At 73.0% G+C, this 163,123-nt stretch carries 146 protein-coding genes; 85 read left to right on the forward strand and 61 right to left on the reverse strand.

Annotated elements, in window-relative coordinates; all coding sequences use genetic code 11:
- Nucleotides 1-159: 159 nt before the first annotated feature.
- Both ACWGSR_RS06565 and ACWGSR_RS06570 read right to left on the reverse strand, forming a co-directional pair.
- Nucleotides 160-351 carry a DUF1059 domain-containing protein gene (locus tag ACWGSR_RS06565; protein ID WP_453563967.1) on the reverse strand — a complete coding sequence of 64 codons (192 nt, stop codon included), beginning with the start codon at nt 349-351 and terminating at the stop codon, nt 160-162.
- A 200-nt stretch (nt 352-551) separates the two neighbouring features.
- The gene (locus ACWGSR_RS06570; RefSeq protein WP_376246067.1) at nt 552-1,091 is read right to left on the reverse strand and encodes a MarR family winged helix-turn-helix transcriptional regulator; all 540 of its coding nucleotides are present in this window, start codon (nt 1,089-1,091) and stop codon (nt 552-554) included.
- A gap of 149 nt (nt 1,092-1,240) precedes the next feature.
- Here ACWGSR_RS06570 and ilvA point away from each other — a divergent pair, with 149 nt between their 5' ends.
- The 3 genes from ilvA to ACWGSR_RS06585 all read left to right on the forward strand — a co-directional run bounded on the left by ilvA (nt 1,241) and on the right by ACWGSR_RS06585 (nt 4,642).
- Complete coding sequence (gene ilvA, locus ACWGSR_RS06575; RefSeq protein WP_376246064.1) at nt 1,241-2,470, forward strand: threonine ammonia-lyase; 1,230 nt, start codon at nt 1,241-1,243, stop codon at nt 2,468-2,470.
- 181 nt (nt 2,471-2,651) lie between these two features.
- The gene (locus ACWGSR_RS06580) at nt 2,652-3,782 is read left to right on the forward strand and encodes an ATP-binding cassette domain-containing protein (RefSeq protein ID WP_453563970.1); all 1,131 of its coding nucleotides are present in this window, start codon (nt 2,652-2,654) and stop codon (nt 3,780-3,782) included.
- A gap of 5 nt (nt 3,783-3,787) precedes the next feature.
- On the forward strand, nt 3,788-4,642 hold the full coding sequence (locus ACWGSR_RS06585) for an ABC transporter permease (RefSeq protein ID WP_453564214.1): 855 nt from the start codon (nt 3,788-3,790) through the stop codon (nt 4,640-4,642).
- Nucleotides 4,643-4,760: 118 nt separating this feature from the next.
- On the opposite strand, the gene greA is transcribed toward ACWGSR_RS06585, so the two are convergent.
- Complete coding sequence (gene greA, locus ACWGSR_RS06590; RefSeq protein WP_121833827.1) at nt 4,761-5,258, reverse strand: transcription elongation factor GreA; 498 nt, start codon at nt 5,256-5,258, stop codon at nt 4,761-4,763.
- A 189-nt stretch (nt 5,259-5,447) separates the two neighbouring features.
- The gene (locus ACWGSR_RS06595) at nt 5,448-5,849 is read right to left on the reverse strand and encodes a DUF4307 domain-containing protein (RefSeq protein WP_376246057.1); all 402 of its coding nucleotides are present in this window, start codon (nt 5,847-5,849) and stop codon (nt 5,448-5,450) included.
- A gap of 98 nt (nt 5,850-5,947) precedes the next feature.
- Between ACWGSR_RS06595 and mca the strand changes: the two genes are divergently transcribed.
- The gene (mca, locus tag ACWGSR_RS06600; RefSeq protein ID WP_376246054.1) at nt 5,948-6,829 is read left to right on the forward strand and encodes a mycothiol conjugate amidase Mca; all 882 of its coding nucleotides are present in this window, start codon (nt 5,948-5,950) and stop codon (nt 6,827-6,829) included.
- Nucleotides 6,822-7,058, forward strand: coding sequence for a hypothetical protein (locus tag ACWGSR_RS06605; protein ID WP_376246051.1), 237 nt, complete (start codon nt 6,822-6,824; stop codon nt 7,056-7,058). The genes mca and ACWGSR_RS06605 overlap by 8 nt, the downstream gene beginning before the upstream one ends.
- A 337-nt stretch (nt 7,059-7,395) precedes the next feature.
- Here ACWGSR_RS06605 and ACWGSR_RS06610 read toward each other — a convergent pair whose 3' ends face one another.
- The gene (locus ACWGSR_RS06610; protein WP_453563974.1) at nt 7,396-10,593 is read right to left on the reverse strand and encodes a tetratricopeptide repeat protein; all 3,198 of its coding nucleotides are present in this window, start codon (nt 10,591-10,593) and stop codon (nt 7,396-7,398) included.
- A 365-nt stretch (nt 10,594-10,958) separates the two neighbouring features.
- Between ACWGSR_RS06610 and ACWGSR_RS06615 the strand changes: the two genes are divergently transcribed.
- Complete coding sequence (locus ACWGSR_RS06615) at nt 10,959-11,438, forward strand: hypothetical protein (RefSeq protein WP_453563976.1); 480 nt, start codon at nt 10,959-10,961, stop codon at nt 11,436-11,438.
- 31 nt (nt 11,439-11,469) lie between these two features.
- Nucleotides 11,470-13,488, forward strand: a complete 2,019-nt coding sequence (locus ACWGSR_RS06620; RefSeq protein ID WP_453563979.1) for a thioredoxin domain-containing protein — start codon at nt 11,470-11,472, stop codon at nt 13,486-13,488.
- 79 nt (nt 13,489-13,567) lie between these two features.
- Here the strand turns inward: ACWGSR_RS06620 and ACWGSR_RS06625 are convergent, their stop codons facing one another.
- Nucleotides 13,568-13,975 (reverse strand): rodlin, encoded by a 408-nt coding sequence (locus ACWGSR_RS06625; protein ID WP_376234805.1) that lies wholly within the window; start codon nt 13,973-13,975, stop codon nt 13,568-13,570.
- A gap of 296 nt (nt 13,976-14,271) precedes the next feature.
- Between ACWGSR_RS06625 and ACWGSR_RS06630 the strand changes: the two genes are divergently transcribed.
- Nucleotides 14,272-14,418, forward strand: coding sequence for a hypothetical protein (locus ACWGSR_RS06630; protein ID WP_366371388.1), 147 nt, complete (start codon nt 14,272-14,274; stop codon nt 14,416-14,418).
- Nucleotides 14,419-14,512: 94 nt separating this feature from the next.
- Here ACWGSR_RS06630 and ACWGSR_RS06635 read toward each other — a convergent pair whose 3' ends face one another.
- Nucleotides 14,513-14,923, reverse strand: coding sequence for a rodlin (locus tag ACWGSR_RS06635; protein WP_376234812.1), 411 nt, complete (start codon nt 14,921-14,923; stop codon nt 14,513-14,515).
- Nucleotides 14,924-15,142: 219 nt separating this feature from the next.
- Between ACWGSR_RS06635 and ACWGSR_RS06640 the strand changes: the two genes are divergently transcribed.
- Both ACWGSR_RS06640 and ACWGSR_RS06645 read left to right on the forward strand, forming a co-directional pair.
- Nucleotides 15,143-15,553: a rodlin gene (locus tag ACWGSR_RS06640; RefSeq protein ID WP_376234815.1), complete on the forward strand. Its 411-nt coding sequence runs from the start codon at nt 15,143-15,145 to the stop codon at nt 15,551-15,553.
- Between the two features lie 255 nt (nt 15,554-15,808).
- The gene (locus ACWGSR_RS06645; RefSeq protein WP_376234817.1) at nt 15,809-16,042 is read left to right on the forward strand and encodes a chaplin; all 234 of its coding nucleotides are present in this window, start codon (nt 15,809-15,811) and stop codon (nt 16,040-16,042) included.
- A gap of 86 nt (nt 16,043-16,128) precedes the next feature.
- On the opposite strand, the gene ACWGSR_RS06650 is transcribed toward ACWGSR_RS06645, so the two are convergent.
- The gene (locus ACWGSR_RS06650) at nt 16,129-17,442 is read right to left on the reverse strand and encodes a carboxylate--amine ligase (RefSeq protein WP_453563984.1); all 1,314 of its coding nucleotides are present in this window, start codon (nt 17,440-17,442) and stop codon (nt 16,129-16,131) included.
- Nucleotides 17,443-17,640: 198 nt separating this feature from the next.
- Between ACWGSR_RS06650 and ACWGSR_RS06655 the strand changes: the two genes are divergently transcribed.
- Nucleotides 17,641-19,242: a glycoside hydrolase family 26 protein gene (locus ACWGSR_RS06655; protein WP_453563987.1), complete on the forward strand. Its 1,602-nt coding sequence runs from the start codon at nt 17,641-17,643 to the stop codon at nt 19,240-19,242.
- Nucleotides 19,243-19,254: 12 nt separating this feature from the next.
- Here ACWGSR_RS06655 and ACWGSR_RS06660 read toward each other — a convergent pair whose 3' ends face one another.
- From ACWGSR_RS06660 to ACWGSR_RS06695, 8 genes are all read right to left on the reverse strand, one after another.
- On the reverse strand, nt 19,255-20,394 hold the full coding sequence (locus ACWGSR_RS06660) for a GNAT family N-acetyltransferase (protein ID WP_453563990.1): 1,140 nt from the start codon (nt 20,392-20,394) through the stop codon (nt 19,255-19,257).
- Nucleotides 20,391-21,056, reverse strand: a complete 666-nt coding sequence (locus ACWGSR_RS06665) for a lipopolysaccharide biosynthesis protein (RefSeq protein WP_453563993.1) — start codon at nt 21,054-21,056, stop codon at nt 20,391-20,393. The genes ACWGSR_RS06660 and ACWGSR_RS06665 overlap by 4 nt, the downstream gene beginning before the upstream one ends.
- 30 nt (nt 21,057-21,086) lie before the next feature.
- The gene (locus ACWGSR_RS06670; RefSeq protein ID WP_453563996.1) at nt 21,087-22,226 is read right to left on the reverse strand and encodes a glycosyltransferase; all 1,140 of its coding nucleotides are present in this window, start codon (nt 22,224-22,226) and stop codon (nt 21,087-21,089) included.
- Entirely contained in the window at nt 22,223-22,954 is a 732-nt protein-coding gene (locus tag ACWGSR_RS06675) for a polysaccharide deacetylase family protein (protein ID WP_376235001.1), read from the reverse strand. Before ACWGSR_RS06675 ends, ACWGSR_RS06670 begins: the two co-directional genes overlap by 4 nt.
- On the reverse strand, nt 22,923-24,659 hold the full coding sequence (murJ, locus tag ACWGSR_RS06680) for a murein biosynthesis integral membrane protein MurJ (RefSeq protein WP_453564218.1): 1,737 nt from the start codon (nt 24,657-24,659) through the stop codon (nt 22,923-22,925). The genes ACWGSR_RS06675 and murJ overlap by 32 nt, the downstream gene beginning before the upstream one ends.
- Before the next feature lie 508 nt (nt 24,660-25,167).
- On the reverse strand, nt 25,168-26,493 hold the full coding sequence (locus ACWGSR_RS06685; RefSeq protein ID WP_376234836.1) for an O-antigen ligase family protein: 1,326 nt from the start codon (nt 26,491-26,493) through the stop codon (nt 25,168-25,170).
- A gap of 2 nt (nt 26,494-26,495) precedes the next feature.
- Nucleotides 26,496-27,959 (reverse strand): sugar transferase, encoded by a 1,464-nt coding sequence (locus tag ACWGSR_RS06690; protein WP_453564000.1) that lies wholly within the window; start codon nt 27,957-27,959, stop codon nt 26,496-26,498.
- Nucleotides 27,956-29,092 carry a glycosyltransferase gene (locus tag ACWGSR_RS06695; RefSeq protein ID WP_376234841.1) on the reverse strand — a complete coding sequence of 379 codons (1,137 nt, stop codon included), beginning with the start codon at nt 29,090-29,092 and terminating at the stop codon, nt 27,956-27,958. The genes ACWGSR_RS06690 and ACWGSR_RS06695 overlap by 4 nt, the downstream gene beginning before the upstream one ends.
- Nucleotides 29,093-29,544: 452 nt before the next feature.
- Here ACWGSR_RS06695 and ACWGSR_RS06700 point away from each other — a divergent pair, with 452 nt between their 5' ends.
- On the forward strand, nt 29,545-29,784 hold the full coding sequence (locus tag ACWGSR_RS06700) for a chaplin (RefSeq protein WP_366371412.1): 240 nt from the start codon (nt 29,545-29,547) through the stop codon (nt 29,782-29,784).
- A gap of 449 nt (nt 29,785-30,233) precedes the next feature.
- The gene (locus ACWGSR_RS06705; protein WP_376234844.1) at nt 30,234-30,515 is read left to right on the forward strand and encodes a hypothetical protein; all 282 of its coding nucleotides are present in this window, start codon (nt 30,234-30,236) and stop codon (nt 30,513-30,515) included.
- A 547-nt stretch (nt 30,516-31,062) separates the two neighbouring features.
- On the opposite strand, the gene ACWGSR_RS06710 is transcribed toward ACWGSR_RS06705, so the two are convergent.
- Nucleotides 31,063-31,572, reverse strand: a complete 510-nt coding sequence (locus ACWGSR_RS06710; protein ID WP_453564005.1) for a hypothetical protein — start codon at nt 31,570-31,572, stop codon at nt 31,063-31,065.
- Nucleotides 31,573-31,743: 171 nt separating this feature from the next.
- Between ACWGSR_RS06710 and ACWGSR_RS06715 the strand changes: the two genes are divergently transcribed.
- Together ACWGSR_RS06715 and ACWGSR_RS06720 are read left to right on the forward strand one after the other, a co-directional pair.
- Nucleotides 31,744-32,055, forward strand: coding sequence for a hypothetical protein (locus ACWGSR_RS06715; protein ID WP_376234849.1), 312 nt, complete (start codon nt 31,744-31,746; stop codon nt 32,053-32,055).
- Nucleotides 32,056-32,389: 334 nt separating this feature from the next.
- A complete protein-coding gene (locus ACWGSR_RS06720) occupies nt 32,390-32,671 on the forward strand; it encodes a chaplin (protein ID WP_376234852.1) in 282 nt (93 codons plus the stop codon).
- 78 nt (nt 32,672-32,749) lie between these two features.
- Here ACWGSR_RS06720 and ACWGSR_RS06725 read toward each other — a convergent pair whose 3' ends face one another.
- Entirely contained in the window at nt 32,750-33,616 is an 867-nt protein-coding gene (locus ACWGSR_RS06725; RefSeq protein WP_453564009.1) for a tyrosinase family protein, read from the reverse strand.
- Nucleotides 33,600-34,016 (reverse strand): tyrosinase family oxidase copper chaperone, encoded by a 417-nt coding sequence (locus ACWGSR_RS06730; protein ID WP_453564012.1) that lies wholly within the window; start codon nt 34,014-34,016, stop codon nt 33,600-33,602. Before ACWGSR_RS06730 ends, ACWGSR_RS06725 begins: the two co-directional genes overlap by 17 nt.
- A 174-nt stretch (nt 34,017-34,190) precedes the next feature.
- On the opposite strand from ACWGSR_RS06730, the gene ACWGSR_RS06735 reads away from it, so the two are divergent.
- From ACWGSR_RS06735 to ACWGSR_RS06750, 4 genes are read left to right on the forward strand one after another with little or no spacing between them, the layout of a single operon-like run.
- The gene (locus ACWGSR_RS06735) at nt 34,191-34,694 is read left to right on the forward strand and encodes a DUF5949 family protein (protein ID WP_376234859.1); all 504 of its coding nucleotides are present in this window, start codon (nt 34,191-34,193) and stop codon (nt 34,692-34,694) included.
- 47 nt (nt 34,695-34,741) lie between these two features.
- Entirely contained in the window at nt 34,742-35,389 is a 648-nt protein-coding gene (locus ACWGSR_RS06740) for a vitamin K epoxide reductase family protein (protein ID WP_376234861.1), read from the forward strand.
- 1 nt (nt 35,390) lies between these two features.
- On the forward strand, nt 35,391-36,398 hold the full coding sequence (locus tag ACWGSR_RS06745) for a glycoside hydrolase family 26 protein (protein ID WP_376234863.1): 1,008 nt from the start codon (nt 35,391-35,393) through the stop codon (nt 36,396-36,398).
- A 9-nt stretch (nt 36,399-36,407) separates the two neighbouring features.
- Nucleotides 36,408-37,340 carry a hypothetical protein gene (locus ACWGSR_RS06750; RefSeq protein WP_453564018.1) on the forward strand — a complete coding sequence of 311 codons (933 nt, stop codon included), beginning with the start codon at nt 36,408-36,410 and terminating at the stop codon, nt 37,338-37,340.
- Between the two features lie 6 nt (nt 37,341-37,346).
- Here the strand turns inward: ACWGSR_RS06750 and ACWGSR_RS06755 are convergent, their stop codons facing one another.
- Both ACWGSR_RS06755 and trhA read right to left on the reverse strand, forming a co-directional pair.
- Nucleotides 37,347-37,952 (reverse strand): acyl-CoA-like ligand-binding transcription factor, encoded by a 606-nt coding sequence (locus ACWGSR_RS06755; RefSeq protein WP_453564021.1) that lies wholly within the window; start codon nt 37,950-37,952, stop codon nt 37,347-37,349.
- A gap of 17 nt (nt 37,953-37,969) precedes the next feature.
- Nucleotides 37,970-38,656, reverse strand: coding sequence for a PAQR family membrane homeostasis protein TrhA (trhA, locus tag ACWGSR_RS06760; RefSeq protein WP_376234869.1), 687 nt, complete (start codon nt 38,654-38,656; stop codon nt 37,970-37,972).
- Nucleotides 38,657-38,852: 196 nt separating this feature from the next.
- On the opposite strand from trhA, the gene ACWGSR_RS06765 reads away from it, so the two are divergent.
- Complete coding sequence (locus ACWGSR_RS06765) at nt 38,853-40,676, forward strand: phosphoenolpyruvate carboxykinase (GTP) (RefSeq protein WP_453564024.1); 1,824 nt, start codon at nt 38,853-38,855, stop codon at nt 40,674-40,676.
- Nucleotides 40,677-40,805: 129 nt separating this feature from the next.
- Here ACWGSR_RS06765 and ACWGSR_RS06770 read toward each other — a convergent pair whose 3' ends face one another.
- From ACWGSR_RS06770 to ACWGSR_RS06795, 6 genes are all read right to left on the reverse strand, one after another.
- A complete protein-coding gene (locus tag ACWGSR_RS06770; protein WP_376234873.1) occupies nt 40,806-41,399 on the reverse strand; it encodes a hypothetical protein in 594 nt (197 codons plus the stop codon).
- Nucleotides 41,386-43,008: a substrate-binding and vWA domain-containing protein gene (locus ACWGSR_RS06775; RefSeq protein ID WP_453564027.1), complete on the reverse strand. Its 1,623-nt coding sequence runs from the start codon at nt 43,006-43,008 to the stop codon at nt 41,386-41,388. The genes ACWGSR_RS06770 and ACWGSR_RS06775 overlap by 14 nt, the downstream gene beginning before the upstream one ends.
- Nucleotides 43,005-44,291, reverse strand: a complete 1,287-nt coding sequence (locus tag ACWGSR_RS06780) for a toxic anion resistance protein (protein WP_453564030.1) — start codon at nt 44,289-44,291, stop codon at nt 43,005-43,007. The genes ACWGSR_RS06775 and ACWGSR_RS06780 overlap by 4 nt, the downstream gene beginning before the upstream one ends.
- Nucleotides 44,288-45,424 (reverse strand): hypothetical protein, encoded by a 1,137-nt coding sequence (locus ACWGSR_RS06785; RefSeq protein WP_376234880.1) that lies wholly within the window; start codon nt 45,422-45,424, stop codon nt 44,288-44,290. Before ACWGSR_RS06785 ends, ACWGSR_RS06780 begins: the two co-directional genes overlap by 4 nt.
- Nucleotides 45,425-45,573: 149 nt before the next feature.
- Nucleotides 45,574-45,969: an SCO4983 family protein gene (locus ACWGSR_RS06790; protein WP_366371443.1), complete on the reverse strand. Its 396-nt coding sequence runs from the start codon at nt 45,967-45,969 to the stop codon at nt 45,574-45,576.
- Nucleotides 45,970-46,070: 101 nt separating this feature from the next.
- Nucleotides 46,071-47,282: a pyridoxal phosphate-dependent aminotransferase gene (locus ACWGSR_RS06795; protein WP_125665733.1), complete on the reverse strand. Its 1,212-nt coding sequence runs from the start codon at nt 47,280-47,282 to the stop codon at nt 46,071-46,073.
- 119 nt (nt 47,283-47,401) lie between these two features.
- On the opposite strand from ACWGSR_RS06795, the gene mptB reads away from it, so the two are divergent.
- Entirely contained in the window at nt 47,402-48,958 is a 1,557-nt protein-coding gene (gene mptB, locus ACWGSR_RS06800) for a polyprenol phosphomannose-dependent alpha 1,6 mannosyltransferase MptB (RefSeq protein WP_453564034.1), read from the forward strand.
- Between the two features lie 59 nt (nt 48,959-49,017).
- Here the strand turns inward: mptB and ACWGSR_RS06805 are convergent, their stop codons facing one another.
- Nucleotides 49,018-50,622 (reverse strand): N-acyl-D-amino-acid deacylase family protein, encoded by a 1,605-nt coding sequence (locus ACWGSR_RS06805; protein WP_453564037.1) that lies wholly within the window; start codon nt 50,620-50,622, stop codon nt 49,018-49,020.
- 25 nt (nt 50,623-50,647) lie between these two features.
- Nucleotides 50,648-51,970: an alanine racemase gene (locus ACWGSR_RS06810; protein WP_453564040.1), complete on the reverse strand. Its 1,323-nt coding sequence runs from the start codon at nt 51,968-51,970 to the stop codon at nt 50,648-50,650.
- A 246-nt stretch (nt 51,971-52,216) separates the two neighbouring features.
- Here ACWGSR_RS06810 and ACWGSR_RS06815 point away from each other — a divergent pair, with 246 nt between their 5' ends.
- The 4 genes from ACWGSR_RS06815 (at nt 52,217) to ACWGSR_RS06830 (ending at nt 55,226) form a co-directional block, all read left to right on the forward strand.
- Nucleotides 52,217-53,389 (forward strand): sugar kinase, encoded by a 1,173-nt coding sequence (locus ACWGSR_RS06815; protein WP_453564221.1) that lies wholly within the window; start codon nt 52,217-52,219, stop codon nt 53,387-53,389.
- Nucleotides 53,386-54,147, forward strand: a complete 762-nt coding sequence (locus ACWGSR_RS06820; RefSeq protein ID WP_453564043.1) for an IclR family transcriptional regulator — start codon at nt 53,386-53,388, stop codon at nt 54,145-54,147. Before ACWGSR_RS06815 ends, ACWGSR_RS06820 begins: the two co-directional genes overlap by 4 nt.
- Complete coding sequence (locus ACWGSR_RS06825) at nt 54,144-54,566, forward strand: RidA family protein (protein WP_376234891.1); 423 nt, start codon at nt 54,144-54,146, stop codon at nt 54,564-54,566. The genes ACWGSR_RS06820 and ACWGSR_RS06825 overlap by 4 nt, the downstream gene beginning before the upstream one ends.
- 246 nt (nt 54,567-54,812) lie before the next feature.
- Nucleotides 54,813-55,226 carry a hypothetical protein gene (locus tag ACWGSR_RS06830; RefSeq protein WP_376234893.1) on the forward strand — a complete coding sequence of 138 codons (414 nt, stop codon included), beginning with the start codon at nt 54,813-54,815 and terminating at the stop codon, nt 55,224-55,226.
- Nucleotides 55,227-55,280: 54 nt separating this feature from the next.
- Here the strand turns inward: ACWGSR_RS06830 and ACWGSR_RS06835 are convergent, their stop codons facing one another.
- On the reverse strand, nt 55,281-56,645 hold the full coding sequence (locus ACWGSR_RS06835; RefSeq protein WP_453564047.1) for a M14 family metallopeptidase: 1,365 nt from the start codon (nt 56,643-56,645) through the stop codon (nt 55,281-55,283).
- Nucleotides 56,646-56,816: 171 nt separating this feature from the next.
- Between ACWGSR_RS06835 and ACWGSR_RS06840 the strand changes: the two genes are divergently transcribed.
- Complete coding sequence (locus ACWGSR_RS06840) at nt 56,817-58,163, forward strand: serine/threonine-protein kinase (RefSeq protein ID WP_453564050.1); 1,347 nt, start codon at nt 56,817-56,819, stop codon at nt 58,161-58,163.
- Between the two features lie 94 nt (nt 58,164-58,257).
- On the opposite strand, the gene ACWGSR_RS06845 is transcribed toward ACWGSR_RS06840, so the two are convergent.
- Entirely contained in the window at nt 58,258-59,970 is a 1,713-nt protein-coding gene (locus tag ACWGSR_RS06845; protein WP_453564053.1) for a chitinase, read from the reverse strand.
- Between the two features lie 494 nt (nt 59,971-60,464).
- Between ACWGSR_RS06845 and ACWGSR_RS06850 the strand changes: the two genes are divergently transcribed.
- The 12 genes from ACWGSR_RS06850 to ACWGSR_RS06905 all read left to right on the forward strand — a co-directional run bounded on the left by ACWGSR_RS06850 (nt 60,465) and on the right by ACWGSR_RS06905 (nt 70,242).
- On the forward strand, nt 60,465-61,511 hold the full coding sequence (locus ACWGSR_RS06850; RefSeq protein WP_376234902.1) for a hypothetical protein: 1,047 nt from the start codon (nt 60,465-60,467) through the stop codon (nt 61,509-61,511).
- Nucleotides 61,512-61,623: 112 nt separating this feature from the next.
- Nucleotides 61,624-62,331 carry a Flp pilus assembly protein CpaB gene (gene cpaB, locus ACWGSR_RS06855; RefSeq protein WP_453564056.1) on the forward strand — a complete coding sequence of 236 codons (708 nt, stop codon included), beginning with the start codon at nt 61,624-61,626 and terminating at the stop codon, nt 62,329-62,331.
- A 7-nt stretch (nt 62,332-62,338) separates the two neighbouring features.
- Complete coding sequence (locus ACWGSR_RS06860) at nt 62,339-63,601, forward strand: AAA family ATPase (protein WP_453564059.1); 1,263 nt, start codon at nt 62,339-62,341, stop codon at nt 63,599-63,601.
- Between the two features lie 3 nt (nt 63,602-63,604).
- A complete protein-coding gene (locus ACWGSR_RS06865) occupies nt 63,605-63,967 on the forward strand; it encodes a TadE/TadG family type IV pilus assembly protein (protein WP_376234910.1) in 363 nt (120 codons plus the stop codon).
- The gene (locus ACWGSR_RS06870) at nt 63,964-64,404 is read left to right on the forward strand and encodes a TadE/TadG family type IV pilus assembly protein (protein WP_453564061.1); all 441 of its coding nucleotides are present in this window, start codon (nt 63,964-63,966) and stop codon (nt 64,402-64,404) included. The genes ACWGSR_RS06865 and ACWGSR_RS06870 overlap by 4 nt, the downstream gene beginning before the upstream one ends.
- The gene (locus tag ACWGSR_RS06875; RefSeq protein ID WP_366371472.1) at nt 64,401-65,744 is read left to right on the forward strand and encodes a CpaF family protein; all 1,344 of its coding nucleotides are present in this window, start codon (nt 64,401-64,403) and stop codon (nt 65,742-65,744) included. The genes ACWGSR_RS06870 and ACWGSR_RS06875 overlap by 4 nt, the downstream gene beginning before the upstream one ends.
- Nucleotides 65,745-65,935: 191 nt before the next feature.
- Nucleotides 65,936-66,880, forward strand: coding sequence for a type II secretion system F family protein (locus tag ACWGSR_RS06880; RefSeq protein ID WP_432086773.1), 945 nt, complete (start codon nt 65,936-65,938; stop codon nt 66,878-66,880).
- An 11-nt stretch (nt 66,881-66,891) separates the two neighbouring features.
- Nucleotides 66,892-67,779, forward strand: a complete 888-nt coding sequence (locus tag ACWGSR_RS06885) for a DUF5936 domain-containing protein (RefSeq protein ID WP_376234918.1) — start codon at nt 66,892-66,894, stop codon at nt 67,777-67,779.
- A 368-nt stretch (nt 67,780-68,147) separates the two neighbouring features.
- Complete coding sequence (locus ACWGSR_RS06890; RefSeq protein ID WP_453564065.1) at nt 68,148-68,366, forward strand: Flp family type IVb pilin; 219 nt, start codon at nt 68,148-68,150, stop codon at nt 68,364-68,366.
- 74 nt (nt 68,367-68,440) lie between these two features.
- A complete protein-coding gene (locus ACWGSR_RS06895; RefSeq protein ID WP_453564067.1) occupies nt 68,441-69,019 on the forward strand; it encodes a pilus assembly protein TadG-related protein in 579 nt (192 codons plus the stop codon).
- A gap of 14 nt (nt 69,020-69,033) precedes the next feature.
- The gene (locus ACWGSR_RS06900; RefSeq protein WP_453564069.1) at nt 69,034-69,609 is read left to right on the forward strand and encodes a hypothetical protein; all 576 of its coding nucleotides are present in this window, start codon (nt 69,034-69,036) and stop codon (nt 69,607-69,609) included.
- 9 nt (nt 69,610-69,618) lie between these two features.
- Entirely contained in the window at nt 69,619-70,242 is a 624-nt protein-coding gene (locus ACWGSR_RS06905; RefSeq protein WP_376234924.1) for an OmpA family protein, read from the forward strand.
- Nucleotides 70,243-70,450: 208 nt separating this feature from the next.
- On the opposite strand, the gene ACWGSR_RS06910 is transcribed toward ACWGSR_RS06905, so the two are convergent.
- From ACWGSR_RS06910 to ACWGSR_RS06920, 3 genes are all read right to left on the reverse strand, one after another.
- Nucleotides 70,451-72,673, reverse strand: a complete 2,223-nt coding sequence (locus ACWGSR_RS06910) for a tetratricopeptide repeat protein (RefSeq protein WP_453564072.1) — start codon at nt 72,671-72,673, stop codon at nt 70,451-70,453.
- Nucleotides 72,674-72,677: 4 nt separating this feature from the next.
- Nucleotides 72,678-73,157: a hypothetical protein gene (locus tag ACWGSR_RS06915; protein ID WP_453564074.1), complete on the reverse strand. Its 480-nt coding sequence runs from the start codon at nt 73,155-73,157 to the stop codon at nt 72,678-72,680.
- Between the two features lie 229 nt (nt 73,158-73,386).
- A complete protein-coding gene (locus ACWGSR_RS06920; RefSeq protein ID WP_453564076.1) occupies nt 73,387-74,259 on the reverse strand; it encodes a hypothetical protein in 873 nt (290 codons plus the stop codon).
- 367 nt (nt 74,260-74,626) lie between these two features.
- On the opposite strand from ACWGSR_RS06920, the gene ACWGSR_RS06925 reads away from it, so the two are divergent.
- Complete coding sequence (locus ACWGSR_RS06925) at nt 74,627-75,001, forward strand: hypothetical protein (RefSeq protein ID WP_453564078.1); 375 nt, start codon at nt 74,627-74,629, stop codon at nt 74,999-75,001.
- A 95-nt stretch (nt 75,002-75,096) separates the two neighbouring features.
- Entirely contained in the window at nt 75,097-76,224 is a 1,128-nt protein-coding gene (locus ACWGSR_RS06930) for a glycosyltransferase family 39 protein (protein WP_453564081.1), read from the forward strand.
- Here the strand turns inward: ACWGSR_RS06930 and ACWGSR_RS06935 are convergent.
- A complete protein-coding gene (locus ACWGSR_RS06935; protein ID WP_453564083.1) occupies nt 76,196-76,603 on the reverse strand; it encodes a DUF192 domain-containing protein in 408 nt (135 codons plus the stop codon). The two genes, ACWGSR_RS06930 and ACWGSR_RS06935, sit on opposite strands and share 29 nt — an antisense overlap.
- A gap of 41 nt (nt 76,604-76,644) precedes the next feature.
- Between ACWGSR_RS06935 and ACWGSR_RS06940 the strand changes: the two genes are divergently transcribed.
- Nucleotides 76,645-77,379, forward strand: a complete 735-nt coding sequence (locus tag ACWGSR_RS06940) for a prepilin peptidase (protein ID WP_453564085.1) — start codon at nt 76,645-76,647, stop codon at nt 77,377-77,379.
- Between the two features lie 349 nt (nt 77,380-77,728).
- Here ACWGSR_RS06940 and mgrA read toward each other — a convergent pair whose 3' ends face one another.
- Nucleotides 77,729-78,766 (reverse strand): L-glyceraldehyde 3-phosphate reductase, encoded by a 1,038-nt coding sequence (mgrA, locus tag ACWGSR_RS06945; RefSeq protein WP_453564087.1) that lies wholly within the window; start codon nt 78,764-78,766, stop codon nt 77,729-77,731.
- A gap of 126 nt (nt 78,767-78,892) precedes the next feature.
- Here mgrA and ACWGSR_RS06950 point away from each other — a divergent pair, with 126 nt between their 5' ends.
- The 5 genes from ACWGSR_RS06950 (at nt 78,893) to ACWGSR_RS06970 (ending at nt 84,610) form a co-directional block, all read left to right on the forward strand.
- Nucleotides 78,893-79,654 (forward strand): isoprenyl transferase, encoded by a 762-nt coding sequence (locus ACWGSR_RS06950; protein WP_366371495.1) that lies wholly within the window; start codon nt 78,893-78,895, stop codon nt 79,652-79,654.
- A gap of 294 nt (nt 79,655-79,948) precedes the next feature.
- A complete protein-coding gene (locus ACWGSR_RS06955; protein ID WP_376234942.1) occupies nt 79,949-81,274 on the forward strand; it encodes a PhoH family protein in 1,326 nt (441 codons plus the stop codon).
- Nucleotides 81,275-81,648: 374 nt separating this feature from the next.
- Nucleotides 81,649-82,368: an aggregation-promoting factor C-terminal-like domain-containing protein gene (locus tag ACWGSR_RS06960; protein WP_453564090.1), complete on the forward strand. Its 720-nt coding sequence runs from the start codon at nt 81,649-81,651 to the stop codon at nt 82,366-82,368.
- A gap of 134 nt (nt 82,369-82,502) precedes the next feature.
- On the forward strand, nt 82,503-83,939 hold the full coding sequence (locus ACWGSR_RS06965; RefSeq protein WP_376234946.1) for an AI-2E family transporter: 1,437 nt from the start codon (nt 82,503-82,505) through the stop codon (nt 83,937-83,939).
- The gene (locus ACWGSR_RS06970; protein WP_453564092.1) at nt 83,936-84,610 is read left to right on the forward strand and encodes a hypothetical protein; all 675 of its coding nucleotides are present in this window, start codon (nt 83,936-83,938) and stop codon (nt 84,608-84,610) included. The genes ACWGSR_RS06965 and ACWGSR_RS06970 overlap by 4 nt, the downstream gene beginning before the upstream one ends.
- A gap of 49 nt (nt 84,611-84,659) precedes the next feature.
- Here ACWGSR_RS06970 and ACWGSR_RS06975 read toward each other — a convergent pair whose 3' ends face one another.
- Complete coding sequence (locus ACWGSR_RS06975) at nt 84,660-85,199, reverse strand: alkyl hydroperoxide reductase (RefSeq protein ID WP_062752447.1); 540 nt, start codon at nt 85,197-85,199, stop codon at nt 84,660-84,662.
- Nucleotides 85,200-85,205: 6 nt separating this feature from the next.
- A complete protein-coding gene (locus ACWGSR_RS06980) occupies nt 85,206-85,760 on the reverse strand; it encodes a peroxiredoxin (RefSeq protein ID WP_376234951.1) in 555 nt (184 codons plus the stop codon).
- Between the two features lie 134 nt (nt 85,761-85,894).
- On the opposite strand from ACWGSR_RS06980, the gene ACWGSR_RS06985 reads away from it, so the two are divergent.
- Nucleotides 85,895-86,869 (forward strand): hydrogen peroxide-inducible genes activator, encoded by a 975-nt coding sequence (locus ACWGSR_RS06985; RefSeq protein WP_376234953.1) that lies wholly within the window; start codon nt 85,895-85,897, stop codon nt 86,867-86,869.
- A gap of 98 nt (nt 86,870-86,967) precedes the next feature.
- Here ACWGSR_RS06985 and ACWGSR_RS06990 read toward each other — a convergent pair whose 3' ends face one another.
- Genes ACWGSR_RS06990 through ACWGSR_RS07000 form a run of 3 tightly spaced genes read right to left on the reverse strand, consistent with a single transcriptional unit; the run spans nt 86,968 to nt 90,603 of the window.
- A complete protein-coding gene (locus ACWGSR_RS06990; RefSeq protein ID WP_453564096.1) occupies nt 86,968-89,340 on the reverse strand; it encodes an FtsX-like permease family protein in 2,373 nt (790 codons plus the stop codon).
- Complete coding sequence (locus tag ACWGSR_RS06995; protein ID WP_376234957.1) at nt 89,337-90,020, reverse strand: ABC transporter ATP-binding protein; 684 nt, start codon at nt 90,018-90,020, stop codon at nt 89,337-89,339. The genes ACWGSR_RS06990 and ACWGSR_RS06995 overlap by 4 nt, the downstream gene beginning before the upstream one ends.
- 58 nt (nt 90,021-90,078) lie before the next feature.
- Nucleotides 90,079-90,603, reverse strand: coding sequence for a PadR family transcriptional regulator (locus ACWGSR_RS07000; protein ID WP_376234959.1), 525 nt, complete (start codon nt 90,601-90,603; stop codon nt 90,079-90,081).
- A gap of 285 nt (nt 90,604-90,888) precedes the next feature.
- Between ACWGSR_RS07000 and ACWGSR_RS07005 the strand changes: the two genes are divergently transcribed.
- On the forward strand, nt 90,889-93,117 hold the full coding sequence (locus ACWGSR_RS07005; protein WP_453564100.1) for a transglycosylase domain-containing protein: 2,229 nt from the start codon (nt 90,889-90,891) through the stop codon (nt 93,115-93,117).
- 110 nt (nt 93,118-93,227) lie between these two features.
- Here the strand turns inward: ACWGSR_RS07005 and ACWGSR_RS07010 are convergent, their stop codons facing one another.
- The 3 genes from ACWGSR_RS07010 to ACWGSR_RS07020 form a co-directional block, all read right to left on the reverse strand.
- On the reverse strand, nt 93,228-95,174 hold the full coding sequence (locus ACWGSR_RS07010; RefSeq protein ID WP_453564102.1) for a SpoIIE family protein phosphatase: 1,947 nt from the start codon (nt 95,172-95,174) through the stop codon (nt 93,228-93,230).
- 311 nt (nt 95,175-95,485) lie between these two features.
- Entirely contained in the window at nt 95,486-96,151 is a 666-nt protein-coding gene (gene fomD, locus ACWGSR_RS07015) for a cytidylyl-2-hydroxypropylphosphonate hydrolase (RefSeq protein WP_376234966.1), read from the reverse strand.
- 198 nt (nt 96,152-96,349) lie between these two features.
- Nucleotides 96,350-97,759 (reverse strand): class II fumarate hydratase, encoded by a 1,410-nt coding sequence (locus tag ACWGSR_RS07020; RefSeq protein WP_453564105.1) that lies wholly within the window; start codon nt 97,757-97,759, stop codon nt 96,350-96,352.
- A 106-nt stretch (nt 97,760-97,865) separates the two neighbouring features.
- Here ACWGSR_RS07020 and ACWGSR_RS07025 point away from each other — a divergent pair, with 106 nt between their 5' ends.
- Nucleotides 97,866-99,410 (forward strand): ricin-type beta-trefoil lectin domain protein, encoded by a 1,545-nt coding sequence (locus ACWGSR_RS07025; RefSeq protein ID WP_453564108.1) that lies wholly within the window; start codon nt 97,866-97,868, stop codon nt 99,408-99,410.
- A 63-nt stretch (nt 99,411-99,473) separates the two neighbouring features.
- On the opposite strand, the gene ACWGSR_RS07030 is transcribed toward ACWGSR_RS07025, so the two are convergent.
- From ACWGSR_RS07030 to ACWGSR_RS07040, 3 genes are all read right to left on the reverse strand, one after another.
- On the reverse strand, nt 99,474-100,148 hold the full coding sequence (locus tag ACWGSR_RS07030) for a lipoprotein (RefSeq protein ID WP_453564110.1): 675 nt from the start codon (nt 100,146-100,148) through the stop codon (nt 99,474-99,476).
- 38 nt (nt 100,149-100,186) lie between these two features.
- Nucleotides 100,187-100,837 (reverse strand): HAD family acid phosphatase, encoded by a 651-nt coding sequence (locus tag ACWGSR_RS07035; protein WP_453564113.1) that lies wholly within the window; start codon nt 100,835-100,837, stop codon nt 100,187-100,189.
- Nucleotides 100,838-101,168: 331 nt separating this feature from the next.
- On the reverse strand, nt 101,169-102,839 hold the full coding sequence (locus ACWGSR_RS07040) for a fumarate hydratase (protein ID WP_453564115.1): 1,671 nt from the start codon (nt 102,837-102,839) through the stop codon (nt 101,169-101,171).
- Nucleotides 102,840-103,035: 196 nt separating this feature from the next.
- Here ACWGSR_RS07040 and ACWGSR_RS07045 point away from each other — a divergent pair, with 196 nt between their 5' ends.
- On the forward strand, nt 103,036-103,758 hold the full coding sequence (locus ACWGSR_RS07045) for a DUF1707 SHOCT-like domain-containing protein (RefSeq protein ID WP_453564118.1): 723 nt from the start codon (nt 103,036-103,038) through the stop codon (nt 103,756-103,758).
- A gap of 169 nt (nt 103,759-103,927) precedes the next feature.
- On the forward strand, nt 103,928-104,299 hold the full coding sequence (locus ACWGSR_RS07050; RefSeq protein ID WP_366371528.1) for a WhiB family transcriptional regulator: 372 nt from the start codon (nt 103,928-103,930) through the stop codon (nt 104,297-104,299).
- A gap of 206 nt (nt 104,300-104,505) precedes the next feature.
- Here ACWGSR_RS07050 and glpX read toward each other — a convergent pair whose 3' ends face one another.
- Entirely contained in the window at nt 104,506-105,537 is a 1,032-nt protein-coding gene (glpX, locus tag ACWGSR_RS07055; RefSeq protein WP_366371530.1) for a class II fructose-bisphosphatase, read from the reverse strand.
- Nucleotides 105,538-105,677: 140 nt separating this feature from the next.
- Here glpX and ACWGSR_RS07060 point away from each other — a divergent pair, with 140 nt between their 5' ends.
- Complete coding sequence (locus tag ACWGSR_RS07060) at nt 105,678-106,211, forward strand: DUF4245 domain-containing protein (RefSeq protein ID WP_376234980.1); 534 nt, start codon at nt 105,678-105,680, stop codon at nt 106,209-106,211.
- Nucleotides 106,212-106,303: 92 nt separating this feature from the next.
- Here ACWGSR_RS07060 and ACWGSR_RS07065 read toward each other — a convergent pair whose 3' ends face one another.
- The 4 genes from ACWGSR_RS07065 to ACWGSR_RS07080 form a co-directional block, all read right to left on the reverse strand.
- Entirely contained in the window at nt 106,304-106,894 is a 591-nt protein-coding gene (locus tag ACWGSR_RS07065) for a malonic semialdehyde reductase (RefSeq protein ID WP_453564121.1), read from the reverse strand.
- Nucleotides 106,895-107,064: 170 nt separating this feature from the next.
- Nucleotides 107,065-107,346 carry an exodeoxyribonuclease VII small subunit gene (locus tag ACWGSR_RS07070; protein ID WP_453564124.1) on the reverse strand — a complete coding sequence of 94 codons (282 nt, stop codon included), beginning with the start codon at nt 107,344-107,346 and terminating at the stop codon, nt 107,065-107,067.
- Nucleotides 107,347-107,393: 47 nt separating this feature from the next.
- On the reverse strand, nt 107,394-108,611 hold the full coding sequence (gene xseA, locus ACWGSR_RS07075) for an exodeoxyribonuclease VII large subunit (RefSeq protein ID WP_376234988.1): 1,218 nt from the start codon (nt 108,609-108,611) through the stop codon (nt 107,394-107,396).
- A 230-nt stretch (nt 108,612-108,841) separates the two neighbouring features.
- On the reverse strand, nt 108,842-110,224 hold the full coding sequence (locus ACWGSR_RS07080; protein ID WP_453564128.1) for an APC family permease: 1,383 nt from the start codon (nt 110,222-110,224) through the stop codon (nt 108,842-108,844).
- A 224-nt stretch (nt 110,225-110,448) separates the two neighbouring features.
- Between ACWGSR_RS07080 and ACWGSR_RS07085 the strand changes: the two genes are divergently transcribed.
- Together ACWGSR_RS07085 and ppgK are read left to right on the forward strand one after the other, a co-directional pair.
- Nucleotides 110,449-111,480, forward strand: a complete 1,032-nt coding sequence (locus ACWGSR_RS07085; RefSeq protein WP_376234994.1) for a 4-hydroxy-3-methylbut-2-enyl diphosphate reductase — start codon at nt 110,449-110,451, stop codon at nt 111,478-111,480.
- Between the two features lie 182 nt (nt 111,481-111,662).
- Nucleotides 111,663-112,406, forward strand: a complete 744-nt coding sequence (gene ppgK / locus ACWGSR_RS07090; RefSeq protein ID WP_376234996.1) for a polyphosphate--glucose phosphotransferase — start codon at nt 111,663-111,665, stop codon at nt 112,404-112,406.
- Between the two features lie 23 nt (nt 112,407-112,429).
- Here ppgK and ACWGSR_RS07095 read toward each other — a convergent pair whose 3' ends face one another.
- Nucleotides 112,430-112,972: a DUF6542 domain-containing protein gene (locus ACWGSR_RS07095; protein ID WP_453564224.1), complete on the reverse strand. Its 543-nt coding sequence runs from the start codon at nt 112,970-112,972 to the stop codon at nt 112,430-112,432.
- Nucleotides 112,973-113,397: 425 nt separating this feature from the next.
- Between ACWGSR_RS07095 and ychF the strand changes: the two genes are divergently transcribed.
- Nucleotides 113,398-114,486, forward strand: a complete 1,089-nt coding sequence (gene ychF, locus ACWGSR_RS07100; protein ID WP_376240722.1) for a redox-regulated ATPase YchF — start codon at nt 113,398-113,400, stop codon at nt 114,484-114,486.
- A 208-nt stretch (nt 114,487-114,694) separates the two neighbouring features.
- Entirely contained in the window at nt 114,695-115,198 is a 504-nt protein-coding gene (locus tag ACWGSR_RS07105; protein WP_453564132.1) for a hypothetical protein, read from the forward strand.
- A 140-nt stretch (nt 115,199-115,338) separates the two neighbouring features.
- On the opposite strand, the gene ACWGSR_RS07110 is transcribed toward ACWGSR_RS07105, so the two are convergent.
- Genes ACWGSR_RS07110 through ACWGSR_RS07120 form a run of 3 tightly spaced genes read right to left on the reverse strand, consistent with a single transcriptional unit; the run spans nt 115,339 to nt 116,830 of the window.
- Nucleotides 115,339-115,971, reverse strand: coding sequence for a DUF6000 family protein (locus tag ACWGSR_RS07110; RefSeq protein ID WP_453564135.1), 633 nt, complete (start codon nt 115,969-115,971; stop codon nt 115,339-115,341).
- Entirely contained in the window at nt 115,914-116,453 is a 540-nt protein-coding gene (locus ACWGSR_RS07115) for a hypothetical protein (RefSeq protein ID WP_453564136.1), read from the reverse strand. The genes ACWGSR_RS07110 and ACWGSR_RS07115 overlap by 58 nt, the downstream gene beginning before the upstream one ends.
- The gene (locus tag ACWGSR_RS07120; RefSeq protein WP_453564139.1) at nt 116,450-116,830 is read right to left on the reverse strand and encodes a CPCC family cysteine-rich protein; all 381 of its coding nucleotides are present in this window, start codon (nt 116,828-116,830) and stop codon (nt 116,450-116,452) included. Before ACWGSR_RS07120 ends, ACWGSR_RS07115 begins: the two co-directional genes overlap by 4 nt.
- A gap of 203 nt (nt 116,831-117,033) precedes the next feature.
- On the opposite strand from ACWGSR_RS07120, the gene ACWGSR_RS07125 reads away from it, so the two are divergent.
- Entirely contained in the window at nt 117,034-117,792 is a 759-nt protein-coding gene (locus ACWGSR_RS07125; protein ID WP_453564142.1) for a Crp/Fnr family transcriptional regulator, read from the forward strand.
- Here the strand turns inward: ACWGSR_RS07125 and ACWGSR_RS07130 are convergent.
- Complete coding sequence (locus tag ACWGSR_RS07130) at nt 117,772-118,413, reverse strand: Pycsar system effector family protein (RefSeq protein ID WP_453564145.1); 642 nt, start codon at nt 118,411-118,413, stop codon at nt 117,772-117,774. The genes ACWGSR_RS07125 and ACWGSR_RS07130 overlap by 21 nt on opposite strands.
- Nucleotides 118,414-118,697: 284 nt before the next feature.
- Between ACWGSR_RS07130 and ACWGSR_RS07135 the strand changes: the two genes are divergently transcribed.
- The 9 genes from ACWGSR_RS07135 (at nt 118,698) to ACWGSR_RS07175 (ending at nt 131,381) form a co-directional block, all read left to right on the forward strand.
- Nucleotides 118,698-119,654, forward strand: a complete 957-nt coding sequence (locus ACWGSR_RS07135; protein ID WP_453564147.1) for a hypothetical protein — start codon at nt 118,698-118,700, stop codon at nt 119,652-119,654.
- A gap of 88 nt (nt 119,655-119,742) precedes the next feature.
- Entirely contained in the window at nt 119,743-121,905 is a 2,163-nt protein-coding gene (locus tag ACWGSR_RS07140) for a hypothetical protein (RefSeq protein ID WP_453564149.1), read from the forward strand.
- A complete protein-coding gene (locus ACWGSR_RS07145) occupies nt 121,902-123,653 on the forward strand; it encodes a hypothetical protein (protein ID WP_453564152.1) in 1,752 nt (583 codons plus the stop codon). Before ACWGSR_RS07140 ends, ACWGSR_RS07145 begins: the two co-directional genes overlap by 4 nt.
- Nucleotides 123,643-125,004 carry a DUF4407 domain-containing protein gene (locus ACWGSR_RS07150; protein ID WP_453564155.1) on the forward strand — a complete coding sequence of 454 codons (1,362 nt, stop codon included), beginning with the start codon at nt 123,643-123,645 and terminating at the stop codon, nt 125,002-125,004. Before ACWGSR_RS07145 ends, ACWGSR_RS07150 begins: the two co-directional genes overlap by 11 nt.
- Nucleotides 125,005-125,299: 295 nt before the next feature.
- Nucleotides 125,300-126,052: an AzlC family ABC transporter permease gene (locus ACWGSR_RS07155; protein WP_376240688.1), complete on the forward strand. Its 753-nt coding sequence runs from the start codon at nt 125,300-125,302 to the stop codon at nt 126,050-126,052.
- A complete protein-coding gene (locus ACWGSR_RS07160) occupies nt 126,049-126,381 on the forward strand; it encodes a branched-chain amino acid transporter permease (RefSeq protein WP_376240686.1) in 333 nt (110 codons plus the stop codon). Before ACWGSR_RS07155 ends, ACWGSR_RS07160 begins: the two co-directional genes overlap by 4 nt.
- 148 nt (nt 126,382-126,529) lie before the next feature.
- Nucleotides 126,530-127,513 carry a DUF6879 family protein gene (locus ACWGSR_RS07165; protein ID WP_376240684.1) on the forward strand — a complete coding sequence of 328 codons (984 nt, stop codon included), beginning with the start codon at nt 126,530-126,532 and terminating at the stop codon, nt 127,511-127,513.
- Between the two features lie 323 nt (nt 127,514-127,836).
- Nucleotides 127,837-130,485 (forward strand): BTAD domain-containing putative transcriptional regulator, encoded by a 2,649-nt coding sequence (locus ACWGSR_RS07170; RefSeq protein ID WP_453564158.1) that lies wholly within the window; start codon nt 127,837-127,839, stop codon nt 130,483-130,485.
- A 143-nt stretch (nt 130,486-130,628) separates the two neighbouring features.
- Complete coding sequence (locus tag ACWGSR_RS07175) at nt 130,629-131,381, forward strand: DUF4232 domain-containing protein (RefSeq protein WP_376240682.1); 753 nt, start codon at nt 130,629-130,631, stop codon at nt 131,379-131,381.
- A gap of 84 nt (nt 131,382-131,465) precedes the next feature.
- Here ACWGSR_RS07175 and ACWGSR_RS07180 read toward each other — a convergent pair whose 3' ends face one another.
- A complete protein-coding gene (locus ACWGSR_RS07180; protein ID WP_453564161.1) occupies nt 131,466-132,590 on the reverse strand; it encodes a pyridoxal-phosphate dependent enzyme in 1,125 nt (374 codons plus the stop codon).
- Nucleotides 132,591-132,780: 190 nt separating this feature from the next.
- On the opposite strand from ACWGSR_RS07180, the gene ACWGSR_RS07185 reads away from it, so the two are divergent.
- Nucleotides 132,781-134,355, forward strand: coding sequence for a S8 family peptidase (locus ACWGSR_RS07185; RefSeq protein ID WP_432086727.1), 1,575 nt, complete (start codon nt 132,781-132,783; stop codon nt 134,353-134,355).
- Nucleotides 134,356-134,631: 276 nt separating this feature from the next.
- The gene (locus tag ACWGSR_RS07190) at nt 134,632-135,798 is read left to right on the forward strand and encodes a DUF4190 domain-containing protein (RefSeq protein WP_453564164.1); all 1,167 of its coding nucleotides are present in this window, start codon (nt 134,632-134,634) and stop codon (nt 135,796-135,798) included.
- A 59-nt stretch (nt 135,799-135,857) separates the two neighbouring features.
- Here ACWGSR_RS07190 and ACWGSR_RS07195 read toward each other — a convergent pair whose 3' ends face one another.
- A complete protein-coding gene (locus tag ACWGSR_RS07195) occupies nt 135,858-137,210 on the reverse strand; it encodes a glycoside hydrolase family 18 protein (protein ID WP_453564167.1) in 1,353 nt (450 codons plus the stop codon).
- 275 nt (nt 137,211-137,485) lie between these two features.
- Here ACWGSR_RS07195 and ACWGSR_RS07200 point away from each other — a divergent pair, with 275 nt between their 5' ends.
- The 5 genes from ACWGSR_RS07200 (at nt 137,486) to ACWGSR_RS07220 (ending at nt 142,529) form a co-directional block, all read left to right on the forward strand.
- Nucleotides 137,486-138,238, forward strand: coding sequence for a GntR family transcriptional regulator (locus ACWGSR_RS07200; RefSeq protein WP_376240669.1), 753 nt, complete (start codon nt 137,486-137,488; stop codon nt 138,236-138,238).
- A 328-nt stretch (nt 138,239-138,566) separates the two neighbouring features.
- Nucleotides 138,567-138,746 (forward strand): SPOR domain-containing protein, encoded by a 180-nt coding sequence (locus ACWGSR_RS07205; RefSeq protein WP_376240666.1) that lies wholly within the window; start codon nt 138,567-138,569, stop codon nt 138,744-138,746.
- A 46-nt stretch (nt 138,747-138,792) separates the two neighbouring features.
- Complete coding sequence (locus ACWGSR_RS07210) at nt 138,793-139,248, forward strand: (deoxy)nucleoside triphosphate pyrophosphohydrolase (protein WP_376240663.1); 456 nt, start codon at nt 138,793-138,795, stop codon at nt 139,246-139,248.
- Between the two features lie 143 nt (nt 139,249-139,391).
- Complete coding sequence (locus ACWGSR_RS07215) at nt 139,392-139,814, forward strand: ATP-binding protein (protein WP_453564170.1); 423 nt, start codon at nt 139,392-139,394, stop codon at nt 139,812-139,814.
- Between the two features lie 144 nt (nt 139,815-139,958).
- Nucleotides 139,959-142,529 carry a SpoIIE family protein phosphatase gene (locus ACWGSR_RS07220; protein WP_453564172.1) on the forward strand — a complete coding sequence of 857 codons (2,571 nt, stop codon included), beginning with the start codon at nt 139,959-139,961 and terminating at the stop codon, nt 142,527-142,529.
- 98 nt (nt 142,530-142,627) lie between these two features.
- On the opposite strand, the gene ACWGSR_RS07225 is transcribed toward ACWGSR_RS07220, so the two are convergent.
- Both ACWGSR_RS07225 and ACWGSR_RS07230 read right to left on the reverse strand, forming a co-directional pair.
- The gene (locus ACWGSR_RS07225; RefSeq protein WP_376240654.1) at nt 142,628-143,335 is read right to left on the reverse strand and encodes a PspA/IM30 family protein; all 708 of its coding nucleotides are present in this window, start codon (nt 143,333-143,335) and stop codon (nt 142,628-142,630) included.
- Nucleotides 143,336-143,421: 86 nt separating this feature from the next.
- Nucleotides 143,422-145,521 carry a TPM domain-containing protein gene (locus ACWGSR_RS07230; protein ID WP_453564175.1) on the reverse strand — a complete coding sequence of 700 codons (2,100 nt, stop codon included), beginning with the start codon at nt 145,519-145,521 and terminating at the stop codon, nt 143,422-143,424.
- A 199-nt stretch (nt 145,522-145,720) separates the two neighbouring features.
- Between ACWGSR_RS07230 and ACWGSR_RS07235 the strand changes: the two genes are divergently transcribed.
- The 12 genes from ACWGSR_RS07235 (at nt 145,721) to ACWGSR_RS07290 (ending at nt 162,928) form a co-directional block, all read left to right on the forward strand.
- Nucleotides 145,721-148,273: an ABC transporter substrate-binding protein gene (locus ACWGSR_RS07235; protein ID WP_453564178.1), complete on the forward strand. Its 2,553-nt coding sequence runs from the start codon at nt 145,721-145,723 to the stop codon at nt 148,271-148,273.
- A gap of 304 nt (nt 148,274-148,577) precedes the next feature.
- Nucleotides 148,578-150,479 (forward strand): translational GTPase TypA, encoded by a 1,902-nt coding sequence (typA, locus tag ACWGSR_RS07240; protein ID WP_376240647.1) that lies wholly within the window; start codon nt 148,578-148,580, stop codon nt 150,477-150,479.
- Nucleotides 150,480-150,999: 520 nt separating this feature from the next.
- Nucleotides 151,000-152,637 carry a peptide ABC transporter substrate-binding protein gene (locus ACWGSR_RS07245; RefSeq protein WP_376240645.1) on the forward strand — a complete coding sequence of 546 codons (1,638 nt, stop codon included), beginning with the start codon at nt 151,000-151,002 and terminating at the stop codon, nt 152,635-152,637.
- A 173-nt stretch (nt 152,638-152,810) separates the two neighbouring features.
- Nucleotides 152,811-153,743, forward strand: a complete 933-nt coding sequence (locus tag ACWGSR_RS07250) for an ABC transporter permease (protein WP_376240725.1) — start codon at nt 152,811-152,813, stop codon at nt 153,741-153,743.
- Nucleotides 153,736-154,695, forward strand: coding sequence for an ABC transporter permease (locus ACWGSR_RS07255; RefSeq protein ID WP_453564182.1), 960 nt, complete (start codon nt 153,736-153,738; stop codon nt 154,693-154,695). Before ACWGSR_RS07250 ends, ACWGSR_RS07255 begins: the two co-directional genes overlap by 8 nt.
- A 14-nt stretch (nt 154,696-154,709) precedes the next feature.
- A complete protein-coding gene (locus tag ACWGSR_RS07260; protein WP_376240641.1) occupies nt 154,710-155,765 on the forward strand; it encodes an ABC transporter ATP-binding protein in 1,056 nt (351 codons plus the stop codon).
- Nucleotides 155,758-156,870, forward strand: coding sequence for an ABC transporter ATP-binding protein (locus tag ACWGSR_RS07265; RefSeq protein WP_376240638.1), 1,113 nt, complete (start codon nt 155,758-155,760; stop codon nt 156,868-156,870). The genes ACWGSR_RS07260 and ACWGSR_RS07265 overlap by 8 nt, the downstream gene beginning before the upstream one ends.
- A 171-nt stretch (nt 156,871-157,041) precedes the next feature.
- Entirely contained in the window at nt 157,042-158,667 is a 1,626-nt protein-coding gene (locus tag ACWGSR_RS07270) for a peptide ABC transporter substrate-binding protein (protein WP_453564186.1), read from the forward strand.
- 176 nt (nt 158,668-158,843) lie between these two features.
- Entirely contained in the window at nt 158,844-159,767 is a 924-nt protein-coding gene (locus ACWGSR_RS07275) for an ABC transporter permease (RefSeq protein WP_453564188.1), read from the forward strand.
- Nucleotides 159,760-160,746 (forward strand): ABC transporter permease, encoded by a 987-nt coding sequence (locus ACWGSR_RS07280; protein ID WP_376247099.1) that lies wholly within the window; start codon nt 159,760-159,762, stop codon nt 160,744-160,746. Before ACWGSR_RS07275 ends, ACWGSR_RS07280 begins: the two co-directional genes overlap by 8 nt.
- 6 nt (nt 160,747-160,752) lie before the next feature.
- The gene (locus tag ACWGSR_RS07285) at nt 160,753-161,736 is read left to right on the forward strand and encodes an ABC transporter ATP-binding protein (RefSeq protein WP_376247096.1); all 984 of its coding nucleotides are present in this window, start codon (nt 160,753-160,755) and stop codon (nt 161,734-161,736) included.
- Nucleotides 161,729-162,928 (forward strand): ABC transporter ATP-binding protein, encoded by a 1,200-nt coding sequence (locus tag ACWGSR_RS07290; protein ID WP_453564192.1) that lies wholly within the window; start codon nt 161,729-161,731, stop codon nt 162,926-162,928. Before ACWGSR_RS07285 ends, ACWGSR_RS07290 begins: the two co-directional genes overlap by 8 nt.
- Nucleotides 162,929-163,123: the final 195 nt, after the last annotated feature.

Genomic DNA, 163,123 nt, shown 5'->3' on the forward strand with positions numbered 1-163,123 from the left:
TTTTAAACCCCCCCCCCGGGGGGCGGGCGGGGGCCACCCCGGGGGGGCGGCCGCCCCGGGGGGGGGGCGGGCCCCGGGGGCCCCCCCCCCCGCCCGTTTCCGTTTTTCCGCGTGCTGCTGTGCTGCTGTGCCGCTGTGTTCCTGTGCTTTCGCGCGCCCTCAGGCCGGGACCTTCTCGTCCTCCAGGTCCGCGCGGACCGTGGCCCGCAGCTCGGGGGTGTCCTCGTGGCCGTGGACGGAGACCGCGTGCTCGGCGGCGGCCCGCACCACTTCCTCCTCCTCACCGACGATGGTGAGGGTGCAGTCCATGACGCTCGGCGTCCTGCGGCAGTCGGCGACTTTCCTGGTCATGACAGCCTCCTCGGCACCCGTGCGCGTGCCGTTCCCTTCCAGCCTAGGACCGTTCTCACCCGGCTTCGAGCGGCGGCGCCGCTCCGGCGCGCGCGAAGCGGAGCACGAGCCCGTCGCGCGCGCGGGCGTACGGGTCGTCGTCGCGCAGCCGGTCCCACACCGCGTACGTGCGCGAGGACGCGCGTCAGGAGGGCGCGGGGTCAGGAGGCCGGAGCGGACTCGCTTCCGCCCGTGGCCCCCGGCTCGGCCGGGAGGTGCCCGCTGTGCGCCGACTGGCGTGCGGACAGGGCGGTGTTGAAGCGGGTGAGCAGGGTGCAGAAGGCCTCGCGCTCGTCCGGCGTCCAGCCCTCCGTGACCTCGGCCATCAGCCGGCGGCGCGAGGCGCGGACCTCCTCCAGGCGCGCGAGCCCGCGCTGCGAGAGCTGGAGGACGACCGCCCGCCCGTCCTCGGGGTGCGAGGCGCGCTTCACCAGGCCGGTGTCGACGAGCGGGGCGACCTGGCGGGTGACCGTCGACGAGTCGATCCCCATGCCCGCCGCGAGCGCCTTGACGCCCATCGGGCCTTCCTGGTCGAGCCTGTTGAGGAGCAGGTACGCGGCCCGGTCCATGGAGTTGCGGAGCTGGCCGGTGCCGCCGAGGCGGGTCTGCTCGGCCCGGCGGGCGAAGACGGCCACCTGGTGCTGGAGGGCGTCGAGGAGACCGGGGTCGAGAGCGGTCGTCATGTCCTGGGACGGGGGCATGGCTGTGGGTCTCTCTCGTGCGGGAGCGGTCGGACGGTGGGGGACAGAGTACGCGGACCCGGGGGGGTCCGTACCGGGCCCGTCCAAACCCGTTCGGACACCTGCCCGCCGGGCGGTCACCAGGGCCGTGAGCTGCGAGACTTGCTGTCATGAGCTTCCGTACACCACACCCCTTGCACCGGCTGATGCTCGACGACGTGCGCGGGGCGCAGAAGATGCTGTCCGGGGTGGCCCGCGTGACGGCGATGGAGGGCAGCCGGCACCTGTCCTCCCTGGTGGGAGCGCCGGTGCACCTCAAGTGCGAGAACCTCCAGCGGACCGGCTCCTTCAAACTGCGCGGGGCGTACGTGCGGATCGCCGGGCTGCGGCCCGAGGAGAAGGCCGCCGGGGTCGTCGCCGCCTCCGCCGGCAACCACGCGCAGGGCGTCGCGCTCGCCTCGCGGCTGCTCGGCGTGCGCGCCACCGTCTTCATGCCGGTCGGCGCCCCGCTGCCGAAGGTCGCGGCGACCCGGGAGTACGGCGCCGAGGTCCGCCTCCAGGGGCAGGTCGTGGACGAGACGCTCGCGGCGGCGGAGGAGTACGCGCGCGAGACCGGCGCCGTCCTCATCCACCCCTTCGACCACCCCGACGTCATCGTCGGGCAGGGCACGGTCGGCCTGGAGATCCTGGAGCAGTGCCCCGAGGTCCGCACGATCGTGGTCGGCGTCGGCGGCGGCGGTCTCGTGGCCGGCATCGGGCTCGCGGTGAAGTCGCTGCGCCCGGACGTGAGGGTGATCGGAGTGCAGGCGGAGGGCGCCGCCGCCTATCCGCCCTCGCTGGCCGCCGGGCACCCGGTGGTCGTCGAGTCGCCGGTGACGATGGCCGACGGCATCAAGGTGGGCCGGCCCGGGGACGTGCCGTTCGACCTGGTCAGGGAGTACGTGGACGAGGTCCGCACGGTCTCCGAGGACGCGCTCTCCTCCGCCCTGCTGCTCTGCCTGGAGCGCGCCAAGCTGGTCGTGGAACCTGCGGGCGCCAGCCCGGTCGCGGCCCTGCTCTCCGACCCGGGATCCTTCCGGGGCCCGGTGGTCGCGGTCCTCTCCGGCGGCAACGTCGACCCGCTCCTCCTCCAGCGCGTGCTGCGGCACGGCATGGCCGCCGGGGGCCGCTACCTGAGCCTGCGGCTGCGCGTGACGGACCGGCCGGGGGTCCTCGCGTCGCTCCTCGCGGCCCTGACGGTGGTCGACGCCAACGTCCTGGACGTCAGCCACGTACGGACCGACCCGAGGCTCGGCCTGACGGAGGCGGAGGTCGAGCTGCACCTGGAGACGAAGGGCCCGGAGCACTGCCGGGAGGTGACGGAGGCGCTGCGGGACGCCGGGTACACGGTCCTCGACTGACCTCCGTACACCGGGTACACGGTCCTCGACTGACCTCCGTACACCGGGTACGCGGTCCTCGACCGCCCCCCGTACGCCCCTGACCTCGGCTTGTGGCGCAGATCACTTATTCGGTGGGCGCGGGCCGTCCCCCAAACCTAGGATCGGTGGGAAAAAGTCCCGATCCATGGGGAGTACCCACATGCCAGGCGCGATCTACGCCGAGGGTCTGGTGAAGACCTTCGGTGACGTACGAGCTCTGGACGGGGTGGACCTCGACGTACCCGAGGGCACCGTCCTGGGCCTGCTCGGCCCGAACGGCGCGGGGAAGACCACCGCCGTGCGCGTCCTGACGACCCTCCTGCGGCCCGACAGCGGGCGGGCCGTGGTCGCCGGGATCGACGTCCTCCAGCACCCCGACGCGGTGCGCCGCTCGATCGGCCTCTCCGGCCAGTTCGCGGCCGTCGACGAGTACCTCACCGGCCGCGAGAACCTCCAGATGGTCGGACAGCTCTACCAGATGAAGGCGAGGGCGGCGAAGGCGCGGGCGGGCGAGCTGCTCGAACGGTTCCACCTCGCCGAGGCCGCCGACCGCCCCGCCAAGACGTACTCGGGCGGCATGCGGCGCCGCCTCGACCTCGCGGCCGCGCTCGTGGTCTCCCCGCCGGTCATGTTCATGGACGAGCCGACCACCGGCCTCGACCCGCGCAACCGGCAGGAGCTCTGGGAGGTCATCAAGGAGCTGGTCGCCGGCGGTACGACCCTGCTCCTCACCACCCAGTACCTGGAGGAGGCCGACCACCTCGCCCACGACATCTGCGTGGTCGACCACGGCCGGGTCATCGCGCGCGGCACCTCCGACCAGCTCAAGGCGCAGACGGGCGGCGAGCGCGTCGAGGTCGTCGTCCGGGAGCGGGGGATGCTCGCCGGCGCCCGGGAGGTCCTCGGCCGCTACGGCGTCGCGGGCGCGGGCGGTCCCGGCGACACCGGTGGCTCCGGTGGCCCCGGTGGGCTCGGCGATCCCGGTCCGGGCCGTGCCGAGGTCTCCGTCGAGGAGCACACCCGCATGCTCACCGTCCCCGTCACCGGCGGCGCGAAGCTGCTCGCCGAGGTCATCCGCGACCTGGACGCCGTCGGCGTCGAGATCGACGACATCGGCCTGCGCCGCCCGACCCTCGACGACGTCTTCATCTCCCTGACCGGCCACGCGGCCGAGCGGGAAGAGGAGGAGGACGGCGCCCCGGACCAGCAGGACGGCCGGGGCCGCAGGCACCGCGGAAAGGCCGCGAAGGACGCGGAGACCGCCGAGGACGTGAAGGAGGAGGCGAAGTGAGCACCGTGACCACCGAGGCCCCGGCCCCGGCCCCCCGGCCGCGCGGGGGCATCGCCCAGTCCCTCGGCGACTCCCTCGTCGTCGCCAAGCGCAACCTCATCCGGATGACCCGGATCCCCGAGATGATCCTCTTCGGGGTCATCCAGCCGGTGATGTTCGTGGTGCTCTTCACGTACGTCTTCGGCGGCTCGATGGCGATCGGCGGCACCCTCGACCCCGACGTCTACCGGGACTTCCTGATGGCGGGCATCTTCGCGCAGACCGTCACCTTCGCCACGGCGGGATCGGCGGCCGGCATCGCCGACGACATGCAGAAGGGGATCATCGACCGCTTCCGCTCGCTGCCGATGGCGCGGGGCGCGGTCCTCACCGGCCGCACCGTCGCCGACCTCGCCCAGACGTCGGTCACGCTGCTCGTCCTCGCGATCGTCGCGCTCCTGGTGGGCTGGCGCACCGGCTCCGCCGAGCCGACCAACCCCGGAAGGGTCCTGGCCGGCTTCGCCCTGCTGCTCCTCCTCGGCTACGCCTTCACCTGGATCGGCGCCCTGATCGGCCTCTCCGTCCGCACCCCGGAGGCCGCCACCTCGGGCGGCATCATCTGGCTCTTCCCGGTCACGTTCATCTCGAACGCGTTCGTGGACTCGGACCAGATGACGCCCTGGCTGCGCCACATCGCCGAGTGGAACCCCTTCAGCGCCACCGTGCAGGCGTGCCGGGAGCTGTTCGGCAACCCCGGCGTCTCGACCTCGGACGCCTGGCCGATGCAGCACCCGGTCTGGGCCTCGATCATCTGGTCGGTCCTGATCGTCGCCTTCTTCCGGACCCTCGCGGTCCGCAAGTACCGCTCGGCGGCGTCCTGACCCCCGGCACCGCGTCACCACGCGCACGCGTGTACGGGTGAGGCGCACGGCCGAGACGTACCACTGAGGGCCGGACCCCCATGGGGTCCGGCCCTCGGTCGGTCGTGAAGCGGGAGCCTCAGCCGGTGTACGGCTTCGCGCTGAGGATCTTCACCGCGGCCTTCTTGCCGTTCGGCAGCTCGTACTCGGCGTCGTCGCCGGCCTTCTTGCCGTTGACGCCGACGCCCAGCGGGGACTGCGGCGAGTAGGTCTCGATGTCACCGCTCGCGTACTCGCGGGAGGCGAGGAGGAAGGTCAGGGTGTCGTCCTCGTCGCCGTCGAAGGCGATCGTGACGACCATGCCGGGCTCGACGACGCCGTCGTCCGCCGGAGCCTCGCCCACCTTGGCGTGCTGGAGCAGCTGGGTGAGCTGACGGACCCGGAGCTCCTGCTTGCCCTGCTCCTCCTTGGCCGCGTGGTACCCGCCGTTCTCGCGCAGATCGCCCTCTTCGCGCGCGGCGGCGATCTTGGCGGCGATCTCGGTACGCGCGGGACCAGACAGGTACTCAAGCTCGTCCTTGAGCTTGTTGTACGCCTCCTGGGTGAGCCAGGTGACGTTGTCGCTGGTCTGGGTCACAGGTGCTCCTCGTAGGTACTGGGAATACAAAGCATCGCCCTACACGGGAATGCTGTGCTGTCCCGGGTGGGCGAAACCACGAGCCTAACAATCAGTGGCGAAAAGCGGGAGGACATAAACCACGGAATGGCGTCACCCCAGGTCACGGTGGTGACCCGCCGGGACTCGTCACCGGCTCCCTACCCACCGCTACCGGGCCGTACACCCGATCAGTTCGGCGCTCGTCGCGTGCGCGGTGGTGCGGAGGGAGAAGACCTGGTCGACCCGGGCGGCGGGGTCGTCGATCCGCACGTCCTTGCGGGCCACCTCGGTCCCGTCCTCGGCGCGCGAGCGCAGGGTGCAGACGCCCTCGACGCCCTCGTCCTTGCGGACCTCCAGGTGCACCTGGACCTCGGTGGCGCTCACCACGTCGAACTTGATCAGCTCGGCGCTGATCCTGCTGTCGACGACGTAGTACCAGCCGAACCAGCCGAGGAGGCCGAGGAAGAGGACTCCGAGCACCGACCCGACGACCTTGAGCCTGCGGTCGGCCCGCTCGTCCTCGGAGCGTCCGTAACGCCCCTCGGGCGGCTGCTCTCGCACCGCGCTCATGATCGATCCTCTCGAAGCCGGGGGTGGCGGAATTTTCGGCCCCCCGATTCCGTCACTATAGAGACCTCCCTCCGCGACCAATCACTGAGGATCGAGTCTTGACTGACCAGCTGCGACTGATGGCCGTGCACGCCCACCCCGACGACGAGTCGAGCAAGGGTGCGGCCACGATGGCCAAGTACGTGTCCGAGGGGGTGGACGTCCTGGTGGTGACGTGCACGGGCGGCGAGCGCGGCTCGGTCCTCAACCCCAAGCTCCAGGGCGACCCCTACATCGAGGAGAACATCCACGAGGTGCGCCGCAAGGAGATGGACGAGGCCCGCGAGATCCTCGGCGTCTCCCAGGAGTGGCTGGGCTTCGTCGACTCGGGCCTGCCCGAGGGCGACCCGCTGCCCCCGCTCCCCGAGGGCTGCTTCGCCCTCCAGGACGTCGACGAGGCGGCCGGCGAGCTGGTCCGCAAGATCCGCTCCTTCCGTCCCCAGGTCGTCACGACCTACGACGAGAACGGCGGCTACCCGCACCCCGACCACATCATGACCCACAAGATCACGATGGTGGCCTTCGACGGCGCGGGCGACCCCGAGAAGTTCCCCGTGGACGAGTTCGGCCCGGTCTGGCAGCCCCTGAAGCTCTACTACAACCAGGGCTTCAACCGGCCCCGCACCGAGGCCCTGCACCAGGCCCTCCTCGACCAGGGCCTGGAGTCCCCGTACGGGGAGTGGCTGGAGCGCTGGAAGGAGTTCGAGCGCAAGGAGCGGACCCTGACCACCTTCGTGCCCTGCGCCGACTTCTTCGAGGTCCGGGACCGGGCGCTGATCGCCCACGCCACCCAGATCGACCCCGACGGCGGCTGGTTCCGCGTCCCCATGGAGATCCAGAAGAAGGTCTGGCCGACGGAGGAGTACGAGCTCAGCAAGGCGCTGGTGCCGACCTCCCTCCCCGAGGAAGATCTCTTCGCGGGCATCCGCGACAATGCCTGACATGAGCGCACACCTGGCACTGACCCAGCTTGTCCCCTTCGCCGCCGAAGAGCTGGACAAGAACAAGGTGACCCCCGGCGTCCTCGGCTTCGTCGTCTTCGCGGTCCTGGCCCTGGCGGTCTGGATGCTGATGAAGTCGATGAACCGCCACATGGGCCGGGTCTCCTTCGAGGAGGCCCCGGACCCGGCGGCCACGCCGGCGACCCCGGCGGAGACGCCCAAGAAGTAGCGGCCCCGGCCGGAACCACCGAGAAGCGGCGGATCCGACCGGGCCCCGGGAAGCGGCGACCCTCCCGGCCACGGACACCCCGCCCTCCGGGCCGTACCCCCGCGGTACGCCCCGGGGGGCGTCCGCGCGTCCGGACGCGCGCGGGGGCGGGCGGCCCGCGGGGGACGGGCGCCCGCGCCTTTGCACGCCCGCGCGTACGGGTGGCCCGCTCGCCCGGCACCTCTGCGCCGGCGAGCGGTAGGCGGTCGACGAGCGGCAGGCGGTACGGGGCGGGGCAAGGCCCCGGCCGGGGAGGCTCCGGCGGGGAGGACCCGACGCCCGGGCCCGGCCGGAGGACCTACCCTCCCGGCACCTCCGGCACCTCCGGCGTTCCCGGCGCCCCCGGTGCCGTCGGCACCCCCAGTACGTCCCGCGCCTGCCGGTTCGGGACCAGGCCCAGGTCCCAGGCCTGCCACGGCGTCCCCGCGTCCACACCGCGCGCCAGGACCGCCCCGTACGCCTCGGCGCAGTCGTCCAGGCGCGGGTCGCGCGCCGGGTGCCGGTCCACGACCAGGGCCGCCAGCTCCTCCCGGGCCGTCGCCGTCCCCGGCTCCGGGGAGCCCGGGGCCGCGTGCGGGAGCAGGGTGCAGCGCAGGAAGCGGGCCCAGTCCGCACCGCGCAGATCGCCGTACGAGGCGAACAGGGACCGCGCCTCGTCGCACAGGCCCAGCGCCTGCGGCACGCGCGCGTTGCCCGCGTCGACGACCGCCAGCTCCAGACAGGTCCAGGCCTCCCCGTGCGCCACCCCGATCCGGTGGTAGTCCGCCCGCGCGTCCACGAGGAGCTGACGGGCGAAGCCCGAGTTCCGCAGACCGCCCGTACGGGCCGCGAGCTGGTCGCGGGTGACCCGGCCCGAGTGGTGCCGGGCGCAGGCGAGCCCGTACACGTCCCGCATCCGGGAGAACAGCGTCCGCGCCCGCCCCAGCTCCCGCACCGCCTCGTCGCGGTCGCCGCGCTCCTCCAGGGCGTGCCCCAGGTGGTACAGCGTCCACGCCTCACCCCGCGCGTCCTCCTGCTCCCGGTGCCGGGCCAGCGCGCCGCGCAGCCCCTCCACGGCCGGTTCGGCGTCCCCGGCGGCGAGCCGGGCCCGCGCGAGCTGGGTCAGCGCCCAGGCCTCGCCGCGCCCGTCGTGGATCCGCCCGTACCCGTCGAGCGCGGACCGCAGCTCGGCCTCGGCGCCCGGCACGTCACCGCGCAGCAGCAGCACCTGGCCGCGCTGGAAGTGCGCCCACGCCTCGCCGTGCGGGGACTCGTGCGCCCGGTGCAGCGCGAGGGACCGGTCGAGCAGCGCCGCCGCCTCCGCGAGCCGCCCCCGGTCCCGCTCCACGGCCGCGAGCGCGTGCAGCGTCCAGCCCCGGTCGGCGGCGAGCGCCTCCGGCTCCTGGAGCGCGAGCGCCTCCCGCAGCCGCTCCGCCGCCTCCGCCAGCTTCCCCTGGTGGTGCAGGGTGATCCCGAGCGAGCAGAGCGCGAGGGCCGCCTCCGGGTCCCGGCGGTCCTCCCGGTACGAGGAGACGACCGAGGTCAGGGTCGTGCGCGCCTTGTCCAGCTCGCCGATCTGCCGGGCCGCGATGCCGGTCCGCCACCGCACCGAGCGCGACAGCGGCCCCTGCCCGACCGACGCGGCCAGCTCGTCGATCTCCCCGAGCCGGTAGAGGTCGCCGCGCAGCAGGCAGTAGTCGCAGAGCGCGCCGAGCAGGTCGAGCACGGTCCGCTGGTCGACGCCCCGGCTGTGCCGCAGCGCCGCCGTGATGAAGCTGGTCTCCTCGTCGAGCCAGTTCAGGGCCGCCTCCAGGGAGCCGAAGCCGTGCCCGCCGAACCGGTCGGCGCGGGTCGACATCTTGCCGTCGACCATCCGGATCACCGCGTCCGCCAGCTCCGCGTAGTTGCGGATCAGGCGCTCCTGGGCCGCCGCGGCCGCCGCCGCGTCCTCCTCGTCGAGGAGCCGGGCCGCCGCGAAGCCGCGCACCGCGTCGTGCAGCCGGTACCGCTCCCCGCGCACGTGGTCCAGGAGCCCCGCGCCGGCGAGACCGCGCAGCAGCCGCACCCCCTCGGCGCCGTCCGTGCCGAGCAGCGCCCCGGCCGCCGCCGCGCCGAGCGAGGCCCGCCCGGCGAGCGCGAGCCGCCGCAGGAGCCGCCGGGAGTCGTCGTCGAGGTCGGCGGAGTACCGCGCGTGCAGGGCGCGCCCGACGGGGTCCGTGCCCCGCTCCGGCCGGCCGAGCAGCTCCGCCACCTCGACCGCGGACCGCCGCCCGAGGAGGGAGCCCGCCGCCCGCAGCGCCAGCGGGAGCCCGCCGCACAGCTCCCGGATCCGCCCGGCGGCCTCCGCGTCGTACGGCCCGGGGCCGCCCGCCGCCCGCAGCAGCTCCTCCGCCCCGGCCGCGTCGAGCGCCGCCACTTCAAGGGCGTGCACGGCGGCCGGCACGTCCGGACCGAGGTCCAGCGGCTCCCGGCAGGTCACCAGGACCAGGCTCTCCGAACGCCCGGGCAGCAGGGCCCGCACCTGGGCCGCGTCCACGGCGTCGTCCAGGACCACCACCACCGGCGTCCCGGCGAGCTGCCGGTGGTACGACTCCGTGAGCCGCCGCACCTGTTGCTCCACTGGGGCGCCCTCCCGGAAGAGCAGCCGCTCACGCGGGGCGCCGAGCCGGTTCAGCAGGTGCAGCAGCGCCTCCCGGGTCGCGACCGGCCCCTCGGCCGCCGTACCCGGCACGGCCGTGGCGTTCCCCCGCAGGTCCACCACGCACGCCCCGCGGAACCGCTCGCGCAGCGCGTGCGCGGCCCCGACCGCGAGCGCGGTGCGCCCCGACCCCGGCGCGCCGTGCAGCAGCACCACGGTCGGCCGGGTCTCCACCGAGGCCCTGCCCTCCCGCACCCACCCGGCGATCCGCTCCAGCTCCTCCCGCCGCCCCGCGAACACCCCGGCAGGCTCGGGCAACTGCCCGAAGGACCGCTCCAGGACGGTACGGCTCCGAGCCGCGGCACTCCGGTCGACACCCCGCAGCGACCGCACGGCGGGAGCGGGCTCGGAGGCGGCCGACTCCCTTTCCACGAACGGCCGCACTCCACGGCTCTCCAGAGCCGCCAACCACCGAGCCCGCGCCTCCTCGACGCCCCCGGGGGCCACGGCCCGGGACCCGGACGTCGCCCTCAGCACGCTCGCCGCCGCCCCGGCCACCGCCACCGCGGCACCCGCGCCGAGCGCGGTCCCCGCCGACGTGCCGAGGGCCAGATCGGCCCCGACCGCCGCGACGGCCGCGACCCCGGCGACCAGCGCGGCCCCACCGCCCCGGGACCCGCCGCCCCTCCCGGCCTCCGCCGCCTCCACGGCCCGCAGGAACTCCACGTACTCCCCGCTCACGCCCGCGGCCATCACGTCCAACTCGGCCCGCCCCCGCGCGAGCAGCGCCCCGGCGTCCCCCCGGCCCCGGTCGCGCACCTCCTCCGCCACGACCCGCTCCAACAGCCCCTCGGCCTCGGCCCGGTGACTCTCCCTCATCCGCGTTCCCCCTCCGCACGTACCCGACGAGACGGCCCCAGTCTCCTGCGCGACGCACTCCGGCGCGAGGGAGGAGGCGACGCCCACGGCGACCGATCACCCCGGTAGGTTCGAGCCGGCGCCACATCCTCCCGGTACGACGAGAAAAGGGACGCACCGATGGACGACGAGGCCCCCCGTACGGACGTCACCCTCCGGGCCACGCCCGACGAGCGGGCGGCCGCGCCCCGCGGCGCCCTTCACCGTTCCACGCCGCGGCGGGCTTCCACGAGCCGTCCCCCGGTGGAGTCCGGATCGACGATCACGGCCGGATCGGCGGTACGCGAACGGGCCGAGGCGGCAGCCACACCGAACTGTCGGCCCAGGTGCGGGGCGCCGAGCGCATCGCCGACGCCGCCTGGTGCGCGCACCTGGTCGACTTCCTCGCCACCGCCCTGGACGGGGCCGACCCCGCCTTCGCGCGGATCGGCCACCTCGACTTCCAGGAGACCACCGACCTGGAGGCGGCCCTGAAGCGCCCCCACCGCCGCTCGCTGCGCGAATCCCGGACCCTGCTGCGCGGCTACTCGTGGGTCACCGGCGTCCCCGCCGAACTGGCCGCCCGACTCGGCGGTCCGACCGCACTGGAGGCCACCGGCGCCTTCCACGCGGTGCGCGAACTGCACGCCGGCGGCCTGCTGCTCCAGTCCACCGAGACGCTCGCCGACCACGACCGGCCGCACCTGGAGGCGGTGTTCCACGCGTTGGCCCCGGTCCTCCCACCGGGCATGCCCGGCGAGGACCCCGGCCGCCCCGCCCTCCGACTCGCCTTCGAGGACGCGAGCCGGGCCCACGGGGGTTCGTGACCCCGGAAGGCCCCCGTGCGACGATGGCGGTATGAACCGGTTGGCTGGTGTGACCTCGCCGTATCTGCTTCAGCACGCTGAGAACCCGGTCGACTGGTGGCCGTGGGGACCCGAGGCGTTCGAGGAGGCGCGGCGGCGCGACGTGCCCGTCCTCCTGAGCGTCGGCTACTCCGCCTGCCACTGGTGCCACGTCATGGCCCACGAGTCCTTCGAGGACGACGCCACCGCCGCGCTGATCAACGACGGCTTCGTCGCCGTCAAGGTCGACCGCGAGGAGCGGCCCGACGTCGACGCCGTCTACATGGAGGCGGTCCAGGCCGCCACCGGGCAGGGCGGCTGGCCGATGACCGTGTTCCTCACGCCGGACGCCGCGCCCTTCTACTTCGGCACGTACTTCCCGCCCGAGCCCCGTCACGGCATGCCCTCCTTCGGCGAAGTCCTGGCGGGCGTCCGGGACGCCTGGGCCGGGCGGCGCGGGGAGGTGGACGAGGTCGCGGAGCGGATCGTGAAGGAGCTCGCCGGCCGCTCCCTCGCGTACGGCGGCGACGGCGTCCCCGGTGAGGAGGACCTCGCGCAGGCCCTCCTCGGCCTCACCCGCGAGTACGACGCCACCCGCGGAGGCTTCGGCGGCGCCCCCAAGTTCCCGCCGTCGATGGTCCTGGAGTTCCTGCTCCGCCACCACGCCCGCACGGGCTCCGAGGGCGCCCTCCAGATGGCCTCCGACACCTGCGAGGCCATGGCCCGCGGCGGCATCTACGACCAGCTCGGCGGCGGCTTCGCCCGCTACGCCGTCGACCGCACCTGGACGGTCCCGCACTTCGAGAAGATGCTGTACGACAACGCCCTGCTCTGCCGGGTGTACGCGCACCTCTGGAAGGCCACCGGCAGCGACCTGGCCCGCCGGGTCGCCCTGGAGACCGCCGACTTCCTGGTACGGGAACTCCGCACGCCCGAGGGCGGTTTCGCCTCCGCGCTCGACGCCGACTCCGACGACGGCACCGGCAAGCACGTCGAAGGCGCCTACTACGTCTGGACCCCCGAGCGGCTCGCCGAGGTGCTCGGCCCCGAGGACGCCGCCGTCGCCGCCGCCCACTACGGCGTCACCGAGGACGGCACCTTCGAGGAGGGCAGCTCCGTCCTCCAGCTCCCGCAGGACGCGGGTGTCGCCGACGCGGAGCGGATCGCGTCGATCGCCGGCCGGCTCCGCGCCGCCCGCGAGGAGCGCGCCCGCCCGGGCCGGGACGACAAGGTCGTCGCCGCCTGGAACGGCCTCGCGATCGCCGCGCTCGCCGAGACCGGCGCCCTCTTCGACCGCCCCGACCTGGTCGAGCGCGCCACCGAGGCCGCCGACCTGCTCGTCCGGGTCCACATGGACGAGGGCGCCCGCCTCACCCGTACGTCCAAGGACGGCCGGGCGGGCACCAACGCGGGCGTCCTGGAGGACTACGCCGACGTGGCCGAGGGCTTCCTCGCCCTCGCGGCCGTCACCGGCGAGGGCGCCTGGCTGGAGTTCGCCGGCTTCCTCCTCGACCTCGTCCTCGACCGCTTCACCGCCGAGGGCGGCGCGCTGTACGACACGGCCCACGACGCCGAGACCCTCATCCGGCGCCCCCAGGACCCCACCGACAACGCCACCCCGTCCGGCTGGACCGCCGCCGCCGGGGCCCTGCTCTCGTACGCGGCCCACACCGGCTCCGAGGCCCACCGGGCCGCCGCCGAAGGGGCCCTCGGCGTCGTCAAGGCCCTCGGCCCCCGCGCGCCCCGCTTCATCGGCTGGGGCCTGGCCGTCGCCGAGGCCCTCCTCGACGGCCCCCGGGAGGTCGCCGTCGTGGGCGACCCCGGCGACGAGGCCTTCCGGGAGCTGCGCCGCGCCGCGCTCCTGGCCACCGCACCCGGCGCGGTCCTCGCCGCCGGCGCCCCCGGCGGCGAGGAGTTCCCGCTCCTGGAGGGCCGGCCGCTGGTGGCCGGGGGACCCGCCGCGTACGTCTGCCGCCGCTTCACCTGCGACGCGCCGGTCACCGACCCGGACGAGCTGCGCCGGAAGCTCTGAGACGGGCCCGGAACGGGGACGGCCCCGCCACCCCTCCGAAGAGGGGCGGCGGGGCCGCGCCGGAACCGGGTCCGGTCGCTCAGCTGTTGCCGGCGCCGTTGCCGGACAGGACCGGGATGTCGCTGAGGATGTGCGACAGCGGCTCGTCGCCCTTGGCCTGGGTCGAGTTCTCGACGCACTGCTGGTTCTGCGGGGAGGACAGGACGTTGATGTCCTGGACCGTGATCGGGATGAGGCCGATCAGCGAACCGGCGTTGACCTTGGCCGGCAGGCCGACGCAGGGCTTGTTGAGCGAGCCCTGGACCAGCGCGAGCTGCGGGCTCATGTTGCCGTAGGTGGCGGAGTTGCCGTACGCCTGGGTGGCGCCGTTGCCGCTGAGCGAGGTGGTGCCACCGTCGTCGGCGATCGCGAGCGCCTGCCCGGCGCCCGTCGCCGTCGCGCCGAGGACCGTCGCGGCCACAGCAGCCGTAGCGAACAGCTTCTTCATCAGTTCAGGCCTTTCGGATACTGGCTCGCCGATTGCCGAGCCGTACTGATCAACCGGCGGGAATGCCGAAGGTTCCGGGAAGTCCACCGGACGGACTACGGGCAGATGAGCGAAACACCCTGCCCCGCACCGTATTTCGAGCCGTTCGCACACAGGTGCGCGACGCGGCGTGGAGAGGGTGAATCACTCTCCCGCGCCCATTGTGTAATGATGCGGGAATCCCAGCGGAAGGAGCGAAGATGGCGCCGGAGCCCGGGAAATGGGAACGGATGGCCTTCATTCCGAAGAGCCGGTACGTGAGCGACCCGACCCCCGCGGACCGCACTCCGTTCCCGGTCTATTCCGCCCTGGTGACGCAGTGGACGCAGGCGGGCCGCGCGGTGCCGGGGGTGCCGGACCGGGAGTGGGAGCGCCTGATGGCGGCCCCGGTCTGGCCGCGCTGAGGAGACGTACGGCACGACGAAAGGGGCCGCCCCGGAGGGCGGCCCCTGACGCGGGAACGTGACGTGTGAACGGCGTCGCGTCCGGACGGGGACGTCAGCTGTTGCCGACGCCGTTGCCCGACAGGATCGGGATGTCCTCCAGGAGGTGCGACAGCGGCTCGTCGCCCTTGGCCTGGGTGGAGTTCTCGACGCACTGCTGGTTCTGCGGGGAGGACAGGACGTTGACGTCCTGGACGGTGATCGGGACGACGCCGATGAGGGAGCCGAGGTTGAGCTTGGCCGGCAGGCCGATGCAGGGCTTGTTGAGCGAGCCCTGGATCAGAGCCATCTGCGGGCTCATGTTGCCGTACGTGGCGGAGTTGCCGTACGCCTGGGTGGCGCCGTTGCCGCTGAACGAGGTGGTGCCGCCGTCGTTGCTGATGGCGAGCGCCGGGGAGGCCACGGCGGCGGAGGCGCCGACGATGGAGACGGCCGCGGCCGCGGTGGCCATAACCTTCTTGATCACGGGAGTTCCCTTCTAGAACCTGCTCCGTGCAGGGAGCGACCTGATCAACAGGGGCCCGGACGCGGGGGTTCCGTCGTGTCACCCTCTTGGCGGAGCGCGCGCGGCAGCGCGAAACGAGTGCCCCTTCGAAAGGGTGAAGCGCCGGAACCAAACCCTCCGGAGGCAGTTGAGCCGGGCGCATCAATCAGGTCGATTGGTGGGAACAGGAACGGAATCACCGTGATCAAGAAGATTGTGGCGGCTGCGGCTGTTGCGGCCTCCGTCGTCGGCGCTTCTGCCGCGGCGGCCTCCCCGGCGCTGGCGATCGCCGACGACGGCGGTACCACCTCGCTCAGCGGCAACGGCGCCACCCAGGCGTACGGCAACTCGGAGACCGCGGGCGACTTGAGCCCCCAGATGACGCTGGTCCAGGGCTCGCTGAACAAGCTCTGCCTCGGTGTTCCGGTCAAGGGCAACCTCGGCTCCCTCATCGGCGGCATCCCGGTCACCGTCCAGGACGTCAACGTCCTGTCCTCCCCGCAGAACCAGCAGTGCGCGGACAACTCGACCCAGGCCAAGGGCGACGAGCCGCTGTCGCACATCCTGGACGACATCCCGGTCCTCTCCGGGAACGGTGTCGCCAACGGCTGACCCGCGGCGCGTACGGCAGGGCCGGAGGAGAACGGCGACGTTCTCCTCCGGCCCTGTTCCGTTCGGGCGCCGGCATTGTTCCGTGCGGGCGGTTCCGTGCTGGCAATGGGGTGAAATAGTCACCTCCTGCGTTATTCAGGTTTCCTTTGTGCGGGATGTTCGTTGTGTTGTGTACTGCGGAGGCCGGGGAAATCCCCTCCCCGGGCATCACGAGATCCGTGAGAATTCTTCCGCCGAGGAAAGGATCCAGACGAAATGAACTGTAAGAAGGCTGCGGCCGTCGTCGCCGGAATCGTCCTGGCCATGGGTGTGGCGTCGCCCGCCTTCGCGGACGCCGACGCGGAGGGCGCGGCCGTCGGCTCGCCCGGCGTCCTGTCCGGCAACGTCATCCAGGTCCCGATCCACATCCCGGTCAACGTCTGCGGCAACAGCGTGAACATCATCGCGCTGCTGAACCCGACCCTCGGCAACGTCTGCGTCAACGACTGACCCGACGCGGTACGCGGACACGCACGGGGCCGGCCCCGGGGAGCACCCTCTCCCCGGGGCCGGCCCTTGTCGTGCCGCGGCCGCGTTCAACGGGGGGTGAGCCGGTCGGACGAGTCCTCCGGGGCGGTGCGGGGCGCCGGTGGCGCGGCGGCGTCCGCCGGGCGCGCCCCGCCGGGCGTCCACCGCCCGCGCAGCGCCGCCAGGGCCTTGCGCAGCAGGTGCGCGAGCCAGGCGCGGCCCATGGCGAGCGCGGGCAGCGGGTCGTCGGCCGCCCACCACGCCCACTCGGTCGGCCGCCGCACCCCGCCGGTCTCGGCCGCGTACCGCCGGCGCGGGACGGCGAGCAGCGAGAGCAGCGCGTAGTTCTCGGCCACGAACCGGCGCCCGTACGCGGGGGAGGGCGGGGGTACGGGGCGCCCGGTGAGGTCCAGGTGGAGCGCCCGGACCGCGTCCAGGCCGTCCTGGTCGGTGAAGAGCCGGAACTGCGCGCCGGGCCGGGGGTTGAAGTCGAGCAGGTGGTACGCGCCGGTCGTCCGGTCGAGCCGGAAGTCCAGGTCGCACACGCCCCGGTAGCCGAGCGCGTCGAGCAGGGTCCGGGCCGTCCGCTCCACCGCCGGGTTCACGGTCCAGCGGCCCGCGGCGGTCAGCCCGGCCCCGGTGGGCCAGGCGCGCTCCTTGCGCCCGGTCGCCCCGGTCGGGCAGCGGCCCGCGGAGTCCACGTACCCCTGGAAGAACCAGTCCAGGTCCCGGCCCTCGGGGAGGAGCTCCTGGAGGAGCAGCCGGCTGCCGGCCTCCGGGGCGCGGGCGTACAGCTCCCGGACCTCGGCGAGCGAGTGCACGATCGACGTGCTGCGCAGCCCGGCGCCGGCCGGCAGCAGCCAGGGCCGGCTCCACTTGGCGACCACCGGGAGGCCCAGCGCCCAGGCCATGGCGGCGGCCTCGTCGGCGTCGGCGGGGAGCGCGGTACGGGGGTGGGGCAGGCCCAGGGCCGCGCAGGTCTCGGCGAGCGCCGCCTTGTCGGCGACCCGCAGCAGCTGCGCCTCGGTCTGCTCGGGCAGCAGGAAGCGCGGGGCGAGCTCGGCGCGGCGGCGGGCCAGGGCGAGTGCGGTGACGTCGTCCAGCGGGACGGCGAGCAGAGGGGCCGACGCCCCTTCGGACACCTCGTCCCCGACCCGGAGGAGGAAGTCGGCCAGCTCGGCGGAGGAGGCGGCCTCGGGACCGGGGCGGGCCGACCGGAGGTGGCGGGAGCGGGCCACCGGACTGGACCGCGACTCGACGACGGCGTGGACCGGAATTCCCGCCCGGCCCAACGAGCGGACCGCCCCGAGCGTGCCGTGGTGAAAGGGGTTCCGGTCGAGCCGTACGAGGACGGCCGGGACGCGGGTGTCATAACTCGGCACGGCATGCCCTTCGTCTCGGTGCACCAACCGGGCGATCAAATCCTCTAATGGACCAGCGAGCGAAGGAAAGCCGAGTTCACGGACGGCTTATTAGGAATACTTTCGGAACATCTGATTGACGATCAGTCACCTACTGCGCGACGCGGAGGAGCGGCCATGAAAGCTGCAAGCCGGAGAACTTCGAGAGCGTGGCTGGGGGTGTTCACCGCCGGTCTCCTCGCCTCGGGCTCCCTCGCGCTGTCGCCCTCCGCCCACGCCGCGGAACCCGTGGACGGACGGGAGGCGGGGAAGACGCGCGAAGCGCGGGACCCCGGGCCGTCGTCGGTCGCCGGCGCCATGGGGGCCTTCCTCTCCTCGGGCGCGTATGGGGTCGCCCGCATCGGCGAACTCGAACGCTGGCTCGGCGGCCGCGAACTCCGCGTCGGCCACACCTACCTGCCCGGCGACCTCTGGAAGAACATCGAGGGACCCCCCGGCTTCCTCGACGCCTGGGCGAACTGGCGCAACGAGAAGGCCGACCGCCTCTTCGTCCTCAACGTCCCCATGCTGGAGCGCAACGAGGCCCGCGTCCCCGACGCCGAGGTCCGCCGACTGCTCCGGCGCGGTGCGGCCGGGCAGTACGACCACCACTTCAGGACCCTCGCCCGGCGCCTCGTCGAGCTGAGGGCGAACGACACCGTCGTCGTCCTCGGCTGGGAGATGAACGGCATCACCTACACCCACCGGTGCGGCCCCGACCCCGAGGCGTGGAAGGCGTACTGGAACCGCATCGTCGCCGCGATGCGGTCCGTCCCCGGCCAGAAGTTCCGCTTCGACTTCAACCCGAGCCGCGGCCGGGACGCCGTTCCGTGGACCGAGTGCTACCCGGGCGACGACACCGTCGACATCATCGGCATGGATTCGTACGACCAGCCGCCGGGGAGCAGTTTCGACGAACACGTCAACGAGCCGTACGGTCTGCGGAAGCAGATCGATTTCGCGGCCGAGCACGGAAAACTGATCTCCTATCCGGAATGGGGCCTCTTCCGGAACGGCGACAACCCGGAATACATGCGGCGCATGCTCGAATGGATGGAGCTGCACAAGCCGCTCTACCACACGATCACCGATTACTGCCCGCACGGCGTCTGGCAGTGCGACGACAACCCGCGGTCGTCGCTGGTGTTCCGTCAGATGCTCTACGGGAAGGAGCCGGAGCTCCCGACGCCCGAGCCGACGCCTACGCCCACTCCCACTCCGACGCCCACTCCCACTCCGACGCCCACTCCCACGCAGCCCGCGCCGGAACCCAAGCCCGAGCCGACGCCGACGCCTACTCCGACTCCGACGTTGGAACCCGCGCCGACGCCTACGCCGACTCCCACGCAGTCCGAGCCGAAGCCCGCGCCGACGCAGACGACACCCGCGCCGACACCGACGCCTACGCCCACACCCACGCCGACGCAGTCCGAGCCGAAGCCCGCGCCGACGCAGACGACACCGGAACCCAAGCCGATGCCCACGCCCACACCGACACCGACACCGACTCCCACACAGCCTGAGCCGAAGCCCGCGCCGACGACGCCCACTCCCACTCCCACTCCCACGCCGACACCCACCCCCACACAGCCCGAGCCGAAGCCCGAGCCCACGCCCGTGCCCCTGCCCACGCCCGTGCCCCAGCCGGACTGCTGGACCGTCAACCTCGGCTCCTGGGTCGAGAGCTGGATCGGCGGGCCCGTCTGCGTGTCGAAGGACTCCTGGAAGGGCGGGGCCGACCTCGACTGGAAGGAGGCGCTCAAGGGCGTCTGGCCCTTCTGACCGGGGCGGAACTCAACCGCCGTCGCGGGGCGGGCGACCCTTGACCCGGTCGAGCGCCCGCCCCGCCCAGGCGCGTTCCCGTGCCTGGCGGGCCGCCCAGCGCCGCGCGTCGGCCGCGCCCGCGCGGAGCCAGAGCAGCGGGGCCGTACCGGGCCCGGCGAGGAGCAGGCGGCGGTTGCGGACGGGTTCCGGGCGCCAGTGGTGCTTGTACGACTCGCTGCCCCGCAGCATGCTCAGCGTGGCCCGCCCGCCCGCACTGGTCTCGCGGGCCCCGTGCCGCAGCAGCATCGTCGCCACGTCGACCTTGCGGGCCCGCAGCGCCGGGTCGGCCCCGTACAGGTAGCCGCCGGCCAGCCGCGGCGACATCAGCGTCAGGTCGGCGGCGACCACGTCCCCGGCGAGCCGGAACTCGGTGACCATCGCGTCCCCGCGCTCCACCATGGGCCGCACGGCCCGGTTCAGGTGCTGGGCGAAGCGCTCGCTGGTGTGCTCGGCGGTGACGCCCCGGCCCTGCCACTGGAGCCGGTGCAGCGTCAGGAGCCGGTCCAGGGCGGCCGGGACCTCCTCGCCGGTCACCACGCGCGCGTCGATGCCGAGCGCGTCCAGCTTCCGCAGCTTGGCGCGTACCCGCTGGGCCTTCCCGGAGGGGATCCGTTCGAGCAGGCCCTCCATCGGGACGGCCGGCAGCTCCAGGCACAGCGAGTCGGGCAGCCGCCGGCGCGGCCCCCGCCAGTGGGCGAAGACCCGTTCGCCGGCCGCGCCCGGCCGGACCTCCCGCAGGTCGACCACCGCGCCCCGGGCCGCCCGCGCGAGGGCCCGGGCCAGGGCGGGCGCCGCCTCCGGGCAGTCGTCGTCGAGGAGCACGTCCGTGAAGTCGGTGATCGAGCCGCCGAGCGGGGTGAGGACGGGCAGCGGGCCCCGGGCCCGCATCAGGGGCGCGGCGGCGACCAGTGCGCCGTCCCCGCGCCGTACGAGCACCACCCGCAGCGCACCGGGCCGCCCGTACGAGAGCCACCAGGAGTGCAGCCAGGAGTGGGACTGGAAGGGGGTGGCGGAGGAGCAGCGGCCGTACAGCGCCGTCCACTCGGCCGCGAGCCGCCCGAACCCCTCCTCGTCACGGCAGACCTCCGTCCGCAGGGCGCCCGCGGTCACACCGTCTCCGGCTGGTGCGTGCCGGCCGCCGGAGCGGGCACCGGGGCCCCGGCCCGGCGGGAGTGGCGGGACTCGCTCTGCGCGGCGGCCCGCTTCGGGCGGACGAGGAGGGCCAGACCGCCGAGGAGGCCGCCCGCGCAGCCGCCGACGAGCGCGGAGAGCGACGCGGACGGGGAGACCGGGTCGACGGGCTTCGTGGCGCGGGAGAACTGCACGACCTTCACGCCGGTGCTGGACGCCACGTGCGAGCTGTCGAGGATGAGCGCCCGGGCCACCCCGTCGGCCATGGACACGGCCTTCGCGGGCCGGGCGGCCCGCGCGGTGATCGAGATCATCGGGGCGTCCGGGGAGGTCTCCGCCGTCACCTGCTTCCGCAGCGTCGCGGCCGTCACCCCGGCCCACACCTGGGCGTCGCCGGTCACCGCGATGTCGGTGGCGACCCGCCCGTACGCCTGGGCGAAGCCGAGCGCCCCCGCCGGGTCGGACTTCTCGCCCGGTACGACGATGACGTAGCTGGTCGCCGCGTACTCCGGCGTCTTCAGGGCTCCGTAGCCGCCGCCGAGCACGGCCCCGGCGAGGACGGCGGCGGGCAGCACCGCCCAGCGGCCGGGGAGGCGGAGCCCGGCGGGCGGGAAGGCGCGGGAGGCTGTGGTGGTCTTCATGGGTCGGGCTTCTCTCACTTCACGGGTGCTTCAGGAACGTTCTGCGGGTGACGGCGTGCCGTGGACGGCCTGGTCGTAGAGGGACATCAACTGCCGGGCGCTGCGCGCGATGTCGTAGTGGCGGGCGGCCTCCGGCACCGGGAGCCGGGCGGGCCGGGCCTCCGCCAGGTCACGGAGGGCGGCGGCCAGTTCGGCCGCGGAGCCGCCGGTCCGGCGCGCGCCCGGGGCCGCGTCCGCCGGCAGGTCCTCGACCGCCGGGCACGCCGCGTACAGGACGGGGAGGCCCGCCGCGAGCGCCTCGACGACCGCGAGTCCGAAGGCCTCGTCGGGGGAGGCGGACACGAAGGCGTCCATCGCGGCGAGGAGTCCGGGCAGCGAGGGCCCGGCCGAGCCGGCGGGCGGCGGGTCCTCGCAGGCCCCGGCGAGCAGCACCCGGCCGGCCGCCCCGAGCCCGCGGGCGAGCCGCAGCAGCTCCTCCCGCTCGCCGCCCTCCCCGACGAGCAGCAGCCGGGCCTCCGGGACCGCCGCCACCGCCCGTACGAGCAGATCGAACCGCTTCCCGGGGGCCAGCCGCCCGACCCCGCCGACGACGTACGCGTCCTCGGGGAGGCCGAGCGCCGCCCGGGTCCGGCGGCGGGCGTCCGGGTCGAAGGCGAACCGGCCGGTCTCGATGCCGTTCGGCACCACCCGGACGCGCTCCTCGGGAACCCCCCAGTCCGTGAGCCGGCGGGCCACGCTGGGCGAGACGGCGACGGTGGAGGTGCCGAGCCGCTCGGACGCCAGATAGAGGGCGCGGGTGCCCGCCGACAGCGGCCGGCCCTCGATCTGGTGCTCGCCGAGGGAGTGCTCGGTGGCCACGATCCGGCGCACCCCGGCGATCCGGGCCGCCGTCCTGCCGTACACGCACGCCCGGTACAGGTGCGTGTGCACGAGGTCGTAGCGGCCCTGCCGGACGACCCGGGCGAGCCGGGGGAGCGCCCCGAGGTCGCGGTTGCCGGTCATGCCGAGGTGGGTGACGGGGGTGCCGTCCGCCTCGATGCCGGCGGCGACCGCGCCCGGGTTGGTGAGCGTCACCACCCGGCCCTGGACGGGGAGGTGGCGCAGCAGGAGCCGGAGCTGCTGCTCGGCGCCGCCGATGCCGAGGCCGGTGATGACGTGCAGGACCCTCATCGCGCACCGACCACGGCCGGGGCGTGCGCGGCGGGGGCCGCCAGGTCGGCGGGCCGGCGGCGGCGCAGCGGGTGCAGCACGCGCTTGGCGGTGAGCCGCCAGGCGGTGTCGTTCTCGCCGATGTGGACGCGGGGCAGGGCGTACGCGCCGGTGTGAGGACCCGGGTCGATCGCGCAGGCGTAGCGGTAGCCGGCCCGGCGCACGGCGCGCATCGCGCGCGGGTCGACCTGCCCGTACGGGTAGCAGAAGCCCTCCACCGGGCGGCCCGTCATTTCCTCCAGGAGCTCGCGACTGTGCCGGGTCTCGGCGGTGAGCGTCCGGTCGTCGGCCTCGGGCAGCGCCACGTGCGTCAGCCCGTGCGAGCCGATCTCCATCCCGGCACCGGAGATCCGCCGGATCTCCTCCCCGGACAGCAGCCGCTTGCGCGGACCGGCCGTGTCCCAGCCGTTCTCGCCGCCGAGCCGGCCCGGCAGGACGTACACCGTGGCGGTGAAGCCGTGCCGGCGGAGCAGCGGCAGCGCCGAGTCCACGAAGTCCGCGTAGCCGTCGTCGAAGGTCAGGCCCACCAGGCCCTTGGCGCGCCCCTGGGCGGTGGCGGCCAGCAGCTCCCGCACCGACACCCCGCGCAGCCCCCGGTCGCCGAGCCAGCGCAGCTGCCGGGCGAAGCGCGCCGGGGAGACGGTCACCCGGTACGGATCATCGGCGGTGTCCGTGATCGAGTGGTACATCGCCACCCACAGGGGAGGCCTTCCCCACAGGGGCGACCCGCCCCGCGGGGGGAGGCTCCTTCCCAGGGGCGGCTTCGGCAGCAGACGGCTCAGCGCGGTGACGGCGGGCATGGGGGGTCCTCCGGTAGGCGGAGCGGGGCAGGGACGGAAGGCCGGACGCCTCGGGGGCGCAGGCGAGGAAGAGCAGGAAGACGCAGGTGGCGACGAGGGCGGCGACGGCGACGGCGGGGACGGCGGGGCCGATCGCGACCGAGCAGGCCCAGCCGGCCCCGGTGGCGCCCGCGCCGGCGGCGGCGAGCCGGAGCAGGCCCGCGCCGAGCCGGCCGGCCCGGACCGGGACGGACTGGCGGTGCGCGCCCCGCAGGAGCAGGACGGCGGTCAGGGTGATCCCGAGGGCGTTGGCGGCGGCGATGCCGACCGCGCCCCAGTGCTGGGCGCCGGGCACGCCCGCGACTCCGGTCGTGACGAGCCCCGCGCCCATGGCGGCGGCCGGGTACCAGAGCGGGCGGGCGGCGGAGAAGTAGCAGCGGACCAGGGCGCCGACCATCGTCTGGCCCAGCAGGCCGAGGGCGTACACCCGCATGACGGCGGCGGTCGCGGTGGTGTCGGAGCTGCCGAACTCGCCCCTTTCGAAGAGGAGTTCCACGATCCTGGGGGCGGCGGCGATCACCGTCGAGGCGCCGACGAGCACCACGACGGCGGCGAGCAGCAGGTCCCGCTCGACCCGGTGGCGGGCGGTCTCCTCGTCGCCCGCCGCGAGGGCGCGGGCGACCACCGGGAAGCTGACCGTGCACAGCATCAGGGAGAGGATCATCGGCAACTGCGCGATCTTCTGCGCGTAGTTCAGGTGCGAGATGGCCCCGGCGGGCAGCGGCGAGGCGAGGAACCGCTCGATCAGCGTCTGGGACTGGCGGCACAGCGAGAACGCGACGACCGGGGCGATCAGGCCGAGCACCAGGATCCGCCCGTCCTGCCCGCCCCGGGGCGCGGACGCCCGCGACGGCGGGGGTACGGGTCCGGAGCGCAGCTCCCGTACGAGGGAGGGCGCCTGGACCAGGACCATCAGGACCCCGCCGACCGCGACCCCGGCGGCGGCCGACCGCACCCCCCAGGGATCGCGGAGGACCAGGATCGTGCCGATGATCCCCACGTTGTACGCCGCGTAGATCATGGCCGGCGGCAGGAAGCGGCCGTGCGCGCGCAGCGCGGCCGAGCAGTAGCCGACCAGGGCGAAGGAGAGCACGCAGGTCGCGGTGAGGCGCGTGCAGTCGACCGCGAGCGCCGGATCGGGGAGGCCGGGGGCGAGGGCCTTGACGATCAGCGGGGCGGCGGCGACGAGGACGGCGGCGGCGAGGCCGACGGTGAGGGTGAGCCGGGGGAGCGTCCCGCGCACGAGCGCGCGCACCGGGTCGTCGAGCGCCCCGTCGCCGCGCCGGGCCAGGGCGCGGGAGAACGCGGGCACCAGGATCAGGGCCATCGCGTCCTCGATGAGCAGCGTCGAGGCGAACTCGGGCACGGTCCACGCCACCAGGAACGCGTCGGTCGCGGCCCCGGCCCCGAAGTACCCGGCCAGGATCTGGTCCCGCACGAGCCCGAGCACCGCCCCGACGGCGGTGAGCCCGGCGGTCACGGCCGCCGCCTTCGCGAGGAAACCGCGGCCCTGGGGCCTGCCACCGCCTCCCTTCGCCCGCGCGCGTCTCCTCACGCGCGTGCGTGCGTGGGCGCGTCGGCCGGTGCGGGGTGTTGTGGCCGTCGCCGTCGGTGGGGTGGTCGTGGTCGTGGTCGCGGCTCCGGCGGCCGGTTCGGCTCCGGTCGCGGCGCCCGCCCCGGCGTCGGTCGCGGTCCCGGTGCCGGTGCCGGCGCCGGTGTCGATTCGGGGCCCGGGCGTCGTACCGCTTCCGTTCCCGGACCCGGACCCGGACCCGGACCCGAGCCCGGGCCCGTGCGTGCCCACGGGCCGTCCGCGCACGGCGACCCGGCGGGCCCCGGCGAGACCGCCCGCCGGCGGGGCGCCGTGGGGGTGCCCGCCCGCCCCCGGCAGCACGACGGCCCCCGGGGCCCACGGGGAGTCCGTGGGGCTCAGGGGCGGGGTCGACCAGGGGTCGGCCGGCGGGGCGCCGTGGGGCGGCCGGGGCACCGGGCGCCACCCGTCGGACCGCGGCGGGTCCGCGGGCCACCCGGCGTCCGTGGGTTCCGGTTCCCCGGCCCACGGGTCACGCACGTCTCGCCCCCACCAGCGACCACCAGGCCGCCAGGCCGAGCACGACCGACATCAGGACCGTCGAGGGGCCGCCGATGTCCGCGTAGAAGAAGTCGGTGAGCTGCCAGACGAGCAGGCCCGTGGCGACGAGCGCGCAGTCCGCGCCGGGGCCGGACCCGGGGCCGCCGCGCCGCCGCAGCGCACCGACGAGCAGCGCCGTCCAGCTCCCCGCCAGGGCGAGCAGCCCCACGAGCCCCTGCTCGCTCAGGACGAGCAGGTACATGTTGTGCGGGGAGAGCAGCGGCTGCCGCCGGAAGGCCGCGCCCGCGCCCGCCGTGTCGCTGCCCGAGGACAGCGCGACCGAGGCGTGCGCGTCGCGGTACTGCGGGAAGCCCTTCAGGCCGACGCCGGTGAGAGGCTCCGCGCGCCACATCTCCCCGGCCGCCGCCCACATCGTGTACCGGTCCGTCACCGACTGGTCCGGCGCCGCCGTCACCCGCGTGATGCTGGCGACCCGGTCCTCCACCATGTCCGAGCCGATCCCGAGGCCGCCGACGAGGACCACGCCGAGCGCCCCGGCCGCGAGCCCGACCCGCACCGCCCGGCGCGGCCCCGCCAGGAGCAGCTGGAGCGCGCAGGCGACCACGGTCGCGATCCACGCGCCCCGGCTGAAGGAGAGGACCAGCGGGAGGAACAGCAGCCCCGCGCAGACCAGGGCCGCCGTCCGCGCCCGCCCCGGACCGCTGCCGAGCGCGATCCCGGTGACGACGACGAGCCCGTACGAGACGACGGTCGCCATGCCCATCACGTCGGTGGCCCCGAACGTCCCGACGGCCCGGACGTCCTCGCCCTGGTACGAGGCGCCCGTACCGGTCAGGTACTGGCCGACGCCCACCGCGCCCTGGAACAGCGCGAGCCCGACGAGGGCCCAGGCGACCACGGCGAAGTCCCGCCGGTCGCGGACCGTCAGGAGCACGGCCGCCGGGACCAGGACGAAGACCTGCACGTAGCGGGCGACGCCCGGCAGGCTCGACGCCGGGTCGTTCGAGGTGATCGCGGCCAGACAGATCCCGAGGACCGGCAGGCCGAGGACGACGGCCGCCGTACGGGTCAGCGGCCGGGCCCCGCCGCGCGCCACCCGCACCAGGCAGATCAGCACGAGGAGCCCGGAGGCCGCGTCCGCGACCGTGCCCGTCCCGCCGGTGCCGCCCTGCGCGCCGCCGCCGCCCGGGACGAGCAGCAGCGCGATCACGGCGAGGACCGGGGCGAGGGTCCCGGCCCTGCGGAGCCGGTCCCGCGCCGCCGGGCCGACCACGGGAAGCGTCGCGGCCGTGGCCATCCTCAGCTCCCCGTGGGTCGGACGAGCTCGGCGGCCGTGCGCAGCAGGATGCAGACGTCCTGCCACAGCGACCAGTGGTCGATGTAGTGGTTGTCGAAGCGGCAGCGGTCCTCGATCGAGGTGTCGCCGCGCAGCCCGTGCACCTGCGCGAGCCCGGTGAGCCCCACCGGCATCCGGTGGCGGGCCGCGTAACCGGCGTGGATCTTGCTGAACTGGGCGACGAAGTAAGGGCGTTCCGGCCGGGGCCCGACCAGGCTCATGTCCCCGCGGAGCACGTTCCAGAGCTGCGGCAGCTCGTCCAGCGAGGTCTTCCGCAGGAGGCTCCCGGCCGCGCTCATCCGCCGGTCGCCCGCCACGTTCCAGCGGGTCGCCGACTCGGTGTCGTCCGAGGGCCGGAGCGTACGGAACTTGAGCAGCGTGAAGTGGCGCCCGTACTGGCCCACCCGTTCCTGCCGGAACAGGACCCCGGGGCCGTCCGAGAGGCGCACGGCGAGCGCGCAGAGCAGCAGCACGGGCAGCGCGAACACCAGCGCGGGGGCGGCGAGGGCGATGTCCAGGACGCGCTTGGCGGCGAGGCCGCGCCGCTCGTCCAGCGGGACGATCCGGTGCCAGGCGTGCCCCCACATGTGCTCGCCCATCGGCCCGTCCTGGTGCCGGCCGCCGACCCGCCAGGTGGTGCAGCCGTACTGCTGGAAGAGCGTCATCAGGCCCGGGTCGTCGTCCAGGAACACCGCGTCGCGCACGGTGTTCTGGATGACGGCCCGGTGGATCTCCTCGGTCGTGGTGAGCACCGGGAGACCGGCCTCGCCGGCCGCCCGGGGGGCGCCGCCCTGCTCGGGCACGCCGACGATCCCGACCGGCAGCACCCCGTACTCGGGATGCTGGACGGCCGCCGCCGCGAACCGGCGCGCGTCCCCCGTCCCGCCGACGACCAGCGCCGACCGGGGGTGCGCCTTCGCGATCCGCCGCCGCCGGCCGATGACGAGGGCGCGGACCGCGCAGACGAGGAGGACGTGGACGGCGTACGCGGCGCAGAGCCGCAGCGGTCCGATCGCCAGGTCCGGGGAGTACGCGGCGACGCCCGCCGCCGCCAGGCACCAGGCGACCCCGGCGCGGGAGGCGAGCGCGGGCAGCTCGTCCAGGGCCCGGACGTGCGCGGCGGGCCGGTGGAGCCCGGCGTGCCCGTCGAGGAGCAGGACGAGCGCCAGGACCGGCAGGACGAGCCGGACGTCGTGGTGCGCCGCGCTCAGGACCGAGGCGGCCGCGACGACGGCCAGGCCGTCGACCGCCACGAGCGGTGCCGCGCCGGCCCACCGGCGGGTCCGGGCGCCGGGGCGGTGGCGGCGCGGCACCGAGAGGCGGCCTGGGGTGCCGCGGGGCGGCGCGAGGGAGGTGAGGCCGAAGGCCTGGCCCGCCGCGGGCCAGGGGCCCGGCGAGGAGGGGACGCTGGTGCTTTCCGTGGTCACTGTGCGATCGGCTCTCTGTGCTCGGCCCCCCGCACTCCGGCCAGTTCGCGGTAGACGTCCGCGACGGCCGCGCCGGTGCGCCGGACATCGAAACTGCTGCGTACGTGCTCGTGGGCCTCCCGGCCCAGGCGGTGCCGCAGCTCCGGCCTGCCGAGGAGGCGGCCGAGAGCGGCGGCGAGCGCGGCCGGGTCCTCGGGCGGGACCAGGCACAGGGGTTCGTGGGCGGGCGGCAGGCTCTCCCGGGCCCCGTCCACGTCGCTGACGACGACGGGCCGGCCGCTCGCCATGGCCTCCAGGGGCGCGAGCGCCATGCCCTCCCAGCGGGACGGCAGGACGACCACGTCGGCGGCCCGGTACCAGGGGGCGGTGTCCCCGACGGCCCCGGCGAACCGCACCGAGGGGCCGGCGGCGGCCCGCAGCCCCTCCGCGTCCGGGCCGTCGCCGACCAGGACGAGCCGGGCCGCGGGCACCTCCGCGAGGACGGCGGGCCAGGCGGCGAGCAGCACGTCCTGTCCCTTCTGACGGCAGAGCCGGCCCACGCAGACGACCGTGGGGGCCGGGTTGCGGGGCGGGCCGTCGTTCGCGAACCGGGCCGTGTCCACGCCGTTGTGGACGACCGACCAGTCCGCCTCGACCCCGGCCGCCTCGCCGGTGCGGCGCTCGGCCTCGCTCACGCAGAGGATCCGGTCCGTCCAGCGGGCGCCGAACCGCTCCCAGCGCCGGGCCAGCGCGGCGGTCGTCCCCCGGACCGCCGCGAACGACCAGGCGTGCGGCTGGTACACCGTCGGGATCCGGCCCCGCAGGACGAGCCGGGCGCACAGCCCGGCCTTGGCGCTGTGCGCGTGGACGAGGTCGGGCCCGACCGCGCGGACGAGGCGGGCCAGGGACGCGGTCTCGCGGACGAGCGCGGGCCCCGGGTCGCGGCCGGCCCGCCAGTCGTGGACCTCCGCGCCCTCGGCGCGGACGGCGGCGGAGAGGACGGTGCCGGGCGGGCAGGCGACCGCGACCCGCAGGCCGGCGGCGCGCTGGGCGCGCACGAGGTCGACGACGACGCGGGCGACCCCGCCGTCGCCGGGCTGGACCGCGTGCAGGACGGTGACGGACCCCGGGTCCGTGTCGTGTGGTGACAGCACGTCAGCGCCGCACGTCCGCCCGGGCGGCCGACGTGCCGCGGGGCACGGCAGGAACCGCTGAATTCCGCATACAGGTTCTCCGCTTTGATGAGAGGAGGAAGGGAAGACCCGCGAAGGCCGGGAGGGGGGAAGGTGTGGTCCGCACGAAATGGGTGAACGCGCGGCAGGCCCGGAAGCAACGTTCGAGAAAGTTATAACCCCGAATCGGGGCGATACTAAGCATTAGATGCACGGCAACACTAACTCCCGTATCTATGTGGCCTGTTCGTCGTTGTACGTGTTGCGCCATTTCGCGCCCGGACGCTCCCGTGCCCCTCTTTCGGCCCAAAGGCCGATCGCGAGTCACCCGTTCGGGAGAGCAACCGATGGAAATCGGAGGCGTTGTTGAAGGAGTCGGGCCCGCCGGTCCGCGCAGTCCGAGCCGTATGAATTCGATCGAGGAGCACTTCTCCATGTCCCGTATCGCCAAGGCCGTTGTCCTGACCATGGGTGCCGCCGCCGCCGTCGCCGGTACCGCGGGTGCCGCCGTCGCCGACGCCGGAGCCGAGGCCGCGGCCGTGCACTCCCCCGGCGTCCTCTCCGGCAACATCGCGCAGATCCCGGTCCACATCCCGGTCAACGTCTGCGGCAACACCGTGAACGTCATCGGCCTGCTGAACCCCGCCTTCGGCAACACCTGCGCCAACGTCTGATCCGGCACGCCCGATCGGTCCTTTCGAGGTCGGTGCGCCCGCTCCCACCAGGGACGGGCGCACCGGCTTTTCCATGTCGTCGCGGGGTCGGAACCCGCTCCGGCGCACGGGTGCGCGCCGCCCGGTGCAACGGCGCACGCCCCTCTCCGGGACAGGGTGGGAGGGTGGATTCACCCGAACGGGTGCGTGGCGCTCAGTAGTTCTCCGACTGCGGAGGGCTATGGCCGCAGGCCCCTCCGGGTGACGGCCGACCGGCCCGCGGAGCGGGGGAACGCGTGTGCGGTCGGCAAATAGCACCGGTCTCATCGATCGGGTGCAGTGTCGAGAAATCCTTCCTCCCGGAGTTTCCGGGAAGCGCACTTCTCGTTACAGAAGCAGAACGACGTACGGGATTCGCCCGAGAAGTCCGTACGGGAAGTGACGTGAAAGTCAGAGGAAGGATTCACCCCATGAAGCCCACCAAGGTCGCCGCGGTCGTCGCCGGTTCGCTGATGGCGCTGGGTGCCGCCACGCCCGCCATGGCCACGGAGGCGCTCACCCCCACCAGCCTGAACGGCGGCCTGGAGGCGATCGCCGCCAACGGCCTGAAGACCGACGTGCTGAGCAGCACCACGGAGGGCTCCCCGGTGAAGACCGTCACGGACACGGCGTCCCAGCTCAACGAGGCCACCAAGGGCGGCTCGCTGCTCGGTGGCCTCCCGCTCGCCGGCGGCCTTCCGCTGGGCGGCTGACACCCCGTCAGTACGGGTGTCCCCAGGGGCATTCCCCGAGGCCTTCGCGCCCCGTTCCCCACGGTCGGCTGATCGAATGATTTTCAGATGATCTGCCGTGTGGCCCATGCTCCACGCCCCGCTCCGGCTCCTACTCTCTCGCCAGTCCCACGCGCACGTCAGTGGGTACCAGGCCGGTCGGAGCGAGGGGGAGTTTCGTCGGCCTCTCCTTTTCTCAGAGGAAGAGCGGTATGCGGTCCATCATCAGCAGGAAAGTACTCACCGCGGCGGCAGCGACCGGAATCCTGTCGCTGAGCGGCGGATTCGCCCTTGCCGCGAGCTCCCACCCGGGCGCGGGCGAAGGACCGGGCCCGGGTGCGGCCGGCCACGTCCAGGCTCCCCTGACGGCGGACGTCTGCGGCCGGATCGCGGAGAAGGGGGCCGCCGCGGCGGCGGCCGTCGGGCACCTCTGCGGTCACGCGGGAGGCCAGGACGACGGCTACGGCCACGACGACGGCGGTTACGGCGGGGACGACGACGGCGGTTACGGCGAGGGCGACGAAGGCGGTTACGGCGAGGAGCCCTCGCACCCGCCGACCACCCCGCCGACGACACCTCCCACGACGCCGCCGACGACGCCTCCCACGACGCCGCCGACGACGCCTCCCACGACGCCGCCGACCACTCCGCCGACGACGCCCCCCACCACCCCTCCGACGAAGCCGCCGACGACGCCGCCGACGACACCCCCCACGACGCCTCCCACCACGCCGCCGACGACGCCGCCGACCACTCCGCCCACCACCCCTCCGACGAAGCCGCCGACGACGCCTCCCACGACGCCGCCGACGACCCCGCCGACCAAGCCTCCGACCACTCCGCCGACGAAGCCGCCGACGACGCCTCCCACCACGCCGCCGACGACTCCGCCGACGACCGCCCCGCCCACGACCACTCCGCCGGCGACGCCTCCCACGACGCCGCCGACGAAGCCCCCCACCACTCCGCCGCAGCTCCCCGAGACCGGTAGCGAGCCCGCGCTCATGGGGGCGGCCGCGGCCAGCGTCGCGCTCGTCATCGGCGGTGCCGTGGTCTACGCCCGTGCCGGACGACGGTTCGCGCGCCGTCACTGACCCTCCGTACGGACACCGCGTCAACCGGGGCCCTCACCTTCACCGGTGAGGGCCCCGCGCGCTGCCGCGCCCAGGGGAGACCTGCCACGTTCTCCCGCGGGCCTCGTTGTCAGAACATGAATCTGCGCTCCCACGCCGGCACGGGTCTCCTCATGACCGCGCCCGCCTCCGCCGTCGAGGCGCCGGTGGACGCCCCGCTGCCCGAGCTCCTGCGCGGCAGTGAGCCCGGTCACGCCCTCCTCACCGCCCCGCACTCGGAGATGGCGGCGGCCACGCCGGGCGCCACCGTCGGGAGCCCGGTGGAGGCGCCCCGCGGCAACGGCCTCGACGGACTGCCGGACCTCACCCTGCCGCGCGTCGGCCTGCTCGCCCCGACGCTGAGCGGCGCACTGGACTCCCGGCTCGGCCTGGCGCCCGAAGGGCACTGACCGGAGCGGGTGACCGGCTGAAGCGGGTGACCGGCCGAAGCGGGTGAAGGGACGATTCTTCCCGCCCCCGTCACCTGTTACTCGCTGCCCGCCACCCGTCACCCCGGCGGGCCGTCGATCGTTGCAGGAGAAGGCTCGTCGCATGGCCGAGGCCCGCGGACCGGGCCCGTCCCGTCGTATCCGACGGCGGACGGAATTCCGGTCCGCGGGCCATTTTTTCTTTTTTCCTTCTTCTCGTTCGGCCCAATGGCCGTGACCCGCAACTCCACCCGGCGTTGAACCGGCATGACGACCGTGATTCCTGCGGTCGCTTTCCACGTCCAAGGAGTTCTTGATGTCTCGCATCGCGAAGGCTGCCGCTGTCATCGCCGGCACGGGTGCCGTTGCCCTCAGCGGAGCCGGCCTGGCCGTCGCCGACTCGGGCGCCGAGGCCGTCGCCGCCCACTCGCCCGGTGTCGCCTCCGGCAACGTCCTGCAGGTCCCGGTCCACGTCCCGATCAACCTCTGCGGCAACACCGTCAACGTCATCGGCCTGCTGAACCCGGCCTTCGGCAACACCTGCATCAACGCCGACGGCGACGAGGACCGCGAGGACGACGGCGGCTACGGCGGCTGATCCCCTCGCTCCCCACCCGTGTCCCCCCGGCCCGACGAGGCCGGGGGGACACGCGCGTACGGGCCCGTGCGCGGCGGCTCAGGCGTACCGGTAGATCCGGCTGTGGTCGAACATCGAGGCCGGGGTCACCCCCCACGGCGCCATCGGCTGGTGCCGGGCGACCACCTTGCGGTACTGCCCGTCGCCCAGCGGCGGCGGCTCCGCCGGGAGGTAGGCGGCCCCGGGGTTCCGCTGCTGCCAGCGGGACCAGACCAGGTCCACGAAGGCGTGGTGCAGCCAGAAGACCGGGTCGTTCACGGAACCGCCGCCGAGCATCAGCCCGCCGACCCAGCGGTGCACCCGGTTGTGGATCCGGAACCGGTCGTTGCCCTGCCCCGGCGCCCAGCCCTCCAGGCGGTTGCGGAAGCCGGAGGGACTCGCCGAGTTCCAGGGCGTCACGTCGTACACCCGTTCCCGCATCACCTCCTCCAGCTGGGCCTGGGTGGGGAGCGCGATCGGGTCGCGGGGGCGTCCGAAGTCCCTGGTCAGGAAGCGGCCCTCGGTCATCGACTGGGTGACGTTCCAGCGGCCGGAGGAGTGCGCGAACGGGCCGGTCATCACCTGGAGGTCGGACCGGCGCCCGTTGCCGCCCATGAAGTCCTCGCCCCAGATCGACGACGCCGGGCTGTTGTCCCGGGTCCAGTCCCAGTACGGGACGCTCACCGTGGGGTCGATCCGGCGCAGCGCCGTCTCGAATTCGAGCAGGAACCTCCGGTGCCACGGCAGGAAGCTCGGCGTCATGTGCGCGACCCGCAGCCTGCCCTCCCCGTCGGCCACGTAGTGGTCGATGTGGGTGCGGACGAAGCGGTCGTACGTCCCGGCGCGCTTGAGCTCCAGGACGGCGGCGACGAACCTGCGGCGCTCGGCGCCGGTCAGGTCGCGCTGGTTCTTACGCGTGTACACCACGCGGGCTCCCTCCCGTAGGGCCCGTGGGGACGCCGTGGGCGCCCGCGAGGGGGGAGAGCGGGGCTGTGCCCAGCTCGTCCACGGCCGCGCGGACCGCCGCCAGCGGCGTCGGGCAGGACTCGTAGTGGTCGATCGGAGTGACGTAGCCGCCGTCGGCACAGCGCATCAGGTGCAGCGGCCGGCCGTCGACGAAGGCCGTCGGCTCGCCGCCGGGGCCGGAGAGGCCCAGGATGCGGCGGCCCCCGTACATCTCGTCGAAGGCGTGCGGGTCGTCGGCGTGCGGGGCGTCCGGTCCTCCGTCCGGGGCGCGGAGCGCGACGCGGCCGAGGGCGCCGCCGGTGAAGGCGGTGACGGCCAGGGCGAAGAGGGACCGCAGTGCGACGCGGCGCGGGACGGTCATCGGTGGTCTCCAGTCGGTCGGCCGGGGGTCCCCCCGCCGCAGGGAGGGGGAGCCTTCAGGGCACAACGATGAAAACCCGGGTTCGTTGCGGCGGAAATGCCAGCGGCGTGAATGTCGGCCGTTCGGGTGAAAGGGGCGCGGGGAAAGGGTGGTTGGAGCACTAGCATCCGATTCATGACCACTTCCAACGTCGTGTCCTCGGCGCGCAGCGCCTCTCCGCTGGGAACCCTCACGGTGATCCCGTGGTCCAGCGAGCCCTCCGCCGAGTCGGCGGGCACGCCGTTCCTCATGGCGTACTCGCTCGGCGACGGCCGGGACGGCCCGGAGGCCGGTCAGCAGGCGATGCGGGCGGCTCTGGAGGCCATGGGCCTCTCGGTCGGCGACCGGCTCTTCGACCTGGAGAAGGACACCGGGATCAACGCCTCGCTGCTCGTCGAGGGCGGCTCGGCCGTGCTCAACCTGCCCTTCCTGAAGGTGCAGTGCCCGGTGCCCGACGAGTGGCAGACGGCCGCCCGGGAGAGCGGCAAGGCCTATCTGATCTGCTCGGTGCGGCCCTGGCCCGAGGCGGTCCCCGGCCGGCCCGTCGACGAGGCGCGGCTGCGGGCCTTCGTGTCGGACGAGGAGATGCTCGCGGAGAGCGCCCACGTCCTGCTGCCGGTCCGCCGCCTCCAGGGCTGAACGGGCCGGACGGAAGAGCGGGAAGAACCGGGAAGAGGGGTCGCGCCATGGCGACGGTGGACGTACGGGGCGGAGTGCCGGGCCAGCGGCGGCGGGAGGACGTCCGGGAGGACGGCGGTCCGGTCGGGGCGGGCCGGGGCCTCGCCTGGCTCCTGGTGGTCACCGGCGCGGCGGGCGTCCTGGCCGGCTGGGTGATCACGCTCGACAAGTTCAAGCTCCTGGAGGACCCCGGCTTCACCCCGGGGTGCAGCCTGAACCCGGTGGTCTCCTGCGGCAGCGTCATGAAGAGCGAGCAGGCGGCGGTGTTCGGGTTCCCCAACCCGATGCTCGGGCTCGTCACGTACGCCGTCGTCGTCGCGATCGGCGCCGGGCTGCTCGCCGGGGCCCGCTACCGGGGCTGGTTCTGGCTCGGCCTGAACGCCGGGACGCTCTTCGGGGTCGGCTTCTGCACCTGGCTGATGCACCAGTCGCTGTACGAGATCAACGCGCTCTGCCTGTGGTGCTGCCTGGCCTGGACCGCGACGATCCTGATGTTCTGGTCCGTCACCGCGCACAACGTCCGGACCGGGGTGCTGCCCGCGCCGGCGGGGGCGCGGACCTTCTTCGGCGAGTTCGCCCTCGCGCCGCCCCTCCTGCACCTCGGGATCGTCGGGATGCTGATCCTGACCCGGTGGTGGGACTTCTGGACGAGCTGACGTGAACCGTCCCTCCTCGACGTCCTTCCGGCCGCGAGCCGCACCGATCGTGCTGCTCGCGGCCGCTCTCGTCCTCCTCCTGTCGTACGACCGGCTCGCGCCCGAGGGCCGGCCCGCCGGGGAGCGGCCGCCGCAGGGGGTGCCCTCGGGGTTCTTCACCGGCTCCGACGAGGCCGGGGTGCGCCGGATCGCCCGGGTGCGGGAGTGGCTCGGCGGCACGGCGCTGACCGTCGGGCACACGTACCTGCCGGGGGACCGCTGGTCCAACATCGAGGGGCATCCGGCGCTCTTCGGGCCGTGGGCGCGCTGGAAGGAGGAGCGGCCCGGACGGCTCTTCGTGCTCAACGTGCCGCTGCTCGACCGCAGCGAGGAGGGCCTGTCCGACGCCGAGGTGCGGGAGGGCCTGCGGCGGGGCGCGGCGGGCGCGTTCGACGGGCACTTCCGGGCCCTGGGGGAGCGGCTGGTGGAGCACCGGCTCGGGGACGCGGTCCTGGTCCTGGGCTGGGAGATGAACGGCACCACGTACAGCCACCGCTGCGGCCCCGACCCGGAGGCGTGGAAGGCGCACTGGCGGCGGACGGTGGAGGTGCTGCGGGCGGTGCCGGGGCAGCGGTTCCGCTTCGACTTCACGCCGAGCCGGGGGCGCGACGCCGTGCCGTGGCCGCTCTGCTACCCCGGGGACGACGTCGTCGACATCATCGGCATGGACGCCTACGACCAGCCCGAGGGCCTCTCCTTCGAGGGCCAGGTGAACGAGGAGTACGGCCTCGCCCACCACGTCCGGTTCGCGGCGGAGCACGGCAAGCCCGTCTCGTACCCGGAGTGGGGCCTCTTCCGCAACGGCGACAACCCGGCGTACGTCCGGGGGATGCTCGACTGGTTCGCCGTGCACCGGCCGGTCTACCAGACGGTGACGGACTACTGCCCGCACGGGGTGTGGGAGTGCGCGGACAATCCGGAGTCGGCGCGGGTGGTCAGGGAGGTGCTGGGAGCGCCGGACACGCCCTAGGGTTCTCGGATGCGACGCGCGGATGCCTTCGGGGAGGACGGGGCCTGGGCGGGGGTGTCCCTGGAGGTGGAGTCCCGCGGCCGGCCCGGACTGTGCCTGTTCGCCGCCGAGGGGCGGCTGCTGCTCGCGCAGGAGGGGCGGCCGGTGCTCCTCGCCGCCGTCGACGACGACCACTGCGGGGTCGTCTTCCGGCGCACCGACGCCTACCGCTCCGTCGTCCCGCCGCTGCGGGCCGCGGCCGCGCGGGAGGCGGCCGGGCGGCCGGACCGCTGGGCGTACCGCTTCGCGGAGCACCTGGCTGAGGCGCCGGACGGGCCGCTGCACGGCGGGCGGTGGCTGCTCTCGCGGGAGGGCCCGCTGCTCCGCTGGAACCACCTGAACCTGCCGCCCTCCGCGTACTGGGGCGAGATGCTCGTCGAGGGCCATCCCGACGGGTACGTCGACTGGTTCGTCCACCACGGGTCGTGGGAGATCCTGCCGCTGCGGCCGATGCCGGACCCCGGTGACGCGCGGGTCAAGGCGTACCGCAAGCAGGCCCGTGACGGGGTCCTGCCGCCCGTCCTGCTGTGGTGGGTCAGCGGTCTGGACTGCCACGTGGTCCTGGACGGCCACGCCCGGCTGGCCGCCGCGGTCGCCGAGTCGGTCGCGCCCCCGCTGCTGTACCTGGACCGCACCGCGCCCGGCGACGAGGTGGCGGCGGGCACGGAGCGGGCGGCGGAGGAGTACGAGGCCGAACTGGCCCGTTTCGCGGGGCTCCGTGCCCGGCACGGCGACGTCGTTCCCGACGGCGCGGAGATCGCGGGGCCCGCGCTGGCCCGCCGTCTCGCGGAGCTGCGCACGGGGACGCGGCCCACCTGGGCCTGGCCGCTGCCCGGCGGGCGGGACGAGTGGAGCCGTGTCGCCCGCGAGGTGACGGGCGGGGAGGGCGATCTGCCGGTGTGAGCGGGGTCAGGGGAGAGCCGGGCCGCCCTTGAGGGTGTCGAGGGTGCGGTCGAGGAGGGTCACGAGGTCGTCGGTGCGGCCGTGTTCGGCCCAGTGGGCGGTGGTCTCGCGGAGGGCGCCGAGGACGGCCGCGGTGAAGACGCGGACCTCCAGGGCATCGGGGGCGCGGCCGGTGCGGTCGGCGAGGGCGCGGGCGAGGCGGCGGCCGGTCTCGGCGGTGGTGTCGGTGAGGCGGGCCCGCACGGCGGGGATCTCGACCATGAGGCGGGCGCGCAGCCGGGTCTCCTCCGGCTCCTCGGCGAGGGCGGTGCGGACCGCTTCGAGGAGGACCGCGCGCAGGGACTCCAGGGGGTCCTCGCCGGCGGGGCGGGCGCGCAGCCGGGCTTCGAGGAGGGCGTCGTCCTCGCCGGTGAGGAGGACGTCCTCGCGGACCGGGAAGTAGCGGGCGACGGTCGAGGGGGAGACCTCGGCCGCCGCCGCGATCCGGTCGGTGGTGGCGGCCTCCCAGCCGTGCTCGGCGGCGAGCCGGTGGGCGGCCCTCCGGATCGCCGCGCGGGTCTTCGCCTTCTTGCGTTCGCGGAGGCTGGGGCGGGCGGGGACGTCGGCGGCCATGCCGCCATTCTCGCAGGTCAGGCGTGTTGGTACGCGACCAGCGAGATGCCGACGTAGTGGACGATGAAGGCCGCGAGGGTCAGCGTGTGGAAGACCTCGTGGAAGCCGAACCAACGCGGGGACGGGTTCGGGCGCTTGATGCCGTAGATGATCCCGCCCGCGCTGTAGAGCAGGCCGCCGACGACGACCAGGACGAGGACGGCGATGCCGCCCGTGCGCAGGAAGTCGGGCAGGAAGAAGACCGCGGCCCAGCCCATCGCGATGTAGCAGGGCGTGTAGAGCCAGCGGGGCGCGCCGACCCAGAAGACGCGGAAGGCGATGCCGGCGACGGCCGCCGCCCAGACCGCCCACAGCAGCGGCTTCGACGTGGAGTCGGGGAGCAGGAGCAGGGTGAGCGGGGTGTAGGTGCCCGCGATGATCAGGAAGATGTTGGCGTGGTCGAGGCGCCGGAGCACGGCCTCGCCGCGCGGGCCCCAGGTGCCGCGGTGGTAGAGCGCGCTGATGCCGAAGAGCAGGCACGCGGTGAGGACGTAGATCCCGCAGGCGATGCGGGCGCGGGGGGAGTCCGAGAGGGCGACCAGGACCAGGCCCGCGACGATCACGGTGGGGAACATGCCCGCGTGCAGCCAGCCTCTCAGCATGGGCTTCAGCGGGAGCACCGGCGAGGGGTCGTCCGGGGGCACTTCCGGGGTAGCTGCAGTCATGCACGGAATCGTACCTACGGGCCCGTAGGTCCCGAATGCGAGTGGCGATGCTCACATGTGCGGCCCTCTGGACATATGGGCGGTTCCATCGGATGATCAAATGAGTGCGGTCGGCACCGGATGAGCAAGCTACGAAGCATCCGGGTCGCGGCCCCCACGGGGCAAACATCTAAAAAACCCCTCAAAAGGAGCAATCGTGGCGCGCGACAACGCGGCTCCCACCACCGTCCCCACCCAGCACCAGGAGCTCGTCTCCTGGGTGAACGAGATCGCCGAGATCACCCAGCCGGACACCATCGTCTGGTGCGACGGTTCCGAGGCCGAGTACGAGCGCCTGTGCGAGGAGCTCGTCGCCAAGGGGACCTTCGAGAAGCTCGACCCGGTCAAGCGCCCGAACTCCTACTACGCCGCCTCCGACCCCTCCGACGTGGCACGCGTCGAGGACCGCACCTTCATCTGCTCCGAGAAGGAGGAGGACGCGGGCCCGACCAACCACTGGAAGGCCCCCGCGGAGATGAAGGACCTCTTCGCCGGTGAGGACGGCATCTTCCGCGGCTCGATGCGCGGCCGCACCATGTACGTCGTGCCCTTCTGCATGGGCCCCGTCGGCTCCCCGCTCTCCGCCATCGGCGTCGAGATCACCGACTCCGCGTACGTCGCCGTCTCCATGCGCACCATGACCCGCATGGGACAGGCCGTCCTCGACGAGCTGGGCGACGACGGCTTCTTCGTCAAGGCCGTCCACACCCTCGGCGCCCCCCTCGCGGAGGGCGAGCAGGACGTGCCATGGCCCTGCAACTCCACCAAGTACATCTCGCACTTCCCCGAGACCCGCGAGATCTGGTCGTACGGCTCCGGCTACGGCGGCAACGCCCTGCTCGGCAAGAAGTGCTACGCGCTCCGCATCGCCTCCGTCATGGCGCGTGACGAGGGCTGGCTCGCCGAGCACATGCTCATCCTCAAGCTCACCCCGCCGCAGGGCGAGTCGAAGTACGTCGCCGCCGCCTTCCCGTCCGCCTGCGGCAAGACCAACCTGGCCATGCTGGAGCCCACGATCTCCGGCTGGACCGTCGAGACCATCGGCGACGACATCGCCTGGATGCGCTTCGGCGAGGACGGGCGGCTCTACGCCATCAACCCCGAGGCCGGCTTCTTCGGCGTCGCGCCCGGCACCGGCGAGCACACCAACGCCAACGCCATGAAGACCCTCTGGGGCAACTCCGTCTTCACCAACGTCGCCCTCACCGACGACGGCGACGTGTGGTGGGAGGGCATGACCGAGGAGGCCCCGGCCCACCTCACGGACTGGAAGGGCAACGACTGGACGCCCGCGTCCGAGACGCCCGCCGCCCACCCCAACGCCCGCTTCACCGTCCCCGCCGGACAGTGCCCGACCATCGCGCCGGAGTGGGAGGACCCGAAGGGCGTGCCGATCTCGGCCATCCTCTTCGGCGGCCGCCGCGCCTCCGCCGTCCCGCTGGTCACCGAGTCCTTCGACTGGAACCACGGCGTCTTCCTCGGCGCCAACGTCGCCTCCGAGAAGACCGCCGCCGCCGAGGGCAAGGTCGGCGAGCTGCGCCGCGACCCCTTCGCCATGCTGCCCTTCTGCGGCTACAACATGGGCGACTACATGGCCCACTGGGTCAAGGTCGGCGCGAACGCGGACGCCGCGAAGCTGCCGAAGATCTACTACGTGAACTGGTTCCGCAAGAACGACGCCGGCAAGTTCGTCTGGCCCGGCTTCGGCGAGAACAGCCGCGTCCTCAAGTGGATCGTCGAGCGCCTCGACGGCAAGGCGGAGGGCGTCGAGACCCCGATCGGCATCCTGCCGACCGCGGAGTCCCTCGACACCGACGGCCTGGACCTGCCGGCCGAGGACCTGGAGTTCCTCCTCAAGGTCGACCGTGACGTGTGGCGCGAGGAGGCCGCCCTCGTCCCCGACCACCTCAACACCTTCGGCGACCACACGCCGAAGGAGCTGTGGGACGAGTACCGCGCGCTCGTGGAGCGCCTCGGCTGATCCCGCACCCCGAACTCGTGGTGGGTTGCCCCGAAATTCCGCCCTGACCAGTGGGGTCACGACGGCCCACCACGATCCGCCCGGCCCCCGGAGCCCCCTCAGGCCCCGGGGGCCGGCGCATGCGCCCGGTCAGCCGCGCCCCCGGTCCTCCAGATAGCGGGTGTGCGTCCGCTGCCGGATCTCCTCCGCCTCCTGGAGCGCGGCGGCGATCCCGGCCGCCTCCTCGCGCAGCGCGGCCAGCTGGCGCTCCAGATGCCGCTCCGGCGGCTCCGTGCCCGGCGCCACGCGCGACCACCACCGGGTCCGTACGAAGGTGTCGACCGCCTCCGGCACGTCCTGGCGGACCGCGCGGGCCAGCACGTGCAGGTGGTCCGGGTCGCTCACCCAGCCCGGTTCCAGGAGCGCTTCGAGCAGCGCGTCCAGCTCGGCGAGCCGCTCGCGGGCGACGGCCGGCAGGTCCGCCTCCGCGAGGTACGCCCGCAGGGTCGCGAAGTCCGCCCGCAGCGATCCGAGCCGCTCGCCCCCGTCCTCGAAGTCCGGCGCGGCCGGCCGCTCGGGCGGGGCGATCAGCGCCCCCGCCCCGTACAGGCCCGCGACCACCAGCGGCCAGAGGCCGCCCGCCGCGCCGGTGAGGGCGATCCCCACGCCGGCCAGGCCGCCGAGGCAGCCCGCCAGGTTCTTGCGGGACTCCGCGTACCGCAGCAGCCGCTCACTGATAGCCACGGATCTCCTCGAAGGCGCCTTCCAGGGAGCCTTCGGTGGCGTCGAAGAGCTTCCCGCCGGTCAGTTCCGCGATCCCCTCCAGCTCGGCCCGGTCGGAGTCCCCGAAGAGGATCGGGAAGACCGGGGTGCGCCGCTGTTCGGCCGGGAGGGAGCGGTGGAAGGCGGCGAAGCCGTCGGCCGTGTCGCCGTCGGTGTTCTCGCCGTCCGTCATCAGGACCACCGAGGTGAAGGCGTCGCCCGGCGAGCTCCCGAGGGAGCGGTACGCCTCCTGGAGGCTGGAGTAGACCGCCGTGCCGCCGGAGGCCGAGAGCCCCGCCGCCCCGGCCCTGATCGCGTCCAGCGCCGCCTTCGGGGCCGCCGGGTCGACCGCGTGCGTCCGCACCTCCGCCCGCTTCACCGAGGAGCCGAACGGCATCAGGGTGACCTCCTCGCGGTCCCGGAAGTCCCCGGTCAGCTCGGTGAGGGCCGCCTTGAGCCGGTCGAGCCGCTCGCCCCGCATGGAGCCCGAGGTGTCGAGCACGTAGACCGTGCGGGAGGGCCTGCGCAGGGTGTTGTCGTACGCGTCGAGCAGCCCGTCCGCGACCGATCGGCTGCCGGGGAAGGGGAGTTCGCGGCGCTGGTCGCGGGCGAGCGCGGGCGCCGGGGCGACCCCGGCGACGACCGGGCGGCGCAGGGTCGTCTCCGTGATCCGCCGCTGGACGTCCGGGGTGCGCAGATAGGCGGTGAGCCGCCCGGCCGCCTCCTTCGCCTCCGGCCGGGCGGAGGCGAGCAGGGTGAACGGGTAGTCGGCGGTGACGACGCCGTCGGACGGCCGGATCACGGTCAGCTCCCCGGCCGGGAACGAGGAGAGCAGCACCGACTCGTAGTTGACGAGCGCGTCCACGTCGGGACGGCGGCCGTAGGCGGTGGCCAGCCAGCCGGAGGAGCCCGAGGTCAGCTTCTGCCCGGTGAAGAACTCCTTGAGCTTCGGCGTGGCCCGGCGCACGTCCTCCCCGGTCAGCGCCGACTGGGCGCCGGAGAGCCCGGAGGCGACCGAGACGAGCGCGGAGAGGCCGGAGTTCGAGCGCTTGGGGTCCGTCATGCCGTACGTCAGCCTCCCGTCGGCGACGGCCCGGTGCAGCTGCGACCAGGTCACCTTCGCCGGGTCCCCGCCGAGCCGGGAGAGGGCGGCGGGCCGCACCCCGAGCGCCACCGGGGAGGTCATGACCGGGGTCTCGCCGGTGATCCTCCTCGCGGTGTCGGGGCGGAGCCGCAGGTAGTCGTTGGAGGAGAGCCAGACCGCGTCGAAGTCCTTCTCCGCCTCGCCGGACGCGATCCGCTCGACGGCGTCGAGGGTGCCGGCGTGGGTGGGGCGGACGGTGATCCCGGTCGCCTTCCGGGCCTCTTCGAGGACCGGGGCCATGTCGGCCAGCTCGGAGGAGGCGAGGACACGGAGGGTGCCGGGCTCGAACGCCGTGCTCCCGTCGTCCTTCGCAGGCCGGTCGCCGGGCCCGCAGGAGCCGCCGGTGGCGGTGACGAGCAGGGCGAGGGCGAGGGCGGCGAACGCACGCCCGGGAAGGCGGACGCGGGTGCGGGGCGCGCGGGAGGCGCCGGTCGTGAGGTCGGTCATGAGAGGGCCCCGCCCTCCGGCGCGTGCGCGCGCCGGCCGCGTTCCAGGTGGGCGCTCGCCTCCTGGAGTTCGGCCGTCAGGGACTGGACCGTCGCCGCCATCGACTCCGTCGCCCGCGCCTTGTACGCGTCGATGGTGTCGAGCGTCCGGTAGATCTGCTGGAAGGCGGTCCGGAGCGTCTCCGCGCCGACCGCCGGGTCCGCCGCGATCCGCTGGATCTCGCCTGCCTGGGTCGCCAGCATCCCGGCGTTGCCCCGGATCAGGTCCTCGGTGGTGGAACGCAGCGCGTCCACCTGCTCGGTGACCTTCCGCTGGTTCTCCAGGGCGGAGGCGAGCATCACCGCGATCCGCAGCGCCGACAGGGTCGTCGTCGCCGCCCGCTCCACGCCCTTGATCAGCTCGTCGTTGTTCCGGCGGACCACGTCCATCGCCAGGTACCCCTGGGCGCAGACGGCGAGCTGGGTCAGGACGTCCTGGTGCTTCTGCCGGACGGGGAAGAGCAGGTCGGCGCGGAGGGCGTCCGCCCGGGCCGGGTCCGGGGTGCCGGCGATCCGCTCCTCCACGGCCGCGTCGAGGGCCTCGGTGAGCACCGCGTACTCCTGGAGCCTGCTCATGGTCTCCCACAGCCGGGTCCGCTCGGTCTCCAGCGCGGCGTTGTCCCGGCGCAGTTCGTCCTGGCCGCCGCGCAGCGCGCCGACGATCCGGTTCAGGGTGGCCTGCGAGGAGGCGTACGCGGCGACGTGGTCGCGCAGCCGGTTGCCGCCCGGGAGCTTCGACAGGAGCCCCTTGAAGCCCTTGGCGGGGGTGTCGCGGGGGCCCAGGTCCTCGACGGTGCGCCGGAGTTCGACGAGGGAGGCGCCGACCCGGGCCTGCGGGTCGCCGCCGGGGGCTCCGGCGCCGAGGGAGCGGACCGTGCGGTCCAGCATGCGGTTCGACTGCTGGGCGGCCGAGCGCATCTCGCCCGCGCCGAGCGCCGCGACCTCGCCGACGCGGCCCGCGAACTCGGGGGAGCGCGGGTCGAGTCCCTCGATCGAGCCGATGTACTCGGCGGCCCGGCGGGTCATCTCCGTACGGGCCGCCTCGCCGAGCGGCACCAGGCCGGAGGCCTGCGCGGCGCGGATCGGCGGCACGGGGGCGGGCGGGGTGAGGACGAGCGGGACGTCCTGCCCGGGCGGGGCGAGGACGAACGGGTCGCCGCGCCCGGGCGGTGCCGGGGCCGTGGTGTGTCCCGGGTCCGTCGTCCCTCTCGGAGCGGCGGTCCTCGGGTCTCGCGGTGTCGTCATGCGGTGTCCCCCTGGTCGCGGGCCCGCAGCGCCATCTCGTGCAGCACCTCGCCGGTGGGCACGGGCGCCTGGCGGACTCCGCTCAGCGTCTGGTTGAGGTAGGCGGTGTGGCCGTCGGTCGCGGCGGTGAACTCGCCCGCCGCGCCCTGCGGCCGGAAGCCGTGGCGGACCGCGAGCCGGCGCAGCTCGGGGTCGGTGGAGAGGAGCTCGCCGAGCGCCCGGCCGTTCTCGGTGAGCGGTACGAGGGTGTGGTCGCTGCTGACCGTGGTGTCCGGGTAGAGGACGACGAGGTCGCCCATGGGCCGGCCGGCCAGGAGCTGCGCGGCGACCTGGGACTCGTACACCAGGACCAGCGGGTTGCCGACGCCGCTGATGAAGTCGCGGAAGGGGGCGTCGGAGCCGGCCTGCTGGGCGCCCTGCACCTGGATCAGCTTGCGCAGGAGCGGGGCCGTGCGGGCGACGGCGGCCTTGTCGCCCGCGACCCGCCCGCCGTCGGCGACGTAGCTCGCGGCGGCGAGGTAGAGGGCCCCGGAGCTGGAGGCGACCGGGTCGGTGGAGGTGATGAAGAGGGTGCCGCGCAGTTCGGCGTGGCCCTCGGCACCCTTGAGCTGCTGCCAGGTGCGGTCGGCGCGGGCCGCCGCCAGGTAGGCGTCCATCTTCAGGGTGCCGCTCGTGCCGCGCGGGCCGAGGGTCGCCAGGCCGTTGCCGGCGAGGATCCGGGCTGCGGCGCTGTGGGCGACGACGACGAGCGGCGAGTAGAAGGGCCGCAGCGGGGCGGTGGCCGCCCTGTCCTTCGTCCGCTCGGCGGCCTTGGCGCGGAGGCCGTCGGCCGGGGCCTTCGAGGCCGGGAAGGCGAAGTCGTAGCCCTCGAAGGGCAGTTCGCCCATGTCCCAGGACCCGGAGGTCTGGGTGCCCACGGTGAAGCCCTTGGCGGCCAGGGCCTTCACCACCTGCGGATCGGCGAAGAACTCGGCCTTCTCCGATCCGATGACTCCCCGCACGGTCTTCGTCGCCGTGCCCGTGTCCTCGTCGCCGCCCGTCACGAGGACGGCGGCCACGCCGCCGAGGAGCAGGACGGCGAGGACGATTCCCAGGATGCGTCTCACACGGGAAGCGTGCTCGCGGAAACCCACGTTCCGGGGCGGGCCGGGTGGACGGGGGGTGAAGGGGCGATCCCGGTACCGAACCGGAGGAGGCGGTACCGCGTCCCCCGGCCCGAAAGGGGCGGGGAGGGGTGGTTGGCGCCCGGTCCGCGCGGTTCGTGCCGCGCGGACCGGGGCCGTCAGGGGGCGGCGACCAGGGTGGGTTCCCCGGCCAGTGCCGCGGTGTGCGCGTCCATGCGCCCGGCGGCGAGGATCGCGACAGCCGTGTCGGCCCGGGAGGCGGCGACGACCAGGGCGCGGCCCGCGAGGGCGTGCGCCTTTCCGTGCAGCTCCCGCGCGGACGCGCCGCTCAGGGCGGCGTGCCGTGCGGGCGGTGCGCCGCGCAGCCGCGCCACCTGCCGGGCGATGAGCTCGCCGGCCTCCGTGTCGCCCAGCTCGTCGGTGACGGCGAGCAGGGCCGCGAGGTGTCCGGCGAGCTGGATGTCCAGCTCCTCCTCGCGGGAGCGGTGCGGATACGCGTCGTGGTCGTCGTCGGCCATCCGGTGGACCGACTTGGTGCGGATCGGTTCGTACATGGGACGGCCTCCTGAGGTGCTCTGGAGCCATCCTAGCTTAGATCGAGTCTAAAGTTGAGCCGCGTCTGACGGTGGGGGGTCCGTCACCGGTCGCGCGAGGGCTACGGCTGGCTGTAGCCGTCCAGGAACCGCCCGATCCGCGTCACCGCGTCCGCCAGGTCCGCCGCCGCCGGGAGCGTCACGATCCGGAAGTGGTCCGGCTCGTGCCAGTTGAAGCCCGTCCCGTGCACCACCATGATCTTCTCGGCCCGCAGCAGGTCCAGGACCATCTGCCGGTCGTCCTTGATCTTGTAGACGTTCGGGTCGAGGCGCGGGAAGAGGTACAGCGCCCCCTTCGGCTTCACGCACGTCACGCCCGGGATCCGCGTGAGCAGCTCGTACGCCGTGTCCCGCTGCTCCAGGAGCCGCCCGCCCGGCAGGACGAGGTCCTCTATCGACTGCCGGCCCTGGAGGGCGGCGGCCACCGCGTGCTGCGCCGGCATGTTCGCGCACAGGCGCATGTTGGCGAGGATCGTCAGGCCCTCGATGTACGAGGACGCGTGATGCTTCGGGCCGCAGACCGCGAGCCAGCCGGAGCGGAAGCCGGCCACCCGGTAGTTCTTGCTCATCCCGTTGAAGGTGAGGCAGAGCAGGTCGGGGGCGATGGCGGCGGTCGGGGTGTGCGTGGTGCCGTCGTAGAGGATCTTGTCGTAGATCTCGTCCGAGCAGACGACCAGGCCGTGCCGGCGGGCGATCTCTGTCAGGGAGCGCAGCATCTCGTCGTCGTAGACGGCGCCCGTCGGGTTGTTCGGGTTGATGATCACGATCGCCTTGGTGCGGTCGGTGATCTTCCGCTCGATGTCCGCGAGGTCCGGCATCCAGTCGGCCTGCTCGTCGCAGCGGTAGTGCACGGCCGTGCCGCCCGCGAGCGACACCGAGGCCGTCCACAGCGGGTAGTCCGGGGCCGGGACGAGGACCTCGTCGCCGTCGTCGAGGAGCGCCTGCATCGCCATCTGGATCAGCTCGGAGACGCCGTTGCCGAGGTAGATGTCCTCGACGGAGAGCGGGATGCCCTTGGTCTCGTAGTGGCTCATCACCGCCCGGCGGGCCGAGAGCAGCCCCTTCGCGTCCCCGTAGCCGTGCGCGTCGGCCAGGTTGCGCAGCACGTCTTCCAGGATGGCGGGCGGGCACTCGAAGCCGAAGGCGGCCGGGTTGCCCGTGTTGAGCTTGAGGATGCGATGACCCGCGGCTTCGAGCCGCATCGCCTCTTCGAGCACCGGACCCCGGATTTCGTAACAGACGTTGGCGAGCTTCGTGGACTGGATCACCTGCATGACGAGAGCTTACGACCGGGGCGGCCGGGACGCTCCGTGTTTTGGGCCACGTCGGGGACGGTGGCGGGCCGGGGGCCGGGGACACCGCCGTACGGCGGGGCCGGATAGGTTGGCACGCCATGTGGGTTTTCAGTGCCTCCGGATGCCGGTGGCTGGGTGCGGGCGGGTCGCTCGCCGTCGCCGTGGGCGGATGGTTCGCCGGGACGCTGCCGGTGCGCGGCGGCTGGGGGCTGTGGGAGCGGCACGGCTCGGCGCCCACCGTCGCCGGGGCCCTCCTCGCGTACCTCGGCCTGACCCTGCTCGTCGCGGCGTGGTGGCGGTACGGGGTGCTGCTGGGCCGGGAGGCGCGGGGCGGGGCGGCCCCGGGCCGGGGCGCGGAGGGCGGGTCGCCCGAGGCCCGGGGAGCCGAAGCCCGGGGCGCGCGGGGCGGGAACGGGAAGGCCGTACGGGACGGATCGTCCGAGGCCCGGGGCGCGCGGGGCGGGGTCCTCGCCACGCTCGTCTGCTGGACCGTGCCGCTGCTCCTCGCCCCGCCGCTGTACAGCGCGGACGTCTACAGCTACGTCGCCCAAGGGGCGATGGTCCTCGAAGGGCACGACGTGTACGGCGCCGGGCCCTCCGTCCTCGCCCCCGGCGACCTCGGCGCCGAGGCGGCGGCGAGCGTCGGCGGGCACTGGACCGACACCCCCGCCCCGTACGGCCCCGCCTTCCTGCTCCTCGCGGCGGCGGTCGTGAAGCTCACCGGCGGCGCGGTCGTGCCCGCCGTCCTCGGCATGCGCCTGATCGCCCTCGGCGCGCTCGCGCTCGCCGTGTGGGCCGTACGGGGGCTCGGCGGCGGACCCGGCGGCCGGGCGGGCGCGCTCTGGCTGGCCGTCCTCAACCCGCTCTTCCTGATCCACGTCGTCGGCGGCACGCACAACGACGGCCTGATGATCGGACTCGTCCTCGGCGGCGTCCTCCTCGCGACGCGGGGCCGGTGGGTGCTCGGCAGCGTCCTCGTCGGCTTCGCCGTGATGGTGAAGTCCCCGGCGGCGGTCGCCCTGCTCTTCATCGGGGTGATGGTCGCCCGCCGGGACGGGGGCGGCGCCCGGGGCCTGGCGAAGGGCCTCGTCCTGCCCGGGGCCGTCGCGGGCGCCGTGGCGGCCGGGGCGACGCTGCTCGCCGGGACCGGGTTCGGATGGCTGCGGACGCAGAGCGTCGCCGGGACCATCCACACCGCCCTGTCCGTCACCAGCGACCTCGGGCTCGGACTCGGACTGCTCCTCGCGGACGACCCCGACCCGGTCAAGGACCTCGTGCAGAAGCTGGGCCTCGCCGCCGCGCTCGTCCTGATCGCGGTCCTCGCGTGGCGCTCGTGGCGGGGGCTCCTCGACCCGGTCCTCGGCCTCGGCCTCTCCCTGGTGGCCCTCGTCGCGCTCTCGCCGATGGTCCAGCCCTGGTACCTGCTGTGGGGGACGGCCGTCGTCGCGTCGGTGGCGTGGTACGGCAGGGCGGGGCAGGTCCTCGCGGTGCTCTCGGCGGCCCTCGTGTACGAGACGGCGCCGTCGGGACGGACGCCGTGGTACGGGTTCGCGGCGGCGGCGGCCGTGGCCGCGCTCGGGCTGCTGTGGGCGCGGCGGGAGCCGTGGCGGGCCGGCGCCGCGCAGGACGCCGGCCCCGTGCGCGCGGGACGGTAGGAGGGCGGGGGCGCACCGACCCCGTGGGCGCGCCCCGGCCCCGGTCCGCCGGGCAGGCCCTACCGGGAGACCGGCGTCCTCCTGATCGCGCGGCCCGCGAGCACGTCCGTCCGCTTCCCGTCCTCGATCACGGACCTCCCCCCGACCAGGACGTGCGGGATGCCCGTCGGGAGGGTCCTCGGGTGCGCGTACGTCGCGCCCGCGGCGACCGTCGCCGGGTCGAAGAGGACCAGGTCGGCCACGTACCCCTCGCGGACCAGGCCCCGGTCGGGGAGGCGGAGGCGGGCGGCCGGGCGGGAGGTCAGATGGGCGACGCACTCCTCCAGGGAGAGGACGCCCAGGTCGCGCGCGTACCGCCCCAGGTACTCCGGGAACGTGCCGTACGCGCGCGGGTGCGGCTTGAGGCCCTGGAGGATGCCGTCCGAACCGCCGGTGTGCACCCGGTGGCGCATGATCGTCCGGACGTTCTCCTCGTGGCCGACGTGCTGGAGGATCGTGGTGCCGAGCCGGTCCTCGACCAGGAGCCGGCGGGCCGTGGCCCAGCCGTCGACGCGGCGGCCGACGAACCCCGCGAGCGCGGGCCCGGTCACCCCCGAGACCTCGATCGTGTCCCAGTCGACGGGGACGCCGTGGCAGCCGTCCGAGCCGGTCTCCTCCAGGTGGTGCCTGATCCGCTCGGCCGTCGCGTCGTCCCGGAGCCGCGCGAGCACCGCCTCCGGGCCGCCCTCGCTCGCCCAGCTCGGCAGCAGGGCCACCAGGGTCGTACAGCCGGGGGTGTACGGGTAGGTGTCGAGGCTGATGTCCGCGCCGGCGTCCAGGGCCGCGTCCAGGAGGGCGAGCAGCTCCGGGGCCCGGCCCTCGTTCACGCCGAAGTTCATGGTGGCGTGGGCCAGGTGCAGGGCGCACCCGGCCGCGCGGGTCAGGGCGACCATCTCCGCGTACGCATCGAGCGCCCCGGCCCCGTACGAGCGGTGGTGCGGGCAGTAGTAGCCGCCGTACTCCGCGACGACCCGGCACAGCTCGGTCAGCTCGGCGTCCGGCGCGTACATCCCGGGGGTGTAGGTCAGGCCGGAGGACATGCCGACCGCGCCCTGCTCCAGGCCCTCGGCGACGAGCCGCCGCATCCGGTCGAGCTCGGCCTCCGTCGCCGGGCGGTCCTCCCACCCGACGGCGAGGGCCCGGACCGTCCCCTGGGGGACGAGGTAGGCGGCGTTGACGGCGATGCCCCGGCCGCCGTGCGCGCCGTCGAGCCGGTCGAGGTACTCGCCGACGGTGCGCCAGTCCAGGTCGAGGTCGGAGCCGTCGCCGTTCCAGCCGGTGATCGCCCGCCGCACCTCCGCGCGCGTGCGGTCGTCCACCGGCGCGTACGACAGGCCGTCCTGGCCCAGGACCTCCAGGGTCACGCCCTGCGCGGCCTTCGCGGAGTGGTCCGGGTCGCGGAGCAGCGCGAGGTCGCTGTGGGCGTGCATGTCGACGAAGCCGGGGGAGAGGACGAGGCCCTCGGCGTCCAGGATCCGGCGGCCGGTGGGCCGCCGGCCGCCGGCCGCCGCGGCCTCCTGGACGATCGTGGTGATCCGGCCGCCCTCGACGCCGACGTCGGCCCGGTAGGAGGGGCCGCCGCTGCCGTCGACGACCTCGGCGTCACGGATGACGAGTTCCAGCACTGTTCCGGCTCCTCGGCTTCCCGTCCTAGAAGAACGTGCGGATGTGGTCGACCACCGTGCCGTCGGCCTCGACGAGCGGGATGAGCTGCCACTTGTCGAACGACGTGCACGGGTGGGAGAGGCCCATCCCCACCCAGTCCCCGACCTCCAGGTCCGCGCCCGGCTCCGTGCGCAGCCAGGCGTGCTGGTCCGAGAGGCCCGTCACGGTGATGCCCCCGGCGGCCCGGATCTCACCCGTGCGGGCGTCGCGGACCACCTGGGCCTCCGGGAGGTCCAGGTCGTGGGCGGCGTCCCGCTTGCCCGCGTTGGTGAAGGCCTGCTCGCCGGTGGGCCGGGAGACGACCTGCGACCAGAGCCGGAAGGCCGGCCGGAGCGCGCCCTCCTCGGGGACCCGGTTGAAGGGGGTGACGTCCCGGTAGCGGCCGTCGTCGTGCGAGACGTACGCGCCGGAGCGCAGCAGCTTCAGGACCGGGAGGGAGAGCGCGGGGATCTCCGCGAAGACCTCCGCGACCGTGTCGAACCAGGCGCTGCCGCCCGCGCTCACCACGATCTCGCCGATCCCGGCGTCGAAGCGGCCCTCCGCGTCGAAGGCGGCGGCGAGGCCGGTGAGCCGCAGCAGCCAGGCGCGGACCCGCTCGGGGTCGGCCTGCGGGACCTCGCCCTCGTACCCGGCGACGCCGACGAGCCGCAGGGTGGCGGTGGCGGCGACCGCGTCCGCGACGGCGGCGCATTCGGCCTCCGTACGGACGCCGGTACGGGCCCCCTCGCCCGCGCCCAGCTCCACGACGACGTCCACCGGCCGGACCGCCCCGGCGGCGCGCAGGGCCCCGTCCATCAGCTCGACGCCGCGCACGGAGTCGACGTAGCAGACGAAGCGGAAGTCCGGGTCGGCGTCGAGCTCGGCGGCGAGCCAGCGCAGGGCGGCGGGGTCGACCACCTCGTTGGCGAGGAAGATCCGGGCGATGCCGTGGGCGCGGTAGACGCGGGCCTGGTGGGGCACGGCGGCGGTGATGCCCCAGGCGCCGTGCGCCAGCTGCCGGTCGAAGAGCTGGGGGGCCATGGAGGTCTTGCCGTGCGGGGCGAAGGCCAGGCCGTGGCGCTCGGCGTACGTCTCCAGGAGGCGCAGGTTGTGCGCGACGGACTCGGCGGAGAGGGCGAGGACGGGGGTGGTGTAGCCGCCGGTGAAGAGGTCGCGGCGCTGGGCGGAGAGTTCGCCGACGGTCAGGCCCTCGGCGTCCGGGGGGAGGGCCTTGAAGCGGTGGTCGACGCGTTCGGCGGAGAGGTCGGGGACCTCGTGCCCCTTCCGTGCCTGCTCCTGCGCGGGCGTCTCGTTCGCCGGGCCTGCCATGGGCTCCTCCTCGCGGTGTTGCATTCAGTGCAACGCTCATTGCGCATCTTGCTCACGGCTGTCTAACATCCGGGCCAAGGCCGGGTCAATGGACCCGTGGGAGTCGCAGGGAGCACGAGAGTGAGCGGACACGCGATCCCGGACGTCGTCCGCGCCGTGGACGTCGTGGACCCCGTGAACCCCGTGAACCCCGTAGACGTCGTGGACGTCGTGGACCACATGGACGTCGTGGACCCCATGGACCCCATGGACCCCATGGGCCCCGTGGACGTCGTCTGCCTCGGCGAGTCCATGGTCACCTTCCTCCCCTCCCGGCCGGGCCGCCTCGCGGACGTCCCCTCCTTCACCCGCGCGATCGGCGGCGCCGAGTCCAACGTCGCCTGCGCCCTGGCCGCCGCCGGACACCGCGCCAAGTGGGTCGGCCGCGTCGGCGGCGACGGCTTCGGGGACCACCTGGTCGACGCCATCGGCGGCCACGGCGTCGACGTCACCGCCGTCGGCCGCGACCCGCACCGGCCGACCGGGATCTACTTCCGCACGGACGAGGACCGGGCCACCGACGCCCACGAGGTCGTCTACTACCGGGCCGGTTCCGCCGCCTCGGCCATGTCGCCGGCCACCGTCCCGTACGAGAGCGTCGCCGGCGCCCGGATCCTGCACCTCACCGGCATCACCGCCGCCCTCTCCGGGGACTGCCTGGCCCTGGTGCGGGAGCTCACCGCCCCGCGCCCCGGCCGGCCGCTGGTCTCCTTCGACGTCAACCACCGGCCGGCCCTGTGGCGCGACGGCGACGCCCCCGGCGTGCTCCTCGGCCTCGCCCGCCGCGCCGACGTCGTCTTCGTCGGCGCGGACGAGGCGGAGCGGCTGTGGGGGCTGGCGGACGCGCGGGCGGTCTTCGAGGCCCTGCCCGAACCGGGAACGGTCGTGGTCAAGCTGGGCGGCACGGGAGCCGTGGCCGTCGAGCGCGGCGGTGCGGGCCGGGGTGATGCGGGCCGGGGCGGTACCGGCCGCGGTGATGCGGACCGGGGCGCTACCGGCCGCGGTGATGCGGACCGCGAGGGGACCGCGACCCCCGTCCCCGTCCCCGCCCCCCGCGTCGACGTCGTCTCCCCGATCGGCGCCGGGGACGCCTTCGCCGCCGGCTTCCTCTCCGCGACCCTCCGCGGCCTCGACCTGCGGACCCGGCTCCGGCACGGGCACCTGATGGCCGCCGCCGCCCTCACGGTCCCCGGCGACCTGGCCGTCCCGCCCCGCCGCGACCGCGTCGACCGCCTGGCCGCGCTCGACGACGCGGCCTGGGGGACACTTCACCTCGGCCCCGGCTGGACGGAGGCCGACGAGAAGGGCCCCGGGCGGACGGGCGAGGGCCCGGAAGGCCCCGGCCGCACGGGGGACGACCAGGAGGTACGCACGCCATGAGCCAGACCGTCGACCGGGCGCTCAGCATCCTGCCGCTGCTCGCGCGGGGCCCCGCCGACCTCGGGCAGGTCGCCGAGAGCCTCGGCGTCCACAAGTCCACGGCCCTGCGGCTGCTGCGCACCCTCCACGAGCACGGTCTCGTCCACCGCCAGCAGGACCAGCGCTACCGCCTCGGCGCCCGGCTCTTCGCGCTCGCGCAGGAGGCCGTCGAGAACCTCGACGTCCGGGAGATCGCCCACCCCTACCTCACCGCGCTCAACGAGCAGATCGGACACACGGTCCACCTCGCGGTGTACGAGGAGGGGGAGGTCCTCTACATCGACAAGGTCGAGAGCCGCTACCCGGTCCGCATGTACTCGCGGATCGGCAGGCCCGTCGCGATCACCGTCGCGGCCGTGGCCAAGCTGCTCCTCGCCGACCTGCCCGAGGCCGAGCGGCGCGCGGTCGCCGCGAAGCTCGACTACCCCCCGTACACGCCCCGTTCGACGCCGAACGCCGCCGCCTTCCTCAAGGAGCTGGCGACCGTGCGCGAGCAGGGGTGGGCCACCGACCTCGGCGGCCACGAGGAGTCCATCAACTGCGTCGGGGCCCCCGTCCGCGGCGCCGACGGGCGGGTCGTCGCCGCCATGTCGGTCTCGGCGCCCAACGTGGTCGTCACGGCCGAGGAACTCCTCACCCTCCTCCCGCAGGTGCGCCGCACCGCGGACGCCATCAGCCGGGAGTACTCCGGCACCGCACCGACCAAGGACACCGCATGAGCGAGCAGCCGACCGAGAAGACCGCCCTGACCCCGGCGACCCACACCACCCCGCCCGCGAAGTTCTCGCACGGCGTGAAGAAGGGCAACATCCTCCAGGTGGCGGGCCAGGTCGGCTTCCTGCCCGCCGTCGAGGGCCGGGCCCCCACCGTCGCGGGCCCGACCCTGCGCGAGCAGACCCTCCAGACCTTCGCCAACGTCAAGGCGATCCTGGAGGAGGGCGGCGCGACCTGGGACGACGTGATGATGACGCGCGTCTACCTGACGGACGTGGACCACTTCGCCGAGATGAACGAGATCTACGACCAGTACTTCGAGGAGCAGGGCCTCAAGGCCCCCGCCTCCGCCCGCACCACCGTCTACGTCGGCCTCCCGCCCGGCCTCCTCATCGAGATCGACGCGCTGGCGGTGCTCGGCTGAGGGACACGGCCCGGCCGCGGCCTCCCCCGGCCGGGCCCGCGTTCCGCCACCGGGAACCGGCCATTCCCGGGCGGTCGAACGCCACATCGATCGCAGGGGGCGGACGGAAGCACCCCCCGTGTCACGGTCGTTCCCCAGGGCACTTCACGCCCGGGGCCGAGGGGGCACGTCCAGATGAACTTCAGCGGCAATGGTTTCAAGGACCATTCGACACCTGACCGAGGGCGCCGGACGGCTCGTCTCGGCGTGCCGGTCGCGGCCCTGCTGTGCGCGGGGCTGCTGTCCGGCTGCGGCGGGGCGGAGGAGAAGAAGGCGGACCCGGCCGACCAGGACCGGTTCCTCGGACGGTACGTGACGCTGCTCAACGCCTCGGACGAGGCCGGTCTCGCCGACCTCCTCGCCGCCCATCCGCACGGCAGGGACGACGCCCGCGCCCGGATCGAGGAGTACGGGGGGCAGGACTGGGACGTGACGTGGAAGCGCACCTCCGAGTTCCCGAACGTCTGGAGCGTCCGGCTGACCGGCACCGCCGGGGAGCGGAAGCGTCCGGTCGCGGTCGTGGAGACCGTGAGCCGCGAGGACGGGCACTGGCTGCTGACCCCGCTGGACGGGGTGGTCCCGAAACCGTCCGGCGCGGCGGACACGGCGCGCCCCCGGTGACGGGTGCGGGCCCGTACCCCCGGAGGGGTACGGGCCCGCACCCGGCCTTCCGGATCAGGCCGCGCAGTACTGCCCCTGCTTGCCGATCGAGCGGTACATGCAGTCCGCGTTCTCCAGGAGTTGGAGCACCGCGTCCCGGTTGCGGGCGGTCTCGCGTTCGATGACCTCGTCGGGCGGGTAGAAGCCGCCGCCGGAGGACGAGGCCGGGTACATCTCGAAGGTGTACGCGAAGATCTTCTGCGCGCCCCACAGGTAGTCGTCGATCGAGCCGTCCGTGACGTACAGGTCGCTGGACTGCTCGGGCGTGTAGCCGTTGCTCGCGGCCATCTTCCCGCCCACGGCCGCGAAGGCGTTCCGGTCGTCCTGGGTCATGCCGGGGGCGGTGTCGGCGGTGGTCCAGCCGAACGGCCACAGGACCAGTTCGCTGTACGTGTGGAAGTCGATCGCCGCCTTGATCTGCTGCTTCCCGCCGACCACCCGGGAGCGGACGAAGTCGGCGACGACCTTCACCTCGGGGGCGGACTCGGGGGCCGTGCCCCGGTAGGTCTCGGAGCTCTTGGTGCCGGAGGAGCCGCCGCAGCAGCCCCACTTGTAGTTCCAGTTCCGGTTCGTGTCCGTGCCGACGTACGAGGAGCCGGAGTTGGGCTGCCGGTTCTTGCGCCAGCTCCGGTAGGAGCCGGACGCGATGTCGTACTCGCCGCCGTCCGGGTTGAGGTCCGGGACGATCCAGATCTCGCGCCCGTTCACCGCGTTGGTGATCCTGCTGTCCGTGCCGTAGCCCGCGCCGAGTTCGCGCAGCAGGTAGAGCGCCATCTCGACGGTGAGGTGCTCGCGGGCGTGCTGGTGGTGGGTGAAGAGGACCTCGGGCTCGTTCTCGTCGGTGGCCACGTTGTCGCTGATCTTGATCGCGACGATGTCCCGGCCCTCGTACGACTTCCCGATCACCCGCCTGCTCATGATCGAGGGGTACTGGGCGAGCCGCTGGTCGATCTCCGCCTTCGCCTCGGCGTAGTTGTGGTAGCGGGAGTCCGCCGACGGGAAGTCCAGCGGACCCAGGGCCGACCGGGCGGCCTCGCCGCGGTCCGGCGGGGCGGGCAGGGCCACCGGCTTGTAGCCCAGGGCCTTCAGGCGCCCGAGCTGCTCGGTGTTCGCGCTGACCACGACCGCGCGGGCGTCGACCTCGTCGATCGAGACCCCGGTGGCGGCGAGCGCGGTGCGGGCGGCCGGGGTGGCGGGGCCGGCGACCTCGTACTGCCGGACCACCTCCCGGTCCGCGGAGGAACGGGCGGCGGTCGGCGCCGGGTCGGCCCCGGCGGGTGTCGCGAGCGCGGAGAGGGGGGCCACGAGGGCGAGTGCCACGAGGGCCGCGAGGGTGGCGGACCTCCTGCCGGGCCTCCTGGCGCGGAGGGAACGTCGCATGCTGTCTCCTGGGTGGGGAGGGTGGGGGGTGCGACAACGACAAAGCGGAGTGTGGGGTGCGGGGGTGGTGCGGGGTCGTACGGGGGGTGCGGGGTCGTGCGGGGTGTTCCGGACATGGTGAGGTCATGTCATGGACCGGTCAAGATACGGACTTCGGCCATACTGTCCCGCGTGGGGACCCTCATCGGCAGATACGTCATCGAGCACAAGCTGGGCGAAGGCGGCATGGGCACCGTCTACCTTGCCCGATCGCGCGGCGGACGCGCCGTCGCCGTCAAAGTGGCGCGGCCGGAACTCGCCTCCGATCCCTCCTTCCGCGCACGCTTCCGCGCCGAGGTCGCCGCGGCCCGCCGCGTCGGCGGCTTCCACACCGCGCAGGTCGTCGACGCCGACCCCGACGCCGAGGCCCCCTGGCTCGCCACCGCCTACGTCCCCGGCCCCACCCTCGCCGGACTCGTCAACGCCGAGGGCCCCATGGACGAACCGCGGCTGCGCGCGCTCGGCGCCGCGCTCGCGGAGGCCCTGGAGGCCATCCACGCCTGCGGACTCGTCCACCGCGACCTCAAGCCCGGCAACATCGTCATGGCCCCCGACGGACCCCGCGTCCTCGACTTCGGGATCGCCCGCGCCCTGGAGTCGACCCGCCTCACCGCCACCGGCTCCGCCTTCGGCACCCCCGGCTACCTCGCCCCCGAACAGGCCCTCGGCGAGGAGGTGACGGGCGCCGCCGACGTCTTCGCCCTCGGCGCCGTCCTCGTCGCCGCCGCGGGCGGGCGCCCCTTCGGGGAGGGTACCCCGATGGGCCTCATGTACCGCTCGGTCCACGAGGCCCCCGACCTCGGCTCCCTCCCGGAGCCGCTGCGCGCCCTGGTGGCCCGCTGCCTCGCCAAGGACCCGGCCGAACGCCCCACGCCGGACGAGATCCTGGACGCGCTGGGGGAGGGGACGCCGGGTGAGGGGACGCCGGAGGAGGGGGAACGCCCGCCCGCCACAGTGGTCGTGCCCGCGCCCGCCCACCCCTACGGCTCCCCGCCGCTCCCCGTGCCGCCCTCCGTACCGCCTTCAGGCCTCCCGACGGCGCCCGCCTACGGGCCCCCGGGGTACGGACAGGGGTACGCGACGCCGCCGGGTCCCGGCTTCGGGCCCCCGGGCGCCTTCGCCGTACCGCCGCCGCCCGCCGCGCCGCCCGGAGCCGTACGGCCGGGAGCCGTACAGCCGGGATCCGTACCGCCCGGCTTCGTGCCGGAGTTCGTGGCCGCCGACCGGGTGTCCGGGATCGTCGTCGACGGCTCCGGCGTGCACCTCCAGCTCTACGGCGAGGAGGTCGACTTCGGCTGGGCGGAGATCTCGGGCGTGGACCTGCTGCGGACCCGCCGCGGCCGGGGTCTGAACGTCGTGGTCTCGCTCTACGAGGGCGGCGCGTACACGTGCGAGCTCGACGGCCGCCGCGTCGCCCGGGTCGACGAGTGGGTGGCCCGGCTCGACCCGGTCCTGGCCGGATTCCTGCCCCGCCGCTGAGCACGCGGCCGGACCCGGGAACGACGCAGCGCCGCCGGGGGAGCGGCGGCGCTGCGGAGCCCGTGTCCGTACGCGTACGGGAGGGGGTTGTTGGTTACGGAAGGCCGTGCACGTGCGGGCCGACCGCGTTCGACCAGGCGTTGCCGGCCGTCGCGTCCCAGTTGGTGGACCAGGTCATGGCGCCGCGCAGGGACGGCCAGGCCTGGGCCGGCTTGAAGGTGCCGCAGTTGGTGAGCTTGGTCAGGCAGTCGAGCGCGTTGTTCACGATCTGCGGGGAGACGTAGCCGCTGCTCGCGCCCCGGGTGGAGGCGGGGACGCCCAGGCCGACCTGGGACGGGTCGAGCCCGCCCTGGATCTGGATGCAGGCGAGCGCGGTGAGGAAGTCCACCGAGCCCTGGCTGTAGACCTTGCCGTCGCAGCCCAGCATCGAACCGCTGTTGTAGTACTGGGTGTTGATCACCGTGAGGATGTCCTTCACGGCGAGCGCGGTCTTGAAGTACTCCGTGCCCGTGGACTGCATGTCGATGGTCTGCGGGGCCATCGTCAGGACCAGGCCCGAACCCGCCTTCGCGGAGAGCTGGCGCAGCGCCTTGGTGAGGTACGTGGAGTTGATGCCGTGTTCGAGGTCGATGTCGACGCCGTTGAAGCCGTACTCCTGCATCAGGGCGTACGTGCTGTTGGCGAAGGCGGTGGCGCTCGCGTCACTGTTGATCGTGACGTTGCCCTTCTCGCCGCCGACGGAGATGATCACGGACTTGCCGGCCGCCTTCTTGGCCGCGACGTCGGCCTTGAAGTCGGCGACCGACGCGTAGCCGACGGCCGGGTCGAGGTTGAAGACGATCTGGCCGGGCGTGGTCGTCGAGTCGGCGAAGGAGACGGCGATGATGTCGTACGCCGCCTGCACGTCCCGCAGCTTCTGCTTGGCCGCGCCGTTGTCGAAGTTCTGCCAGTAGCCGGTCACGGCGTGCTTGGGCACGGCCGGGCCGGGGCCGGTCTGGTTCTTGGCGGTGCGCGCCGTCACGGCGGTGGACTTCGCGGACTCGCCCGCGGAGTTCGTCGCGGAGACCTGGAACTGGTACGCGGTGTCGGCGGTGAGCCCGGTGATCGTGGCGGAGGTGCCGCTCACGGTCTGCGGGCCGGCGCCGTCCCGGTACACCTTGTAGGCCGTCGCGCCGGAGACCGCGCCCCAGCTCAGGCTCACGGAGGAGGAGGTGACGGTGCCCGCCGCGAGACCGGCCGGGGTGGTCGGGACGACCGGGTCGGGGTCCGGGACGCCGCCCCCGTCGGGCCCGAAGACGCTCACGTCGTCGACGAGGTAGGGGGAGGTGCCGTACCAGCCGTGGGTGTAGATCTCGACCGACGTGGTGGCGGCGCCCGTGGTGAAGGTGGTGGTGAGCTGCTTCCAGGACGGGGAGTCCGGCGTCCAGGTGGAGACCGAGCCGGTGCCGGTCCCGGTGCCGCTCGCGCCGAGGTAGGCGTAGCCGCCCTGGACCCAGGCGCTCAGCGTGTACGTCGAGTTGGGCTTCACGGTCACGGTCTGCACGCACTTGGCGTTGTCGAGACCGGCCGGGGCGGCCCGGAGGGCGCCGGCGCCGGTGCGGACCGGCGAGGAGACGGCGGCGCCGCTCCCGGCGGAACAGGCCCAGTTGGCGAGGCCGTTCTCGAAGCCCGCGTTCTTGGCGACGTTGACGTCCGCCGCCTGGGCGGTGCCGGCTCCGCCGACGAGGACGAGCCCGGAGCCGACGGCGAGCGCGAGGGCTCCGCCGAGCCATCTGCGGCCGCGCGGGCGGGTGGTGGTGCGGTCCACGTGCATCCTCCGTGGGGAGTTGGGGATGTGGAGGTGCCGTACGTCGTCGTACGGAGGGGGTTCGTACGGGGGTACGAGGCGGTACGAGGGGTACGGGTCGGGACGGTGGCCACCGTTGTGCGAACAAGCTGGTCCAGACCAATCGCGTTGTCAAGACCTCTGGCGGCAAACGGTGTTCGGGAGGAGCGGGAAACCGGGGCCGGGAAGGACCGCGGGCCCGGCTTCCGGGGCGCGCTCCGGGACGCGCTCCGGGCGGGATCGGGGCAGGTTCCGGGCCCGATCCCGGGTCCGCTCCCGGGTCCGGAACCGGGTCCGCCACCGGACCCGGGGCCCGGAGCCGAATAAATGGAGGGAGCTTGGCGGATTGTGTGTTCACCACCCCGGGGCACGCGGATAAGGTGCAGAGACGGCCGCACCCCGGTGTGACGTCGTGAACGCGGTAAGTGAACCGTGACCCCCGTGACTCCGGGGGCCGGAGGGGACGGGGGGCCGACGTGCCGACAGCGATCGCGGTCACCAGCGGCGACCTGGTGCTGCCGCCGACCGACCCCGGGACCCCGCGCGCCGCCGTGCTCCCGCCCCCCGAAGGGCGCCCGCTGGACGCCTCGGTCGCGGACCTGCAACAGCTCCTCGCCCGGTACGGACACGTGGTCGTCGTCTGCCCCACCTCCGTCCCGGCCGCCGTCGAGAACCGCCTCCACGCCGTCCGCTCCCTCCTGGAGAGCGACCGGATCGCCCTGGTCAGGACCGACCTGCCGCCGCTCGGCGCGGCCGTCCTCGTCCGCCAGCTCTGCCAGTTGGCCGCCTTCGACTTCAGCCCCGGAGTCCTCGCCTCCGCCGCCCGGCTGCTCGCCCACTACATCTACGCGGGCGCCGTCCTCGGCTCCGTCTCCCGGCTCGACCGCGTCCCCGTCGGCCTCGGCTCCCACCTCAAGAGCTGGCTGCCAGGCGCCCACTTCGCCGTCCTCGCCGGACCCACCCCGCAGATGGTGCGCGTCGGCGGCGGAGGGAAGGCGGAGGAGCCCCTCGCGGGCCCCGAGTTCGCCACCGAACTCCTCCTCGCCCGCGGCCAGCTCCAGACCGACTGGCCCGCCACCACCCTCGTGCCCCGCTGGCGGATCCCCGGCCCCGTCCAGGAGGCCCCGCTGCCCGCCGCCTCGCCCGGCTGGTGGGGCACCGGGAAACTCGTCGAGTTCGCCGCGTACCTCCCCGACCCGTCCGTCCTCCACCAACTCGTCGCCTCCGTACGGCGCGAGACCTGCCACTGGTGCGGCATGGACCTGATCGGCGACCGCTGCGGCTTCTGCGCGGCCCCCCTGACCGTCCCGGAACCGGGCGGCGGCACCTACGCGGGCGCGTACACGGGCGCACAGGGCGCCGACCCCCGCACCGCCGCCCCCCGCGCCGTCGACCCACGGCACGCCCTGGCGTCCGGGGACACCCCCGCCGCCCCCGCGGACCCCCGCGCCCTGAGGCCCGCCGTCCCGCACCCCACCCGGGCCCTCGGGCCCGGCGCGCACACCCCCCGCGCCCTGCCATGAACCGCGCCCCGGCCCCCGCCCCCGTACACCGGCCCGTCCTCGTACGTCCGCACCCGCCAGCCCACCGTCTCCGTCCGTCCGGACCCACGTCTCCGATCGAGGTAGTACGGCCATGAACTCCCGCCAGCGCCGCGGCGTGATCCTGCTGCTGCTCTCCGTCCTGTGCGCCCTCGGCGCCTTCGCCGGCGTGCTCGCCGTCATCAGCGACGTGAACTCCAAGGTCGGCCCGGAGACCACCGCGTACCGGATCACGGAGAACGTGAAGCCCTACGAGGCCCTCAGAGCAGGTCAGTTCGAGAAGATCACCATGCCGAAGCGCTGGCTCTCCGAGACCGCCGTCACCGACCTCGCCGCGATCAGGGGCAAGATCGCCGTCACCACCCTCAAGGCCGGCTCCCTCCTCCAGGAGGACATGATCGTCGACCGGCCCGCGCTCCAGCCGGGCCAGCAGGAGATCGCCATCATGATCGACGCCGGCACCGGCGTCGCGGGCAAGATCACGGCCGGCGCCACCGTCAACATCTACGCCACCTTCGCCGGCGAGAAGAAGGGCGACCCCGACCAGTCCCGGATGATCGTCTCCGGCGCCCGCGTCCTCGACGTCGGCAAGCTCACCCCGGCCTCCGAGCGCTCCGACCGCGCCGACCGGGCCACCTCCACCGTCCCCATCACCTTCGCGCTCTCCACCCTCGACACCCAGCGCGTCGCGTACGCCGAGTCCTTCGCCGAGCACGTACGCCTCGCCCTCGTCGCCCCCTCCACGGGCGGCGCCCCCGTCGACCAGCGCGACCGCACCTACACGCTCGACAAGGACAAGTGAGGCCGGTATGACCACGAGGATCCTGCCGGCCGTCGGCGACCCCGACGCGGCCCGGTCCGTCACCACGCTGCTCAGCCAGCTGCCCGACGCCGAACCCGCCCCGCCGGTCGCCGACTCCACCCAGCTCGTCGACACCCTCGCCCGCCTCGCCGCCGCCTCCCTCGACGAGCTCCCCGAGGTCGTCCTCGTCCACGAGCGGATCGGACCCGTCCCCGCGCTCGAACTCGTCCGCGAGGTCGCCCTCCGCTTCCCCGCCGTCGGCGTCGTCCTCATCACCGCCGACGCCAGCCCCGTGCTGTTCTCCGCCGCCATGGACTCCGGCGCCCGCGGCCTCGTCACCCTGCCCCTGGGGTACGAGGAGCTGGCCAGCCGCGTCCAGGCCGCCGCCCAGTGGTCCGCCGGGGTCCGCCGCCACCTCGGCACCGGGCCCGACCAGGTCACCGGACCCGGCGGCACCGTCGTCACCGTCAGCGGCGCCAAGGGCGGCGTCGGCACCACCGTCGCCGCCGTCCACCTCGCCCTCGCCGCCCGCGCCTCGGGCCGGAGCGTCGCCCTCGTCGACATGGACCTCCAGAGCGGCGACATCGCCTCGTACCTCGACGTCCAGTTCCGGCGCTCCGTCGCCGACCTCGCCGCCATCACCGACATCTCGCCCCGCGTCCTCCAGGACGCCGTCTACGTCCACGAGACCGGCCTCTCCCTGCTCCTCTCCCCGGCCGAGGGCGAACGCGGCGAGGAGGTCACCGACCGCGCCGCCCGCCAGGCCGTCAGCGCCCTGCGCGGCCGCCACGAGGTCGTCGTCGTCGACTGCGGCTCGCGGCTCGACGGCGCCAACGCCGCCGTGATCGAGATGGCCGACACCGCCCTCCTCGTCACCACCCCCGACGTGGTCGCGGTCCGGGCCGCCAAACGGACCGTACGCATGTGGGAACGGCTCCAGGTCCGCAAGGCCGAGGAGACCATCACCCTCGTCAACCGGCAGCACCGCTCCAGCGAGATCCAGCCGCCGCTCGTCCAGAAGATCACCGGGACCCGCGTCGCCGGCGTCTCCGTCCCCGCGCACTTCAAGGAGCTCCAGGCCGTCGTCGACGCCGGCCGCCTCCACGAGCTCGACGCCAGGTCGACGGTCAAGCAGGCGCTCTGGTCCCTCGCGGGCGAACTGGGCCTCGTCCGGGCGGACCGGGCCGCGGGAGAGCCCGGCAAGCAGCTCGCCCGCTCCGGCGGCGACCGCGGCTCCCTCGGCCTGCGCCGCCGCACCGGGGGCCGCTGACCGATGCGCGACCACGGGGGTGACGACAAGGGGCAGGTGGCGGTCGAGTTCCTCGGCATGGTCCCGCTGATCCTGCTCACCCTCGCCCTGCTCTGGCAGGTCGTCCTGGTGGGGTACACGTACAGCCTGGCGGGGAACGCGGCGGACGAGGCGGCGCGGGCGTGCGCGGTCGACGACGACTGGGGCGCCGCCGCCCGCCGCCACATCGACGGCGCCTGGAACGTCTCGGAGGCGAGCTGCGACCAGGGCGGCGGCATGGTCCACGTCCGGGTCGGGGTCGACGTGCCCGCCCTCGTCCCGGGCCTGGGGGGCCTCTTCCCGGTCACGGCGGAGGCGGGCGCGGTACGGGAGGAGCCGACACCATGAACCGACGACCGCGCACGAGGGCCCGCGCCACGAACGAACGGCGGCCCGGACGGACCCGCGTCACGCACACGCGGCCCGGACGGGCCCGCGACCGGGGCCAGGCGGCCATCGAGTACCTCGGGTTCCTCCCGATCCTGCTCCTCGTCGGGCTCGCGGGGCTCCAGCTAGGCGTCGCCGCGTACGCCGCCCAGCAGGCGGGCACGGCGGCGCGGGCGGCGGCGCGGGCGGCGAGCAGCGACGCGGAGGAGCGGCCCGACGCCACGGCGGCCGGTTACGCGGCGGCCGACTGGGTCACCGGCGTCGACGTCGGCCGGGGCGGCGGCGAGGCCGTCGCCACCGTCACCGTACGCATCCCCTCCGTCGTCCCCTTCTGGACCTTCGACGACGTGAGGAAGACCGCCACCATGCCGATGCCCGACGAGGAGGACCTGCCGTGAGCCTGCGCTCCCGGATCAACGCCCCCGAGGAGAGCGGCGCCGCGGCCGCCCGTGAGGACGGGCACCTCGTCGCCGCCTTCCGCGCCAAGCTCCTGGAGGAGATCGACCTCACGGAGATGTCCGCGCTGGCCGCCGCCGAGCGGCGCGCCCGTCTGGAGCGCGTCCTCGGGCACATCATCAGCCGCGAGGGCCCGGTCCTCTCCACCGCCGAGCGCGCCCGCCTGATCCGCCGGGTCGTCGACGAGGCCCTCGGCCTCGGCGTCCTCGAACCGCTCCTCGAAGACGCCTCCATCACCGAGATCATGGTGAACGGCCCCGACCAGATCTTCATCGAGCGCAACGGACGCGTGGAACTCCTGCCGCTCCGCTTCGCCTCCCACGACCAGCTCATGCAGACGATCGAGCGGATCGTCTCGACCGTCAACCGCCGCGTCGACGAGTCGAACCCGATGGTCGACGCCCGTCTGCCCTCCGGCGAGCGCGTCAACGTCATCATCCCGCCGCTGTCCCTCACCGGCGCGACCCTCACCATCCGCCGCTTCCCGCGCGCGTACACCCTCCACGAGATGATCGGCCTCGGCTCCCTAGACGAGCAGATGCTGCTCCTGCTCTCGGGGCTCGTGCAGGCCAAGTTCAACCTGATCGTCTCCGGCGCCACCGGCACCGGGAAGACCACCCTCCTCAACGCCCTCTCCGGGCTCGTCCCGGACGGCGAGCGGATCATCACCATCGAGGACTCGGCCGAGCTCCAGCTCCAGCAGTCCCACGTCATCCGCCTGGAGGCCCGGCCGCCCAACATCGAGGGCCGCGGGGCCATCTCCATCCGCGACCTCGTCCGCAACTCCCTGCGCATGCGCCCGGACCGCATCATCGTCGGAGAGGTCCGCGGCGGCGAGACCCTCGACATGCTCCAGGCCATGTCCACCGGCCACGACGGCTCCCTCGCCACCGTGCACGCCAACTCCGCGGAGGACGCCCTGATGCGGCTCCAGACCCTCGCCTCCATGTCGGAGGTGAAGGTGCCGTTCGAGGCCCTGCGCGACCAGATCAACAGCGCGGTCGACGTCCTCGTGCAGCTCACCCGGCACCCGGACGGCACCCGCCGGATCACCGAGATCGCCGTCCTCGCCTCGCACGGCCGCGAACGCTTCCTGCTCGCCACGGTCTGCCGCTTCCACGCCCAGCCGCTCGCCGCCGACGGACGGGTGTACGGGCGGTTCACGTACCACCCGCTGCCGCGCCGGGTCGCCGAACGCCTCTACCTGGCCGGGCAGCCCCTCCCGCAGGCCTTCGGCGTGGCCGCGACCGACGCGCACCTGGCCGTCCGGGAGGCGGAATGACGACCGGCGGGTACGGCGTGTACAGCAGGTACGACAGGCATGCGTCCGTCCGGGAGGCGGAATGACGACCGGCGGGTACGGCGTGTACAGCAGGTACGACAGGCATGCGTCCGTCCGGGAGGCGGAATGACGACCGACGGGTACGGCATGTACAGCAGGTACGACAGGCACGTGCCCGCCCGGGAGGCGGAATGACGACCGACCCCTTCTGGCTGACGATCGGCGTCGCGCTGCTCTGCTGCGTCCTGGGCGTGACCGGCGTCCAGCTGTACGCGAGCGGGGCCCGCCGGCACGCGGCCCTCGTCGCCCGCCTCGACGAGACGGCCGAGCCCGAGACCGCCGGCCGCCGCAGGCGCCACTTCAGGGGCGTCGACCGGAGGGTGCGCGGAACCGCCCTCGGCCGGAGGCTGGAGCGGCGGATCGCGGCCACCGGCCTGGACGTCACGCCCGGCGAGTTCACCGTCGCCCTCACGGCGACCGTGGCGGTCCTCTGGGCCGGGGGCCAGGCGCTCCTGTCCCCCTTCTTCGGCCCGATCTGCGGCTTCCTCGGCATCTGGGTGGCCCTCGGCTACCTCAACTGGCAGCGGCAGAAGCGCATCGAGAAGTTCATCAACCAGCTCCCCGAGCTCTCCCGCATCCTGGCCAACGCCACCCAGGCGGGCCTCGCCCTCCGGATGGCCCTCAGCCTGGCCGCCGACGAGCTGGAGGCCCCGGCCGGCGACGAACTGGAGAAGGTGGCGCAGCAGTTGTCCGTCGGCACCTCCCTCGACGACGCGCTCGGCGAGCTCGCCGAGCGGCTCCCCTCCCGCGAGCTCGTCGTGCTCGTCACCACGCTGGTCCTCGCCAACCGGGCCGGCGGCACCGTCGTCTCCTCCCTGCGGAACCTCACCGAGACCCTGGAGGAGCGCAAGGAGACCCGGCGCGAGGTCCGCACCCAGCTCTCGCAGGTGAGCATGACGGCGTACTCGGTCCCCGTCATCGGCGTCGGCTCGCTCCTCCTCATCGACAACATGCAGCCGGGAGCCCTCGACCGGATGACGGATTCGGGCCTCGGGCAGTTCGCGGTGATCGCCGCGTTCGCCCTGTACGCGGTCGGCTTCGTCATCATCCGCCGCTTCTCGAAGATCGACGTGTAGGGACGGCCGCCGTGGAACTCCTCCTCGCCCTCCTGGCCGGCCTGGCGGTCGCCGGTGCCTGCTACGGCGTCCGCCTCTACCGGGCCGACGCCAAGCTCCCCGACGACCTCCGGCTCGCCCTGGAGGTCGGCGCGACCCGTACCGGCGCGGTCGACTCGGCGGTCGACCGCCTGGGCATGCGCTGGTCGCCGGCGGTCCTGCGCCTGATGGGCCCGAAGCGGGTCAACGCGGTGCGCCGCCGCATCGACCTGGCGGGGAACCCGGGCGGCCTGACGATCGACCGTTACGGCGCCCGCCGGGCGGTGTACGGCTTCCTGGGGGCCCTGGGCGCCCTCCTGATGCTGTCGAAGGGCTCGTACCTCACGGCACTGCTCCTCCTGGCCTTCGGGGCGTTCTGGACGGAGGTGGGGATCTGGTCGGCGGTCCGCATCCGCAAGGACCAGATCGAGCGCACGCTGCCGGACTTCCTGGACGTCCTCGCCGTCGTCGTCTCGGCGGGCCTCGGCTTCCGCCAGGCGCTCGAACGGGTCGCGGAGAAGTACGAGGGCCCGTGGTCCGACGAACTGCGCATCACGCTCCGCCAGATGGACATGGGAGTGAGCCGCCGCCAGGCCTTCGACGAACTGCGCCGCCGCAACGACTCGGAACAGGTGGCGCAGTTCGTGACGGCGCTCCAGCAGGGCGAGGAGCTGGGCGCCCCGATCGTCGACACGCTCATCCAGATCGCCAACGACATGCGGCGCACCGACGCCCAGAACGCCCGCCGGAAGGCGGCGAAGGCGGTCCCGAAGGCGACGATGGTGATCACGACCCTGATGGTCCCGGCGACGATGATCCTCCTCGGCGCGGGCCTGTTCCTGGGCACGGGAACGGACTTCGGCTCGGTGACGGGCGAGTGAGAGCGGTGCCCGTCCGAAGACTTGTTCGCCCAAAAGGCTTCGCGGATGCAACGGAGTGTGTCACAGTGCGGACTGAGAGCGAGGGGAGGCGGGGGGCGATGGACCCGAAGGGCACGGGCCTCGACGGCCGGCGGATCGCCGCGACATGCTTGGCCGCGGGGAAACCGGTCAAGAATCACCTCGACCGATTCAACCGAATCTTCGCCGAACTCCACACCCGCACCGGTGCCGAGGCCATAGCCTCCTGGCGGGGCACGAGGTCCCTCCCATGACCCGACCTGACGAATGGGCCCGGGGACCCTGTGCACCGACGGCTCCACGGGCATACCGTTCCGGAGCGCAGGCGTCCGAACGCGGAGGGGACCACGATGAACGACGCGATGCTGAAGGCCCTGACCAAGGCCAGGGTCGAACTGACCACTCGCACGAGGCCCAGGGCTGGGGACCGCGGGCAGACGGCGGTGGAGTATCTGGGGATCATTGTGGTGGTGGTGGCGATTGTGGTGGCGATCACCGGGACGGACATCGGAAACTCGATCAAGAACGCCATTACGCAGAAGATCGCCGATCTGACCGGGGGCAAGTAGCTGCGGTTCGCTCGTGCGGTGACGCGGGCCAGGCGTTCCCCGTTTACGTTGCTTCCGTAGCGGGTCTCTTGTTCTTGGCCTTTGTCTACTTCGCGTTCGGGCAGGCTGCCGTCACCCGCAATAGTGCCCAGACCGCCGCGGACGCAGCGGCTCTCGCAGCTGCCCAGGACGCGCGGGATCAGCTGCGCGAGGGATGGGTCAAGGTGATCCTCGACCCTGTGCAATGGGGTGGATTCCTTGAGGGGAAAGAGTTCGATCACTTTTCCGCGTGTCAACAGGCAGCCGCTTTCGCGGCCAGGAACGGCGCGGGAATTCTGAGTGGTCGTTGTGTACGTCTGTCCGGGGAGCGCGAGGGATTCGGCGTCACAGTAAGGACGACAGGAGCGGAAGCGCAGGATGCCACCGCGTCCGCGAACGCCGTGATCGAACCGAAGTGCAGTTTCGAACCGCTGGAAGCTCCGACACCGGAAGTTCCGGCACCGGAGGAGACCGAGCCGGAACCCGATCCGACGGAGCCGGAGGAGGGACCGGAGCCGGAGCCGATCACTGGACTCACTTGCGATGGCGATGCTTGGACGATCGATCCGGATGACCCCGAACTACCCAATGCCACAGACCTCTTCACTGTTCGACTGACCGGCGACGACGAGTAAAGGAAGCACGCTTCATGAACGTTCGATACGCACGAAGGGGGCTTTCTTCCCTCGCGGTCGCGTCGGTGGCTTTCCTCGCGGTCGGCTGCGGAGCCGACGAGAAGCCGAAAGCGGACAAACCTGCCTCGACGGCGGTCGTTCCCTCCAAGAGTGGATCGGTCACGCAGGGATCACAAGCCGCTGAGGAACCTAGGGAGACGTTGGCCGTGCTCAAGGGGAACGACGGGGTCGAACTAGTCCTTTCCTCGGCCGAGCGGGACGCGGGCGGTTTCCTGACGATCAAAGGGTCCTTGAAGAACACTTCTTCACGCTCCCTTGCGCTTCCCGGTCAGATTCGTGGAGACGAGACCGAGGTCATGAAGCACGGCAACTCCCTGGGAGGAGCCACACTCCTCGATTCCGCGGGGAAGAAGCGGTACTACGTCTTGCGTGACACTGACGGCCGCCCACTGACCACTACGGGCCTCGACATTCTTCCCGCCGGGGGAACCGCTACCGTCTTCCTCCAGTTCCCCGCCCCCCCCACCTCCACCACCGAAGTCTCCTTCCAACTCCCCACCTTCGAACCCGCCACCCTCAAACTCTCCTGAGGCGACGCCATGACGACGACACCCCGCCGCCTCGCCGCAATCGCCCTCGTCTCCGTGGTCCTGTGGCCCGTCTCCGTGCCGCTCGCCCACGCCGACGACCCGCCCGGCTCCGCCGGCACCGCGTCCCCCGTGCCCGTCATCGACGAGAGCGCGCCGGGTCTGATGCTGCCCGACGGAGCTGTCCTCGCGCCCCCGAAGGTCCTCGACATCAAGCAGATCGTCGAGGAGGAGGGCGGTGCGCAGCGCCGTCAGGACACCAACGTGGACGTGACGTTCGCGCTCCAGGCCGAGGTGCTGTTCCCGAAGGACAGCGCCAAGCTCGGGGCCGCCGCCACGAGCAGGATCGCCGCGATCGCCGCCGAGATCGACAAGCAGGGATCCGGGCGGGTCCGGGTCTTCGGGTTCACCGACAACCTCGGGACGTACGAGCACGGCTTGAAGCTCTCGAAGCAGCGCGCCGTAGCCGTGCAGCAGGTGCTCGCCCGGAGCCTGGGCCCCGGGACCACCTTCGACATCCGCGGCTACAGCGAGGACTACCCGATCGCCGACAACGCCACTGAAGAGGGCCGCAAGAAGAACCGCCGGGTCGAGATCTCCTTCCCGCGCACCACACCGCCCGCCGCCACTCCCTGAGCGACAGCCGGGGCAGGCTCGCAGCCGCCGTCCCGCAGGTGCCGCGTTCGAGGACGCGGAGTGAGGGGCGGCGGCAGCTTGTCGCCGAGGCGACGGCGTACGAGGCCGGTGGTGAGGGCACGATGCGCAGGACGTCGTCCCCGGTGGCCCCCCGTCGGCGGCCCTGCGTCGACTCGCGCGGGGGGCAGCCAGACCCGAACCCCGCGGCTCAAGCCTCGGGTCCGCGAGCCCGCCTCCACCGGAACCATCTCCCCTTCCTGCGTGCCCGCTGCATCTTGAGCCGGGTCGCGTCGAGATTGCGCTGGGCTACGCCCTCGCTGTGTGGGTCGTCGAACTCACGGAAAATGTCTATGGCTTGTGTGTGAGCCTCGATGGCCTCTTCGTGGCGCTGTGCCGCGTGAAGTGCGTTGCCGAGGTTCCCGACGGCTAGGCCTTCACCGTGGCGATCGCCTATTTCGCGGTAGATGGCCACGGCTTGTGTGTGAGCCTGGATGGCTTCGTCGTGGCGGCCCACTATCCGGAGGGTGTTGCCGAGGTTGTTGAATGCTTGTCCTTCGCCGTAGCGGTCGCCGTGCTCGCGGAAGATGTCCGCGGCTTGAGTGCGAGCCTGGATGGCTTCGTCGTAGCGCCGCACTCCCTGGAGGGCGTTGCCGTAATTGCTGAGTGCGATGCCTTCGCGGTGTCGATCGCCTATTTCGCGGTAGATCGCTATGGCTTGTGTGTGAGCCTGGACCGCTTCTTCGTGGCGTTGTACCGAGCGAAGGGCGTTGCCGAGGTTGTTGAGCGCTTGGCCTTCGCCGTTCCGGTCACCGTGCTCGCGGAAGATGTCCACGGCTTGTGTGTGAGCCTGGACGGCTTCGTCGTGGCGCCGCACTTCCTGGAGGAGGTTGCCGAGGTTGTTGAGTACGGTGCCTTCGCTGTAGCGGTAGTCGAGTCCGCGGGCGGCGGTGAGCGCCTGCTCGTTGATGGCAAGAGCGTCATGGAAGTGGCGACGCTGAGCCAGATGGACGTTCAGTCCTTCGGACAGGTGGATGACCACCTGGGGGTAGTCGTCCACGGCGCGAGGGACCAGAGCGGTGAGGTTGGCCCGTTCGGCGTCCAGCCAGGTCAGTGCGGTGGCCCGGTCGGCGAAGAGCTCGGGCACCGGTTGTCCCGGCAGCGCGCGCACATGGTCGTCGGCGGCGTCACAGGTGGCCGTGTAGTACACCAGCAGTCGTTCGAACGCCTCCTTCTCGCCCTCCTCCTCCGGCAACTCGGCCGCGTACAGGCGGATCAGGTCGTGGGCGCGCCAGCGGCCGGAGCGGGCCGGCTGTTCGCCGATCAGGCAGGCGCGGGCGAGGGCGGCCAGGCCGGCGCGGGTCTCCCGTTCCTCCCGGCCGTTCAGCGCGGCGGCGGCCTCGGTGGACAGGTCGGGGCCCGGGTTCAGGGGCAGCAGGCGGAACAGCCGGGCGTCCTGCGGCGTGAGGCGCCGGTACGACAGGTCGAAGGCCGCCTGGACGGCCAGGGAGCGGCCGTCGCCGTCCTCGTGCTGGAGCCTCTTCAGGCGGGTGCGGGTGTTGGCGAGGTCGTCGGCCAGGACGGCGATCGGGAGACCGGTGTCGTCGGTCAGCAGCGCGGCGGCGATCGTCAGGGCCAGAGGCAGCCGGCCGCAGTAGTCGGCCACCCGTGCCAGGGCCCCGGGGTCCTCCCCGGCGCGCGGGTCGTCGGGGTCGACCTCGGCGAGGACGGTGGTGATCAGCGTGGTGGCCGACTCGGGGTCCAGCTCGTCCAGGGGGACGAGACGGGCCCGGAAGTCGGGGGCCGCCAAGGCGTCCCGGGAGGTGGCGAGGAGTCGGTGCGCGGGGTGTGCGGGGACGAGGTGGCGGAGCTGGCCGGGGGAGGAGGCGTCGTCGGCGACGATCAGGACCGCCCCGTGTTCCCTGGCGCGCCGGGCCAGCTCCGACCGGTACAGGGCCGCCTGCTCCTCGACCGTCGGCGGCAGGTCCCCGTCCCGTACCCCGAGCGCCCGCAGCAGCGACTCCAGGGCCTGTTCGGGCCCGACCGCGCCGGCCGGATCGTAGCCGCGCAGGTGCACGAACAGTGTTCCGCCGGGGAAGTGCCCCAGGCCGACGGCCCGGTGCGCGGTGTGCAGGGCCAGCGCGGTCTTGCCGACGCCGGGGAGACCGGTCACCACCGTCACGCCCGTCCCGGCGGGAGCCAACGCCTTCAGGAGCTCGTCGGTTCGCTCCTCTCGGCCGGTCAGCCGCGAGGCGGGCGGCAGAGGGGCGAGGGACTGGAGGGCGGGCCCGCTGCCCGGCCCCCAGAAGTGCTGGTCCCGTCCCGCCTGGTAGGTGCTGCCGTTGTCGGACGCGCGGGCCCACTGCCGGATGCCGTCGGTCGAGTCGGGCCCCATCGCCGGGCCGGACTCCTCGGGCTCGTACCGTTCGCTCAACGCCTCAAGACCCCTCGGTGCCCTGGTCCCCGCCGGTCTGCGTGATGCGCCCCCGTCCGGACGCCTTCGCGCGCTGGTCGACCTGGGCGGCGCCGCCGCCCGTCTGGGCGACGTCCCCGTCGTCGGACGCTTCGGCGTGCTGCCTGACCTGGGAGGGAGCGCCGTCGGAGGGCTGCGGGCCGCCGGCCTGTGCGATCCGGCCGTTCCCGGAGGCCGTCGCCTCCTGCGTCACCGTCCGTCGAGGAACCGGGGCCGGGGCCGGGGATGGGGTCGAGGTCGGAGGCTGCTCCCGTGACGCCCACCAGCCGCCCACCGCCAGCACCGCCCCCGCCACCACCGTGCCGAAGGCCAGGGCCGTGTCGAGGCGAGGGCCTTCGCCCTGGGGCAGCCACCCCCACGGCACCGCCCGCACCACCCACACGCACACCCCGAACGTCGCGGCGGCCGCCACCACGGTCACCAGCCACCGCATCGCGCGAGTCATCCCCGTACCCTCCCCGTTCCTCCGGCCCGGTCACGTCACGGGCCGCTCCCATGCTCCCGGACGAAGACCGTGTCCGTCACGCCGTACACCGGATCGAGACGACGGCCCGGGCGCGAGCCGGGCTCAGGCGCGGGGCGGGTTCAGGGCGAGAACCGGGCTCAGGCACGGATCGGGTTCAGGGCGCGAACCGAACTCCGGGCGTGAGCCGGACTCCGGGCGCGAGCCGTGCTCAGCCGCGCGGCTTCCAGAGGGTGACCCGGAGGGTGATCTGCGTGGGCGGTTCCCCGACCCCGTCCGGGTTGCCCCCGATGAAGCCGGTGATGACGACCCGGGCGATGTTGCCCTTGTCGGTCACGACGCAGAGGACGGTCTTCGCGGGGAGGTCCCACTTGTGCATCTCGGCCTCGGTGAAGCCGCCGACCCGGGCGGCCCGGGCGCAGTCCTCGGCCTTCTCCGAAGGGTCCGTGGGCTGGAGCTGGGCGGCGTTGCGGCCGTTGCGCAGGGTGAGGAGGCCGGAGTAGCCGGTCTGGTACGTCAGATCGGCCTCCACCGGCGTCCCGGACTCCTCGGCCTTCTCCACCAGGGCCTTCCACTCGCCGTTCGTGTACCGGCGGGTGCCCGGCGCGTCGAAGTCGATGGAGCCGAGGTCGGAGCCGGGAGGCAGGCCCAGGGACATGGTCTGTCCGTCGTAGAACACCTCGTACGACGGGTTCGCCGGAGGCGCGGAGCCGTCGTCGGCCGACGGCTTCCCGGACTCCTCGGGCGTCGAGGACGGCTCGTCCGAGGACACCTGGGAAGGCGTCTCCGAGGTGCCGGTCGGCGCGGGCTTCCCGGTCGTCGGCGCGGCGGACGGCTGCCCGGACGCCTTGGCGTCCGACGGGCCGTCCCCCTTGTCCGTGAGGGCCGCGGTCAGGACGGCGCCCCCCAGGGAGAAGACGCCGGCGATGACCGCGCCGATGATCGTGATGCGGACGCCCTCGCTCTGCCGGGCGAACCAGCCCCGCCGCCGGGGCGGTCGCGGGGGAGGGGGCGGGAACGGACCCGTGGGCGAACCGGGGCCCGGCTGCGGGTGGCTGCTCGGAGGCGTGGGGGCCGTGGACACCGGAAAAACCTTTTCCTCTCGGCTGGTGGTGGACAGCACACCGCCCCCTGTCCGGGTTCTCCCCGAGTTCTCCCGGGGTTCTCCCCGAGGCGGGCCGAAGGGTGACGCGGTGGTGATCGAACGTGGCCAACGGACTTTACCGTGCGTCCCGTTGCCCTCACGCGACCGTCCGTACGGGGCCGGTGCCGCGTCCGTGTGGCCGCCGCCCTCCGCCGCGTACCGTCGTGTACCGCCGACTCGTACATACGGCCGACGGTCCACGGAAGGGGGACACTTCGCGCCTCAGGGGAAAAACCCGGCGAAAGACGTTCCCAGGAAAGCGCAAAAGCGCCGGGACGCGGTCGCCGGGCGGGAGCATCCTGGACGGATGACGACGACGCCGAGCGTGACGCCGAGTGTGCAGTTGGTCAGTGACCTGGTCACCCGGATTCCCGAGTTCCGCGAGGCCTACGAGACCCATGTCCTCCACCAGGGCGGCGTGCTTCCGCACGTGTTCTTCTGGGATGTCGTCCAGGACACCGTCCGCTCCTTCCTCGGCGAGGACCCGGCCGCGCCCGACTGGCGCCGCACGCTCGCCTTCCTGGAGGAGGAGAGCTGTCGCGGCGTCCTCGGCATCGACGAGGTCATCGTCACCTCCTTCCTGGGCGACCTGCCCTCCCCGCACGAGCCCGGACACGCCCTCGTCCACCGGCTCGGCCCCGTCATGGCCGCGAGGTTCGCCCGCATGAGACCCCTCGGCTGAGCCCGGCCCTCGGCCGAGCCCGGCCCTCACCTGAGTCCGGCCCGGGGCCGAGCCCGGCCCGGGGCCGGTTCCGGCCGCCCGCGATAATCGAACCCATGCCCCCGCCCCGCCCCGGCAGCCCCGGCCGTCCCGGCCGTCCCTCCCGCCCCCTCCTCCTCGCCCTCGGCGGCTACGCCGCCACCCGCGTGATCGGCCTCGCCGTCCTCGCGATCGCCGCCGCCGCGACCGGCGAGGACGGGCTGCACCGGCTCAAGGGTCGCTGGGACTCCGTCTGGTACGTGCGGATCGCCGAGCACGGTTACGGGTACGAGACCGTCCTCCCCGACGGGGACGTCCACTCCGACCTGGCCTTCTTCCCGCTCCTCCCGGCCCTGGAGCGCGGCCTGTCCGCCGCGCTGCCCCTCGACGCCGCCACCGCCGGACTCCTCGTTTCCTGGACCGCCGGACTCGCCGCCGCCTGGGGCCTCTTCCGGTGCGGCGCCCACGCCTTCGGGACGAGGACCGGGGTCCTGCTCGCCGTCCTGTGGGGCGTGTACCCGACCGCGTTCGTCCAGTCCATGGCGTACACGGAGACCCTCTTCACCGCCCTCGCCGCCTGGTCCCTGTACGCGGTCCTGCGCGACCGCTGGATCCTCGCCGGGCTCCTCTGCGCCGCCGCCGGACTCACCCGGCCGACGGCCGCCGCCCTGATCGCCGCGCTCGGGATCACCGCCCTCGCCGCCCTTGTACGGGACCGCCGCCTGCCCGCCCGTACAGTGGCCGGCGTGCTGATCGCACCCCTGGGCTGGCTCGGATACGTCGTGTACGTCGGCGTACGGGAGGACGGTCCCACCGCCTACTTCGAGGTCCAGGCCGCCTGGGGCAACTCCATCGACGGCGGCCTCGCGCTCGCCCGGTTCATCGCGGGCCTGCCCTGGCCCGCCGCCCTCGGCCTGACCGCCGCCCTCGCCCTGCTCGCCTGGCTCGTCGTCCTCTGCGTACGGCAGCGGCAGCCCCCGCCCCTGCTCGTGTACACGATCGGCGTCGTCCTGGTCTCCCTCGTCGGCGCCGCGTACTTCGGCTCCCGGCCGCGCCTGATGATGCCCGCGTTCGGGCTGCTGCTCCCGCCCGCCGCCGCCCTCGCGCGGCTCCGGCCCCGCACCGCCGCCCCGGTCCTCGCCGGACTCGCCCTCGCCTCCGCCGCGTACGGCGCCTTCACCCTCCTCGGGCCGGGCCCTCCGTAGGACCTCCCCGGTCCGGGCCCTGCGCGAAACCGGTCTCCACGCGCACGCGTACCCCCCGCCGCACCCCCCACCCCGCCATCGCGCCCGCCTCCGCCTCCAGGACGTGCCGGCCGCGCGGCCGGAGCATGCCCAGTCGGCCCGGGCGCATCGTGACCACGGACAGGACCCGGAAGGAGCGGTCCAGGTACGCCACGTCGATCGCGAACCGCATGCCGAAGGTGTGCACGCTGTTCGTCCGGACGATCAGCAGCGCCCCCGCGATCCCGTCCCGCCCGAGCAGCCCCCGCCGCCGCGCCCGGTACGACGCCGCCACCTCCAGGGGGACCGCAGGGTCCCCGGGCGCCGCCAGAGTCCCCGTCCCGTCCGTCCATTTCCCCATGCGCCAGACCGTAGCCCCGCCCACTGCCTAAGGTCTCCTCCGTGGACGTCCTGCCGATCGCCGTCGCCGCCCTGTGGGGCGCCGCCGCCGGGCTGCTCGTCCCGCGTGCCGCCCACCGGCTCGCCGTGGCACCGGAGGAGCCGTGGCGGGACCGCTGCCCCGCCGGGCACGTGCTCGCGGGGCCCGCGCGCGGCTGGCTCGGCGGGCCCGGCCGGGGGGACTGCGCGACCGCCGCCCCGGTCGCCGCCCCGCTGCTCACCGCCCTGGTCTGCGCCGCGCTCGCCGCCGCCACCGGCACGCCCCGGCCCGAGCTGGCGGTCTGGCTGCTCGCCGTCCCCTTCGCCGTCCTCCTCGGCTGCGTCGACGCCCGCGTCCACCGGCTGCCGGACGGACTGACCCTGCCGCTCGCCGCCGCCCTGCCGCTGCTCCTCGGAGCCGCCGAGCTCCTGCCGTACGACGCCGGTTCCTGGCTCCACGCGCTGCTCGGCGCGCTCGCCCTCGGCGGCGGCTACCTGGTGCTCTTCCTGGTCAACCCGAGCGGCCTCGGCTTCGGCGACGTGAAGCTGGCGCTCCCGCTGGGCGCGGCCCTGGGCTGGTACGGCTGGGGGGTCCTCTTCGCCGGGGCGTTCGCCAGCTTCCTCCTCGGCGCGGTGTACGGCCTCGGCCTGGTCCTGCTGCGGCGGGCCGACCGCTCCTCGGCGATCCCCTTCGGGCCCTTCATGCTGGCGGGCGGCCTGCTCGGCCTCCTCCTCGGCGCGTTCACCGCCGTTCCCTGACGGCTTGCCGGAGACCCCCGCGTCAACGTCGCGCCCCCACCTCCGCGTCCCCCCTGGGAGGGACGGAACCCCGCCGCCACGCCGGGGCGTAAACCCGCCACGAGGCCCCACAGCCCTTGTCCCGCCCGGGTTCCGGGGGATTCCGGGCGGGACTTCGGGCGCGCGTGGCGCGCGGGACGACTATCGAAGGGTTATGGTGGAAACCCCCCCTCGGGCCGGTCCGTATCCCCCCCACGGACCGGCCCGTTTTTCTTTCCGGGGGAAAGCCCGGGACATCAGCCCGGCCGGTGGCATCAGCCCGGCCGGTGACGTCCGCCCCGGCCGGTGACATCCGCCCCGGCCGACGACGTCAGCCCCGGCCGGCCCAGATGTTCGCGCCCGCCGTGTCGACCGCGAACGAGTCGATCTCCGTCAGCTCCTCGTCCGTCAGGGGAGCGCCGGCGAGCGCGGCCACGTTCTCCTCCAGCTGGGCGACGCTGGACGCGCCGATCAGCGCCGAGGTCATCCGCGGGTCCCGCAGCACCCACGACAGCGCGAGCTGCGCCAGGGACTGGCCGCGCCGCTCCGCGATGTCCGCGAGGCCGCGCAGCCGCCGCAGCACCTCGTCGGAGAGCAGGTTCGGGTCGAGGGACTTGCCCTGGGTGGCCCGCGAGCCCTCCGGGATGCCCTTCAGGTACTTGTTGGTCAGCAGCCCCTGGGCCAGCGGCACGAAGGAGATGCAGCCCATGCCGGCCGCCTCCAGCGTGTCGAGGAGGCCGTCCTCCTCGGTCCAGCGGTTGATCATCGAGTACGAGGGCTGGTGGATCAGGGCCGGGACGCCCATCTCCCTCAGGATCCGCGCGGCCTCGGCGGTCTGCTCGCTGGTGTAGGAGGAGACGCCGACGTACAGCGCCTTGCCCTGCCGGACGGCGGAGGCCAGGGCCCCCATCGTCTCCTCCAGCGGGGTCTCCGGGTCGAAGCGGTGCGAGTAGAAGATGTCGACGTAGTCGAGGCCCATCCGGTCCAGGGAGGCGTCGAGCGAGGACAGCAGGTACTTGCGGGAGCCCCACTCGCCGTACGGCCCGGGGTGCATCAGATAGCCGGCCTTGGTCGAGACGACCAGTTCGTCCCGGTACGGGGCGAAGTCCTGGGCGAAGATCTTGCCGAAGTTCAGCTCGGCCGAGCCGGGCGGCGGCCCGTAGTTGTTCGCCAGGTCGAAGTGGGTGACGCCCAGGTCGAAGGCGCGGCGCAGGATCGCGCGCTGCGAGTCGAGCGCGCGGTCGTCGCCGAAGTTGTGCCAGAGGCCGAGCGAGACCGCCGGGAGCTTGAGGCCGCTGCGGCCCGTGCGGCGGTACTCCATGGTGTCGTAACGGTCCGCGGAAGCGCGGTACGGGGAGGAATCAGTCACGTATCTCTGCTTATCACGGACTTGTGACCGTCCCGGGCTGGGAGCCCGCAGCCCCCGCGCAGTAGTGTGGCCGCCTGCGGACCGCCGATGCCTGGGGTCCGTCGCTGCACAGAGGGGTAAAGAACGGTGAACCTGCGCGACCTGGTGTACGGGCTCTACGCACGCCGGGTGGAGGGCCGTCTCGACCACGCCCAGGTGCCCAAGCACATCGGGGTCATCCTCGACGGGAACCGGCGCTGGGCCAAGGCGTCCGGCGGGACCCCCGAGCAGGGACACAAGGCCGGCGCGGACAAGATCCAGGAGCTGCTCGGCTGGTGCGCCGAGACCGACGTCGAGGTCGTCACGCTCTGGATGCTCTCCACGGACAACCTGAGCCGGCCCGAGGAGCAGCTCGTCCCGCTGCTCGGCATCATCGAGAACGCCGTGCGCGCCCTTGCCGCCGACGGACGCTGGCGGGTCCACCACGTCGGCACGATGGACCTGCTGCCCGCCCGCACCCAGTCCGTCCTGAAGGAGGCCCAGGAGGCCACCCGGGACAACACGGGGATACTCGTGAACGTCGCCGTGGGCTACGGCGGCCGCCAGGAGATCGCCGACGCGGTCCGCTCGCTGCTCCTGGAGCACGCCGAGCGCGGCACGAGCTTCGAGGAGCTCGCCGAGATCGTCGACGTCGAGCACATCTCCGAGCACCTCTACACGCGCGGCCAGCCCGACCCGGACCTGGTGATCCGCACCAGCGGCGAGCAGCGGCTCTCCGGGTTCATGCTCTGGCAGAGCGCCCACTCGGAGTACTACTTCTGCGAGGTCCACTGGCCGGCCTTCCGCAAGGTCGACTTCCTCCGGGCGCTGCGCGACTACGCCGCCCGGCACCGGCGCTACGGGACCTGACGCACCACCCGCCACCCGGTCGGAACCGATCACCTCGTGTTCACGAACACGTCGTCATATGCCATGGCATGGCAGAGCTCGTTCGAGGGCATATCCCTGGTGAAGTGAGCGGCACGGAGACCGCCACCCGGGAGGCCCCTTGCACCAGGACGACCGTGCGGGACACGCACGGGAGACGTGGAGGGCCGTGGTCCGGCCCGCGCATCGCGGCCCGCACCCGGTCCCATCCCGCAGCGACACCGGTTCCGTCGCGCCCCGACCTCACAGGGGTCTTCAGAGGGGGTCTGTCCTTCCGTGGTGACCAGCACGAAGCGCCGCCTTTCCGACCGGCGCACCTATGTTCTCGACACCAGCGTCCTGCTGGCCGACCCCAACGCCGTGTCCCGTTTCGAGGAGCACGAGGTGGTGCTCCCGATCGTCGTGGTCACGGAGCTGGAGGCCAAGCGGCACCATCCGGAGCTCGGCTACTTCGCCCGGCAGGCCCTGCGCCTGCTCGACGACTTCCGGATCCGGTACGGACGCCTCGACGCCCCGCTCCCCATCGGGGACCTGGGCGGCACCCTGCGTGTCGAACTCAACCATTCCGACCCCGGCGTCCTGCCCGCCGGCTACCGGTTGGGGGACAACGACTCACGGATCCTCGCGGTCGCGCGCAACCTCCAGGCGGAGGGGTACGACGTCACGGTCGTCTCCAAGGACCTGCCGCTGCGCATCAAGGCCTCCTCGGTCGGGCTCCTCGCCGAGGAGTACCGGGCCGAGCTCGCCATCACGGACGCCAACGGCTGGACCGGGATGTCCGAGCTCGGACTCTCCGCCGACCAGGTGGACCTGCTCTACGACCAGGAGACGCTGTACGTGCCGGAGGCCGCCGAGCTTCCGGTCCACACGGGCCTGGTGCTCCAGTCCGAGCGCGGCAAGGCGCTCGGCCGGGTCACCGCCGAGGGGAACGTACGGCTCGTCAGGGGCGACCGGGAGGCCTTCGGGCTCCGCGGCCGCAGCGCCGAGCAGCGGATCGCGCTCGACCTGCTCCTCGACCCGGACGTCGGCATCATCTCCATGGGCGGCCGGGCCGGCACCGGCAAGTCCGCGCTCGCGCTCTGCGCGGGCCTGGAGGCGGTCCTGGAGCGCCGTCAGCACCAGAAGGTGATGGTGTTCCGTCCGCTGTACGCGGTCGGCGGCCAGGAGCTCGGCTACCTGCCGGGCAGCGAGGCCGAGAAGATGAGCCCGTGGGCGCAGGCCGTCTTCGACACGCTGTCCTCGGTCGCGAGCCGCGAGGTCGTCGAGGAGGTGCTCGGCCGCGGGATGCTGGAGGTCCTGCCGCTCACCCACATCCGGGGCCGCTCCCTCCACGACGCCTTCGTCATCGTGGACGAGGCCCAGTCCCTGGAGCGGAACGTCCTGCTGACCGTTCTGTCCAGGATCGGGGCGAATTCGCGGGTCGTGCTCACCCATGACGTCGCCCAGCGCGACAACCTCCGGGTGGGCCGGTACGACGGAGTCGTCGCCGTCATCGAGAAACTGAAGGGGCATCCGCTCTTCGCCCACGTCACGCTCACCCGTTCCGAGCGCTCCCAGATCGCCGCGCTCGTGACGGAGATGCTGGAGGACATTCAGATCTGACCGTTTCGTACCTTTCTGTATCGGTACGGAAGTTGACGCCGCCCGGCGAAGCGCAGGAGCTTAGCCGGGCGGCGTCGCCGTGTCCGCCACATACGCCAAAACACCTGCCCCTTTCGCGATGTGAGCTTTCACACGCAACACAGAATTGCCTTGCGGCATCACCGTCCGGCAAAGTCTTGCTTCCGTCAGGCCCCGCATACGGCACCCGTGCACCCTCCGGGGAGCGCACCGCACAACTCAACAGCCGTCCGCCGTATGCCGCCCACAGCACCACGGGCCAGCGTCTCCTGTGACCCCGTACCTCGGAGACCAGTGCCAGGGGCAAGATTTCGCCCGTGTGGTCACCTGTGCGGGCGATGCTGGAAGGAAACCGTGTGAGCCGGATCTCGGTCCGGGGATTCGCGGTGGCTTCGGCCACTGCGGTCACCACCGTCGGCGCCGTCGTCGGCGTCGCCTCGGGCAACGCCGCGCAGCCCGCCGACGACAACTTCGAGGCCACCGCCGCCGATACCACGCTGCTCGCGGACATCCCCGCGGGCGAGCAGGCGCAGGTACAGGTCTCCTCCCTCGCGGAGCAGGCCTCCGTCCAGGCCGCCGCCGCCGACTCCGCCGTGAAGAAGTCCGCGGAGGAAGCGGCCCGCGTGCGCGCCGCCAAGGACGCCGAGGCCAAGAAGGAAGCGGCCGTCAAGGCCGAGGCCGAGGCCAAGGCCGAGAAGGAGCGCAAGAAGAAGGAGGAGGAGGCCGAGCGCGCCAGCCGTTCCGCGGTCCGCGACGCCTCGACCTTCGCCGTCCAGGGCTCCTACACCGTCGCCGAGGTCAAGGCGATCGCCCGCCAGATCGTGCCGGCCTCGCAGTTCCAGTGCTTCAGCACCATCGTGAACCACGAGTCCACCTGGAACTACCGCGCGGTCAACCCCTCCTCGGGCGCCTACGGTCTCGTCCAGGCCCTGCCGGGCACCAAGATGAACTCGGCCGGGGCCGACTGGCGGACCAACCCCGCCACCCAGATCAAGTGGGGCCTGAACTACATGAACGACCGCTACGGCAGCCCGTGCGGCGCCTGGGCCTTCTGGCAGAACAACCACTGGTACTAGTACCGGCGCCTCAACCCCGGGAAGCCCCTCACCGTCCTACGGTGAGGGGCTTCTCGCACGTGGGCGTGTAGGTTCGGGGATCCACGGGCACCCGGGGAGGACCGGGAAGAGCGGGCGGGGGAAGAGGGAAGAACATGTCGAGAGTGCCAGGGTGGCTGAACCGGCTGGGCGAGGGCCTGAGCCGGGTGGGCCGACGGCTCGACGAGCGCAGGGCCGAGGCGGAACGGGACGACGAACTCGACGCGCCGTACGGGAGACCCGCCGACCGCCCCCGCGCGGCCGCCACCGTCCCCGCGCGGCCCGAGGCCGACCCGGACACCGCCGCGCCCCTCCCGGAGGCGGAGGACGGCGCCGCGGAAGGGGGAGCCGGCCTCTCCGTCCCCGCGCCCCCCTCGTACGCGCCGGCCGTCGCCGCCCGCCCCGACCCCGCCGCCGCCATCCCCTGGGGGATGCGCGTGGCCGCCGAGGCGAGCTGGCGCCTGCTCGTCTTCGCCGGGACCGTCTGGGTCCTGATGAAGGTGATCAGCTCCGTACAGCTGGTCGTCCTCGCGTTCGTCGCCGCGCTCCTCGTCACCGCCCTGCTCCAGCCCACCGTGGCCATGCTGCGCCGCAGGGGCCTGCCGCGCGGACTGGCCACCGCCGTCACCGCCGTCACCGGCTTCGTCGTGATGGGCCTGGTCGGCTGGTTCGTGGTCTGGCAGGTCATGGACAACATCGACAATCTGTCCGGCCAGGTCAAGGACGGCATCGAGGAGCTCAAGCGCTGGCTCCTCAACAGCCCCTTCCACGTGACCGAGCAGCAGATCAACGGCATCGCCAAGAACCTCAGCGACTCCGTCGGCACCAACGCCGAGCAGATCACCCAGGTCGGCCTCCAGGGCGTCACGGTCGTCGTCGAGACGATGACCGGCATCCTCCTCGCCATGTTCTCGACGCTCTTCCTGCTGTACGACGGGAAGAAGGTCTGGGAGTGGACGCTGAAGCTGGTGCCCGCCCAGGCCCGCCCGGGCGTCGCGGGCGCCGGACCGCGCGCCTGGCGCACCCTCACCGCCTACGTGCGGGGCACGGTCCTCGTCGCCCTCATCGACGCCGTCTTCATCGGCATCGGCCTCTACTTCCTCGACGTGCCGATGGCCGTGCCGCTCGCCGTCTTCATCTTCCTCTTCGCCTTCATCCCGCTGGTCGGCGCCGTCGTCTCCGGCGCCCTCGCGGTCGTCGTCGCCCTCGTCACCAACGGCGTGTTCACCGCCCTCATGGTGCTCGTCGTCGTCCTCGCCGTGCAGCAGATCGAGGGCCACGTCCTCCAGCCGTTCATCCTCGGCCGCGCGGTGCGGGTCCACCCGCTCGCCGTCGTCCTCGCGGTCGCCGCCGGCGGCCTGACCGCCGGCATCGGCGGCGCCGTCGCCGCCGTCCCGCTGGTCGCCGTCACCAACACGGCGGTCGGCTACCTGCGCGCGTACAGCACCGAGCAGGCCCTGCGCAGCACACCGGAGCCGCGCGGGGCGACCGCGTACGAAGTGGCCCCGACGCCGGCCCCCGGCTCGGCGCGGGGCAAGGGGGAGGACACGTGATATCGGAACCGGAGCTGGTGGGCGGCGGGGGCTTCGAGAGACCCGAGGTGCTCACCGAGGCGCCACCGCCCCGGCCGCCCCGGGCCCGTCGGCCCTGGCTGTGGGCGCTCGGCGGCGCGGTCGTGGCCTCGGCGGTCTGGGGCGGCGGGCTCTACGCGTACGAGCGGCGCGAACCGCCCGGCCCGGATCTCGGCGGGTACAAGGAGGCGGGCGATCTCTGCGCCGAGGCGAAGCTGGAGGCGCTCGCCGAGGCCCTGGGCAAGCGGATCGGGACCGGGGACGGGCCGGTGATGGACGAACCGACCGTGCACCACCGCTCCTGCTCGCTGTCCTTCGGCTCGCTGGAGACGGGCTACCAGGCCAACGTCTCGTACACCCTGCACAAGGTGACCGACCCGGGGCCCGAGTTCGGGGCGTGGGGGAAGTACCACGAACTCGGCACCCCGATCGACGGGGTCGGCGAGAAGGCGCTGTTCGACGAGCGCGGGGGCGAGGGCGGCGAGCTGAAGGTGCTCGACGGCCAGGTCGAGATCGAGCTGAGCCTCTACCGGCAGTACACCACCGACGCGAACGGCGACGTGATCCAGGAGACCGACCCGATCGACCTCTCGGGGATCGAGGTCCCGATGACGCAGGACGTGCTGGCCCTGATGGCCGAGCTCAAGAAGTGACGGAAGGGCCCCGGGGCGGAAAGCCCCGGGGCCCTTCTCACGCGTACGGTCAGGCCTGCTCGGCCAGGACCGCTTCCGCGTCGAGGGTGACGCCGACCGCCTGGATCACGGCGGCGATCTTCACGGCCTCCTGGATGGTGGCGCGGTCCAGACCGGACTGGCGCAGGACCTGCTCGTGCGAGTCCAGGCACTGGCCGCAGCCGTTGATCGCGGAGACGGCCAGCGACCACAGCTCGAAGTCGACCTTCTCCACGCCCGGGTTGCCGATGACGTTCATCCGCAGACCGGCGCGCAGCGTCCCGTACTCGGGGTCCGACAGGAGGTGCCGGGTCCGGTAGAAGACGTTGTTCATCGCCATGATCGCGGCGGCGGACTTGGCGGCCTGGTACGCCTCGGGCTTCAGGTTCTCCCGGGCCTCCGGCTCCAGCTCCTTGAGCACCTTCGGCGAGCGCGAGGCGATCGCGCAGGCGAGGACGGTGCCCCACAGCTGCTGCTGCGGGAGGTCGCTGTTGCCGATGACCGAGCCCAGGTTGAGCTTCAGGTCCTTGGCGAAGTCCGGTATGGCGGCCTTGAGTTCATCGAGAGCCATGTCGGATCACTCGCCCGAGAGGAGCTTGACCGGGTCGAGCGTGGTCTCGCCCTTGGTCCAGTTGCACGGGCACAGCTCGTCGGTCTGCAGGGCGTCCAGGACCCGCAGGACCTCCTTGGGGTTACGGCCGACGGAGCCGGCGGTCACCATGGTGAACTGGATCTCGTTGTTCGGGTCCACGATGAAGACGGCGCGCTGGGCGAAGCCGTCCTCGCCCTCGACGCCGCAGTCCCGCATCAGGTCGTGCTTGGAGTCCGCGAGCATCGGGAAGGGCAGGTCGCGCAGGTCGTCGTGGTCCTTGCGCCAGGCGTGGTGCACGAACTCGGAGTCGCCGGAGACGCCGAGGATCTGGGCGTCGCGGTCCGCGAACTCGTCGTTCAGCTTGCCGAACGCGGCGATCTCGGTCGGGCAGACGAAGGTGAAGTCCTTCGGCCAGAAGAACACCACGCGCCACTTGCCCTCGTAGGACTTGTGGTCGATCTGCTCGAACTCCTTGCCGCTCTCCAGCGACACGCAGGCGGTCAGGTCGTAGGTGGGGAACTGGTCACCGACAGTGAGCACGCGCTCTCCTTGCAGCAGGGAAGCGCCCCTTTTGAGGGGCTTCCGTGGGGGTTGGACGGATCAACAGCATGGCACGGAGTGCATTGATCAGTGAAATAGCTAGAGTGGGTCGGGTTGATCGAAGGTGGTTATCAGTGGCATCCCCGTACAGCCCTCCGCACGGCCCGCACCGCACCAAGCAGCCCAGCCTCTCCCAGCTCAGAGCGTTCGCGGCGGTCGCCGAGCATCTGCACTTCCGTGACGCGGCGGCGGCCATCGGCATGAGCCAGCCCGCGCTCTCGGGCGCGGTTTCGGCACTCGAAGAGGCACTCGGTGTCCAGCTCCTTGAGCGTACGACGCGGAAGGTGCTGCTCTCGCCCGCCGGGGAGCGGCTCGCGGTGCGGGCGCGGACGGTGCTCGACGCGGTGGCCGAGCTGATGGAGGAGGCGGAGGCGGCCCGCGCCCCGTTCACCGGGGCGCTGCGGCTCGGCGTGATCCCGACCGTCGCCCCCTATCTGCTGCCCACCGTCCTGCGCCTGGTCCACCGGCGCTACCCGGAGCTCGACCTCCAGGTCCACGAGGAGCAGACCTCCTCGCTCCTGGAGGGGCTTGCGGCCGGGCGGCTCGACCTGCTCCTCCTCGCCGTGCCGCTCGGGATGCCCGGCGTCACCGAACTGCCCCTCTTCGACGAGGACTTCGTCCTGGTCACCCCGGCCGGACACCCGCTGGCCGGACGGGACGACATCCCGCGCGAGGCCCTGAAGGAGCTGCGGCTGCTGCTCCTGGACGAGGGGCACTGCCTGCGCGACCAGGCCCTCGACATCTGCCGCGAGGCCGGGCGCTCGGACGGCGCCGAGGTCACCACCACGGCGGCCGGCCTCGCCACCCTGGTCCAGCTCGTCGCCGGCGGGCTCGGCGTGACCCTGCTGCCGCGCACCGCCGTCACGGTCGAGACCGCCCGCAACACCGCCCTGTGGACGGGTCTCTTCGCCGAACCGGCCCCCTCGCGCCGGATCGCCCTCGCGATGCGGACGGGCGCGGCCCGGCAGGCCGAGTTCCAGGAGCTGGCGGAGGCGCTGCGGGGAGCGATGAGGGGACTGCCGGTACGGGTGGTGGGCGGCGGGTCCTGAAGCCCCGGCGCGGCGGGTCCTGAAACCCCGGCGCGGCGGTTCCCGAAGCCCCCCGGCACCAGGAACCGCCACCCGTATCCGTACGTGCGATCGACGGGTTACTCTGTGCGCAGCCCGTCCGCGCGCATCAGCCGCCACAGGACCGGCATGCTCAGGAGCGTCACCAGCGCGATCAGGGCGGCGCCGATGCCGACCACGGGCAGGAACACCCACCAGTCGTGGACCGGCTGTCCGCCCATCCTCAGCAGGACGACCCCGAGGCCGAGCCCGCCCGCCACGGCGAGCGCGAGGCCGAGGGCGATCGGCACCGCCGTCTGCCACAGCACCGACCAGCTCAGGGTGGAGCGCCGGGTGCCGAAGGCGACGAGCGAGGAGAGCAGCCGCTTGCGGTCCCTGAGCTGCTCCAGGGTGGTGACCAGGAGCGAGGCCGCCACCAGGAGCATGGTCAGGGTGGAGCCGACGAGGATGCCGGTGCGAACGCTGGAGAAGGCCGCGTCGCGCTCGGTGTCCTTCAGGTCCTTCACCCAGGCGGTCGGGTCGATCGCCGCCGCCGTGTTCCGCGCGTGGTCGGCGGCGTCGGGCACGGCCGGGTCGAGCCGGATCATGTTCTGCGCGTAGGACTCGCCGAGCAGGCCGGTGTCGATCGCCGACGGGGTGGCGAGGACGCCGTACTGGTACATGCCCGTCGGGTCGGGGCGGGAGTCCACGACCTTCGCGCCCGCGGGGATCCTCCACCGCGGCGGCGGGGTGTCCTCGGCCCGCTTCCGTTCGCCCTCCGGCGGGTGCGGGTCGCGCAGGACGACCGTGGCGCCCGCCCGCGCGACCTCGGTGATCCGCGCGTCGTCCAGGCCGCCCTGCGCGCCGTGCGCGAGGGCGACGAAGACGTCGCCCTCCCGGCAGGAGGGCAGGGTGGCGAACTCCCGGAGGGAGGAGCAGTCGCCGACCCTGAGCGGGGTCGTCGGGGCGAAGTCCCTGCCCTTCTCCAGCGGGCCGGGCCGCCACACGTGCGACTCGATGACGGACATCGCCTCGGCGACGCCCTCGGTCCGCGCGAAGCGGGCGGTGATGTCGCGGGCCTCGTCGAAGGACTTCTCGTGGACGCCGAAGGCGATCTGGGCGCGGGCCGAGTCCTCGCCGGTCGGCAGCGTGAAGTCGTTCTCCATCGCCTGGAAGAGCATCTGGAGCGCGATGGCGCCGGTGGCCGCGACGACGATGCCGCTGACCGCGCGGGCCGCCGTGCCGCTGCTCAACTGGAGCCTGCGGACGGCGAGCTGCCAGGCCACGGGCCCGGCGTGCAGCCGCTTCACCCCGGCCTCGACCAGCCACGGCAGGAGGGTGGTCAGACCGATCAGGAAGAGGACGGTGCCGGCCACGACGGGCACGGTGTCGATGCTGGTCCCGGTCACCTGGACCCGGCCCATGAGCGGGGCGAGCAGGGCGGCGCCGGCCGCCAGGAGCAGCAGGCGCCACCACAGCCGGCGGCGGCGCGGCACGGAGGCCCGGACGACGCCGAGCGGCTCGATCGCCACCCCGCGCAGCGCGACGAGGGTGACCACGACCGAGGCGACCGGAACGGTCACGAGGGCGAGGGCGGCGAGCGCGGGCATCGGCACGACGTCGGAGGGGAAGGCGTTGACGTCCCAGATGGTGAAGGAGCCGGCGAACTGCCGGGCCGCCGCGAAGAGTCCGGCGCCGACCAGGAGGCCGAGGAGCGCGCCCGCGAGGGACTCGCCGGCCGCGATCCGCCGGGTCGTGGGGACGTCCGCGCCGACCAGCCGGAGCGCCGCGAGCCGTCGGTCGCGCTGCTCGCCGCCGAAGCGGACGGCGGTCGCGATGAAGACGAGCACGGGCAGCAGCAGGACGACGCAGGCGACGACCACGAGGAGGATCAGGAAGGCGTTCATCGGCTCCTCGGGCACCGACCAGCCGAAGCGCTGCCCGCGCCCGTCGAGGTTGGCGGTGTCGAGGAAGTCGACGTGGGCGACGTACCGCAGGTCGGCCGGGCCGATGAGCCCGTCCTTGCCGAGGGTTCCGGCCACCTCGTAGGGGATCCGCTCCTTGAGCAGGGCGCCCTCGGGGGAGTCGAGCAGGTCGCGGAGCGCGGGGGAGACCAGCATCTCGCCGGTCCGGGGGAACGCGGTCGCGCCCGGGGGGACCGGGGGCGCGTCGCCGTCGGGCTGCAGCAGCAGCCCGGAGACGACGTCGTCCCGGTAGGTGGTGGCCCGGTCGAAGTGGAGAAAGGTGTCGGGCCCGGGGGCGGTGACCTCCCGGCTCTCGTCGACGGCGCGGACCGCCTCGCGCACCTCCCGCTGGAAGAGCATGTTCGGCAGGGAGGCGGCGAGCAGCAGCAGCGCCACCCCGAAGCCGACGCCGGTCGCGGTCAGCAGGGTGCGCAGCAGGCCGGGACGGCCGCCGGTGACGGCGAACCGGGCGCCCATCGTCAGGTCGCGGGCCCAGGTGCGGAGCTTCATGCCGCCCACTCCGCGTCCCGCACCCGGCCGTCGCGCACGACGATCTCGCGGTCCGAGTAGGCGGCGACCCTGGCCTCGTGGGTGACGAGGACGACGGCGGCGCCGGTGTCCCGGGAGGCCTCGGTGAGCAGGCTCATGACCCGTTCGCCGTTGAGGGAGTCGAGGGCGCCGGTCGGCTCGTCGGCGAAGACGACCCGCGGGGCGGTGACGAGCGCGCGGGCGACGGCGACGCGCTGGCCCTGGCCGCCGGATATCTCGCCGGGGCGCTTGGCCGCGACGGCGTCGACCTCCAGGCGGGCGAGCCACTCGACGGCCCTGGCCTCGGCGGCCTTCCGCTTCTCGCCGTTGAGGCGGAGAGGGAGGGCCACGTTCTCCGCGCAGGTCAGCTCGGGGACGAGCTGGCCGAACTGGAAGACGAAGCCGAAGTCGGTGCGGCGCAGGGAGCTGCGCTCGCGGTCGGAGAGCGCGGTGAGGTCCCGCCCGTCGTAGCTGATGGTGCCCGCGTCGGGGCGGACGATCCCGGCCAGGCAGTGCAGCAGGGTGGACTTGCCCGAGCCGGAGGGGCCCATGACGGCGACGACCTCGCCTGCCCGCAGCGAGAAGTCGGCGCCCGCGAGCGCCGGGGTCGGCCCGTAGGCCTTGTCGAGGCCGGCGGCCCTCAGGAGGGGTACGGAGGTCATCGGCGGGTCTCCCCGTCCGTGCGGTCCGTGCGGTCCGTGCGGTCCGGGAGGCGCGGGGTCATCGGCGGACCTCCTCGGCGAGCCGGTCGAGCCGGGCGGCGGTCAGTTCCAGCCAGCGCAGGTCCGCCTCCAGGTGGAAGAGGGCGTGGTCGCAGATGAGCTGGTCGGCCAGGTCGCCGTCCTTCTTGCGCCGGGTGAGCTCGCGCATCAGGCGCAGGTGCTCGGAGCGCTGGGCGTCGAGGATCCCGTCGGCCCCGCGGCCGGTCAGCAGGGCCAGGACGACCTTGGTGTAGAGCGTGGACTGGAGGTACGGCTCCGGCTTCTCGGGGGTGGCGAGCCACTGGGCGACATCGGTGATGCCGGCCTCGGTGACGGCGTACCGCTTCCGCTCGGGGCCGCCGCCCGCCTCGACGCCGTCGACGACCACGAGGCCGTTCTTCAGGAGCCGGGACATGGTCGAGTAGACCTGGCCGTAGTGGAGCGGCCGGTCGTGGCCGAATCTGTCGTCGAAGGCGCGCTTGAGGTCGTAGCCGTGGCGCGGGCCGGACTCCAGGAGCCCGAGGAGGGTGTGACCGATGGACATGCCGGTCACTGTACATGGTGTGTATACATGCGATGTATAGCGATCCGGCAAGCGGTGTACGGCCACCGGGCAAGCGGTCGGCGCAAGCGGAATGCCCCCTTCACGCAACCGTTCGACGCATATGGGCGTCGGTTCCTCTGGGCGTGGGTGCTGATTCTCACGTCCTGAAAAGACGTGATCGGTCTCCTATGTCCGTCCTGCCGGTGTTAGCTTGCTGAGCTGATCCGGCCCGCGCGGACACGCGCCGGAGCGCCGGGACACACGACGAGCGGAGCGACAGGACAGATGGGCCGACCTGAGACGGGCAAGGCGAGGAAGAGCGGCATACGCCGCCTCTTCTCCTGGAAGAAGCTCCTGGGCACCTTCTTGGTGTGCTGCCTGCTCGGCATGGGCGCCCTGTACGTCGTCTACCTCATGGTCCCGGTGCCGACGGCCAACGCCGAGGCGACGATGCAGAGCAACATCTACAAGTACTCCAACGGCAAGATCCTCGCCCGCACCGGCGAGATCAACCGCGAGATCGTCGGCCTCGACAAGATCCCCGAGCAGGTCCAGCAGGCGTTCGTCGCCGCCGAGAACAAGACCTTCTACAAGGACAACGGCGTCGACATCAAGGGCACCACCCGCGCCGCCTGGTCCACCATCACGGGCAAGGGCAAGCAGGGCGGCTCGACCATCACCCAGCAGTACGTCAAGAACTACTACCTGAGCCAGGACCAGACGGCGACCCGCAAGCTCAAGGAAATGGTCATCGCCCTCAAGGTCGACCAGAACATGGGCAAGAGCGAGATCCTCGCCGGGTACATGAACACCAGCTACTACGGGCGCAGCGCCTACGGCATCCAGGCCGCCGCCCGCTCGTACTACGGCGTCGACGCCTCCCGGCTCACCACCGCCCAGGGCGCCTACCTCGCCGCCCTGCTCCAGGCCCCCAACCAGTACGACTGGACCTCCGCGAACGCCACCGGCCGCAAGCTCGTCGAACAGCGCTGGAACTACGTCCTCGACAACATGGTCGAGGAGAACTGGCTGTCGTCCTCCGAGCGCGCCGGCATGAAGTTCCCCGCGCCGCAGAAGCCCAAGCCGCTCCCCGGCATGGAGGGCCAGACCGGCTACCTCGTCGAGGCCGCCAACCAGGAGCTGATGCGCCGGGGCGTCAGCGAGGAGGACATCAAGGCCGGCGGCTGGACGTTCACCCTCAACATCGACGAGAAGAAGCAGAAGGCCCTCGTCAAGGCGGTCGACAGGCAGCTGGAGTCCAAGCTCGACCGCAAGGGGAACGAGAAGCACGCCGTCGTCCAGGCCGGCGCCACCTCCGTCGACCCGAAGACCGGCGCGGTCGTCGCCATGTACGGCGGCGTCGGCGCCACCGAGCACTGGATCTCCAACGCCACCCGCCGCGACTACCAGCCCGCCTCCACCTTCAAGCCGATCGTCCTCGCCTCCGCGATCGAGAACCACTCGAAGACCCAGGACGGGCGCCACATCGGCCTCGGCACGATCTACGACGGCACCAGCAAGCGCCCCGTCGTGGGCAGCGACATCCCCTTCGATCCGGAGAACGAGGGCGACCGCGACTACGGCTCCGTCACCGTCCAGAAGGCCACCAACAGCTCGATCAACTCGGTCTACGCCCAGATGATCGTCGACGTCGGCCCCGCCGAGGTGAAGAAGACCGCCCTCGCCCTCGGCATGAAGGACGGCAGGGACTTCCCCGAGGCCCCCGCCATCTCCCTCGGCGTCATGAACGCCTCGACCCTGGACATGGCCGGCGTCTACGCCACCCTCGGCAACCACGGCAAGCGGGTCACCCCGACCCTGGTGAAGTCCGCCGCGCACCGGGACCGCACGGTCCGGGCTGCGGACCCGATCGGCGACCAGGTCATCACCCGCGAGGCCGCCGACACCGCCACCAAGGCCATGACCGGCGTCGTGCGCAGCGGCTCCGGCACCCGCGCCGCCGGGGACTACGCGGCCGCCGGCAAGACCGGCACCTCCGAGAACAACCGCTCCGCCTGGTTCGTCGGCTACACCCCCGAACTCGTCACCGCCGTCGGCCTCTTCGGCGAGGACACCAAGGGCAACCAGGTCACCCTGACCAACACCATCAACCGGGGCCGCGCCAACGGCGGCGGCAAGCCCGCGCAGATCTGGGGCGACTACACGACCCGCGCCCTGAACGGCGGCTCCGACGCCCGGTTCGACCTGGAGACCGACGGCACGGACGCCGTCGAGCCCGACCCCAGCGCGACCACCGGGGGCCCCGAGGAGCCGACGGACGAGCCGACCACGGCCTCCCCGGGCACCACGACCCCGCCGGCGACCGAACCCGCCACCACCCCGCCGACCCGCACGAGCGACCCGGCCACCACCCCGCCGACGCCCACCGACGAGCCGACGACCGGCGAGCCGTCCCCGCCGCCCTCCGTCGAACCGCCCGACGGCGGCGGCACCGACCCCGAGCCGGGCGGTGACACGACCGGCAGGCCCGTCCGCCCGACGGCGCCGCGGTAGCGCGACAGCCGCACGGAGACGCACGGAGACGCACGGAGCCGCACGGAGACGCACGGAAGGCCGGACCCCCTCGGGGGCCCGGCCTTCCGGCCGTCCGGGGACGATCCCGCTCAGGTGCGGGTCGCCAGCTCGAACCAGACCACCTTGCCGCCCGAGAGCCGGGTCGCCCCCCAGCGCCGGGCCAGCCGGTTCACCAGGAACAGGCCGCGCCCGCCCTCGTCCGTGTCCCGCGCCCGCCGCTGCCGGGGCAGCTGCGGGGAGTCGTCGCCGACCTCGCAGCGCAGCACGTCCGTACGGAGCAGCCGCAGGGTCACGGGCCGCTCCGCGTACCGCACGGCGTTCGTCACGACCTCGCTGATCAGCAGCTCCACCGAGTCCGTCAGCTCCTCCAGGTCCCAGCGGGCCAGCGCCCGCCGGGCGAGCCGCCGGGCACGCCCCGGGGCCGCGTCCTCCGGATCCAGGAACCAGTACGCCACGTCGCTCGGCGCGATCCCGTCGAACCGGGCCGCGAGCAGCGCGATGTCGTCGTCCCGGTCGCCCGGACCCAGCATGTCGAGGACGTCGTCGCAGAGCGCCTCCAGGGGCGGCGAGTGGTCGGGCCCGGTCAGCTGCGCGGTCGCCGCCAGGCGCTCCCGCAACTGCTCGATCCCCGTCCACACGTCCCGCAGCCGGGACTCCACCAGGCCGTCGGTGTACAGCAGCAGCGTGGCACCGGCCGGGGCGTCCAGCTCGACCGCCTCGAAGTCCACCCCGCCCACCCCGATCGGCGCGCCCGGCGGCACCCGCAGCACCTCCGCGCGCCCGCCCAGATGGAGCAGTATCGGCGGCGGATGGCCGGCGTTCGCCACCGTGATCCGGTGCGAGACCGGGTCGTACACCGCGTACATGCAGGTGGCCATCCGGTTCTCGCCGAGCCGCTGCGCCTGCTCGTCCAGGTGGTGCAGCACCTCCTGCGGCGGCAGGTCGAGCCCGGCCAGGGTCTGCGCGGTGGTGCGCAGCTGGCCCATGATCGCCGCCGACGTCATGGAGTGGCCCATGACGTCGCCCACGACCAGGGCGACCCGGCTGCCGGGCAGCGGGATCGCGTCGTACCAGTCGCCGCCCACCCGGGCCGTCTCGGCCGCCGGCAGATAGCGCGAGGCCAGCCTGACCCCGGTCGGCTGCGGCAGCGAGTCCGGCAGCATCGTCCGCTGGAGCTCGTCCGCGATGTACGCCTCCCGGCCGTACAGGACCGCCTTGTCGATGCCGAGCGCCGTGTGGGTGGCCAGCTGCGCCGCCACCAACAGGTCGTTCGGCTCGAAGCCGGCCCGCTCCGGACGGCGCAGGAACACGGCCGCGCCGATCACCCGGCGCCGGCCGCGCAGCGGAGCCAGTATCGCCCGCAGCCCGCCGGGCAGCGGATGGTCGGTGCCGAGCAGCTCGGTCAGCGCCTCCCGGGCGGCGGCGGAGTCGCCGAAGACCGGCCGCACCCCGCGCAGCACCTCGGCGAGCGCTCCTCCGGACCGCACCTCGCAGAGTTCGGCCGCGGGGGTCGGATCCGGATCGGGCACGAGGACGAGCTCCTCGGACTCCGGGTCCGTTAACCGCAGCCGGTCCGTCCGGCGCAGCCGCAGCACGAACGGCGCCACCGGACGCTCGTCGCCCACCGGCAGCGGATCGCGCAGGTAGACCAGGATCTCGTCGGAGAACGTGGGCACGGTCGCCCGGCACAGGCCGAGCACGATCTCGTCCAGGTCGATGCCGCGGGCGATGCGGCGGGTCGCCGCCCCGACGAATCGCAGCCGCTCGCCCTCCCGCCGCGCCGAGGTGCCCCCGCCGCCGGACGGCTGCGGGGAGACGGCGACGGCCACGGCGGCGGAGCCGCCCGGGACACCGGCCCCGAGGGGCGCCGCGGGCGCGCCGGGCGCCGCCGGGGACTCCGCACAGGGGACCGGTGCTCCGCCCGGCTGCGCGGGCACGTCGGGCAGGCCGGCCGCCTCCTGGCGGGGGCGCGCACGTTCCTGCGGCCGGGCGGCCAGGGGCTGCCGGCCTTCGTGGGAGGTGGGATGCTCCGTCACGCGTGGGATTCCGTCCGTCCGGGCCGGTGGTGCGATGCACTCGCTCTTCTCGCCGATGCCGCGCCTTCGGCGGGGATAAACCCCTCGTATGCAGCGGATGCGGACGCTCCGCGGGTCGCGGCGGCGACGGGGGTCGGAACACCCGGGCAGACGTCCGGCACTGCTCTCCCCCTCGTGGGTGACTGGCGGTCAGGTCCAGTGTGCTGTTCGGTCGCTGACGTACTGTTCGGTAGGTCTGACGTGCCGTGCGGTCCGTCTCCGACGTGCGGAGGACGATCCTACGTTTGAACCCCTGGGGCGCATCAAGGGTCTCACGGCCCCGTGTGCGCCGGGGTGCGATCCCAGTCCGCCGGCAGTTCCGGAACGCGCCAGGCCGGATCCGGCCGCCAGTGCTCCCAGCCGTCCGCGAACGGCGCCCCCCACGCCTGGATCCGCTCCACCGCGAGCCGCCCGGCGGCCCGCACCTCCGCCGCCTGCTCCGGGCCCATCAGTCCGGACCGCTGGGCCTGCGCGAACTCGTCCTCGTCCCGCCACAGCCAGCTGCGGTCCGGGTAGACGGAGATGTCGAGGAAGTGGTCCTCGGAGTCGACGCCGCCGGACCAGCGGGTCCGCGGCTCCTCCAGGTTCACGTACCAGCTCCGGAAGCGCCAGCCGCGCTCCCAGAACAGCCACACCGACCAGGGCTCGCCGGGCCGCGCCAGCTTCAGCACCCCGCTGCCCGCCCAGCGGGCCCGCTCGGTGGTGCGGGGAGCGGTGTAGCGGGTGGCGAGCGGCTCGTCGTGGACGGGGGTGCCGTCGGCGAGCACGGGCCGGACGCACTCGGTGCCGGGCGCCATCCAGACCGCGAGCAGCTCGGGCGTGTCCTGGACGACCGTCACCGGCCGGCAGATGTGCACGGCCCCGGTGCCGTTGCCGCGGTAGCGCCAGAGGACGTGGTCCCCCGGCGCCCAGTGCTGAGAGGCGTCCGATCCTGTCATGCGCAGATCTTAGGGGCGCGCTCCCACCCGTGCTGCGACGCGGGTCACGGAAGAGCCGGCGCGCGGGGTGTACGGGGGCCCGGCGCACGGGGTGTACGGGGGCCCGGCGCACGGGGTGTACGGGGCCGTCGGCGGGCCGGCCGGCCCCTCCCCCTCCCTACGGGGGCCGTCGGCGGGCCCGCCGGCCCCTCCCCCTCCCTACGGGTGCGTCATCCGCAGCACGTCCAGTGCCTCGTCCAGCTGCTCCACCGTGAGGTCGCCCCGCTCGACGTAGCCGGACTCCAGGACCACCTCGCGGATGGTCTTGCGCTCCGCGAGGGACTTCTTGGCGACCTTGGCCGCCTCCTCGTAGCCGATGTACTTGTTCAGCGGGGTGACCACGGACGGCGAGGACTCGGCGTACTCGCGGGCGCGTTCGGCGTTGGCCGTGATCCCGTCGACCGTGCGGTCCGCGAGCAGCCGGGAGGCGTTGGCCAGAAGCCGTACGGACTCCAGCAGGTTCTTGGCCATCACCGGCAGCATCACGTTGAGCTCGAAGTTCCCGGCCGCGCCCGCCACCGCCACCGTGGTGTCGTTTCCGGTCACCTGCGCGGCGACCATCAGGACCGCCTCGGGGATCACCGGGTTCACCTTGCCCGGCATGATCGAGGAACCGGGCTGGAGGTCGGGCAGGTTGATCTCGGCGAGGCCCGTGCGCGGCCCGCTCGCCATCCAGCGCAGATCGTTGGCGATCTTGGTGAGGGAGACGGCGATGGTCCTGAGCTGCCCCGACGTCTCCACCAGGCCGTCGCGGGCGCCCTGCGCCTCGAAGTGGTCGCGGGCCTCGGTCAGCGGCAGTCCGGTCGTCCGGGCGACCTCCGCGATGACGGCCGCCGAGAAGCCGGCCGGGGTGTTGATGCCGGTGCCCACCGCCGTGCCGCCGAGGGGGAGTTCGGCGAGCCGGGGGAGCGCGGTCCGCAGCCGCTCGACCCCGTACCTCACCTGCGCCGCGTAGCCGCCGAACTCCTGGCCCAGGGTGACCGGGGTGGCGTCCATCAGATGCGTGCGGCCGGACTTCACGACCTTCGCGAATTCGGCCGATTTTCGCTCCAGGGCGGCGGCCAGGTGCTCCAGGGCGGGGATCAGATCGCGGGTGACGGCGCCGGTCGCCGCGATGTGGATGGAGGACGGGAAGACGTCGTTGGACGACTGCGAGGCGTTCACGTGGTCGTTGGGGTGCACCTCCCGGCCCTCGGGCAGCCGCTCCGTGGCGAGGGTGGCGATCACCTCGTTGGTGTTCATGTTGGACGAGGTGCCCGAGCCGGTCTGGAAGACGTCCACGGGGAAGTGCGCGTCCCAGCGCCCCTCCGCGACCTCCTCCGCCGCCGAGGCGATCGCCTCCGCGCGGTCCTCGTCGATCACCCCGAGCCCGGCGTTGACCTTGGCGGCGGCGGCCTTGATCCGGGCCAGGGCCTCGATGTGGGCGCGCTCCAGGCGCTGGCCCGAGACGGGGAAGTTCTCCACCGCCCGCTGGGTCTGGGCCCGCCACTTGGCGTGCGCGGGGACCCGCACCTCGCCCATGGAGTCGTGCTCGATCCGGAAGTCCCCGGCCCGCTCGCTGTCGTTCATCTTCTCCAACCTCCCGCAAAAGTTGAGCACTTGTCTTGTTCGATGTATTCCCAAGGCGCGTACCGGCCAGTAAAAACCGTGGGTAACCCCACTTCCAGGAGGCGCAATGACGCGCACCAGGTACAGATTCCGCCGGCCCGTCGCCGCCGTCGCCACGGCCGCGGCGGTCCTCGGAACGATGATCGCGGCCACCGCTCCCGCCGGCGCGGCCGACACGACCACGGGCACGGGTGCGAGGGCCGCCGCCACCTCCGTACCCCTGCCCCCCGCGCTGGAGACCATCCGGGCGGCCGAGGCGACCAAGATCTACGGAAGCCCCGAGGAGCGCCCGCTCGACCAGCGGAAGAGCGGACTGATCTCGCTCGGCGACAGCGAGATCTCCGGCGAGGGCGTCGGCACCTACGAACCCCCCACCAACGGTCCCGCCAACTGGTGCCACCGCTCGCCCGAGGCCGCCGTCCACCGCACCGGCATCCCCGCCGACCTCACGTTCAACGTGTCCTGCTCCGGCGCGTACACCGGAAACATCAAGGTCGGCGGCTCCAAGCAGTACGCCGACGAACTCGTCCAGAGCGACAGCCTCGCCATCAAGGCCCGCAACACCCGGATCAAGATGGTCCTGCTCGTCGCCGGGGCCAACGACGACCTCCAGTTCGGCCCGGTCATGACCGACTGCGTCACCCGCTACCTGCTGAGCCAGGGCACCTGCGAGCCCAAGTACGCCCCCGGCTGGCAGGCCCGCGTCGACGGACTCGTCCCCAAGGTCGAGCAGACCGTCCGCGACCTCAAGGGCGTCATGCGCGACGCCGGATACGCCGACGGCGACTACAAGCTCGTCCTCATGGGCTACCCGAGCCCGATCGGCCCCGACTTCCGCGACAACCCGAACTTCCCCGGCAAACTGGTCTGCGGCGGCATGGGCTACGACTCCGACACCGTCTGGGGCCGCAACACCGCCGTCCCCGCCTTCGAGCGCGGCATGCGGAAGGCCGCCGCGTCCACCGGCGCCACCTACCTCGACAACTCCCGCCTCTTCCACGGCCACGAGGTCTGCACGGAGGAGCCCTGGGCCCGGGGCCTCTACATCGACCTCTCCAAGCCTGGCCTCCCGGACGAGAACTCGGTCCGCCAGTCCTTCCACCCCAACGCGCGCGGGCACGCCGCCTTCGCGTCCTGCCTCACCCAGCTCTACGCCTCGGGCCTGCGCGAGGCGAGCTGCGCCGACGTGAACTCCACCGGGAAGCCCGCCCTCTTCCCGCTCGCCTGGGACGACGCCTACCGGCCCCTGAGGAACCAGGCGACCGGCAACTGCCTCGACGTCGACGCGGCCGCCAGCGCCAACGGCACCCGGGTCCTCGGCTGGGACTGCCACGACGGCCGCAACCAGACCTGGTGGTACGACTCCGCCCGGCAGACCGTCCACACCGGCCTCACCCAGGACCGCTGCGTGGACGTGCCCGACCTCCAGTACCGCGCCGGCACGGGCCTGATCCTCTGGAACTGCCACGGCGGCGCCAACCAGAAGTTCGTCCGCGACGGCGCCACCCTCCGGCCCGCCGCCGCGACCGGCATGTGCCTCACCCAGGGCGCGGCGAAGGAGCAGATCAGGCTCCGGGCCTGCGACGGCTCCGCGAACCAGAAGTTCGCGTAGCCCGCACCCGGCCGGAAACGCCGCGGCCCCCGTCCGGCGAGGGACGGGGGCCGCGGTCACGGCTCAGCCGAGCTTCAGGCTCGTACGGGCCAGCTCGTACGCCGGGAGCATCGCGCGGTGCTCCTCGGTGTCCGACCCGCCGAGATCGACGACGACCACCCCCCGCGGAGTGGCGACGGCGAAGGCGCGCTCCTCCTTGTCCTCGTCGAAGAGCGTGCTCCGCACCGTGTACGTCGCCTCGACGGCGGGCAGCGCGCCCGCCCTGCCCTCCCGGTACGAGACGGCCGAGCTGGTCTCGTCCCCCTTCACGAAGGCTTCGAGCGCGGCCCGCGCGGACGGCTGCGCTGACCCCTTCTCCACCGTCCACACCCGCAGGAAGCCGATGTGCCCGGCCGGCTTGGCGTCGATCTCGCAGCGCATGACGGCCGGCCCCTGGCGTACGAGGTCCACGAGGTCCGGGTCCGGGTCCGCGGGGAGCTCGACCGCCTTCGGCTTCCAGTCCTTCGCGAGGGAGAAGGAGACCGGCAGCGGGCAGGCCGTCCCCGGCCCGCCGAGGGAGGCCGCGGCGGCGGGCACGTCCGGGGACCCGGCCGCCGAGGGCGTGGCGTCCGACGGCTTCGCGGCGGGCGCCGGCGCCCCCGGGACGGCCTCGGGGCGCGGCTCGGAGCCGCCGCAGCCGGTCAGCAGCGGCCCCGCCACGAGGACGACGGGGACCAGGAGCCGTATCGGAAGTCTCATGATCGGCAGCGTAACCGCCCCCGGCCCCCGCGAGGACGTCAGGAGAGCTTGCCGCCGTAGTCCGGCAGCTTGAAGGTGCGCTCGGCGTGGCCGCCGACCAGGTCGGTGGTGTTGTTGCCGATGTTCGCGATGATCGTGTAGCCCTTGGCCTCGATCTCCGCGCGCTTCTCGGTCTTGTACGCGCTGACCTCGGCGAACAGGTCGGGCAGCGAGCGCACGTACAGGCCGTCGACCGGGTAGCCGGCCTTCTTCAGGTTCCAGTCGGTGAGCGAGTGGATGATCCCGGGCCGTGCGGTGACGAAGAAGACGGCCACCCCGCGCGCGTGGGCGTCCCGGACGAGGGCGCGGACATCGGCGATGGCCGGGGTGGGCAGCTCCCAGAACGGGTGGAAGTCCGTCTCCAGGGAGCTGTTGTCGATGTCGAGGACCAGGGCCTGCTTCTCGCGCCCGGCGTCCTTGACGCGCTCCTCGACGTACGGGCGCGCCTCGGCGACGACGGCCGCCACGTCGCGGCGCCAGGTGGCGTAGTCGATGCCGGCGATCGCGGCGGTCGACACCAGGTGGTCGTTCGGGTCGGAGGCGGTGGCGGCGGACGCGGTGGGCGCGGGCCCGACGACGAGGAACGCGGAGAGGGCCAGCGCGGCGGCGGATCCGGCGGCGGCGCGCCCGCGGAGGGGGGTGGAGGGCATGGGGGCTCCCGAGAGGTCGACCAATGCGGACTGATCGGTGGGTGCTGCTCAGTGCTTGTCATGCTCGCGCCCCATACTGACGGGTAGGCGACGGGAGGACTACCGGTCGGTAGCGACTTTCTGGCCCGACGGCGTCCGGGCGCGCGGATAACCCCCCGGTTCCGACGGCACCCGGTTCCGACGCCCCCCCGGTCCCGACGGCACCCGGTCCCGACGCCCCCCCGGTCCCGACGGCACCCGGCTCCGCCGACGCCCCCGACCTCCACGGTGTCCGGACACGCCGACGCCCCCGGTCCGAAGGGAGCGGGGGCGTCGGCGGGGTGACGCGGGATCAGGCCAGACCGGGGCCCCGCACCGGGATGTGCGTGAACGTCGGCTCCGGCGCCGGGTTCTGGAAGAAGTCGTTGCCCTTGTCGTCCACCACGATGAACGCCGGGAAGTCCTCGACCTCGATCTTCCAGACCGCCTCCATGCCGAGCTCCTCGTACTCGACGACCTCGACCTTCTTGATGCAGTCCTGCGCGAGCCGCGCCGCCGGGCCGCCGATCGAGCCGAGGTAGAAGCCGCCGTGGCCGCCGCACGCGTCCGTGACCTGCTTCGAGCGGTTGCCCTTGGCCAGCATGACCTTCGAGCCGCCCGCCGCCTGGAACTGCTCCACGTACGAGTCCATGCGGCCGGCCGTCGTCGGGCCGAAGGAGCCGGAGGCGTAGCCCTCGGGGGTCTTCGCCGGGCCCGCGTAGTACACCGGGTGGTCCTTCAGGTACTGCGGCATCTCCTCGCCCGCGTCCAGGCGCTCCTTGATCTTGGCGTGCGCGATGTCGCGCGCCACGACCAGCGGGCCGGTGAGCGAGAGGCGGGTCTTGACCGGGTACTTGGTCAGCTCGGCGAGGATCTCGTCCATCGGCTGGTTGAGGTCGATCCGCACCACGTCGGAGGCCTCGTCGAGGTGCTCGTCGGTGGTCTCCGGCAGGAAGCGCGCCGGGTCCGTCTCCAGCTGCTCCAGGAAGACGCCCTCGGCCGTGATCTTCGCGACCGCCTGGCGGTCGGCCGAGCAGGAGACGGCGATGGCGACGGGCAGCGAGGCGCCGTGGCGGGGGAGACGGACGACGCGCACGTCGTGGCAGAAGTACTTGCCGCCGAACTGGGCGCCGATGCCGATCTTCTGCGTCAGCTCGAAGACCTTCTCCTCCAGCTCCTTGTCGCGGAAGCCGTGGCCGGTCTCGGCCGAGCCCTCGGTGGGCAGCTCGTCCAGGTAGTGCGCGGAGGCGTACTTCGCGGTCTTCAGGGCGAACTCGGCGCTGGTGCCGCCGACGACGATCGCCAGGTGGTACGGCGGGCAGGCGGCCGTGCCGAGCGAGCGGATCTTCTCCTCCAGGAACTTCATCATGGAGGCCTCGTTGAGGACCGCCTTGGTCTCCTGGTAGAGGAAGGACTTGTTGGCGGAGCCGCCGCCCTTGGCCATGAAGAGGAACTTGTACGCGCCGCCGTCGGTCGCGTACAGCTCGATCTGCGCGGGCAGGTTCGAGCCGGTGTTCTTCTCCTCCCACATGGTCACCGGGGCCATCTGCGAGTACCGCAGGTTGAGCTTGGTGTACGCGTCGTAGACGCCCTTGGACAGGGCCTCCTCGTCGCGGCCGGAGGTCAGCACGTTCTGGCCGCGCTTGCCCATGACGATCGCGGTGCCGGTGTCCTGGCACATCGGGAGGACGCCGGCGGCGGCGATGTTCGCGTTCTTGAGGAGGTCGAGCGCGACGAACTTGTCGTTGCCCGAGGCCTCCGGGTCGTCGATGATCCGGCGCAGCTGGGCCAGGTGGGCCGGGCGCAGGAAGTGCTGGATGTCGTGGATCGCCTCGGCGGCCAGCCGCCGCAGCGCCTCCGGCTCGACCTTGAGGAACGTACGCCCGTCGGCCTCGAAGGTCGAGACGCCTTCGGCGGTCACCAGGCGGTAGGGCGTGGTGTCCTCTCCCAGGGGGAGCAGATCGGAGTACGAAAACTCTGGCATGACGGCGGTCATTCCTCACTCGGCGGGCGACGGCGCCGCCTCCATTGGCAACGCGCCCTCCAGCGTAGAACGCCCCCGTTCCGCCGATCCTGTGAGGTAAGGCTCACTTGGTACGGGCCGGCCGGATCCGGCCCCGTCCACAGGTCCCGGCCCCGCCCCCTGGTCGCGATCTATCGCGTTTCGCTAGGCTGGCTCCGTGGACCTCGAAAAGCAGCCCGAACCCGAGAAGCAGCCGCAGCCGCAGCGGTCGGCCGCCCCCGCCGAGACCGCCCCCGCGGAGCCCGCCTTCGCCGATCCGCGGGGCGCGCTGCGGGCCTCGGACGCGGACCGGGACCGGATCGCCGACATCCTCGGGGACGCCCTGGCCGAGGGGCGGCTCGACGCCGAGGAGCACTCGGACCGGATCGACGCGGTCTACCGGGCCAAGACGGTCGGGGAGCTGGAGCCGATCGTCCGCGACCTGCCGGCCGCCCGGACCTCCCGGCCGGAGCCCGAGCCGGCCTACTCCTACGGCCCCGACGACCAGGAGGGGACCCCGGACAACCTGGTGGCGATCTTCTCCAGCACCACCCGCAAGGGCCGCTGGCGGGTGAGCCGCCGGACGAACGCCTTCGCGCTCTTCGGCAACATCGAGATCGACCTGACCGAGGCGATCTTCGCCCAGCGCCTGACCACGATCAACGCCACCTCCATCTTCGGCAACGTCGAGGTGCGGGTCCCGGAGAACATCAGCCTGCGCGGCAACGGCAGCGGGATCTTCGGCAACTTCGAGGTCGTGACGCTGGAGGGCGTCGACCCGCAGGCCCCGGTCGTCGTCATCAACGGCTACTCGGTCTTCGGGAACGTCGAGGCGAGGCCCAAGCGCGGCAAGTGGATCACGGACCTCCAGAGCAGGATGCGCAAGCACCTCGGCCACTGACGACGGGTCCGCGCGCGGGCGACCGACCCGGCGGGCGACCGGAATTCGCCGTCGGGCATCCGCAGTGCGGAACGGCGCGGCACCCAGTGCATAGGCGCGCGCACAGCGGGTAAGGCTCGTGGCATCGCCTCTCGCTCGCGAAGCCGTCGTCAGTCGTCAGGAGTAGACCGTGCTGCAACTGCCGCATCAGCCCCTCCAGGCCGTCGCCGTTCCTCCCGCCCGCACCCCGGCCCGCGAGGACGAGGGCGGCCCGTGGCACGCGGAGGCGGTGTGCCGCCGCGACGAGGCAGGACTCTTCTTCGCTCCCTCCAAGGAGCCGACGGCCGCGCGCCTCGCCCGCGAGGAGGCCGCCAAGCGGGTCTGCGCGCGGTGTCCGGTGATGGTCGAGTGCCGCGAGCACGCGCTGCTCCAGCCCGAGCCGTACGGGGTGTGGGGCGGGCTCACGGCGGCGGAGCGCCGCGTCGTCCTCGCCCGGCGCCGGCGGCGCGAGGTGGAGCTGAGGAAGGCGGCCGCGACGGAGCGGATCGCCCAGGCGGGCTGACGGAGGCGCGGAGGCACGGAGCCCGGACGCCGGGGCCGGACGAGACCGGGGCAGGACGGGACCGGGGCAGGACGGGACCGGGGCAGGACGGGACCGGGGCCGGACGCGGGACCTCCGCCGGTCCGTACGTACGCAGAAGGGCGCCCCCACCGCACATGGGGGGCGCCCTCTTCCGTGTCGTCCGGCGGGCGGGTGCCCGCCCGCGCCTACTTGGCGCGGTCGAAGTCGATCTTGCTGTACGCGCGCAGCTTCGAGAGCCGGTGCGTGGAGTCGATCTGGCGGATCGTGCCGGACTTCGAGCGCATCACGAGGGACTGCGTGGTCGCCGTCTCGGCGCGGTACCGCACTCCGCGCAGCAGCTCGCCGTCCGTGATGCCGGTCGCGACGAAGAAGACGTTGTCGCCGCTGACCAGGTCGTCCGTGGAGAGCACCCGGTCCAGGTCGTGACCCGCGTCGAGCGCCTTCTGCCGCTCGGCGTCGTCCTTCGGCCACAGCTTGCCCTGGATCACGCCGCCGAGGCACTTGATGGCGCAGGCGGAGATGATGCCCTCGGGGGTGCCGCCGATGCCCATGAGCATGTCGACGCCGGTGCCCTCGCGGACGGCCATGATCGAACCGGCGACGTCGCCGTCCGAGATGAACTTGATCCGGGCCCCGGTCTCGCGGATCTCCTTGACGATGCCCTCGTGGCGGGGGCGGTCCAGGATGACGACCGTGATGTCCTCGGGCGAGGAGTTCTTCGCCTTGGCGACCCGGCGGATGTTGACCGAGACGGGGGCGTCGATGTCGACGAAGTCGGCGGCCTCCGGGCCGGTGACCAGCTTGTCCATGTAGAAGACCGCGGACGGGTCGAACATGGTGCCGCGGTCGGCGGCGGCCAGGACGGCGATCGCGTTCGGCATGCCCTTGGCATTGAGCGTGGTGCCGTCGATCGGGTCGACGGCGATGTCGACCTCGGCGCCGGTGCCGTCGCCGACCCGCTCGCCGTTGAACAGCATCGGCGCTTCGTCCTTCTCTCCCTCGCCGATGACGACGACGCCGTCCATCGAGACGGTGGAGATCAGGGTCCGCATGGCGTTGACCGCCGCGCCGTCCGCGCCGATCTTGTCGCCCCGGCCGACCCAGCGTCCGGCGGCCATGGCGGCGGCCTCGGTGACGCGCACCAGTTCGAGGGCGAGGTTGCGGTCGGGGGCCTCCGGAGAGACCTCCAGTTCGGGCGGGAGGGTGTGCTCGGTCATCGTTGCGCACCTTTCTGTACGGCGACGGCCGGAAATCTGTACGGCGACGGCCGGAGAATACGAGGGTGCTGCGACTCTATCGTCAGGTCGACAAATTGAGCAGAGGGGCCCACGTATGAGCGCGGGACCGTGATGCGACCATGGGGGGCGTGGCAGGTATGCGAGGCAGGCAGACGGTACGCGGGATGTTCCAGTCCCTCGGTGTGATCATGGTCGCCGCGGGCGTGATGTATCTCTTCATCCCGCACGACGAGCACGCGGACCCGGTGAAGGCGAAGGACTACCGGGTCGAGCTCCTGACGGCCCAGCGGGCGGCGCCGTACCCGGTGCTGGCCCCCCAGGGCCTCGGCGACGGCTGGAAGGCGACGGTCGTCTCGTACAAGCGCGAGAACTCCGACGCCTGGCAGCTCGGCTTCCTCTCCCCGGACACCCAGTACGTGGCGATCCACCAGTCGACGGCGGAGCCGCGCACGTTCGCGCCCAAGGTGAGCCAGGGCGCGAAGGACACCGGGAAGACCGAGACGGTGGCCGGCCAGGTCTGGCAGCGCTGGGAGGGCCCGAAGTACGACGCGCTCGTACGGACGGAGGGCGGCGCGACGACGGTGGTGACCGGCACGGCGTCCTTCGAGCGGCTGACCGAGATGGCGGGCTCGCTGCGGGCGCAGAAGGTCTGACGGACGCGGCGGTACGGGGAGGGCCCCGCACTCCATGAGTGCGGGGCCCTTTCCGTGTCCGCGGCCGGCCGTCGCGCGGCCGGTCACCGGTCTCAGACGGTGGTGACGACCTCGTCGAAGGAGAGGCGCGGGGAGCGCGGGAACCAGGCGTCCTCGCCCGGCCTGCCGATGTTGACGACCATCAGCGGGGTGTGGTCGGCGTCGAGGAACTCCTTCTGGACGCCGGCGAAGTCCAGGCCGGTCATCGGGCCGGCGGCCAGGCCGGCGGCGCGGACGCCGACGATGAAGTACGCGGCCTGGAGGGCGGCGTTCAGCAGGGCGGACTGCTCGCGGACCGGGCGCTCGCCGAAGAACATGTCCTTGGCCTGCGGGAAGTGCGGGAGCAGCGCCGGCAGGTCCTCGTGGAACTCGTTGTCGGCGGAGAGGATCGCGACGAGCGGGGCGGCGGCGGTCTTGGGCCGGTTGCCCTCGGCCATGTGCTTGACCAGGCGCTCGCGGGCCTCGGGGGAGCGGACCAGGGTGATGCGCAGCGGGGTCTGGTTGAAGGCGGTGGGGCCGTACTTCACCAGGTCGTATATCGCCTGGACCTGCTCGTCGGTCACCGGCTCGTCGGTGAACGTGTTGGCGGTGCGGGCCTCGCGGAAGAGGAGGTCCTGGGCGGCGGGGTCAAGGGCGAGAGACATGCTGCGTACCTTCCGGACTGCACAAACTGCACAAGGTGGGGGTCGCTCGTACAAAGTTCAAGCGATGTCCTCGACAGTACGCCCGTGATTGGTGAAAGTTCAACTATCTCATCCGGATAGTGATCCGGTTCACTCCTGAGTCTACGCCAGGCCGGGGACGCCCCGGAGCGTCACTTCCCGTCGCCCCCGGAGGCCCCGTCCTCCCCTTCCGCGTCCGCCGCGTCCGCCGCGTCCGCCGCCAGTGCGGCGTCCAGGCGGGCCCGGGCGCCCTCCAGGCGGAGCCGGCAGACCTTCGCCAGCTCCTCGCCGCGCTCCCAGAGCGCGAGGGAGTCCTCCAGGGTGGTCCCGCCCGCTTCGAGCCGCCGGACGACCTCGATCAGCTCGTCCCGCGCCTGCTCGTACCCGAGGGCGGTCCCGTCCGTACCCGTACCCGTATCCGTGCCCGCTGCCATGTCCGTCCTTCCGTCGATGTGGTGATCTGTGGGGGCCCTCGGGCCGCTCAGCCGGAGTCGGCCACGCGCCGCACCGTGAACTCGCCCTCCGCGACCCGGGCCCGCAGCTCCTCGTCCCCGGCGACCTCGCCGGGGGAGCGGACCACCGTGCCGTCCGCCCGCTGGAGCACCGCGTACCCCCGCTCAAGGGTCGCGGCGGGGGAGAGCGCGCGGACCCGCGCCCGCGTGTGCGAGAGCTCCGAGTCGGCCCGGTCGAGGAGATGGCCGAGGACCCGTCGGCTCCGGGCGAGCAGCGCGGACACCTCGTCCTCGCGCACCTCGACCATCCGCAGCGGCTGCTCCATGACGGGCCGCGCGAGCGCGTGCGCCAGGCCGCGCTCCTCCCGGTCCAGGAGCCCCTGCACGGTCCGCAGCGCCCGGTCCCGGAGGCCGCGCACCCGGTCGAGCTCCTCGCCGACGTCCGGGACGACCTTCTTGGCCGCGTCCGTCGGCGTCGAGGCGCGCAGGTCGGCCACCAGGTCGAGCAGCGGGGAGTCCGGCTCGTGCCCGATCGCGGAGACCACCGGCGTGCGGCAGTCGGCCACGGCCCGGACGAGCTGCTCGTCCGAGAACGGCAGCAGGTCCTCGACGCTGCCGCCGCCCCGGGCCACGACGATCACGTCCACGTCCTCGTCCGCGTCGAGCTCCCGGACCGCCTGGACGACCTGCGGGACGGCCTTCACGCCCTGCACCGCGACGTTGCGCACCTCGAAGGCGACGGCGGGCCAGCGGCGGCGCGCGTTCTCCAGGACGTCCCGCTCCGCCGCCGACGCGCGGCCGCAGACGAGGCCGATCCGGCGCGGCAGGAACGGCAGCGGCTTCTTCCGGTCAAGCGCGAACAACCCCTCGGCGGCCAGGGTCCGCTTCAGCTGTTCGAGCCGGGCGAGCAGCTCCCCGATCCCGACCGGCTTGATCTCGGCGGCCCGCAGCGAGAGCTGCCCGCGCGGCGCGTACCACTCGGGCTTGGCGTGCACGACGACCCTGGCCCCCTCCGACACGACGTCCGCGACCGCGTCGAAGACCTGCCGGTAGCAGGTGACGCCGACGGAGACGTCGTACGAGGGGTCCCGCAGCGTCAGGAAGACGACCCCGGCACCGGGGCGCCGCGACAGCTGCGTGATCTGCCCCTCGACCCAGATCGCCCCGAGCCGGTCGATCCAGCCCCCGATCAGCCGGGAGACCTCACCGACGGGGAGCGGCGTTTCGGCGGAGGTAGTCAGAGCCATGGACCGAGCGTAACGGCGCGGTACGACAACGTCAGGACGGCGGTGTCGGGGCGGCGGTGTTGGGGCAGTGGTGTCGGGGCGGCGGCGTCGGGACGGCGAGGTCGGGATGGCGGTGTCGGAGCGGCGGCGTCGGGACGGCGAGGTCGGGACGGCAGTGTCGGGACGGCGATGTCAGAGCGGCGAAGTCGGGGCGGCGAGGGCGGGACGGCGGGGAGGCCCTTCCGGCGCCGTCACCTCACCGGCGCCCGCCGGGTCCCCTGGACCGCCAGCACCACCAGGCCGATGCCGAGCCACACCACGCCCACCACCTGCGCGGCCACCGAGGCCTCGACGATCACCGCGACCAGGATCGCGGCGCCGACGACCGGCGCCACCACGTGCTTCAGCACGTTCGGCGGCCCCTCCGCCCTGCGTACGGCGAACCAGCCCACCACGCTCGCGTGCAGCAGTACGAAGGCGGTGAGCGCGCCGACGTCGACGACCGACACCAGGTGGTCGAGGCCGTCGTCCCGCCGCGCCGCCCACACCGCCGCGACCATCGTCACCGTGGCGGACACGAGCAGCGCCACGCGCGGCACGCCCCCGTCCGTACGGGCCAGCAGGTGCGGCAGCCGCCGGTCGCGGCCCATCGCGAAGAGCAGCCGCCCGCCGGCCGCCTGCCCCGCGAGCGCAGCGAAGGCCGCGCCGATCGCCTTGGAGGCGGCCACCAGGTCGTGCAGCCAGTCGCCGACCGAGGTGTCCACGGCGTCGTAGAAGGCGGAGCCCTGCCTGCCGGGGTCGGCGGCGAGCTCGGCCGAGGAGACGGGTTCGAGCAGCGCCACCAGCCAGGTCTGCGCCACGAAGAGCACGCCCGCGAGCGCCAGGCAGAACAGCAGCGCCCGCGCCACCTTCGCCGAGCCGCCGGTGACCTCCTCCGCGAAGGAGGCGATCGCGTCGAAGCCCAGGTAGGAGAGGACGGCGACCGAGACCGCGCCGATCACCGCGGCGAGCGAGAACGACGCGTCGCCGGTCAGCGGCGACCACCAGTCGCGTCGCGCCCCGTCCCGTACGAGCACCACCACGGCCGAGGCGACGAAGACGAGGAGGACGACGATCTCCATGGCGAGCACCGCGAAGCCGACGCGGGCCGCCGCCCGGACGCCCCACAGGTTGAGCAGGGTGGTGAGGACCACGGCGATCCCGGTCCACACCCACCGGTCGACCGCCGGGACGAGCGCCTCCATGGCGATGCCCGCGAAGAGGTAGGCGACGGCCGGGATCAGGAGGTAGTCGAGCATCGCCATCCATCCGGCGACGAAGCCCGGCCCCTCCCCGAGGCCCTTGCGCGCGTACGTGAAGACGGAACCGGCCTGCGGGGCGACCCGCACCATCTGGGCGTAGCTGAACGCCGTGAACGCCATGGCGACCGTCGCCACCACGTACACCAGGGCGACCGCCCCGTGGGACTTGGCGTCGAGCGTCCCGAAGACGCCGACCGGCGCCATGGGCGCGATGAAGAGCAGCCCGTAGACGACCAGGTCGCGGAACCCGAGGTTCCGTCGGAGCCCCGTGTGGTCCGTACCGCCGCCACCGTCGCCGTTCCCGCCCGCCGCCACCTGCGATTCCTCGGCCATGAGGTCAGTTTCGGCCACGAGGGCGACCGAATCGCTGAGCGACGCGGCGGTGGTGCCGCGGGCCCGTCCGCGCGCCCGCCGACGCGGCGTTCCCCGGTGGGACACGGCGACGCGGGCGCACGGGCGCGGCGTCCCCTGGTGGGACACGGCGACGCGGGCGCACGCGGGGGCGGCGTTCCCCGGTGGGACACGCCGACGCGGGCGCGCGGGGGCGCGGCCTTACGATGGGACGCATGACTGCAACGCCCGCGCCGACGCCCGATTCCGCCTCCGCGACGAACCGCCCGAAGCGTGTCCTGCTCGCCGCTCCCCGCGGCTACTGCGCGGGCGTGGACCGTGCCGTGATCGCGGTGGAGAAGGCCCTGGAGCAGTACGGGGCCCCGATCTACGTCCGGCACGAGATCGTCCACAACAAGTACGTCGTCCAGACCCTGGAGCGGAAGGGCGCGATCTTCGTCGACCAGGCGACCGAGGTGCCGCCGGGCAACATCGTGATGTTCTCCGCGCACGGCGTCGCCCCGACCGTCCACGAGGAGGCCCGGCAGGGCCGGCTCGCGACCATCGACGCCACCTGCCCGCTGGTCACCAAGGTCCACAAGGAGGCCGTGCGCTTCGCCAAGGAGGACTTCGACATCCTCCTCATCGGCCACGAGGGCCACGAGGAGGTCATCGGCACCTCCGGCGAGGCCCCGGACCACATCCAGCTGGTCGACGGCCCCGAGGACGTCGCCAAGATCGAGGTCCGCGACCCCTCCCGGGTCGTCTGGCTCTCCCAGACCACGCTGTCGGTCGACGAGACGATGGAGACGGTCGACGCGCTGAAGGAGAAGTTCCCGCAGCTCATCTCCCCGCCGTCGGACGACATCTGCTACGCCACGCAGAACCGCCAGACCGCGATCAAGGAGCTGGCCGGCCAGGCCGACCTGGTGATCGTCGTCGGCTCGAAGAACTCCTCCAACTCGATCCGCATGGTCGAGGTCGCCAAGCAGGCCGGCGTGCCCGCCGCGTACCTCGTCGACTTCGCGAGCGAGATCGACGAGGCCTGGCTGGAGGGCGTGACCAGCGTCGGCCTCTCCTCCGGCGCCTCCGTCCCGGACGTCCTGGTGCAGGAGGTCCTGGAGTGGCTGGCCGAGCGGGGCTACGCGGACGTCGAGATCGTCAAGACGGCCGACGAGTCCCTGACCTTCTCGCTCCCCAAGGAGCTCCGCAACAAGGACCTGAGGGCCGTGGCCGAGAGGCTCGGCGCGGCCGAGTAGCGGGCCGGGCGGAGAAGCGGCGGTACGCCGACCGGTGAGTCGAGCGGCCGAGCGGTGACCTGTTTGGTGAGCCGGGCGGCCGAGCGGTGACCTGTTTGGTGAGCCGAGCGGCCGAGCGGTGACCCGTCCGGTGACGAGGCGCCCCACCCCCTTGCGGTCTTACGGTCCCTTACGGTGGGTCCATGAACGTCTTCGGAGTGGACATCGGCGGCTCGGGCATCAAGGGCGCTCCCGTGGACCTGGAGCGAGGCGCGCTCACCGAGGAGCGCCACAAGGTACTGACCCCGCAGCCCGCCACACCCGACGGTGTGGCGGGCTGCGTCGCGGAGGTCGTGGCGCACTTCGGCTGGACGGGACCGGTGGGGTTGACCTTCCCCGGCGTGGTGACGGGCTCCACGATCCGTACGGCCGCGAACGTCGACAAGTCCTGGATCGACGTCGACGCGGGCGCGCTCATCGGCGAACGCATCGGGGGCCTCCCCGTGACCGTCCTGAACGACGCGGACGCGGCCGGGATCGCGGAGATGACCTTCGGCGCGGGCCGGGGCCGCAAGGGCACGGTGATCATGCTGACCCTGGGCACGGGCATCGGCTCGGCCCTCTTCGTCGACGGCCGGCTCGTCCCGAACACGGAGCTGGGGCACCTGGAGCTCAAGGGCCACGACGCGGAGAAGCGGGCCTCGACGAAGGCCAAGGAGGACGAGGACCTCAGCTGGGAGCACTGGGCGACCAAGCGGGTGCAGAAGTACCTCGCGCACGTGGAGATGCTGTTCTCGCCGGAGCTCTTCATCATCGGCGGCGGCGTCAGCCGCAAGGCGGACAGGTTCCTGCCGCTGATTGAGGGGATCCGGGCGGAGATCGTCCCGGCGGAGCTCCAGAACAACGCGGGGATCGTGGGGGCGGCGATGGCGGCGGGCGGGAAGTAGGGAGGGGCTCCGGGCCCGGTGGTTCACCGGGCCTTGGCGGCCTTCGTGGCCTTGGCGGCCTTCGTGGCCTTGGCGGCCTTGGCCGCTTTGGCTGCCTTCGCGACGGGGTCCGCGGCCCCGATGGCTCCGACGGTCCCGGAGGTCCCGGTGGCGGTCCGGGTCCGCTGCTGCCGCCGCCCCATGTCCCGCACCTTCCGGACGCTGGCGATGAGGCCGGCGACCAGGGTGCCGCCGTACAGCCACCCGGCGTGCACGGCGAGGGCGGTCACGACGGCCATGGCCTGGCCGCCGAGGCCGCCGGTGCCGCCCGCGATGGGGAGGACGCCGACGGCGAAGGCGATGGGGACGGCGATGGGGGCGGTGACCAGGTCGGCGGTGCGGACCCAGAGCGCGGTCAGGGCGCTGACCGGCAGGAACAGCAGCCCGTAGGCGACGGGGGAACCGTCGAGGAGCAGCAGGTCGAGGAAGCCGGTCACCAGCATGACGGCGGAGGCGAAGAGCCCGGCGCCGAGCCCGGTGAGGCGGGGCGCGGGCAGCCGCCGCAGGGCGAGGACGACGGGGGGCACGGGCCGGCCGCCGGGCCGCCGGCCGGGGGCGGGCCCCGGGGCGCGGCCGGGAGCACGTCCGGGAGCGCCCGGCGCCGCGGCCCGCTCGACGCGGGCGCCGCCGGGTGTCCGCCCGGTCCTGCCGGTCACGCGGTACACGGCGGCGCCCTCCACGAGCGGGCCGGAGGGCGCGGCGGGTGCGGCGGGCGGCGGGGCGGCGGCCGGCGAACCGGCCGATTTCGGCCGTCGGCGCCCCTGGGGCTGGCTTGTCCTGTGCTGCTCCACCCGACCAACGTAGGTCGGGAGGGGGCGGGAACCGGGTCCGGGACACGCCCTTTGGGTGACCTTGCCCCCGAGATCGACCGAAGGTCGGCGTCACTGGCCGGTTCGGCCCGCCCGTAAACTGGGGGATCGGCCCACCATCCACACTTCAGGAAGTCGCCACCGTGTCGCTCACGATCGGAATCGTCGGTCTGCCGAATGTCGGCAAGTCGACCCTGTTCAACGCCCTGACCAAGAACGACGTGCTGGCGGCCAACTACCCGTTCGCCACGATCGAGCCCAACGTCGGCGTCGTCGGCGTCCCCGACGCCCGCCTGACCAAGCTCGCGGAGATCTTCAGCTCGCAGCGCGTCCTCCCGGCGACGGTCGACTTCGTCGACATCGCGGGCATCGTGCGCGGCGCGAGCGAGGGCGAGGGCCTGGGCAACAAGTTCCTGGCGAACATCCGCGAGTCGGACGCGATCTGCCAGGTCATCCGCGCCTTCAAGGACGAGAACGTCGTGCACGTCGACGGCAAGGTCTCGCCGAAGGACGACATCGAGACGATCAACACGGAGCTGATCCTCGCGGACCTCCAGACGATCGAGAAGGTCCTGCCGCGCCTCCAGAAGGAGTCCCGGATCAAGAAGGACGTGGCGCCGAAGGTCGCCGCGGTCGAGGCGGCGCAGGCGATCCTGGAGAAGGGCGACACCCTCTTCTCGCAGGGCATCGTCCAGGGCTCGGAGAAGGCGGAGCTCCTCCACGACCTGCACCTGCTCACCACGAAGCCGTTCCTCTACGTCTTCAACGTGGACGAGGACGAGCTGACGGACGACGCCTTCAAGGCCGAGCAGAGCGCCCTGGTGGCCCCGGCGGAGGCGATCTTCCTGAACGCCAAGCTGGAGCAGGACCTCGCCGAGCTCGACGAGGAGGACGCCATGGAGCTCCTCCAGTCCGTCGGCGCCGAGGAGCCCGGCCTCGCCACCCTCGCCCGCGTCGGCTTCGACACCCTCGGCCTCCAGACCTACCTGACGGCCGGCCCCAAGGAGTCCCGCGCCTGGACGATCAAGAAGGGCGCCACGGCCCCCGAGGCGGCCGGCGTCATCCACACGGACTTCCAGAAGGGCTTCATCAAGGCCGAGGTCATCTCCTTCACCGACCTCGTCGAAACGGGCTCGGTCGCCGACGCCCGCGCGGCGGGCAAGGCGCGCATGGAGGGCAAGGAGTACGTGATGCAGGACGGGGACGTGGTGGAGTTCCGCTTCAACGTCTGACACGTCCGGCGAAAGGCCGTCCGACCTGCGATGGAGCGGGTCGGACGGCCTTTTCGTTCCGCGCGGGGGGCTCGGCGTGCTGACTGCTTCACCGTGTTGCGGCCTCTCGGTGTCAAGTTCGAGTCACGTCCCGGGTCCCGGGGTATGTGAAAGCCGCTGATGGCGCTGGTGGGTCCCCGGTCGAGGTTCCCGTGGGCATGCTGTCGCGGTGAGTGAATCCTCGGACGAGTGGCAGGCTTGGTCGAGCGGTCTGGACGCGCGTGGAAGGGCGACGGCCGAGTCGCTGCGCGCCCGGTTCGAAGCGCTCGGCGCGGCCGATGCCGGTGACTGGGCCAAGTCGGAGATCCGTGAGGGTCTTCCGCACCTCGCGCGGTTCGTGCTGCTGCGAAGTCTGTGGCGCGGTCCGATCGGCGGTTGGGCCGATCCGGATGCCTTCGATCGGCTTCCGGCCGCCCAGCGGCTCCTCGCTGCCGGGGCGGACGAGGAAGATCTCGTTCGGCTGGCGCGAGCGGTCGCCTACGAGGCGGTGTTCGCAACGCTCGATGAGCTCGACTCCGGAAGTGATGCGAAGGTATCGGGCGTCGATGTCGGCTGGCTCGTCATGGAGTCGGCCGAAGACGGCGCTCCGACCGGGCGGGCCCTCTCGGGTCTGCACGAAGACCTCTCGACCATGGATCCGAGCGGACGCGATGGGGCGGACCTGTGGCAGTAGCCCTGGCGCAGGGTCCGTAACGCATTCCGATGTCCTCGCTGTTCGTGGCGGCGAGGGCATCGGTTCCTCCGGGGGAAGTCGGAGTGAAGGGCCGGCACCTGGCGTGCGGACTCCATGGAGCCGCAGTCACGTGGCTGTTGCTAGAGCCTGGTCCAGCCGTTGGCGAAGTCGCACCGGAGGTCCGTCCAGCGGTGCTGCTCGGCGGGGGTGTAGCTGGGGCGGTCGTGGAGGTGGGGCAGGGCGTCGACCCATTGGTCCCAGAGGCCGCCGGGTCGGATGAAGCGGTCGGCGTGACGGGTGCCGAGGTGGGCGTCGAGGCGGAGGAGGGCGCCGAGGGCTGCGGGCTGGTCGTAGCGCAGGTCGGTGCGGGGGAGGTAGTGGTCGAGGTAGGCGGTGAGGATCTCGGCGTCCGCGTGGGTACCGAAGCGGGCCAGGGCGAAGCAGTAGGCGCCGCCGGAGTAGCAGACCTCGCTGGCCAGGAGCAGGTCGCCGATGCGTTCGCGGAACCGTTCGCGGCGGTCGATGCCGATCAGCCAGGCGGCGGTGAGGCGTGAGCGCCACTCGTAGCCGAGGAGGGCTTCCAGTTCCTCGTCGGTGATCGCGGCGGCGTCATTCAGCAGGTGTCGGGTGAAGCGGGTGGTGTGCCACCACCGGGGACTCAGGAAGCGCCCGCCGCCCAGTACGAGGTAGCGCGGGATGCCCCCGTACATCCTCGTCACATAGTCCTTGACCACATGGCCGTATCCGATCTCCTCGGGGCGCTGGAACGGCATCGGTCACCTCTCCGGGTACAGGTCGGTACGGTCGATCCAGGTGGGGCGACGAAGACGTCGTCGCCGGTGGGGGCTTCGGAGGCTTCCAGCAGGGACCAGGTGCGGGACTCCTCGACCAGGTGCTCCCAGGGCGCGGTCCAGTCGAGTTCCCAGTTCAGGGCAGGGCCGGAGGCGCCGTATGTGTCGCAGGCGTCCACTCGCCAGAACTGGGAGTAGAGGATCACCTGGGCGTGGTCGGCCAGGTCGTTGATGATCTCGGTGAAGTGGGCTGAAGGCCGGCCGGGGGCGTTGTCCGCAGCGGTGGGTCGTAGGCGCGCGGTGAGCGGAGGGGCGACAGGGGGGCGGGCGCCGAGAGAAGGTGGTCCGTCGCTGAGGGTGGGGATGGCGTCGGAGCCGATGCCGATCAGTACTGCGCGGGCGTCGTACGACGGGCCGGTCGAGTCGTCGAGTTGCTGGATCAGTCTCTCGATGTGGGTGGTCATGAGTGGGCCCGGCGCCAGAAGGTGGGCAGCCACCAGCAGAGCACCGAGCTGTCGTCGGGCCACGGGGCGCGGTCCTCGGCCGTCCAGTCCTCGAAGGAGTCGCGCGTCAGGTCGACGGGGCGCCAGGCGGGGTCGAGCGGTTCGTCCTCGGCCGGCGGGCGGACGTGCCGAAGGCCTCGTTCGTCGCAGGCGCCGAAGTCCTGGTAGTTGCGCTGGGCCTCGATCAGGGAGACCTTGTTCGCCCCTCCGGCCCTGGCCGGCCAGCGGAACTGGACCCCGTCGTCCTCCCAGAAGCAGACGGGGCAGATCTCGTACGAGCCGGGCATCGCGTCCAGTACGCGGTGCCCGCAGCACGGGCAGGGGTGGGAATCGCTCACCCGTGCAGTCTCCTTGCGAACCTCGCCGGGGTGCCAGGGATTTCTCCGCCCCGGCACCGCCGGACGGTCCGCAGGACACCCGTGGGCGGCCGCCGGCTGTTCGCCGGCCTCTCCGCGGTCCGTGTCGTGAGTGGCCGCGGTTCCGTACGGGCGGGTGCATTCGTGGGGTGAGGATCTAGCCTGGGCGGGTGGAGAGCGGAGGCGTGGGTGTGGAGCCGGGCGGGGAGTGGGGATGGCCGGACCGGAGTCTGCTCGGGGTGCTGCCCGCTCCCGCGCGGGCCGAACTGCTCGGTCTGGGGTCGGAGTTGACGTTCGGATCCGGTGGTGTGCTTCTTACCGAGGGCGCCACGGACCGGCATCTGTACGTGATCCTCAGCGGGTTCGCCAAGGTCACCGCGACCGTGGAGAACGGGCAGGAGTCGCTGCTCGCCGTCCGGGTCGGCGGTGACAGCGTGGGGGAGATGGCGGCGCTCGACGGGGCGCCGCGGTCGGCCGGGGTGGTGGCCTGCGGGCCGCTGCGGGCGAGGGTGATCGGGCCCGACGCCCTGCGCGGGCTCATGATGCGGCGGCCCGAGGTGGCCATGGCGCTGACCCGGATCGTGGCCGACCGGCTGCGCTGGGCCAATCGGCGGCGGCTCGATTTCCGGGGCTACACGGTCAAGGTGCGCCTCGCCCGGCTGCTGGTGGAACTGGCCGTCGCGTACGGCCGTCCCCGGTCGGGCGGCGGCCACGTGATCGGCTTCCAGCTCACCCAGCCCGAACTCGCCGCCCTCACCGGCGCCGCCGAGACCACCGTCCACAAGGGGCTGCGCGAGCTGCGGGACGAGGGGCTGCTCGGTACCGGATACCGCACGACCACCGTGCACGACCTCGCCCGGCTCGCCCGGGTCGCCGAACTCGCCGAGCCCGTGGTGCCGCCCGCCCCGCGCCGGCCCCGGGGGTCAGCCGAGGAGCGGCCGTAGCAGCAGGCAGAGCCCCGCGGCGGTTCCCATCACCGCGGTGCACACCACGGCCGCCGTCACGCAGCGGTACTTCCGCAGGGCCACCTCGGAAAGGAAGTGGACCATCGCGCGCAGCTGCCGCTCGTCCTCGTCGGACGGAGTGGGCGCGGGTGCGGGCGCGGCGGGCTGCGGCGGGTCCGAGGCCGCGGCGAGCGAGACGAAGCTGTAGCCGTTGGGGCCGGTGGGCCGCCAGACGCGCGGCCGGAGCGCCAGGGCGAGCGAGACCGCGCCGCCGAAGAGGCCGCAGGCGAAGAGGACGAGCAGCACCCCCGCCGTCCAGCCGAGCGGGCCGCCGCGCCGCCAGCCGTCGAGCGCCGCCTCGCTCCACGCGCCCGCCGTTCCCACCAGGGCCGCCTGCGCGGCGGAAAGGATGCCGGCCTTGGTGTCGGCGTGCTGGTGCGCCGCCTGCAGGACGGGCAGCATCGTGCGCGGGGCGCGCGCGGGCGCGCCCTCGGCGGGGGCGGGCGCCGGCGCGGTCTCCGAGAGGGCGGGTGTCGTCGCCGTCCCGGGGGGCGCGGATGCCGGTGCGGTCTCGGAGGGTGCGGATGCCGGTGCGGTCTCGGCGGTCGGGGCGGATGTCACGGGGCCTCCAGGCGGCTCGAACGGACTTCCATTGAGCCGCCGCCGCGCCGGACGGACCAGGCACTTCTACGGGATCGGGCCACTCGGCGAGATCCCGTACTTCCACGGGGTGCGGTGCCCGGCCCGGGTGTACGACTGGCAGGGCGACCGGTGCTCCACGGGGGTGGGCAGTGGTCCGGGAGCGGCATGCCGTGTCATCTCGCACCGCGCAACTCTTCTTTTTCGCAAGTGAGTTGGTGGTACGGCATGCTGTCCCTCCCGATGTGACGGACGAGGAGGACGGGATGTCCGTAGGTGCGATGGGCGTGTTCGACAGGCGGCTCCTGCTGGCCGTCGACGCGCGAGGATACGGCAGCGCGGACACCGCGCGACAGCGCGAGATCCAGACGGCGCTGCCCCGGCTCCTCTCCGAGGCGGCCGAGGCGGCGGGGCTCGACCGCGCCTCCTGGGTGCGGCAGGCCGCCGGGGACTCCGAGTTCGCCGTGCTGCCGACCGGTTCCGACGAACAGGCGCTCGTCGAGCCGTTCATGCGCCGGCTGGACGCCGGGCTGCGCGCCCACAACCGCGACCGGGTGCCCGGCGCGCGGCTCGCGCTGCGCGCCGCCGTGCACTTCGGTCCGGCCTCCGAAGCCCCCAGCGGGTTCGCGGGCCCGGGGCCCGTCGAGATCTCCCGCATCCTGGAGAGCGACCCGCTGCGCCGGGCCCTCGCCGCGGCCCCCGGCGCCGCGCTCGCCGTCGCGCTGACCGCGCCGGTCTTCACGGAACTCGTCGCCCAGGGGTACACCAACTTCCGGCCGGAGGAGTTCCGCGAGGTCGTCGTCGAGAAGAAGGAGTACCGGGGCCGGGCCTGGCTGTGGGTGCCGGGGTACGACGTCCACGCGCTGGACCTGGGGGATCCGGAGCCGGGTGGCGGTTCCGGGGCCGGGGGCGGGGGCGGTATCGGCGCCGGGGCCAGTGCCGGCGTCGGGGCCGGTGTCGGTGCCGGCGCCGGCGTCGGTCACGGGCCCGTTCCGGGCTCCGGCGAGCCCGCGGCACAGACGGCCGCGCCCGCGGCGCATGCGGCCGAACCCTCCGCGCCGACGCCCGAGCCCGCCCCGCAGACCGCGCCCGCGCCCGCCCCGCAGACCGCGCCCGCGCCCGCCCCGCAGGCCGAGCCCGTCAGGAGCGGAGGCGATTCCGTCTCCACCCATTTGTACGGAACCGTCATCAACGGGAACGTCGTCTTCGGCATCTCCAAGTGATCCGTGTGGGCGAGGAGACGGGGGTGCGCGCATGAGGTCCACGGACCGGCCGGCGGAGGGGCACGGAAGCGGGGAGGGAGGAGCGGACATGGCCGACGGGGTCCGGCAGTCGGCGGGCGAGGCCGAGGACCTCCGCCCGGACCCCGAGGCCTCCGCGCCTCCGTCCCCCTCCGACGGCGACTACCGCGTCTACAACAACTTCTACGGCCCCCAGTACCACGGGCGCGCCCACTTCGGCATCGCCACCGCCACCGAGCGGTCCGGGCGGGCCCGGGCCACCGGTCTCCTCGACGGCGACGAGGTCGACGCGCTGCTGCGCTCGTACATCCGCCCCGACTGCTTCGACGGCGCGGCCCGCGAGCTGTCCCGTACCGGCGTCGTCGTGCTGACCGGGCCCCGCGGCACGGGCAAGCGCTCCGGCGCGGTCGCCCTGCTCCGCGAGACGGTCGGGCCCTCCGCCGACTACGTGGTGCTCTCGCCCGACATCGGCCTCGACCAGCTCGCGGAGCGCACCTTCGAGGCGGGCGTCGGGTACGTCGTCCTCGACCGCACCGGGACCGCCGGCACCACGGGAGACGCCGCCGAGCCGTCCGCGGACTTCTCCTGGCGCCGGGTCCGCGACCAACTGCGCCGCCACCGCGCCCACCTGGTGATCACCACCGTGCACGCCGTGTCCGGGCGCGCCCCGGAGGCGGTGCGCCACCTGCCGTGGCGGCCCCCGGCCCTCGACAAGGTGGTACGGGCCCGGCTGGTCCAGGCCCGTGCCTCCCGGGAGAGCGTGGAGCGGGCCGTCGCCGGCATCCCGCCCCGCTGCCCGATCGCGGTCGTCGCCGAGGCGGCACAGCGGATCGCGACGGGCGCCGACCCCGACCAGGTGTGGAAGGAGCACAGCGGCGCCGCGCCGCAGGCGGTCCACGAGTGGTTCGGCGCCGACGAGGGGCGGAGCCTGCGGGAGATCGCCGAAGTCACCACCCTCGCCTTCGCCCCCGGTGTCGGACGGCGCGCCTTCGAGTCGCTCCAGGACACCCTGGAACGGCTCCTCGAACCGGTGTACTTCACGCCGGAGGACGGGCCGGCGTCCTCCGGCCCCGCCGCCCCCGACACCGCCGAGCAGTCCGCCGCCCCCGACGGGCAGGACCGCCGGCCGGTGAGGCGCGCCCGGCCGGCGGACCGGCGCCGCTCGCTCGCCCGCAACCCCCTGATCACCACCGAGATGCAGGTCTACGGGGCGACCACCCGGGAGGTCCTGGTCTTCGCCGACGTCGAGCTGCGCCGCTGGGTGCTCCAGGCGCTGTGGCGCGACCACCCCATCGAGTACTGGGACGCGGTCCGACAGTGGCTGGACGTGGTCGTCGGCGCCGACCCCGACCCGGTCCTCCAGCACTCCATCGCCTCCGGGCTCACGCTGCTCGGCCACACCGCCTTCGACGAGGTCGTGCAGAGCTACCTCGACCCGTGGGCGCGCGGGAGGAGCGGCCTGACCGGGCAGACCATCGCGGCGTACGTGCTGTGGTACATGTGCCTGGAGGAGACGCAGGCGGCCGCGGCGCTCACCCTGGCCCGCACCTGGGCGCAGTCCACCCATCCCACCCTGCGGGGCACCGCGCTCGTGGCCTTCGGCGGCCAGCTCGGCGCCACCTTCCCCACCGACGCGGTGAAGTGGCTCTGGGCGGTGCTCCGCAGCGGCGTGCTCGACAAGCACGAGGAGCGCGCGTCCGGACTGCGGGCGTGGGCGCAGCTCTTCCTGACGCTCGTCGACTGCCAGGAGGACGCCGGCATCGTGCTCGACGCCCTGGCGCACCGGATCAGGAAGGAGCAGCGCACCCGGTCCGCCGCCTACTCGGCGACGGGCCTGCTCGCCCTCGAAACCGTCCTGTACGTCTTCGGCGCCACCGAGCGGCTCTCGGGCCGCCCCGCCGTCGCCCGCTACGTCGCCGACCGGCCCGAGGAGACCGAGGTCGTCGCCGAACTGTGGGCGGCCGCCCTCCGCTACCGGCCGCTGCGCCGGAGCGCCCTCTCCGTCCTGTTCGCCATGGTCGGCGCCCTGCCCGCCGTGGCCTCCGACCCCACCGCGGTGGCCACACGATTCGGTCGTGCCCTCGCCGCCGCGCTCCCGCCGGTTGAACTTCCCTTGTTAGCAAGTGAGCTGGGTCAACTCGCGGTTTCCCGTCACGCCCGCGCCACGCAACCCGACCACGTCGCGGTCCTGCTCGGCGCCCTGAACAGTGTGAAGGACAGCCACCCACGATGACCACGATCCACAGGACCTATCCGCTGGTCGAGGAACGCGTGCTCGCCCCCGCGCCCCGCACCGGACGCCACTTCTGGAACCGGCCCGCCCGTTCCCACGACGAGCTGCCCCGCGTCGCCGCCCACCAGGTGCTCGTCTACCGCACCGGCGACCAGTACCTCACGGACCACGGCGTCCGCGGGCCCGCCGACGAGGCGGTCCTGAACGCCGGCTCGGTCACGGTCGTCGACTGCCGCACCGCCGTGCCCGTCACCGTCGGCACCGAGGTGCCGTCCGCCGAGACCGACGGCTTCACCGTCCAGGTCGCCTTCCACTGCACGGTCACCGATCCCGTGGCCGTCGTCCGCGAGGGCGTCACCGACGTGGAGTCCCGGCTCCTCGGCTACCTCCGGGCGCTGCCCGGACTCACCGACGTCACCCAGGAGTGGCCGCTCGGACGCGGCAAGGAGGTGTCCCGGCGGCTCACCGCCCGGCTGACCGCCTACCTGGAGATGGAACCGCCGAGGATCGCCGGGCTCTCCGTCGGCGACCCGTACCTGACGGTCCTCACCCCGGAGGAGTTCGCCGCCCAGCAGCGCCTCGCCGACGAGGAGCGGCGCGAGGCCGAGCAGGACCGCGTGAAGGAGGCGGTGCGCCGCGAGCGGGAGCTGATGGAGCACGAGCGCGAGGCCATGGAGGTGCGGTACCGCCAGGAGATCGAGGACCTGAAGCGGACGTACGCCCAGCGGACCGACGCCGAGGACCAACACTACAGCCACAACCTCAAGCGCAGGGAGAACGAGTTCTCCCGCATCGAGGCGATCAAGGACCTCGACGACTTCGGCACCGACGCGGACAACGCCGACGTCCTCGCCCGGAGCAGGGGGGAGATCTCCTACTCGGAGCTGGCCGACCGGCAGCGCGAGGCCGACCGTGCACGGCGCGACCGGCGGCGCGAGGACGAGGAGCGCCACTGGGAGTACGCCGACCGGCGCCGCCGCGCCGAACAGGAGGACCTCCGCTACAGCCTGGACCGGGACGACCGGCACCGGGAGGTCGACCGCCAGGACCGGCGCGCCGAGCTCGACGCCGCCCGGGAGGAGCAGCGCGAGCGCCGGGCCGAGGACCGCGAGGACAAGCGGCGGCAGCGCGCCGAGCGGCGCGAGGACGTGCTGGCCGAGCGCGCCGAGCGGCGTCACCAGGCCGAGCGGCGCGCCGGCATCAACCAGGAGCTGGGCCGGCAGATGATCAACCGCGGCCTCCTCGACAACGCGCCGATCGACGCCCGCGCCTTCGTCGAGCGCCTCAGCTCCGGCCAGGGCCTCATCGACGAGGAGCCGCGCACCGACGCCGGGCAGGTGGCCGCGGCCGCCGCGCCGCCGCAGCTGGGGGAGGGCGACGGCGAGCCGTACGAGAAGGAGGAGTGGAAGGAACGGGAGAAGGAGGAGAAGCGGGGGAGGAAGGGGGGATCCGGCCGGGAGGACGCCGCCCCGCGCGACGGACGCCGTGACGACCCGTACGACGAGGAGCGGTACGAGGGCGAGCGGTACGAGGGCGGTCGGTACGAGGAGCGGTACCGCGACGGCTACGACCGCGACGGCCGTGCCGCGGCCGACGGGGAGCGCGACCGGGGCCGGGGGTACGACGGGGAGCGGGAGTACGACCGGGGCCGGGGTGCCGGTCCCGACGACGCCGACGGCTCCGCCCGCCACCTCCTGACGGCCGACGACGACCTCGGTGAAGCGGGGAGGGAGGAGCGTGGCCGCTGACACCCCCGTACGCCCGCCCGAGGAGGACTACGACGCGTGGGCGGCCGAGACCGGCCCCGCCCGCCGTCCCCGGGGCGGCCGGTCCGCCGGCCGCAGCCCCGCCGTGTTCCTGCGCCGGCTGATCGGCATACGCGAGGAGATCCTCGACCGCGAGAGCGCCGAGCGCGCCCGCTACACCTGGTACGGCGCCATCGTCCTCAACACCGCGCTGCTCGGCGGGGCCTCCATGGCCATGGCGATCGGCACGGTCCGGGAGGGCACGCCGACCGTGGTGGCGATCCTTGTCGGCGTCGTCTGGGCGTGGATCGTGCTCGCCCTGGACAGCTGGCTGGTCTCCAGCACTCACGGCTACACCGGCGGACGGGCGGTCCGCATGCTGGTGCCGCGCCTGTTCCTCTCCGTGGTGCTCGGGCTCACCATCGCCGAACCGCTGCTGTTCCAGGTCTTCGACCGGGAGATACGCCAGGAGATGGCGGTCGGCAGGGAGCGGGACCTCGCCGACTTCAGGGGAGGCCTCACCGCCTGCAACCCCCCGGACGGCAAGGACACGACGAACCGCGCGGAGTGCGGCGGATTCCACCTCACGGTGAAGGGCGCGCCGGCCTCGATCAGGGCGGACATCGCCGACAACACCGCTGCCGTCGCCCGCCTCGACGGGCAGATCAAGACGTACAACGACGCCCTCGACAAGAAGCTGACCACGGAGCGTTACGAGTGCGCCGAGGAGCGGTGGATCCGGCGCGGCAACGGCCGGGACACCACCGAGACCTGCGAGCGCGCCCGCGCCGACACCACCGCGTACCGGCGGGCGGGCAAGATCACCGAGTACGAGGCGAAGCGGGCCGAGCTCGTCGCCAAGGGCAACGTCCTGTCCGAGCAGCTGGTCGCCACCGGTACCGACTACCGCGCGGACGTCAAGAAGGCGATCGACGCGAAGGTCGCCGAGCGGCAGGCGTCCCAGCAGCACGACGGACTGCTCCTGCGCGCCGACGCGCTGTCCACGGTGGCCTGGTCCGACGGGTTCGCGCTCTTCGTGATGTTCCTGCTGCACGCCGTACTGCTCCTGGTCGACGCCATGCCGGTCCTCGCCAAGCTGATGAGCGGCCCGTCCGAGTACGACCGCAGGCTCGGCGAACGGCGCGAGGCCAACCAGCGCATCCACCTGGAGGACCAGGACGTGCAGCGCCAGGTCGCCTCCATCGACCACGAGGTCCGGCGCTACGCGGCCGAGGTGCGCGCCGAGGAGGACAAGGCCCGGCTGGGCCACGCCCGCTACAAGGCGCGGGCCGAACACGCCCGCACGGTCCGGGAGGAGCTCGACGCCCGCACCGCCAGGCTCCTGGGGGAGTGACCGCCGACGGTCGACGGTCGCCAGCCGTCGGCCGTCAGGGAGGCAGGGGGGCAGGGAGGCAGAGAGGCAAGGGGCAGGGAGGCAGAGAGGCAGGGGGCAGGGAGGCAGGGAGGCAGGGGGCAGGGAGGCAGGGAGGCAGGGGGCCTCCCGGCACACCCGTGCCATGCACCTTCGTGACACCCGGCGAGCGGTGACAGGCGCTCCGGGCCGCGTGAAGCTGGGTTCCGACGCCGGCCGGGGGAGGAGACACCCCTCCTCCCTCCGGCCCCGTGACCACGAACCCGCAGGAGAGAGCATGCGCGCATCGCCGCCCCCGACGGAACGGACGGACCGCCCGCGGTCCGGGGGAGGCGTCGGAGAGGCGGTCCGGCTCACCGTCCCCGTGGCCATGGCGTACGTCCCGCTGGGCGTGGCGTTCGGCGTGCTGCTGACCGCGAGCGGCGTCAACTGGTACTGGGCCCCGCTCTCCACCCTGCTGATCTACGCGGGATCCGTCGAATTCCTCGCCGTCGGCTTCATGGTGGCCGGACTGCCGCTCTACCAGGTCGCGTTCACCTCACTGATCGTGAACTTCCGGCACGTCTTCTACGGCCTGTCCTTCCCGCTCGACCGGCTGCGCGGACGGGCCCGGAAGGCGTACGGCGTCTTCGCCCTGACCGACGAGACCTACGGCATCACCTCCGCCGGCCCCGGCGCGCACCTGACCGGCCGGCAGATCACCGTCCTCCAAGCGGTCAGCCACGCCTGGTGGTTCCTCGGCGCGCTGCTCGGCGCCCTGCTCGGCCAGGTGATCCCGGAGAGCGTCAAGGGCTTCGAGTTCGCGCTCACCGCCATGTTCCTGACCCTCGCGGTCAACGCGGTGCGCGCCGGCAGGAGCACGAACCTCGTCCTGCTCGCCCTGGGCGCCGGGGCGGTCGGGTACGTCGTGGACCGGTACGTGATCGGGGAGTCGTTCCTGATCGTGAGCCTGCTGCTCTACGTAGTCGTCATCAGCGCCACGTACAAGAAGGACCGGAAGGACCCGAAGGACGAGGAGGCGGCGGAGTGAGCACCCTCTCCGACGCGCACGCGTTCGCCGTCGTCGGCGTGATCGCCCTGGTGACCCTGGCCCTCCGGGCCGCCCCGTTCCTCGTCCTGCGGAAGCCCGCCGCCGACGGCTACCTGCGCCACCTCGGCGAGAAGACGCCGACCGGCGTGATGGTGCTGCTCGTGGCGTACACCCTCAAGGACCTCGACGTGACCGTCCGCCCCTTCGGACTCCCGACGCTGGTCCCGCTCGCCGTCGCGGCGGTCACGTACGCGAGGACGGACAACGCCCTGCTGTCGATCGGCGGCGGCGTCGCGCTGCACATGGTCCTCGTCAACGGGCTGGTCTGACGCGGCGACGGGCCCCGCCCGGCGTCCGTCCGCCGGACGTGCGTTGCGCCGCCGCGACCCGTGTCCGAGACTGCGGTACGTCCTGGGGCGGGCGACCGTCGGCCGTACCGCCCTCCGCAGCGCTGTGACGTGTGGGGGAGCTGTCCGCGTGCTGACTCCGTTCGGTCTCACGGAAGGAGCCGACCGGCTCTACCGGTTCGTCCTCGCCCGGCCGGGCTGCGGCGCGGCGGAGGCCGCGGCGGAGCTCGGCGGTCCGGCGCACGCGCTGGACGGGGCGCTCCGGGAGCTGACGCGGCTGGAACTGCTCACCTCGGACGGACCGGACCACGGCCGGCTGTACGTCGTGAACCCCAAGGCCGCCCTGGACACGCTGCTCGCCTTCCAGCAGGCCGAGATAGCCGAGCGCAACCGCACGCTGGCCCGCAGCCAGGCCGCCGCCGAGATGCTGCTCGCCCAGTACGCCGCGCGGCACGGCGGCGACGAGGAGCCGGAGGTCGAGCACCTCCGGGGCGTCGGTGCGGTGCGGGCCCGGATGGCCGACCTGGTGCCCGCCATGCGCGAGGAGTCCCTGGCCTTCGTGCCCGGCGGCGCCCAGACCCCGGAGGTCCTCGCGGCGAGCAAGGCGACCGGCGCGGAGCCGCTGGCGCGCGGGGTGCGGATGCGCTCGGTGTACCTGGACTCCATCCGCAACGCCCCGGGCACCCTGGAGCACGCCCGGTGGCTCACCGAACGCGGCGCGGAGGTCCGCACCGTGCCGGCGCTCCCCATGCGCCTGTGGATCATGGACCGGGAAGTGGCCATGGTGCCGATCGACCCGGCCGACAGCGCGGCGGGCGCGGTGCTGCTGCGCCAGCCGGGCGCGGTGGCGGCGTTCCTCGCGCTGTTCGAGGCGGTGTGGGCGTCGGCCGTCCCGTTCGGCGAGGCCCCCCGGCGCAGCCTGGAGGACCCCGGCTCGCAGCCCCGCGAACTGCTGCGCCTCCTGGCCCACGGCTACACGGACGAGGCCGCGGCCCGCCGCCTGGGCATCTCCCTGCGCAGCGAGCGGCGCCTGATCTCGGAACTCATGGAGAAGCTGGACGCCCGGAGCCGCTTCCAGCTGGGCCAGCGCGCCGTCGAGAACGGGTACGTCTGAGGCGCGGCCGTCCGGCGAGAACGGGTACGTCTGAGGCGCGGTCCTCCGTCGAGAACGGATACGTCCGACGTCCGAGGCGCGGCCCTCCGGCGAGAACGGGTACGTCCGAGGCGCGGCCCTCCGGATCCGGGGTCCGTGCCCCGCCCACGTCCACCCCCGTGATCACCGGCCGGACCGCCGTGCGCCTCCCTGTGGGAAACACCACGTCCGGATTCGGCCGACGCGGGCGGTACGGGGCAACTCCGCGTCGCGGACGACCCTCTTCCCCCACGTATCCTCGACTGCCGGGGAAGACGGGGGTGTGTGATCGCGGAGGTGTGAAGGTGGAGTTCCGGCTGCTCGGCTCCGTTGCGATGGTGACGGAGGACGGTGACGTGGCCCTGGGACCCGCCAAGCGGTCCAGCCTTCTCGCCATGCTCCTGCTGCGCCCCAACAGCGCGGTGAACGTCGGGCAGTTGACCGACGCCCTCTGGGAGGAGGAGCCGCCGGTCCACGCCAAGACCGTCCTCCAGGGGCACGTCTCGCGGCTGCGGGCCCTCCTCGCCGAGCACGGGGCCGAGGCGTACGGGGTCGAGCTCGCCACCCAGGGTTCGGCGTACGTGCTGCGGATGCCGGAGTCGCTGGTGGACGTGCACCGGTTCGAGGAGCTGGTGGGGCTCGCCGGGGTGCAGCGGCAGCCCGCCGACGCGGTCCGGATGCTGCGGGAGGCGCTGTCGTACTGGCAGGGCCCCGCGCTCACCGGCACCGTCCACAGCCGGCCCCTGGAGGCCGCCGCCACCGGTCTCGAAGAGCTGCGGCTCGCCTCCGTGGAGGCGCTGGCGCAGGCGTACGGGCAGCTCGGCGAGCACGCCAGGGCCGCCGCCGTCCTGCGGACCGAGGCCGTCGCCCACCCCCTGCGCGAGTCCCTCGCGGCCGCCCTGATGCTGGCCCTCGGCCGCTCCGGGCGCCAGTCGGACGCGATCGACTGGTACCACCGGACCCGGCGGCTGCTCGCCGAGGAGCTGGGCGTCGACCCCGGCGAGACCCTGAGCGAGGCGTACGCGACGCTGCTGCGCACCGCGGAGCCCGCCCCCGTGGCCCGCCCCGTCGTCCCGCCCGCCGAGGTCCCGGCCCCCGAGGGCCTGCCCCGGCCGCCGCGCGGCTTCACCGGACGCGGCGCCGAGCTGGCCGCGCTCGACCGGGCGGTACGGGGCGGGGACGGGCCCGTCTGCCTCGTCACCGGGCCGGCGGGCGTCGGCAAGACCGCCTTCGCCGTCCACTGGGCGTACGAGCGGCGCGCCGGCTTCCCCGACGGGCGGCTCTTCGCCGACCTGAAGGGCTTCAGCGAGACCCCCGCGCCCGAGACCGCCGCCGTCCTGCGCGAGTTCCTGCTCGCGCTCGGCGTCCCGGACCGGCGGATGCCGGAGGGCGTCGAGGCGCGGGGCGCCCTCTTCCGCTCCCTCACCGCCGAGCGCCAGCTGCTCGTCGTCCTCGACAACGCCCGCTCCTCCGGGCAGGTCAGACCGCTGCTGCCCGGCGGCGACCACTGCGCGACCCTCGTCACCAGCCGCGACCGGCTCGGCGGCCTGATCGCCTCCGACGCCGCCCGGCCGGTGCCGCTCGGCCACCTGCCGGAGGCCGACGCCGCCGCCCTGCTCGCCACCGTCCTCGGCGAGGACCGGATCGCGGCCGAGCCCGCCGCCGCCGCGCGGCTCGCCGGACTCTGCGACGGGCTGCCGCTCGCGCTGCGGGTGACGGCGGCCCGGCTCGCCGAGCGGCCCGCCTGGACCCTCGGCGCGATGGTCGGCGAACTCGCCGACGAGCAGAGCAGGCTGACCCTCCTCGACGTCGAGGACCGGGGCGTCTCCGCCGCGCTGCGCCTCACCGTGCAGCAGCTCCCCGACTCCGCCGCCCGCCTGTTCCGCGCGCTCGGCCTGCACACCGGCGCCGACCTGGACCGGTTCGCGGCGGGCGCGCTCGCCGGGACCTCGCCCGCGCAGGCCTCCGCCGACCTGGACCGGCTCGCCGCCGCGCACCTGCTCACCGAGGCCGTCCCCGGCCGCTGGACCCCGCACGACCTCGTCCGCCTCTACGCCCGCCACCTCGCCCCGCGGGCCGACCCCGAGGGGCTGCCCCGCCTCCTCGACCACTACCTCTACACCGGGCTCGCGGCCGACGCCGCCGCCGAGCCGGGCTCCCAGCCCTGCTACGCGCTGCCCGCCGACACCCGCCGCCCCGCCGCCACGCGGGAGTTCGAGGACCGCACGGCGGCCCTCGACTGGTACGTGGCCGAGCGCGCCGCCCTGGAGGGCGCGGTCACCGCCGCGGCCGCCCTCGGCCTGCACGACCGGGCCTGGCGGCTCGCCCTGGTCCAGTGGCCGCTGATGCTCATGCGGATCGGGGACGGCTGGACCCCGCTCCTGGAGGCCGGGCTCGCCTCCGCCGAGCGGGTCGGCGACGTCGACGCGCAGTCCCGGACCAGGGCGCTGCTCGGCTGGATCCTGCACGCGGAGGGCCGGAACGCCGAGGCGCTCGTCCACCTGGAGAAGGCGCCCGGCCTGGCCGCCCGCGCGGGCGACGCGGTCAGCGAGGCCATCGCCCACGTCAACCACGCCGCCGTCCTGGACGCCACCGGGGAGCACGAGCGGGCCGGTCTGCTCATGCTGCACGCGGTCTCGCTCGCCGACCGCACCCACCACCCCTCCACCCAGGTCCTCACCCTCCAGCACCTGGCGGGCCACTGCCTGAAGGCGCAGGAGTACGAGGCGGCGCTCGCGCACACCCTGCGCGCGGAGGAACTCGTCGCCCCCGACGCGGTGGTCGTGCGGGCCCAGCTCCAGATCGTCCGGGGCGAGGCGCTGGCCGGGATCGGACGCCTCGAAGAGGCCACCGACCAGCTGGAACGCGCGATCGTGGCCTCCGAGAAGGCCGGCTTCCCCGAGGGATCGGCGCGCGCCGCCGCCCGCCTTTCGCGCCTGTCAGCCGATCGTTAGCGGCACGTAAGCGGGACGGCAGTACGGGACGGAAAGCTGGATACAGCACCGATCGACGAACCGGTGCGTACGCACCGAAAGGGTGCACCGGCGCGCGGGTACCGCACGCGCGCCGACCGACCGCTTCCCGGGGGAGAACCACCGTGCGCCACCACCGCAAGAACACCGTCCTGGCCGCCGCCGCCATCGCCGCCCTGTCGCTGGGCCTGACCGCCTGCGGCGGCTCCGACACCGGAGCCAAGGACGCCGGGAGCGCGAGCCCCGCCCCGCAGGCCGCCGCCGGTACGGGCGACGCCACGACCCCCGCCGAAAGCGGCTCGGGCTCCGCGGGCGGCTCGACCGCCACGTCCGGTGGTTCCACGTCCGGCGGCGCCACCGCCGGCGGTTCCACGGGCGGCGGCAAGGGCACGACCGCCTCCGCCGCGTCCACCGGCTCCACCACCGGCGGCAAGACCGCCGCCAAGGCCCCGGCCTGCGCCTACGGCGACGTCAAGGTGACGGCGGAGAAGGCGGACGAGGTGCCGACCGAGCACATCGTCCTCACCGCCACCAACGTCTCCGGCCGCGCCTGCACCCTGCTGAAGCACCCGCTGCTCGCCTTCGGCCCGATCCAGACGGCCAAGGACGTCCCGGCCGTCGCGAAGAGCAGGCCGGCCGCTCCGGTCGTGGTGAAGAACGGCGAGTCCGCGTACGCCAACGTGCGGATCTCCCTCGGCGGCGTCCACGAGGACAACAAGGTGGTGAAGGAGTTCACCGTGAACCTCTTCGCCCCCGAGGGCCCGGCCGAGGGCAGCGTCGTCGTCAAGGCCCCGGCCGGCGGCCTCGCGGTCGACGAGGCCGCCGCGAAGACGGGCTACTGGACGCACGAACTGCGCAACGGCGCCGACGAGTTCTGATCCGGCGGGCGGGCGGTACGGGTTCTCGCCGGTACGGTTTCTCGCCGGTAGGGGCTCTCGCCGGTACGGGGCCGGGGAGCCGCCTCAGGGCGCCGGACCCGTCTTCGCCCCCGCCCCGCACAGCGGCACCACCGTGAGGCCGGGGCGCGGCGGGGCCGCGTCCACCGCCGCCCAGCAGGCCGTGCCGGTGGCCTCCACGAAGAGACCGCGCCGCGCCAGGTCGCGCTGGGCGGCGCGGATCCGTTCCTCCGGCACCGTCAGGAACGTGCCGCCCGTCGCCCGCACCGCCCGCAGGATCTGCCGGGCCCGGGGCGGCGCCGGGATCGCGATGCCCTCGGCGAGGGTGGGGCGCACGGCGGCGGGCCCGGCGATGTCGTCCGCGCCCGCGTGGAACGCCTCGGCCAGCGGGGACACGGCCTCCGCCTGCACGGCGACCAGTGCGGGCCGGGTGTCCACGAGCCCGTGGCGGTGCAGCTCGTCGAGGGCGAGGGCGGCGCCGAGGAGCAGGGTGCCGTTGCCGACGGGGACGACGATCGTGTCGGGCAGCCGCCCGCCGAGCTCCTCCCACAGCTCGTACACATAGGTCTTGGTGCCCTGGGTGAAGTACGGGTTGTACACGTGGGAGGCGTAGAAGGTGCCGGGCTCGTCGGCGGCCTCCCGGGCCGCGCGGGCCGTGGCCTCGCGGTCGCCGGGCACCTCGACCACCTCGGCGCCGTGCGCCCGGATCTGCTCCAGCTTCTTCGGGGAGGTGCCCCCGGGGACGTACACGCGGCAGTCGAGTCCGGCCCGCGCGCAGTACGCGGCGGCGGCCGTGCCCGCGTTCCCGCTGCTGTCGGCCACGACCCGGTCGAGGCCGCCGGCGCGCGCCAGGCGCAGGGCGTGCGCGGCGAGCACCACCGCGCCCCGGTCCTTGAACGACAGCGTCGGCATGAGGAAGTCGAGCTTGGCCGAAACCGATCCCGAGGACGATTCCGTCAGCGGGACGAGGGGCGTGCGGCCCTCCCCGAGGGTCACCTCGGGCGCGCACGGCATCGGAGGCAGCGCCTCCGCGTAACGCCACAATGAATTCACACGTGACGCGAGTGACGGGAGGGTGACCGGTGCGCTCGCGAAGTCGAGGTCCCACGGGCCGCGGCACTTCGGACAACACCAGGTGAGCGCGGACACGGGCGAGGAAACGAGGCACCGGGGGCACGTGTAGGCGGTCATGGACCCCAGGATGGCAGCCGTGTGGCGCGGACGTTACGGGGCGCCGAGCACCCTTGTGCGATTCCTATGGATCCGCCAACCTTTCGCTCGACAGCCGGACGTTCGAAACGGCGCGGACACCTCATGTCGTCTTGTCATGTCCCTGTCGCACCCCCACAGCAGCGCACCACCAATGAGGAGGACCCCTCACATGTCAGTGATGCGTGACTCGCGTCGCAGAATCGCCACCGCCGCCGTCGTGGCCGCCGCCGCACTGAGCCTCGGCTCGCTCTCCGCCCTCCCGGCCACCGCCGCCCCGGCCGCCCCGGAAGGCGTCATCGAGAACGCCGGAGCCGCGGACACCGTCCCGGGCAGCTACATCGTCACCCTCGACGAGTCCGCCCCGGCGGAGACCGCGAAGGGCCGCGCGATCCCCGCCAGGTTCGGTGCGAAGATCAAGCGCACGTACACCTCGGCGGTCAACGGCTACGCGATCGAGCTCTCCGAGGCGCAGGCGAAGAAGCTCGCGGCGGACCCGGCCGTCAAGTCCGTCGTCCAGGACCGCGTCTTCACCATCGACGCGACGCAGCCCTCCCCGCCGTCCTGGGGCCTCGACCGGATCGACCAGAAGGCCCTCCCGCTGAACCAGAGCTACACCTACCCGGACGCGGCGGGCCAGGGCGTCACGGCGTACGTCATCGACACCGGTGTCCGCATCAGCCACGGCGACTTCGGCGGCCGTGCCTTCAACGGCTTCGACGCCATCGACAACGACAACGTGTCCCAGGACGGCCACGGCCACGGCACCCACGTCGCCGGCACCGTCGCGGGCACCTCGTACGGCGTCGCCAAGAAGGCGAAGATCGTCGGCGTCCGCGTCCTCAACAACCAGGGCTCCGGCACCACCGCCCAGGTCGTCGCCGGCATCGACTGGGTGACCCAGAACGCGGTCAAGCCGGCCGTCGCCAACATGAGCCTCGGCGGCGGCGTCGACAGCGTCCTCGACGAGGCCGTCCGCAGGTCGATCGCCTCCGGCGTCACCTACGCGGTCGCGGCGGGCAACGACGGCGCCAACGCCTCCAACTACTCGCCGGCGCGCGTCGCGGAGGCCATCACGGTCGGCGCCACGACGAACACCGACGCCCGCGCCAGCTACTCCAACTACGGCTCGATCCTGGACATCTTCGCGCCGGGCTCCTCCATCACCTCGTCCTGGAACACCAGCGACTCGGCCACCAACACCATCTCCGGCACGTCGATGGCGACCCCGCACGTCGCCGGTGCCGCCGCGCTCTACCTCGCCGCCAACCCGACGGCCACCCCGGCCCAGGTCTCCACGGCCCTGACGACCGCCGCCACCCCGAACGTCGTCACCAACCCGGGCTCCGGCTCCCCGAACCGGCTCCTGTACGTCGGTGACGGCGGCACCACCCCGCCGCCCGGCAAGAACTTCGAGAACGCCACGGACTACGCCGTCGCCGACAACGCGACCGTCGAGTCCCCGATCGCCGTCACCGGTGTCACCGGCAACGCCCCCGCCGCCCTCAAGGTGCCGGTGAACATCGTCCACACCTACATCGGTGACCTCCAGGTCCAGCTGATCGCCCCCGACGGCTCGGCGTACACGCTGAAGGCCTTCGGCACCGGCGGCAGCACGGACAACATCAACACCACGTACACCGTGAACGCCTCCTCGGAGGTCGCCAACGGCACCTGGAAGCTGCGGGTCACGGACAACGCGACCTACGACACCGGGAAGATCGACTCCTGGGGCCTGCAGTTCTGACCCGGACACCCGGGCTCCCCGAGCCCTGAACGACGAGGGGCGGTCGCCTGCGGGCGGCCGCCCCTCCCGCCGTGCGCGGCCGTCCCCTCCGCCGCGTGAACGCGCGCGACTCGGCCACGCGCACGCGTGCGGCTCCGTGAGGAGAACGCACACGACTCGGCCACGCGCACGCGTGCGACTCCGTGACGAGAACGTGCGCGACGGCGCGCCGTCCGACCGCGTACGATGCGCGCTCGTTCGCCTGTTCGCACCACCGCCCCGCAGGAGCACCCACCCGTGGACCCGACCCAGCCGGCCCCGCCGCCCACGCCGCCCCCCGGGGGCCCGCAGCCGCAGGGGTGGCCCGCCCCGGGGCCGTACACCTCCCCGGGAATGCCCTACGCGGCCGGCCCCTACGGCCCGCCCGGCGGCCCCGGCACCGGTCCCTACGGGCAGCCCGCGCGGTCCACCAACGGACTCGCCGTCGCCTCCCTCGTCTCCGGCATCGTCTGCTGCCTCCCGCCCCTCGGCCTGATCCTGGGCCTCGTCGCCCTCCCGCAGATCAGGAAGAAGGACCAGGCGGGCAGGCCGCTCGCGATCACCGGCATGGTGTTCTCCGCGGTCAGCTGTCTGCTCCTCGTGATCGGCCTCGTGACCGGCGGCTTCTCCGCGGCGTGGAACGGCTTCAAGGAGGGCGTCGACGAGGCCTCCCGCTCGAAGTCCCCGTTCTCGCTGCGCACCGGCCAGTGCTTCAGCGACCACGGCAAGTCGGCGGAGTACACGACGGAGGTCACCGTCGTCGACTGCGCGAGCCCGCACGACGGCGAGGTCACCGGCGGCTTTGAGGTCACCGGCTTCACCAAGTGGCCCGGCGAGGACGCGATCGACGCGATCGCGGAGAAGCGCTGCGAGACGGTCAACCTCGCGTACGCGATGGACACCTGGGCGATCCCCGAGGACGTCTGGCTCTTCTACTACCTGCCCAGCAGCCAGAGCTGGAAGCTCGGCGACCGGACCGTGACCTGCGCGCTCGCCGCCGAGAAGAAGCGGTTCAGCGGCTCGGTGCGGTCCGACGCCACGACCCTGAGCGGCGACCAGACGCACTTCCTGAAGTCCGTGAACCCGATCGAGGCGGCCCTCTACCGGGAGCCGGAGGAGGACCCCGAAGAGGCCCTCGCGGCCAACAAGGCCTGGGCCGGCGAGGTCCTGGCGGCGATCGACGGTGCGCACGGGAGCCTCGGGAAGCACTACTGGCCCGGCGCCTCCACGGAGCCGGTCGCCGCGCTCCGGAAGGACCTCGCCGCGGCCTCGAAGCAGTGGCGCGCGCTGGCGACGGCGGCCGACTCCGACGCGTACTGGGAGGCGTACGAGACGGCCTACGAGGTCCTGCCCGACGGCGCGAAGGCGCGGGGCTCGCTCGGTCTGACGGACGTCCCGCCGGAGGGCGTGGGCACCTCGGCCTGAGGCGTCGCCCGTCCTCCCGTGCCCGGCCGCCGCTCGGCGGCCGGACACGGGAGCGGGGGTCAGCGCCGGTTCAGGCCCCGGTCGATGGCGGTGATCAGCTCGCCGTCCGGGGTGTCCCCGTCGAGGGACCAGACCATCGCGCCGGCGAGCCCGTTCCGCCGGACGTAGGCCGCCTTGGTGCGCAGCACGGTGGGGTCGTCGTAGGTCCACAGGGTGGTGCCGTCGAAGAGCCAGGCGTGCCCGTTCCGCTCGCCCCGGTAGAGCTTGTACGTCCCCGACTCCGCCAGCCGCTTCAGGAACTTGTAGTCCTCGGAGCCCGCCGTCCAGGTGGCGGGGGCGGGACCGGCCGCGGGCTTGCCGAGGCCGTTGCCGCCGCCGGTGACCCCGGTCCAGCCCTGCCCGTAGAAGGGCATGCCGACCACGAGCTTGCGGGCGGGGGCGCCGCGCCGCAGCCAGGCCTCGACGGTCTGGTCGACGCTGAAGTCGTTCTTCGCGTACAGCGCGGACTGCTGCCCGGTCCTCGGCTCGCCGGAGACGTGGAAGTCGTAGCCCTGGAGGTTCACGAAGTCGAAGTCCCGCATGATCTTCGCGACCTCGAAGCCCGCGTCGATCTTGGCGGGGGCGGTGGGCACGTACGCGCTCAGCTCGTAGTGCTTCCGCTTCTTCAGGCTGCGCCCGTAGGCGTCGAGCTGGACGCGGAACTCCCGTACGAGCTTGGTGAAGTTTGGCTTGTCCTCGGGGCGGATCACGTTCCCCGGGGCGCCGTCCGAGCCCGGCCACTCCCAGTCGAGGTCGATGCCGTCGAAGATCCCGGCGGCCGCCCCGGCGCCGCCGCGGGCGCCGTCGACGGGCAGGTTCCCCTTGACGTACGTGTCGATGCAGGAGGCCACGAGGGCCTTGCGGCCGGCGTCCGTGCGCACCGCGTCGGAGAAGTGCGCGGAGCCGCTCCAGCCGCCCAGCGAGATCATGACCTTGAGCCCGGGGTGCTTCGCCTTCAGCTCGCGCAGCTCGTTGAAGTTGCCGGCCAGGCGCTGGTCGGCGGTGTCGCCGGTGCCGTCCACGGAGTTCGCGGCGTCGACGGGGCGCACGTAGTCGGCCCACGGGTCGGAGCCGGGGGCGTTGCCCATGAGGCACTTGCCGTCCGGGCCGATCACGCCGAAGGCGTAGTTGATGTGGCTGAGCTTGGCGGCCGTGCCGCTCGTCTCCAGGTCCTTGACCTGGAAGTTCCTTCCGTAGATGCCCCATTGGGTGAAGTAGCCGATCCGCTTCAGGGCCTGCCCGTGGGCGGGCTCGTGGGCGGACCCGTGCGGGGCCTGGTGCGCGTCGGCGGCGGGGGCCAGGGTGGCGAGGAGGCCGAGGGTGACGGTGGTGGCCGCACCGAAGGTCAGCTTGGACAGGGCTCTGGGACGCATGGGCTCGTTCCTGTGCGAGGCGGGATGGAGCGTGCGGGTGGAGCGCGTGCGGATGGAGCGTGCGGGGCTGGTGCGCGGGGGGCGCAGGGAGGAAGCTATTGGTCTGTACCAATACGGGTCAAGAGGTGTGAGCGCATCCGTCGAGTGGTGACCTCGGGTAATCAAGGTGTGCGGCCGGGGCTTCATCACTTCGAGTGAAACTCTGGCCCATGCTTGCGGTCCGCGACCCACGGTTGCCACGCTGTAGCTGACAGTCAACCTGAGGGGAGTGTCCAGTGACGTTCGGTGAGCAGCCCGCCTATCTGCGCGTGGCGAGCGATCTGCGGGAGAAGATCGCCAACGGCTCGCTTCCGCCCCATACCCGTCTCCCCTCGCAGGCACGCATCCGCGAGGAGTACGGGGTGTCGGACACCGTCGCACTGGAGGCCCGCAAGGTACTGATGGCCGAGGGGCTCGTCGAGGGCCGCTCGGGCTCGGGGACGTACGTCCGGGAGCGCCCGGTGCCGCGCCGGATCGCCCGCTCCGGCTACCGCCCGTCCGCCGGGGCCAGCCCCTTCCGGCAGGAGCAGGCGGCCGAAGGGGCCCGGGGCACCTGGGAGTCGAGCAGCGGGCAGGAGTCCGCGAGCCCGGAGGTGGCCGGGCGGCTCGGCATCGAGCCGGGGGAGCGGGTGATGCGCACGCGGTACGTGTACCGGGACGGCGGCGAGCCCATGATGGTCTCCACCTCCTGGGAGCCCCTCGCCGTCACCGGCCGGACCCCGGTCATGCTGCCCGAGGAAGGTCCTCTGGGCGGCTGCGGGGTCGTCGAGCGGATGGCCGCCATCGACGTCGTCGTGGACAACGTGGTGGAGGAGATCGGCGCCCGCCCCGGCCTCGCCGAGGAGCTCCTGGCGCTCGGCGGGGTCCCCGGCCACGTGGTGATGGTGGTGGAGCGGACCTACTACGCCTCGGGCCGGGCCGTCGAGACCGCCGACGTGGTGGTCCCGGCCGACCGCTACCGGATCGCGTACCACCTGCCGGTGAGGTGACGCGGGGCGGGGCCGGACGGCGGGCCTCTCGTCGTCCGTGTCCGTCGTCCGTGTTCGTCGCCCGTCGCCCGTCGCCCGTCGCCCGTCGTCCGTCGTCCGTCGCCCGTGCCCGGTCGGCGCGGGTGTGGTGTGACGGGGTGTCGGGTCGTGCCGCCCCCGCTTTCCGGCGCCTGACTTCGGCCGCCTTCCGTCGGTAACCGGCCGAACCGTGCCTCTTTGTGCAAACCCGTATCCGCTGTGTGAAGGTCAGGCGTAAGCTCCGGCATATGCGGATTGCGGTTTCCCGGAGATCCACGACGACAACCGGACCGGCGGCGGGAGGAGCCCGATGACCGACAGCGGCCCTGTCCTCCCCTGGCTCGTCATTCGGCAGGACGACAACGGCAATCGCTACCGGGTGGGGCGGTACGCGACCAAGGACGAGGCGCAGAAGATCGCGGACGGCCTCGACGCCCGGGGCCACAAGCAGCTCTACTGGGTCGAGCGCATCGGCAGCCCCGCGCTCTGAGCCGGCCGCGGACCCCCGTCCCCGGGTCCCGGATACGCTCGCGCCCATGACGGAACGCACCACCGAGACCCACCGCCACCGCGACGCCGGCCCCGTGGTCGTCGTCGCGGGCGCCCTGTACGACCGGGGGCGTCTGCTCGCCGCGCGGCGCAGCGCCCCCGCCGACCTCGCCGGCCGCTGGGAACTGCCCGGCGGCAAGCTCGAACCGGGCGAGAGCCCGGAGGAGGCCCTGGTCAGGGAGCTCCGGGAGGAGCTCGGCGTGGAGGTCGAGCCGGGGGAGCGCATCCCCGGCGAATGGCCGCTGAAGCCCGGGTACGTCCTGCGGGTGTGGACCGCCCGGCTGCTCTCCGGCGAACCGCGCCCCCTGGAGGACCACGACGAACTGCGCTGGCTGGCCCGGCCGGAGGTCGACTCGGTCGACTGGCTCGACCAGGACCGGCCCGCCGTGGCGGAGGCGGCGCTGAGGCTCCCGGACGCGCCCTCCGGCGGGGCGCGCGGCTGACTCCCTACGCCGTTCGTGCCACCGTGCGCCGGTGACCGCCCCCGGCGGGATAACTTGCCCCGAATGGTGGGTATGTCCCCATTGGTACCCCGCAAGGGGACGTGGGCCTTCCTGCTGACGCACGGCTGGGGAAGTGATCGGGTGTGATCTACACCGACGGCGACCGCGCCGAGTGGAGCTTCCCGGCCGAGGCGAACGCCGTGCGCACGGCCCGCCACGCGGTGCGCGAGACCCTGCGCTCCTGGGAGCTCGACGGCCCCCTCGGTGACGTGACCGTCCTGCTGGTCAGCGAGCTGGTGACCAACTCCCTGCGGTACGCCTCGGGCCCCATCGGGGTCCGCCTGGTCCGCGTCCGCTCCGACGCCGCCGACCCGGCGCACACGACGGCCCTGCTCGTGGAGGTCTCCGATCCGCTTCCGGATCCGCCGACCGCGAAGGCCCCCGGACCCGACGACGAGGGGGGCCGCGGCCTCGGTCTCGTGGCCTGCACCGCCCGCCGCTGGGGGATTCGCATGGGGGGCGTCGGCAAAACCGTATGGTTCGAGCTGGCTCTCCCTGGTGAGTAAAGAGGGTGGGACGACGATCACCGGTACTCGGCACGGAATGAACGAGACCACCCTGTGATCGTGAACGTCGTGCCGTCCGGGCCTGCCGTACTGAATACTGCGGGCATGGCCGGTCCGGTGCGGTGAGCTGGAGGGGACGGTCGCGTGAGCGAGATACCTGAGACGGCGAGCGGCGGCGTCGTGTGGCAGAGCAGCCCGCCCGGCTCGATCTACGACTACATCCGGGTGGCCTCCTTCTCGATCGGGCCCGACGGCCTGGTCGAGCAGTGGAGCCGAAGGGCCGTGGACCTCTTCGGAGTCAGCGCGGAGGAGGCCAGGGGCAAGGACCCCGTGGAGGTCTTCGTCCCCGCCGACCTGCGCGAGCGCGGCCACCGGAGGGTCAAGGAGATCCTCGACGGCAAGGAGTGGACGGGCCTCGTCCCGTTCCGCATACCTGGCGAGGAACGGCCGCACGGCGTGGCCGAGATGTACGTCATGCCGACCGAGACCGAGACCGGGGAACGCGCCGCGCTGTGCATCGTCGTCGACGTGCGCGCCCTCCGCCGCATCGAGACCGACCTCGCCGCCTCCCAGGCGATATTCGGCCAATCCCCCTTCGGCTTCCTCCTCTTCGACACCGACCTCACCGTGCGGCGGGCCAACCGGCGCTTCGCCACCGTCTTCGGCGGCGACGCCGACGACCACCGCGGCCGCACCGTCCACGACTACCTCGGCCGCCCCGAGGCCGAGCGGATGACCACCGCCCTCCGGAAGGTCCTGGAGACCGGCGAGTCCGTCACCGACCTGAGGATCGTCGGCGCCGCCCCCGGCGCCAGGGACCGCCGCCACTGGTCCATCAACCTCTACCGCGTGCACAGCGGCTCCGGCCGCCCGATCGGCGTCGCGGGCCTCGGCATCGACGTCACCCGCCGCCACAACGCGGCCAGGGAGGCCGCCAGCGCCCGCCGCAACCTCGCCCTCCTCAACCAGGCCGGCGCCCGCATCGGCAACTCCCTCGACCTGGAGGCCACCGCCCGCGAACTCCTCGACGTCGCCGTCCCCGGCTTCTGCGACCTCGCCTCCGTCGACCTCTACCAAGGCCTGCTGACCGGCGACGAGGCGCCGCCGGGCCGCTGGGGCAGCTCCCACGACGTCGGCTACGGCGCCGGCAGCGCCGAACTGCGCCGGGTCGCCTTCGCCAGCGCCGTCTCCGACACCCCCCGCAGGACCGGCGGGGGACACGCCCCGGACACCGGCTGTCCGGGCACCGCGCCCATCGAGGTCGGTGCCGTCCACCGCTACCCCTTCAACTCCCCGTACGCCGGAGCCCTCCGCACCGGCCGGATCCGCACGGTGCAGGGCGAGGACGGCGACCTCGCCCGGTCCACCCTGGTCGTCCCCATGACCGCCCACGACACCGTCGTCGGCCTCGTCCAGTTCTCCCGCGCCAAGGGCAGCGAACCCTTCGGGGAGCGCGACCGGGCCCTCGCCGTCGAACTCGCCGCCCGGGCCGCCGTCTGCATCGACAACGCCCGCCTCTACCGCCGCGAGCACGAGCGGGCCCTGATCCTCCAGCGCAGCCTGCTCCCGCCCGGCGACCCCGAGGCCGCGGGCCTCGACATCGCCTGCCGCTACCTCCCCGGCACCGACGCCACCGAGGTCGGCGGCGACTGGTTCGACGTCATCGAACTCCCCGGCCACCGCACCGCCCTCGTCATCGGGGACGTCATGGGCCGAGGCCTGCGCGCCGCCGTCGCCATGGGCGAACTGCGCACCGCCGTGCGCACCCTCGCCCAGCTCGACCTGGAACCGGCCGAGGTCCTCTCCCACCTCGACGAGATCGCCCGCGGCCTCGGCGCCCCCATCGGCACCCAGCAGTCCCGCGCGCACAAGAACCGCGGCCCCGAGCTCGCCGAGGTCTACCTCGCCACCTGCGTCTACGCCGTCTACGACCCGGTCACCCGCCGCTGCACCTTCGCCAACGCCGGCCACCTCCCGCCGGTGCTCGTCGAACCCGGTGAGGAGGCCCGGCTGCTCGACGTGCCCCCCGGGATGCCGCTCGGGGTCGGCGGCGAGCCCTTCGAGGAGGTCGAGGTCGAGATCCCCGAGGGCGCCCTCCTGGCCCTCTACACCGACGGCCTCGTCGAGTCCCGCGACCATCCGCTCGACGAGGGCCTCAGCGCCTTCCGGCGCGCCCTCACCGATCCGTCCCGTCCTCTGGAGGACGTCTGCGACCGGGTCCTCACCAGCCTGAACACCGGGCACGGCGAGGACGACATCGCCCTCCTCCTGGCCAGGATCCAGGGACTGCCCGCCGAGGCCGTCGGCGACTGGCGGCTGCCCAGGGAGCCCCGCTCGGTCGGCCGGGCCCGCGAGCTCGCCCGTGCCCAGCTCGCCGCCTGGGACCTCGAACCGCTCGTCGACACCGTCGAACTCCTCGTCAGCGAACTCGTCACCAATGCCCTGCGCTACGGCGAGGGGGAGATCCGGCTGCGCCTGCTGCGCGACCGCACCCTCGTCTGCGAGGTCTGGGACGCGGGCCTGGTCCAGCCGCGCCGCCGCCGGGCCAAGGACACCGACGAGGGCGGCCGGGGCCTCCAGCTCGTCGGGCTGCTCAGCTCCTCCTGGGGCTCGCGCCGCACCCCGCGCGGCAAGACCGTCTGGTTCGAACTGGCCCTGCCGGAGGGCGGGGAGGCGGCGGAACCCACGGTGGAGCAGCTGCTCAGCATGTTCTGAGGCGTACGGGTGCGGGGCGTACGAGTGTGAGGCGTACGGGCGTGAGTCGGGTGCGGGGCGTACGGGCGTGAGGCGTACGGGTACGCGGGGGTGCCGGGTCAGTTCTTGAGCGCGGCCAGCCGGGCCTCGATCTCGGCGTCGTCCCCGAGCGCGTCCAGCTGCTCGAACTGCGCGTCCAGGGAGGAGGCCGCCAGCTCCTGCTTGCCGAGGGCCCGCGCCTCCTCCCGGCGCACCTTGTCCTCGAAGCGGCTCAGCTCGCTGGTCGGGTCGAGCACGTCGACGTTCTTCACGGCGTCCGTCATCGTGTTCTGCGCCCGCGCCGACTTCGCGCGGGCCACCAGCTCGTCCCGCTTGGCCCGGAGCTCGGCGAGCTTGGCCCGCATCCGGTCGAGACCGGTCCTGAGCTTCGCGACCACCTCGGTCTGCGCGGCGATCGTCGGCTCCGCCGTCCGCGCCTCCTTCTCCGACTGGAGCTGGCGGCCGAGCGCCACCTTCGCCAGGTCGTCGAAGCGGTCCGCCTCCGCCGCCTGCCCGCCGCTCCGCAGCTCGTCGGCCTTCCGGCTGGCGGCGAGCGCCTTGCCGCCCCACTCCTTCGCCGCGTCCACGTCCTCCTGATGGTCCTGCTCCATCAGCCGGAGGTTGCCGATGGTCGCGGCCACCGCCTCCTCCGCGTCCGCGATGTTGTTCGCGTAGTCGCGGATCAGCTGGTCCAGCATCTTCTGCGGGTCCTCCGCCTGGTCCAGCAGGGCGTTGATGTTGGCCTTCGCCAGCTGGGTGACCCGGCCGAGGACGGTCTGCTTGCTCATGGGCTTCTCCTTGGATCCTTGAGGACGGACGGGGGAGGGGGCGTACGGGGAAGAGGGGGTTCGGGGCGGCCCGGGGCGGCCCGGGGTCAGAAGCGCCCGCCGCCGCCCAGCCGGCCGCGCGTGCCGCTGCCGCCGAAGCTGCCGGGCCCGCCGCCGAAGCCTCCGCCCCCGAAGCCGCCGCCACCGAAGCCCCCGCCCCCGCGTCCCCCGCCCCCGCCGAACAGGCCGCCGAGGATGATGCCGCCGAGCACCGCGCCGCCGAGCCCGCCGCCGGTGTTCCCCGCCACCCCCGGCACCCCGCCCGGGCCGTTCGGGTTGCCGTAGGCGCGGACGTCCCGCTCGGCGAGCTCCTGCGCCCGCCGGGCGAGCGCGTCCGCCTGCCGGGCCTCCGCGAGGGCGCCCTGCGGGTCGTCGTCCGCCGCGAGGGCCTGCGCCTCCTCCCAGCGGCGCCCGGCCTCAGCCAGGCGCGTACGGGCCTCGCTGCCCACCGCGCCCCGGTGGGTGGCGACGTAGTCGGAGGCCGCCCCGATCGCCGAACGGGCCGTCAGCATCGCCTGGTCGAGCAGCGCGCGGGCGCGCCGGGCGCCCGATTCGCGCTCCCGGGCGCCCTCCAGGGCCTCGTCGAGGGCCGCGTCGGCCTCCTCGACCCGGCGCAGGGCGCCGATCGGGTCGTACCGCCCGGCCTCCGCGTTCCGCCGCACCTCGGCCACCACCGCCTCGGCGCGGGCGATCCGGCCCTGGAGGTCGGCCGTGGACACCCCGGCGGCGGTCCCCTTCAGCAGGCCGCGGGCGTCCGCGAGGTCCGCGTCCGTCTCCGCGAGCACTCCCGGCAGCCGGCCCACGGCCTCGGCCAGCTCCTGCGCCCGCCGGTCCACCGCCTCGATCAGCCGCGCCGCCTGGTCCACGGCGCCCTCGGCGGCCCGGACGTGCACGGCGGCCCCGCCGTTGTCGCCGGCGCCGATCCGCTCCCGGGCCCCGTCGACGTGCGTCGTCGCGAAGACCAGCCGGTCCCTCGCCTGCTCGACGTCACCGGCGACCGGCGAGGCCGCCGTCTCCGCGTACCGCTCGCGCATGGCGGTCAGCGCCGCCTCGGCCGTGCCCATCCGGGCCGTCTGCTCCCGGAGCGCGGCCTCGACGGAGGCCAGCGCCTCGGGGGCGGTCCGCTCCAGGGCGCGGAGCCGGTCGAAGGACTCGGCCTCGGCGTCGAGCCGCGCGTTCGCCTCCGCGCAGCGGCGCAGGATCTCCTCCAGCATGCTCCGGCGGGCCGCGTCGTCCTCGGGGAAGGCGTCGTCGAGCTTCTGCCGCAGCCGGAACGACGCCGTCAGCTGCTCCTGCGCGAAGGCGACGGACTCGGTGAAGGGCCGCACCGCCTCCTCGCCGAACTGGGCCGACGCGAAGCCCAGCTCCTCCTGGCTGGTGCGTACGGCGTCGTCGGTGTCGACCAGGGCCCGGCGGGCCTCCCCGTCCAGTTGGTCCGGGGTCGGTGGCGCGGGCTCCTTCGGCGGCCCCCAGCCCTGCCCGTTCGCGGGCGTGGTGCGGGTCCCGGTCCGCCGGCGCCGTTTGGCGTACGCGTAGGCCGCCACCGCCCCGGCGCCGCCGACCAGCACCAGGGGCAGGACCAGGTCGGAGCCGGAGGGGCCGTCGTCGGCCGCGTGGCCCGGGTCGGCGGGCCCGGGGGTGATCGGGGGAGCGGTGACGGGCCGGCCCGCGAGGACGGCGCCGTAGCCGTCCGCCGCGCCGATGGCGGCGCCCGCCCAGTCGTTCTGCCGCAGCGCCGGTTCGATCGCGGTCCGCGCGACCTCGTCGAGCCGCGCCTGCGTGAGGCCGGAGCCGGGGTCGGCCGCGTAGCCGTACCGCCGGTCGTGGGTGGCGACGGCGAGCAGCAGGTCGTCGGCGCCGAGCCCGTTGCGCTCGGCGGTGGCGTCGGCCCAGTCCTGGCCCGGGCGCCCGGAGAAGTCCCGTACGTAGACGACGAAGAGCTGGACGCGCTCCTGCTCGTAGAGCCGGTCCAGGGCCTGTTCCACGGAGGCGCGGCGGTCGCGCAGCGCGCCCACCCGGTCGGTGATCTGTCCGTCCCGGGACAGGACGACGGGGTCGTCGGCGCGGGCACCGTGCACGGCGGGGACGACGAGCCACCACGCCGCCACCAGTACCGCGAGAAGGGCTCGGGTGGCTGTTCGCGTCACACACGCGAGGCTATGTCCGGGTATGTCCGCCCGCGACCGGTCCCGTGCGCTCCCGGGCGGCGGGTTGGTCCGCCCGAGTGGCGTTTTCCGGCCATGCCGCCGTGTCGTCATGGCCGGATCCTCTTCCTCCTTTTCAGTGGATGAGCGGGAGATGTGATCATCTCCAAATGGAATGAATCTGGACGAAGGGGTACAAGACATGTCCCAGATCGGCACCCCTCACGGCGGGACACGGACATGCCCCAGCCCCCGCTCCCGGACGCTCCGCACCGTCGCCACCCTCACCAGCGCCGTCCTCGCCGTCACCGTCCTCGCCGGATGCAGCGCGGACGAGGACGACACCGACACCGCCCCGCTCGCGGCCCAGGACAACGCGCCCGCCCCGCGCGACCGGGTCGCCGACGGCGGCACCCTGCGCTGGGCCGTCGACGCGGCGCCCACCACCCTCAACGCCTTCCAGGCCGACGCCGACGCCACCACCTCCCGCATCGCCGGAGCCGTGCTCCCCGCCCTCTACACCCTCGACCAGCGGGGCCGGCCGCAGCGGAACCCCGACTACCTGGAGTCCGCGCAGGTCGTCGAGACCGAGCCCAAGCAGGTCGTCCTCTACAAGCTCAACCAGCAGGCCGTGTGGAGCGACGGACGCGAGATCGGCGCCCCCGACTTCGTCGCCCAGTGGCGGGCCCTGAGCGGCCGCGACACCGCGTACTGGACCGCCCGGAACTCCGGCTACGAGCGGATCGAGAAGATCGAGCGCGGCAAGAACGACCTGGAGGTGCGGGTCACCTTCTCCAAGCCCTACGCCGACTGGCAGGCCCTCTTCACCCCCCTCTACCCGAAGCAGGTGATGGGGTCCCCGGACTCCTTCAACGACGGCGCCCGCACCACCCTCAAGGCCACCGCCGGACCGTTCCTGCTGAAGTCGGCCGACGGCGAGAGCGGCGACGTCACCCTCACCCGCAACCCCCGCTGGTGGGGGCAGGCCGCCAAGCTCGACACCGTCGTCCTCAAGCCCGTCCCCCGCGCCGACCGGGCGGACGCCCTCGCCGCCGGCACCCTCGACCTGGCCGAGATCGACCGCTCCACGGCCGAGCGGATCTCCCTGGCGCTCAAGGACGCCCGCGCCGGACGGAACGGCGCGCAGGCCGCCCTCGCCCACGGCCCCGGCTCCTCCATCACCCCCTCCAAGGCCCTGAAGTCCTGGGCCCTCGCCCACGGCTCCGACGAGGAGAAGGCCGAGGAGGTCCGGGCCGCCCGCGAGGAGAACCGGCAGGCGGTCGCGCGGTACGCGAGCGCGCAGGACACCCTGGCCAAGTACGCCGTCCGCAAGTCCCTGGAGCCCGCCTACACCCAGCTCGCGCTGAACGGCGAGTCCGGGCCGCTCTCCGACGAGCGGGTGCGGCGCGCGGTGGCCCGCGCCATCGACCGCCAGGAGTTGGCCGAATCCGTGCTCAAGCCCCTCGGCCTCCCGGCGAAGCCCCCCGGCAGCCACCTGGCCCTCGCCGGCCAGGCGGCGTACAAGGACAGCAGCGACGCCCTCGGCGGCCAGGACACCCAGGAGGCGCGGGCGCTCCTCGCCGACGCCGGCTGGGTCCCCGGCGGCGCCGAGCGGCCCGCCGGCACGAAGGCGGGCAGCGAGGCGGGGACGAAGGCCGGCGAGGCCGGGGAGGCGGAGAAGAAGGCCGGGGAGGCCGAGAAGGCGGAGAAGGCGGGGGAGCCCGAGAAGGCGGGGGAGCCCGAGAAGGCGGAGGAGACCGAGAAGCCCGCCGTCGAGCCCGGGAAGCCCGCGAAGAGCACCGCCACCGCCCCCGCCGACGCCAAGAAGAAGAGCGACGACGCCTCCGGGGACGCCCCCTCGGACGAGGGCCTCTACATCGTCGGCGACGACAAGCCGGGTGAGCGCCGGGCCGTCCCCGCCCCCGTCGCCGGCGGCCCCGAGAGCGCCACCCGCGTCCTCGCCCCGGCCCCCGCCGCCGCCCGCCAGAGCGCCGCGCTCCGGGCCCGGGCCGAAGCCCTCGACACCCGGCCCGAGGCGCTCGAAGCCCGGCCCGGGGCCCTCGACGCCGGTACGGGCGCCGCCGCCCGGGCCGACGCCCCGCAGGCCGCCAGGCCCGATCGGGGGATGCCCGGGGCCTACGCCCCGCGCGGCACCGCCGCGCCCGCCGCCGTCCCCCCGGCCAAGCAGGCCCTCGGCAAGGACGGCAAGGCGCTCAGCCTCCGCTTCGTCCTGCCGTCCGGACCGGGCTCCGAGCCGCTGCGGACGGTGGGGGACCGGATCGTCCGGATGCTCGACGCGGTCGGGATCCGCACCGAGGTCACCAAGGTCTCCGACGAGAGCTTCTTCAAGGACCACATCGCCTCGGGCGACTACGACCTGGCCCTCTACTCCTGGCCCGCCTCCGCCTTCCCCGCGACCGACGCCCGGCCGATCTTCGCCAAGCCCGAGCCCGCCTCGGACGGCTCGCTCATGGTCGAGCAGAACTACTCCCGGGTCGGCACCGACCGCATCGACCAGCTCTTCGACCAGGCGGCGGGCACGCTCGACGAGGAGGAGGCCCTCGAACTCGTCCGCCAGGCCGACGCCCGGATCTGGGCCGCGGCCGGCTCCATCCCCCTCTACCAGCGCCCGCAGCTCGTCGCCGCCAGGGCCGACCTGGTGAACGCGGGGGCCTGGGGCTTCGCCGCCCCCCGCTACCAGGACATCGGTTTCAGGAAGGGCGGGACCCCCAAGGGGCCCGAGCGGAACCGGTAAAACCGAGGCACGAACCCACTGAAAGCACTGAAAGCACTGAAACCGCAGGTCACAACCTCAGAACCAGCTCAACTTCCTTGCCCGCCGGCCTCCCCGGCGGGCAGGATCGCGACGGCCCCTTGACCCGGCCGCACGACCTCCCCCACACCCTCGAAACCTCCCAGTAGACCCTCTCGGAACCCGGGCGGGGAAGCCTCTTGCACGGCGGCCCCGTACCATGGGACATAGCCGTGGCGCGTCCGCCCGGCGGGCGTAAGAGGAACTGACGCCGATTCCCACGATCCGAGAGAAGCGCAAGCCACCCATGCCCACGCGCCACGACATCCGCAACGTCGCCATCGTCGCCCACGTCGACCACGGCAAGACGACCATCGTCGACGCCATGCTCAAGCAGGCCGGTGCCTTCGCCGCCCACCAGCAGCTCGACGACCGCATGATGGACTCGAACGACCTGGAACGTGAGAAGGGCATCACGATCCTCGCCAAGAACACGGCGGTGAAGTACCACCCCAAGGACGGCGGGGCCCCGATCACGATCAACATCATCGACACCCCCGGCCACGCCGACTTCGGCGGCGAGGTCGAGCGCGGTCTGTCGATGGTGGACGCGGTCGTCCTCCTCGTGGACGCCTCCGAGGGTCCGCTCCCGCAGACCCGCTTCGTGCTGCGCAAGGCGCTCCAGCAGCGCAAGCCCGTCATCCTCTGCATCAACAAGACGGACCGCCCGGACTCCCGGATCGACGAGGTCGTCAACGAGACCTACGACCTGTTCCTGGACCTGGACGCGGACGAGGACCAGATCGAGTTCCCGATCGTCTACGCCTGCGGCCGTGACGGCATCGCCTCGCTGACCAAGCCGGAGAACGGCACCGTCCCCGCGGACAGCGACAGCCTGGAGCCGTTCTTCAACGCCATCCTGGAGCACGTCCCCGCCCCGGTGTACGACGAGGAGGCGCCGCTCCAGGCGCACGTCACCAACCTCGACGCCGACAACTTCCTCGGCCGCATCGCGCTGCTCCGCGTCGAGCAGGGCGAGCTGCGCAAGGGCCAGACGGTCGCGTGGATCAAGCGGGACGGCACGATCTCCAACGTCCGCATCACCGAGCTGATGATGACCGAGGCGCTCACCCGCAAGCCGGCCGAGGTCGCCGGCCCCGGTGACATCTGCGCCGTCGCCGGCATCCCCGACATCATGATCGGCGAGACCCTGGCCGACCCGGAGAACCCGATCGCGCTGCCGCTGATCACGGTCGACCAGCCGGCCATCTCCATGACCATCGGCACCAACACCTCGCCGCTCGTCGGCCGCGGCGGCACGGGCAAGGGCGCGGACGCCAAGGCCGCCGTCAAGAACCGCAAGGTCACCGCCCGCCAGGTCAAGGACCGTCTGGACCGCGAGCTCATCGGCAACGTCTCGCTCCGCGTCCTCGACACCGAGCGCCCGGACGCCTGGGAGGTCCAGGGCCGCGGTGAGCTCGCGCTCGCCATCCTGGTCGAGCAGATGCGCCGCGAGGGCTTCGAGCTGACCATCGGCAAGCCGCAGGTCGTCACCAAGGAGGTCGACGGCAAGGTCCACGAGCCCGTCGAGCGCCTCACGGTCGACGTCCCCGAGGAGCACATGGGCGCGGTCACGCAGCTCATGGGCGTCCGCAAGGGCCGCATGGACAACATGTCGAACCACGGCTCCGGCTGGGTCCGCATGGAGTTCGTCGTCCCGTCCCGCGGCCTCATCGGCTTCCGTACGGAGTTCCTCACCAACACCCGCGGCACGGGCATCGCCCACTCGATCCACGAGGGCCACGAGCCGTGGTTCGGCACGCTGACGACCCGTAACAACGGTTCGCTCGTCGCCGACCGCGCCGGTGCCGTCACCGCCTTCGCGATGACCAACCTCCAGGAGCGCGGCGTCCTGTTCACCGACCCCGGCACCGAGGTGTACGAGGGCATGATCGTCGGCGAGAACTCGCGCTCCGACGACATGGACGTGAACATCACCAAGGAGAAGAAGCTCACCAACATGCGCTCCTCCTCGGCCGACTCCTTCGAGGCGATCGTCCCGCCGCGCAAGCTCTCCCTGGAGCAGTCCCTGGAGTTCTGCCGCGACGACGAGTGCGTCGAGGTGACCCCGGAGGCCGTGCGCATCCGCAAGGTGATCCTGGACCAGAACGCGCGTGGCCGCGCGTCCTCCCGCGCCAAGAACGGCTGATCCGGAGCCGGTTCGTCCGGTCCCGACCGCGTGACCTGAGCCCCGCCGGTACCGGCGGGGCTCAGTCGTGCCCCGTGCCGGGCGGAGGCGTCCCGGCGGCGCCACCGGGGCCACCTGCGGAGATCGGCTGCGGGGGTCGTTCCGGGGGCCTCCGAGAGGGGTCGATCCCGGACCCGCCGTCAAGTCGAATTCAGAGATCCGGTGTCCGGATACCGGTCATCGCTCTCCGGAACGTGTATTAACAGTCCGTTTCGGGGGTGTCTGTCTGGACTCACTTTGTCCGGATTTCGGTACCTCGGGGGGTGGTGATGTTGTCAAAACGAGACCACTTAAGTGTGGTTTACGGCCCGGACGTACTTAATAGTTGGCTCCATTGAGCTCGGGTCAATGGGTCACGCACTGTGGGGAGTGCCGACTCACGAGCACACTCGGGGCACTTGAGTGCATAGCCGTCAGGGGTGTCGGCGAAACTCGGAGTGCCCCTCTTGTAGTGACAAAGTGGACTCATGAGGAGGAACCCATGCGCGGTGCCAAGAGCGCCAAGTGGGTAACGGGCGCGATCATCGTCGCCCTTGCTGCGACCGCCTGTGGCGGGGGGAAGAGCGAAGGCGGCAGCGACGCCAAGGGCGCTGTTGACCCGAACGGAATCTTCTCCATCGAGCTCGGTGAGCCCGAGAAGCCCCTGTACACCGGCGACACGATGGAGTCCAACGGCTCCGCGGTCATGGCCGGCCTGTTCTCGACCCTGGTCGACTACAAGGCCGACGGTTCGCTGGAGATGATCAACGCCGAGTCGGTCACCACGACGGACTCGAAGACGTGGACCGTCAAGCTCAAGCCGGGCTGGACCTTCCACGACGGCACCCCGGTCACCGCCAAGTCCTACGTGGACGCGTGGAACTGGAACGCCAACGTCAAGAACGCCATGGGTCTCAACTCGTGGTTCGCGGACATCAAGGGCTTCGAGAAGCTCAGCCCGTCCGAGGAGGGCGCGCAGCCCACCGCCGACAAGCTGGACGGTCTGAAGGTCGTCGACGAGAACACCTTCACCATCGAGCTGTCGAAGGCCGTCCCGTACTTCGGCCACAAGCTCGCCTACATCGTCTTCGCCCCGCTGCCCGAGGCGTTCTACAAGGACACCAAGGCCGCCGGTCAGAAGCCGATCGGCAACGGTCCCTACAAGTTCAAGAGCTGGGACCACAAGAAGCAGATCGAGATCGTCCGTTACGACGACTACAAGGGTCCGAACAAGGCGAAGAACGGCGGTGTGGTCTTCAAGAACTACACCACCCTCGAGGCCGCCTACGAGGACCTGAAGTCGGGCAACGTCGACGTCCTGCGTCAGCTCGCCCCGAAGGACCTCCCGGTCTACCGCCAGGACCTCGGCGACCGCGCCGTCGACCAGGCGTACTCCGCGATCCAGACCGTCGCCGTGGCCTTCTACGCCGACCAGTGGAGCAAGCCGAAGCAGGTCGACCCCAAGGTCATCCAGGGCATCTCGATGGCCATCGACCGCGCCACCATCACCAAGACGGTGCTCCAGGGCACCCGCGAGCCCGCCTCCGGCTGGGTCGCCAAGGGTGTGCTCGGCTACCAGCCGAACGCGGTCGACGTCACCAAGTTCGACCCGGCCAAGGCCAAGGAGCTCATCAAGGCCGGCGGCGGCGTCCCCGGCAACAAGATCTCCATCCAGTTCAACGCCGACGGCGGGCACAAGGAGTGGGTGGACGCGGTCTGCAACTCCATCACCCAGTCCACGGGCGTCGCCTGCACCGGTGACGGCAAGCCGGACTTCCAGGCCGACCTCCAGGCCCGCAAGAACAAGCAGGTCAAGTCGTTCTACCGCTCCGGTTGGGTGCTCGACTACCCGGTGAACGCCAACTTCATCTCGGACCTGTTCCGTACGGGTGCGGCGGGCAACCAGGGTGGCTTCTCCAACAAGGAGCTGGACGCCAAGATCGCGAAGGCGGACTCCGCTCCCACGCTGGACGAGTCGGTCAAGGAGTTCCAGGCCATCGAGAAGGACCTGGTCAACTACATGCCGTCCATCCCGCTCTGGTACTACAAGGTCAACGCGGGCTACTCCGAGAAGGTTTCGGGCGTGGCTTACGGTCAGGACGGCGACCCGATCCTGACCGGCGTCGAGGTCCACAAGTAAACCCGAAAGCGTAGTCCGCAAGCCGTCACGGGACTGACGGATCGTCAGTCCCGTCTCGGCGCCTTACGCAGCGGCTGGGGGGCCCTTCCACGGCACCGTGCTGCCCGAATCCGGGCAGTGCGCCGTCGTGGAGGGGCCCTCGGCTGCGGCCGTCACATCTCAACGGAGGCATGATGGGGCGCTATGTCGCACGACGACTGCTCCAGATGATCCCGGTTTTCTTCGGGACAACCCTGCTGATCTTCCTCATGGTCTACAGCCTGCCCGGTGACCCCGTGGCCGGTCTGTTCGGAGACAAGGGGGCGTCCCCCGCGACCATCGCGGAGATCAGACACAAGCTCGGTCTCGACCAGCACATCCTGAAGCAGTACTGGGACTACATCAGTGGAATCCTCTTCCACTTCGACTTCGGTACGCAGATCCGCAACGACCGGCCTGTGACCGAAGTGCTGGGCGACGCGTTCCCCGTCACGATCCAGCTGGCGGCCCTCGCCTTCGCCTTCGAGCTCGTGTTCGGCCTCGGCCTCGGCATCATCGCCGGCCTCCGCGCCGGCCGCATGGCCGACAACGCGATCCTGATCTTCACCCTGCTGATCATCTCGATCCCGGTCTTCGTGCTCGGCTTCATCATCAAGATGGTCTTCGCGTTCCAGCTCGGCTGGATCGAGCCGAACGTCAGCAACGACCAGCTGCTGTCCGAGATGATCGCCCCCGCCATCGTCCTCGGTGGTCTCTCCCTTGCCTATGTGGCGCGGCTCACCCGCACCTCCATGGCGGAGAACCTGCGCGCCGACTACATGCGCACGGCCGTCGCCAAGGGCCTGCCGAAGCACCGCATCATCGGCGTCCACCTCATGCGCAACTCGATGATCCCCGTCGTCACCTTCCTCGGCACCGACATCGGCGCCCTGATGGGCGGCGCGGTCGTCACCGAAGGCATCTTCAACGTCAAGGGTGTCGGTGGTCTGATCTACGAGTCGATCAGCCGCCGCGAGGGCAGCACCCTCGTCGGTCTCGTCACCGTCCTGGTGGTCGTCTACCTCATCACCAGCCTGCTCATCGACCTGCTGTACGCGGTCCTGGACCCGAGGATCCGGTATGCCTGACGTGACCAAGACCGCGGCCGCCGCATCGGTGGACGCCGTCACCACCCCTCCGGTGGAGGCGTCCGCCCCCCAGCCGCCCAAGGCGGAGAAGCCCCGCTCGCTCTGGGGCGACGCGTGGCGCGACCTGCGCCGCAACCCGTACTTCCTCGTGTCGTCGGTGCTGATCTTCTTCCTGCTGCTCATCGCGGTGTTCCCGGGGCTGTTCACCAGTGCCTCGCCCACGGCCGGTGACCTCGTCAAGCACTACGTCGGCAAGCCCGAGCTCGGCAACGTCGGCTCGCCCGGCTGGCTCGGCTACGACATCCAGGGCCGCTCCGTCTACGCCCGCCTGATCTACGGCACCCGCGCCTCGATCATCGTCGGCGTCTGCGTCACCCTGATCGTCACCGTGGTCGGCGGCGCCATGGGCATGATCGCCGGTTACTTCGGCGGCTGGGTGGACGCGGTCCTCTCCCGCCTCACCGACGTCTTCTTCGGCATCCCCTTCCTGCTCGGCGCGATGGTCGTCCTGCAGGCCTTCGTCGAGCGCACCGTCTGGGTCGTCGTCTTCGCCCTGGCCTTCCTCGGCTGGACGCAGATGGCCCGCGTCATGCGCGGCGCCGTGATCACGGTCAAGCAGGCCGACTACGTCCACGCCGCCAAGGCGCTGGGCGCCGGCACCAACCGGATCCTCTTCCGGCACATCCTGCCGAACGCCATGGCCCCGGTGATCGTCGTCGCCACCATCGCCCTCGGCGGCTACATCTCCGCCGAGGCGACCCTGTCCTACCTGGGGCTCGGCCTCGCCGCCCCGACCGTCTCGTGGGGTGTCGACATCTCCGCGGGTGTTCAGGCGATCCGTACGTCGCAGCACATCCTGCTGTACCCGTCGATCATGCTGAGCCTCACCGTTCTGGCGTTCATCATGCTCGGCGAAGCCGTCCGCAACGCCCTCGACCCCAAGCTGCGCTGAGGAGGGCGTAAAAGATGAGCATCATCGACAAGACCGCGGCCTTCCCCGCGCCGCGCGACGGGTCCGGCACCGGCCCCCTGCTCGAAGTCCGCGACCTGCACGTGGAGTTCCACACCCGTGACGGTGTGGCCAAGGCGGTCAACGGCGTCAACTACTCGGTGAACGCCGGCGAGACCCTCGCCGTCCTCGGCGAGTCCGGCTCCGGCAAGTCCGTCACTGCCCAGGCCATCATGGGCATCCTCGACATGCCGCCCGGCAAGATCCCCAAGGGCGAGATCCTCTTCCGCGGCCAGGACATGCTGAAGATGTCCGACGAGGAGCGCCGGAAGATCCGCGGCCGCAAGATCGCGATGATCTTCCAGGACGCGCTGTCCTCCCTGAACCCGGTCCTCAACGTCGGCTACCAGCTCGGCGAGATGTTCCGGGTCCACCAGGGCCTGTCCAAGAAGGACGCCAGGACCAGGGCCATCGAGCTGATGGACAAGGTCAAGATCCCGGCCGCCAAGGCCCGGGTCACCGACTACCCCCACCAGTTCTCCGGCGGCATGCGCCAGCGCATCATGATCGCCATGGCGCTGGCCCTGGAGCCGGACCTGATCATCGCCGACGAGCCCACCACGGCTCTCGACGTGACCGTCCAGGCCCAGGTCATGGACCTCCTCGCGGAGCTCCAGCAGGAATACAACATGGGCCTGATCCTGATCACCCACGACCTCGGCGTCGTCGCCGACGTCGCGGACAAGATCGCCGTGATGTACGCCGGCCGGATCGTCGAGCAGGCGCCCGTGCACGAGCTGTACAAGCGCCCGGCCCACCCGTACACCCGCGGTCTCCTGGACTCGATCCCGCGCCTGGACCAGAAGGGCCAGGAGCTCTACGCGATCAAGGGCCTGCCGCCCAACCTGCTCCGCGTGCCCACCGGCTGCGCCTTCAACCCGCGCTGCCCCAAGGCCGAGGACATCTGCCGCACGGAGATCCCGGCCCTGGCGCCGGTCACCGAGCAGGACGGCACGGACCTTCCGGGCCGCAAGAGCGCCTGCCACTTCTGGAAGGAGACGATCCATGGCTGACATCGGCAAGAACGACGAGGCCGTGGCCGCCGCCAACGAAGAGGCTCTGGTCGCCGCCATCGAGGCCCCCGTGGGCCGCGGCGAGCCGATCCTCCAGGTGCGCGGACTGAAGAAGCACTTCCCGCTGACGCAGGGCATCCTCTTCAAGAAGCAGGTCGGCGCGGTCAAGGCCGTGGACGGGGTCTCCTTCGACCTCTACCAGGGCGAGACCCTCGGCATCGTGGGCGAGTCCGGCTGCGGCAAGTCCACGGTCGCCAAGCTCCTGATGAACCTGGAGCGGGCCACCGCGGGCGAGGTCTTCTACAAGGGCCAGGACATCACCAAGCTGTCCGGGCGCGCGCTGAAGGCGGTCCGCCGGAACATCCAGATGGTGTTCCAGGACCCGTACACCTCGCTCAACCCGCGCATGACGGTCGGCGACATCATCGGCGAGCCCTTCGACATCCACCCCGAGGTGGCCCCGAAGGGCGACCGGCGCCGCAAGGTGCAGGAGCTCCTGGACGTCGTCGGTCTGAACCCGGAGTACATCAACCGGTACCCGCACCAGTTCTCCGGCGGTCAGCGCCAGCGCATCGGCATCGCCCGCGGCCTCGCGCTCAACCCCGAGATCATCATCTGCGACGAGCCGGTCTCGGCCCTGGACGTCTCCGTCCAGGCCCAGGTCATCAACCTGATGGAGAAGCTCCAGGACGAGTTCAACCTCTCCTACCTCTTCATCGCGCACGACCTGTCGATCGTCCGGCACATCTCGGACCGCGTCGGCGTCATGTACCTCGGCAAGATGGCCGAGATCGGTACGGACACCGAGATCTACGAGCACCCGACGCACCCGTACACGCAGGCGCTGCTCTCCGCGGTGCCGGTGCCGGACCCGGAGGCCCGCGCGCACCGCGAGCGGATCATCCTCACCGGTGACGTCCCGTCGCCGGCGAACCCGCCGTCGGGCTGCAGCTTCCGCACCCGCTGCTGGAAGGCGCAGGAGCGCTGCGCCCAGGAGGTCCCGCTCCTCGCGGTGCCGTCCGTCTTCAAGGGCCAGGACACCCCGGCCGCCCACTTCTCGGCGTGCCACTTCGCCGAGGAGAAGCAGGTCGTCCCGGTGCACTGACACCCCGCGCGGTTCCGCACGGCCGGCTCCCGGCGCCCCACGGCGCCGGGAGCCGGCCGTTTTTCGTGCGCCCCCGCCGTCGCACTGATGGGCGCCGACAACATGCAGGCGTACTGATGCGGGGTGATATTGGGGCTCTCAGTGTGAATCGGTACATACGGGAGGCACTCCATGCGCGGAGCCACACACGCCAAGTGGGCCGCTCCGGCCATCGCCGTCGTCCTCGCGGCGACCGCCTGCGGCGGCGGGGACAGCGGTGGTGGCGGAGGAGCGGACGGCGTCGTGTCCTCCTCGTGGGGCGACCCCCAGAACCCGCTGGAGCCGGCCAACACCAACGAGGTCCAGGGCGGCAAGGTCCTGTCGATGATCTTCCGGGGGCTCAAGCAGTACGACCCCAAGACCGGCGAGGCCAAGGACATGCTCGCCGAGAAGATCGACACCACCGACTCCACCAACTTCACCGTCACCGTCAAGGACGGCTGGACCTTCTCCAACGGCGAGAAGGTCACCGCCAAGTCCTTCGTCGACGCCTGGAACTACGGCGCCCACCTGAAGAACAACCAGAAGAACGCCTACTTCTTCGGCCAGATCGAGGGCTACGACCAGGTCCACCCGGAGAAGGGCCAGCCCACCGCCGAGACCATGTCCGGCCTCAAGGTCACCGGTGACCGCACCTTCACGGTCAAGCTCACCCAGAAGTTCTCCACCTGGCCGGTCACCCTCGGCTACGCGGCCTTCGCCCCGCTGCCCCAGTCCTTCTTCAGCGACCACGCCGGCTGGCTCTCGAAGCCCGTCGGCAACGGCCCGTACACCATCGACTCCTACTCCAAGGGGTCCCAGATGGTCCTGAAGAAGTGGGACGCCTACCCCGGCACCGACAAGGCGCAGAACGGCGGCGTGACCCTCAAGGTCTACACCGACAACAACACCGCCTACACCGACCTGATCGCCGGCAACCTCGACCTCGTCGACGACGTCCCCGCCGCCCAGCTCAAGAACGTCGAGGCCGACCTCGGCGACCGGTACCTCAACGTGCCCGCCGGCATCATCCAGACCCTCTCCTTCCCGTTCTACGACCCGAACTGGAACAAGCCGAACCAGGCGAAGCTGCGCCAGGGCCTGTCACGGGCGATCGACCGCAACCAGATCACCGAGACGATCTTCCAGAAGACCCGCACCCCCGCCGTCGACTGGACCTCGCCCGTCCTCGGCGAGGACGGCGGCTTCAAGGACGTCTGCGGCGACCTCTGCAAGTACGACGCCGCCGAGGCGAAGAAGCTGGTCGCCGAGGGCGGCGGCATCCCCGGCGGCACCATGAAGATCTCGTACAACGCCGACACCGGCAGCCACAAGGAGTGGGTGGACGCGGTCTGCAACTCCATCAACCGCGCCCTCGGCAACGACCGCGCCTGCGTCGGCAACCCCGTCGGCACCTTCGCCGACTACCGCAACCAGGTCACCACGCAGAAGCTCACCGGCCCGTTCCGCGCCGGCTGGCAGATGGACTACCCGCTCATCCAGAACTTCCTCCAGCCGCTGTACTACACCAACGCCTCGTCCAACGACGGCAAGTGGACGAACCCCGAGTTCGACAAGCTGGTGAACCAGGCCAACGCCGAGGCCGACACCGCCAAGGCCGTCGGGATCTTCCAGCAGGCCGAGGAAGTCCTCCGCGACGACATGGGCGCCATCCCGCTCTGGTACCAGAACGGCAGCGCCGGCTACTCGGAGCGCGTGAGCAACGTGACCCTGAACCCCTTCAGCGTCCCGGTCTACGACCAGATCAAGGTCAACTGACGCCCGGGGAGTGCGTGCCGGGCGCCGCTCCTTCTCCCGCGCTCATTCGCCAGACACCCCCCAGCAGGCCGACGGCGCACGGCCCGGCCCGCGGACCCCCGCGCCGGGCCGTACGCCTTCCTCGGACCCCTCCCGGAGCCGAAACCCCTTCCCGGAGCCAACCCCCGGAGTCCCTCATGGGTCGATACGTGATCCGGCGACTGCTGCAGATGATCCCGGTCTTCTTCGGCGCCACGCTGCTGATCTTCCTGATGGTGAACGTGATGGGCGACCCCGTCGCCGGACTGTGCGGCGACCGCCAGTGCGACCCGGCGACCGCCGCCCAGCTCAAGAAGGAGTTCGGCCTCGACAAGCCGGTCTGGCAGCAATACCTGACCTACATGGGCAACGTCTTCACCGGAGACTTCGGCACGGCCTTCAACGGCCAGGAGGTCACCGAGCTGATGGCCAACGCCTTCCCGGTCACCATCCGGCTCACCATCATCGCGATCCTCTTCGAGATCGTCATCGGCATCAGCCTCGGCGTCCTCACCGGCCTCAAGCGCGGCCACCCCGTCGACACCACCGTGCTGCTGCTCACCCTGGTCGTCATCTCCGTCCCGACCTTCGTCACCGGCCTGCTCGTCCAGCTCCTCTTCGGCGTCAAGTGGAAGTGGATCGACCCCTCGGTCTCCTCCGCCGCCACCTTCGACGAACTGCTCGTCCCCGGCCTGGTCCTCGCCTCCGTGTCGCTCGCCTACGTCACCCGGCTCACCCGGACCTCGATCGCCGAGAACAAGCGCGCCGACTACGTCCGCACCGCCGTCGCCAAGGGACTGCCCCGCCGCCGGGTCATCACCCGGCACCTGCTGCGCAACAGCCTCATCCCCGTGGTCACCTTCATCGGCACCGACGTCGGCGCGCTCATGGGCGGCGCCATCGTCACCGAGCGGATCTTCAACATCCACGGCGTCGGCTACCAGCTCTACCAGGGCATCCTCCGCCAGAACACCCAGACCGTGGTCGGCTTCGTCACCGTCCTCGTCCTGGTCTTCCTGGTGGCCAACCTGCTCGTCGACCTCCTGTACGCCGTCCTTGACCCGAGGATCCGCTATGCCTGAGATGCCCGAGCACCACGACGAAGGGTCGGCCATCGCCTCGACCGGGGCCGGCGGCGCCACCGACCTCGCGATGTCCGAGGCCGAGACCCTGGAGAAGGTCCCCAGCGGCCCCGACGGCACCGGGCCCGAGAAGAAGGCCCGCTCCCTCTGGTCCGACGCCTGGCACGACCTGCGCCGGAACCCGATCTTCATCATCTCCGGCCTGGTCATCGTCTTCCTGGTGGTCATCGCGATCTGGCCGCAGCTCATCGCGAGCGGCAACCCGCTGGACTGCGACCTCTCCAAGGCCCAGGAGGGCTCCCAGCCCGGCCACCCCTTCGGCTTCAACGGCCAGGGCTGCGACGTCTACACCCGCACGGTCTACGGAGCCAGGGCCTCCATCGAGGTCGGCGTCCTCTCCACCCTCGGCGTGACCCTCCTCGGCTCGGTCCTCGGCGGCCTCGCCGGCTTCTACGGCGGCGCCTGGGACGGATTCCTCTCCCGGATCACCGACATCTTCTTCGCCATCCCGGTCGTCCTCGGCGGTCTGGTCCTGCTCTCCGTCGTCAGCAACAACACCGTCTGGCCCGTCATCGGCTTCATGGTGCTGCTCGGCTGGCCGCAGATCTCCCGCATCGCCCGCGGCTCCGTCATCACCGCCAAGCAGAACGACTACGTCCAGGCGGCCCGCGCGCTCGGCGCCTCCAACTCCCGGATGCTGCTGCGGCACATCACGCCCAACGCCGTCGCCCCCGTGATCGTCGTCGCCACCATCGCCCTCGGCACGTACATCTCCCTGGAGGCCACGCTCTCCTTCCTCGGCGTCGGCCTCAAGCCCCCGACCGTCTCCTGGGGCATCGACATCTCCTCGGCCTCGCCGTACATCCGCAACGCCCCGCACATGCTGCTCTGGCCGGCCGGCGCGCTGGCCGTCACGGTGCTCGCCTTCATCATGCTCGGCGACGCCGTCCGCGACGCCCTCGACCCCAAGCTGAGGTAGGGATCCATGCTGCTCGAAGTGCGCGACCTGCACGTGGAGTTCCACACCCGGGACGGGGTGGCCAAGGCGGTCAACGGCGTCGACTACTCCGTCGACGCGGGGGAGACCCTCGCCGTCCTCGGCGAGTCCGGCTCCGGCAAGTCCGTCACCGCCCAGGCCGTCATGGGCATCCTCGACATCCCCCCGGGGAGGATCACCCGGGGGGAGATCCTCTTCCAGGGCCAGGACCTCCTGAAGCTCAAGGAGGACGAGCGGCGCAAGATCCGGGGCGCCAAGATGGCGATGGTCTTCCAGGACGCGCTGTCCTCCCTCAACCCCGTCCTCAGCGTCGGCGACCAGCTCGGCGAGATGTTCCAGGTCCACCGGGGGATGTCGCGGAAGGACTCCAAGGCCAAGGCCGTCGAGCTGATGGACCGGGTCCGCATCCCCGCCGCCAAGGAACGCGTCGGCCAGTACCCGCACCAGTTCTCCGGCGGCATGCGCCAGCGCATCATGATCGCCATGGCGCTCGCCCTCGAACCCGAGCTGATCATCGCCGACGAGCCCACCACGGCTCTCGACGTCACCGTCCAGGCCCAGGTCATGGACCTCCTCGCCGAGCTCCAGCGCGAGCTCAACATGGGCCTCATCCTCATCACCCACGACCTCGGCGTCGTCGCCGACGTGGCCGACAAGATCGCCGTGATGTACGCCGGCCGGATCGTCGAGCGGGCCCCCGTCCACGAGATCTACAAGGCCCCCGCCCACCCCTACACCAAGGGCCTCCTCGAATCGATCCCGCGCCTGGACCAGAAGGGCCAGGAGCTCTACGCGATCAAGGGCCTGCCGCCCAACCTGCTGCACATCCCGCCCGGCTGCGCCTTCAACCCGCGCTGCCCGATGGCCCAGGACGTCTGCCGGACCGACGAGCCCCCGCTGTACGAGGTGACCGACTCCCCGGTGCCGCGCGCCAGCGCCTGCCACTTCTGGAAGGAGTGCCTCCATGGCTGAGGCGATTCTCGAAGTCCGGGACCTCCACAAGCACTACCCGCTGACGCAGGGCATCCTCTTCAAGAAGCAGGTCGGCGCCGTCAAGGCCGTCGACGGCGTCGACTTCGACCTCGTCGCCGGCGAGACCCTCGGCATCGTAGGCGAGTCCGGCTGCGGCAAGTCGACCGTCGCGAAGATGCTGGTCAACCTGGAACGGCCCACCTCCGGCACCATCCGCTACAAGGGCGAGGACATCACCAAGCTCTCCGCGCGCGCCCTGAAGGCGGTCCGGCGCAACATCCAGATGGTCTTCCAGGACCCGTACACCTCGCTCAACCCGCGCATGACCGTCGGCGACATCATCGGCGAGCCGTACGAGATCCACCCCGAGGTCGCGCCCAAGGGCGACCGGCGCCGCAAGGTCCAGGACCTCCTGGACGTCGTCGGCCTCAACCCCGAGTACATCAACCGCTACCCGCACCAGTTCTCCGGCGGCCAGCGCCAGCGCATCGGCATCGCCCGCGGCCTCGCCCTCCAGCCCGAGGTCATCGTCGCCGACGAACCGGTCTCGGCCCTCGACGTCTCCGTCCAGGCCCAGGTCGTCAACCTCCTGGAACAGCTCCAGTCCGAGTTCTCCCTGTCGTACGTCTTCATCGCCCACGACCTGTCCATCGTGCGGCACATCTCCGACCGGGTCGGCGTCATGTACCTCGGCCGGATCGTCGAGATCGGCACCGACGCGCAGATCTACGACCACCCCACCCACCCCTACACGCAGGCGCTGCTCTCCGCCGTCCCCGTCCCCGACCCCGAGGCGCGCGCCCACCGCGAGCGGATCATCCTCACCGGCGACGTGCCCTCCCCGGCCGACATCCCCTCCGGCTGCCGCTTCCGCACCCGCTGCTGGAAGGCGCGGGAGCGCTGCGCCGAGGAGGTCCCCCTCCTGGCGGTCCCGGCCGTCTTCCGGCTCACCGACAGCCCGGCCCGCCACGACTCCGCCTGCCACTTCGCGGAGGAGAAGCACGTGGTCGCGGAGGAGCACAGGGCGGTCCTGGAGAAGGGCGACCCGCCGGAGGGCGGCGCCCCGGACCTGGAGAAGGGCGCCGCTCCGGACCTGGAGAAGAAGCCCGGCACCCCGCCCCCGGGAGGCAGCCACCTCCTCCGTCCGGAGGACGGGACCCCGGGGACGGACCCGCCCCCCGACACGCCTTAACACCGGGGCAACCCGCCCGACTCGGCTCCGATATACGGACACGCCAGGCTGCACACCGTACGGCCGTGCGGGTGCCGTGGGGCGGGGCGGGCGGCCCCCGGGCGCCCCGCCGGCCCCCCCCCCCCCCCCCCCAAAACGCACCCCCGGTTTTTGGCCGGGGGCCCCCGGGGGATAGCTGGCCGGGCTGTGTAAAAC

This window comes from Streptomyces sp. NPDC055632 (assembly GCF_053618675.1).

Bases quoted from the DNA above. Each gene is read 5' to 3' on its own strand.
- ACWGSR_RS06565 (WP_453563967.1), bottom strand. From the start codon at position 351: ATGACCAGGAAAGTCGCCGACTGCCGCAGGACGCCGAGCGTCATGGAC.
- ACWGSR_RS06570 (WP_376246067.1), bottom strand. From the start codon at position 1,091: ATGCCCCCGTCCCAGGACATGACGACCGCTCTCGACCCCGGTCTCCTC.
- ilvA (WP_376246064.1), top strand. From the start codon at position 1,241: ATGAGCTTCCGTACACCACACCCCTTGCACCGGCTGATGCTCGACGAC.
- ACWGSR_RS06580 (WP_453563970.1), top strand. From the start codon at position 2,652: ATGCCAGGCGCGATCTACGCCGAGGGTCTGGTGAAGACCTTCGGTGAC.
- ACWGSR_RS06595 (WP_376246057.1), bottom strand. From the start codon at position 5,849: ATGAGCGCGGTGCGAGAGCAGCCGCCCGAGGGGCGTTACGGACGCTCC.
- ACWGSR_RS06605 (WP_376246051.1), top strand. From the start codon at position 6,822: ATGCCTGACATGAGCGCACACCTGGCACTGACCCAGCTTGTCCCCTTC.
- ACWGSR_RS06610 (WP_453563974.1), bottom strand. From the start codon at position 10,593: ATGAGGGAGAGTCACCGGGCCGAGGCCGAGGGGCTGTTGGAGCGGGTC.
- ACWGSR_RS06620 (WP_453563979.1), top strand. From the start codon at position 11,470: ATGAACCGGTTGGCTGGTGTGACCTCGCCGTATCTGCTTCAGCACGCT.
- ACWGSR_RS06625 (WP_376234805.1), bottom strand. From the start codon at position 13,975: ATGAAGAAGCTGTTCGCTACGGCTGCTGTGGCCGCGACGGTCCTCGGC.
- ACWGSR_RS06645 (WP_376234817.1), top strand. From the start codon at position 15,809: ATGAACTGTAAGAAGGCTGCGGCCGTCGTCGCCGGAATCGTCCTGGCC.
- ACWGSR_RS06665 (WP_453563993.1), bottom strand. From the start codon at position 21,056: ATGAAGACCACCACAGCCTCCCGCGCCTTCCCGCCCGCCGGGCTCCGC.
- ACWGSR_RS06670 (WP_453563996.1), bottom strand. From the start codon at position 22,226: ATGAGGGTCCTGCACGTCATCACCGGCCTCGGCATCGGCGGCGCCGAG.
- ACWGSR_RS06675 (WP_376235001.1), bottom strand. From the start codon at position 22,954: ATGTACCACTCGATCACGGACACCGCCGATGATCCGTACCGGGTGACC.
- ACWGSR_RS06685 (WP_376234836.1), bottom strand. From the start codon at position 26,493: ATGGCCACGGCCGCGACGCTTCCCGTGGTCGGCCCGGCGGCGCGGGAC.
- ACWGSR_RS06700 (WP_366371412.1), top strand. From the start codon at position 29,545: ATGTCCCGTATCGCCAAGGCCGTTGTCCTGACCATGGGTGCCGCCGCC.
- ACWGSR_RS06705 (WP_376234844.1), top strand. From the start codon at position 30,234: ATGAAGCCCACCAAGGTCGCCGCGGTCGTCGCCGGTTCGCTGATGGCG.
- ACWGSR_RS06710 (WP_453564005.1), bottom strand. From the start codon at position 31,572: ATGACGAGCGCGACGCTGGCCGCGGCCGCCCCCATGAGCGCGGGCTCG.
- ACWGSR_RS06715 (WP_376234849.1), top strand. From the start codon at position 31,744: ATGAATCTGCGCTCCCACGCCGGCACGGGTCTCCTCATGACCGCGCCC.
- ACWGSR_RS06720 (WP_376234852.1), top strand. From the start codon at position 32,390: ATGTCTCGCATCGCGAAGGCTGCCGCTGTCATCGCCGGCACGGGTGCC.
- ACWGSR_RS06730 (WP_453564012.1), bottom strand. From the start codon at position 34,016: ATGACCGTCCCGCGCCGCGTCGCACTGCGGTCCCTCTTCGCCCTGGCC.
- ACWGSR_RS06735 (WP_376234859.1), top strand. From the start codon at position 34,191: ATGACCACTTCCAACGTCGTGTCCTCGGCGCGCAGCGCCTCTCCGCTG.
- ACWGSR_RS06740 (WP_376234861.1), top strand. From the start codon at position 34,742: ATGGCGACGGTGGACGTACGGGGCGGAGTGCCGGGCCAGCGGCGGCGG.
- ACWGSR_RS06750 (WP_453564018.1), top strand. From the start codon at position 36,408: ATGCGACGCGCGGATGCCTTCGGGGAGGACGGGGCCTGGGCGGGGGTG.
- ACWGSR_RS06755 (WP_453564021.1), bottom strand. From the start codon at position 37,952: ATGGCCGCCGACGTCCCCGCCCGCCCCAGCCTCCGCGAACGCAAGAAG.
- trhA (WP_376234869.1), bottom strand. From the start codon at position 38,656: ATGACTGCAGCTACCCCGGAAGTGCCCCCGGACGACCCCTCGCCGGTG.
- ACWGSR_RS06775 (WP_453564027.1), bottom strand. From the start codon at position 43,008: ATGACCGACCTCACGACCGGCGCCTCCCGCGCGCCCCGCACCCGCGTC.
- ACWGSR_RS06780 (WP_453564030.1), bottom strand. From the start codon at position 44,291: ATGACGACACCGCGAGACCCGAGGACCGCCGCTCCGAGAGGGACGACG.
- ACWGSR_RS06790 (WP_366371443.1), bottom strand. From the start codon at position 45,969: ATGTACGAACCGATCCGCACCAAGTCGGTCCACCGGATGGCCGACGAC.
- ACWGSR_RS06795 (WP_125665733.1), bottom strand. From the start codon at position 47,282: ATGCAGGTGATCCAGTCCACGAAGCTCGCCAACGTCTGTTACGAAATC.
- mptB (WP_453564034.1), top strand. From the start codon at position 47,402: ATGTGGGTTTTCAGTGCCTCCGGATGCCGGTGGCTGGGTGCGGGCGGG.
- ACWGSR_RS06810 (WP_453564040.1), bottom strand. From the start codon at position 51,970: ATGGCAGGCCCGGCGAACGAGACGCCCGCGCAGGAGCAGGCACGGAAG.
- ACWGSR_RS06815 (WP_453564221.1), top strand. From the start codon at position 52,217: ATGGACCCCATGGGCCCCGTGGACGTCGTCTGCCTCGGCGAGTCCATG.
- ACWGSR_RS06820 (WP_453564043.1), top strand. From the start codon at position 53,386: ATGAGCCAGACCGTCGACCGGGCGCTCAGCATCCTGCCGCTGCTCGCG.
- ACWGSR_RS06825 (WP_376234891.1), top strand. From the start codon at position 54,144: ATGAGCGAGCAGCCGACCGAGAAGACCGCCCTGACCCCGGCGACCCAC.
- ACWGSR_RS06835 (WP_453564047.1), bottom strand. From the start codon at position 56,645: ATGCGACGTTCCCTCCGCGCCAGGAGGCCCGGCAGGAGGTCCGCCACC.
- cpaB (WP_453564056.1), top strand. From the start codon at position 61,624: ATGAACTCCCGCCAGCGCCGCGGCGTGATCCTGCTGCTGCTCTCCGTC.
- ACWGSR_RS06860 (WP_453564059.1), top strand. From the start codon at position 62,339: ATGACCACGAGGATCCTGCCGGCCGTCGGCGACCCCGACGCGGCCCGG.
- ACWGSR_RS06865 (WP_376234910.1), top strand. From the start codon at position 63,605: ATGCGCGACCACGGGGGTGACGACAAGGGGCAGGTGGCGGTCGAGTTC.
- ACWGSR_RS06870 (WP_453564061.1), top strand. From the start codon at position 63,964: ATGAACCGACGACCGCGCACGAGGGCCCGCGCCACGAACGAACGGCGG.
- ACWGSR_RS06880 (WP_432086773.1), top strand. From the start codon at position 65,936: ATGACGACCGACCCCTTCTGGCTGACGATCGGCGTCGCGCTGCTCTGC.
- ACWGSR_RS06890 (WP_453564065.1), top strand. From the start codon at position 68,148: ATGAACGACGCGATGCTGAAGGCCCTGACCAAGGCCAGGGTCGAACTG.
- ACWGSR_RS06900 (WP_453564069.1), top strand. From the start codon at position 69,034: ATGAACGTTCGATACGCACGAAGGGGGCTTTCTTCCCTCGCGGTCGCG.
- ACWGSR_RS06905 (WP_376234924.1), top strand. From the start codon at position 69,619: ATGACGACGACACCCCGCCGCCTCGCCGCAATCGCCCTCGTCTCCGTG.
- ACWGSR_RS06915 (WP_453564074.1), bottom strand. From the start codon at position 73,157: ATGACTCGCGCGATGCGGTGGCTGGTGACCGTGGTGGCGGCCGCCGCG.
- ACWGSR_RS06925 (WP_453564078.1), top strand. From the start codon at position 74,627: ATGACGACGACGCCGAGCGTGACGCCGAGTGTGCAGTTGGTCAGTGAC.
- ACWGSR_RS06930 (WP_453564081.1), top strand. From the start codon at position 75,097: ATGCCCCCGCCCCGCCCCGGCAGCCCCGGCCGTCCCGGCCGTCCCTCC.
- ACWGSR_RS06935 (WP_453564083.1), bottom strand. From the start codon at position 76,603: ATGGGGAAATGGACGGACGGGACGGGGACTCTGGCGGCGCCCGGGGAC.
- ACWGSR_RS06965 (WP_376234946.1), top strand. From the start codon at position 82,503: ATGTCGAGAGTGCCAGGGTGGCTGAACCGGCTGGGCGAGGGCCTGAGC.
- ACWGSR_RS06975 (WP_062752447.1), bottom strand. From the start codon at position 85,199: ATGGCTCTCGATGAACTCAAGGCCGCCATACCGGACTTCGCCAAGGAC.
- ACWGSR_RS06990 (WP_453564096.1), bottom strand. From the start codon at position 89,340: ATGAAGCTCCGCACCTGGGCCCGCGACCTGACGATGGGCGCCCGGTTC.
- ACWGSR_RS06995 (WP_376234957.1), bottom strand. From the start codon at position 90,020: ATGACCTCCGTACCCCTCCTGAGGGCCGCCGGCCTCGACAAGGCCTAC.
- ACWGSR_RS07000 (WP_376234959.1), bottom strand. From the start codon at position 90,603: ATGTCCATCGGTCACACCCTCCTCGGGCTCCTGGAGTCCGGCCCGCGC.
- ACWGSR_RS07005 (WP_453564100.1), top strand. From the start codon at position 90,889: ATGGGCCGACCTGAGACGGGCAAGGCGAGGAAGAGCGGCATACGCCGC.
- fomD (WP_376234966.1), bottom strand. From the start codon at position 96,151: ATGACAGGATCGGACGCCTCTCAGCACTGGGCGCCGGGGGACCACGTC.
- ACWGSR_RS07020 (WP_453564105.1), bottom strand. From the start codon at position 97,759: ATGAACGACAGCGAGCGGGCCGGGGACTTCCGGATCGAGCACGACTCC.
- ACWGSR_RS07025 (WP_453564108.1), top strand. From the start codon at position 97,866: ATGACGCGCACCAGGTACAGATTCCGCCGGCCCGTCGCCGCCGTCGCC.
- ACWGSR_RS07030 (WP_453564110.1), bottom strand. From the start codon at position 100,148: ATGAGACTTCCGATACGGCTCCTGGTCCCCGTCGTCCTCGTGGCGGGG.
- ACWGSR_RS07035 (WP_453564113.1), bottom strand. From the start codon at position 100,837: ATGCCCTCCACCCCCCTCCGCGGGCGCGCCGCCGCCGGATCCGCCGCC.
- ACWGSR_RS07040 (WP_453564115.1), bottom strand. From the start codon at position 102,839: ATGCCAGAGTTTTCGTACTCCGATCTGCTCCCCCTGGGAGAGGACACC.
- glpX (WP_366371530.1), bottom strand. From the start codon at position 105,537: ATGACCGAGCACACCCTCCCGCCCGAACTGGAGGTCTCTCCGGAGGCC.
- ACWGSR_RS07060 (WP_376234980.1), top strand. From the start codon at position 105,678: ATGGGGGGCGTGGCAGGTATGCGAGGCAGGCAGACGGTACGCGGGATG.
- ACWGSR_RS07065 (WP_453564121.1), bottom strand. From the start codon at position 106,894: ATGTCTCTCGCCCTTGACCCCGCCGCCCAGGACCTCCTCTTCCGCGAG.
- ACWGSR_RS07070 (WP_453564124.1), bottom strand. From the start codon at position 107,346: ATGGCAGCGGGCACGGATACGGGTACGGGTACGGACGGGACCGCCCTC.
- xseA (WP_376234988.1), bottom strand. From the start codon at position 108,611: ATGGCTCTGACTACCTCCGCCGAAACGCCGCTCCCCGTCGGTGAGGTC.
- ACWGSR_RS07080 (WP_453564128.1), bottom strand. From the start codon at position 110,224: ATGGCCGAGGAATCGCAGGTGGCGGCGGGCGGGAACGGCGACGGTGGC.
- ACWGSR_RS07085 (WP_376234994.1), top strand. From the start codon at position 110,449: ATGGGACGCATGACTGCAACGCCCGCGCCGACGCCCGATTCCGCCTCC.
- ppgK (WP_376234996.1), top strand. From the start codon at position 111,663: ATGAACGTCTTCGGAGTGGACATCGGCGGCTCGGGCATCAAGGGCGCT.
- ACWGSR_RS07110 (WP_453564135.1), bottom strand. From the start codon at position 115,971: ATGCCGTTCCAGCGCCCCGAGGAGATCGGATACGGCCATGTGGTCAAG.
- ACWGSR_RS07115 (WP_453564136.1), bottom strand. From the start codon at position 116,453: ATGACCACCCACATCGAGAGACTGATCCAGCAACTCGACGACTCGACC.
- ACWGSR_RS07135 (WP_453564147.1), top strand. From the start codon at position 118,698: ATGTCCGTAGGTGCGATGGGCGTGTTCGACAGGCGGCTCCTGCTGGCC.
- ACWGSR_RS07140 (WP_453564149.1), top strand. From the start codon at position 119,743: ATGGCCGACGGGGTCCGGCAGTCGGCGGGCGAGGCCGAGGACCTCCGC.
- ACWGSR_RS07145 (WP_453564152.1), top strand. From the start codon at position 121,902: ATGACCACGATCCACAGGACCTATCCGCTGGTCGAGGAACGCGTGCTC.
- ACWGSR_RS07155 (WP_376240688.1), top strand. From the start codon at position 125,300: ATGCGCGCATCGCCGCCCCCGACGGAACGGACGGACCGCCCGCGGTCC.
- ACWGSR_RS07180 (WP_453564161.1), bottom strand. From the start codon at position 132,590: ATGACCGCCTACACGTGCCCCCGGTGCCTCGTTTCCTCGCCCGTGTCC.
- ACWGSR_RS07185 (WP_432086727.1), top strand. From the start codon at position 132,781: ATGTCAGTGATGCGTGACTCGCGTCGCAGAATCGCCACCGCCGCCGTC.
- ACWGSR_RS07195 (WP_453564167.1), bottom strand. From the start codon at position 137,210: ATGCGTCCCAGAGCCCTGTCCAAGCTGACCTTCGGTGCGGCCACCACC.
- ACWGSR_RS07205 (WP_376240666.1), top strand. From the start codon at position 138,567: ATGACCGACAGCGGCCCTGTCCTCCCCTGGCTCGTCATTCGGCAGGAC.
- ACWGSR_RS07210 (WP_376240663.1), top strand. From the start codon at position 138,793: ATGACGGAACGCACCACCGAGACCCACCGCCACCGCGACGCCGGCCCC.
- ACWGSR_RS07225 (WP_376240654.1), bottom strand. From the start codon at position 143,335: ATGAGCAAGCAGACCGTCCTCGGCCGGGTCACCCAGCTGGCGAAGGCC.
- ACWGSR_RS07235 (WP_453564178.1), top strand. From the start codon at position 145,721: ATGTCCCAGATCGGCACCCCTCACGGCGGGACACGGACATGCCCCAGC.
- typA (WP_376240647.1), top strand. From the start codon at position 148,578: ATGCCCACGCGCCACGACATCCGCAACGTCGCCATCGTCGCCCACGTC.
- ACWGSR_RS07245 (WP_376240645.1), top strand. From the start codon at position 151,000: ATGCGCGGTGCCAAGAGCGCCAAGTGGGTAACGGGCGCGATCATCGTC.
- ACWGSR_RS07250 (WP_376240725.1), top strand. From the start codon at position 152,811: ATGGGGCGCTATGTCGCACGACGACTGCTCCAGATGATCCCGGTTTTC.
- ACWGSR_RS07255 (WP_453564182.1), top strand. From the start codon at position 153,736: ATGCCTGACGTGACCAAGACCGCGGCCGCCGCATCGGTGGACGCCGTC.
- ACWGSR_RS07260 (WP_376240641.1), top strand. From the start codon at position 154,710: ATGAGCATCATCGACAAGACCGCGGCCTTCCCCGCGCCGCGCGACGGG.
- ACWGSR_RS07265 (WP_376240638.1), top strand. From the start codon at position 155,758: ATGGCTGACATCGGCAAGAACGACGAGGCCGTGGCCGCCGCCAACGAA.
- ACWGSR_RS07270 (WP_453564186.1), top strand. From the start codon at position 157,042: ATGCGCGGAGCCACACACGCCAAGTGGGCCGCTCCGGCCATCGCCGTC.
- ACWGSR_RS07275 (WP_453564188.1), top strand. From the start codon at position 158,844: ATGGGTCGATACGTGATCCGGCGACTGCTGCAGATGATCCCGGTCTTC.
- ACWGSR_RS07280 (WP_376247099.1), top strand. From the start codon at position 159,760: ATGCCTGAGATGCCCGAGCACCACGACGAAGGGTCGGCCATCGCCTCG.
- ACWGSR_RS07285 (WP_376247096.1), top strand. From the start codon at position 160,753: ATGCTGCTCGAAGTGCGCGACCTGCACGTGGAGTTCCACACCCGGGAC.
- ACWGSR_RS07290 (WP_453564192.1), top strand. From the start codon at position 161,729: ATGGCTGAGGCGATTCTCGAAGTCCGGGACCTCCACAAGCACTACCCG.